The following is a 229,384-nucleotide window of genomic DNA, read 5'->3' on the forward strand; positions in this document are numbered from 1 at the left end:
CCGGCGCATCCAGTTCGAAAGCCGTGTGCAGAGCGCGCACAGCCAGTTCCAGGTACTTCTCTTCGATCACCACGGATACTTTGATTTCCGACGTCGAGATCATCTGGATGTTGATGCTCTCTTTCGCCAGCGATTCGAACATACGGCTGGCCACGCCCGCATGGGAGCGCATGCCGACGCCGACGATCGAGACCTTGGCAATCTTGGTGTCGCCAATGACTTCACGGGCACCGATCTCGCGAGCAGTGTTTTCCAGCACGGTTTGCGCCGCCTGGAAGTCATTGCGGTGCACGGTGAAGGTGAAGTCGGTGGTGTTATCGTGCGCAACGTTTTGCACGATCATGTCGACTTCGATGTTCGCGGCACTGATCGGGCCGAGAATCTTGAACGCCACGCCCGGGGTGTCTGGCACGCCACGGATGGTCAGCTTGGCTTCATCGCGGTTGAAAGCGATGCCGGAAATGATCGGCTGTTCCATGGTTTCCTCTTCATCAATAGTAATGAGGGTGCCCGGACCCTCCTTGAAGCTGTGCAGTACGCGCAGCGGAACGTTGTACTTGCCGGCGAATTCCACCGCACGGATCTGCAACACCTTGGAACCGAGGCTGGCCATTTCCAGCATCTCTTCAAAGGTGATCTTGTCCAGACGCTGAGCCACGGACACTACACGCGGATCGGTGGTGTAGACGCCGTCGACGTCGGTGTAGATCTGGCATTCGTCAGCCTTCAGGGCTGCCGCCAGCGCCACGCCGGTGGTGTCGGAACCGCCACGACCGAGGGTGGTGATATTGCCGTGCTCGTCGACGCCCTGGAAACCGGCGACAACCACCACACGACCGGCCTTCAGGTCACCGCGAATCTTCTGGTCATCAATCTGCAAGATACGCGCTTTATTGTGCGCGCTATCCGTCAGAATCCGTACCTGGTTGCCGGTGTACGACACCGCTGGCACGCCACGCTTGATGAGCGCCATGGCCAACAGTGCAATCGTCACCTGCTCACCGGTGGAAACGATCACATCCAGTTCGCGAGGAACCGGCTGACTGTCGCCACTGATTTGCTTGGCCAGATCGATCAGACGGTTGGTTTCGCCGCTCATTGCAGACAGCACAACCACCAGGTCATCGCCCGCATCGCGGAATTTCTTAACCTTGTCGGCGACCTGCTCGATTCTCTCGACAGTGCCGACTGAGGTGCCTCCAAATTTCTGTACGATCAAAGCCATTTCAAAGCCGCCTCTGCCCATGAAGGGCGCCCAATAATCACTCAAACAGCGTTCTGGCCCGCCACTAGACCGCGGGCCAGGCACACTGCCTTATAAACCCTGCTCTACAAATGGAACAGTCAGGGCCAATGCGGCATCCAGTGCGCCAGCGTCAATACCACCGCCCTGCGCCATGTCTGGACGACCACCGCCCTTCCCGCCCACTGCCGCAGCAGCCTGCTTCATCAAATCACCGGCTTTGAGTTGGCCAGTCAGGTCTTTGGTCACGCCTGCAACCAGAACGACCTTTTCCTCATGGACACTGCCGAGCAGGATCACTGCGCGGCCGAGTTTGTTTTTCAGTTGATCGACCAGCGCCAGCAGCGCCTTGCCGTCCTGACCGTCCAGACGCACGGCCAGCACTTTCACGCCTTTGACGTCCAGGGCAGAAGCCGACAGATCGTCGCCCGCCGCACTGGCCGCCTTGGCTTGCAACTGCTCGAGTTGCTTCTCCAGCAGACGGTTGCGCTCCAGCACAGCCGACAGCTTGTCGATCAGGTTATCGCGGCTGCCCTTGACCAGGTTGGCCGCTTCCTTGAGTTGTTCTTCAGCCGCGTTCAAGTAAGCCAGCGCTGCTGCGCCGGTCACTGCCTCGATACGACGCACACCGGAGGCCACACCGCCTTCGCTGATGATTTTCAGCAGGCCGATGTCGCCGGTACGGTTGGCGTGAATACCGCCGCACAGCTCGACGGAGAAATCGCCCATGCTCAGCACGCGGACGCTGTCGCCGTACTTCTCGCCGAACAGCGCCATGGCGCCTTTCTGCTTGGCGGTTTCGATGTCGGTTTCTTCGGTTTCAACTTCAGAGTTCTTGCGAATCTCGGCGTTGACGATGTCTTCCAGCGCTTTCAGCTGTTCAGGCTTGATCGCTTCGAAGTGGCTGAAGTCAAAGCGTAGACGCTGACTGTCGACCAACGAGCCTTTCTGCTGAACGTGCTCGCCCAGTACCTGGCGCAATGCGGCGTGCAGCAAGTGAGTGGCGGAGTGGTTCAGCGAAGTCGCGTGACGCACTTCGGCATCGACATGAGTCTCCACCGGAGCACCCACGATCAGGCTGCCAGATGCCAACACACCGTGATGCAGGAACGCACCACCGGTCTTGGTTGTGTCACGCACGTCAAAACGCGAAGCACCAGCCTGCAGGAAGCCGCAGTCACCGATCTGACCGCCCGACTCAGCATAGAATGGGGTCTGATTGAGAACGACCACGCCCTCTTCGCCTTCGCTCAGTACGTCAACCGATTGCCCTTCTTTATAGAGCGCAACGATTTTGGCGGAACCACTATGAGCGGTGTAACCGGTGAACTCAGTGGCCACATCAACCTTGACCAGGCTGTTGTAGTCCATGCCGAAGGAGCTGGCAGAGCGAGCACGGACGCGCTGGGCTTCCATTTCGCGCTCGAAGCCTTCTTCGTCGATGGTCAGGCTGCGCTCGCGAGCGATGTCGCCGGTCAGGTCCATCGGGAAGCCGTAAGTGTCGTAGAGCTTGAACACCACATCGCCCGGCACCACGTCGCCTTTGAGTTCGGCCAGATCCTGCTCGAGGATCTTCAGGCCTTGCTCCAGGGTCTTGGCGAATTGCTCTTCTTCGGCTTTCAGGACGCGCTCGATGTGCGCCTGTTGGGATTTCAGCTCAGGGAATGCTTCACCCATTTCGGCGGCCAGGGCCGCAACGATCTGGTAGAAGAAACTGCCCTTGGCGCCCAGTTTGTTGCCGTGACGGCAAGCGCGACGAATGATCCGGCGCAGCACATAACCGCGACCTTCGTTGGACGGCAGCACGCCATCGGCAATCAGGAAGCCGCACGAACGAATGTGGTCAGCCACGACTTTCAGCGAAGCCTGAGCGTCGTTGGTGCAACCGATGGCTTTGGCCGATGCGGTCAGCAGGCTCTGGAACAGGTCGATTTCATAGTTCGAGTGTACGTGCTGCAGCACGGCACTGATCCGCTCCAGGCCCATGCCGGTGTCCACCGACGGCGCTGGCAACGGGTGCAACACGCCATCGGCGGTGCGGTTGAACTGCATGAACACGTTGTTCCAGATCTCGATGTAACGGTCGCCGTCTTCTTCCGGCGAGCCCGGTGGGCCACCCCAGATGTCGGCGCCGTGATCATAGAAAATCTCGGTGCAAGGACCGCACGGGCCGGTATCGCCCATGGTCCAGAAGTTATCGGACGCGTACGGCGCGCCTTTGTTGTCGCCGATGCGAACCATGCGCTCGGCTGGCACGCCGATGTCTTTGGTCCAGATGTCGTACGCCTCGTCATCGCTGGCGTAGACGGTGACCCAGAGCTTTTCTTTCGGCAGGTTCAGCCACTTCTCGGAGGTCAGGAAGTTCCAGGCGTAGGTGATGGCGTCACGCTTGAAATAATCACCGAAGCTGAAGTTACCCAGCATTTCGAAGAAGGTGTGGTGGCGGGCGGTATAACCGACGTTTTCCAGGTCGTTGTGCTTGCCGCCGGCGCGCACGCATTTCTGGCTGCTTACAGCGCGGGTGTACGCGCGCTTTTCCTGGCCCAGAAAGCAGTCCTTGAACTGGTTCATCCCCGCGTTAGTGAACAGCAGGGTTGGGTCGTTGCCCGGAATCAAAGAGCTGGAGGCTACACGGGTGTGGCCTTGCTCTTCGAAGAAGCGAAGGAAGGCTTCACGGATTTCTGCGCTTTTCATTAGGTTCTTCCACGGAGGCTGCGGCCAAAGGCCTGTGCGAAACGTCAACAGACGAAGCGACGGCAAAGGGCCGCATTATATCGGCGTTAGTGACTAGGTACAGTGTGTTTGTACGATACAAACAGTCAATTGGACGGCTAACACGCTCAGTTGTGAGAAAAGTCGGCAAATGTGGCGACGACTTGCTCGATTTGCGCACGAGTGACGTCCATGTGCGTGACCATTCGCAGACGACCGGCAGCGCTGAGTTTGATCCCGCGTGTCGCCGCGAAGGCCTTGATCGCTTCGGCCTTTTCGCCCATCTGCACGTAAACCATATTGGTCTGCACCGGCTCGACCTCATAGCCCGCCGCACGCAGGCCTTCGGCCAGCATTTGTGCGTTGGCATGATCATCTGCCAGGCGCTGAATATTGTTATCCAGCGCATAAAGCCCTGCCGCGGCGAGAATCCCGGCCTGGCGCATGCCGCCGCCGACCATCTTGCGCAGACGTCGCGCCTTGGCAATCAACTCGACCGAGCCGCATAGCACCGAACCAATCGGCGCGCCCAGGCCTTTGGACAGGCAGACCGAAACCGAATCGAAATGCTGAGTGATCTCCCGGGCGTCGACACCCAACTTGACCGCCGCGTTGTAGAGCCGCGCGCCATCCAGATGCAGCGCCAGGCCGTTTTCATGAGTGAAACGGCGTGCCCGGGCCAGATACTCCAGCGGCAGAACCTTGCCCTGCATGGTGTTTTCCAGCGCCAGCAAACGGGTGCGGGCGAAGTGGAAGTCATCCGGCTTGATCGCGGCGGCGACCTGCCCCAGGTCCAGCGAACCGTCGGCCTGCACTTCCAGCGGCTGCGGCTGGATCGAGCCGAGCACTGCCGCGCCACCACCTTCGTACTTATAGGTGTGAGCCTGTTGTCCGACAATGTATTCGTCACCGCGATCGCAGTGGGCCATCAGGCCCAGCAAGTTGCTCATGGTGCCCGTCGGGACAAACAGCGCCTCGGCAAAACCCAACTGATTTGCAAGCTCGGCTTCCAGTCGGTTGACCGTCGGATCTTCGCCATAAACGTCGTCACCGGTGGCCGCATTGGCCATCGCGTCGAGCATCCCTGCGGTCGGTTGGGTGACGGTGTCGCTGCGAAGATCGATAACGCTCATGAATCTGGCCTCGGTAAGCAGGGAAAATCCCTTTTGGATTGGAATTACTGCGGTCATGTCGGCGAATAATCAAGCCTTGTTCCAGGAAAAGGCTGGTTATGCCAACGAAAAAGTCGATAACAATCATCAGATAGCAGCAATGCACAGGTGAGAAATATGTGTTAAAAACGCTTCGCCGCCAAACAATCTGGCGGCAAAACGTTCTCAGGGCGGGGTGCAACTCCCCACCGGCGGTAATTGCGCGCAATGCGCATAGCCCGCGAGCGCTTGGCGACAGGCACGGCAATGGCTGTGATGGCGGCAAGGTCAGCAGACCCGGTGTGATCCCGGGGCCGACGGTCATAGTCCGGATGAAGAGAGAACGGGATTGGCGCCGCCTAGGCTCTATACCAAAGCGCCGTCCGCAGGCATTTGTGCCTGCGTACCCTTAAATCCCATTCGATTCATAACGCCCTGTTTTTCACACAAACAGGAGTCAGAACATGCAACCCACCGCAATCGATAGCAAAAGCAAAAACCATCAGGGCGAGCGCGTCGCGTTCATCCAGGCCTGCTGGCACAAGGAAATCGTCGATCAGAGCCGTAAAGGCTTCGTCGCCGAAATGATTGCTCAGGGTTATCAGGAGTCAGACATCGATTTCTTCGAAGTCGGCGGCGCCTTTGAAATTCCGCTGCACGCCAAACTGCTGGCCAAGTCAGGCCGCTATGCCGGCATCGTCGCGGCGGGCCTGGTGGTCGACGGCGGCATCTATCGCCACGAATTCGTCGCCCAGTCGGTAATCAGCGGCCTGATGCAGGTTCAGCTGGAAACTGAAGTGCCAGTGTTCTCGGTGGTTTTGACCCCGCACCACTTCCATGCCGGCGAAGAACATCAGAAGTTCTTCTTCGAGCATTTCGTGCATAAAGGTCAGGAAGCGGCGAAGACTTGCGCGGATACGCTGCACAAGACTCGCGCATTGCGTCGCAGTGAGCCACGCGCGGTAGCGGTTTAAACACAAAACCTGTGGGAGCGGGCTTACCCGCGATAGCAGTGTGTCAGTCACCCTATTATCGACAGACAGTCCGTTATCGCGGGCAAGCCCGCTCCCACAAGGATTTATGTCGAGCCAAAGATCATAGTCAGGCCAGGTTTTCGTCGGTGGTCGGCACGATCAGGATGCCGGCGCGCAGGCCGTTCTTGACCCTGGGGTTCGGGAAGATGATCCGGGCGCCCTTCTCTTCGATGACCCAGCGGGTATTGGCGATATCCTCGGCCAGCACATAACCCACTTTCAACTCCGAAAAGTTTTCGATATCTGCCGGCAGGTTCAGGCGGAAGCTATCGCTGTGCTTGATGACTTCCCGCGCAACGCTGAACAACTGCAAGCCATCCAGCCCTTCGTCGGTCATTGGCGGCTCTGTGCCTGAGATGATCTGCTTCAGGCGGGTTTCAAGAAGGTCGACGTTGACCCCATCGTTCTGCCCGAACGGCCGGGCCTTGCCCAGTTCCAGGGTGAAGGACTCGGCATCGAGCTTGTCGTAGGTGTAGGAGCTGAAGACGATGGAGGGTTTGTTCTGCAGCAGCACTGCTTCCATGCCGGCGGCGCGCAAGCGAGCCAGTTCCTGGCGTGAATGCTGACGACCTTCTTTCCAGGGATACAGGGCGAACTGCTCGATTTTCGAGCCACGGATCGCCGTGTGCAGGTCGTAATGCAGGCGATTGCGGTCCGGCAGGCTGAAGAAAGTCGCCGCCAGCCGCTCCAGTTCACAAGCGCGTAACGCCTCGGAACCGCTGGTTTGTTCGTGACGGCCGTTGAACAGCCGATTGACGTCCTGCTCGATAAAACGCTCGCCGCGGCGGATGGCCTCGGGGTTGCCGAACAGAAACAGAATACGTGCACACGGCTTCAAGTCACCGCGAGCGATATCATGCAACAGACGATCGAGCAGCTCGATCGGCGCTGTTTCGTTGCCATGGATGCCGGCCGAGAGCAGCAGGTCCAGGCCATTGTCGCGGGCTTCAGGTGGCCGGACTTCCAGCGCACCTTCGCTCAACCAGCGCATCCGCACGCCTTCGACAGTCAGTTGAGTCTTCTCCGCCGGTTCGCGGCCGGCGAGGGTCAGTTCAAGCAGTTTGCCGAGGGCGAGCATAGAGCGGTTTCCTTAGTGGTCGTGATTGCAATCCGGGCCGTGTACGTGGTCCTCATCATCACCGACTTCAGCCGGTTCCATTTCCAGTTGCAGACTTACCAGATTAGTCGCCAATGGGCGCAGCAGCAGGTTTGCGTATTCAGCGTCACCTTCTTCGACGTCTACGCCGATCAGCAACTGGCCGCGGCCGTCCTGCTGGATCCACAGCTCTTTGCCTTGCCACATGACCGCGACGCGGGTGCAGGAAGTTTCCAGTTGCGTGCCGTCGGTGTCTTCAAGGATCAGCTGCAGGGTATCGCTCATGTGTTTTACGCTCTCGACGTTCAATTGATCTGGAATGGATAAACCGCGCCCAGTTTAAGGATTTGCGTCAGTTCATCCAGTGCCGTCCGGCACTCAAGCAGCAATTGCGGGTCCGCGAGATCGTTTTCGGTCATGCGGTCGCGGTAGTGCTTGTCGACCCATTCGGTCAACGTGCCGTACAACGGTGCCGTCATGATAACCCCTTGGTTGACGGCCGCCAGTTCGGTTTCGTTAAGTGCGACGCGTAACCGCAGGCAAGCCGGGCCACCGCCGTTCTGCATGCTCTGCTTGAGATCGAAAACTTTCACTTCGCGGATCAGGCCGCCAGAGCTCGTCAGGCCTTGCAGGTACTGCCAGACACGCTCGTTGCCACGGCATTCTTCCGGCACGATCAATAGCATGGAGCCGTCAGGACGCGACAGCAGCTGGCTATTGAACAGGTAGGAACGAACGGCGTCTTCTACGGTGACCGCGGAACGCGGTACGCAGATCGACTGAAATTTCCCACCGGTTTTTGCGAGTTTGCCGTGCAGTTCAGCGAGCATCTGCTCGGTGTCGAGGAAGGCATCCTCGTGATAGAACAGCACCTCGCCGTTACCCACCGCGATCACGTCGTTGTGGAACACACCCTGATCGATCACCGAAGGGTTCTGCTGGGCATAGACCACGCCGTCATCGCTCAGACCGTGCAGACGCGCGACCGCCTGGGACGCTTCGAGGGTCTGGCGCGCCGGATATTTCTGCGGCGACGGGTAACGGGTGTCGAACGCGCTGCGGCCGAACACGAAAAACTCGACGCCTGCCTCACCGTAGTCACGGCAGAAACGGGTGTGGTTGGCCGCGCCTTCGTCACCGAACTGCGCCACGGCCGGCAAAGCGGTGTGGTGAGCGAAGTGCTTCTGATCGGCGAACATCGCCCCCAGTACACGGCTAGTGGTCGGGTGTTCGATGCTGCGGTGGTATTTGCAGTTCAGGTTGGCGGCGGTGAAATGCACGCGGCCATCCGCGGTGTCGGCGCTCGGGCTGACCGTGGCGGCGTTGGCCACCCACATGCTCGACGCCGAGCAACTGGCAACCAGCAGCGGCATGGCATCTTTGGCGGCGCGCTCGATCACCTGAGCATCGGTACCGCTGAAACCCAGGCGGCGCAGTGCGGCTACGTCCGGACGTTCTTGTGGCGCCAAAACGCCTTGCTGAAAGCCCATCTCCATCAGTGCTTTCATCTTCGCCAGGCCTTGCAGCGCGGCTTCCTTCGGGTTCGAAGACTGCTGGCTGTTGCTCTGGGACGCGACGTTGCCGTAAGACAGGCCGCCGTAGTTATGGGTCGGCCCCACTAGACCGTCAAAATTGACTTCATAGGATTTCATCAGCGAGGCTCCACGAGAATCTGTTGTTATAGGCATCAGTAACTAACTGTTCAGTGCGACCAAGTCGCGGCCATCGCGGGCAAGCCCGTTCCCACAGGTTCGGAGGTGTTCACAAATTTTGTGTTCCTCTCAATCACTGTGGGAGCGGGCTTGCCCGCAATTGGCGTTAAGCCATCTTCACGCCAGGCGTCAAAGCAGCAGGCAACACCAAGTTCGGGGTTTCCAGCGAGGCCACCGGGTACGCGCAGTAATCTGCGGCGTAGTAGGCGCTGGCGCGATGGTTACCCGATGCGCCGACACCGCCGAATGGCGCGCTGCTCGCCGCACCGGTCAGCTGCTTGTTCCAGTTGACGATACCGGCCCGGCTTTCCAGCCAGAACTGCTGATAACGCGCTTCGGAATCCGACAGCAGACCGGCCGCCAGGCCATAGTCAGTGTCGTTGGCTTCAGCGATCGCCGCTTCAAAATCAGCGTAGCGGATCACTTGCAGCAGCGGACCGAACAGTTCTTCGTCCGGGCGATCGGCAACCGCCGTCACGTCCAGAATACCCGGGGTCAGCAAGGCTGCCTGGGCCTGAGGCTGAGTCATTTCCAACAGCGCCACTGCGCCATTGGCCAGCAGATGTTCTTGCGCATCCATCAGCGCTTTCGCAGCGCCGAGGGAAATCACCGAGCCCATGAACGGCGCCGGTTGCTGGTCGAACGCACCGACTTCAATCGTCGAGCTGACCGCTACCAGACGCGCCAACAACGTGTCGCCCCAAGCGCCTTGCGGCACCAGCAAGCGGCGGGCACAGGTGCAACGCTGACCGGCAGAAATGAATGCCGACTGAATGATGGTGTAAACAGCGGCATCGAGGTCCGCGACCTGATCCACCACCAGCGGGTTATTGCCGCCCATTTCCAGCGCGAGGATCTTGTCTGGACGACCGGCAAACTGCTGGTGCAGGTGATTACCGGTACGGCTGGAACCGGTGAAGAACAGACCGTCGATGCCCGGGTTCGCCGCCAGGGCGATACCGGTTTCGCGAGCGCCTTGCAGCAGGTTCAGCACACCGGCCGGCAGACCGGCTTCGATCCAGCACTTGACCGTCAGCTCGGCAACTTTCGGGGTCAGCTCACTCGGCTTGAACAGCACACTGTTACCGGCCAGCAACGCCGGCACAATGTGACCGTTCGGCAAATGGCCGGGGAAGTTGTAAGGACCAAACACTGCCACCACACCGTGGGGTTTGTGGCGCAACACCGCAGTGGCGTCGCCCAACGGGCCGCTCTTCTCGCCGGTACGTTCGCGGTAGCTCTGCACCGAGATGGCAATCTTGTTGACCATGCTGGTGACTTCAGTCGCCGCTTCCCACAGGGGTTTACCGGTTTCTTCGCCGATGGTGCGAGCGAGCTCGTCAGCGTGATTCTTCAGCGCAGCGGCAAAGGCTTCCAGCACGCTGATGCGTTCTTCCAGGGTACGGCGAGCCCAGCCCGGGAACGCCTGACGCGCAGCTTGCACAGCCGACTCGACCTGACCGGCCGTGGCGCCTTCGCCAGCCCACAGCACTTGCTGGGTCACCGGGTTTACCGATTGAAAGCTTTCACCCTGACCAGCCAGCCATTCACCGGCGATGTATAGCGAATTCATTATTTCGACTCCCGAGCAGCAGACAACGGAACGGCGCGCACTTGATCGCCGGCGTTGAGTTGAAGACGTTTGGCAGTCAGCGGATCGACCACCAAAGTGCCGGCGGCGAAGCGTGCTGGCGCGGCAGTGATCCGGCAGTCTTCGCGCTTGCGGTTATGAATCAGGAACGGCGTGGCATCGTCACCCGGAGTGCCGATGGCCAGCACCAGCGCCTGGCTGTCGCGTACTGCGCGGATCTTGGTGGTTTCGCATTCCACCGCAGGGCCGGCATCGAAGATGTCGACGTAGCCTTGGTAGCTGAAGCCTTCGCTCTTGAGCATCGACAGCGCCGGCTCGGTGTCCGGGTGAACCTGGCCGATCACGTTGCGCGCATCTGGCGACAGGAAGCAGGTGTACAGCGGGAATTTCGGCATCAGTTCGGCGATGAACGCCTTGTTGCCCACGCCGGTGAGGTAATCAGCCTGGCTGAATTCCATCTTGAAGAAGTGCCGACCCAGGCTTTCCCAGAACGGCGAACGCCCGGCGTCATCGGACACACCGCGCATTTCGGCGATGATCTTGTTGCCGAACAGTTGCGGAAACTCAGCGATGAACAGCATCCGCGCCTTGGCCAGCATGCGACCGTTGAGGCCAGTGCGGAAATCGGCGTGCAGGAACAGCGAGCACAACTCGGAATTGCCGGTCAGATCGTTGGCCAGGAACAGCGTCGGAATTTCGCGATAGATGTTCAGCTCTTGCGAGGCGCTGACGGTCAGGCCTACGCGGAAGTTGTACCAAGGCTCACGCAGGCCGACGGCGCCGGCAATGGCGGAAATACCCACCACGCGGCCGTTGTCGTCTTCGAGCACGAACAGGTAATCCGCATCGCCCCGCCCGGCTTCGCCGCGGAAGGTCTTCTCGGCCCAGCCGACCCGATGGGCCAGACGCTCTTCGTTGGCCGGCAAGGTGGTCAGGCCGGTGCCGGTGCTGCGGGCCAGGTCGATCAGAGCGGGTAAATCGCTGCTGCGTACGGGACGAACGATCATGCTATCTCCTCAAACGGGCCGCTTGAGCCACCCGTGAAACTCGCTGCTTTACTCAGCATTCACTCTTTTAGGCATAGCAGCAGGCGTTAAACCGCCACCAGGCGCACGCTGGCACCTTCACCGACACCCAAGGCTTCGGCGGCTTCCAGATCCAGGGTCACAGGCTTGCCCGGCGCGTAATCGAGCTCAAGCAAAACGGCGCGGTAATCCTGCAACTGGGCATTGGCCACCAGATATTGACGACCGGCGCCCTTGACCGGCTCACCGATTTTCACCGGGACTACACGGCTCTGGGCGATCGAACGGATCCCCGAGACGCGGGCGTGCAGGGTTGGGCCGCCGTCGAAAATGTCGATGTAATGATCGGTCTCGAAGCCTTCGCGCATCAGGATGTCGAAGGTGATCTGCGCCCGTGGGTGCACCTGGCCCATCGCCTCTTGAGCAGAATCCGGCAGCAACGGCACGTAGATCGGGTAATGCGGCATCAGCTCGGCCAGGAACGTGCGGCTTTTCAGGCCACACAAACGCTCGGCAGCGGCGTAGTTGAGGTCGAAGAAGTTGCGACCGATGGCATCCCAGAACGGTGAGTCGCCATTTTCGTCGCTGTAACCGACGATCTCGGTCACCACCGAATCGGCAAAGCGTTCCGGGTGGCTGGCCACGAACAACAGGCGACCACGGGAATTGAGCTCAGCCCAAGGCGAACCCACCAACTCGCGCTGCACGTAGAAACTGGTCAGCAGACTGTTGCCGGTCAGGTCGTGGCACTGCGAGAGCACGTGGATCTTGTTGTGAATCTTCAGCTCGCGGGAGGCGTGGACGAAGGTTTCATTACGGAAACTGTAGAACGGCTCGGAATAACCGGCCGATGCCACGATTGCCGAACAGCCGGCCAGCTTGCCGGTGGCCGTATCTTCGAGGACGAAGAAATAGCTCTCTTCACCGTTGAAGCTGACTTCGGCAGCGAACGAGGCTTCGCTTGCGGCGATCTTGTCGCTCAGGCGTTCAACGTCATCCGGCAAGGAAGTGACACCAATCGGGCTGTCCGCAGCCAGACGCTGTACCTCGCCCAGATCAGCCATTTGCGCGGGGCGCATCACCAGCATGGTGTCACTCCTTTCTCGAAAAAATTCATTAGAAAAATGCCCGGCTCATGTGGGAGCGGGCTTGCCCGCGATCGCGTCCTGTCAGATAACAATGAAGTCGGCTGTCAGGCCCTCATCGCGGGCAAGCCCGCTCCCACATTGACTGTGCCCGGCACATAAAAATTGGTTCGACGCCTGAACAGTTCAGGCGTCGAAGGGACTATCAGGCTTGCGTCAGTTTCGCCGCTGCGCGTTCGAAACGGTCGAGACCGGCATCGATATCGGCGTCTTCAACCACCAGGCTTGGCGCGAAACGAATCACGTCCGGGCCGGCTTGCAGAATCATCAGGCCTTCACGCTCGGCGGCGTTGAAGATGTCTTTGGCCTTGCCTTTCCAGGCATCGTTCAGCACGCAACCGAGCAGCAGGCCCAGACCGCGGACTTCAGTGAAGAGGCCGTACTTCTCGCCGATCTGCTCAAGACGGGTCTTGAACTTGTCGTGCTTGGCATTGACGCCGCTCAGCACTTCAGGCGTGTTGATCACATCGATCACCGCTTCAGCGACAGCGCACGCCAGCGGGTTGCCGCCATACGTGGTGCCGTGGGTGCCGACGACCAGGTGTTTGGCCAGGTCTTCGGTGGTCAGCATCGCTGCAATCGGGAAACCGCCGCCCAGGCTCTTGGCGCTGGTCAGGATGTCCGGGGTCACGCCGTAATGCTGATAGGCGAACAGCTTGCCGCTGCGGCCCATGCCAGTCTGAACTTCGTCGAAAACCAGCAGCGCGTTATGCGCATCGCACAGTTCACGAGCACCTTGCAGGTAAGACAGCTCGGCCGGCAGTACGCCGCCTTCGCCCTGGATCGGCTCCAGAACCACCGCACACGTCTTGTCGGAAACAGCGGCTTTCAGCGCAGCCAGATCGTTGTAAGGCACGTGGGTGATGCCAGTGATCTTCGGACCGAAGCCGTCGGAGTACTTCGACTGGCCACCGACGTTCACGGTGAACAAGGTACGGCCGTGGAAGCTGTTGAGCGCGGCAATGATTTCGTACTTCTCGGTACCGAAACGGTCATGGGCCACGCGACGGGCCAGCTTGAAGGCGGCCTCGTTGGCTTCGGCGCCAGAGTTGCAGAAGAACACGCGCTCGGCAAAAGTGGCGTCGACCAGCTTATGGGCCAGGCGCAAGGCCGGCTCATTGGTGAACACGTTGGATACGTGCCACAGCTTGTTCGCTTGCTCGGTCAATGCAGCGACCAGCGCCGGATGCGCATGGCCCAATACGTTAACGGCAATCCCGCCGGCGAAGTCGATCAGCTCGCGGCCAGACTGGTCCCAAACACGGGAACCGGCACCACGCACAGGAATGAAAGCGGCTGGCGCGTAGTTGGGAACCATTACCTGGTCAAAATCGGCGCGTTCTACCGCAGCGTGCTCAACGGACATCGGAGTCTCCTGAAGAGGAACACTCGCCTGAAACTGGCGAGCGATGGGGGGATTGTAAGGACAGTTTTCAGCCCGGCCTTGCCGCCAAGCGACAACTTCTTATAGCGCGAACACAGGTTTTGCCCGGGTTTACGGCAATGCGACAAATAGCGTCGCAAAGGCGCAGTTTAAACTGCCTGCAGGGTTTGCGGCAGGTTGCGAGGATCTTACTCATCCGGATTTTGCGGTGGCGGTATATATGTACCGCACGTCGCTGGCGCTCATGGTGTTTTCTGAAGCCTTCTTAACGCCAACGGCAACCTTCATGAGCCTTATTAACGAAAATCCGGACGCTATCGATCTCGATCCGATGCCCCCCTTCAGCAGGGACACCCATTACCAGCATCTGGTGAGCGTCATCCCCCACTGGCTGACGCAGGCGACTCCGCAAAAGCGTGAAGCCTTGAGCAAGGCCAAGCCTCGCCTGCCGGCCGGCCTCAACAACGCGTCCCGCAGCCAGCACGCCGAATTACGCACACTCAATGCCTTGCACTGGCAGGCACAGAACCGCGTCGATCAGTCCCTGGCCAAGGTGAAAAATGCCAAGGACTTTGCCGAACCATTGCTGGTTGCAGCGCTGAAGAAGCGCTTCGGCCTGGAGCTGGACGTCCACCAAACCTTTTTGCGTCTTTATATTCCCGCCCATATCCCGTGGCTACGGCTGAAATCGGGCGCGGCGCGCATCTGGACGGTGTCGCTGCTGGATGCCGCGCTGCACAACTTCGAAAGCAGCGAAACTGAGGACAACGCCTTTGAGCCCGCCTCGACCTACATCAGCGCGCCCTCCTCTGCAGGGCATTTCAATGAACTGCCGCACGTCCTGCTAAAAATGCCCATCACGGCATTCACCCAACTGTGCCGGGAACTGGATATTGGCGAACACCACAAAACCCACCTCGAAGAAAACCTGGGCATCAGCAATCCGGCGGTCGCGGCGACCCTGCAACCCAGCGTCCGCGACAGCCAGAAAACGGCCCTCACCACCGCCCTGCAAATGGCCTACATGCAAAACCAGCTTGGCGGCGATGTCCATCGCCTGATCCTTGGCTTACTCGACGGCCTGCAACATTTACGTCTGCGCGGACAGGCATGGGGCTGTCATGAACTGACAATAATGAACGCACGCCTGACTGGCATCGTGGTGTTTTCCCCGAATCTGGAACGTGAGCGTGAAGTGGCCCGAGTGGTGGCCTATATCCCCGATGATCCCGAACACCCGATCAAGGAATATGCCTCCTCCGGCGCATTCGCCCAGGAGTTGACCCGGCGTTTGCGCAGTCCTGACTATCAACAGTTCTTCAGCCGCTTTATCGATCATGAGGATCGCGGGCACTTCTTCGCTCAGTTAAGCGACCGACTTGCTCCCATCACCTGGCAACCGGTTCAACCTGGCGACCCACGCCCCACCTGGAGAGAACAACCAAGCCAGCGCACCAACCTGCAAATGACGGCGACGCTGATCAAAGGCGATCTGTGGGTCCATCTCTATCAACGCAAACTCGACAAGATCCTCAACGATGCCCGAGTCATCGCGGTATCCACGGCGACGGTCGATCAGAAAGTCCGCTGGGCATTATGGGACTCCTTCACGGAAATCGCTTCGGCACTGCTAAACATCGCAGCCTTTGTCGCCCTGCCATTCGTGCCGCTCCTTGGCGAACTGATGCTGGCTTACATGGCGTACCAGTTACTGGACGAAACCTTCGAAAGCATTGTCGACTGGGCAGAAGGTCAGACGAGCGAAGCCTTCGAGCATTTCATGGGCGTGGTTGAGTCGGCCGTGCAACTGGGCACCTTTGCTGTCGGCGGCGTCGTGGCAGCGGCCGAGTTTCGCGCCGTGTTGCCGCGAGAAATCGTTCAGTTCATCGACCGCTTCCATTCGGTCAAAACGCCCCAGGGTGAAAGCCGCTACTGGAAGCCGGATCTGAGCACCTATGAACAGACCGGCACACTTCCTCAGGCTGCCAGACCCGATGAAATCGGGCTGTACCGTCACGACGGCAAAACCCTGTTGTCGCTGGACAATAAATCCTACGCCGTCAGCCAGGACACCGTGACCGGTGAGCACCGCATCGATCACCCGAGCCGTCCTGAAGCCTATAAGCCCGTACTCAAACACAATGGTGCCGGTGCCTGGCAGACCGAAATCGACCAGCCGTTGAGCTGGGATCAAGCCACCGTGCTGCGTCGCCTCGGTCCTGATATGGAACGGTTCGCACCCTCGGTGCGTGAACGAATACTGCAGATCAGCGGCTGCCACGAAAACGCTTTACGCAAGATGCATGTGAATACCAGTCAGATGCCTGCGCTGTTCGCCGACACACTGAAGCGGTTCAAGATCGATCAGGACATCCAGACCTTCATCGAGTTGATCGGCAGCGAACAACCGACCGACTACCTGAAAGCTGACCTCATCACGCAACTGGAACTGCTCTGCGACAACAATTACTGGCCGGCCGAAAAAGGGCTGCGCCTGGTCGACAGCAAAGCACAAACTCTCTGGGAGCGCGGTGCCGACGGCCAACCTGTGGTGCAGATCAGTCAGGCGCACCTCAGCAACGGCGATTTGATCAAAACGCTATTGCTGAACCTGGGAGAAACCGAAACCAGAACGCTTATGGGCGAACATTTCGGCACGCCGTCCCCCAGTTTGGACACCCGCGCCCGCACGTTGCGCCGGACCTTGGCAACGCTCGCCGAGAGCAAGCGAGAAACCCTGTTCGACAATCGATACCGCCGACTCGATCGCGCTACCTCTGGACTCACGCAAAAACTCATCGACGCCGAACACGGTTTGCCGAGCAGCGTGGCAGAAGCACTGCTGCAAACCGCCAGCGATCAAGAGCTGCAACAACTTGGACGCGGTATCTTGCCCAAACGCCTCGAACAGCTCACCCGTGAAGCCCAATTGCAAGTCAGGATCACCCGGGCTTATGAAGGCCTGGAGATTCCCTCAAGCGCCAACAACCCCGACACCGATCGACTGGCCCTGCACACCTTGCAGCGACTGCCAGGCTGGTCGGGACAAATACGCTTGGAAATCCGTGAATACGCCCATGGCGGACGCCTGCTCGACAGTGTCGGCAATGCCGATGCGCCGAGCCGCAAAGTGCTCGTTCTAAATGCGGATGGCAGTTATCAGGCCTTTGACGATGCCGGTCTTGAGCTCAGCGGCGCGAGCACGTTCTATCTGGATCTATTGCAGGCGCTGCCGGACAGCGAGCGCTCGGCACTCGGCATCCACATTGGCGAAGGTGAAAAACTCAAACGGCTGATTCGCACCCATGCCCTGAATCGCGAGGAACTGCACTCAGTCCTGGTGCAACACCCAATCCTGAAACCCACCTACGATCCTACCGTCATGCGTTTGCTCGGTGGCACGGAGGGCTATCATCGCGGCGTGTTCAGTGCGCCAACTTTACAGGCCTACGCCCATGAACTATTCCCGCACTTGTCACGCGAGGAACTGCAAGCCTTTGTCGAACGCTTGCAACGGCACCCGACCGGCCCACGGGCAGAGCTGACCCGGCTCATGGCCGAACGCGCCCGACTCAGCAATGCCCTGCAACTCTGGCGCAACGAAATCCCACTGTTCATGCCGGATACCCAGATCAGAATCACCCCTGAACAATTCAGCATTCAGCAGCGAAATCGCCGATTACTGGCAGACGAATTACTCGATTGCTGGCGACAACAAGCCACACCGCTCCATGGTGAGGCCCCTCTGGTCGAATTCCGTTTTTCCCAACCAATACTGGGTGAATTTCCGGTACTCGGCGAGGGCTTCAGTCACGTGACAAGCCTGTCGCTGGACGGCCATAGCGCCACACGCGGGATGCATGATTTTTTGCGAGGATACTCAGGCTTGCGTCGCCTGGCCTTGCGCGGCTTCAGGCTGAATCAGCTTCCGCAAGCCATTGTGCAATCGCCGAACCTCACCGAACTGATTCTCAGCGACTGCGCCATCACCCTCACACCAGAGAGCCACGCCACCCTGTCAACGCTGAACAAACTGGTGGTTCTGGATCTGTACAAAAACCCGCTGGGGTTCAACCCCACTGTCGAGAACATGCCGCAGCTAAGCTACATCGACGTATCGGACACCGGCATTTCCGGCCTCCCTCCCGGTTTGCTGACGCGCCCACACCTTCGAACTGCCCTGCTCAATGACAATCACATCCAGGAACTGCCCACCGCGCTTTTCGATCTCCCCACTGCCACCAGCGAGGGCGTCGACCTGGGCGGTAACCCGCTTTCGGCCGCCACTCGCGAACGCATAAAAATCCATTTCGGCCGTACGCGTCAGGGCTTCGCCGTGTTTGCCGAACAGGCTGATATCAATCGGGTGCAGGCGCTGTACCCAGGCATGGACCAGGAAGAAGCCAGTGAGTTTATCTATCTGCAGCCTGGGACATTGGCCGACGGCAAAATGGCGATCACACGCCTGGAAACCGAATTCAACACCCTCAACAACGACCTGTCAGCCTGGACAGCAGACGTCCCGGCGGTGCACCCGGTGAGCGGAGTCCCTTTCACCGCGCAAGAGTTGCTCAGCGAACATTCGATCAGGGATGAATTCAAACGGATTGTGGAACATTGCTGGCGCCGGCAAACCAATCTGGACGATTTCAATCAGCAACTTCAACCCACCTACGAGCTGAGCCTGCCCACCATTATTATCGGTAACTTGCCGGCGCTGCGGGCCGACTTCAGTCACGTCTCGCTGCTGTATTTACACAGCGTTGATGGACTGACCTCAGGGGCCGAGCGTTTTCTGGAGAGCTTTCCCCGTCTCAAGGGGCTGACCATTCGTAACTACCGGCAGCAGAATTTCCCCGAGCCGATTTCCAGGATGGGCGATTTGACCGCATTGTCGATGACCGATTGCCAACTCACCCTGACGGCGCAAAGTGCACTGGAACTGGCACAAATGGAGCGGCTTGATTATCTGGACCTGAGCGACAACCCGCTGGGTGCCACGCCAGACGTGAGCCAGATGCCTCGTCTCACGACCCTGTTGCTGAACAATACCGGCATCACTGAATTGCCGCCGGGCCTGTTGCGACTCAAATCCCTGGACACCGTGGATCTGAGTGAAAACGCGATCACCCACATACCCGCCGATATTCTGGAATTGCCGCGGGACGTCAGTGAGAGCATCAATCTGAGGGGCAATCCACTGTCAGAGGAAAGCGTACAAACGCTGATCAATTATTTCAGACTGACAGGCGTCGATTTCGGCGTCGATGCGGTCATTGATCAAGCGGAAATGGAGGTGTCGTCGTCCGAAGGCTCTGACGTCGATGAGTGATCGACGCCAGACTTAACGACGGATCAACCGCGTTCGGACGGCACCGACGACAACTCGAACGGGCTGCTGCTGCGCCGCTGGTTGCGATCTTCCCGCGGCGTGGCGCCAAAGAAGTTGCGGTAGGCACTGGAGAAATGCGGCCCCGAAGAAAAGCCACACGACAGGCCGATCTGGATGATCGACTTGCTGGTTTGCATCAACATCTGCCGGGCCTTGTTCAGGCGCAATTCCAGGTAGTACTGGCTCGGCACACGGTTGAGGTATTGCTTGAAAATCCGCTCCAGCTGCCGACGCGATACGCACACATGCTGGGCAATTTCGTCGGTGGTCAGCGGCTCTTCGATGTTGGCTTCCATCAGCAACACCGCTTGGGTGAGCTTCGGATGACTTGAGCCCAAGCGGTTCTGCAACGGAATGCGTTGGCGCTCGCCGCCTTCACGGATGCGTTCGACCACCAGTTCTTCCGACACCGCACCGGCCAGTTCGGCGCCGTGATCACGGGCCAGTACTGCCAGCAGCAAATCGAGCACCGACATGCCGCCGCATGCAGTGAGGCGATCGCGATCCCAGTCAAACAGATGACTGGTGGCAATCACCTTCGGGAAACGCTCGGCGAAATCGTCCTGCCAGCGCCAATGCACGGCAGCGCGGTAACCGTCGAGCAAACCCAACTGCGCCAACGGGTAAACACCGGCAGACAAACCGCCGATCACACAACCGGCTCGCACCAGTTGTTTCAGCCCACTGCTGAGCGCTGGCGCAAGTGAGGTCGGCGGCTCGTCGGCGAGCAGGAACAGTTTCTGGAAGTTTTCGAGCTTGCCGGCCCAAGGCTCACCCGGCAATTGCCAGGCACCTTCGATCGGCGGTTCGGCCTGCAAAAACGACAGTTCGTAAACAACGTCCGGGTGCACACGCTGGGCAACACGCAAGGCCTCCTCAGCCAGCGCAAGCGTCAGAGCTTTAGTGCTGGGCCAAATCAGGAAACCAATTCGATGGGCAGTCATGGCGGGCAATCCGAAACGAAAACAGTGATGAAGGCATGGGCCAAGGCTAGCCCGTAATTGAACACAAATTTCAAAACCGACAAAAATCAAATGTGGGAGCTGGCTTGCCTGCGATGACGGTGGGCCAGATTGCATCTCTGACACAGACGCACCGCCATCGCAGGCAAGCCAGCTCCCACAGGGGATCGAGGCCAGCCTCTAGATTGCGAAGCATGCACTATCCAGGTGCACAACGGCAGTCCTGATTATTTCAAGCTGCCGGACAAAAATTGTTGCAAACGTTCAGACTGCGGATTGACCAGCACTTCGCGCGGGTTGCCGCTTTCTTCGACGACGCCTTTGTGCAGGAACACCAGCTGGTTCGACACTTCACGGGCAAAGCCCATTTCGTGCGTCACCACCACCATGGTCCGGCCTTCCTGCGCCAGGGCCTGCATGACTTTCAGCACGTCACCGACCAATTCAGGGTCGAGGGCCGAGGTCGGTTCGTCGAACAACATCACCTCAGGTTCCATCGCCAGCGCACGGGCAATCGCCACACGCTGCTGCTCACCGCCGGACATGTGGCCAGGGTAAGCGTCTTTGCGATGAGCAACACCGACCTTGTTCAGGTAGTGCTCGGCCTTTTCGCGGGCTTCGGTCTTGGACATGCCGAGCACGTGGACCGGCGCTTCCATGATGTTTTCCATCGCGGTCATGTGCGACCACAGGTTGAAATGCTGGAACACCATCGACAGGCGCGAACGCATGCGTTGCAGCTGTTTCGGATCGGCTGCTTTCAGCGCGCCGTCCTTGTTGGCGACCAGTTTCAGCTCTTCATTGTTGAGCAGAATCTTGCCGGCGTGCGGCTGCTCGAGCAGGTTGATGCAGCGCAGGAAAGTACTTTTGCCGGAGCCACTGGAGCCGATGATGCTGATCACATCGCCAGCCGCCGCTTTCAGGGACACGCCCTTGAGCACTTCGTGACTGCCATAGCGTTTATGCAGGTCTTGGACTTCAAGTTTGTACATGCGGTCGGTTCTCACAAAAACAGTCAGTCAGTCGTTGAGCAAGCGCCCGTGACGCAGCGCTTCGCGCCCCGCCACCTTGGCCAGCCAGAAACCGGGTTGGGCATAACGCAGCCGTTCAATGGCAAACAGCACCCCGGACGTACCAGCACACACCGTGCTGACCCGATCCGATAACGGATCGATCACTTCAAAAATCTCGTCGCCCGCTTCAACCCACTCACCGGGTTTACGCAGGAAACTCACCACGCCAGGATGCGGCGCGAACAGCAATTCGGTGCCTTCGAACGGCATGCCTTCGCAAGCCTCTTGCGCAGGCTTTGGCCACTCACCGCTGATCAAGCCCTGTTCAGCGAGGAACGCCAGAATGCCTTCGGCGTAAGCCTGCGCCTCTGGGCGACCGGTATCGGATTGGCCGCCCAACTCGATGGTCGTCGCCAAGCAGGCCAGTGGAATCTGGGCATCCGGAAACAGACGCGACAGACGCAGCCATGGCAGCGAACACGCTTCATCAAAGGAGCTGCCGCCGGAATCTTCCGCCAGCAGGCCGACCTTGACGTTCAAGTGTGCAGCCAGTGAACGCCAATGCGGCCAGTGTTGCGGCAAGGCATACATGTGCAGCGCCGCTTCGCAATCGCAATGCAAATCCAGCACCACGTCGGCATTGCAAGCATGGCTGAGCAAGATGCGCTGCATGCCTTGCAACTGACTCTCGGCAGGCGGCAACGCGGCCAGCACATCGCTCATGGTTTCACGGATCAAACGGATATTGGCGTGAGGATCGTCACCCAGGTGCCCTTGGAGCTCAGCGGCAACGGGCTCGCTCAGTTCGACGAAATCCCGGTTGAAGTTCTTGCCGCTGCCGGCTTCGAAACGCCCTTGATGGTTACCCTGAAGCAGTTGACCGAGGCCCAGTGGATTGGCCACCGGTACCAGTTCAATTACACCGTTCAGCAAGCCTTGGGCTTCGAGTTCGGTCAGGCGCTTTTTCAGCTCCCAGGCGGTACGCATTCCCGGCAGTTCATCGGCGTGCAGGCTGGCCTGGATGTAGGCCTTGCGCTCGCCAGCACCGAAGCGGAACACCGAAATCCGGCGTTCGCAGCCCAGGTGGCTCCACGGCAATGCATGATCGATGCGTTCCATGTCAGTGCTTCCGCGGGGCCAGATAGCCCAGCCAGCGGTGCTCGGCCATTTTGAACAGGCGCACCAGAATGAACGTCAGGCACAGGTAGAACACGCCGGCGGTGATGTAGGCTTCGAACGGCAAGTAGAACTGAGCGTTGACCGTGCGCGCGGCACCGGTGATGTCGATCAGGGTCACGATGGACGCCAGACTGGTGGTCTGCAGCATCATGATCACTTCGTTGCTGTACTGCGGCAGTGCCCGGCGTAGGGCCGATGGCAGCAGGATCCGCTTATACATTTTGACCCGAGACATGCCCATGGCCTTGGCCGCTTCGATCTCGCCGTTCGGCGTGGCGCGCAGGCTGCCGGCGATGATTTCAGCGGTGTAAGCGCTGGTGTTGATGGCGAAGGCCAGGCACGCACAGAACGTGGCGCTGGACAGCCATGGCCAAAGGAAGCTTTCACGTACCGCTGCGAACTGCGCCAGACCGTAGTAGATCAAAAACAGCTGCACCAGCATCGGCGTGCCGCGGATCACGTAGGTGAACAGCCAGGCACTCATGTTGACGACCGGCTGCTTGGAGACGCGCATCAGCCCCAGCGGCAATGCCGCCAGCAGACCGAAAAACAGCGACAGCGCGAGCAATTTAAGGGTGGTCACCAGGCCGCCGAAGTACAGCGGCAAGGCCTCCCAAATGACGTTGTAGTCGAAGATCATAGATCAGCCGCCCTTACGCCTACCGAGTAGCGCTTCTCAAGGTGACGCAATGCCAGCAACGAGACACTGGTGATCACCAGGTACATCGCCGCCACTGCGAGGAAGAAGGTGAAAGGCTCGCGGGTAGCGTCTGCCGCCTGCTTGGCCTTGAACATCATGTCTTGCAGACCGACCACCGAAATCAGCGCGGTCGCCTTGGTCAATACCAGCCAGTTGTTGGTGAAACCCGGAATCGCCAGACGAATCATCTGCGGCACCAACACCCGGAAGAACACCTGAAAACTGCTCATGCCGTACGCCATGCCGGCTTCTGCCTGCCCCTTCGGGATTGCCATGAAGGCGCCACGGAAGGTTTCCGACAGGTACGCACCGAAGATGAAGCCCAGGGTGCCGATACCGGCGGCCAATGGGTTCAGGTCGATGTAGTCGTCATAGCCGAGCATCGGCGCGACGCGGTTGAGCAGGTCTTGGCCGCCGTAGAAAATCAGCAGGATCAGCACCAGATCGGGAATACCGCGGATCACCGTGGAATACAGGTCGCCCAGCCAGGCCAGCCAGCGTATTGGGGATAGACGCAGCGCAACGCCGATCAGCCCCAGAACGATGGCCAGGGCCATGGACGACAAGGCGAGCTGAAGCGTCAGCCATGCGCCATCGAGGATGACAGCCCCGTAGCCTTTCAACATGATTCAGGTCCTCGAAAGTTGGGATGAAAAAATGGCGCAAACCTCAGAGATCCTGCTGCTTGCGCCATTTCGGACTTGTTGCGGGGACGATTACTTGCCGTAGATATCGAAGGCGAAGTACTTGTCCTGGATTTGCTTGTACTTGCCGTTCTCGCGAATGGCTGCGATCGCGGTGTTGATCTTGTCTTTCAGCGCGTCGCCCTTGCGAACCGCGATACCTACGCCGTCGCCGAAGTATTTGACGTCGGTGAAGGCCGGGCCAACGAAGGCGAAACCCTTGCCGGCGTCGGTTTTCAGGAAGCCGTCATCCAGCAAGGTCGCATCTGCCACGGTGCCGTCGAGGCGACCGGCGGCCACGTCGAGGTAGATTTCGTTCTGCGAACCGTAAGGCTTGATCTCGGCACCCAGTGGGGCCAGGACTTCGCGGGCGAAACGCTCGTGGATCGAACCACGTTGCACGCCGATGTTCTTGCCCTTCAACTCAGCCAGGTTTTCGCTGACCTGAGTGCCGGCCTTCATGACCAGGCGAGCCGGGGTGTTGTAGTACTTGTTGGTGAAGTCCACGGACTTCTTGCGGTCTTCAGTGATCGACATGGACGACAGGATCGCGTCGATCTTGCGCACTTTAAGTGCCGGGATCAGTCCGTCGAATTCTTGCTCGACCCATACGCACTTGACCTTCATCTCTTCGCACAGGGCGTTACCGATGTCGTAGTCGAAACCCACGATGCTGCCGTCCGGCGCCTTGGAGGCGAACGGAGGGTAAGCTGCTTCGATACCGATTTTTACGGGCTTGTCATCGGCGAAGGTCGGCAGGGACAGCACGGACAGTGCCAGGGCGCCAAGCAGCACAAGTTTCTTCATCTTGGGACTCCATCGGTAAAGGGCAAAAACGGCAGAGTGAGCGACAGCCCAATATGCGAATGGGTTAAACAGCTAAGCGGTGCTGCGTCCTAGAAACCGTGCGTTGATTTCAACGCAGGCAACGACGAGCGAGTGATCGGCATTCTAACGACAGGCCCGAAGCCGATATTTCTTCAATGCGACAACAAATTACAGATGCACCGAGAAAGCCGCTTGAGCGCGTTGACAGCCTTGCAATTTCATGCAAGAGCAAAAGACAGTGAACCGATCTATATTGCAAATTGCGGGCCTATTATTGGCAAACCCTTCTAATCCAGCAAGCGCAGCGTTGTGTCTTTATTTTCATGGCGGGTTTAGAAGCCCTGTAACGGGGCTTTGCGTTTCCCAATGCCTCGTTGCCGGGCGCGCGGTTACACATTCGGTAACTTGAAGAGTGGTGGGTAACAGTGGGAATTGGCCTACGGCGGACACCGATAATTATTGGGCGTTGTTTATGTTTCGCCTGACAGGCTGTCATCGCGGGCAAGCCCGCTCCCACAGGTATTTGAGTTGTGGCGTAGATTGCATGTACTCCACTAACCCTGTGGGAGCGGGCTTGCCCGCGATGAGGCCCGAACCACCAACACAAACCCATCAGCCAATAAAAAACCCCACCAGGCTCAACACCTGGCAGGGCTTCGATGACTCAAGAATCGCTGTTAAGCGACGTTCATGGTCTTGTGCGTATCAATCAAATGCTGCACCACACCCGGATCGGCCAGGGTCGAAATATCCCCCAACCCATCGTATTCGGCCGTAGCAATCTTGCGCAGAATCCGGCGCATGATCTTGCCCGAACGGGTTTTCGGCAGCCCCGGCGCCCACTGAATCACATCCGGCGAAGCAATCGGGCCGATCTCTTTACGCACCCAGTTTTTCAGTTCCAGGCGCAGTTGCTCGCTCGGCTCTTCGCCAGCGATCAACGTGACATAGACATAGATGCCCTGCCCCTTGATGTCGTGCGGCACACCGACCACCGCCGCTTCGGCGACTTTCGGGTGAGCGACCATCGCGCTTTCGATCTCTGCAGTGCCCATGCGGTGACCGGACACGTTAAGTACGTCATCCACACGCCCGGTGATCCAGTAGTAACCGTCCTCGTCACGACGCGCACCGTCACCGGTGAAGTACATGCCACGGAAGGTCTTGAAGTAAGTGTCGACGAAGCGGTCATGGTCGCCATACAGCGTGCGCGCCTGGCCTGGCCACGAATCGAGAATCACCAGGTTGCCCTCGGCCACGCCTTCGATGATGTTACCGAGGTTGTCCACCAGCGCTGGCACCACGCCGAAGAACGGACGTGACGCCGAACCCGGCTTGAGCGCGTGAGCGCCCGGCAGCGGGCTCATCATGTTGCCGCCGGTTTCAGTCTGCCACCAGGTATCGACAATCGGGCAACGGGATTGGCCGACATTCTTGTAGTACCAATCCCACGCTTCCGGGTTGATCGGCTCACCGACCGAACCCAACAGACGCAGGCTGCTGCCGTCAGCGCCTTCAACAGCCGCAGTGTCCGACGCCATCATCGCGCGAATCGCGGTAGGCGCGGTGTAGAGGATGTTGACCTTGTGCTTGTCGACGATCTTCGCCACCCGGGTGATGTCCGGATAGTTCGGCACGCCTTCGAACAGCAGCGTGGTCGCGCCATTGGCCAATGGGCCATAGACGATATAAGTGTGGCCGGTGACCCAGCCGACGTCGGCGGTGCACCAGTAGATTTCGCCCGGACGGTAGTCGAACACGCGCTCGTGGGTCATCGCCGCATACAGCAGATAACCGCCGGTGGTGTGCTGCACGCCCTTCGGCTTGCCGGTGGAACCGGAGGTATAAAGGATGAACAGCGCTTCTTCGGCGCCCATCTCTTTCGGCGCGCACACACTGCCCGCCACTTTCATCAGGTCTTCGTACCAGATGTCGCGATGCTGGTTCCACTTGATGTCGCCACCGGTGCGCTTGCACACGATGACTTTCTGAATGCTGCTGGTTTCCGGGTTAGTCAGCGCGTCGTCGACGTTGGTCTTCAGCGGAATTTTCTTGCCGGCACGAATACCTTCGTCAGCGGTGATCACCACTTTGGATTTGCAGTCGATGATCCGGCCAGCCAGGGCTTCCGGCGAGAAACCACCGAACACTACCGAGTGAATCGCGCCGATCCGGGTGCAGGCCAGCATGGCGACCACGGCTTCGGGGATCATCGGCATATAGATCGTCACCACGTCGCCGCGGTGCACATCCTGGCCGCGCAAGGCGTTGGCGAACTTGCAGACTTGTTCGTGCAGCTCGCGGTAGGTGATGTTGCGGCTTTCGGCAGGGTCATCCCCTTCCCAAATAATCGCGATTTGATCGCCACGCTCGGCCAGATGACGGTCGAGGCAGTTGTAGGAAACGTTCAGCGTGCCGTCGGCGAACCATTTGATGTCGACATGGTGATCGTCGAAGGACGTTTGCTTCACCGTGGTGAAAGGCTTGATCCAGTCGAGGCGCTTGGCTTGTTCGCGCCAGAAGCCGTCCGGGTTGACGACCGACTGCTGGTACATGGCCTTATAGGTGGCCTCGTCAGTCAGCGTATTGGCTGCTACCTCGGGACGAACGGGATACAAAGAAGCCGCACTCATCTTTCTTACCTCGGTGGAATAGTTGTTTTTGTATGGCCCCAGTTGTAGCCGGGCCGGGCCTATAGAACCATTCGACGATGGTAGTAACAAGCCCCTACAAATTATCGTGGATACCCCGAAACCCCACTTCCACGCCTCTTCCAGACAATGCCGGCGTCCTGCAATAACGCGACCTGTAGCAGCTGGCGAAGCCTGCGTTCGGCTGCGCAGCAGTCGTAAAATCAGCAAATGCGGTATGTCAGGCAAATCGCGTTTACCGAATTGCGACTGCTTCGCAGCCGAACGCAGGCTTCGCCAGCTGCTACAGGTCGTGCGTCGCAGCAAAATAAATGTCGTACCTTTTCGGGGATTGTTACCAAATCTGCCAAAGGTGTTTATCAAAAGCACGGCTATATGCACGCCACCCCCAGGCCTAAAATCGGTCTCGCCAACAAGGCAACGTGATTAACCCAGTTACAGCCCCCACGAAGGCAGTTAATCCAAAACTCTTTATTAAAGCTCCACACGCGATCCCAAAAAGATTGCGTGACCCCATTCGACCTAAGAAAGGTAAATTTGAAATGAAAGCTTTATTGGTTCTGGCCCTCAGCAGTCTGTGCGCAACCGCCATGGCGGACGAGGTCCCGACTGATGTCGCACAGCAACAACCCGCCATTGAGGAATACACCTACTCCACCCACCTGGACATCGCCAAAGTCATATCGATGAGCGAAATCCCGAATGTCTGCGAAGTGGTTCCAGCCAAAATGGAGTACGACGACTCCAAAGGTCAGCGGCACATTCTGCGCTACAGCGTCATGGGTAACGGCTGTTCTAACGGCTGATCCGCCCCCTTCTATCTCCCAAGGCTCGCCCCATCCTTTTTAAAGACAGATGAAGCGCCGGGCCTTATATCGACAAACACGATTGTTTTAAGCGTTTATTTGCGCTTTTTAATCAAAATAGTTGGCGTAGGATGAATTCCACACCCAAGGCACAAAACGCCAACGAACCTGGAGCCACTACCATGAAAACCAAACTGATCCTCGCCCTGACCCTTTCCGTCCTGGCCGCTAACACCTTCGCCGCCGATGGCTACAACCGCACTGGCTCGGCTACTTTCACTGAAGCGGCTGTCGCTTCTGATGGTTACGACCATACTGGTTCGGCTTCTTTCGCTTCTGATGGTTTTGATCGCACTGGCGCTGCCAAGGTCGCGGCTGATGGTTTTGATCACACTGGCGCTGCCAAGCTCGCTGCCGATGGTGCTGACCACGTAGGTGCAGCTCGTTTCAGCTGAAAACTGAACGCGACATCACAGCCCGACTTCGGTCGGGCTTAGTTGTGTCTGGAGTGGTCAGAAATCGACCAAAACCACTACATGTAGTAAAAAATGCCGTTTTTGGTTGTTTTTTGAGCAACCTATTCCAAGAACATTTTCAGCCAAAAACTGCACACAATCCCGCCCACAAAACCCCTCCCCTCCCCTGAAAGCCCCGCCCCACCTGGCTTGCAACACAACACCAGACCATAACCACGCGAACACCTTGCTCTCACCGTCAAAAACCAGCCAAAACAGACGAAAAAAAAACTTCCTGCGCCAAAGCCCTGTAAACCCTCGCTCCAACCTGAAAACGTCCCTCGCCGACCACGCCGGGTGCCATTTCGCCGCACCACGGGGCCGAAAATTTCCTTATAATGCGGACTTAAACGGGCCTGCAATATTCCCTTACAGGGGTGAAAAGCCAGTCTGAAGCCCACGCAGAGCGACTCACGTTATTTGCGCCCATCAGCGGCTTCGGAACACCCGTACAAAATTCTGTTTATTGCCTGCGTTGTACTGCTGCAAAAAACGATTTCCTTTAGATCCAACGCGGCCAGAAACGGCTGTGTGAAAAACCAACCTATCAGTTTTCACACGGGCAATCTGGCCCTCACGCAGGAGACGACACGTCATGCTGAGCTGGGACGAATTCGACAAAGAAGACAGCGGCGAGACCGTGGTAAAAGGCGCCAACGCCGGCCACGCGACTGAAGCCAACATGGACCGACTCGACACCGCTGGTGGTGTCGCTGCTCAAGAAGCTCGCGCTGTTACCGCGTCCGACTCCGCCGCAATCGCCCGTGCAAAAGCTGCCTTGGACAACCTCGACATCGCCGAAGGCCTCGCCGAACTCGAAGGCGCCTCCGCCCGTGTGGCTGTCGACGAAAAGCGCATGATCAACTGCCGCGCCGACCTCAACCAGCTCGTCCCATTCAAGTACGACTGGGCATGGCAGAAGTACCTGGACGGCTGCGCAAACCACTGGATGCCGCAAGAAGTCAACATGACCGCCGACATCGCCCTCTGGAAAGACCCGGAAGGCCTGACCGACGACGAGCGCCGCATCGTGATGCGCAACCTCGGCTTCTTCTCCACCGCCGACTCCCTGGTTGCCAACAACCTGGTTCTGGCCGTGTACCGCCTGATCACCAACCCGGAATGCCGCCAGTACATCCTGCGCCAGGCGTTCGAAGAGGCGATCCACACCCACGCCTACCAGTACTGCATCGAATCGTTGGCCATGGATGAAGGCGAGATCTTCAACATGTACCACGAGATCCCATCGGTCGCGAAAAAAGCCACCTGGGGCCTCAAATACACCCGTTCGATCTCCGATCCGAAATTCGAAACCGGCACCGTCGAAACCGACAAAGAATTGCTGCGCAACCTGATCGCCTACTACTGCGTTCTGGAAGGCATCTTCTTCTACTGCGGCTTCACCCAGATCCTCTCCATGGGCCGCCGCAACAAAATGACCGGCGTCGCCGAGCAGTTCCAGTACATCCTGCGCGACGAATCCATGCACCTGAACTTCGGCATCGACGTGATCAACCAGATCAAAATCGAAAACCCGCATTTGTGGGATGCTGAAATGAAGGAAGAAGCTTCGCAGATGATTCTGCAAGGTACTCAGCTGGAGATCGAATACGCTCGTGACACCATGCCTCGTGGGGTGTTGGGCATGAATGCGGCGATGATGGAGGATTACCTGAAGTTTATTGCTAACCGTCGTTTGAGCCAGATTGGTTTGAAGGAAGAGTATCCAGGGACGACTAACCCGTTCCCTTGGATGAGCGAGATTATGGACTTGAAGAAAGAGAAGAATTTCTTTGAGACTCGGGTTATTGAGTATCAGACTGGTGGGGCTTTGAGCTGGGATTGATTCGCATAACGCTGAATTACCGCAAGGGCTACCATTGGTAGCCCTTTTTTATGGCCCTCATCGTGCGATTCAAGATAGTCAGTCTTTGCATCTCCCCTTATCGCCTCAGATTTCACCTGCTACACTGCGGTAGCCTCACCACACATATCGGAAATCGGCATGCAACCTGATATAGAACACGCACGATTCCTAGCAAGGATTCTCAACCGTACTACATTCACTTCGCTTGCTCGCGGCGATGACCCTCGTAACATTTTTAAACATTACTTAAACGTATTAGAATCACACCCACCTGAAACACCCAGCAAGTTGTATGCGTACGTCTACAATTTAATCAGTAAAAACTATAGAAATGAATACATATATAAATCCGCGATTGCGGATCGAATAGTATTTGGTCGACACAGCCCTTCCACTTCTGCGCTGTCAATAGAACTGCCAGTAGGCAGATCTATAGTAGATGCGGCTGTATTCAATGGCACATCTACAGCATACGAAATAAAAACTGAATTCGACAGTCCGAGACGACTTATATCTCAAACTCCTGATTACACCAAGGCCTTTGATAAAATTTATATCGTTACGCATCCACAACATGCGAAGCGCTACGCTGAGAAAGCCGAACCACACATTGGAGTTCTTTCACTAACAACCAAGGGAAGCCTCTCTGAAGTAAAACCAGCCACTAGCAACATAAACAATATCGACCAACAAATCATATTCAGAATGCTACGCAGGGATGAATTTCTACCAGCATTAGAAAGGCTAATTGAAAGAAAAATAGAGCTACCTAATGGAATCATTAGAACTCATTGCGAGAAAATATTCTTAAAACTAAGCAAAGAATCAGCTCACAATATTTACATCAACGCGATGCGCAAACGAACAACTAGCCCTGAAATAGTTAACTTTATGAGAAGCCTTCCTAACCACTTAAGAGTGCTCGGATATTCTTCTTCTCTTTCACGCCCACAAAGAGCCAAACTGCTCAGCGCACTGGAAACCAAGTTAAACTGACAACCCCAACCCAAACAGCAAGGAAAGCAATATGTATAGTCCATATCTTTATGGCCGAGGCTCAGAGCTACTAGCACTAAGATCTTTGATCAGTGAAAAAACAGATCTAACAGGACTAATCCCAATAATAGAGCCTGTATTAGCTGATACTGGCGCTATACATCGTTGCATGGATGCATTTGGAAAAGATAAAAAGGCGCTGGTAATCCTTACGAACCCGACCCAACACGAATACTCTAACAACGCACTAACACAAAACAACTTAATTACTAGCATTCAGAGCTTGTTCGACAGCCACACAACTCTAATACCCGCTTACTGCATAGATTCCACAACAACGCAGAATGACGTAAAAAACTTCCTATCCCATTACAACAAGAAAGAAGTTGCCCTCCTCTACAACAACCCTACCCTAAGCGAAGTGGAAATAAAAACAAACGCAGCACTGAATCAAATTTTATTTCACGTAATACTAAACGATAAAATCTCCACAGCACAGCTCGCCGAAATTCCAAAAAACAAAATCATCGATACTCGCGATTTCTTCAATAAATTAGACCGCAACGCTGACTATAGTGGCAGAGAGCTGTTTACCGACAAGCATAAAAATGTCGGTAACAACATTTATGCGATTGGAGACTACACAATTACTGGTCGCAAGTTAGAAATCGGCGGTGGCAAACCCGGTGCAGTAGCCAGCCATATCACCTTCAAAAACTCTAACACTTCAGATATTTGGATAGAGCACTTCGTTTCAGATGACACTGACAGAAACGTAAGCGATGCAGAAACAAAATTCTTGCAGATGGCGAAAAAGCTAACAAAGCAAGTAAAAGTCCTACCTAATGAGTTTGGCTGGAATAGCAGTTTACAAGCCTACGATGATCACGTTAAGCAAAGCACATGGTCTGGACTAGGAAAAAACAAAGAATACCAAATAAAACATCACATCCAATTGATGCTTGACGTACTGAATAACAGGCTTTAAGAAAAAACAAATAGCCGAGTGTTTTATCTTCTCACTCGGCCAACACCTTGGCGCTCGCAGCTGAAACCAAGCAATAAATCATCTCCTACCAGACTGAATCAGAACTCGGCTCTTGACCCTCGCAGAAAATGCTCCTACGCTCCCTCCTCCGGCGCCTAAGAAACGCCTCAAGTAGCGGCCTGACCGCTCCCGAAAGATGCGGCTTTTTTGTGCCTACGGATTTACCGTGGGCGCGAAAAACCTCTGCTATGTCGGGAGTGGGCTAATACAAGACCCGTAAGGGGAATATGTCCGGCCTTCTACTTGGGGTTTCTTAACTCCCGGCGCCTTAGCCCTAAGAAAGCTATCAAGTAGAGGTAATGGATATGCCTAAGCTTTTTCCCTTCTTATTGAAGGAAATCACCTACAGCTTTACTGCTCAAATAATGCTCCCTACTCGGGAGGCTGATCATGTCTGACTCACACAACCCCATAGTCTTTACCCGTCACAACCTCTCCCTCCACGCCCTCCTCCTAGAAAACCAACCATGGTTCTGCGCCCGCGATATTGGCCGATTGATGGGTGTCCATTTGAGTGATCGTATGGTCAGCAAATTAGACAAAGATCAGCGTCGCGTTTTGTGGATTGAATATTTTCGGCAACCAGAAAAACAGCTGATGCTCAGCGAGTCCGGTGTCTATGCGCTGCTGGTGTATCACTACGTTCCAGGGAATCGCTTGCTACGTGAGTGGTTGACCCATCAGGTGGTGCCGGCCTTGCGCGATGCGGAGCAATCTGAAAATTCGGATCGGCCGATGTTGAGCTTGTTGAATTGGCCGGAAATGTCGTTGAGTCTGCTGCATTGGCAGAATGAAGGTTGGATTCGGTTACGGGACATGCCTTACCTGTTAAACGATCAGACTCAAGGTCGGGTGGATGTATCGAAGCCATGGTGGCGGAGGGTCGCTCAGGTGTTTCAGTCGTAGAAGCATTCGATGGGCTAGGCGCCGTGTTTTTTTAGGAATGCCTGCGAAATCCGTAGCTATTCTTAGCAATTCGTAGACAGCTTTGATGACCAATAAGTATTGCCCGAAGGTTTTCAACCCTCGGGCAATTGTATCGATATCCCAAGTTGGAGTGATCAGGAGTCGGAGTCTTCAGTCATCCGACAAGTAAATCATCTCAAATTTCCCTGCAACCCTCCTCTTACACCACACAACTACCTTAGGTTAAGTCGTCGAAAACCCAACGCCCACTGAGAATGCCTTTCAGTTGTTCAACGCTCAGCAGCTGGTTGGGCTTCTTATGAACAACCGCGTGGCAATTTGCGCAGAGTGTAATCATGTCGGTCGCTGGATCGACCACTTGGTCTTCTTCATATTCAGAAATGGGCTTCACGTGGTGTACGTGGATAAAGCCTTTCGCGTGCTCGCCGTAAGCCTTCTCAAAATCAAATTCACAGGCGTTACATCGAAGTCCATGAATTTCGATTGCTTGCAGCCTAAGCTTTTGTTTACGCTCATATCTGACGCCGTAATAGGCGACTTTTTTCCCTTCAGTGCCGGTAACTCTAGTCTCAAATTCCTGCGCGCCATCGATTGGGCTAGAACCGTCATCCAGTTGCGCCTTCAGCACCGCGTGAGAGCAAATTCTGTCAAATACGGCTTGATCAATTTCCCGAACACTTCTGCGCCAATAATTGTTTTTTAGCCTTTGAGGAATTGGCTCAAGGTATTCTCCATCAATTTTGTTCGGGACTGCAGACTCAAAAGGTTTGAAATCCTCAATATCAGCAAACAGATCACCCTTTGTGCTGTCCTTGTCCGCATATATCTTCCCTACTCGAGCAACACCAAAATAGTGTGGGTTCGCACTCAGGCGCTGATCCGAAAAAGCCTTATTTTTCATTTTCCCTTTGTAGTAAAGCACCTCCATTCCTTCGGAGAGCACCGGTCTGTACTGCTTCGGGAAGTGATACCGGGCCCCGGTTTTATCGGACCACTTCGATACATCATTTTCGGCAATGACAACTGGCATCCATTCATCCTCGTAACAGAAGATGAAGCCTACCAAACAACAAGAAAATTCCTACAAGCTTCGCGAAAAACCCCCACATTTCAATCAGCAAAGGGAGAGTTTCGCTCTAGCAGCTCAATCAAAACCCGCAGAAACATCTCCTTTTTAACAGATGCCGTAGATAGCAAAATCGTAACTGCACCTCATCGTGAGCGAGGCCAAACGTGCCACGCGCACGCAAGATTGAAGGTATTGACGAATTAAGAGGTGCGCTATCACGCCCCTCCCGCTATTAATACCCTTCCCTCTCGCGGACCCGAGCCCACCATGAAATTCGACCTCGCCTACTGCCTCAGCCTCGACGACAAGCTGTCGATCTATGACGTGCGCGATTTGAATTTCGACGAAACCATGGAGTTCGATTCCGCCAAGGAGCACTTCCAGTGCCCCAACGATGCCTGCCGTTCAGCGTTTGATACGACCAACGTGTTGGGCACGTTCAACGCCAAGAACGTGAATTACGTGCGCACGCCGCATTTCAAGAACATTCCCAGCACACGGCATGTCGAGGGTTGTCCTTATGTCAGTCTGAAGACGCCGGCGTCGGGTCTGGACGCGGACGGTGCGGAATCGGATGACAGTCGGGAGGAGCATTTTCCGTCGGAGTTGTTGCTGACTCGGCGTGAGTATGTGCGTAAGCCGTCCAGCACGGCGGTGGCGGCGGATGTTATGCGCGATGAGCCGCGAGAGCCTTCAGCGGCCAGTAACGTCGAGCATCCGAGCCGGGAGTCGGCGCCGGACAAGACCAGTGTCTTCGCCCACCCGGTGGAGTGTTTTGTGTCGAACTTCGAGGACAAGGAGCTGCTCAAGCGCATGCCGCTGAAGATTGGCGAGCACACGGCGCCTTATGGGTCGTTCTTCAAGAAGATCGAATACCTGCAAGACAACAAGGGGCTGATTTACTGGGGCAAGATCAAGGAGATCAAGGATTACACGCAGAGCTTTCGCATCGATTTCGAACAGAAAGTCTGGTTCAAGCAACCGGACGAGGCGAAGAAGAAGCCTTACTCGGTGAATGTTTATCTGAGCAAGAAGCTGATCGACAACTACCGCAAGCGCAAAGCGTTTCTGGAAGAGATCAAGCATGCCGTCGACAGTGACGCGCAGTTGTATTGTTTCTTTTATGGGGTGACGCCGGAGTTGAAGCAGGTGCCGAGCAAGAAAAACCCCGAACAAACGTTCGGGGTGTTCAGTGCCAATATTGAGAACCTGGATCACTTCATTATTCGGGAAGCGCCGGGGTTGGCTGATAAGTGATCAATCCTGCCTCACAATCTCGTCAACCCATTCAAGCTCATAGGGTTGGCGAACAACCTCCGAGATGTAGTCCAGCGCATCTTCACTGAGAACTGATAATTCGGCGTCGGTCAGCAAGTCGTGCATGACCATCAACCACAAGCCTCTGAGCGCACTTGAACGGGATTGACTGTTATGGTCAAAGGCCTGGGCCATGTCCTTGTTCCGATCCTGGATCAATCCATAGAGCATTCCGTATCGAGCGTGAGCTGACAGCGCCCCGTGTTGGGCAATCGTTTTGGCATCGGCAAGAACACCTTGGCAAAATCGATCGAGCGCGATCTTGCGCAGTTCCTTGAATTTCTTCCAGTCGCTTTCGAGGATCGGCATGACATTCTCCTGCGTGAAATCTTGAACAGTGCTAAGTCCTATTCTTGCGAATAAGCCGACTGATTCCAAGCTCACTTGGCGCACATACTCAGCATCACCAAAACCAGCAAACCAATATAAACCCGCGCATGCACCCGATCCGGTATCCGCCCGATCCACGGCGTGGCCAGGCGAATCCCCACCAACGCCCCAACCGTCAGCACCGCAAACGCCAGCACATCCACATAACCGACAAACCACAGCCCCAGATCAAACTCGGCAAACCCCGCCATCGCCAAGTAAGTCAGCGTCCCGGCCACCGCAACCGGCAGACTCAACGGATTGGCCATGGACGTCGCTCGAGACATGCTCAGCCCACAACGCCGCAGCAACGGCACGGTCATGACGCTGCCGCCCACGCCGAGAAACGTGGCGATGGTGCCGATGCCTACACCGCCGCCAGACACTTCTGCCCTGCCCAATCGCCGTGGGATTACGGCGTCAGGCTGTGTGAGAAAACCGCGTCGGAACAGGCAGTCCAGAATCGTCACGCCGAGGTAGGCGATGAAGGCAAAACGGATCAGCTCGCCACTCGCCCACATCGCAGCAACGGCTCCGACGATAGCGCCCAGGCCGATGAACCCGCCCAACGGCCACACGTAATGGCGAATGAGATTACCGGCGCGGTGATGTTTTGCGGTGGCGATCAGGGCGTTGACGATCATCACGCAGGTCGAGGTGGCCACGGCGATGTGCATCGCCGATTGGCTGATGGGATCGTCGGCGCCGTGGCTGGCCGTGAGCATGCGGTACAGCAGGGGCACGACGACGAATCCGCCGCCGAAGCCGAACAGCACGGCGGTGACGCCGGTCATGCAGCCGAAGAGTGCCAGCAAGAGGTAGAAGAACATCGCGCATCGTCCGTTGGTTGAGAGTGGCCGACGATAGAGCGATGGGGCTTGGCCTGCTTCAGCAAGTCAGCCAATAATGTTTGCGTTTACGCCAACCGCTGGATGCTGCTCGATGCGCAATGTTTCGATTGATCTGCTGGACGATACGCCACGGCCGGTGGTGGCCATCGGCACGGATTACCCCGACGGTCGTCTGTTGCCGCGCCATAGCCACTGGCGGGCGCAGTTGTTGTACGGCGCCACCGGGGTGATGCAGGTGAGTACGCACGATGGCAATTGGGTGGTGCCGCCGCAGCGGGCGGTATGGATTCCGCCGGGGGTGGCGCATGAGGTGTTGATGCTGGGGGTGAGCACCCGCAGTTTGTACATCGAACCGGGGGCGGTTGATTTGGGCAATTGCTGCCAGGTGATCAGTGTTTCGCCGTTGATGCGGCATTTGTTGATGGAGGCGGTGGAGGTTGCGCTGGAGTACGACGAGGCCGGGCGCGACGGTGCGCTGATCGACTTGTTGCTGCATGAACTGGCTCGTAGCGCTCACTTGCCGTTGCACATTCCGTTGCCTGTGGATTCGCGGCTGCTTGGGTTGTGTCAGATGTTTCTCCAGCAACCGAACGCTCACCAATCGCCGCAACAATGGGCCGATCAGTTGCATATCAGCCTGCGTACTTTCAATCGCCTGTTCCGCCAGCAGACTGGCCTGAGTTTCAGCCAATGGCGGCAGCGGGCCTGTGTGGTGCTGGCTTTGGCGCGGCTGGCGGTGGGCACGCCGGTAACGCGGATTGCGCTGGATTTTGGTTATGACAGCCCGGCGGCGTTCTCGACGATGTTTCGTCGTGTGCTGGGGCAAGCCCCGTCCGTTTGGTTGGAGGGGGTGAAATAGAGAGCTCGCGGCAAGCGCAGCACCTGTGGGAGCGTGGCTTGCCCGCGAAGAATGCACCGCGGTTTTTCAGGTATTACGCGTCATCGTTCTTCGCGGGCAAGCCACGCTCCCACAGGCTCTGCGCTTGGCACTTCATTTTCTTTACTGATCGGTCTTAGCCACTGCCTTGTTCTGACAGCAACTCAAAACTCTGCTCCTTCACATCCTGGGAATCCAGACCGATTTGCACCCGGAATTCGCCTGGTTCGGCGGCGTATTCCAACTGGCTGTTGAAGAACTTCAAGTCGTTCTCATTGATGCTGAAATGGACCGCTTTCTCCTCTCCGGCCTTGAGCATGATTTTTTGAAAGTTCTTCAGTTCTTTGACCGGACGGCTGACGGAGCCAACGACATCGCGGATGTACAGTTGAACCACCGTTTCGCCGTCGCGCTGGCCGATGTTCTTCACCATGATGCTGGCGACGAGATTGTCGGTCTTGTTCAGTGTGGTCGAAGACAGGGCCATGTCGGTCAGGCTGAAATCGGTATAACTCAGCCCATAGCCGAAGGGATAAAGCGGACCGTGGGATTGATCGAAATATTGAGACGTGTAGTTGCGAAGCGCACCCGCTATGTAGGGGCGACCGGTGTTCAAGTGGCTGTAGTAATTGGGAATCTGCCCCACGGAGCGTGGAAAGGTGATGGGTAATTTGCCGGATGGGTTGTAGTCACCGAACAACACATCGGCAACGGCGTTGCCTCCCTCGGAGCCGCTGTACCAGGTTTCCAGAATCGCATCGGCCTGTTTCTGCTCCTTGCCGATGGACAGTGGTCGGCCATTCATCAATACCAGTACCAGCGGCTTGCCGGTGGCTTTAAGCGCGGTGATCAATTCACTCTGGCGCCCAGGCAGATCAAGGCTGGTTCGACTGGCCGCTTCATGAGACATACTGCGGGGCTCGCCCACCACCGCAATCACAACATCGGCTTGCTGTGCAGCCTTCACCGCTTCGTCAATCATTTCAGCTGCCGGACGAGGGTCGTTCGCGATTTCGGACACTCCCTGGTATTCCAGGTATTTAACGACCTCCTGATCCTCCTCGAGATTGGCGCCTCGGGCATAGATCAGCGAGCCCTGGTTCATCGCGTTTTTCAGCCCGTCGTAGATCGTCACTGATTGCGCGGGCACGCCGCTTGCGGACCAACTGCCCATGATGTCGACGGTACTTTTTGCCAATGGGCCTATGAGCGCGATCACGCCCTCTTTTTTTAACGGCAAGAGCGAATTTTCATTCTTCAGCAGCACCAACGTCTTGCGCGCGACCTCACGGGCCTGCGTTCTGTGCAGACGGTATTCGGCGTTGTTATCAGCGGGGTCTTCACTGGCAATGCCGATGCGCCGGTAAGGGTCTTCGAACAGCCCCATGTCGTACTTGGCCCCCAGCACTTCCCGCACCGCGTTATCAATATTGCTCTGGGAAATAGCGCCTGACTCAAGCAGCCCCGATAGCTCCGGCCCATAGGAGAAATCGTTCATGCTCATATCAACGCCAGCCCTGATCGCGAGCCTGGCCGCTTCGCGGTGATTCTTCGCCACACCATGCTGGACCAGATCGTTTATCCCGTTATGGTCGCTGATGACCAGTCCCTTGAAGCCCCATGCTTTGCGAAGCAGGTCTTGCATCAACCAGGCATTTGAAGCGGCTGGCACGCCATTTATCGAGTTAAGCGCCACCATCATCGCCCCCGCGCCACCCTCAATGGCCGAACGATAAGGTGGCAGGTAATCCTGGTGCATTCTGGCCAGGCCCATGTCGACGCTGTTGTAGTCGCGCCCACCCTCTACAGCCCCATACAACGCAAAGTGTTTGGCGCTGGCCATGATGCTGTCGGGTGCATTCGGGCTTGTGCCCTGGTAGGCCTGAACCATCGCTTTGGCAATGCGCGAAACCAGGTAGGTGTCTTCGCCAAAGCCTTCGGAGGTGCGTCCCCAACGAGGATCCCGGGCGATATCTATCATCGGGGCGAAGGTCATATCGATACCGTCCGCACTGGCTTCTTTTGCCGCTATGCGACCGCTTAACTCGATAGCGGCAATATCCCAGCTGGAGGCCAATGCCAGGCCAATGGGGAAAATGGTTCGATGGCCGTGTATCACGTCCCAGCCAAAAAACATCGGTATTTTCAGACGGCTTTGTTGAGACGCGTCCTGCATGGGTCGGTTTACGTAGCGGCTTACAGAGCCGTAGGTAGCACCGATTCGCCCGGCGGCGATCTCTTCGCGTATTTTTTCGGGCGTCATCTTTTCATCAATAGCGATCAGCCGCAGTTGGCCGATTTTTTCCTCCAGTGTCATCTGATTTATCAGGTTGCTGACAAAGGCCTCTTTACTTAACGATGCCATATCAGCCACGACAGGCAGGCTTGTAAAACCGATCAGGGCACAAAGCAGACGTAGTCTTTTCATGATTCCCTTCCCCGCATAACGCTGTGACGCACTGCGTCATAAACGCCACCTTTCCCTGTATTGAAAATCAGAAAGCTGACGTTCAATCATTGCTGCTACGGGAGCTGAAAGCCCTGAGCTATCGGGATCCCGCATAGAAACAGCGTAGTCGCTCCCAAGCTCCTGCCTGACTGAAAAGTGTAATCAATCAAAAAAATGAGTTTGATCCGGGATCAAAACAACTGTACAAAAACACAGTACATTTTGAATCAGCACTCTCGAGTCCGGAGAACACCATGGCCACTCTTGCGATGAAAATCACCCTGGAACGTATCGCCCTCTTCCAGTTCACCCCCGCCCACTGTGCCCAGGCCCGAGCGATGCTGGGCTGGAGTGTTGAAGAGTTATCCGAGGAGTCCGGGGTTTCCGTTGACGCCATTCAGCGTTTCGAGGCGGAACGCGATGTGCTGGATGTCACCCGGCTGGCGTTGGCGTATCGGTTTGAGTCGCAAGGTCTGGTGTTCTTCCCGGGGTTTGCACCGGGCAGAGGGATGAATGTGCGAGGGTCGACACCGGATCCGGTGGGGCGGGCGGATTATGCGATGGTTGAGTGAGGTGTCAGCAGATGAATGAAATCGATGGAAGCAACAGCTGCGTTTATGAGGCGCTGGGCTATCCCGAGGCGAGTGAGATGCGGGCCAAAGCCGAACACGTCATGAAGATCGGCATGCTCCTCGAAACCGGTCGGCTGAGTCAGACCGAGGCTGCGCAAAGGCTCGGACTGTCTCAGGAAGAACTGGACGAAATACTGAGTGGAAAATTTCGCGATTTGACCGTGGCAAAGATCTCGGAATATCCAAACCTGCTGCTGGATGAACGCAGATAGATGGGTCAAAAACCCGGGCCGCACCTAATACCACCGACATCCTCTTTGTAGCAGCTGGCGAAGCCTGCGTTCGGCTGCGCAGCAGTCGTGAATCCGGCTGACGCGGTCTGTCTGACGTACCGCAATCTCTGATTTTACGACTGCTGCGCAGCCGAACGCAGGCTTCGCCAGCTGCTACAGATCGCATTACGGCATAACTGAGCCGCATAGGGCCGCTCCTATAGCGAGCAGCCCGGCCGCACAACATCAAGATCAAGCGTTCTGAGGCGCCATCGGATCGCTTACACCTTCCAGATCCAGCCACCAGGTATGACCACGCTGCGGATACATCACATTGAACGCCTCGCCCATCTGCGGTGTGGTAATCGACACGCTCCGCTCCCAGGCCAACGCCAAAATACGGTCGAAAGGTTCGTACCAGGCGTGCATCGACAGGTCGAAGGTGCCGTTGTGGATTGGCAGCAACCAGCGCCCTTTAAGGTCTATGTGCGCTTGCAGGGTTTGCTCGGGCTGCATGTGAACGTGCGGCCACTCGACGTTGTAAGCGCCGGTTTCCATGAGCGTGAGGTCGAATGGGCCGTACTGTTCGCCGATGCGTTTGAAGCCGTCGAAGTAGCCGCTGTCGCCACTGAAGAAGATCCGCGTGTCGCCGTCGATCATCACCCACGATGCCCAAAGGGTGCTGTTGGCGTCGAACAGGCCACGACCGGAAAAGTGCTGCGAAGGTGTGGCGACGAATTGAAAGCCATCGACCTCGGTGCTCTGCCACCAATCCAGTTGGCGCACTTTGCTGGCATCGATTCCCCATTTGATCAGGGTGTCGCCCACCCCCATCGGTGTGAGGAAGTATCGGGTTTTGTCCGCCAGTTTGAGGACGGCCTGATAATCGAGGTGGTCGTAGTGATCGTGGGAGAGGATCACCGCTTCAATCGGCGGCAGGTCTTCGAGACTGATCGGTGGCTGGTGGAAACGCTTGGGGCCGGCCCACTGCACCGGTGAGGCGCGTTCGGCGAAAACCGGGTCGGTGATCCAGAATTTGTCCCGAAGCTTCAGCAATACGGTGGAATGACCAAGGCGATAGACGCTGTGGTTGGGCGCAGCGATCAACGCAGCCTGGGTCAGGGTTTGCACCGGGACGGAGGCGGACGGCCGGGTGTCGCGTGGTTTGTGGAAAATGAAGTTCCACAGAATGCGCAAGGTTTGGCGAACGCCTTGGCGCTGCACCGGCATATGGTTTCGGTACTGCCCTTGAGCCTGTCGTGAAGCTTCAGGCGTTGAGGCGTTATCCGCTGGAGAAGTTGAAGTGGCCATGACTGAATGACTCCAGAAAAACCGCACAATTGACGATCTTCCGTGTGGGACGATAAATGGCCAACGCATGCACGCTCAGCCGGAGATTCTATTTTTTACTGGGCAGGATTAACAAAACATTACACTGCACAGTGTAGTTCCAAGGTTGCATCAAAGCTGATCACAAGTAAACTACCAAGTGTAGTTCCCCACTTCTTCCTGCCTAAGCGTATTTATGACAGCTCCACAGCGCCTCACTGACCGTAAACGCGAAGCCATCATCCAGGCGGCGATTGCCGAATTCCGTGCCAACGGTTTCGACATCACCAGCATGGACAAGATCGCCGCCACCGCTGGCGTGTCGAAGCGCACCGTGTACAACCACTTCCCAAGCAAAGAAGAGTTGTTCGCCGAAATCCTCAATCAATTGTGGGCGCGGGTAACGGCTGAACAGGAAGCGGCCTATCGCCCTGACTTGCCCCTGCGCGATCAGTTGCGCCTGATGCTGCAGGCGAAACTGCAGATGCTGTCCGATGACAATTTTCTCGACCTGGCGCGAGTGGCAATCGCCGCCACCATCCATTCTCCTGAGCGCGCGCAAAACATGGTCACCCGGATGGGCGAGCGCGAAGAAAGCCTGACCGTGTGGATTCGCGCTGCCCAGGCTGATGGCCTGTTGAAACCGGTCGCACCCGAGTTCGCCGCGCAACAGGTCCAGGGATTGCTCAAGTCCTTTGCGTTCTGGCCGCAGATCTCCATGGGCCAGCCAGGCTTGTCACCCGAGATGCAGCACACCGTTGTCGAGTCGGCGCTAGACATGTTCCTGGCCTGTTATGAGCTCTGAATCGAGCTGCAAAAAATGACAATGTCCGCGGCTTTATCGCTGACCGATCGCTCTGAGTAGAAACACCGAAATGTGTTTCAGAATGAAACTGGCGCCGGGGCTATAGTGAGCCTGAGTCCCAGCGGCCATGCAGAGAGCACTATGAGCACCCCGACCCGCGAAACCCAAACCGAAACCACCGGCCCCGTCGATCACCTGCGCTTCCATCGTCCTCACGATCATCTGGCACCCACTTTCGGTACCGACCGTTTTGCCCTGCGCGCCGAGGCCTTTGCGCGGTTCTTCGGCACGCCGACGTTTCTCGGCGCCCAGACCCTGATCGTGGTGGTCTGGATTTGCCTGAACTTGTCCGGCGTGACCGATTTCGATGTGTACCCGTTCATCCTGCTTAACCTGGCATTCAGCCTGCAAGCGGCCTATGCCGCACCGCTGATTCTGCTGGCCCAGACGCGTCAGGCGGCGCGGGACAAAGCCCAATCAGACGCCGATGCGCGACATCGTGAAGCCTTGGCCGTGGCCAACAGCGATCGTCAGGCCCAGGCCGCGCGACACACCGCGCAACTGTTGGAACTGCTGGAGCAAAACACCCGGCTCACCGAAATCACCAAGACCCTGACCGAGCGTATCGAAAGCCTGACGTCGGAAATGCATCAACACTTCGTAGGCAAAGAGCCGCCGAAGGCGTGATCCGACTCAAGGCAACTTCAGCGCCCGCCCCAACTCATCGAACAACGTCACCACCGAGCGCAACGCGCGGCAGTCTGGGCGAGTGAGCAACCACAGTGCGGTGTCGTAACCGTGCAAGGGCTCGGACAACGGTTGCAGTCCATCACCGATGAGGAAGTCCGGCAATGCCGCGACACCCAGCCCGGCCCGTACCAACTCGGTCACCGACAACATGCTGTTGCAGCGATAGCTCGGTGTCACGCCAGGCAATTGTTGACGTCGCCAGGCGACGGTGGGGTGATCGGGCAGGAAGTCGTCCGGAGCTATCCAGGTCAATGCAGCCAGGTCGTGGGAATCAACCGATTGCAGATAGGCCGCACTGGCACAGACCCGGTAGGAAATATCCGCCAGCCGCCGTCCAACCAAATGCTCGGGTGGCGTGCGGGTCAGCCGCAAGGCGATATCGGCGTCGCGACGGCTGAGGTTGGCGAAGTCGTTGGAGGTACAGAGTTCAATGGTCAGCGCCGGGTAAGACGGCATGAACCGCGCCAGTGCCGGTAACAATAAACTTTGCAGGACTGAATCGGTGCAGGTCAGGCGCACGGTGCCGCTGATGACTTCACCGCCCTGCTCCACGCCAATGCGCGCCGCCTCCAGCGCTTGTTCGGCGCGCTCAGCCTGCTCGGCCAGGGTCTGCGCCAGCGTGGTCGGCAGGTAACCGGAGCGACTCTTTTCGAACAGTTGCTGGCCCAACGCGGCTTCCAGACGGCGGACGGCGCGAAACACCGTCGAGACATCGACTTTCAACAACGCCGAAGCCCGGGCCAGAGAGCCACCGCGCACTAGGGCGAGGATCAGGGACAGGTCCGGGTAGTCCAGTAGATAGTGCGTCGGTGCATTGATCACTTGGGGTAGCGCCAATATTGATTGCGTGAACGCCAATCTATAGTGGGTGCCAGGAATCAACAAGCGCCGAGATCACTCATGGAAACCAACGCCATCCGCATCGCCCTGATCGGCGATCACGACCCTCAGGTCACCGCCCACCAAGCCATTCCAGTCGCCCTCGGCATGGCCGCCGAACACTCAGGCAGGGACATACAGTTCCAATGGTTGGCCACCGATACCATCAACGCCGATACGCCACTGAATGACTTCGATGGTTTCTGGTGCGTGCCCGCCAGCCCTTATCGCGACATGAACGGTGCGTTACGGGCGATCCGTTTTGCCCGCGAGCAGCAGCGACCTTTCCTTGGCACTTGCGGCGGTTTTCAGCACGCGGTACTCGAATTCGCCCGCAATGTTCTGGGCTGGGAGGATGCCGAACATGGCGAGACCTCGCCCGATGCGACGCGAGCATTACTCACGCCGCTAACCTGTTCGCTGGTGGAGGCCGTCGACAGCATTCATTTGGTTGAAGGCTCGTTGATTGCCGAGGCGTACGAAAACGCTGAAATTCGCGAGGGATATCACTGCCGTTATGGCGTGAATCCTGAGTTTGAACGGGAGCTACTGAAACAGCAGTTGCACGCGGTTGGCCACGACTCGGCGGGGGATCTGCGGGCGGTGGAGCTAAAAGATCATCCGTTCTTCGTCGCCACGCTGTTCCAACCGGAACGCGCCGCGCTCAAGGGTATTCTGCCGCCATTGGTCCGCGCGTTGATCGAGGCTTGTGCGAGGCAAAAATCATGATCGCCCAGACATCGGCAACGCCTTACTACGCCGTGATTTTCACCTCGCTGCGCACCGACGGCGATCACGGTTACGAGCAGGCCGCCGAACGCATGGTGGAACTGGCCCGGGAGCAACCCGGCTTCCTTGGCGTGGAATCGGCCCGGGGTGCGGATGGGCTCGGGATAACGGTGTCCTACTGGGATAGCGAAGCGGCGATCCTGGCCTGGAAACACCATCCCGAGCACAGCGCGATTCGTGAGCGCGGGCGGTCGACCTGGTATTCGGCGTGTCATACGCGGGTGTGCAGGGTTGAGCGGGCGTATGCGTTCAAACAGTAAATGATGCGGTGTTCTGGAGGCCGTCTTCGCGGGCAAGCCCGCTCCCACAGGGATCTCCTGCGCACACAAGATTTGTGCCCAATAGGGATCAAATGTGGGAGCGGGCTTGCCCGCGAAGAGGCCAGAACAAACACCACAAAACCTCAACCCCGCACCAAACTCCTCACCGCCGTAATCTGCGGCACTTCCCGCCGATTCATGTACACCCGTAACGGTTCGGTGATGTTGATCCGGTCGTCGATGTTCTGGTCCAGCAGCAGCTGGATCAGTTCGCGCTTGAGCGTCATGGTCTGCTCGGGGCCAGGAGCCCAGACAAATTCACTGGTGGGGATGATGCCGTCATCAGCCACGTCCATGCCGAACGAGTCTTCGCTGAAACGAACGATGTATTGGCCGGTCTTGCGATTGAGGCCAACGAAGCCTTTGAGTTGGTCGGCGGCCTGGCAAATGAGCTGGGAAGTGATGCGCATGATAAACCTCACAAAAGGTCGAAGGACCGGTGATCGATGGTTTACACACAGGGCAAGCGAATGGATTTCCCTCTGCCGGGGAAATTGCCGGGGCCAAGAGTACTGCAAAGAACCGCACAAAAGCGCTGAAAAAAACTCCTTTAAACACGTTTATGTCGGTCTTGCGATAGCGCAAGCGGCGCTCAGTTGTTAAAAGATACGTCTTTGAAAATCCATCGCAAAAGGACTTCGACCATGCCTGTCACCTTCACCAAGAGCGCCCTGCTGCTGAGCCTGATGCTCGGACTCGGCCAGGCACAGGCCGCCAACGAGCCAAGCCCCACCGCACTAGCGACCCGTCTGGGCATTCCGCACCCGGCGGTGATTGCCCACCGTGGTGCGTCTTTCGATGCACCGGAATCCACCGCTGCGGCCTACAAACTGGCTCGCGATCTGGGCGCCGACTACCTGGAAATGGACCTGCAACGCAGCAAGGACGGCGTGTTGTTCGCCCTGCACGACAACAACCTGCAACGCACCACCGACGTCGCCACCAAATTCCCTGAGCGCAAGGACAGCCTGGCCAACGAATTCACTATCGCCGAACTCAAAACCCTGGATGCCGGCAGCTGGTTCAACAGCGCTTACCCGGATCGCGCGCGTCCGTCTTACGCAGGCCTGAAGATCCTGACCCTGGACGAAATCATCGATATCGCCCAGGGCAACCCGTTGCACAAGCCGGGTCTGTACATCGAAACCAAAGAGCCAAAGCAGTTTCCCGGCATCGAGCGTGACCTCAAGGATAAATTGCAGGACCGCGGCTGGCTGAGCCCTACCGGCTCGAAACTGGCGAAGAGCAATCTGGCGGTCGGCCAGGGCAAAGGCAAAGTAGTGCTGCAAACCTTCGAGAAGAGCAGCCTCGAATTGCTTGAGAAGGAAATGCCGCAAGTACCGAAAATCCTGCTGCTGTGGGTGGGCGAAGGCAGCATTGAGCCGAAATCAAAAGTGACGTTCGCCGAGTCCGGTGACAAGGACAAAGCGACCTACTACGCCAAGCAGGAACCAAAAGACAAAGCCGAATTCCAGCAATGGGTCGAGTACGCCAAGGCCCAGGGCGCTATCGGTACCGGCCCTTCAGCCGCGCTGACCAAGGGTGGCGATCAGAGCTACTCGGACCTGGTGAAACCGTGGATGAACCAGTACACCCACGATCAGGGCCTGCTGGTGCATGTCTACACCATCGACGATGCCGTGGATTACCAGAAAGTGGCGGATGCCGGTGTCGATGGCATCTTCACCAACCGCGCCAGCGAACTGCTGAATTTCTATAAGCGTCCGGCAGCGGCGAGCGTTGCGCAGTTGTTGCAGAACAACGGGTATTGATAGGCACCAGACCCGACACCGCGTCGCCCCCATCGCGGGCAAGCCACGCTCCCACAAGGTCTGCGCAAAACCTGTGGGAGCGTGGCTTGCCCGCGATTGCTTTCTGACTGGCCTGCTTATCTGTTGAGGTCGCCACAGGCCATTAAGGGTGAATTAAGTTGCGCGAGCTAACCTGATCCCACTTAAACAGCTCATCCAAGGAAAGAACTTCATGAAAACCTTAACTGCCCTGTTCACTGCTGCTGCCCTGACCCTCACCGCTGGCCTGGCCCAGGCTGACGTTCGCGTCGACCAGATCCCTGAGCTGGTCAAGAGCGGCAAGATCAAACCACTGGAAGAACTGAACCAGGCTGCCTTGAAGTTGCACCCGGGTGCCACGATTACCGACACCGACCTGGATAACCACTTCAACGGCTACGAATATGAAGTTGAACTGCGTATGGCTGACGGCACCGAGTGGGACGTGGACTTCGATGCCACTACCGGCAAGGTTCTGAGCAACAAACAAGACACGTGATTCAACAGCACAAAAGCCGCACGACTTACGGGTTGTGCGGCTTTTTTGCGTTCGGCGTCAGCAGTTCGCTGAAGCGACGAACGAAGCCGCGACAATTCGCGCAAGCCCGCTAGAATCCCTCAAAACCATTTGGCATGTTGAAGTAGAGAACCAAGGATATGGGGCAAACAGCGGCAGCAGACATCGCCACAATCAGCCGGATCAGCGCGGTACCGGCGATTCTTCAGGTGATCAGCGAGTTGACCGGCTTGCGGTTCGCAGCGGTGGCCCGTGTTACCGAAGAGGCCTGGACTGCCTGCGCAGTGCTCGATCGACTGGATTTCGGTTTGCAGGTGGGCGATGAACTGGACCTGGTCTCCACCCTGTGCAACGAAATCCGCCAGGGCCGCCACTCGGTGGTGATCGACAAGGCCAGTGAAGATCCGCTCTATCGCGATCACCACACGCCTCAGACCTATCAACTCGAAAGCTACATTGCCGTCCCGATATTGCGCACTGACGGGCGCTTTTTCGGCACCATTTGCGCCCTTGATCCCAATCCGGCGCCGCTCAAATCCAGCACGATCCAGAGCACCATGGAATCGTTCGCCCGGATGCTCGCGCTGCAGATCGAAGCCGAAGAAAACCTGCAACGGACCGAAACGGCGCTGATCAAGGAACGCCAAACCGCCGAACTGCGCGAACAGTTCATCGCCGTGCTCGGCCATGACCTGCGCAACCCCTTGTTCGCCATCAGCGCCGGCGCCGAAATGCTCCTGCGCAAAGTCTCTGACCCGGCGAATGAACAACGGGCCCGGCACATCCTCACCAGCGCTCGGCGTGCGAGCAAACTGGTGGACGATGTGCTGGACTTCGCGCGAGGTTCACTGGGTCGAGGTATTCCGGTGAATATTGAGCCGTGCCCGGATCTGGCGGATGCGTTGCGGCATGTGATTTCCGAGATCCAGAGCATTCACCCTAAACGCGTCATTCAGTCGTCGATTGGCGACCTGAGCAACATCCATTGCGATCGCGAACGAGTCGCGCAATTGCTATCCAATCTGGTGGCGAACGCCGTTGTCCACGGAGATCCCAACGGCCCGATCGAGGTCAGTGCGCAGGTCAAGGAAGGACACTTTGTGTTGGGTGTCAATAATCAGGGGCTGATTGCCGAAGATGCGCTGCCGCATCTGTTCCAGCCCTACTCGAAACCAGCCAGCGCAACACCGCAGGCCGGCCTCGGGTTGGGGTTGTACATTGCCAGTCAGATTGCGCAGTCCCATGGCGGGAAACTGGAGGTGGTATCGACCGAGCAACAGGGCACGACGTTTACCTTCAGCTTGCCCTCACGGACTTAAGCGGTGGTGCTGACCACCGAACCCGACGTACTGCCACCCTCATCCTGCAATGCCTGCAACAACGCCGCCGTCACCGTCTGCAACGAAGCCGAAGTAGCCGCAACCTGCGACTGAGCCGCCGCAACGTTCGCAGCTTTCGCTTCGGCGCTGTCTTGCTTGGCCTGGGCCGCTTGCAGTTGTTGCTGTTGTTCCTGCAATTGCTTTTGCAGCTCGGCGAGCTGCTTGCGCAGTTGTTTCACCGTATCGGATTCGCTGCTGCTGGAACTGCTGTCGCTCGACGCGGGTGCACCGCCAGCGGCAACCTTGGTGGTATCGCTGAACGCCTCAGTCGTCGCTGCGACTGAGGTGTCTTCGGTGCTGTCGTTGATCGCGACTTTGCTTGAAGAGGTCGACAGGGTCTGATTGATCGAAACGGAGCTGATGCTGACCATGGGATTTATCCAATGTGGAGTTTGGGTAAATCCGTCATCGACGGGCACGGCATAAACTTGAGAGCGACTGTGTACCGATTCGGTAACCGAACCGATACACAGCCCATTTCACTAGGCGCTCAACCGCGCCGTCACTTCATTCAACTGCCCCGACAAGCCATGCAGATTGTGGCTGGCCGCTTCGGTGCGCTGCACGTTATCCAGGTTAGTACTGGCGATGCTGGTGATTTCGGTGAGGTTGCGCGAGATGTCTTCGGCCACTGAAGTCTGCTCTTCAGCGGCGGTGGCGATCTGGCGGTTCATGTCGCGAATGGCCTCCACGGCATGGGTGATGCGCTCGAGCATGGCGCCGGCCTGGGTCACTTGCTCGACGCTTTCTTCGCTGCGCGACTGACCGCTTTCGATAGCCTGGGCCGCGTCCACTGCGCCGGTTTGCACGGTTTGAATGATCTGATTGATCTCGATGATCGACGCTGCCGTGCGCTGGGCCAGGCTGCGTACTTCATCGGCGACCACCGCAAAGCCGCGCCCGGCTTCACCGGCACGGGCCGCTTCGATTGCGGCGTTGAGCGCCAGCAGGTTGGTCTGTTCGGCGATGCCGCGAATCACTTCCAGCACTTTACCGATGCGCCCGCTGTCGACTTCCAGACGACGGATGACCGTGGCGGTGTTGGCGATTTCGCCGCGCATTTGGGTGATGGTGTGAATAGTCCCCTGCATGACTTTTTCGCCCTGCTGGGCGGACTGGTCGGCGTCATCGGCCGCACGTGCCGCGTCGGCTGCGTGACGCGCGACTTCTTGCGCGGTGGCGGACATTTCGTTCATCGCCGTGGCCACCTGATCGGTGCGGTTGAACTGCTCGTTGGTGCCACTGGTCATGACGCTGGCGATGGAATTCAACTCGCCGCTGGCGCTGTCCAGGTCCGACGCGCTGCGCTGCAAGCGGCTGAAGGTTTCGGCGAGGAAATCGCGCAGGGTGTTGGCGGCCTTGGCCAGGTTGCCCAACTCATCCTGACGGGTACTGGCCACGCGCTCGGCGAAGCGGCCCTGGCTGAGTTGTGCCACGTAATCGATCAGTTTACGGATCGGCTCCACCAGGTTGCGGTTGACCAGCCACAGACTCAACAGGCCAATCAGCAGACCCGACACCAGCATCACTATAAGCCCCAACCACACCGTCTGATCGGCGCTGGCACTGATCAGCTTCGATTGCTCGATGCTCTGCTTGCGCAGTTCGCTGACCAGTTCATTCATCTGTTCGCTGGCGGCACGGTCCACGCCTTTGACCGCGTTGTCGCCGGCCGCGGGATCAGCACCGGCCGCCACGTAGGCATCCCGGCCCTTCTGATAGGCCGCACCTAATACACGATGCTCTTCACGCAGGCGTTCGATGCGAGCCTTGAGTTGCGGCTCGATGCCCTTCTGCCCGGCCAGTTCACCGAGGATGCCCTGCACATTGCGCTGGCCGTCCTCGAATTGCTTCCAGTATTTATCAAGGTCCGCAGGTTGCTTGCCGCGCAGCAGGACGTTTTTCCATTCCTGAACCTGCACCTTGAATTGCAGGTTGGCTTCATCGATCAGTTGTGAAGTGTGCAGCGGGCCTTCGATCAGGTTCGCGTAGTTCTGAACGCCATTGGACAGAAAGTGAAAGCAGGCCAAAGCGATCAGCAACATCGCCAACAGGCTGCCACTCAACAGGGCGAGAATTTGTGCTCTGAGGGACTTTTGCAAAAACATCGAGGGATATCTCATGGCAGGGATGAAGCACGACTTATAGGCGTGCAAGGTGTCCGGACATCCCTGTCAGCAACGCTGATTAACGACTGGAATCGAAAGATCAACATCTGTCTCATCGGCGTGCCAGAGCTTTTCTTGAGCGCTTCCGACCATCGGCATGGAGGCGGATTTTCGGCGCCACCAAATTGTCACAAAACCTTCAACATACGTTGCGATGATGGGGCTCAAGTGAACCTGTGAAACCTGCGACAGGCGCCTCCTCACAGCGAGACCTCATGAATCACAGCATTGACCAACGCCATCGAGATTCCGATCTGTTCGGCCTGCTTTACGGTTTCAGTTTTCGCCCCGGCGAGCGTGGCCGAGAGATCGATTCGGCCAAGGCGCTGCACTGCCTGCAACAACCAGACGACAGTGATGAATTCCTCTGGCTGCACCTGAACCTGGCCCATGCCGCGTGCGAGCGCTGGATGAAAAGCCATCTGGCATTGCCTGATGAATTTTTCGAGGCGCTGCACGAAGGTTCTCGCTCGACGCGCATCGAGCATGTCGATTCAGCGTTGCTGGCGGTGGTCAACGACGTGGTGTTCAACCTCAGCAGCATGGTCTCTTCGGATGTCTCGACGCTGTGGGTCTGCGCCCGCAGTCGGCTGATCATCAGCGCACGCCTGCAACCGCTGCACTCGGTGGACAAGCTGCGCTCTTCAGTGAAGGCCGGTGAATGCTTTCGCTCACCGCTGGAATTGCTGGTGCATTTGCTGCGCGATCAGGGCGAAGTGCTGACGCAGATCGTGCGCAAGACCAGCCTCAGCGTCGATCAGATCGAGGATGAGTTGCTGTCTTCGCGCCTGTCGACCAACCGGGCTGAGCTGGGCGCCAACCGCCGGGTGCTGGTGCGCCTGCAGCGGTTGCTGGCGCTGGAGCCCGGGTCGTTGCTACGCCTGCTCAATCGCCCGCCGCAATGGTTGCAGAAGGAAGACGTCAAGGAGCTGCGCAAGTCCACCGAGGAGTTTGCGCTGATCATCAACGACCTCACGGCCCTCGGTGAACGGATCAAGCTGTTGCAGGAAGAAATCGCCGCCAACCTCAACGAACAGAGCAACCGCACGCTGTTCACCCTGACCGTGGTCACGGTGCTGGCGCTGCCGATTAACATCATCGCCGGTTTCTTCGGCATGAACGTCGGCGGCGTGCCGCTTTCCGGCGATCCGGAGGGGTTCTGGATTCTGGTGGCGCTGGTCGCGACGTTTACCCTGATTGCCGGACGCTGGGCGTTTCGCAAGCGCCAGGATTATTGAATACTTCGGCCCCCTCGCCACAGATGTTTGCCTGCCCCACAAAAAAACCAAACACTGACCCAGCGCAGCCTCTCTGTAATATTTAGCAACGATCATGACCGATACTCCTTCTCTGCTCAGGATTATCCGGCATGGCTACGCCTTCCTTCACCAGCGCTGCCCAGGCTCCCGCCAGCAGCGCCAAGCCGCAGCTCGATAAAAAACCCGGCCTGCTCACCATCGTGATGTTCTTTGCGGTGCTGGGCAGCGGGCTGTTATTCACCGCTTACAGCCTGATGCACGACATGAGCGAACTCGGCACGGTGGTCACCACCTGGACGCCGTTTCTGCTATTGGGCGTCGCGCTGCTGATTGCCTTGGGCTTTGAGTTCGTCAACGGTTTTCACGACACCGCCAACGCTGTGGCGACGGTGATTTACACCAACTCCTTGCCGCCGAATTTCGCCGTAGCCTGGTCCGGGTTCTTCAACTTTCTGGGGGTGTTACTTTCAAGCGGCGCGGTGGCGTTCGGCATCATCGCCCTGCTGCCGGTGGAGCTGATTCTGCAAGTCGGTTCCTCCGCCGGTTTCGCGATGATCTTCGCGCTGTTGATCGCCGCGATCCTGTGGAACCTCGGCACCTGGTGGTTGGGTTTGCCGGCGTCTTCGTCGCACACCCTGATCGGCTCGATCATCGGTGTCGGCGTGGCCAACGCCCTGATGCATGGCCGCGACGGCACCAGTGGCGTGGACTGGGCCCAGGCGACCAAGGTCGGTTACGCGTTGCTGCTGTCGCCGCTGATCGGCTTCGCCTTTGCCGCGCTGTTGCTGCTGGCGTTGCGCGCCTTCGTCAAAAATCGCGCGCTGTACAAGGCACCTAAGGGCAACACTCCGCCACCGTGGTGGATTCGCGGCATGTTGATTCTGACCTGCACCGGTGTGTCCTTCGCCCACGGTTCCAACGACGGCCAGAAAGGCATGGGCCTGATCATGCTGATTCTGGTCGGTACCCTGCCAATGGCGTATGCGCTGAACCGGACCATGCCGGCGGATCAGGCCCTGCAGTTCGCTGCCGTGGCGGAAGTCACCCAGCAAGCACTGATGAAAAACTCGCCGCTGCCGGCGCCCGCCGATCCACGCCCGGTGCTGACCGATTACATGCGCAGCAAGGAAGCCACGCCGCAATTGATCCCCGCCCTCGCCGCACTGGCGGGCCACATCGGTAACGAAGTGAAGGGGTATGGCTCGCTGTCGAAAGTCCCGGCCGAAGCGATGGGCAACGTGCGTAACGACATGTACCTGACCAGCGAAACCATTCGCCTGATGGACAAGAACAAGGTCGGCAACTTCGACGCCGACACCACCGGCAAGCTGCAATTGTTCAAGCAACAGATCGACAACGCCACGCGGTTCATTCCGCTGTGGGTGAAGATCGCGGTGGCCATCGCCCTGGGGTTGGGCACCATGGTTGGCTGGAAACGCATTGTGGTGACGGTCGGCGAAAAAATCGGCAAGACGCACCTGACCTACGCCCAGGGCGCCTCGGCGGAAACCGTGGCGATGTTGACCATCGGCGCTGCCGACATGTTCGGCCTGCCGGTGTCGACCACCCACGTATTGTCTTCCGGCGTGGCCGGGACCATGGTCGCCAACGGTGGCGGCTTGCAGATGAAGACCATCCGAAATCTGCTGATGGCCTGGGTGCTGACCTTGCCGGCGGCGATTCTGTTATCGGGCAGTTTGTACTGGTTGTTCACCAAGTTGTTCTAACCTCGACAGCTCCTACAGGGGCCAGTCCCGATTTGTTTCCGAGTCGGGATTTTTTTTGCCCGGCGAAAGCATTTCGTCGCAAATACAGGGGATTGCGCCTTTATTGATCCACCACCCGCCGGATTGCACTTCAGTTTGCTAACGTGTGGCCGACTCATAAGAGACTCGATGCATTCAGGAGTGGAATCGTGAATCTGTATATCAATCAGCTTCAGCACAAAGCTGACTTTAAAGAAGCCATCTACGCCGGCGACATCTTCCTGAACACTCAGCTGCGCGCCGCCAAAGAGCTGTGTGCGTTCGCCCAGGAAAGCATCACCGCCGCCTTCGACGGCGAGACCAATCACCAGGCGCTGCACACGCTGATGCCGGTGGAAGAATTCGTGGTACTGGTGACGCGCCTCAAAGGCCAGTTCACCAACAGCCAGCGCGCCAAGGACCTGATCCTGTCGTTTATCGACGAGATCGGTGTCGACCCGCGCGAGTACATTTTCGACGTGCCGCGTATTCGCGTGGTGCCGAACTATGACTACCTGCACGCTGGTGTCAGCTACGCCTACAAGCCTCATCGCGACACGTGGTACGGCAGCGTCGATTGCCAGATCAACACCTGGATGCCGGTGCATACCATTCGCCCCGACCAGACCATGATGATCAACGCCGGTTACTTCGACGTACCGGTGAAGAACACCTCCAGCGAATGGAGCCTCAACGACTGGATCAACAACCAGCGGCACAAGGCCAAGGATAACCTCAAAGAGGAAGTCCGCGTGCACCCGGTGCCGCTGGAGGCGATCAACACCGCGTCTGAAGTGCGCATCGCCGGCAATACCGGCGAGATGCTGATCTTCTCCGGCTCGCATCTGCACGGCACGGTCGCCAATCACACCGAACAAACCCGCTTCAGCGTGGACTTCCGCCTGATGCACCTCGACGACCTCAAGCACAAGCGCGGCGCGATCAACGTCGACAGCGCTTGCCCTGACGTCGGCGCCGGTTTCAAAGACTATTTCCACGCCCACGACTTTTCGAATTTCCAAGGAATCGACCAATGACCAAGCGTCGCATCACGCCTGCCGAGGCCCAGTACAACGAAACCCGTGCCAACGTCCTGAAACGGGTCGATGCCGAGTACGTGGCCGACGCACCGTTCGTCTTCGCCAACCGTATCGGCGTTACCGCTGCTCTGTCGCGCATGGAGCTGTTCAAGAAAGTCGCCGAAATCCCGGGCGCGATCATTGAGTGCGGCGTGTACAAGGGCAACTCGTTGATGCTCTACATGCACCTGTCGATGATCCTGGAGCCCTACGCGATCAACCGTTCGATTATCGGCTTCGACACCTTCGAAGGCTTCCAGAGCATCGACAAGAAAGAAGACCCGGCGGACGTCAACGAGACCATGTTCTCCGACACCGACCAGTCGCTGATCCAGGACATGATCGACGCCAACGACCTGCTGCGCCCGGTCAACCGTATCCCGCGCTGCGAGCTGGTCAAAGGCGACATCGTCAAAACCGTGCCGGAGTGGGTCCAGACCCGTCCGGACCTGGTGGTGGCGATGCTGATCCTCGACACCGACCTGTACGAGTCGACCAAAGTCGCGCTGGAAACTTTCCTGCCGTACATGCCAAAAGGCGCGATCGTGGTACTGGACGAAGTGGCTTACCGCAACTTCCCTGGCGAAACCAAAGCCCTGCGCGAAGTGCTCGACCTGAACAAGATCGAACTCAAGCGCCTGCCGTTTGATTCGTGTGTAGGCTACTTCCACGTCTGACACATAACCCTGTGGGAGCGGGCTTGCCCGCGATGGCAGCATGACAGACAACATTGATGTTGAATGTACCTGCCTCATCGCGGGCAAGCCCGCTCCCACAGGTTGTGTGTTGTTTTTCAGGTTGTGGATTGGATGACTTGACCCAGCCGGTCCAGGATCAAAAGATCGCAGCCTTCGGCAGCTCCTACGCCGATCGGGTACATGGTTGTACTCAATCAACGAGCTGCCGAAGGCTGCGATCTTTGCTTTTTAAACCTCGCAAGCCCTGCGCACCAACAGCCGCTCACGTACCACGTCGTAACCCCAGTGGTATACGTAGGTGTACGGCAGGAAAAACAGCAGCACGCCGATGTCCAGCAGGAACGCCTGCCACAGGCTGACCTTCAGCCACCAGGCAATCAACGGCACGCCAAACGCGACCAGACCGCCTTCGAACAACAGCGCATGCACCACGCGGACCCAAGCGTTACGCACAATGGCAAAGCGCTTGAGCAACCGGTCGAACAAGCCGTTGAAGACCACGTTCCAGGCCAGGGCAAGGACTGCAATGGCCATGGTTACCGCGCCCATTTCCAGCATGGGTTTGTCCATGACCCAGGCCAGCAGCGGGGTACAGATCAATATCGCCAGCAGTTCGAAACCGATGGCCTGGAAAATTCGTTCAGTGATGGATTTGTTGGCGTTCATGGCCAGACTCCCTGAGTGACTATGGTTGCCATGATCTGTCATCACACCGATACTTCATAACCAATAACCATCGATCAAGGCGATAGCTCATGGCTTCCCACGAAGTGTTGCTGGCGTTTGTCCAGGCGGCGACTCAAGGCTCGTTTTCTGCAGCGGCGCGCAAGCTCGGTCGCAGTCAGTCGACCATCAGCGCCGCAGTGGCCAGCCTGGAAATCGACCTGAACCTAGCCCTGTTCGACCGCAGCAGCCGCAAGCCGAGCCTGACCCCGGCCGGGCACGTCATGTTGCAGCGGGCCGAAGAGATTCTGGCCGCCACCAGCCGCCTGGAAATGACCGCCAGCCAACTGTCCCAAGGCGTCGAGCCGAAGCTGACGGTGGCGATTTCCGACACTTACCAGTCCGACCGTTTCGAAGCGGCGCTCAGTGCTTTCGAGCAGCGTTATCCAGACCTGGAACTTGAATGCCTGATCGCCGAATGCGATGACCTGGTGGCTTTGGTGCAACGCGGTCGAGCGCATGTCGCCTTCGCTGAGATGCAAGACAGCTACCCACCCGACCTGGTCAGTTCGACGGTGGACGAGCGCACGGAAATCGCCCTGTTCGTGTCCCACGCTCACCCGTTGGCGAAGCTGAAGGGAATCGATCAGGACGTGCTGCAACAGCACCGCGAGCTGCGTCTGGCGACGATCGTCAATCCGTATGAAAGCCGCGCGAAGGGGCGCGTCTGGTCGGCGCCGAGTTACCTGATGCTGCTGGAAATGGCCCAGGGCGGATTCGGCTGGGCGCCGTTGCCTCGGTGGTTGGTGGGGCGGTTCGGGGCTGGCTTGCTGGTGGAGCTGAATGTGCGCGGCTGGCCGAAACCGGTATGCGTCGACGCGCTGTGGTCGCGGCTGCATCCACCGGGGCCGGCGGGGAGTTGGTTATTGAGCAAGATGTTGGAGTGAAGGTCCTGCGGCCCTTATCGCGGGCAAGCCTCGCTCCCACAGGGTTGTGCGTCGGACACAGATTTTGCGCACATCATCAATCCACTGTGGGAGCGGGCTTGCCCGTGATGAGACCCGCTGCCGCACCGCACATCCATGATCATCCTAACTCCCGTAATCGCCCCTCGATAAACCGCCGCTCCGGCACTTGCTGTGTCAATTCCAGCGCCCGTTCATACGCGGCTCGCGCCTCATCCACCCTCCCCAACTGCCGGTAAAACTCTGCCCGCGCCGAGTGCGCCAAGTGGTAATCCAGCAACTCGCCCCGCGCCAGAATCCCTTCGATCAACGTCAACCCGGCCAACGGGCCATCTCGCTTGGCCAGCGCCGCCGCGCGGTTGAGTTCGATCACCGGTGACGGCACGGCCCGCAGCAGCACATCATACAAACCGACAATCTGCGGCCAGTCCGTCTCCGCCGCCGTGGGCGCTTCGGCGTGCACCGCCGCAATCGCCGCTTGCAGACAATAAGGCCCGAAGCGCCGTGTCGTCAGCGCCTGCTCCACCAGTGCGCAGCCTTCGGCAATCAACTCGGCGTCCCACAACGAGCGATCCTGCTCGTCCAGCACAATCAGCTCGCCGTCGGGAGAAGTCCTGGCCGGGCGCCGGGACTCATGCAACAGCATCAGCGCCAGCAGTCCCATCACCTCCGGTTCGGGTAGTAACTCCATCAACAACCGACCGAGACGAATCGCTTCGCGCGTCAGGTCTTCTCGGGTCAATTCGTTGCCGATAGACGCCGAATACCCTTCGTTGAACACCAGGTAAATCACCCGCAGCACGCTGTCGAGACGTTCGGGCAGTTCCGCCAGGGTGGGCACTTGATAAGGGATTTTCGCGTCGCGAATCTTGGCCTTGGCCCGCACGATGCGCTGGGCGATGGTGGCCGGTGCCGAGAGAAAGGCCCGGGCGATTTCTTCCGTGGTCAGGTCGCAGACTTCACGCAGGGTCAGCGGCACTTGGGCGTCCGCCGCCAGTGCCGGGTGACAACAGGTGAAAATCAGCCGCAAGCGATCGTCTTCCACATCTTCATCACTCCAGTCAGCCTGCTCCAGCGCTTCCAGTTGAGCGATCAACATCGGCCGGGATGCGTTAAAACGCGCACGCCGACGTAACACATCGATGGCTTTGAAGCGCCCGGTGGACACCAGCCATGTACGCGGATTGTCCGGCACACCGTCACGCTGCCAGCGTTCGACCGCGACGAAGAACGCCTCGTGCAGCGCTTCTTCGGCGAGGTCGAAATCGCCGAGCAGACGGATCAGGGTCGCCAGAATCCGCCGTGAGTCTTCGCGGTAGACCTGCTCGACTCGCGCCCGTACCGACTCGCCAGGCATCAGTCCGGCATGCCTTCAGTCACCAGCGTCTCCAGCCGATCGAGGCTTTGCCCCCAACCGTCATGAAACCCCATGGCCTCGTGCGCCTGACGATCTTCTTCGCTCCAGTGCATGGCGCGAGCGGTGTAGAGGGTTTTGCCGTCCCGGTCTTCGAGCGTCACTTCGGCGGTCATGAACGGCTTGCCGGAGGGAATCCAACCGGGAAGGAAAGCGTCGGTGAACACCAGACGCTCCGGGGCGACAATCTCCAGAAACACGCCCATGGTCGGGTACTCGGAGCCATCCGGCGCCCGCATCAGGGTGCGAAACTGACCGCCCACCCACAGGTCCATTTCGCACTCGGGCGTGGTCATGCCGTGAGGCCCCCACCATTGGGCGAGCAGCGCGGGCTCGGTCCAGGCGCGGAAGATTTTGCTGCGCGGCGCATCGATCAGGCGACTGATGGACAGCTCGAATTTGGCCGGTTTTCGCTGGACGGATTGCGGACTCATGAAAGAACTCCTGTTGTAATTGTTATTTTAGGGATTCAACTGGCGAACGGGCCGCACCTCGACACAGCCGACCCGGGCCGCAGGAATGTTGCCGGCGACCTGAATGGCTTCATTGAGGTCCTTGGCATCGATCAGGTAGAAGCCGGCCAACTGCTCCTTGGTTTCAGCGAACGGGCCATCGGTGACCGACATTTTGCCGTTGCGCATGCGCACGGTGGTCGCGGTCTGTACCGACTCCAGCGCTTCGGCGGCGATCATCCGGCCGCTGCCCTGGATCGACTCGGCGTAAGCCATGCACTCGGCGTCATTGGGGCTTTCGGGCAGCGAGTGCAACTCGTGCTCGTTACTGTAGACCAGGCATAAATACTTCATGGGGACTCTCCATTCTTTGGGGCTCTCCATCTCTTGGAGCTCTGCCCTGATCGAACTGATCAACTATGGCTGCAGATGGGTGCTTTGGCGTTGCTTTCCGATAAACAGCCCGACGAATCAGACCGACCATCAGGGTTCCAGATTGAACAGCGCCGCGCCGCTCGTCATGTCGAACGGTGCCGACCAGTGCTCGTGAACGATCTGCCATAGCCCCGCTTCCTGGCGGTAGCACGCGGTGACGCGCATCCAGCAAGCCTGGGTTTCACCCTTTTCATTGGTGCCGCCGCAATGCGCCAGCCAGTGAGCGAAAGCGATCTCCTGCGACGGCACGATGTCGATCTCGTGGAACTCGAAAATGTGCGGGCCAGGGCACATCTCCATGCATTCCTGCCAATGCGCACGGTAGGCCGCCTTGCCCTTGAATTGCAGGGCTTTGACCGCGTCGAAGGAGACGATGTCGTCGGCGTACAGGGCCATGACCTTCTCCACGTCCTTGGCGATGACCGCCTGGCGATAGTTCTCGATCAGGTTATGGATTTGTGTCTGAGCATTCATGATGGTTCTCCGTGTTTTTTTGTTGAAGACACCCTTAGTCGTCTGGCGAAAAGCCAAATCGACAACCGAAATAAAAATAATCCATGGGTGCAAATTCGCTAGAATCCGAGGCTCATTTCCGTTGGAAAAAGGACACTCCAGTGACTGCCCGACTCGTGCCTTACGAAAGCCTGAACGCCTTGCAGCGCCAACAGGTCGAGGCGATCGAAATCCACGCCGAACAAATCAAATTCTCCGGCGACATTCATGGTGCGTTGCACACCTTGCTGTCCAAGCCGGGCCCTGGCGTCAAAGGCTTTGCCCTGCTGGCGGAGGATGTTCCGGTGGCCTTCCTGCTGCTCAAGCGCCCGCCGGTGCTGCCGGCCTGGGCCGATGAACACAGCGCCACTCTGCACGCCCTGCAAGTCGATCGCCGCGCACAGGGCAAAGGCTATGGCAAAGCCTGCCTGCAAGCCCTGCCCGAGGTTGCGCGCCAGGCCTGGCCGGAAATCAAAGGGCTGGAGTTGTCGGTGGATGCGGACAATGAGTCGGCCATCGCGCTGTATGCCAAATATGGCTTTGTCGACAGCGGCGAAGCGTACAAAGGCCGGATCGGTTACGAGCGGCGGATGGGGCTGGTTTTCTGATTCGTAGAGGGATGAACGATGTTGCATTCAATCGAAGCGCTGGAAGCGATCTACGGCCTGCCCCATGACCGCGCAGTGCGCAAGCAGATCCCGTTTCTGAACGAGGACTATCAGGCGATGGTCCGCGCCTCGCCACTGGTGATTATCAGCTCGGTCGGCCCCGACGGCATGGACGGCTCGCCGCGTGGCGATACGCCGGGTTTCGTGCGGATCGTCGATGAACGCACGCTGGCGATCCCGGATCGACCGGGCAATAACCGCATCGACACGCTGCGCAATGTCGTGCTCGATTCGCGAGTATCGCTGCTGTTCATCATTCCGGGGATAGGCGAGACATTGCGGGTCAATGGCACGGCGCAGATCAGCGCCGAGCCCGAGTTGCTGGAGAGTTTTGCAGTCAACGGCAAACCGGCACGCACGGTGATGCTGGTGACGGTGGAAGCGGCGTATTTTCACTGTTCGAAAGCGATGGTGCGTTCGGATGTGTGGAACCCGCAGAAACACCTCGAACGCTCTGCCCTGCCGACCGCCGGGGCGTTTCATAAGCGCCTGAACGATGGGCAGTTCGATGCCGAAGCGTATGACCGGGAAGCACCGGCGAGAGTGCGCGATAGCCTCTACTGACACAACGACTCACCACTGTGGGAGCGAATTGTGGCGAGGGGGCTTGCCCCCGTTGGGGCGCGAAGCCCCCCTAAAAACAGTCACCGCGATCTTGAATTAGAAAGCGGTGACTGGTTTTACGACTGCTTCGCAGTCGAACGGGGGCAAGCCCCCTCGCCACAGAGCCCGCTCCCACATTAGATCTGCGAACCGCCACAATCCTTTGAACACGGGCTGTGGCGGTTTTTTATGGTCACTGGAATTTCATTAAAACCCTGCTGTACTCAGCCAAGGTTATGGAGATGGTTCTGTAGTCCATCTGCTGGATGCACAACGACAGTGTTATCTCGACAGGGGAATTCGCTATGTCTTTGTTCAAACGCTCGGCTACAGAATTGGTGGGGACGTTCTGGTTGGTGTTAGGGGGGTGCGGCAGTGCGGTCCTGGCGGCGGCGTTTCCGGACGTGGGGATCGGTTTGCTGGGGGTGTCCCTGGCATTCGGTTTGACGGTGCTGACGATGGCCTTCGCTATTGGCCACATTTCGGGCTGTCATCTCAACCCTGCGGTTTCGGTCGGGCTGGTGGTCGGCGGACGATTCCCTGCCAAAGAACTGCCCGCCTACATCATCGCCCAAGTGATTGGCGGGATCATCGCAGCGGCTCTGCTGTACTTCATCGCCAGCGGCAAACCGGGCTTCGAACTGGCCAGCGGCCTTGCATCCAATGGCTACGGCGAACACTCGCCAGGCGGCTACTCGATGGCGGCGGGCTTTGTCAGTGAACTGGTGATGACCGCCATGTTCATCCTGATCATTCTCGGCTCCACCGACAAACGCGCCCCGGCCGGACTGGCGCCCATCGCCATCGGCCTGGCGCTGACCCTGATCCACCTGATCTCGATTCCGGTCACCAACACCTCGGTGAACCCGGCCCGCAGTACGGGCCCGGCGCTGATTGTCGGCGGCTGGGCGATTCAACAACTGTGGCTGTTCTGGCTGGCGCCGATTCTGGGTGCAGTCATCGGCGGCGTGACCTATCGATGGCTGGGTAAAGAGGACAGCTAACAAGGGACATAACGCGAAGATCAGCCTTGTCGATAGGGCAAGGCAGTCTTCGCTTCTTCTGCATACCCCATGACCCGGACACGCTCGCGCTCAAGGAAGTCTTTCACCGCCGACTTCAAGCCCGGGTGGCGCAGGTAATGCCAGGAATGGGTGATCACCGGTTCAAAGCCACGAATCAACTTGTGCTCGCCCTGAGCACCAGCGTCAAAACGTTGAAAGCCGTTGGCAATCGCGTAGTCCATGCCTTGATAGAAACAGGTCTCGAAGTGCAGGCGATCGAACTCCGCCAGGCAGCCCCAGTAACGACCATAAAAACTGTCGCCACCGACCAGACTGAAGGCCATGGCCACCGGTCGTGAGCCTTGTTTAGCCAAAACCACACGAATCGATTCCGGCATGCGCTCGGCCAGCAGACTGAAAAACTCTCGCGTCAGGTACGGCGATTGTCGACGCACCGCGTAGGTATTGGCGTAGCAGGCATACACAAAGTCCCACTGCGCCTGATCCAGTTGTCGTCCTTCCAGCCATTCGAAGTCGATGCCCTGCCCCGCCACTTGCTCACGTTCCTTGCGCATTTGCTTGCGCTTGCGCGAACTGAGGGCGTCGAGGAAGTCCTGAAAATCCCGATAACCACGATTCTGCCAGTGGTACTGACAGCCAATGCGCTGCAACCAGCCTGGCTGTTCGGCCAATGCCGCGTCGGTGAATGGATCGGTGAAGTTGATATGGGCGCTGGAAAGTCCTTCGATTTCCAGATAACCCGGCAGGCTCTGCAGGAGCTCGAAACCGTCCTCGATCGTCTCCGCCAGCAATCGCGGCCCGCTGACCGGGCTGAAGGGCACCGCCGTCAACAACTTGGGGTAGTAGTCGATGCCGGCACGCTCACAGGCTTCGGCCCAGGCATGGTCGAACACATATTCGCCGTAGGAATGCCATTTGCGGTAACTGGGCAGCGCGGCGATCAGCCGATCGCCTTCAACATGCAGCAGATGCTCGGGCTGCCAGCCGGAATGCGGGCCGAGGCTGCCGCTGTCTTCCAGCGCGCTCAGAAAGGCATGACGCAGAAACGGCTGAGTTTCCGGTACCAGCGCGTCCCAGGTGTGCGGCGCGATTTCGGACAGACTTTCCAGACGTTGCAGCGGCATTAGCATCCCAACCATCATTTTCTACAGATGGGACGAGTATCGCTTATCTGATTGCCTAACCCGAAACAAAAAAAACCCCGCCAAGGCGGGGTTAAAACGAGAGGAGCTTTAACGGATGAAGAAAGAGCTCGTACAGCGTTTACTGCAATTTAGAACACGTATTGAGCGCGGACCACGAAGCCGTCACCGCTGTCATCACCGGTACGACGTGCCGGGGTAGTGCCGCTGGCAGCCGTGGCATTGGTCACGTTGTCCGTCTTGGCCTTGAGGTAGGCGCCAGTGATTTTCACCGCTTCGTTGGCGTACCAGTTGACACCCAGGGTGTGCACTTGGGCTTCGGCATCGCCGACATCGCGGGTCAGGCTGGCGGTGGTGATGTTGTCGTCTTCGACGGTCAGGCTGTCGTAACGATAGAACAGCTCCCAGGCGCCGATGGATTTGTTGGCTGGTTTGATCGCGTCGAACTTGCCGACTTTATAGCCACGGGCTTCGCCGGTGAGGGTGTAGGCACCCTGAACGTAGAAACCGTGACCCTTGATGTCTTCAAGGTTGCTGGCATCGGCCTTGGTTTTGCGGGCGACGTATTCACCCTGGATCGAGGCCGGGCCCATAGCGAATGCGGCTTCCAGGCCGTAAGCGTCGTCACGGTCATAGGAGCCGGCAGCCGAAGTGGAACTGCCGCCCAGCACCGGACGGTTGCCGTTGGTGCCAGCATCGTTGCCGCCGAGGGTTTCCACGCCACGCATGCCCATGCGGGTGCGATAACGCGAATCGAAGGCCGTGTCGGAGACATCACGGGAAGCCACGTTCACACCGAAGTGCAGCACGTTGCCGGCGTCATGCATCGGCGCGAATACAAAGCGGCCGTTGACCTGTTTGACGCTGTTGCCATCGGTATCGTCGGTGTCTTTGCTGAACACGCCGGCGGAAGCGTAGAACGAATCAGCGAAGGTGCTGGAGGCTTGCAGGCCCAGACCATTCTGGTGGCTGTTCGCCCAATCGACCATGTCGTACGCCATGTTGCGTTCTGGCGCAGTGACCCACTTGGAGCTGGTGGCTTTTTCCAGGCCGAAATCCGGGTCGAAACGACCGACTTTGATCGAGACCGGTTTGAAGCCGTTGTAGGCCAACGACGCTTCGTCGAAGTAACCGTTGTCGGAATCACCGCTGTTGTGGGAGAAGTCGTAGTTGATGGTGTAAGCCCAATCCGTGTACAGCACACCAGACAGTTCCAGGAACCCACGACGGATGTAGGCCGCGTCAGCTGTATCGCCGTTTCTGGTGTAGACGCCATCGAACTGGCTGTAGTCAGCCTGCAAGCGACCGCCGAGTTTGAAGCTGAATTCTTTATCGGTAGTGGCGACTTCGAGGCCGCCCTTGGTTTTTACTACGATATCGGCGCCATCAGTGGTGACGGTGCCAGCGAAAGCCTGGGCGGTTACTGCCATGGCCAATGCGCTGGCGGCAAAACCGGCGAAGTGCTTACGGATCATCGAAGAGTTCCCCTAATTGGTGGTCTGTAGCTTGGAAACACGCGGGTCTGGCCCGCTTGTGTTGGGAGGGAATCTTGGAGGCGGGGTATTTCAGCCGGGTTGCTGATAGATAAAGATTTTATGACAAGGGAACTTTTTTACTTCGAATCGAAATAACAGAAAAGCAGCCGCAGGTGATGAGCTGCAAGCCGCAAACTAGAGCGGCTGAAGGGGGGTGTTACGAGAGGGAAAATCTACGGTTTGTTCTTCAGATGCTCGTTGGCAAGCCGTTCAGCCAGCGCATCCAGATCAGCCACAGGCGGCTCGGGCATCACCTTCAGGGTGGCCTGCATCAATCGCATCTGCCGAATGAACCGTCGGCAATTGGGGCAGAACATCAAATGATGCCGCATCATCAGTCGCTCACGAAAACTCAACTGGCCATCGAGATAATCGCTGGAGCGCGCCACTTGTTCCTTGCAGGTCAACATTCGCCGGTTTCCTCAAAATGCTCCACGGTCGCAAAGACCTTTAACCGTGCTCGATGTAGCAGCACACGAACATTGGAGAGCGAGATCTCCAGAAGATTACAGATCTCCTCCAGCTCCAGCCCTTGTCGTTCGCGTAACAGCAAAACACTGCTTTGCAGTTCCGACAGGCTGAGCAACGTATGTTCCAGACATTCGCGCAGTTCGTTTTCGGTCAACAGAGCCTCTGGCGTGTCCTGATGCCAGGCGTACGGCGCCACCAGCCAATGACCATCAGTCGATGAAAAACGATCGTCATCGACCGTGCCGTGAGGCGACGGCAGGTCATCGAGCAAGACTTCCCGGCGGTTTTGCTTGTAGCGGCTTTTGGCCGAGTTGGCGGTGATGGTCAGCAGCCAGGTCTTGAGGCTCGAACGCCCCTCGAACCCGCCGAGATTGCGAACCACCGACAGCCAGGCATCTTGTACTACCTCGTCGACGTGTCGGTTGCCGACGATGGCATAAGCCACCGCGCACATGGCGCTCTGGTAAGTGCTGACCAGTTCCTTGAAAGCCCTCTGCTCGCCCGCCAGCAGGCGTTTGAGCAATAGGGTGTCGTCAGCTGCGGCCATGCAAACCTCGTTTCAGAACCATCTATGTTCCAGCATCAGACAACATCGTGGCGAGGGGGCTCGCCCCCGTTGGGTGGCGAAGCCGCCCCAAATCTGCGGCATCAGTTATACCGAGTGCGCTGGTTTACGACTGCTTCGCAGCCGAACGGGGGCAAGCCCCCTCGCCACAATCAGGCGCACTCAGCGCTTGCGCAGAATCACGCTACCGATCGAGTAGCCAGCGCCGAACGAGCTGAGTACAGCCAGCGAACCGCTGACCAGATCGTCTTGATTCTTGTGAAACGAAATCACCGAACCGGCGGAACTGGTGTTGGCGTAGGTGTCGAGAATCACCGGGGCTTCTTCTTCGGTGGCTTCGCGGCCCAGCAGTTTCTTGACGATCAGGTGGTTCATGCTGAGGTTGGCCTGGTGCAACCAGAAGCGCTTCACGTCGCTGACGTTGAGCTGGTTTTCTTCCAGGTGCGTGACGATCAGCTCGGCGACCATCGGGCAGACATCGCGGAACACCTTGCGGCCTTCCTGGACGAACAGTTTGTCGGGGGCACCGATGCCCTCTTCCGCGGCGCGGTTGAGGAAGCCGAAGTTGTTGCGGATGTTGTTGGAGAACTTGGTCAGCAGTTTGGTGCTGACCACGTCGAACTGGTACTTGGACGTCGCGAGATCCGCACGTTCGATGATCACCGCAGTGGCGGCGTCGCCGAAGATGAAGTGGCTGTCGCGGTCGCGGAAATTCAGGTGACCGGTGCAGACTTCCGGGTTGACCATCAGGATCGCCCGGGCCTGGCCCAGTTGCACGCTGTTGGCCGCAGCCTGGATGCCGAAGGTCGCCGAGGAACAGGCGACGTTCATGTCGAAACCGAAACCCTGAATGCCCAGCGCTTCCTGAACTTCGATGGCAATGGCCGGGTAGGCGCGTTGCAGGTTGGAGCAGGCGACGATCACACCGTCGATGTCTGCGGCGGTCTTGCCGGCACGCTGCAAGGCTTGTTCGGCCGCACCGATGGCCATCTGGCAAAGCACCGACCACTCGTCGTTGGAACGTTCTGGCAGGCGTGGTGCCATGCGCTGCGGATCGAGAATACCGTCCTTGTCCATGACAAAGCGGCTTTTGATGCCGGACGCTTTTTCGATAAACGCTGCGCTGGATTCGGTCAATGCCTGGATTTCGCCGCGCGCGATGGCTTCGGCGTTGTCGGCGTTGAACAGCGCGACGTAAGCGTTGAAAGACTGCACCAGCTCTTCATTGGAAATGCTGTTGGCCGGGGTGTACAGGCCGGTGCCGCTGATGACGACGTTATGCATGGTCGTTTCTCTAATCCGTTCAGGCAGAAAGCGCTGGCACCGACGTACCAACACACAAAGGGTCTATTCCAGGTTCCGGACGCAAACCTGGCATCGCTTTATTCCGATCCGCCCGGCCCGTGAAGGCTCAAAACCGCGGGACTGGCGTTTATAGGCGCGAAGTTTGCCATAAACGCTGGCTTTTGGCGCCTTTTGCTGGAGCACGCGATGTAATGCAGTACCGGGTAGGAGCTGCCGAAGGCTGCGATCTTTTGATCTTTCTTTGTCGCGACACCAAAAGATCAAAAGATCGCAGCCTTCGGCAGCTCCTACAGTAGACCGCAGGAGATCAAGGAGATCGGGGTTTACGGCTCGACCTGGCTCCATTGCTTGTTCAAGCGCTTGTCAGAGATCGGTACCTTGGTCCCCAATTGCTGCGCGAACAGCGAGACCCGGTATTCCTCCAGCCACCAGCGATAGAGTTCCAGCTGCGGATCGCGCTTGCCTTCCTGGGCGTGTTTGTTGGCGCGGGTCTGGTATTGAGCCCAGAGGCCGGACAATTCGCCGCTCCAGACCCGGTCCTTCTGCACTTGAGCGCCGAGTTTTTCGAAACGTTGCTCGACAGCCTTGAGGTAACGCGGCAGTTCCTTGAGCCACGGCATCGGCGTTTCACGCACGAACCCCGGATACACCAGATGGCTGAGCTGCTGCTTGATGTCGTTCAAAGCCACGGCTTGCGCCAGGTCGATCTTGCCCTTGAAGCGTTTTTGCAGGCCGTGCCACAGTTTGAGAATCTCCAGCGTCAACTTGGCCAACCGTTCGGCGTGCTCGGTCCAGCCACCGCGTTTACGCTCGGCCAGCGACGCCAGTCCGGCGCCATCGCGTGGTAATGGGTCTTCGCCGTCGAGAATGCAGCTGTCGAGACTGGTCAGCAGAATGTCTTCCACCAGGCTGTCGACACGCCCCATGTCACGGTACATCAGGCCCAACTCGGTCAGCCCCGGCAACTTGCCGCGCAGGAACTTCGCCGGTTCCGCCAGTTGCTGCATCAGCAAACGCTGCAAGGCCCGGCGATGCTGGAACTCGGCTTCGGCCGGGGTCGAGAATCGACCTTCCTTGACCGTACCGCCCTCTTCCACTAGCGCCGGATACACCGTCATCGATAGCCCGGCGATTTTCTGCTGGGTTTTCTCAGCCACGGCAGCAAAGACTTTCGGCTCCACCGGTTGTTGGCTCTTCGCCGTTTGCGGCACCGCCAACGCAGCCTGACTGGCCTCGGCAAAGCGTGCGGTCAGCTCGGCCAAGTCACGGCCTTCACCAAGGAACTTGCCCTGACCATCGACGATTTCCAGGTTCATCCGCAAATGGCTTTCGACCTGCTGCGAGGCTTCGGCCCACGCCTCATCGCTGACCCGCGCGCCGGTCATGCGCAGCAACTCGCGGCCCAGCGCCAAAGGCAACGAGCCCTCGGCAAACGTGATGCGCTGCAACGCGGCTTTGACGAAGTCCGGCACCGGCACGAAATTCTTGCGCAGGGCCTTGGGCAGGTTGCGCACCAGCGCAATGCACTTGGCCTCGATCACCCCCGGCACCAGCCATTCCAGACGTTCCGGCGGCAGCATCGGCAACAGCGGCGCCGGCACGCGCAAGGTCACGCCATCACGCGGATGGTTGGGCTCGAAGTGATAACTCAGCGCCAGTTCCAGATCGCCGATGTGCAGGGTGTCCGGGTAATGCGCGGCGGTGACTTCGCTGGCTTCGCGGGCCAGCACGTCTTCTTCGCGCATGATCAGCAGCTGTGAGTCTTTCTGACTGTTGACCCGGTACCAGCTATCGAAAGTCGCGGTCTGGTGAATCTCTGCTGGCAGTCGCGCATCGTAGAAGGCGAACAAGGTTTCTTCATCGGCGAGGATGTCGCGGCGACGCGCCTTGGCTTCCAGTTCGTCGAGCTGTTCCAGCAGTTGCTGGTTGGCCGTCAGGCACTTGGCTTTGGATTGAATCTCGCCGCGCACCAGGCCTTCGCGAATGAAAAACTCACGAGAAACCACGGGATCGATTGGGCCGTAATGCACCGGCCGACGACCGACCACGATCAACCCGAACAGGGTGATTTGCTCGAAAGCCACGACCTGACCGCGCTTCTTCTCCCAGTGGGGTTCGAAGTGGTTTTTCTTGATCAGGTGCCCGGCCAGCGGCTCGATCCAGTCAGCGTCGATCTTGGCGACCATCCGTGCGTAAAGCTTGGTGGTTTCCACCAGTTCGGCGGTCATCAGCCATTGCGGACGCTTCTTGCCCAGGCCGGATGACGGGTGAATCCAGAAGCGCCGCTGACGAGCACCGAGGTAATCGCCGTCTTCGGTTTTCTGGCCGATCTGGCTGAGCAATCCGGAGAGCACGGCTTTGTGCAGTTTCGGGTAATCCGCCGGCTCTTTGTTGAGGCTCAACTGCATGTCGCGGCAGATCAGACTCAACTGTCGATGGGAGTCGCGCCACTCGCGCAGGCGCAGGTAATTGAGGAAGTTCTTGCGGCACCAATTGCGCAGCGGACTGGCCGTCAGGGCCTGACGTTGTTCTTCGAAGCCACGCCACAGATTGACCAGCCCGGCGAAGTCCGAGTCCACGTCTTTCCACTGGGCGTGGGCTTGATCGGCGGCTTGCTGACGCTCCGGCGGACGTTCGCGCGGGTCCTGAATCGACATGGCACTGGCGACGATCAGCACTTCCTGCAAGCTGCCAAGTTTCGCCGCTTCCAGCAGCATGCGGCCCATGCGCGGGTCCACCGGCAGCCGCGCCAGTTGGCGACCGAGCGGCGTCAGCTGACTGTTGCGGTCCACCGCCGAGAGTTCTTGCAGCAGGTTGAAACCGTCGCTGATGGCTTTGCCGTCAGGCGGCTCGATAAACGGGAAATCGGTGATCTCGCCGAGGCGCAGATGAAGCATCTGCAGAATGACTGCTGCGAGGTTGGTACGGAGGATTTCCGGGTCGGTGAATTCCGGGCGACCGATGAAATCTTCTTCGCTGTAGAGGCGGATGCAAATGCCCGGTTCGACCCGCCCGCAACGGCCTTTACGCTGGTTGGCGCTGGCCTGGGAAATCGCTTCGATGGGCAGGCGCTGAACCTTGGCGCGGTAGCTGTAGCGGCTGATGCGCGCGGTGCCGCTGTCGATCACATAACGAATGCCTGGCACCGTCAGCGAGGTTTCGGCGACGTTGGTCGCCAGTACCACGCGACGCCCAGGGTGCGACTGGAAAATCCGCTGCTGCTCGGCCGGCGACAGTCGCGCGTACAACGGCAGAATTTCGGTGTGTTTGAGCTGGGCCTTGCGCAGCATGTCGGCGGCGTCGCGAATCTCACGCTCGCCCGGCAGGAACACCAACACGTCGCCTGGGCTCTTGCGCTCGCTGCGTTCGAACGCGGCAATTTCGTCGAGGGTAGCGAGGATCGCCTGGTCCACGGTCAAGTCATCCTCGACACGGTTGCCCTCCTCATCCTGCTCCAGGGTCAGCGGGCGATACCAGGTTTCCACCGGGAAGGTACGGCCGGAGACTTCGACAATCGGCGCATCGTCGAAATGCTTGGAAAAACGCTCCAGGTCGATGGTCGCCGAAGTGATGATGACTTTCAGGTCCGGACGGCGCGGCAGCAGGGTTTTCAGGTAACCGAGCAGGAAGTCGATGTTCAGGCTGCGTTCGTGGGCTTCGTCGACGATGATCGTGTCGTAGCGTTCGAGGTAGCGGTCGTTCTGGGTTTCCGCCAGCAGGATGCCGTCGGTCATCAGTTTGATCAGGGTGTTGGAATCGCTCTGATCCTCGAACCGCACCTGATAGCCGACCAGCGCGCCCAACGGCGTCGCCAATTCTTCAGCAACCCGGCTCGCTACGCTGCGGGCGGCGATTCGACGGGGCTGGGTGTGGCCGATCAGGCCGTGCTGGCCGCGACCGATTTCCAGGCAGATCTTCGGCAACTGGGTGGTTTTACCCGACCCGGTTTCGCCGGCAATGATCAGCACCTGATGCTTGAGCAGCGCCTCTTTGATTTCGTCGCGCTTGGCGGCGATCGGCAGGCTGTCGTCGTAACGAATCACCGGCAGGCTGGCGCGCCGCGCCAACACCTGATCACAAGACGTCTGCGTGCGCGTCACCCACTGGGCCAGTTTGGCCTCGTCAGGTTTCTTGCGCAGCTCAAGCAACTGCCGCCGCAGCCGGTGGCGGTCGGCGAGCATGGCGTGATCGAGGTTTTTCAGCAGTTTGTCGATTGAAGGCGATTCGTCAGTCATCAGGTACGCAAAAGTCGTCTAGTGGCGCAGGGGGCGGATTGTCGCAGATTTGGCAGGGATTGCGGGTGGTTCTACTGTAAGAGCTGTGTGGGGCTGTGTAGGAGCTGTCGAGTGAAACGAGGCTGCGATCTTTTGATTTTGATTTTTAAAGACAAGATCAAAAGATCGCAGCCTCGTTTCACTCGACAGCTCCTACACAGCTCCTACCAGAGGGGGTGGTGTTATTCGTTATCGAGGCCCTTGCGCCGATACGGAAACACATCAATCACCTTCCCCGCCCGAATAGCCTCCTGCAAACTCTTCCAGTAATCAGCGTTGTACAACTCACCGTGCAACTGATCGAACAACTTTCGTTGCCCCGAATCAGCAAACAAAAACGGTGGAAACTCCTCGGGGAATACATCCAGTGGCCCGATCGAGTACCACGGTTCGGAGGCCATTTCGTCTTCCGGTGTACGCGGTTGCGGGATGTGGCGGAAGTTGGCTTCAGTCAGGAAGCAGATCTCGTCGTAGTCATAAAACACCACCCGACCGTGACGGGTGACGCCAAAATTCTTCAGCAACATGTCACCGGGAAAAATGTTCGCCGCCGCCAGTTGCTTGATCGCCAGGCCGTAATCCTCCAGCGCCTCGCGAACCTGCGCATCGTTGGCGTGTTCCAGATAAAGGTTCAACGGTGTCATCCGGCGTTCGGTCCAGCAGTGGCGAATCAGTACCGTGTCACCTTCCAGGGATACCGTGGACGCGGCCACTTCGAGCAACTCTTCCAGGCATGCTGGCTCGAACTTGCTCAACGGGAATCGGAAGTCGGCGAACTCCTGGGTATCAGCCATGCGCCCGACCCGGTCGACGCTTTTCACCAGGCGATACTTTTCGATCACCGTAGCGCGGTCGACGTTTTTCGACGGTGAGAAGCGGTCCTTGATGATCTTGAAGACCGTGTTGAAGCCCGGCAGGGTAAACACGCTCATGACCATGCCGCGCACGCCGGGGGCCATGATGAACTGATCGTCGGTGTTGGCCAGGTGATTGATCAGCGCCCGGTAAAACTCGGACTTGCCATGCTTGTAGAAACCGATCGATGTGTACAGCTCGGCAATATGCTTGCCCGGCAGGATGCGTTTGAGAAAGCCGATGAATTCCGCCGGCACCGGCACATCGACCATGAAGTACGATCGGGTGAAGGAGAAGATGATCGACACCTCCGCCTCGTCGGTGATCAGCGCATCGATCTGGATGCCCCGGCCTTCGCGGTGCAGCAGCGGAATCACCAGCGGCCACTGCTCGTCCTGGGTGTAAATGCGCCCCACCAGATAGGCGCCCTTGTTGCGGTAAAGCACCGAGGAAAACAGCTCGACGCTCAGCTCCGGGTCCTTGCAGACCCAATCCGGCAGGTTCTCGCGCAACTGCGCTTCGAGGCGGCGCAGGTCGCCGGCCAGATCGGCGTAATCTTCGCTGAAGCGGTAGTCGGCAAAGATGCTCGTGAGCATGCCGGCCAACTGCCCCTGCGGCTTGTAGGTGCGGGTTTGCGCGGCCCGGGCGCGGCGCAGGCTCGGCCGCGTGGTGTGGATGAACATGCAGCCGTCGCTGATCAGGTCATGGCTGAACAGCCCGCAGAAAATCGAGTTGTACCAGGTCTCGGACAGTTCATCGTCGAAGCGCAGGTCGATCAGGCTGATGTAAGCGCTTTTGACCAGCGGCCAGTTGCTGACGTCCATCAGCACATCGGTCTCGAACGACGCATGCAAGCGCCCTACCGTTTCGCCGACCTTTTCTTCGTAGAGGTTGATTCGCGCCGCCGACGCAACTTGCGTCTCTTGCCATTGGGCCTGCTCGAAACGGGCTCGAGCGCCGTCGGTGATCTGACGGAAATGCTCGCGGTAATCGTCAAAGCCATCGAGGATCATTCGGGCGATGTCGGCGGCTGGCCATTGCTGCGGCATAGGTAAAACCTCGGCGGCTGTTCTTGTCGTTGGAGCCTGAGCTTAGTGGCCCTGTGTGACGCAACGCAACCATTGCCTTGTACCCTGACTGGCGCGACACTTGCGCGCCAATCAAGGAAGGAAAGTGCTGTGAACCCCGTCGATATCCTGCGTATGTTGTCGCTTGCCGCCATTTGGGGTGCGAGCTTTCTGTTCATGCGCGTTATTGCCCCAGTGATTGGCACAATCCCCACTGCTTTTTTTCGCGTGTCGATTGCCGCCGTCGGGCTGCTGGTGATCCTTGGGCTGATGCGCATCAGCTGGGATTTCAAAGGCAAGCTCAAGACGGTGATGCTGCTCGGGATGATCAACTCAGGGATCCCGGCAACCCTCTATTCCGTGGCCGCCCAAGTGCTGCCGGCCGGTTACTCGGCGATTTTCAACGCCACCACGCCTTTGATGGGGGTATTGATCGGTGGGCTGTTCTTCCATGAAAAACTCACCGCCGCCAAGTTGGGCGGGGTATTTCTCGGCCTGTTCGGCGTCGGCATCCTCACCCGGGCCGGGCCGGTGGCGTTCAACCTGGAACTGCTGATGGGCGCACTCGCGTGCCTGATGGCCACCACCTGCTATGGCTTTGCCGGGTTCCTCGCCCGGCGCTGGCTCGACCATGCCGGCGGCCTCGACAGTCGCCTTTCGGCGCTGGGCAGCATGCTCGGCGCGACGTTGTTGTTGCTGCCGTTGTTTGGCTACAACGTGATCAGCCAGCCGCCGGCGAGCTGGGGCGGCTGGAATGTCTGGTTGTCGTTGCTGGGGTTGGGTTTGGTGTGCACGGCCTTTGCCTACATTATTTACTTCCGTTTACTGACTTCGGTTGGCCCGGTGAAATCCATGACCGTGACCTTCATGATCCCGCCGTTCGGGGTGTTGTGGGGGGCGCTGCTGCTGGATGAGCCGTTGTCGATGGCGCATCTTTATGGCGGGGTGTTGATAGCGGTGGCGTTGTGGTTGGTGTTGAAGCCGGCGGTGGTGAAGACGGCTGAGGTGGCTGCTCGGTAGTGCTGCTGACAATGCCATCGCGAGCAAGCTCGCTCCCACAATGGATCGGTGTCACGACGAAGATCCAATGTGGGAACGGTGCCCGGAGCAATGTTCCGGGCTTGTTTTGTTTCAAGCAGTTTTGCGGAAGACGAACATCAGACCAATGATGATCAGCAGCATGCCGAGCATGCTCAATGCCGCCAGACGGTTGCCAAAAATCAGGTAGTCCATGACCGCCGTTACTGCCGGCACCAGGTAAAACAGGCTAGTGACATTTACCAGATTGCCTCGTGCAATCAGCCGATACAGCAGCAGCGTCGCCAGCACTGATACCACCAACCCCATCCACAACACCGGCACGATGAACCCTGTGCTGTGTTCAACATGAAACGGCTGGAACGGTACGAAGATCCCGCAGAGCAACAATCCCGCCAGATACTGCACCGGCAGCGTGCCGAGGGGATTATCGGTGATGCGTTTCTGCATGATCGAGCCGAAGGTCATGCTCGCCAGCGCCAACAGACCGAAGAGCATCCCGGCCAACGACATGCCGGCCAAACCGATGCCCTGGTAAACCACCATGATCAACCCCGCCAGGCCTAGCGCCAGACCGAACATCCGGCTTATTGATCGGTGCCGCTCCATGATCACTACGGTGAGAATCGGTTGAACGCCCATGATGGTTGCCATCATGCCGGGAGTGACCTTCAGGTCCAGGGCCAGCAGATAGAAAATCTGATAAGCCCCCAGCAACACCACGCCCGTGGCCATCGCATACAACATCGGCTTGCCGCCCTTGGGTAGTTTCAGCTTGAGCAACGGCATCAACAGCACCAGCCCGCACAAGGCAATGGCGAAACGAATCAGCAAAAAAGCGAAGGGTGATGCGTGGGCCAGGCCCCATTTGGAGAAGATCGCGCCGCTGCTCCACAGCAAAACGAACAGGCTCGTGGACGCCGCCGCGAGCGCGGATTTTTTCGAAAGGACAAACATGAATACCACCTGTAGTCAGGCAAAAAGCCAACTCAGCCGAAGCTGAAATTCAGTAGTTTTTTCAGGCGCTTTTCAGATGGGCACGGGAACAGCAGAAAAAAGCTGATCAGCCCGAAAAGCCAACGCCTGGCGGTGATACGACTGCGCACACCGGCGTGCTACTGACAGGTGGGGGGTAATGACTGATCTGCGCAGGCTGTTGATTCCCGCACGGCACGACGCCAGCGTTGACCGCTGAATCGACTACCGCGTTGATGGGGGAAGCTGGCATGGGCTGATCTTTTTTGATGAGTGAAAGAGTGGTTCAGGAAACCACAGAGGGCCGACTATAACCAGCGCTCGACAGGGATTGCAATGACTTGACGAAAGAACCCGGGGAATAGGCCTGAGGCCTCAACCAAACAACCAATACCCCAACAACGTCAACACCACCACGGCCAGCACCGGCCGCAGTACACGGTAGGCCTTGGGGTTACGACGCTTCCACTGTTTGACCATACCGCTGAATTTGTCGCTGAAGTTCTTGCTCCAGGCGTAGGCCTGGTTGATCCCGCCAACGCGTTCATCATCAAGGTTCTGGGGTGCAGTGGCGCGCCCCAGAAAGCCGCTGATCGAGCGGTTGATGCGGGTCATGAGGCGATTGCTCAGCGGTCGCTCGATATCGCAGAACAGGATGACCCGGGTTTGCTCGGTTTCATTCTTGACCCAGTGCACGTAGGTTTCATCGAACATCACATCTTCGCCATCACGCCAGGCATAAACCTGACCGTCGACGAAGATGCGGCAATGATCGGAGTTCGGTGTCGACAGCCCCAGGTGATAACGCAGGGAACCGGCGAACGGGTCGCGATGCGGATTGAGGTGACTGCCACCCGGTAGCAGCGCGAACATGGCGCCTTTGACGTTGGGAATACTGCTGACCAACGCCACGGTTTTCGGGCACAAGGCTTCGGCCGATGGCAGCGGTTTGTCGTACCACTTGAGGTAGAAACGCTTCCAGCCCTTCTTGAAGAACGAACCAAAACCGGCGTCGGTGTTCTTTTCGGCGGCGCGAATGTAACCCTCGTCGAACAAGTGTATGGCTTCGTCGCGGATAACTTCCCAGTTATCCCTGAGCACATCCAGTTCGGGGAACTTGCTGCGGTCCAGGTAGGGTTTGGATGGCACGCCGGAGAACAGGTACATCAGGGCGTTATAAGGTGCAAACAGAGCCGAGTGGTTGACGAACTGGCGCAGGACCGGCAAACGCGCCTTGCCACGCAAGTGCACATAGAGCGTGCTGCCGAGGAACAGCAACAACACCGAAGCCTTCGCGACAAAGGAAAAGCTCATCTACAACTCCTTGATAGTAGGTAACTTTGCACAACGCCATTTACCCGACGTGGCAATCGGCCATGATAAACACTACCGGCCTCGGGAAAAACCCGCATAACTCAACATTCAGTGTTAAGGATTACGCAATAAACCCTTATTAACACAAGGTTCCTGAACGGGGGCTGACCTGAATCACCCCCCTTTCACACGAGAATCAAAAACAAGATCAAAAGATCGTCCGAACGCGGACCGAACCTTCGGTAGCTCTTACTGCTGATTCTCCTGTTCGGTAAACAGATCACTGAACAGCATGCTCGACAGGTAGCGTTCGCCAGAGTCGGGCAGGATCACCACGATGGTCTTGCCCTGCATTTCCGGGGTTTCAGCCAGTCGCACAGCCACCGCCATGGCGGCGCCGCACGAGATACCGCTCAAAATCCCTTCTTCCTGCATCAGCCGCAGGGCCATCGCCTTGGACTCATCGTCGCTGACCAGCTCCACCCGATCGACCATCGACAGATCCAGGTTCTTCGGTACAAAACCAGCGCCGATGCCCTGGATTTTGTGGGGGGCAAGGGGCTTGATCTCATCCCCAGCCCTCGCCTGAGTGATGACTGGCGACAATACTGGCTCCACCGCCACCGAGATTATCGGCTTGCCCTGGGTATTCTTGATATACCGCGAAACCCCGGTAATGGTTCCACCTGTTCCGACACCCGCCACCAAGACGTCGACTGCGCCGTCGGTGTCGTTCCAGATTTCCGGCCCGGTGGTTTTTTCGTGGATGGCCGGGTTGGCCGGGTTTTCGAATTGCGCAGGCATGAAGTAGGTCGATGGATCACTGGCGAGGATTTCGGCAGCCTTCTCGATTGCGCCTTTCATGCCTTTGGCCGGTTCCGTCAACACCAGTTCGGCGCCAAGGGCTTTGAGCACCTTGCGTCGTTCGATGCTCATGGATGCGGGCATGGTCAGTACCAGCCGGTACCCGCGGGCGGCGGCAACGAACGCCAGGCCGATGCCGGTATTGCCCGAAGTCGGTTCGATGATGGTCATGCCGGGCTTGAGTTTACCGCTGCTTTCGGCCTCCCAGATCATGTTCGCGCCGATCCGGCACTTGACCGAATAACCAGGATTGCGCCCTTCGATCTTGGCCAGGATGGTGACACCGCGCGGGGCGATACGGTTGATTTGCACCAGCGGCGTATTGCCAATGGAATGGGCGTTGTCAGCATAAATACGGCTCATGGCTGGGTCCTTATACAGCGTTGAATTAGCTGTCCAAGGTATGCCTGTTACCCGTGGTCGTCCAGTCAGTCGAACGTCCGCTTAGCCCCGCAGTCAATCGCTTTATACCGCCAGAGATTTGCCGCCATGAAGCGTCGATACAGTTGGCCCCTGTGGACCCTCGCCGGCCTTGTTGTGCTGCTGGTTGCCCTGCACATTGCCCTGCCCTACATGGTGCGCGATTACCTCAACGAGAAACTGGCGGACATGGGTGACTACAGCGGGCAGATTACCGATGTAGACCTGGCCCTGTGGCGCGGGGCCTACAAAATCAACGGACTGAAAATCGTCAAGGTCAATGGCAAGGTCCCCGTGCCTTTCGTCAACGCACCCTTGATTGACCTCTCCGTCAGCTGGCACTCGCTCTGGTACGACCATGCCGTGGTGGCCGAGGCGCAGTTCGACAAACCCGAGGTGAATTTCGTCGACGGTGCCACCAAGAAAAACTCCCAGACCGGTCAGGGCACCGACTGGCGGGCACAATTGGAAAAATTGCTGCCGATAACCCTGAACGAAGTGCGGATCAACGATGGGCGGGTCACCTTTCGAAACTTCAATTCAAAACCGCCGGTGAACATGAATGCCACCCAGGTTAACGCCAGCATTTACAACCTGACCAACGTAGTCGACACCAAAGGCAAGCGCGACGCCCGTTTCGACGGCAAAGCGCTGTTGCTGGGGCATGCACCGCTGGAAACCCTGGCGACCTTTGATCCATTTAGCAATTTCGAAGACTTCGAATTCCGCCTGCGCGCCAAGAACCTTGAACTTAAACGTATGAACGACTTCGCCTCGGCTTACGGCAAGTTCGACTTCAATTCCGGCCATGGTGACGTGGTCATTGAAGCCGAAGCCAACAAGGGCCAACTCACTGGCTACATCAAGCCGCTATTGCGGGACGTCGATGTATTCAATTGGCAACAGGACGTGGAGAACAAAGACAAAGGGATTTTTCGCTCCATCTGGGAAGCACTCGTCGGTGGCACCGAGAATGTGTTGAAGAATCAACCGAAAAACCAGTTCGCCACTCGCGTCCAGCTCAAAGGCAGCGTGCATCAGCGAGATATCAGCGCATTCGAGGCTTTTTTGCAGATTTTGCGTAATGGTTTCATCCAGGCATTCAATGCCCAGTACGAACGACCCAAGCCGGATACGGACTGAGTCAAGATGTGACGCCCCATTCAGAGACTGAATAAGTCGTCTGCGTTCACAGTCGACCGGGCAGCGCGTTATAGTCGAGCCTGACAATTTATCGCGCCCCGCCCTGCCTCGTTCAGGTCGGCGTTACCGTTCGAGGATTAGCAGATGAAGTTCGAAGGCACCCAGGCCTACGTCGCCACCGATGACCTGAAGCTGGCGGTCAACGCCGCCATCACCCTGGAGCGGCCACTGCTGGTCAAGGGCGAGCCAGGCACCGGCAAAACCATGCTCGCCGAGCAACTGGCCGAGTCCTTCGGCGCCAAGTTGATTACCTGGCACATCAAGTCCACCACCAAGGCACATCAAGGTTTGTACGAGTACGACGCGGTCAGTCGCCTGCGGGACTCGCAGCTGGGTACGGAGAAGGTCCACGACGTTCGCAACTACCTGAAAAAGGGCAAGCTCTGGGAAGCTTTCGAGTCCGAAGAGCGGGTGATTCTGCTGATCGACGAAATCGACAAGGCCGACATCGAGTTTCCTAACGACCTGCTGCAAGAACTCGACAAGATGGAGTTCTACGTTTACGAGATCGACGAGACCATCAAGGCCAAGAAGCGCCCGATCATCATCATTACCTCCAACAACGAGAAAGAGCTGCCGGACGCCTTCCTGCGCCGCTGCTTCTTTCACTACATCGCCTTCCCGGATCGCGTCACGATGCAACGGATCGTCGACGTGCACTACCCGAATATCAAGAAAGACCTGGTCAGCGAAGCGTTGGACGTGTTCTTCGATGTACGCAAAGTGCCGGGCCTGAAGAAGAAGCCATCGACCTCCGAACTGGTGGACTGGCTGAAACTCTTGATGGCCGACAACATCGGCGAAGCGGTGCTGCGCGAGCGCGATCCGACCAAGGCCATTCCGCCACTGGCAGGCGCCCTGGTTAAGAACGAACAAGACGTGCAATTGCTTGAGCGCCTGGCGTTCATGAGCCGTCGCGGCACTCGCTAAGCCCCGATAGAGAGAGGCGATTGCCATGCTGCTCAACCTGTTCAATGAAATGCGTGCAGCCAAGGTGCCGGTCTCGGTGCGTGAGCTGCTGGACCTGATCAACGCGCTGAAACAGCGCGTGACCTTCGCCGACATGGACGAGTTCTATTACTTGTCGCGGGCGATTCTGGTGAAGGACGAAAAGCATTTCGACAAGTTCGACCGGGCGTTCGGTGCCTACTTCAATGGCCTGGAAAAGCTCGACGATCACCTTCAGGCATTGATTCCAGAAGACTGGCTGCGCAAGGAATTCGAGCGTTCCCTGACCGATGAAGAGCGGGCCGCGATCCAGTCCCTGGGTGGGCTGGACAAGCTGATTGAAGAGTTCAAAAAGCGCCTGGAAGAACAGAAAGAACGCCATGCCGGCGGCAACAAGTGGATCGGCACCGGCGGCACCAGCCCGTTTGGCTCCGGAGGCTTCAACCCGGAAGGCATTCGGGTCGGCGATGCCGGCAAGCGTCAAGGTAAAGCGGTCAAAGTCTGGGATCAGCGCGAGTACAAGAACCTCGACGATTCGGTCGAACTGGGCACACGCAACATCAAGGTCGCCCTGCGTCGCCTGCGTAAATTCGCCCGTCAGGGCGCGGCGGAAGAACTCGACATCGACGGCACCATCGACCATACCGCGCGCGATGCCGGGCTGCTGAACATCCAGATGCGTCCGGAGCGCCGCAACACCGTCAAGTTGTTGCTGCTGTTCGACATCGGCGGCTCGATGGACGCCCACGTGAAGATCTGCGAAGAACTGTTCTCGGCCTGCAAGACCGAGTTCAAGCATCTGGAGTACTTCTACTTCCACAACTTTATTTATGAATCGGTGTGGAAGAACAACATGCGCCGTACCTCCGAGCGCACCGCCACCCACGACCTGCTGCACAAGTACGGCGCCGACTACAAAGTGATCTTCATCGGCGACGCCGCCATGGCGCCCTATGAAATCACCCAGGCTGGCGGCAGCGTCGAGCACTGGAACGAAGAAGCCGGTTACGTGTGGATGCAGCGCTTCAAGGAAAAGTACAAGAAGCTCATCTGGATCAACCCGTACCCGAAAGACACCTGGGGCTATACCTCGTCGACCAATATCGTGCGGGATTTGATTGATGACCAGATGTATCCGCTGACGTTGCGGGGGTTGGAGGAAGGGATGCGGTTTTTGTCCAAGTAATCTCTGTTGTCTGGACTGAGACCATCGCGGGCAAGCCCGCTCCCACAAGGATTAGCGTCGTTCGCACATTTTGTGAGCACCATCTACCCTGTGGGAGCGGGCTTGCCCGCGATGCTTTAGCGGCCTAAAACCGCCGAAAATACTCAACGTGTTCCCGATGCGCGACGTCCTGCACCACCGGCTTCAACCGCACCTTCGCCCCCGGCAGACACTGCGCCAATCGCGCCAATGCCAACGGCGTCAACGCCCCCAACCGCGGATACCCGCCAATGGTCTGCCGATCATTGAGCAGCACAATCGGCTGCCCGTCCGGTGGCACCTGGACCGCGCCCAGTGGGATGCCTTCGGAAATCATCGGCTTGCCCTGATACTGCAACGCCGTTCCAAGCAGACGAATACCCATCCGGTCGGCGCGGCTGTCGAGGGTCCAGACGCTGTTGAACGCATCGAACAGACTCTGCCCGCTGAACTCGCCGATCTGTGCACCGAGCACCAAGTCCAGCGGCGCATTGAGTTTGAAATTCGGCACTTGTTCGGGCGCCAGCGCCCGCAGCAGTAACAGCGAGCTCCCCGAATAGCTCAACTGCGCATCTTTGGCCAACGCCCGACCCATGCCATCCAGCCCACCGAGCTCCTCACGGACCACCGTTGCGCTACTGCCCAACACCTTTGGCGCATCAAATCCGCCGGGGGCCGCCAAATAAGCCCGAGCGCCAAGCAGCGGTTGAGTGAATTGCAATTGCTGACCCTTGTTCAGCCTGAAACTGCGCCACGGTGCCAATGCCTCGCCATCCACCTGCGCCCCCAGATCCGCTCCGGCCAACGCCAGCACGCAATCTTCCTGGGCAACGACCGTAAACCCGCCGAGAGTGATTTCGATCACCGATGCATCCAGCCCATTGCCCAGCAACCAATTGGCCCACGACATCGATCGCCAATCCGCCGCCCCGCCCTGGGTCACGCCCAGATGCCGCACGCCAAATCGCCCGGCGTCCTGCAACAGGCACAGCGGTGTACTTGCTTCAATCGTCAGTCGGCTCATGCCAGGGCCTCCAACGGCGTGTCATCACCGCCCAGATTGATGAACTCGGCATGGCTGACCGCTTCGAAGCGCACGGTGTCGCCCGGTTGCATAAGGCTGTAGCCGTCGCGCTCGCGGTCGAACAATTTGGCCGGGGTGCGGCCGATCAGGTTCCAGCCGCCGGGAGACACCACCGGATAAGCCGCCGTCTGGCGTTCGGCGATACCAACACTGCCGGCAGCCACTTTTTTGCGCGGAGTATTCATACGCGGTGCAGCCAATATTTCCTCTACCAATCCCATGAAGGCAAACCCCGGCGCGAAGCCTAACGCGAACACTTGGTACTCGCGACCGCTGTGGCGGTGGATCACCTCTTCCACCGTTAATCCACTGCGCTGAGACAGCAACGTCAGTTCCGGACCGACACTCAGGTCATACCAGACCGGCAACACATGGCATTTACCACTAGTGCGAGCGTTGGGGGACAGATCGATCAAGGCTTCAGCGATCAATTCCCGCGCCTGGGCCGGATTCAGCGCCATCAAATCGTAATGCACCATCAACGTCGTATAGGACGGCACCAGATCGATCAAATGGCTGGCGAACGCCTCTCGCAGACGCTCGCTGGCGGCGAGCATCCACGGCATGTTGGCTTCGCTGATTTCATCGAACAGACGCACCATCAGGCAATCCAGCGCCACCACTTCCACCCGTGGTTTCATGATGCACTCTGCTGATTCAAGGCTTCGCGAATGCGCTGCACGGCGGCCACCGAACTGGCGTTATCGCCGTGTACGCACAAGGTGTTGGCCTGCAGATGCAAGGCGCTGCCATCGCTGGCCGTAAGATTGTCACCGCGAGCAATGATCAACGCCTGTTCGATGATTTTCTCGGGATCGTGATGCACGGCTCCCGGCAGTTGCCGCGAAACCAGCCTGCCTGCGCTGTCGTAAGCGCGATCGGCGAAGGCTTCAAACCACAATGTCACGCCATATTCATCGCCAAGTTGCTGCGCGGCACTGTTGTCGCGGGTCGCCATCAGCATCAACGGCAAGCTCCGATCATAGGCTGCCACGGCCTGAATCACCGCGCGCAGTTGCGCCGGGTTGGCCATCATGTCGTTGTACATCGCGCCGTGGGGTTTGACGTAACTCACCCGCCCGCCCTGCGCCCGGCAAATGCCGTCGAGGGCGCCGATCTGGTAATGCAACAGGTCCTGCAGTTCCTGGGCGGTGTAAGCCATGGATCGGCGACCGAACCCCACCAGATCCTGATAGGCCGGATGAGCACCAATCTGCACGCCGTGGCCCAGAGCCAGGCTGACGGTCTTGCGCATGATGCTCGGGTCGCCGGCGTGGAAGCCACAAGCGATGTTGGCGCAGTCGATGAAGGGCATGACCTCGGCGTCCAGACCCATGGTCCAGTTACCGAAACTCTCGCCGATGTCGCAGTTCAATAGCAGGCGGTTCACGGTGAACACTCCTGTAGGCTTTTATCTTCTTAGCTGAAGGACATATGCCCCTCAGATTATCAGTTACCGGATATTCGGTTATTGAGCGTCGAGTTGCTTGCCACGGGTTTCCGGCAGGCTCAGGGCCGCCAGGATCACTACCCCGTAGGACACCGCCGCGAAGGCCCCGATTCCCACACTCAGTGGCACCTTCTGGCTGAGCAAGCCGATCAACAGCGGGAACAACGCCGCCAATGCCCGACCGATGTTGTAGCAAAAACCTTGGCCCGAGCCACGTATCCGCGTCGGAAACAGCTCAGTCAAAAACGCGCCCATGCCGCTGAAGATCCCCGAAGCGAAGAAGCCCAGGGGGAAACCCAGCCAGAGCATCACGCCGTTGCTGACCGGCAATTGGGTGTACAGCAGAACAATGGTGAACGAGCCGACCGCGAACAGAATGAAATTCTTTTTACGACCGAGGATGTCAGTCAAATACGCGCTGATCACGTACCCGATGTAGGACCCGACGATCACCATCGCCAGATAACCACCGGTGCCGAGTACGCTCAAGCCCCGTTCGTTTTTCAGAAACGTCGGCAGCCAGGAAGTGATCGCGTAGTAACCGCCGAGCGCGCCGGTGGTCAGGATCGAAGCGCGGATCGTGGTGAAAAGGATGCCCGGGGCAAAAATCTCGTAGAACTTGGCCGGGTTGCTTGGCTCTTCCTTGGCTTTGGCTTCGCGGTAGATTTCCGGGTCCTTGACCAGGCGACGGACGAAGATCACAAAAATCGCCGGCACGATGCCAAGGATGAACAATGCTCGCCAGGCGTCTTCCGGCGGCAAAACCGAAAATAGCAGCGCATACAGAATCGCTGTCAGCCCCCAACCCAACGCCCAACCCGATTGCACCATACCAACAGCTTTGCCACGGTCCTTGGCACGAATCACTTCGCCCATCAACACCGCGCCAGCGGTCCATTCACCGCCGAAACCAAAGCCCATCAACGTGCGGCTGATCAACAGTTGTTCGTAGTTCTGGGCAAAGCCGCAGAGGAAGGTGAAGAAGGCGAACCAGAGCACCGTCAGTTGCAGGGTGCGCACCCGGCCGATGCGGTCAGAGAGAATCCCCGCCACCCAGCCACCGATAGCCGAAGCGATCAGGGTGCTGGTGTGAATCAGCCCGGCTTCGCCAGTGGTGATGCCCCACATGGCAATCAGGGTCGGCACCACGAAGCTGAGCATCTGGGTGTCCATGCCGTCCAGGCCATAGCCGATCTTGCAGCTCCAGAACGTACGACGTTCCTGCTTATTGATGTTGTGGTACCAATCGAAGGGTCCCGGGCGAGCCGTGGCTTTGGGAATGAGGGTGTCGGGCGCACTCATGGCAAGTCTCCGTGCAAATTTTATTGGTATTGTTCTGAGCCCCGACGACGCCTATCGTGGGAACCGGATGTGCCGATTTTTGGGCTGCTGGCCCTGCTGCGTCCAACTAATAAAAACCCGCCCTAGACATAAGAAAACCTTATCCGACGGGCTAAGCCCCAAGAGCTGATCCCATGAACCTGAAGTTTCTCGAGACCTTTGTCTGGGTCGCCCGCCTCAAGAGTTTCCGCCTGACGGCAGACAAACTCTTCACCACCCAGGCGTCGATTTCCAGCCGCATTGCCGTGCTCGAAGGCGAGCTCGGGGTGAAGCTGTTCCTGCGTGATTCTCGCGGCGTGAGCCTGACGCCCGAAGGCCTGAAGGTGCTCGAATATGCCGAGCAGATGATGGACACAATGCAGGCGCTCAAGCAGTCGATCGAGACGCGTTCGAGTAAGGTCGGGCGGGTCCGGATCGGCGTCATGGATACCGTGATCCACACCTGGCTCAGCCCGTTGGTGGCGCAGATGATGGATCACTACCCGCTAGTGGAAATCGAACTGGTGGCCGATACCGCGCTCAACCTCTGCGATCAGCTGCAAAAAGGTTTTCTCGATCTGATCCTGCAAACCGACCTGCTGCGCCAGGAAAGCGTACGTAGTCTGGAGCTGGCCAGTCATCCGATGGGCTGGATCGTCGCCAGCAATTCCATCTACAACCGCGAGTATTCAGGTGTCGCCGATCTGGCGCGGGAGCGGATCATCACCTATTCGAAAAACTCCCATCCTCATCAGGATATCTTGAGCCTGATGCAGGCCAACGGGGTCATGGCGCCACGGCTGAACTGTGTGAATTCAGTGTCGGCGATTACCCGATTGCTGAGGGACGGTTTCGGCATTGGCGCGCTACCGCCGGTGCTGGTGGCCGAAGAATTGGCGCGTGGGGAATTGACCTTGCTGGCCATCGATCAGCGGCCGCCGAACTTGCAGGTGGTGGTTTCGTGGCGGGTTGGCGTGGAATGGGTCGAAGAAATCGTGGCGTTGTGTCAGCAAGTCGTGGAGCGCTATGCGCAGAAAGTGGGCGAGCAGTACGTCGTCTTGAGCAAACCACAGGCACGCATCTGAAGGACATCTCCCAAACTCTAAATATGAACCACTATCATTTGCATTATTTTTTCAAGCCGGTATTCTCAGCGCGCTTTCAGCTAATCAATTGTCCAGAAGGAGTCGGACCTGATGCGCGGCTATACGCAAAAACAGCAACAATTGCTCGCTCACTGGAGCGAAGCTCTTGGCACTCAGGCTTTCCAGTCCCACCGCATCACTCTCGATCATTTGAGCAACGCGCTGGAGCCCGCCGCCCAACGCTGTTTCCAACGCCTGATCCAGGCGCTGTTTCGTGAAGATCTGATCAACCCTGACACCTGCGAATACGACGACTCTAGCCGCTGCTGGCTGCCACTTGGCGATGGCGCGCATCTTTGCTTCGAGCACTTGTCCGGCGGCAGAATGAACAGCTGGGACGTACGCGGCAGCATCGTCCTGCACACTCCCGACAGACTGCCCCAAAAAATCCAGTTGCCCAGCGAACTGCTCGCACACCTCAGCACTCAGCTCAACCCGCCAGCCTCCCCGCAAGTACTGGAACGTCTGGCCCGGGAGCTGGATGACAGCTTCAGCAACGACACCCTGTGCCTGGCGTTTCACCATGGATGGACCGAGCGCCTGAGAGAGCAGATCGATACCGAGTACGACGACAATCTGCTCGCTTGGCTCAAAGCCGGCCCCAGCCACCAGAACCCTACGTCATTGCTCGAACAGTGGGGCACTCTCGGCCATCCGTGGCACCCGAACTACAAGACCAAACTGGGCTTGAGCGCCGCTCAGGTCATCGCTTTCTCGCCAGAATTCGAAGCGAGTTTTCCGATCGTGCTGTGCGCCCTGCACCGCCAGTACGCACACGTCGAAGCGCTGGCTGGCACCACCGACTACTGGGACTGGTGGCAAGGTCACTTCCCTCAGGCTGCCGAACAATTGCAACGCCATTTGCAGCAACTGGGCCTGGATGCAAAGGACTACCTCCCGCTCCCGTCGCACCCATGGCAAGCCCATGAAGAGCTGCCACATTCGTTCGCCAACGAGATCGCTGACAACCTGCTGATCGTCACTGACATCGTGGCTTTTACCGGCCACCCGACCATGTCTTTCCGCACGGTCCTGCCGCAGGCCAGTCGCGTGGCGCCGATGGTCAAACTGCCGGTGGCTTTGCGACTGACCAGCGTGCAGCGCACCGTGTCGCCGCGCTCCGCCCGGATGGGTCCGCGCATCAGCCAACTGGTATTGGATATTCTCGACCAGGAGCCGCAGATTCAGCGTCTGCTGAACATCGTTCCCGAGCGCATCGGCGTGCATTACGCACCACTGCCGGTCGATGACGAGCGCTCCCGGCATGCTGCCGTACTGTATCGCGACAACCCGCTTACCCTCCTGCAAGAAGGCGAATTGGCGGTGCCGGTCGGCAGCCTGTTCGCCGTCAACGAATTCGAACAACCGCTGCTGCGTGATTGGGTAAGACTGGCTCAGGGCAGCGACGACAGCGAGGCCATGTTGGCGTTCTTCGATGATTACCTGTCGATTGCCGTACCGAGTCTGCTGGGCATTTACCTGATGTATGGCGTGGCGTTCGAAGCGCATCAGCAAAACAGTTTCATGGTGATGGGTGCTGACGGGCAGTTGAATCGGCTGCTATTACGTGATTTCGGCGACGTTCGTATCGATCGCAAAACCCTGCACGCCAAGGGTCTGGATATCCAGTTACACGATCCGAAAATGACCCTGTATGACGACTCCGGCTTTGTCCGTGACAAACTCCTGCACACCACATTCATGTGCCATCTCGGTGAGTTGACGTTGCTCTGTGCCCGCCACTGGAATGTGTCGGAGAGCATCCTTTGGGAGCGATTGGCATCGCACGTTGCACAGTGCTTCGAGACCTTGCGCGATCACGTTGAACCGGCACGTTGGGAAAGCGAGCGCCGGGCCTTGCTGGAACAGGATTGGCCCGCCAAATCGTTCATGCGCATGCGCTTGCTCGACAGCCATGCCGACATCGTCGGACGCCTGAGTAACCCGCTGCGACCCAATATCCATGCTCGCTGACGGTCGCGCTTTGCGACTGCTGATCGTCATCCAGTTTGTCTCCATGGGCGCAATGGAAATGAGCGGTCCGTTCTGGCCCTTGCAGATCCAGCATCTGCTCGGGCCGGAGGGCGCCGGCTACACCGCGCTGTTATCGGCGATGGTCTATGCCGGTCCGATGCTGGCGGCCATGCTCCTGACGCCCATGTGGGGCCGGTTGGGGGATCGCACCGGACACAAACCGATGATTGTTCGGGCGTTGTTGGCACTCGCGCTGTGCCAAGGGTTGGCGGCGATCACCCTCGACCCGTGGCTGCTGGTGGGTATTCGCGTGATGCAGGGCGCATTGGCCGGTTTTCTCGCTGCCGCGCAAGCCTACGCCTTGGCCTGCTGCGACAGTTCCAGCCGTGGTCACACCCTGGCCCGCCTGCAATCGGCAACCGCCGTCGGCTCATTGATCGGCCCGGTGCTGGGTGGCTGGCTGATGGACGTCTCGGGGTTTGCCCTGCTCTGTTATGGCGCGACGGCGATTTGCCTGCTGTGCGCACTGGGGAGTTTTTTCCTGCCGGCCGACAAGGCTCGGACCTCGAAGAAAAAAGCGCTTGAACCGGTGGCCCTGCCCAAAGGCTGGCTCGGTGGAATCCTGTTGGTAATCGTGTTGATTCAAGCCGCGAAGATGATGCCGCAGTCGTTCTACGCGCTGTACGTCGCGAACATTCTGCATGCCCCGAGCTGGCTGATCGGCGCCACCTACGCGGCGAGCGCCGCGACCCTGGCCGTTTCCGCACCGCTATGGGGACGCCTGTTCGACCGCTGGCAGCCGGCCCACACCTTGCGCGTCATCGAAGGCGTGGCCTGGCTATGTGCGCTGACGCTGGCGGCCACGGCATTGGCCAACGAATGGCTGGGGTTTCTCGTCAGTCGCCTCGTCTGGGGCCTCTGGCAAGGCGCCCTGCTTCCCGTCGCCTATGCACTGATCGCCAACACCATTTCCGAAAACCAGCAGGGCTTCGCGCTCGGCCTGGGCAACAGCGCGGCAAAGGCTGGCGCTCTGCTCGGTGTCGTCCTTGGCGGGATCGGCATGGGCCTGGTCGGCCTGGCTCACAGCTTCTGGCTGGTGGCGCTGACTTACGCCATCGCCGCCATCGGGATCCGCTGGGTACGCTCGTTCAACGCCACGCCTGACCGCTCGACCTTATCTCCCCACACTTATCACAACTAAAAAAAGACCACGTCATGATCCGAACCAAGCTCTCCCTTCTGATCCCGCTGCTCGGTACCTTCAGCGCCCAGACCTGGGCCGAGGATACCGAGCAGCAGCCCGGCACCTTGAACATGCAAGCCACCGTCGTCTCCGCTACTCGCAGTGAAGCGAGCATTGCTTCGATTCCGGGCTCGGTCCAGGTGATCGACGAACAGCAGGTCCGTGAGCAGAGCGGCGCGGGTCGCCGGGTCTCCGACATCCTCGGGCAATTGGTCCCCGGCCTTGCGCCGGCCAGCGGCGGGATGAGCAACTTCGGTCAGACCCTGCGCGGGCGCAACATGCTGGTGTTGATCGACGGCGTATCGCAGAACGCCACGCGCGATAACTACCGCCAGCTCAACAGCATCGCCCCGGCCAGCATCGAACGCATCGAAGTGATTTCCGGCGCCAGCAGCATCTACGGTGCCGGTGCTTCAGGCGGCATCATCAACATCATCACCAAGCGCAATCAGGGCCAGGACATTGCCTACAGCAGCAAACTGGGCCTGACCAGCGGCAACAACCTCAACCGAAAAGGCTTCGCCTACGAAGCCTTTCAGAGTGCGACGGGGCGCAAGGATGCCCTGGACTGGTACGTCTCTGCCGACCTGACCCAGCGCAACGATCAGTTCGACGGCAACGGCAACCGCATCCCTCAGGACACTTCCCAGGGCAGCAACATGGATACCGAAACCTATGACCTGCAAGGTCGTTTCGGTTACGAGCTGGATGCCGACAAGAAACTTAGCCTGTCGCTGCAGGACTACAAGGACCAGCAGGACACTGGCTACACAAAAGACCCAACAAACCGGCAGGAAGCCGTGGCGGTCAAAGGGCTGAAACTCGACGACCAGCCCTATACCCATAACCAGGCGGTCAACCTCAACTACACCGACAAGGACTTCTACGGTCAGGGCCTGCAACTGGAAAGCTACTGGCGTCGCGCCGATGCGTTATTCTTTCCGGACCTGTCGCGAGGCAGGGCCGGGATCTCCGACAACAACAGTGTGCAGGATGTCTACGGCCTGCGCGCGGCCATCGACACGCCGCTGCCGGCGATCGGGAGTGCCACGGGCAATCTGGTCTGGGGCGCCGACTATGATAATGAGCGCTCTCGCCAACGAGGTGATCAATACACGCTCAATGGCCTGAACTACACCAAGACCGGCACCACCTACGAGCTGGGCCCGGACATCGAAACCACCACCAAGTCGCTGTTCGGGCAGATGTCCTGGGACATCGGTGACTGGACCTTGCGCGGCGGTGTGCGCCGCGAATGGATTGAAAGCGACGTCTCCGACAGCATTGCTTATGGTCAGATCGTCCAGACCGGCGTACGCGCAACCCTGCCCGGCGACACCCTCAAATACGATGCGACTCTGTACAACCTGGGGGCGGTCTACCACCTGAGTGAAAACCAGGATGTCTTCGCCAATTACAGCCAGGGGTTTTCGCTACCGGATATCCAGCGCTTCATGCGTGATGTCAACAGCACCTTCGACATCCAGAGTCTCAACGCCCAGGCCATCAAGGTCGACAGTTACGAGCTGGGCTGGCGCGGTAACTGGGACCAGTGGCAGGCCGACGTCACCGTGTACGAAAACACCTCGGACGTGACCCAGTTCTACGATGCCAATGATCGCGTATTGCGCCTGATCAACCAGAAAGAGCGGGTTCGCGGCATTGAAAACAGCCTGACCTACCGCGCGACCGATCGCTGGTCGGTGGGTGGCACTTATGCCTGGGCCAAAGGAGAGACCGAGCAGAACGGCAAATGGATCGATCTGCCGGCCACGCGCATCTCACCGGCCAAGACCACACTGTTTGTCGGCTACACCGAAGACGACTACACCCTGCGCCTGCAAGGCATGCATTTGTCCAGTTACGATGCCGCCGCCAAGGACAACAACGGACGCGAGATTGAAGGCTATACGCTGGTGGACCTGCTCGGCTCCGTGCAACTGCCGGTCGGTCGTCTTGAAGGCGGGGTATATAACCTGACTGATCGCACGTACCAGAACCTGTTCACCCAGGCCAACGCCAGAGCCCCGTACGCCAATGCCGAAGGCCGCACGCTGAGCATGAGCTACTCGGTGGATTGGTAAAAAACAGGAGCCGACTTGCCGGCGATGCGACCTGCCAGGCATACCGTGTCGCGGCAATCGCCAGCAAGTCGGATCCAGTGTTACAGCCCGCGCAAATCCCGCTCTTCGATCGGCCGGCTCTGGCGCAAACGCTTGCCGCCCAGCACCACCCAGTCGATCAGTCGGAACAGGCATTCAATGCCGAACGACAGCAGCAACGCGCCGCTCATTCCCCAGATCATCGCTTCCGGCGTCAGCAGGATCTGGTAGCTGTAGCCGTTCCAGGTTTCCTTGCGAATATCCGGGTCGGCGGCCAGGGCCACTTGCAGGACGCGGATGTACCACGGGCCCTGCATGGCCTGGAATTGCTTGTCGAGGGCCAGTTGACGGGTGAGCAAGGTGCTCAGGCTGTCGGCATCGCTGCGAAAGATCGGGTCTTCGCTGGCACGGTAATGGGCCACGAGCGCCTGCATGTCACCCTTGAAAAACTGATTGGCAGTGCCCTGAAAACCGCTCAAACCGGTCTGCGCCTCAATCAGATGCGCCTCGACCCGCTTGGCATAGTCACTGATGAACCCAGGCACCTGGACACCGATCAACAGGCCCGCCGCGAACAACACCAGCCGTAGATAACTGAGCAACATGGGGGAGAGATCCTTATTCGGTCTTGCCCTGGCTGACGCATTCACCGCGTCGCCAGAGGCTCCATTGGCCCGGTTCGTAGCGGGTCCAGGTTTCGTTTTCGGTCAAGGGTTCGGTGGCAATCACCGTGACCACATCGTTGGGCGTGGTTTCGGCCTGGAAGTCGACGATCACATCGACGTCCTTCAAACGCGCCGGGCCAAACGGTGCACGGCGGGTGATCTGCGCCAGTTTGCTCGAGCAGTAGCAGAACAGCCAGTCGCCGTCGCTGAGCAAGCAGTTGAACACACCTTTGCTGCGGTACTCGGCGCAGGCGGCCACCAGGTCTGGCAACAGTGCTTCGATCTCTACCGGCTCGGGGAACGCTGCACGCACCCGGTTGAGTAAATCGCAAAACGCCGCTTCGCTGTCGGTATCGCCAACGGGGCGGTAAAAACTGGCGGTCGGGTTGAAATCGGCCAACTGGCCGTTGTGGGCGAAACACCAGTTGCGCCCCCACAACTCGCGCACAAACGGGTGGGTATTGGACAGGCACACTTTGCCGACGTTGGCCTGGCGGATGTGGCCGATCACCACTTCGCTTTTGATCGGATAGCGCTGCACCAGGTTCGCCACTTCCGACTCGCTGCTCGCCGCCGGGTCCTGGAACAGCCGCAGGCCACGGCCTTCATAAAAAGCGATGCCCCAACCGTCACGGTGCGGCCCGGTGCGGCCGCCGCGCTGCATCAGCCCGGTGAAGCTGAACACGATATCGGTCGGGACATTGGCGCTCATGCCCAATAACTCACACATGCTCGGACTCTCGATTCAGTACAGGGGCACGGTTACAGACGCGGTTCGACCCGCGAACGCTGAGGGTTGCTCGGCACCGGTGGCCGGCCGTAACGATCATCGCCGGCACCGCCGAAAGGCTGATCGTCGTCAGGCTCGTCGGCCCGCGCCGCTGCCTTGGCGGCAGCCGCCTGTTCCTTGCGAGCGTTGGAGGCGCGCTCGATGGGAAAACGGATGGCCACGAACACCAGGTAAATGCCGAAGACAATCATGCCGTACATGAACAGATCGGAAACCGCGCGCCAGGCGTTGTTGCCGACCTTGAACAGCAAGTCGAGGGCAGTAATGGCAATGGCCGGGGCGACCTTTTCTTTCACCGGGTCGATGATGGTCGGGCTGAACAGTAACACCGCGACCAGCAGCCGCAGCGGCTCACGCAGCCAACGCCACATCCAGCGGGTGATGCGCATCCACACCAACAGGCAGCCTAAAGCGGCAAAGGCGTAGAGGCCCCAAGCGATCAGATAGTCGTTCTCGGTCATGGTGTCCATGGCAAGGCAGGCAAAGAGGCGCTTATAGTAACGACTTTTCGCACGTCAGGCTTGTCCCAATACCAGTCGGGCAAGACACAGACCCTGTGGGAGCGAGCTTGTGTGGTGAGGAGGCTTGTCTGTGGCGAGGGGGCTTGCCCCCGTTGGGCTGCGAAGCGGCCCCAAAAAAGGAACTGCTGAGCAGTTCAACGGGGGCAAGCCCCCTCGCCACAGACAAGCCCCCTCACCACACAAGCCCGCTCCCACAGGTTGCGAAGCCCCTATTCCGTACATTGTTCGAGAGCCATTCATGCCCCTATCCGCCAACGTCACCAGCGCTCCGATTGCCCACAAGGCCGACGGTTCTGACCCGTATGCCTGGCTGCAGGAGCGCGACACCGACGCGGTGCTCGATTACCTGAAAGCTGAAAACCGCTATCAAGAGGCACAAACCGCCGATCAGGCCGGCCTGCGCGAAACCCTGTTCGAAGAGATCAAGGGGCGGATTCTCGAAACCGACCTGTCGCTGCCCTCGCCTTGGGGCCCGTACCTGTATTACACCCGCACCACCGCCGGCGACGAATACGCCCGTCACTACCGTTGCCCGCGCCCGGCCGATGGCAGCCTGCAGATTGACGAAAGCCAAGAACTGCTGCTGCTTGATCCGAACGTGCTGGCCAAGGGTGGCTTCTTTTCCCTGGGCGCGTTCAGTATCAGCCCGGACCACCAGCGTCTGGCCTATAGCATCGACTCCAGCGGCGAAGAGATTTACACGCTGTTCGTGAAAGAATTATCCAGCGGCCGCGTCAGCGAACTGGAATTCCAGGATTGCGACGGCAGCATGACCTGGGCCAATGACAGCCTGACGCTGTTCTTCGGCGAACTCGACGACACCCATCGCCCGCACAAACTGTTCCGCTATCGGCTGGACGGCACTGCGGCCGAAGAAGTGTTTCATGAGCCGGACGGCCGATTCTTCCTGCATTGCTACCGCTCAAGCTCCGAACGGCAACTGCTGTTGTCGCTGGGCAGCAAGACCACCAGCGAAGTCTGGGTGCTCGACGCCTCGCTGCCGCATCAGGCCTTTACCTGCCTGGCGCCGAGGGTCGAAGATCATGAGTACGATGTCGACCACGGCAAACTCGATGGCGAGTGGACATGGCTGATCCGCACCAACCGCGACGGTATCAACTTCGCCCTGTACCAGGCCGCCGATACCGGCGTCGCGCCGACCGAAGCCGACTGGCAGAACCTGATTCCCCACAGTGACAGGGTGATGCTCGAAGGCATGAGCCTGAACGCCGAGGCGATGACCCTGAGCCTGCGCGAAGGTGGCCTGCCGATCATCGAAGTGCGCCCACGGGACTTGGTGCCGTATCGCGTGCAATTGCCGGATGCGGCCTACAGCCTGCACGTGCAGAACAGCCTGGAATTTGTCAGCGACCGGATCCGTCTGCGCTACGAAGCCTTGAACCGTCCGGCGCAGATCCGCCAACTGATTCTGACCACCGGCGAGCAGCAAGTCCTCAAGGAAACCCCGGTGCTCGGCCCGTTCGACGCCGACGCGTACGTCAGCCAGCGGCTTTGGGCGACGGCACCGGACGGTACGCAAGTGCCGATCAGCCTTGTGGTCAAACGCGAGTTCCTCGGCAAGCCGACGCCGCTTTATCTGTACGGCTACGGCGCCTACGGCGAAAGCCTCGACCCGTGGTTCTCCCACGCCCGCCTGAGCCTGCTGGATCGCGGCATGGCGTTTGCCATCACACATGTACGCGGTGGCGGTGAGCTGGGCGAAGCCTGGTACCGCGCCGGCAAGCAGGAACACAAGCACAACACCTTCAGCGACTTCATTGCCTGCGCCGAACACCTGATCGCCAACGGCTTCACCACCCCATCGCAGCTGGCGATCAGCGGTGGCAGCGCCGGTGGTTTGCTGATCGGCGCGGTACTCAATCAGCGGCCAGAGCTGTTCGCTGCGGCGATTGCCGAAGTGCCGTTCGTCGACGTGCTCAACACCATGCTCGACCCGGAACTGCCGCTGACCGTCACGGAATACGACGAGTGGGGCAACCCGCAAGAACCGGATGTCTATGATCGGATCAAGGCCTACGCCCCGTACGAAAACGTCACTGCGCAAGCCTATCCGGCAACGCTGGTGATCGCCGGCTACAACGACAGTCGCGTGCAGTACTGGGAAGCGGCCAAGTGGGTGGCGAAATTGCGCGCGACCAAAACCGACACCAACGCCTTGTTGCTCAAGACTGAACTGGGTGCCGGGCATGGCGGGATGAGCGGTCGTTATCAGGGATTACGTGACGTAGCCCTCGAATACGCATTTGTTTTCAAGGTTTTGGGCATCGCCTGAGGAACTTGGCCCGGTGTACCGGTCTTAACACCAGACACCGGGGCCCGAGACAACACACATCTCCTGTGGGAGCGGGCTTGCCCGCGATGAGGCCATCACATTCAATATCAACATTGGCTGTGACATCGTCATCGCGGGCAAGCCCGCTCCCACAGGGGATGATGGGTGACTTAAGGCCTGAAACAGACACAGACACAAGAAAAAGACCGTGACGACATGTCAGAACCGACCTTACTGAACAACGAAATTCGCGACTGGCTGATGGACTGCGGCCTGTTCGATCAACTGTTGCCGGCAGACTTCGTGGCGGCTTCGGGTTACTTCAGCATCAGCACCATTCCCGAAGGCGAAGAGATTTTCCATGAGGGCGATGCCGGCAGTTTCATGTGCATCATCCACACCGGCCAGGTCGCGGTGCAGAAGACCAACAGCGACGGGCAACGGGTGACCATGGCCACCTTGCGCAGCGGTCGGGCGTTCGGCGAAATGGCTGTGCTCGACGGTGAACGGCGCTCAGCCAGTTGTGTGGCCGCGAGCAATTGCCAGTTGCTCAACCTGGGCAAGGACTCTCTGGAAAAGATGCTCAACGACGCGCCGAAAATCGCCGCCAAGATCATCCGCGCCCTCGCCGTCTCCCTCTCCAAACGCTTGCGCATGGCCGATGGGCAACTGCTCTCGCAGCAGATTTAGTGTCTTGTCTCACAGACAGTATTTGTAAAACAGACACTACCCGCCCGGCGTTTTGATTTTCGTCGTGCTTGGCTCAAGGCCCGGCAGGGTTTGATCCTTGGGTGGATTGGGCATTTCGATCGGCGGCAACAGCGGTGGCCCGCCACTACCGGAACCGGCCTTGGGCACGCTGGTCGGGGTGATCTGCGGATACGGCGTCGGAGTGGCGGTGCCGGGTGAGCCGGGCATCGGCACGGGGCTGGTGGGGATGGTTTGCAGCTCCTGGGCCTGCACTGCAGTTATCGAGAGCGCGGCCAGGGCAATGACCGTTAGAATGGTGCGCTTCATCAATGGCTCCGTTGGCCTTGTTGTCTTTTTGCAGGCTACTCCCAACTGCGCGTGTTTGCCTTCCTCCGTATATCAATTTCTCCTCAAGAGAGCCCCATGAAACGTTTCGTTCTGCTCGACACCACCCCCATCCCTGAAAACGGCGGTGCCCTGTGCCTGTTCGAATACGGCGAGGACTTCGTCATCAAGATTCAGGGTGGCGACGGCGGGCAGTTGATGAACACCCGCATGCACGGCTCCGAAGATGCCCTGGCCGAAATCCCCTGCCGCAAGGTTGCCGGCCGGCCGAATTCGCGAGTATTGATCGGTGGCCTGGGCATGGGCTTCACCCTCGCCTCGGCGCTCAAGCACTTGGGCAAGACGGCTGAAGTGGTGGTCGCCGAATTGGTGCCCGGTGTGGTTGAGTGGAACCGCGGGCCGCTGGGCGAGAAAGCCGGCAACCCGCTGCTCGACCCGCGCACGGTGATCCGTATGGAAGATGTGGCCAAGGTGCTGCAAGCCGAGCCGCAAGGTTTCGACGCAATCATGCTCGACGTCGACAACGGCCCCGAAGGTCTGACCCAGAAGGCCAACAGCTGGCTCTATTCCGCTGGAGGTCTGAGCGCCTGCGCCAAGGCCCTGCGGCCAAAAGGTGTGCTGGCGGTGTGGTCGGCCAGCGCCGACCGGCAGTTTTCCGACAAACTGAAGAAGGCCGGTTTCAAGGCCGAGGAAGTCCAGGTTTTCGCCCACGGCAACAAAGGCACCCGCCACACCATCTGGATTGCCGAGAAGCTCAAGGGCTGAGCGTGGGCCTGTCATCACTTATTTACTAGGCCGCGTTGCGCCTGAAAACGAGCCAGGCAAGGCGCAGTCCGCTGGTAATGGTCGCTCCCTTGCCAAGGACTGCAACGCAGCCTGGCTCGTTTTCAGGCACAACCCGAAGGGCCGGTCTGCTGTGGCGCAGGGCTGCGTTGCTCGGAGCTCGTTTGGAATGACCAAACCACGCTCCTCGCGCCTTGCCCTGCGCCACAGCAGACCCGGCGCGGCCTAGTAAATAAGTGATGACAGGCCCTACACTCACGTCATAACCGTCATTAGTCTTTTACAAAGGTGAACCCATGAGTTCGTCCACCCCAACCAACACATCGAAGCTGGACCGCATCCTCGCCGATAACCAGCGCGACAAGGAAATGGGTTACCGCGACAAAGCCCTGAAGATGTACCCGCACGTTTGCGGCCGCTGCGCCCGTGAGTTCTCCGGCAAGCGCCTGAGCGAACTCACCGTGCATCACCGCGACCACAACCACGACAACAATCCTCAGGATGGCTCGAATTGGGAGCTGTTGTGCCTGTATTGCCACGACAATGAACACTCGCGTTATACCGATCAGCAGTATTTCGATGAAGGTTCGCTGAGTACGCCGAAGATTGCCAAAGCGACACACAATCCGTTTGCGGCGTTGGCGGGGTTGATGAAGAAAGAAGACTGAAGACCTTCAGCGCCTGCACCGGCCCCATCGCGGGCAAGCCCGCTCCCACAGTGATTGGCGGTGAGTACAGATGTTGTGTACGCCGCAGCCCCCTGTGGGAGCGGGCTTGCCCGCGATAGCATTTGTCCGGGCACCACCAATCTACAACCTGACCACCCTCCCCCAATCCCCGTATAATCGCCGTTTTTTCCCCGAAGGCACCCCGCTCGTGGCAGATAAACGGTACAGCTGCATTGGTTTGTATAACCCCAAATCACCGGAGAACGTCGGTTCGGTGATGCGCGCCGCCGGCTGCTATGGCGTGGCGTCGGTGTTTTACACCGGCAAGCGTTATGAACGCGCCGCCGATTTCGTCACCGACACCAAGAAGGTCCACTGCGACATTCCGCTGATCGGCATCGACGACCTGAAAAAAATCCTGCCTCTTGGCTGTGTGCCGGTCGCAGTCGAACTGGTCGACGGTGCCCGCTCACTGCCGGAATACACGCACCCGGATCGCGCGCTCTACATCTTCGGCCCCGAAGACGGCTCGCTGGATAAAGAAATCCGTGACTGGTGCGAAGACGTGGTCTACATCCCGACCACCGGCTGCATGAATCTGGCGGCCACCGTCAACGTTGTGCTGTACGACCGCATGGCCAAGGGCAACAACACCCGCTCCGGGCCGAAATTCCGCTGAATTGCCGCATATTCGATGGAACGAGCCGCGCGCCCAGGCAGTCAGCTAAATATCTATTGCTGAAGCAATCCTTCCCTGCCTGGAGACAGATCATGCGCGAGTTCAATCCTGTAGAACGTATCGAAACCACCCCGTTCCAGAGCCCTTCCGTACAGAACGTTCATGGTTGGGAACGCGCCGGTTCCCTGGCGGGTGGCGTGGTCATGCTGAGCAAGGGCCTGCGACGCGGCGGCGTGTTCGGATTGATTGAAATAGCCATCGGCGGCATGGCCCTGGCCCGGGGAATCACTGGGCATTGCTCAGCGAAAAGGCTGTTGGAAAAGAACCGTCAGGACATGAAAAACGCACGCGCGAGAATCGAGCGCGCCGGGGATGAGCTGGCCCGAATGAAAGCCAATGCTGAAGCAGCGACCAGCACGGCGACCGTGACGGGAAATGATTCGTTGAACTCGCCGAAGGCTGGGGTTTGATCCGAAATCAATGCAGAGGTTTAGGGCCTCTTCGCGGGCAAGCCCGCTCCCACAGGGTTATGCGGTGTACACAACATTTTTGATCACCGCCAGTTACTGTGGGAGCGGGCTTGCCCGCGATGACGGCAGCACATTCACCATTGATGTGTCAGATAGGTCGCTATCGCGGGCAAGCCACGCTCCCACAGGTTCTGATCTGACTGGCATCGAGGTTTTCCCGCGATGGCGGTGCTACTGAAGCAACCCGGTATCAAGCACCTTGGAAGACTCGCCAATAACGCTTTCCGCGAGCTGAATGAATTCCTTGGTATCCACACTTTCCAAATGCATCGCCCCACGCATCACATCATCGAGCGAGCGCTTGTTGCGGGTTTTCAGGCGAATCTCGCGATCCAGTTCCTGTAGCAACACCACCGCTTTGGCCACCTGCGCCGGGTTGATCTGCTCACCGCGCAACGTGCTGACCTTCTGGCTGTCCTTGACCAACTTGCTGTGTAGGCTTTCATACCGCTCATCACTCATGCCGCCTGCGCGGCGCACCAGTTCGATGGCGTAATACTCGGCAAACCCTTCGCTGATCCAGTCGCTGCGCTGGCTGTCGTTGATCCGCCCGAACACCTGAGCCAATTCACGCACCAAGGCACTGCTGCCGCTTTCGCTGACCAGCGGCAGACGCGTGTTCAGATAGATCGATTCATGCGCGGCCGAGCTGCCGCGCCACATCGGGTCGTTGCCGCCGACAATCAGCAACTTGCTGGGATGACGCGGAAAAGTTTCCTGCACTTGCGGCCAGACAAAGGTCAGCAGCGTCAGCACGTCCATGCGGCGCATGCCCTGCCCCTGTGGCGAGGCGACGGTGACTTCGGTTTCCCCCAGCCGCGTGCGACGGCTGCCTAGATGGCCGGCGAGCATCCAGCCAGTGGGGCGGTCGAACAGACGCGAGACGTTATCGATCCGGAACTTGTTCTTGCCGATCCGCGGCCAGGCGGTTTCGACGCTTTTCCAACCGGTGGGCAATTCGAATTCAAGGCGTGAAACCAGTTCGATGCCGTCCTGCTGATCGAGTTTGGCCGCGGGCACCAGGTCATCGCCGCGCATCAGCGCCCAGTTCGGCGTCATTCGGGTGTCGAAGCTGCCGCTCTTGCGCCCATGGCTGATGCGCACGCGGTAGGTCAGGCTGGCCTTTTCGGCGGTCGGACGCCAGACACCACGGGCCTGTTTGCCCGGTGTGAGCTGCCATTGGCCATCGGCCTTGAAATCACTGTAATGACTGCCATCGCCCAAGTCGAAATCCAGACTGCGCACCGCCGAGCCCTGGGCCAGGGTCAGCCGCACTTCGGCCTGATCGCTTTGCGGCAACAGGCGCACGTGATAATCCAGATCGACTTTCTTCGTCGCCCACACGGGCGAACTCAGGGCCAGCAGCCCGACAACCAACGCCCGCCGCACTCCCACAGCCATACACACTCCTGGTGTGGCGAGCGAGCAACCTCCCTCACCACCATAAGCAATGGGAATCAACCCGCGCGAAAAATCAGATGGTCTTCCCAATCGTCTTCGGCCACGCTGCCTTCGGCGAGCATGCGCCCGGACTGGGAAATACGTTCGTGATGCACCGCCTCGCGATCACCGCACACCAGATGATGCCAGAGCGGCAAATCCTTGCCTTCGCTGACCAGTCGATAACCGCAGGTCGGTGGCAGCCATTTGAACTCATCGGCCTTGCCCGGCGTGAGCTGGATGCAATCGGGCACAAAGTCGCGGCGGTTGGGGTAATCGGTGCACTGACAGGTTTTGAGGTCCAGCAGTTTGCAGGCGATACGCGTGTAGTAGACGGAGTTGTCGTCTTCGTCCTCGAGTTTTTGCAGGCAGCACAGGCCACAGCCATCGCACAGCGATTCCCATTCCTCTTGATCGAGTTGATCGAGGGTTTTGCGTATCCAGAACGGTTCGACTTTGGCGGCCATGGTTCAAGCATCAACATCAGGTGGTGAAAAGGCCGCCAGTCTAGTGCCAAGGCACCGGCGGGCCAAGCATTGGCGACTGCCGGTACACGGCACTTGTGAGTTTTTGCGCCGCTCGGTAGCTTTGCCAGTCGCAAAGAGCCCTAGCCACGTGCCATTAACGCTCAACCGCGTTGCATTCAGGTGAACGGCCCAGGCTCTCGGAAAACCCCATCGCTCAGCTCAACTGCGCTCGCCGGTTTTTAGACGACCCTCACTTTCAAACGTAAAGGAATCTCTTGATGAGTGCTAACCCACGCGTTGCCGATTACGCCATTCACCCTCAGTTCACCGATCGCTGGTCGCCCCGTGCCTTCACCGGCGAAACCATTGCCGAAGAGACCCTGCTGAGCTTCTTCGAAGCCGCACGCTGGGCACCATCGGCGTACAACTCGCAACCTTGGCGGTTTCTCTATGCGCGTCGCGACACGCCGAACTGGGAGCGTTACCTGGGTCTGCTGAACGAGTTCAATCGCAGCTGGGCCCAGCATGCCTCGGCGCTGGTGATCGTGGTCTCGAAAACCACCTTTGCGATACCTGGCGCCACCGAAGAAACACCGGCGCTGTCGCACACCTTCGACACTGGTTCGGCCTGGGGCCACCTGGCGCTGCAAGCGAGTATCAGTGGCTGGCACACCCACGGCATGGCCGGTTTCGATCAGGAACTGACCCGCAAAGAGCTGAATATTCCTGAGGGCTATGCGCTGCACGCGGTGGTGGCGATCGGCAAGCTGGGCGACAAGGCGACGCTGGCCGAGTACCTGCAAGCGCGCGAAGAGCCAAGCCCGCGTCGTCCGCTGAGCGAGTTGGCGGCTGAAGGTGATTTCACCCTCTAAGCCACAATGAAGACCTAATGTGGGAGCAAGCCTGTGGCGAGGTGGCTTGCCCCCGTTGGGATGCGAAGCAGCCCCAAAATCTCTGATGTACCAAAGATCTTATGAGTGCTACGCACTCAAACGGGGGCAAGCCCCCTCGCCACAGGCCAGCTCCCACATTTTGATCGGGGTGGATTCAATACCCGCGCGAGAAATCCACTTCCCCACGCAACGCTTCGCCCGCCTGATACGCCCGCAGGTTTTCGACGAACAACTTCACCATCATCGGTGGCGAAGTCGGTGCCGAACTGTGGCCAGTCAGCAGCAGGCCCCACGCGGTCCAGAATGGATGGCGTTGCGGCAGCGGTTCCTGACGGCAAACGTCGATCACGGCCCCGGCCAGATGGCCTTCCTTCAAGGCTTCCACCAGATCCGCATCGACCACCGCCACGCCGCGCCCGACGTTGATGAACAACCCCGTCGGCTTGAACTGCTTGAACAGTGCGGCGTCGTACAGGTCGTGAGTATTCGGGGTGTTCGGCAGCAGATTGATCACGTAATCCACTTCACCGACCAGGCGTGGCAAGTCGCTCAGCGCGCCGACTTCGACAAAGGGCGCCTGCTCGCGGGCTTCGCTGGCGATGCCATACAGCTCGACGCCAAACGGCAGCAGAAACTGCGCCACGGTCTGGCCGATGTCACCAGTGCCGACGATTAACACCTTGCGCCCGGCCAGGCTTTGACCCTGGCGGTTGTCCCATTTACGCTCGACCTGGCTGACCAGTCGCGCCAGTACTTCGCGCTCGTGGCCGAGCATGTAAGTCAGTACGTATTCGGCCATGACCTGACCGAAAATCCCTACCGCGCGAGTCAGGCGATAGTGCCGTGGCAGGCCGTCGGCCAGCAACGGCGTGATGCCGGCCCAAGTCGACTGCAGCCATGCCGGCATGTGGCCTTGACGCAACAGCGTCGCCAGCAGGTCCGGCTGACCGAGCCAGACCTGGCATTCGGCGGCCTGACGGGCCAGTTCGGCGGAGTCGCCGCTGGTCAGTACTTCCAGATCAGGCGCTGCCTGACGCAACAATTGGGCATACACAGGGTGGTCGTGTTCAGCAATCAGAACGCGCATGGTTCAAACCTTTCAAAAACAGTGCAGACAGCCGCCGACGGAGTATCACTCCATCGCCCTGGCCATCGCCAAAATCATTCCAGTGTTTCATAAAGGCTCTGAACAGAGCCTGTCTGCCGATTACATCGGGTCGTTGCGTCGCAGCAATTCTTCCGGCAGATGCTCGATGTATTCGTCTTCGGCCGGCGGCATTTGCAGGTGGTAACCCTGCTTCTCGAGGTTTTCCAGCACCACAGTGATGTCTTCGCGCGACAGCTTGCGCTCGGGTGTCAGCACCAGATCGAAAGCGTGATGCGGTTTGCCGAAGGCCGCCATCAGACTTTCCGGAACGCGCTCCAGTGCATCGCTTTTGAGCACATAGAGGTACATCTCGTTTTTCTTCAGGCTTCGATAGATGGAGCAAATACGTTTCAAGGCTGTTCTCCGGCGGTGGCCAGGCTGTCGAGCAGCGCCTGGCCCATCAATTCGCGGCGCCAGCCACGCAGCGAATCAGGCAATTGGTAAGGACCATTGGGGAAGCCGCTCTTGAGCAGCGCTTCCAGGGTTTTCTTGCGCAGCATCAGCTCCGGCGCGATGTTCAGGCGCTCGGCTTCGGCCTGGCCGATGGCGCGCAGCTGTTTGACCAGCGCAGCGGCGTCCACCGGCAACGGCTCCGGCACCGCAGGTGGCCATTGATCAGGCGACACACTGCCAGAGCGCTTGATCAGATCAAGCAGAAATTCGCCGTCCTGACGCACGGTACGCGGGTGCATGTCTTCGATTTTCGCCAGCGCGCCAAGGTTGTCCGGTTGCGTGCGAGCCAACGGCCACAGGGAATGTTCACGGACGATGCGGTTGCGCGGCAGATCACGGGCACGGGCCTGCGTCTCACGCCAGGCGCAAAGTTCACGCAACACGGCGAGTTGGGCACGGGACAGTTTCCAGGCCAGTTTGGCGTCGCGATAGACCTCATACGGGTCGACCTCGCGACGCAGATTGGCCACCAACTCGGCACCGTCTTCCAAAACCCAGGCGTATTTGTCGTCAGAAAGCTTCGGACGCAGCTGTACGAAAACTTCCGCCAGATGCAAGGCATCTTCGGCGGCGTAGCTGATCTGGGTGTCGGACAGCGGACGTTGCAGCCAGTCGGAACGGGTTTCGCCTTTGGGCAGGTCAATGCCGAGCACTTCCTGCACCAGCCGCGAATAGCCCATGGAAAAACCGAGGTTCAGGTAAGCGGCGGCCAGTTGGGTGTCGAACAGCGGCGCCGGCAGGCTACCAGTCAGACGCAGCAGAACTTCGAGGTCTTCGCTGCACGCATGCACGACCTTGACCACTGCCGGGTTTTCCAGCAATGCGGCCAACGGCTGCCAATTGTCGATGGTCAGCGGATCAATCAGGTAAGCGCGTACGCCATCGCCGATCTGCAGCAGGCCTGCGATCGGGTAAAAGGTGTCGACCCGCATGAATTCGGTGTCGAGGGCAACGAATGGCAGCTGCTGCCACTCGGCACAAAACTGACCGAGGCTATCGTTGTCGCGAATCCAGTGAATATCGATGGCCACACGGCTCTCCCTTGAAGAATGGCGCGCAGTATATATCGCCCCCGGCGATTTCCGCGCATCCACTGAACAAGAGCTTTAGCGAAAATACCTGCTGGACCGCAAGAATAGTCTGACAGAAGGAAACTAGCCGCCCTTACGCAGCACGTAGACGCGCATCCGCGCACAACCCGGCAGGAAGTCCTGATGGCTGAGCAAGTGGAAACCCGCTTGCCTGAACTCGGCCTCAAGCTCGGCCTTGCTCGCCTGTGGCTGGGCCTGTGCGCCTTCCACACCGGATCGGCGCAGCTTGAAATGCGCATCAGCCCGCACCGCCACGATCACCGTGTCGCGACTGACCCGATGGAACTCGCCCAGCATGGCCAACCGATGCTCAGGACTGGCGATGTGTTGAAACAGTTGCATGCAAAAAATGCAATCAACCGCGTTCGCCGACAAACCGATGGTGAAGGCTGAACTCTGAAAGGTCTTGATCCGCTCCAGCAGGTGTGGCGGATGGTGGGTGCGGGCATGATCGAGCATGTCCTGAGACGGATCGGCGGCAAGAATCACCCGGTTCGCATGCTCGGCCAGTATCGACCAGAAGCGCCCGACACCGCAGGCCACATCAAGAATCAATCCCGGTTCGCCTGCGACCTGAAGCGCGTTACGCACCAGTTGCTCGTCGCGCCAGTACGTCAAACGCCCCGCCAGGCCACGCGGTCGCGACTGCAGGCAGACGCGGGCGTGTTCCTGATCGTAGCGCCGGGCGAACTCGAGTTCGATGGCGGATGGGGGCAGCGCGGACATGTGCAATGGCTCTTGTTGGAATATCGACTGGCGGCAGGTTAACGACTGGCGCGTGAAAAAAAGGTCGACGGACTCATTCTTTGGCCAGCACACCGTCAATCACCGCACCGCGGCAGCCGGCAAACATGTCCAGCCCCGGGTCGTAGACCTTGCTGTTGACCTCCAGCAGGCCAAGCATGGAATGGAACAGGTTGTCCTGGCTCAAGGGCTTTTCGCGACTCAGTTGCAGGCAATGGGTGTCCACCGAGAACGACTTTTGATAGCTGTCGGAGAACCACGCCAGCATCGCTACATGCTTCTGTTGTTCCGGCGCCAGCATGTAAGGCGTGCCATGAAGGAACAGGTTGTATTCGCCCAGAGATTCGCCGTGGTCCGACAGATAAAGCATCGCGGTATCGACTTTGTCCTGATTGCTGCGTAACAGGTCGATCAGGGTCGACAGTACATGGTCGGTGTACACCAATGTGTTGTCGTAGCCATTGACAATACTTTCGCGGCTGCAATTGTTCAGCGCATTGCTTTCACACACCGGGGTGAAGTGTTCGTACTCTTTCGGGTAGCGCTTGAAATACTCCGGACCGTGACTGCCCATTTGGTGCAGTACCAGCACGGTGTCTTTATCCAGCGTGTCTATGAAGTGCTGCAAACCTTGCAGGAGAATTTCATCGCGGCACTCGCTATTGGCACACAACGCCGGGTCTTTCAGATTACTCACGTCGTCGACAGTGACCCGATCGCAGGTACCTTTGCAGCCCGACTGATTATCCCGCCAGATCACCTCGAGGCCGGCGTGTTTGAGCACGTCCAGCAAACCTTCCTCGTTCTTTGCCTTGCTGGCGTTGTAATCCTTGCGACCCATGTTGGAGAACATGCAAGGCACCGACACGGCCGTTTCCGTGCCGCAAGAATGCACATCGGTAAAGGCAATCAGGCCGGTTTCCTTATCCAGTTGGGGGGTGGTGTCGCGGTCATAACCCAGGATGCCGAAGTTCTCGGCCCGGGCACTTTCGCCCACCACCAGTACCGTCAGGGATTTACGGCCGTGAGTCTGCCAGATCGGGTTTTTCCGAGCGTCTTCACCGATATTGATGAAGGGCTGCCGGGCAGAAACCACTTGCTCGCGCAGATAGCCGAGCGAGGCCCCGATGTAGTTGCTTGGCACCACCATCAGGCGCAATTCATGGTGATTGCGAAACAACGACGACAAGCCTTGATAGTTGACCAAGGCGACACCGCCGATCACCGCAACCGATGCGACACTCACCAGCACTTTACTTAATAACTCACGGTGCCAACGACGATAATTAACCGGCGCTTTCCACAACAGCCACGACGGTAAAACTCCGAGAAAAACAATATAAACAAACAACTTCACGGACAGTAAGTCGCGTACTTCTGTGGCATTGGTTTCTGCGAAGTTACGAAACATACCGGCGTCGATCAACACACCGTATTGGCTCATGAAATAGGCCACGCCGGCACTGACCAAAAAGATTAGCGTCAACACGGGTTTCATCACAGGCCGGAATGCCAGCAAGGTCAGCACAATGTTGAAGACCGTCAGGATCATCACCCCGAACGCGACACGCATGGCGATGCCTTGACCGTCTGCAGCGGTGATATCGAAGAGGTGTTGCCAGAGCACTGAATTGAACCCTGCCAATAAAAAGGCACTGGCAATCAACGTCACCCACTCGGGGCGCACGGCTTTGAACTTCCACATGATGAACGGCTGTTCCTGAAAAGAAGTGCCTGCGGTAAATGTGAAAATTTCATTTACCGCGACAACACAAATCTTAAGCAGCCAACCATCAATTTTTCGTGAAAAATAAGCCAACGATTAGTTGGCTCATGGCATTAGGCCCAAACTTTAAACAACGGAGGCTAGTTTCAAGCCTGATGCAGATACCAGCGCCAGTCCTGCTCACCGACTTCGCCCATGAACTGCCGGTATTCGGCACGCTTCACCGCCAGATACACGCCAAGAAACTCACTGCCGAAGGCCTCCCGCGCCCAGTTCGATGCCTCCAGCGCTCGCAACGTGGTCAACCAGTCGGTCGGTAACAATTCCGTGGCTTGGGCGTACCCGTTGCCTTCCACGGGTGCTCCAGGGTCAAGTTGCTCGCGGATGCCACGATGAATACCGGACAGGATCGCCGCAGCCGCCAGGTACGGGTTGGCGTCGGCACCACAGATGCGGTGCTCGATATGCCGGGAGAATGCCGGCCCGCCAGGCACCCGAAAACTCACGGTGCGGTTGTCCACGCCCCAGGTGGCCGCCAATGGTGCGTAGCTGTTGGTCTGGAAACGACGGTACGAGTTGGCGTTCGGACAGAACAGCAGCAATGAATCGAGCAACGTGCTGAGCATTCCGCCGACCGCTTGTTTAAGCAGCGGCGTGCCGTCCGGGGCTTCACTGGCGAACAGGTTATTGCCGTCCTTGTCCGCCAGGCTGACGTGCATGTGCATGCCGGTGCCAGCCAGATCATCGAAAGGCTTGGCCATGAAACAGGCCGCCATCCCATGCTTGTGGGCCACGCCCTTGACCAGTCGTTTGTAGCGCACCGCTTCATCCATCGCCTGCAAAGCATCGGTGCGGTGTTCGAGGGTGATTTCCACCTGCCCCGGCGCGTATTCGGAGATTGCCGTGCGCGCCGGAATGCCCTGCAGCTTGCAGGCGCTGTAGAGGTCGGCCAGAAATGGCTCGATCTGCTCCAGCTCACGTAAGCCATAGACCTGCGTGGAGCGTGGCCGCCCGCCATCGACATCCCGCGCCGGCTGCGGCCGACCGTTGCTGTCGCGCTGCTGATCCAGCAAATAGAACTCCAGCTCCGCCGCCATCACCGGGTAATAACCGTCGGCCTGCAAGCCTTCGATGACTTTGGCCAGCAGGTGTCGTGGGTCGGCGATAGTTGCGGGCATGCCCTCTTTTGGATGCATGCTGACCTGCACCGCCGCCGTGGGAATCAATCGCCACGGCATACGCTGCAAACTGCCGCTGATCGGGTACGCCCGGCAATCGATATCACCGACGTCCCAGACCAGCCCGGAATTTTCCACGTCATCGCCATTGATGGTCAGGCCCAGAATGGTACTCGGCAGCGGCCGCCCACTCTCGTACACCGCCAGCAGTTCATCGCGATGCAGCAGCTTGCCCCGTGGCACACCGTTGTTGTCGAGGATGAACAGCTCGAACATATCGATATCCGGATTGTGTTCCAGGAAGGACAGGGCTTCTTCTTTCGTGGCGAAGGATGTCGTGGCACAGCTCATGGGAATTCTCGTCTATCCGCGTCAGGCAGACGCACAGGCGCCGCCGGTTTGATCCCGGCACACAGCGCGGGACCTGTCAGAACAATCAACGGGACATGCAGGAATCCGGCGGGCGTGCGTGGCGGCAGTGCCACAGTGCCCAGAAGGCCAGCTCAGAAGGGAGTGCAGACAGGCTTGGCGCGCTGGCAGGCCTGTATAGACGACGTGGTTGAAGGCTTGAAGTGGCACCAGACGCCCCCTCGTGTTTGATGCCGATCAGCCAGACGTCCATGGAAAAGACCGCAGTAAACAGATGCAAAGCAGCGTCACACGGGCAGATAAGCCGTTAAATCCAGACTTGATGAACCTTGGTTGCAGATTGGCTAAACATTCCTCCCGGTAACCAACCTAATTTCTCGATAGTGCCAGCGACTTTTCAGTTTGCCCCTGCAGGCTTGGAGCGGCCTAATCACAACCTGCATATTTGGGGTTCCGTTATGGAAAACGTTCGTACTACAAGCTCCTATGCCGGATGGCTGATGGTCAGCGTGGTATTGGTGGCACTGAACCTGAGACCTTCGATGGCCGCTGTCGGGCCGTTGTTGTCGGCCATTCGGGGGGATGTCCCATTAAGTTTCAGTACCGCCTCGCTGCTGACCATGCTGCCCGTCATGGCGATGGGACTGGCGATGTTCCTGGGAATGCGCATCGCGCAATGGGTTGGTGAACACCGCACCATCATCCTGTCCTTGTTGATCATCGGTGTGGCCACGGTCTCGCGGCTGTACCTGGACAGCACCCTTGAGTTGATCCTGAGCGCGGTATTGGCCGGACTGGGGATCGCCCTCATTCAGGCGGTGATGCCGGCGCTGATCAAGTCACGCTTCAGCGACAACGTTTCGCTGTTCATGGGTTTGTATGTCACCTCGATCATGGGCGGAGCGGCGATTGCAGCATCGTTCTCGCCTTTCGTCCTGGCGCAAACCGGTAGTTGGCGGATGGGCCTGGCAATCTGGGCGCTACTGACGCTGGTTGCCCTGGTCTTCTGGCTTGCCCAGCGCTCGGCAATCGCGCCATTGCCGGCGGCGCCGATGGGGCGCCAGGAGTCCTTCGTCGGTAACTCACGGGCCTGGTTGCTGGCGATTTTCTTCGGTTTGGGCACGGCCTCCTACACCTGTGTACTGGCCTGGCTAGCCCCGTATTACGTGGAGAAAGGCTGGAGTGAACAGAATGCCGGCTTATTGCTGGGGTTTCTCACGGCCATGGAAGTTGTCTCCGGGCTGATAACACCCGCGATTGCCAACCGCAGCCAGGACAAGCGTCTGGTATTGGTCGTTCTGCTGGCCTTGATCATGGCCGGCTTCTGCGGCCTGATCCTCAGCCCGGAACGCTTTAGCCTGCTATGGCCGTGCCTGTTGGGCCTGGGCATTGGCGGTCTGTTCCCGATGAGCCTGATCGTGTCCCTTGATCATCTGGATAACCCGCGTCGTGCCGGCGGCCTGACGGCCTTTGTGCAAGGCGTCGGTTACCTGATCGCGGGCCTCTCGCCGCTGATTGCCGGGATGATTCGCGACCAATTGGGTAGCTTCGAATGGGCCTGGTGGTCACTCACAGCAGTGATGGCGGTGATGATTGTAATGGTGCTGCGCTTCAACCCAAGGCAATACGCGCAGCATATCCAATAGTCTGTTTTTCGTAGGAGCCAGGCTTGCCGGCGAAGGCGCTCTTAAGGACGCCTTCGCCGGCAAGCCTGGCTCCTACATGTCCGGTTTACCGCTCAAACGCTGGGAAAGGAACTCATGAAACAAGTCGGTTTTGCAGAAGCTCACTGGGGCATGCTGATCTGGGCGATGCTGATCGCATCGTCTTTCTTTGCGGCGGCAGAGGTCAGCCAATCTATAGATCCAATACTGTTGACCGGGCTGCGTTTGTTGTTTTCAGCCTTGATGTTCTTGCCACTGCTGTTATTGAAAAACACGTCACCGATCTCGGCCAGAGGCTTGCTGGCGCATGCAGTTCTTGGGCTGCTGCTGGCAACGTATTTTGGTTCGCTGTTTGAAGCGCTGCGCTATACCACCGCGGTCAATACCGCGACGCTGTACACGCTGGTGCCACTGATGACGTTATTTTTTGAGGTATTACTGCTGCCGAACCCAAGCCTGAAGAGCCGCTTGTTGCCGATGTCGATTGCAGCGATCGGTGCCCTGCTGCTGACTCTCAAAGGGGCGGCTCCAGGCGAACTGCCTGCACTGTACCCGGTACTGCTCTTCGGCGTCGGCTGCCTGGCGATGGCGCTTTATTCGCCTCTGAGCCAGCGATTCAAGGTCAAGACCTTGAAGGGGCGTGACCCGGTGGCGATGACCTTCTGGAACATGCTTTTCGGCTCGCTGTTTCTGTTTGTGTTCTGTCTGTTTAACGGCGGTTGGCGCAGCGGTGCGCAGTTGTCATCGAGCGATATGTTCTGGCTTGTATACCTGGCACTGTTTGGCACCCTCGGGACATTCTGGCTGCTGCATCGGGCAATCGGGGTGATTTCACCGTCAACGGTGGTTTCCTACGTCTACCTGAACACCTTGTTTGTCACATTGTTTCACTGGTTCTGGCTCAGACAGCAACCGGTGCTGATAGAAGTCACCGGTGCCGTGCTGGTGGGTATCGGCATGCTGGCATTGGTGATCACCAGCCGTAACGCCAAAACCGTTACGGCTTGAGATCCTTCAGAGAGTGACTGCGTCCAACGGGGCCACCGGACTCCAGCGCTCCAGTTCGCGCTCAAGGAAATTGGCCACGGCCAGCAGCCGCTCTTCCTGCCAGTGCGGGCCGACTATCTGGATGCCGATCGGCATCCCGTTGGCCGGATCATGCCCGGCGCGAATGACCACCGCCGGTGAACCGGAGAGGCTGAACGGAAACACAAAGGAATAGCGATCACGATCCTGCAAAGACTCGCCATGAGCGAATGCCACGTCCGGGAACACCGGACAAATGAACAGATCGTGCTGATTGAAGAACTTCGCCAAGTGATAGCGAAACGTATCGATCAGAATCCAGTCGCGCTTCATTTCATCCACGCTCAACTCGACCTCTTCGCTCAAGCGAATCAACCCTGTGGTGGCGGGCGTATAGGTCTGTTTGTCCATGGACTGGAACAAACGCTTCCAGCCACGCCCGGCATCCCCACCCGTGATGAAAACCCGCCAGAGCACATCGCAGGCCTCGTCGAGCATCTGCGGAGCCGTCGGTGTAACCTGCGCCACCACACTGCTCAGGCAACTCTCGACCCGTTGCAGAACCTGCTTCACCGCCGGGCTCACCCGGGTTCTGGTGGATTCCCAGGACAGCGCGACACGCATTTGGTCCAGTGGCTTACTGTCAGCGAACGGCACATCGACGGTGTCCGGATCGTGACCGTCAGCGCCGCTGATCAGTTGCCCGAGTAACGCCAGATCGTCGACATAACGCCCCATCACGCCAAACGCCGACGTCAGATGAAACAGCCCGGAGCGATCACAGGGAAACTGGCCGGTCAACGGCACACGCCCCTGGGTCAGTTTCATGCCGCAGATACCGTTGAAATGCGCCGGAATCCGCACACTGCCGCCAGCATCCGAGGCCAGCCCGGCCGGCGAGCAACCGGCCGCGATGGCCGCCGCTTCACCGCCACTGCTACCGCCAGCGGAGCGCTGCCTGTCATAAGGATTGAGCGTGCGGCCATACAGCAGATTGTCGGTTTCAAACGCCATGCACAGCTCGGGAACATTGGTGATCCCAAGAATGATCGCTCCCGCCTGGCGAAGTCGGGCAACGACCGTGGCATCCTCCTGACTGGCCTCGCCCAGCAACTCCTTCAGGCCTCGCGACATTCGAAAGCCGCGCACATGGCAGACGTCCTTGATGGTCATGGGGATGCCGTGTAAAGGGCCACGAATCTTTCCGATGCGGGCCATCTCATCGGCCTCCCGGGCCTGTCGACGCAGTTCGTCGACAGACTCCAGTTGAATCAGGGCATTGATCTGCGGATTGCGTTCGGCAATACGCTGCAGGTAGAACTCCAGCAAGTTGACGCTGGTCAGCACACCGCGACGCAGCAGACCGGCCATTTCGCGCAGGGTCAGAGTATCGGGATTGAACATACTCAGCGCTTCCCTTTGCTGCGCAGTAGTTTGTTGGGGATGTGGTACATGTTTCTGACCACCAGAGAAAACGCCTTGACCGCCAGCTTCGGACGCCGAGCGATCGCCTCAAGGGCTTCCTCGGTCATCGTCAGGACATGCCGAAGCGCTTCGGGTGTGATGTTCAGCGGCGGGTAAAACCGCAGAACCGGGTGCGCGGCTTTTTCATTCATGGAATGCCCGGCATGCACACCACGCTTGCCCAACTCCATGCTCATCAGCGCTTCGTAGACCGAACCGCGCAAGCGCAGGCCGGTCATCAGGCCGACACCGGGCACATCCTCGACAATCTGCGGATAACGCTGAGCCAGCCGTTGCAGGCCATGGCGCAGCAAACCGCCATTGATCCGTGATTGCTCGACCAGGTTGTGCTGCTCGATGTAATCGATAGCGGCCAGTGCCGAGGCGCACGCCACCGGATGCCCGCCATTGGTTCGCTGGTCAGGCTCGATCTCGCTCAGCGGGTATTGCGTGGTCAGTCGCCAGCTGTACATCGCGCAGGCAAACGAGGTGTAACCGCCCGTCAGGCCTTTAGAGAGAATCATGATGTCCGGCACGATGTCGTCATACTGCACGGCGAACCACTTGCCACAGCGGCCGAAACCGGTCTGGATTTCGTCGGCCACCAGCAAGGTCTCGGTGGCATCGCACAGGGCGCGGATGTTCGCCATGTAACCCACGGGCGGAACCTGTAAGTGGGCGCCCCCCAGAATCGGCTCGACATACACCGCACGCACACCCTCGCCTACCGCTCTCTGCAAGGCGGCGAAGTCACCGTACGGCACATAAGTCACTTCCGAGGCCGCGGTGCCGTAGCTGCGATGGTGCTGTTTCTGCCCAAGAATGCTCATCGCCGCCAGCGTCTTGCCGTGATAGGAATCACTCATTACCACGATTCCACGCCGGTGCGGCTGCACCTTGAGCACATACCGCATGCTCTGTTCGATGGCTTCGGCACCCGAGACCATAAACTGCACATCCCCCCAATTCCCCGGTACCAGATTCCGAAGGCGCTCGGACAATGCGCCTTGCAGCGGATGCACCCGCCCCTCCGGAATCCAGGCCATCTGGTTCAACTGGGTCTGCACCTGTTCCCGTACCATCGGATTACGATGGCCGACGATGAATACCCCATAACTGCATGCGCAATCGATAAAGCGCTTGCCCGCATGGTCGGTAACATAGATGCCATCGGCGTCCTTTTCGACGCTGGTTTTACCCAGACGATAGAGCTTGGCCGCCGAGGCACTCCAATGTTGCTGGCAATCATCCAGCAGTTGTTCATGCGATAGGGTTAAGGACATGGCTTAAAGTCTCCTTGAGGATCCGGGATGCGCGCTGGATGTGTTCGGCTCGTGCGGTGATAGGGCAACGCAGAATCAACTCGCGGCCACGGGGTGCACTGACATAGATGCCACGCTGATAAAGCTCCTCGCACAATTCGGCGGGCTTGAGGTCGGCTGGCAGCGGCAGGCTGACCCAGGCACCGCAGGCGACAGCACCGAATGAGGCGAGCGCTTGCGCCAGGATCTGGCCATTATTGAGGCACTCCCTGGGCAAGTCGTGGGCCTGCACGTAATCCAGTGCCGCCATGGCGGCCACGCAGGCCATCGGGTTGCCGGCCGTGGTGCTGCCATGTTTCGCCGGGCTGCTGCGACCATAGACTTGATAGGCCATCTGTTCGCTGCAGGTATAGGTGCCTATAGGAATCGCACTGCCGCCCAGTGGGCCGCCCAACACCACAATGTCCGGGGTATTGCGATAACGCTGAAAACCAAACAGCGTGCCCAGGCTCCCCAGACAACTTTGCACGTCGACCGCGATGACCGGCACCGACGCATTGGCCGCCGCGACATACAAGTGATCGAGTAGCACCTGCTCTATCAGGCGTAAGCGACCGTCTCCATCAATCACGGTGCTGGTGTGGCAAACCGCGAAGCAATCGTTCCAGTCCACTTTATCCAGGTCGCGGACATACCTGATCGTCACGAGCTCGAAGCCCAGGAAACGCTGCATCTGCAGATAGTTTTGCGGCGCGCTGAGGCAACGTCCGTAACTCAGCGAGCCATAATCGCCGCCCTGGACAACAACAATGGTGTTGCCCTTGGGCTTGAGGCCTTTGCACAGTTTCAAGGCGCCTTCGAATGCTTCATCGCCGGAGCTGCACACATAAGAGCTGACCAGCGGCTGCGGTAGCAGCTCGGCCAAGCGCCGGCACAAAGCGATCAGAGGGTCGGACATCAGCACTCGATTGGACAGCCCCATGCTTTGCGCCTGAAGGCTGACCGCGTCGATTACCGCCGGCACTTGAAAGCCAAACCCGCCGGCCAGATCGATTATCTGGCGACCGTCACCGTCGATATACGTCTCGTACTGACCTGAAATGATCTGCTTGTTATTGGTCTTCATGAATAGGTCTCAGCGGTAGCTCAGGGCGTTGAAGATACGGCGGCGCTCGTCAACGATGGCCTCACGACCATGCATTACCCGACGGTTGTCGATCATCACCATGTCATGGTCACGCCAGCCGACCGGGTAGGTGTATTGCGCGGAAACCTCGGCAATTTCGTGCAGGAATTCGCCGGGAATGGGCAGCCCGGACGATGTATCGATCACTGGCACTTCATAGTTGAAGGACGGCCCGAGAATACTGTTGGCAAACGCCGGACGCTGACTGAATTCGGAGACCAGAATCGCCGGGGTACTGAAGGCGTAATGAATCGAATCATCAAACGCATTGAAGGAGATCTGTGTCTGCGGATCGTCGCCGATGATCTGCATCAGATCTTCGATCCTGACCGCCGCCGGGTCCGAGAGCGCTGGCGAATAGTGGCAAACCAGCCGACGCCATTTGTCGCCGGCAACGGTGCGGCTGTAGCGAATCGGGTTGTCCTCGAAAAATGTGCGGCAGGCGGATGACAGCTTCGCCAGTACTTTCTCACCGTCGCACAAGGTGGTTTGCGAGCCTGTGCGCGGCGCTTCCTGGCAATAGAACCAGGTGATGTCCGGCCAGAACGGTGAGTTACCATTTTCGCAATGCAGACCGATCGCCTGGCGGCCCGCATCCACCAACTGCGCGGCTCCACCGACCATGACGCGAGCCGGGTCAAGGCTCAACCGCGAGCTGTTCTGCTTTACATAGGCGCTGAAATCCTCGGCATTGTGGATGCAGTTACGTAACAGGACGACACCGTAATGCCCCAGCAAGTCGTACAGCTCGGCCTTGCCCAGGCTTGCGAAATGGCGCGGCTCAATAATGGATACGTCGGGGCTTTCACAGTGATAGGCAGGTGTGTTCATCAGATGCATTCCCTTGCAGATTGGCGAAAACAGTAGCGATATCGGCGCGTTTTGGACGGCCGGTGACGGTGTAGAGTTGCTCGAGCAATGGATCGTCCTTGGTCAGCAACCACAGGCGGCTCGGGCGCTCGATGTCGGAAAAGCGCCGGGCTGACCAGCTGGCCAGCTCATCGCGATCCGGTGCCGACTCAACACACAACAACGCCACCAGACCATGGGCCTCATCGAAAAACACAGCGGCATCGCGCACACCAGGATATTCGCGGTATTCCAGCTCGACCTGTTCCGGGCTGACGTTGCGGCCATTGGGCAGGCAGATCACATTTTTCTTGCGACCGCGAACATAGAGAAAGCCATCAGCATCCAGCTCCCCCAGATCCCCGGTGTCCATCCAGCCATCGTCGGACATCGAACAGGCGCTCGGGTCTTTGCCCGAGTAGCCGCTGAACAACGAACTGCTCTTGACCTCAATGGTCTGGTCGGCGCCGATGCGCACTTGAACATGCGGCAACGGCCTGCCCACACTGCCCAGACGTTGGTGCTGCAAGGTATTCATACTGACGACCGAGGCGTTCTCGGAGAGCCCGTAACCCTGGAACACCGCAATACCATCCTCGGCGAGGGCATGCAGGATATCGATGCTGACGGCAGCGCCGCCGCACGTGATATGCACCCCCGAATGCAGGTAACGAGACAGGCGCTCACCCTGGACGCCGCCTTCGGTCAATAGCTCGTGAAAGCGATTGAGCATCACCGGTGGTACCGTCAAGGCCGTCGGTTCGACCCGCAGGATCCACTCGATCAAACGCTGCGGTGACGTTCCCGGCTCCCCCAGCAACGCCTCGCCTTCAGGCAGGAAATGCACGATCCCACCGGCCAGCAGCGGTAAATACGCGGCGGTCACTTGTTCCAGCAGCAGGCTCAATGGCACCAGTGACAGGTAGCTGCGATGGGTATCGACCGGCATCCACTGGCGCAGGGAAGTCAACACCGCCCCCACCGCCGCCGTGCTCAGGCGCACGCCCTTGGGGCGACTGGTAGTCCCCGAGGTGTGAATGATTTTGCAGATCCACGCGCTATCGCCGTCCGGTTCTCGCAACAACGGCTGCTCCAGGGCAGGTTCGTCGATACGTCTGAGGCGGCTGTCGGGAAAATCCAGCCTCCACCGCTCAGCCAGCGTCCGCTCGCCTGCGGCATCCACCAGAAACCCGTCACAACGCTCGGCAAGGTGCTCGGCCTGGGACTGACTGAACGCCAGCGGTAAAGGCAATGCGGTAATTCCGGCAAACAGGCACGCCAGATCGGCAATCAACCAGTCACTGCTGTTACGCGTCGCAATCCCCAGCACAACGTGATCGCCATGAGCCGGCGTGTCGAAACGCCGCTGCAGTTCTGCCGCCAGATTCAGCGCCCGGGACTCCAGCTCGCCATAGGTCATGACAGCGGCGTGTTCCAGGCCGGTCGGAGCACAATCGATAGCGCAGACCTTCTGACGATTGATCTGTAATGCCAGCCGCAGGTCCGCAATGAAACGACCGCTCATGACTGCGCCCTCGTCGGCAAATTGTTCGGCAACTGGGTGAACAAAGTACCGAGGGTCATAGCGGCGAATCGCGAACGTTTCGGGTCCACGCGGATAAAACCGGTGACGGGTAATTTCGAGTAATAGGTACCCCAGTTCTTGCCACCATCGTCGGCCAGACGCTGAGGGTCGGCCGTGAGTAGTGGTTCGAAATCGATCTGGCAGCTTTCCATCATTTTCCGGACCCGGGGCGTAACGGTGCAGAGCAAATATTGAGCCCCCATGCACCAGGCCAACAACGGAACCATGTTGACCATGATCATTCCGGCCGTCAGATGATGAGAAATCAAACTGCCTATTTCAGCAATAACTGACCGATCAATCATCTTTTCAAAACGCTGGGACAGAATCGTTTCTATCGGTTGCGACAGGTATTGCTCCGAGAAAAGTGTGCGGTCATCCGCAAAAGTTATACCGGCGCAAGAAAGAATCCGTTCCTCACTGTCCTGGGTGACCGCAAAATACTGCGGGCTCGGTTCTACGGATGCCTTATAAGAGCTGCGAAACTTTTCTTTCACAACTTCAGTCGCCTGCATCCATAACGGCGTTTGACTTTCCGTGACGCGTACCAACACTTCGCCCTCCTATCCCTGCTCAGGGTTCTCTGTAAGTGGAACGAGAATATATTGAGGAAATTTCCCACAGACTATTTAAAAAACCAATTGCTTCCACTAATATATAAATAAATAACCTTGTCACAAAACACGACGTAACGTGACACACATGGATTTTCACCGAGATGGACCTTTATGCTTAATAGCAATCTGCTAAGAAAACTGGATATGCAGGACCTTATGGTTTTCGTGGCTGTGTATGAACAAAGAAGCGTCACCGAGGTCTCCGAAACCCTTTGCGTCAGCCAGTCCACGGTGAGCTACTGCTTGAAAAAGCTGCGCACGAGTTTCGACGACGAGCTCTTCATCAATACCCGCAATGGCATGTGGCCAACACACAAAGCCGCCACGATGTACAGCCATGTTCTCAAAATCCTGAAAACCATAAACATATGCCACTCCGGACTACACTCATTCGACCCAGCGCAAAAAGAGATCACTTTCAATATTTGCGCACCTGAATATTTTGAACTTCTTATACTTCCAAATTTATTGAAACGCTTTATCGGCAGTAGTTTTCCGGTCATTGTAAACATCCAGAAATTCCACAGAGACATCCCTAACGATGAACTTATGGATGGTCGTTTCGATCTGGTAATTTGTTTCGGCCCCAATTTTCATCGCAGTGCTAAAAACTTGAAATCACAAGTACTGCTGGAAGATGAACTGGTCTGCGTCGTCGATAAAGACTTTGCGCCTCCAGAGGGCGAGTTCAGCCTCGACACCTTTGTCGCACGCCAGCATATCTTCCCGACTCCATGGACTTCAGACACCAACATGGTGGATGGCTGGCTCAGCAAATGGGACTACACCCGCCAAATTGTTGCACGAGCTAATAGCTACGTTGCGGCACTCAACATGATCCCCGGAACCGATTTTGTTCTCACTCTACCTCGGCGCGTCCAGATGCTGATCAGTAATGAAGCCAGATTCAGCCATTGCAAACCACCGACGGGTTTACCGAACTTCACACTGGACATGTTGTGGAACGAGAAGCCAGGTCAAGACAGCGCCAATAACTGGTTTCGCGAACAAATTGTCAGCGTGTGCGCGCAAGACGGATTGCTGTAATAAGACTTCACTTTACTGACCGACCGCAGCCAAGTGTCTGGGCGTAACTTCAGCGCTTGGCCGGTGGGATATTCAGCGCCTGGCACTCGATACAGATCACCTTCGAGCAGTCCGCGCTGATCCAGAAAATCCCGGAAAGCCCCCCTTCAGACCAGCGATTGAATGTGTAGGTCGTGTTACCTACACGTTGTGTCCCACATCTGACAATGAAGCTTCCTACAAGGCATTCTCCTGGCACTATCGTTCCGTTATCCTTTTATGGATAGATCGCGTTCAAAACAGAACAGGGAGTTCATCGGGATGGGGCAGATGCTTAACAGCAATTTACTTAGAAAGCTCGACATGCAGGACCTCATGGTGTTCGTCGCCGTGTATGAACAAAGCAGCGTCACCGCCGTCTCCGAAACCCTCGGGGTCAGCCAGTCCACCGTCAGCTATTCGCTGAAAAAGCTGCGCACCGGCTTCAAAGATGATTTGTTCATCAACACCCGATCAGGAATGCGTCCAACCTACAAAGCCACCACCATGCACGAGCATGTGCTGAAGATTCTGGAAGGCATCAACTTCTGCCATTCCGGAGCTCAAGCCTTTGATCCGACTCTAAAAGCCGTCACCTTCAACATTGGCGCGTCGGAATACTTCGAACTGCTGGTACTGCCGCGGCTGTTGAGGAACTTCGACTTCGCCAACCTGCCAGTGATCGTCAATGTGCAAAAACTCGATACCGCCCTGCCCGCCGATGAACTGCGCGATGGCAGTCTCGATCTGGTGATCTGCTTCGGTCACGACTTTCAACACAGCCACACTGACTTCAAATCCCGGAGGCTGGTTGAAGACGAGCTGGTTTACGTCTTCGATAAACGCGCAACCCCGCCGCAACTACGCCCAAGTTTGCGATCGTTCATTGAACATCGTCACGTGCTCTCTCCACACAAGACCTTCGACACCCACAGGGTCGATCACAAACGACAGCTTATCGCGCGATCCAACAGCTACAGGGCAGCCCTAAAGATGATCACCGGCACCGACCTCATCCTGACGCTACCGCGGCGCATTCAAACGCTGCTGGCCAATGACGCGGTATTCAGTCATTGCGAAGCACCAAAGGGCTTGCCAGGATTTACCCTCGACATGCAATGGAGCGAAGCCAGCGATCAGGACAGCGCCAATACCTGGCTTCGCGAACAAGTGGTCAAAGCCTGCGCAGAACAGGGTTTGCTCTGAACCCAAGACCTGGCCTGTCAGAGTCCGGTGGCAGTCTTGGTGTAGGACTCGCGATCAATATCCAGAATTTCCGCACACAACTGCACTTCTACGTTGGCCGGCCATTCGCACAAGTCCTGCAACACTGCCAACAGGCTTTGCGACAACTGCTTCTTGATCTCCGCCGAACGCCCGCTCAACAGTGCCAGCTTGATATGCACAAAAGCCCGCTCGCCCAATGCGGTGCCAACCTTGAAGCTCTCGACCTTCACTGCACGGCTCTTGATATCGAACTCGGCCGCAAACTGACCGGAAGCCATCAACGCATTGTTGAGTCGCATCAACGCCACGTCGGCATTCAGTTCGGGCAAGTTGGCGGTGTATTCCATGTGCAGGTGGGGCATAACGGGGCTCCTGAAGGTTGGTAGAAAGTTCGTACATATAACACAGCGCCGCCCTTATCACTGGGACGGCGGAAGAATCGCACGCTCACTCATGAACGCCTCCAGACGCGAGCGCAGCCAGCGTTCAGCCGGATCGCTGTCGACATGACTGAGCCAGACCATGGACAGGTCCAGGGTCGGCGTCTTGAACGGAAACGGCTCCTTGAACAGTTGGCCGGACGCGGCCATCGCTTCGGCCGTGTAATCCGGCAGGCTGGCGATCAGATCGGTGCCGGCGAGCAAGGCCGGCAACGAGCTGTATTGCGGCACCGAGAGCACCACATGACGAGTGCGGCCGATTTCCGCCAGCCACTCATCGGCGTAGCCACTGACATTGGCGGTGTGAGACACCAGCACGTGCGGCCGCGAGCAATATTCATCGAGGGTCAGCGGTGTGTCCGATGCGTCTGCACGCAAAATACTGGGCTGAATGTGTCGCAGCAATTTGCGCTTGGCGTTGGCCGGCAGGCCGCGGGTCTGGCTGATACCAACGGTGATATCACCAGACGCCAGCAGATCGGGAATGCGCCAATAGTCGACATGCTGAACCACGAACACCACCTTCGGTGCTTCCTGGCGCAACGCACGCAACAGCGGCGGCAACAGGCCGAACTCGACATCGTCCGACAGCCCGATGCGAAACGTCATGGTGCTGCTGAGCGGATCAAAATCATGGGTCAGGCTCAAGGCCACTGACAGCGAATCCAGCGCCGGTGACAGGTGCAGAATAATTTCCTCGGCGCGCGCCGTCGGCTCCATGCGATGGCCGACCCGAATGAACAGCGGATCATTGAACATCGTCCGCAAGCGGTTCAGCGCCGCACTGATAGTCGGCTGACCGAGGAACAGCTTCTCCGCCACCCGTGTGACGTTGCGTTCGAGCATCAATGTCTCGAACACCACCATCAGATTGATGTCGGCCTTGCGCAGTTCGTTGCGATTCATCCATTGCACCCCGATCCCCAAGACTTGGGTGACAGTTTAGGGAGGTGTCGTAATCGGCGTCTATGCAGGTTGGCAAATGACCCGATCCATAAAAACAGGGAGCCCGAAAAACGAAGCTGCTCTGACTGAGCAGCTTCACCGCCCTGGAGCTTATATCTCCTTGACCGGGGTCTGATCATGAGTCCCTTTGATCAAACTGATGGCATGCACGCAATCAGACTTGTTGACGTAAGCCTCCCCACTGGCAATCGTTTCATGATTCCCCGCCCGCAAACGCCAGCGCCATTGGCCCTTGCCAGTTTGTGCGATACCACGGGTTTGCCTGTAAATCTCAAAATACATTGATCGCTCCTTGCGACTGCTGATTACGACAGATCAGTGACCTGCGAAACCAGAGTAGATGAGGAATTTTTGAGGCAATGTCTTTCAATGTGAGGGGATATTTCGAAGAAAAACCCTTGATTCGCGGGACGATCAATAGATACGGGGGGCGGTAATTAAAGAGACTCGGCGGAGTCAGTTTTCCCGTAAATATGCATATTTTTCTTACGTTGTTGGTCTGATTTATCCGACACCAAAACTTGGGGTAAAAGTCGGGCGAACGCGGAATGGTCCAACGGAAAAAGCTGCACATACGAAAAAGCCCCGTAGCTTATTCAGCTACGGGGCTTTTTCTATGTAATGGCGGAGAGATAGGGATTCGAACCCTAGGTACCGGTGAAGGTACAACGGATTTCGAATCCGTCCCATTCGGCCACTCTGGCATCTCTCCAACGGCGCGCATCATAACAACACTTTTGCCGGAAGCGAACCCCCTAAGCAAAATTTTTCCGTGCTATCAGATGCTTGCGTCGATTACAGCGGTACGCCCAGACGATTGGCGACTTCTTCGTAGGCTTCGATGACGTCACCGAGGCCCTGACGGAAGCGGTCCTTGTCCATTTTCTTGCCGGTGGCCTTGTCCCACAGACGGCAGCCGTCCGGGCTGAACTCGTCGCCCAGGACGATGGAGCCGTCCGAGAAAACGCCGAATTCCAGTTTGAAGTCGACCAGCAACAGGCCAGCGTCGTCGAACAGTTTACTCAGGACTTCGTTGACCTTGAGCGACAGTTCTTTCATGCGAACCAGTTGCTCGGCAGTGCCCCAACCGAATGCCACGACGTGGGATTCGTTGATGAACGGGTCGCCCTTGGCGTCGTCCTTCAGGAACAGTTCGAAGGTGTAAGGGTTGAGCTTCATGCCTTCTTCGACACCCAGACGCTTGACCAGGCTGCCGGCGGCGTAGTTACGCACGACGCACTCGACCGGAATCATGTCGAGCTTTTTCACCAGGCATTCGTTGTCGCCCAGCAGTTTGTCGAATTGAGTCGGCACGCCGGCTGCTTCGAGTTTCTGCATGATGAAGGCGTTGAACTTGTTGTTCACCATGCCTTTGCGGTCGAGCTGCTCGATGCGCTTGCCGTCGAACGCCGAAGTGTCGTTGCGAAACAGCAGGATCAAGCGGTCAGCGTCATCGGTCTTGTAAACCGATTTGGCTTTGCCGCGGTAGAGTTCTTCACGTTTTTCCATGATGGGCTCCGCTTGCTAAGTAGGTGGGCTAGGCGATGTGTCGCCAGTCGAGCCCTGAATCTTGATCGGCCAGTTGCAGCCAGTCCGGGTCGCACCCGAGGGTGTCGACAAAACATTGCCGGGCCAGCTGCGGCAGGTTGTTCTTGCTGCTCAGATGGGCCAGGACCAGGTGTTGCAGGCCTTGCCAGCCCAACTCGGACACCAGGAATGCCGCCTGATGGTTGTTCAAATGTCCCAATTCACCGCCCACCCGCTGCTTGAGAAAGTACGGGTAGTGACCGCGAGCCAGCATGTCACGGCAATGGTTGGACTCGATCATCAATGCATCGAGGTCCCGGTAGCCGTCCAGCACTGTATTGCAATACGAGCCCAGGTCGGTCAACAGGCCGAAGCGCCGCTGACCGTCGCTGAAGACATACTGCGTCGGTTCCTGTGCATCATGCGCCACGGCAATGACGCCGATGCTCAGGTTGCCGATTTGCAGTTGCTCGCCGCCAGCCAGAAAGCCTGCGGGTTCAATCGGTTTGCGCATCCCGCGCAGGGTCCCGCGACTGAGGTAGACAGGCAGATTGTAACGCCGAGACAGCAAACCCACGCCATGCACGTGGTCGGCATGTTCGTGGGTCACGAGTATCGCGCTCAGCTGCGAAGGGTTCACACCCAGTCGCAGCAGGCGTTTTTCGGTTTCCCGCAGGGAGAAACCACAATCCACCAGTACATACGTGTCGTCGCTGGCTATCAGCGTGCCGTTCCCTTGGCTACCGCTGCCGAGAACGGCAAAACGCATGTGATCAGCCCAGGTTGTCCTGAATCACGCTCAACACTTTACGCGCCACGTCTGCTGGCGCCACGGTGTTGATGTTTTTCTCGACGGTGACTTGGACGTTCTCGCCAACCTTGCTCAGGCGAACCTGATAACGCTCGGCGCGAGCTTCAACTTCTTCCTTGCTCGGCGCGCTGCCGAACAGGCTGCTGAAGAAGCCAGGCTTATCGTCTTTCTTCTCGGCTTTTTCGGAGAGGTTGATGTAGTACAGGCCCAGGCTGCGGTTGATGTCTTCAACACGCCATTCGCCCTGTTCCAGCGCGCGACCGACGCTCGACCAGGCACGATCCAGGTCATTACCGACGTTGAGCACCGGGTTACCGCTGCCGTCTTCGGTCAGGCTGACACGACTTGGCGTATCGAAATCACGAGAGGCCAGCATGGAGACCGAACCGCCCTTCTCCGAGGTGCGGCTCATGCTCGCGAGCATGTCGTCGACCAGTGCTGCGTCCAGGCCAGTGTTGACCGAGCGATTGGTGAAATCCACATTGGCGGTGCTGCCGGCAGGACGCTCGGCGCTGACCACGTAGACTTCACTGGTGTTGCGCTGAACGCCTGGTTCGATACGCACCCGCACACGGCTTTCACTGTCGGCGCCGACACCGGCTGCGCTCAGGCGCTTGGCCATTGCTGCGGACAGTTCGTCGGAATGCTGCCAGGTGGTGGTGAATTCGCCGGTTTGCGGGCGTTGCTCGTCCAGACGGAAGCCGTTGTCCTGGAAGAACTGCACGGCCACGGGCCAGACTTCGGCCGGTGGGTGCTGGGCCATGACCCAACGCGAATCGCCGCTCTTCTGCAGGGTGTAGTCGCTGGCATCAGCCGCTGCCGACAGCGGCTGCGGACGAGGCACGATGTATTCGCCCTTGGCAGTGTCGTCGGCCACGTTGCGCGGGATCGGCAACAGCGGATCCAGACGCTTGGCGGTGCTGACCTCCGGTGGCAGTTGCATCGGTGCAGTCTGTTGCGCTTCCAGGTAGTCGCTACCACGGTCACGGAAATAACCTTCCGGGCCCCAGATCCATCCGCAGCCACTGGTGCTGGAGATAATCAAGGCAAGTGCGGAAAGTCCGGCCAATCGCTTCATGCGTAGTACTTCCTCAATTAAACCAGGACGCCGGACTGGCGCATGGCCTGCCGCAGCGGTTCGTGACAGGCAGCACTGAGCCAGGTGAGCGGCAGACGGATACCGTCCGGCATCAAGCCCATTTCATGCAGTGCCCATTTCACGGGGATAGGATTGGATTCGATAAACAGGGTTTTATTGAGCGGCATCAGCTTTTCGTGGATCGCCCGGGCTTTGACGGCATCACCGGCCATGGCCGCGGCACACAACTCGCTCATGGCGCGCGGTGCGACGTTGGCGGTCACCGAAATATTGCCCTTGCCGCCGAGCAGCATCAGCTCGACCGCGGTCGCGTCGTCTCCGGAATAAACCAGGAAGTCGCTGCTCACGCCGGCCAGGATGTCCTTGGCGCGCTGCAGGTCGCCCGTGGCTTCCTTGATGCCGATGATGTTCTTCACGGTCGACAGGCGAATCACCGTCTCGGCCTGCATGTCGCAAGCGGTACGGCCCGGCACGTTGTAGAGAATCTGCGGGATGTCGACGGCTTCGGCGATTGCCTTGAAGTGCTGGTACAGGCCTTCTTGCGTCGGCTTGTTGTAATAAGGGGTTACCAGCAGGCACGCGTCGGCGCCGGCGTTCTTCGCGTTGGTTGTCAGTTCGATCGCTTCGCGCGTCGAATTGGCGCCCGTACCGGCGATCACCGGAATACGCCCTGCAACCTGAGCAACCACGCGACGAATCACTTCAATGTGCTCGTTCACGTCAAGCGTGGCCGACTCACCTGTAGTGCCGACCGCCACGATGGCGTTGGTGCCCTCTTGCAGGTGGAAGTCCACCAGTTTGCTCAGGCTGTCCCAGTCGAGACGACCCTGTGCATCCATGGGTGTGACCAGTGCCACCATACTGCCCGCAATCATGCAACCGCTCCTGCCGGAAAAAGAGAGCGGTAATGGTACTGGCGCCAAGATGCTTGTACAAGCGAAGTACTGCGCTACTGCCATTCCCCTTGGCGCTGCTTTTCGCTACCCTTCAGACTTTGATCGGTACTGATAAGCTCGTACGCCGTGTTCCAGCCTCCATTTTCGGCATCACAAGCCCCGATCCAGCGTTGCCACCCCTCGCTCTCGCCACTCTGGAGCACGTTGCAACCTTCGGCCGGGTTTTCTGAATTCGCATCCGCAGGCTCGTCCCGGTAAAAAAGCGCATAAAAGTATCGACCGCTCATCGCTTTAGGAATGCTGCATGTCCACCCCCACAGTTCGCGAACAATTCCTTGTCATCAGTGCCCTCGGCGCCAACCCCATGGAGCTGACTAACGTCCTGTGCCGCGCCAGCCATGAAAACCGCTGCGCCGTGGTCACCTCTCGGCTGACGCGCCATGGCGAATGCAGTGCGTTGATCCTTGAAATCTCGGGCAGCTGGGACGCCCTGGCGCGCCTCGAAGGCAGCCTCCCAGTGATGGCCAAACGGCACGCCTTCACCGTTAACGTGGTCCGCAGCGCTGCCCTGGAGAACCGTCCCCAGGCCCTGCCGTACGTTGCCTATGTCAGCTCGGCCTACCGCCCGGACATCATCAACGAACTGTGCCAGTTCTTCATGGATCACAACGTCGAGCTGGAGAACCTGACCTGCGACACCTATCAGGCCCCGCAGACCGGCGGCACCATGCTTAACGCCACGTTCACCGTGACCCTGCCGGCCGGCACCCAGATCAGCTGGTTGCGTGACCAGTTCCTGGATTTCGCCGATGCCATGAACCTGGACGCACTGATTGAACCGTGGCGCCCACAAAACCCAATGTAAGGAAGCTTTCATGGCCGTAGCCATCGACCAACCGGTTGCCGACTTCGAAGCACCCGCCACCAGCGGGCAATCCGTCAGCCTCGCGGGCCTAAAAGGCAAGCAAGTGGTGATTTACTTCTATCCGAAGGACAGCACGCCGGGCTGCACCACCCAGGGTCAGGGTTTTCGTGATCAGCTTGAAGCCTTTAAAGCCGCCAATACCGAAGTTTTCGGCGTATCTCGCGACAGCCTGAAATCCCATGAAAACTTCAAGGCCAAGCAGGCGTTCACCTTCGAGCTGATCAGCGACAAGGAAGAAGCGCTGTGCCAGCTGTTCGACGTGATCAAACTGAAAAAGCTCTACGGCAAGGAATATATGGGCGTTGATCGCAGCACATTCCTGATCGACAAGGATGGCGTGCTACGTCAGGAATGGCGCGGCGTGAAGGTGCCGGGGCATGTGGATGCGGTTTTGGCTGCTGCTCAGGCGCTGAACAAGGCCTGATTATTTGGGCGTCTGTTCGGACGCCTTAGCGGGCAAGCCTCGCTCCTACAGGATTTGCGCAATCCCTGTGGGACCGAGCCTGCTCGGGATGAGGCCATTAGCCTCACTGAAAACTCAGCCTGACAATTAAAGCAGTGGCGCCACCATCGGCTCTTTACGCGGCCAGGCATCCAGCACAGCCTTGAACAGCGTCGCCAGGGGAATCGCAAAGAACACGCCCCAAAAGCCCCACAACCCGCCAAACAGCAGCACCGCGCAAATGATCGCCACCGGGTGCAGGTTGACCGCTTCCGAGAACAGCAACGGCACCAGCACGTTGCCATCCAGCGTCTGGATGATCCCGTAGACCGCCATCAAATAGATGAACTGATCGCTCCAGCCCCACTGGAACAGTGCAATCAGCAGCACTGGCACTGTCACCACCACCGCCCCGACGTAAGGCACCACCACCGATACCCCCACCAGCAGCGCCAGCAGCGCTGAATAGTTGAGCCCCAACGCCACGAAAGCGATGTAAGTCACACTACCGCAAATGAAGATTTCGATGACCTTGCCGCGAATGTAATTGGCGATCTGCCGGTTCATTTCCTGGGCAACCCGGGTGATCAGCGCCCGCTCGCGCGGCAGATAACCGCGCACCCACTGACCGATCATCTCCCGGTCCTTGAGAAAGAAGAACACCAGGATTGGCACCAACACCAGGTAGATCATGATGTTCACCAGCAGCGGCAGACTCGACAACGAGAATGTCAGCGCCCACTGACCGAATTTGCCGATCTCGCCCCGCGCCACTTCGATCGCCTGCAGCACTTGTTCATCCGACACCAGGTGCGGATAGCGCTCGGGCAGCAGCAACAGCAGCGACTGCCATTTGGCAAGCATGCCGGGCAATTCGTTGAACAACGTGATCAATTGGTGCCAGAGCAGTGGTACCACGATGATGATAAAGACCAGCAGCAACCCCATGAATAACGCGAAAACCAGCCCCACCGCCACGCCACCCGGCACACGCAGGCGCTCGAGGGTCACTACCAGCCCCTGCATCAGATACGCCAGCACCATACCGGCCAGTACCGGCGCGAGCATTCCACCCAGAGTGAGCACCGCGGTAAAAGCCAGAAACAGCAGCACCGCCAGCACCACAGCCTCTTCATCCGAGAAATAGCGCTGAATCCAGTCGCGTAACACCTTGAACATCAATAATCCTTAGAAACGAACGCAGCAGGTTTCAGGCTTTTTTCAACCAATAGCGGTAAACGCCCGCCTCATCTTCTTCACGAAGCAGCGTATGACCGGCCAATCGGGCAAAGGTGCGAAAGTCGCGCTGGGAACCCGCATCGGTAGCAATCACCTTGAGTACCGCACCGCTGGCCAGTCGGTTGAGTTCCAGTTTGGCTTTGAGCAACGGCAACGGGCAATTCAGACCGCTGGCGTCCAGCTCGGCATCGTGGGTTACAGCGTCAGTCATCGAATCACTCCGGGGCAGGGGGTTAAGCAGCTTAGAATATCTGGTCCCAAGCGTAGTGTCCGGCTACAGTAAGGTCTTTGTCGACTAAGGCTTTGTGCATGACTTTTTTGCGCCCTACCCTGCTGACGCTCGCTTGCCTGCTCGCCTCACCGGGCTTCGCCGACGACTTGCCGTCACTCGGTGACGCCAGTTCTGCCATCGTCTCGCCGCAACAGGAACACCAACTGGGCCGTGCGTGGCTGGCGCTGTTGCGCAGCCAGGTGTCGCAGCTCAACGATCCGCAGCTCAAGGATTACGTCGAATCCAGCGTCTACCGACTGGTGGAAACCAGCCAGGTCAATGACCGGCGCCTGGAGTTCATCCTGATCAACAGTCCGCAGCTCAACGCTTTTGCCGCGCCGGGCGGGATCGTTGGCGTCAACGGTGGCTTGTTCCTCAATGCCCAGACCGAAGGCGAATATGCCTCGGTACTGGCCCACGAACTGGCTCACTTGTCGCAGCGTCACTTCGCCCGCGGTGTCGAAGCGTCGCAACGTATGCAAGTGCCCATGATGGCTGCGCTGCTGGCTGGCATCGTGATTGCCGCGGCCGGTGCAGGCGATGCCGGGATCGCGGCCATTGCCGGTACTCAAGCGGCGGCGATTCAGGAACAACGACGCTTCTCGCGCCAGAATGAACAGGAAGCCGACCGTATCGGCATCATGAATCTGGAAAAGGCCGGTTACGATCCGCGCTCGATGCCGACCATGTTCGAACGGCTGATGCGCCAGTACCGCTTCGACGCCAAGCCACCAGAATTCCTGCTGACTCACCCGGTGACCGAATCGCGGATCGCCGACACCCGCAACCGCGCTGAACAAGCCAAACCAGGCGGCATCGAAGACAGCATGCGTTACCAGCTGATTCGGGCGCGCGTGCAGCTGATCTATGAAGAAACCCCAGGCCTGGGCGCCAAGCGCTTTCGGGCCCAACTCGATGAAAACCCGAAAAACGACGTCGCGCGCTATGGCCTTGCGATCGCCCAGATCAAGGGCGGCCAGCTGAATGAGGCTCGGGAGAACCTCAAGCTGCTGCTGGCCAAATCGCCGAACGAGATCATCTACAACCTGGCGCAGGTCGATCTCGACATCACCAATAATCGTCTGCCCGATGCTCAATCACGGGTCGACCGGATGCTCACTCAATACCCCGGCAACTACCCGCTGAATCAGGTGCGTGTCGACCTGCTACTCAAGCAGAATCGAGCGGCCGAAGCGGAAAAAGCGCTGGAGAACCTGCTCAAGAGCCGACCCGATGATCCGGACGTCTGGTACATGGTGGCCGAGACTCGCGGCCTGTCGGGCAACATCATCGGCCTGCATCAGGCTCGTGCGGAGTACTTTGCGCTGGTCGGCGATTATCGCCAGGCGATCCAGCAACTGGACTTCGCCAAGCGCAAGGCTGGCAGCAACTTCCCGCTGTCGTCGCGGATCGACGCACGGCAACGTGAGTTGATGGAGCAGGAACGCATGGTCAAGGACATGATGGGCTGACCTCTTCAGAAAAAAGCTCAGAAACAAAAAATCCAGGTACAAAAAAACCGCCTCTTTCGAGGCGGTTTTTTATTCAGCCGACAACCGGTTTATTCAGCCAGTTTGAAGGTGATGAAGCTGGCGCGACCTTGACGCAGAACCCGCATCGACACCGAGCGGTTCTTCGGCAGAGCCTTGGCAATGTCCGTGAACTCCTTGGAGGAGCCGATCGCCTGGTTGTTCAGGTGAGTGATCACATCGCCCGGCTGCAAGCCGATCAGGGCAGCAGGACCGTCCTGAACTTCCTTGATAACCACACCACCTTTGAGGTCGAGGGTTTTCTTCTGCTCTTCGGTCAACTCGGCCACCAAAACACCCAGGCGATTGCTGCTGCGCTCAACGCTGGATTTAGGCAGGGCTTCCAACTCTTTGCCTTCTTCGGGGATAGCGCCGACGGTCAGCTCGACGTTCTTGCGCTTGCCTTCGCGGATCACTTCAAGATCGGCTTTCGAGCCAGCCTTCAGCGCGCCCACCAAGTGCGGCAGATCAGCGGACATGACGATCGGTTGACCGTTCATGCTGAGGATCACGTCGCCCACTTGCAGGCCACCCTTGGCAGCCGGACCGTCATCCTGGATCTGAGCCACCAGCGCACCGGCCGGCTTCTCGAGACCGAACGACTCGGCCAGATCCTTGTTCACTTCCTGAATGACTACGCCCAACCAGCCACGACTGACTTTACCGCCGCTTTTCAGCTGATTGGAAACGTCCATCGCCACATCGATAGGGATCGCGAACGACACGCCCATGAAGCCGCCGGAACGGGTATAGATCTGCGAGTTGATGCCGACCACTTCACCGGCCAGGTTGAACAGCGGACCGCCGGAGTTGCCCGGGTTGATCGGCACGTCGGTCTGGATGAACGGCACATAGTTTTCGTTCGGCAGGCTACGGCCGATGGCGCTGACGATACCTTGGGTCACCGTGTGATCAAAGCCGAACGGCGAACCGATGGCCACGACCCACTGACCGGCTTTCAGATCCTGCGACTTGCCAAGCTTCAGAACCGGCAGGTCCTTGCCTTCGATTTTCAGCAAAGCGACGTCGGAGCGCGGATCGGTACCGATCAGCTTGGCCTTCAACTCACTGCGATCGGCGAGGCGCACGAGAATCTCGTCGGCATCGGCAATCACATGGTTGTTGGTCAGGATGTAGCCGTCGGACGAAATGATAAAGCCCGAGCCCAGGGATTGGGCTTCACGCTGACGATCGCCGCGGGGGGAACGTGGCTGCTGCGGCATGCCCCGCTCAAAGAACTCGCGCAGCATCGGCGGCAAGCCTTCGAGGTCAGGCATTTGCTCGCTGGACACTTTACGGTCCGGCAGCTTCTGGGTAGTACTAATGTTAACCACCGCGGGCGAGGCCTGCTCGACCAACTGCGTGAAGTCAGGCAACTCGACCGCTTGCGCAGCGACCGCCTGACCGAGCACCAGCACGGTGGCAAAAATGGAGAGATAAGACTTCAAGCGTGGTATCGACATACGGCTCCCGTTACGACGAGCATGGTTAAGCGATATGGAGCAAGGAACACCGGAAACGATACGCCGGTATTTTTGTTCCGGGAACAACAAACAAGGCCAGAGCCGAGGGGGCTCTGACCTATAAAAAATTTTCGGGATATTTGCAAATGAAAATGCTCGGCAAAACATTTCGAGGCATCAACGGCGGGATAGCCATGGTCGACCTCCCGCACCATCCAGACCCCGATTGGTGAGCATGGCTGATCTGCTTACTGCTTGCTGGTAGCCGCGGCATCGTTGCGCATGGACAGCGCAATCCGTTCGGCGGTGCCAATCGGTATTTCACCGACCACTGTCACCATCATCTCGCCTTGCGGTGTAGTCAATCGCCGGGAGACAGCAACGGTTGGCCCCAGTTGGGTGCGCGTATCGGTGACTGTCGCGCCATTCAACGGTTCAAGGAACACCGAGAATCGAGCCAGACCGTCGTCGAACATCAGACTGTTGACCTGGGCTTTGGTCTCCGGGTCCTTGTGAGAGGTACTGCTGGTCAGCTCGAAACCTGGCGGTAACCAGTCCGAATGCCAGACCTGCGCCGTTTTGACGGCGGAAGCCTTGTCACTGTCGAGGGTAATGGGTTTGCAATCAGAACCTGCCTGCAAATCGCTGTCGGAAGGCACCTCGGCAGTATCCAGTTGGGTGAACTGGAACCGCTCCAGCAATTGCCCTTTGTCATTGAGCAACAATGACTTCAACGGCAAACCGGTTTCCTTGTCCAGATGCAGCTCAAAACCGTAGCGGTGCTGATCGCGAGGCTTCAACGACACGATCACCGCCGAACGCCCGGCCACACGCGACTTGCCGATGACGGCAAGGTCATACCAATTCTTTAGCTTTTGTGGATCGAGTGCACGAGCGGTGGAGTTGGGTGAGTCCCCCAGCCCTGCTATCAGGGTGCCGCTCACGCATTGAGTATGCCCATCAATGCGCACGACTTCCTGTGCCGAGCCGTCGAGCTGGAGTAAACGCTCGCGGACCTTGCCATCCTGGACGCGATGCCAGATGTTGTGGGTAGAGAAACTACCGTTACGCTCGTAGACGAAAGTACCGTGAAAGCTCTGCGTTTGCTCCGCCTGTCCCAGACGCTTCAGCCAGTCCTGGGCTTCATCGGCGTGGGCTGGAACAACGAACCAGCCACTGAGCAGAAGCGTAAGTAGAGGTATGGCGCGCATGATCCTCCTTAGCGGTTTTCCAGGCTTGCTGCACGAGCGTAAGGCAGAGCGCTCTCAGTACCTTTCAGTGCAGCTTGTTGAGCATGTTGGCGCAAGTAACCTGGCAGACGCTGATCATGCCAGCCTGGTTGACCTTGCAATACGCCGTTGGCCATAGGGCCAGTGGCTTCCGAGCTCTCATTGTAGCCTGCCAATACAGCTGGACCCTTGACCTGAGGAGCGGTCAGACCCGGTTGACTGGATTGCTGGGCCAACTCGACACCGGCGATCTCGTCCTGATTGTACAGACGAACACCCGCCAACACGGCAACGGTCACCGAAGCAGCGACTGCCAGACGACCAAGGCTGCGCCATGGACCGCGAGAGGCTTTTGCCGGTACGGCTTCGTCAGCCAGCGCAGCAGAGACTGCCGCAGCGATGTCCAAACGAGGAAGCAACAAATCCTTGTGCATAACTGCCCGAGCGATCTGGTAACGAGCCCAAGTATCGCGGGTTTCAACATCGTCGAAGGCATTCAACACCCGACGCAATTCCAATTCGTCCGCTTCGTTATCCATCACTGCGGACAGCGATTCCTGCAGGGCTTCACGACTCATGGCGTTCCTCTCTTGGCTGTCGCCGCTGTCTCAGTTTTCCTGCAACAACGGCTGCAGGGCTTTATCGATGGCTTCCCGAGCGCGGAAAATCCGGGAGCGCACGGTACCCACCGGACACTGCATGACGCTGGCAATGTCCTCGTAACTCAGACCATCGAATTCACGTAAAGTTAAAGCCGTACGCAAATCTTCTGGCAGTTGCTGAATGGTTCGATGGACGGTGCCTTCGATCTCATCCCGCAGCAATGCACGTTCTGGCGACTCGAGATCCTTGAGGCCATGATCGCCATCGTAGAACTCTGCATCCTCGGAACTGACATCGCTATCCGGCGGCCGACGGCCGCGTGAAACCAGATAGTTTTTCGCCGTGTTGATGGCGATGCGGTAAAGCCACGTATAAAACGCGCTGTCTCCGCGAAAATTACCAAGTGCACGGTATGCCTTGATAAAGGCTTCCTGTGCGACATCCTGGGCTTCATGGGTGTCGTGCACGAACCGCACGATCAACCCGAGAATTTTGTGCTGGTATTTCAGCACTAGCAGATCGAAAGCTCGCTTGTCGCCGCGTTGAACGCGCTCGACCAGCTGCTGATCCTCTTCCTGGGTTAGCATGAACACTCCTCGATAAGCTCGAAGGAGGCTTGCATTACTGAACGACCAGACTTGCAAACATAGACTCGGGCTTTTCGCAAAAGTTCTCCCCCTTCAAGCAAGTTTCCTGCGCGCTCTGATTTGGCACGCACGAAAAGCGCAGCGCGGGATAACCCGGCTGCGCGAATAATCTTGTCATCGGATTCGTCAGCAAGGACCCAACCGCAAGTCCCGCACCGAAGCCGACACTGTCCCTTGTTTCAGGCAACCTTCTATTGATCTTGGGCCTTTGGCAAAAGTTCCATATTTATAGCTGCCCGAAACCGACATTGTGCAACTCTGAATAGAAAAAGACTGTTAAATCCACGATACAGTCGCCTTGTCGCCGAAGCCCTCAAAAAAACTTCCGACGAAGCGTCCAGCCTTTTCCGTCACAGTAGTTTCACAATGCCATGCTGGCCCGGCTATTGTGCCGATCCCCCCCTCTATATACTAGTGGGCTGTGTGGCTGTCTTGACTCGCCGACCCAGCTGTCTTGCGCCAACCCCGTCCCGGGTCGCTTTAAGCGGAATCCTGAAATGAGCCAACAGTTTCAACACGATGTTCTGGTAATTGGCAGCGGTGCTGCCGGCTTGAGCCTTGCGCTGACCTTGCCCGGTCATTTGCGCATCGCCGTATTGAGCAAAGGCGACCTCGCCAATGGTTCAACTTTCTGGGCCCAGGGTGGCGTCGCTGCCGTTCTGGATGACACTGATACTGTCGAATCCCATGTCGATGACACCCTCAACGCCGGTGGTGGCCTGTGCCATGAAGACGCAGTGCGCTTTACCGTCGAGCACAGCCGAGAGGCTATCCAATGGCTGATCGACCAAGGCGTGCCCTTTACCCGCGATGAACAGTCCGGCACCGAAGACGGTGGTTTCGAGTTTCACCTGACCCGGGAAGGCGGTCACAGCCATCGGCGTATCATCCACGCCGCCGACGCAACGGGCGCGGCGATCTTCAGAACCCTGCTCGATCAGGCCAAACAGCGTCCCAACATCGAACTGCTGGAGCAGCGAGTCGCGGTCGACCTGATCACCGAAAAACGCCTGGGCCTTGAAGGCGATCGTTGCCTCGGCGCCTATGTGCTCAACCGCAGCACCGGTGAAGTCGACACCTACGGCGCGCGTTTCGTGATCCTTGCATCGGGCGGCGCGGCAAAAGTCTACCTCTATACCAGCAACCCCGACGGTGCCTGCGGTGATGGCATCGCCATGGCCTGGCGTTCGGGCTGCCGGGTGGCGAACCTGGAATTCAACCAGTTCCACCCCACTTGCCTTTATCACCCGCAAGCCAAGAGTTTCCTGATCACCGAAGCCCTGCGCGGCGAAGGCGGACATCTGAAGCTGCCCAATGGTGAACGCTTCATGCAGCGCTTCGACCCACGGGCCGAGCTGGCACCACGGGACATCGTCGCCCGCGCCATCGACCATGAGATGAAGCGCCTGGGTATCGACTGCGTCTACCTGGACATCAGCCACAAGCCCGAAGACTTCATCAAGACGCACTTCCCGACGGTCTATGAACGCTGCCTGGAATTCTCCATCGACATCACTAAACAACCGATCCCGGTGGTGCCAGCGGCGCACTACACTTGCGGCGGCGTGATGGTCGATCAGCGGGGCCGCACCGACGTGCCGGGCTTGTATGCGATTGGTGAAACCAGCTTCACCGGCCTACATGGCGCCAACCGCATGGCCAGCAACTCGCTGCTGGAGTGTTTCGTTTACGCCCGCTCGGCTGCGGCAGACATTCTTGAGCAGTTGCCAGACGTGTCGATTCCGACCGCCCTGCCCGTTTGGGATGCGAGCCAGGTCACCGACTCCGACGAAGACGTGATCATTGCGCACAACTGGGACGAACTGCGGCGATTCATGTGGGACTACGTCGGCATCGTGCGCACCAACAAGCGCCTGCAACGGGCTCAGCACCGGGTGCGTCTGTTGCTGGACGAAATCGACGAGTTCTACAGCAACTACAAGGTCAGCCGGGATTTGATCGAGCTGCGTAACCTGGCGCAGGTAGCCGAGCTGATGATCCAGTCAGCCATGGAGCGCAAGGAAAGTCGCGGCCTGCATTACACCCTCGACTACCCGAACCTGCTGCCGGTCGCCCTGGACACTATTCTGGTGCCGCCCACCTACGCCGACTGAACTTGAGCCGAACCCGCAGGCGTCGGTGCACATCCGCCGCCTGCGAATCGCGCGGCACACAGATCGCCCTGACCCGTCGCTCATCGCGCAGACGAAAACGCAGTACCACGATCAGCGGCAACGCCAGACTGTCCGGCCGTAGCTGCACGGGCTGCCAACCCACTGCCTGATTCCACAACTGCCAGCCATCGGCATCGCGACGCAAGCCGCGAAACGCCTGTGGGTGTGTCAGTAGAATCTGTCGCGGCAATGCCCAGATGCCATGAGCCAGACAGCAAAAAGCGCCGAGCAAACTGGCCCAGACCGGTAGGGAAAGAAGAAACAACGAACCCAGCGCGAACAGCTGGGCCAGAAGATAGGCCGCCAGCAACTGCCGTGAGGCATGCCAGCGGCATTCGAACGCGTTACTTGGGCTGAACACGATCCAGGATCATGCGAACCATGCGCTGAAGCTCAGGATCTTCCGATTCGGCACGTTCCATGAACCAGCCGAACATGTCCTGATCTTCGCATTCGAGCAGCCTGACGTAGCATGCGCGATCAACCTCGTTGAGGTGCGGGTAAACCTCTTTCACAAACGGCACCAGCAACACGTCAAGCTCAAGCATGCCGCGGCGGCTGTGCCAGTAGAGGCGATTCAGTTCAACATCTTCGACCATGGAGCGCTCCTCAAATAGGCGGCAAGTATACAGCCCCCGGCCCGCTCGAACAGTCGGCTTTGGTCGCCCCCATCGATCCTTTGTGAACTACCCATTTCATGGGCGCCCCCTTATGATGTCCCTCGGACTCTTTACCCTGCGATGACCCATGGCCGATTCTGCTTTTTTCTGCACCCTGTCTCACGAAGGCGTTCTCGCGGTACGCGGCGCGGATGCCGGCAAATTCCTGCAAGGCCAATTGACTTGCAACCTTAATTACCTGAGCGACACCCAGGCCAGCCTTGGCGCGCGCTGCACGCAGAAAGGCCGGATGCAGTCGAGTTTCCGCATTCTGCTGGAAGGCGACGGTGTGCTCATGGCAATGGCCAGCGAACTGCTGGAGCCACAACTGGCGGACCTGAAAAAGTACGCGGTGTTCTCCAAATCGAAACTGACCGATGAAAGTGCCGGCTGGGTTCGCTTTGGCCTTGAGCATGGTGATGCGGCACTGACCAGCCTGGGCCTGGAACTACCGGCAGAAACCGACAGAGTGGTGCGCAATGACGGCCTGATCGCCCTTCGCGTCTCGACGGATCGCGCTGAACTCTGGGTTCGCGCCGATCAGGCCGACACCATCAAGGGCAAGCTGTCCGCTCTGTTGGCCGAAGGTGAATTGAATCAATGGCTGCTGGGCCAGATCCGCGCCGGGATCGGTCAGGTCATGCCGAGCACCCGCGAGCTGTTCATCCCGCAGATGCTCAATCTGCAAGCCGTCGGTGGTGTGAGCTTCAAGAAAGGCTGCTACACCGGCCAGGAAATCGTCGCGCGCATGCAATACCTTGGCAAACTCAAGCGCCGCCTGTATCGCCTGCAACTGGATGCCAGCGAATTGCCGGAGCCCGGCACCCAACTGTTCTCCCCGACCCACGGCAGTTCGATCGGTGAAGTGGTGCTGGCCGCCCGCACCGAGCAAAACATTGAACTCCTTGCGGTGCTGCAAGCCGAAGCGGCAGAAGATGGCAACCTGCACCTTGGCGCACTCGAAGGTCCGGGCCTGCATCTGCTCGACCTGCCTTACCAACTGGATCGTGATCGCGAAATCCAGCGTTAACAGCAGCACTTGTCGCAATACCCTAGAGAAAAGAAATGATCGAGCTGGCGGATAAGGTCCAACAGGATTTGGTTGAGGCCATCGATAACGATGACCTGGTTCTGCCAACGTTACCGGAAGTGGCCCTGCAGATTCGCAAGGCCGCTGAAGACCCGGAAATCAGTGTCAGCACACTGAGCAAAGTGATTGGCCGCGATACCGCGCTATCGGCGCGCCTGATCAAAGTGGTCAATAGCCCGTTGCTGCGCGCGACCCAGGAAGTGACTGACCTGCACACGGCCATCACCCGACTGGGCGTCAATTACAGCAGCAACCTGGCCATTGGCCTGGTGATGGAACAGATCTTCAACGCCCGTTCCGAAGTGGTGGAACAGAAAATGCGCGAGGTCTGGCGCAAAAGCCTGGAAATCGCCGGCGTCAGTTACGCGTTGTGCCGCAGTTATACGCAACTCAAACCTGATCAGGCGGCGCTCGGCGGGCTCGTGCATCAGATTGGTGTACTGCCGATCCTGACCTATGCCGAAGATCATTATGAATTGCTGTCTGACCCGATCAGCCTCAACCATGTGATCGACCGGATTCATCCGCTGCTCGGCGATAAATTGCTCAGGGTCTGGGAGTTTCCGGAAATGCTGGTGCAATTGCCGGGGCTGTATCTGGATTTCAAGCGGCAATCGGAACGGGTCGATTATGTCGATCTGGTGCAAGTGGCCAGCCTGTATTGCCACAAGGACACCGATCATCCACTGGCCCGTATCGACCCCTTCAGCGTACCGGCCTTCAAGAAGCTGGGGATCGATCCGGAGAACAAGGCGATGTGCAAGGATCTGGAAGAGTCGCGCTCGATGTTTTACTGATCACTGTGGCGAGGGGGCTTGCCCCCGTTGGAGCGCGAAGCGCTCCTCAGCGGTCTGTCTGGTAAGTCACCCATAACAGGTTTACGACTGCTGCGCAGCCGAACGGGGGCAAGCCCCCTCGCCACAGGGTTGTGTTCACTCTCCAGCAATAAAACTCACCCGCACCTTCAGCCCCGCCTGCTCGCCATCGTGCAGGCTGATCTGCGCCAAGTGGGCGCGGCAGATCTCGCCGACAATGGCCAACCCCAACCCCGATCCAGCCACCTGCTCGTTACGCCGATAAAAACGCTCGAACACCCGATCCCGCTCTTCAAGGGGAATTCCCGGGCCATCGTCTTCGACCTCCAGCACCGCTGGTGCCATGACCCGCAGGATCACATTGCCGCCCGGTGGTGTGTGGGCCAGTGCGTTGTCCACCAGATTGCTCAACAGTTCATTCAACAACGTCGGTTCGCCGCGCAGCCACACCGGTTCGTCGGCCTCCAGCGCCAGCGCCACACCACGTGCATGGGCCAGCGGTGCCATGGCCATGCCCAGTTCACGGGCCAACTGACTGAGGTCGAGCAACTGCGCACCGCCCTCGGCGATTGCTCGGGCGCCATTCTCGACCCGTGCCAGCGAGAGCAATTGATTGGCCAGGTGGGTCAGGCGATCTGTGCCTTGGGCCGCGGCTTCCAGGGTGCTGCGCCAGGTTTCGGGTTCGTTCGACCGCAAGCCCAGTTCGAGTCGTGCCTTGAGCGCCGCCAACGGGGTACGCAATTCGTGGGCGGCGTCGGCGATGAACTGCGCCTGGCGCTCGAACTGCCCGCGCAAACGCTCGGTAAAGTGATTGAGCGCACGCACCAGCGGCCCCAACTCGTGCTGCACTTCCACCAACGGCAAGGGTCGCAAGTCATCGGGCTGACGTTCTTCCACCGCCGTGCGCAAGCGTTCCAGCGGACGCAGCGCCGCACTGACCGCAAACCACACCATCAGCAACGCACCGATCGCCAGCATGCCCAGACGCAACAACGTGTCGGCCATCAGGCTGCGAGCCATGCGGACCCGCGCCTCATCGGTTTCCGCCACGCGGATTTCCGCCATGCCGTTCATATTCGGCTCGCTGACCGCTTTGAGCAGGCTGACCACCCGCACGTTCTGCCCTTGATAAGTGGCGTTATAGAAACGCGCCAGCGCCGGATAGTCATCGGTGCGCGGCGTTCCCGGTGGCGGCGGCGGCAGGTTTTCGTAGCCCGAGATCAGCTTCTGATTGATGTCATTGACCAGATAAAAAATCCGCCCGGCGCTGTCGTAGGCGAACGTATCGAGGGCCACGTAAGGCACGTTGGCGCTGAGGCTGCCATCGCGCTGGGACAGGCCCGCGGCGATGGTCCGCGCCGAGGCCAGCAAGGTCCGGTCATACGCGGTGTCAGCGGCTTCACGACCGTTCCAGTACGCGCTCAAACCACTGGCGAGCATCAACACCACAAGCAACAGCGCGAGGTTCCACAGCAACCGCCAACGCAGGCTGCTGAGCTTATGCATCGCGGCTTTCCAGCAGGTAGCCAAGGCCGCGGAAGGTCACGATGGCTACCGGTTGACCGTCGAGTTTCTTGCGCAAGCGGTGAACGTAAATTTCGATGGCATCGGGACTGGCCTCCTCGTCCAGACCGAAAACCTGGGCGGCCAGTTGCTCCTTGCTCATCACCCGACCGGGACGAGCGATCAGGGCCTCAAGCACCGCCTGTTCACGGGAAGTCAGGGTCAGCAATTCTTCGCCGAGGGTGAAGCGCCGGGTGTCCAGGTCATAAGCCAACACGCCACAACGCTGCTGGCGTTCACCGCCGAGCACACTGCGACGCAGCAAGGCTTTGACCCGGGCCTCGAGCTCTGTCAGCTCGAAGGGTTTGGCCAGGTAATCGTCAGCCCCAAGGTTCAGGCCGTGGACCCGATCCTTGACGTCGCTGCGGGCAGTCAGCATCAGCACTGGCAGGTTCTTGCCCCGGGCCCGCAAGCGCGCCAGCACTTCGAAGCCATCCATGCGCGGCAGGCCGACATCGAGGATCGCCACGGCGTATTCCTCGCTGCTCAAAGCCAGGTCGGCCGCCACACCGTCGTGCAGCACATCCACGGTCAGCCCGGTGCTCTTGAGTGCCTGAGCGACACTTTCGGCAAGCTGCAGATGGTCTTCAACGAGCAGAACACGCATGGATCTTTACCTCATTCAGGGATGGTCGACGCCATTCTTTGGCGCGGAGTTTACAGCCGCATCCGTCGCTGTGAAGCCCGAAAACCGTGAAAGTCAGCTGAAAGGTTAGCGAAAGGTTGGCCGGTTAGAGTCCAGCCACGGACAGTTTCGACTGCCCGTCGCTACCGCACATAGCGTACGAAAAACGCCTCGAAGCGTTTTCGCCAATAAGAACAATAAACGGAGTACGTCACCATGCTGTCCATGCAGCTTCAGGCTCGCCCGCCTGCTCGTTTTTCCCGCCTCAGCCACACCGCCCTTGCCAGTGCCGCCGCTCTCGCCGGCTTTTCGCCGTTGAGCCAGGCTGCCTTCTTCGAAGACAGTACGGCAACCTTCGAAACCCGCAACATGTATTTCAACCGCGACTTTCGCGACGGCACCAGCGCCCAGCAATCCAAGCGGGACGAATGGGCTCAGGGGTTCATGCTCAATCTGCAATCGGGTTACACCGACGGCACCGTGGGGTTCGGTGTCGATGCACTGGGCATGCTGGGGGTAAAACTCGATTCAAGTCCGGACCGCACCGGTACCGGCTTGTTGCCGACCCATGACGACGGTCGCGCGGCGGATGAATATTCCAAGCTCGGCCTGACCGGCAAAGTGAAAATCTCCGCCACGGAACTGAAAATCGGCAGCCTGATTCCGGAATTGCCGATCCTCAAGCCCAACGACGGGCGCATTCTGCCGCAGACCTTTGAAGGCGGCCTGCTGACCTCCAAAGAGATCAAGAACCTGACCTTCACCGGCGGGCGCCTGGAGAAAGCCAAGGACCGCGATAGCACCGACTTCGAGGACATCGCCCTCAACAACAAGAACAGCCGTTTCGCCGGCACCGTGGCCGGCAAGCACTTTGACTTTGGCGGCGTGGACTACAAGTTCACCGACAAGATCACCGGCAGCTACCACTTCGCCCAACTCGATGAAGTCTATAACCAGCACTTCCTCGGCATGGTGGCCTCGGAAAAATTCGGCCCCGGCACCTTCGGCACTGACTTACGCCTGGCCATCAGTGATGACGAGGGCGCAGCCCGTGGCGGCCCAATCGACAACAAATCCCTGAACGGTCTGGTTAGCTACGCCTTGAACGGGCATAAACTCAGCGCCGGCTATCAACACATGTCCGGTGACAGTGCCTTCCCCTACGTCGATGGCAGCGATCCGTACCTGGTCAACTTCGTGCAGATCAATGACTTTGCCGGCGCCGAAGAACGTTCCTGGCAGGCACGTTACGACTACGATTTCTCCAAACTCGGCATTCCCGGCCTGAGTTTCATGAGCCGTTACCTGAGCGGTGACAACATCAAGCTCAAGAACGGTGATGAGGGCAAAGAGTGGGAACGCAACACCGAGATCAAATACGTCGTACAAAGCGGCGCCCTGAAAGATGTCGCCGTACGCCTGCGCAATGCCACCTACCGTTCCAACTACTCCGCTCGCGATGCCGATGAAGTGCGTCTGCTGGTGAGCTATAGCGTTGCCCTTTGGTAAACATCACGTTCAATAACAATAATGAATGCCCGTGGAGACTCAAATGAACTTATCACTGCGTAAAGTTGCTCTAGCCGCCAGCTGTGTGCTGTTTGCCGGCCAATTGATGGCCGAACCGAAACGTCCGGAATGCATCGCCCCAGCCTCGCCAGGCGGCGGTTTCGACCTCACCTGCAAACTGGCGCAAAGCGCGCTGGTCAACGAAAAACTGCTGACCAAACCGATGCGCGTGACCTACATGCCCGGCGGTGTCGGCGCGGTGGCGTACAACGCGGTCGTCGCTCAACGCCCTGCCGATGCAGGCACGCTGGTGGCGTGGTCCAGCGGTTCGCTGCTGAACCTGGCGCAAGGCAAGTTCGGTCGCTTCGATGAAACCAACGTTCGTTGGCTGGCAGCTGTCGGCACAAGCTATGGCGCCATCGCGGTGAAAAGCGATTCGCCTTACAAGACCCTGGACGACCTGGTTCAGGCGCTGAAGAAAGATCCGAGCAAAGTGGTGATCGGTTCCGGCGGCACCGTCGGTAGCCAGGACTGGATGCAAACCGCACTGATCGCCAAAGCGGCCGGGATCAATCCGCGCGACCTGCGTTACGTCGCCCTCGAAGGCGGTGGTGAAATCGCCACCGCCCTGCTCGGTGGCCACATCCAGGTCGGCAGCACCGACATCTCCGACTCCATGCCACACATTCAGAGTGGCGACATGCGCCTGCTGGCGGTGTTCTCCGAGAAGCGTCTGGACGAGCCGGAAATGAAAGACATTCCGACCGCTAAAGAGCAAGGCTACGACATCGTCTGGCCAGTGGTTCGCGGTTTCTACCTTGGGCCAAAAGTCAGCGACGAAGACTACGCCTGGTGGAAAAACGCCTTCGACAAACTGCTGGCCTCCGAGGATTTCGCCAAGCTGCGCGATCAGCGTGAACTGTTCCCGTTCGCCATGACCGGCCCGGAGCTGGACACCTACGTGAAGAAGCAGGTCGCGGACTACAAAGTGCTGGCCAAAGAGTTCGGCCTGATCCAGTGATCGCCTCTGTCTAGCGGCCACGGCCCCGGTTCTCGGGGTCGTGGCCCAGGAGTTCCTCATGCTCATACAACGCATTTTCGCTTCGGTGCTGTTGCTGGCCTGTATCGGCCTGGCGCTGATGGCGTGGCCGTATCAAGCGGCTTTTTCCTACGAACCGGTCGGGCCTCGGGCCTTCCCACTGCTGATGCTCGGCCTGATGGGCCTGGCGTTGCTGTACATGGTGTTTCGACCGGCGCCGATCGTGCACAGCGACGATGACCCGAAACTGGACCGCGAAACCCTGACCAAAATCGGCATTTGCGTGCTGCTGTTGCTGGTGTTCGCCGGGACCTTCGAACCCCTTGGTTTCATCGTCGCCAGCATTCTGATCGGTGTCCCGATGGCGCGCCTGTATGGCGGCCGCTGGCTGCCCAGTACAGTGATCATCAGCCTGATGGCTATCGGTCTTTATCTGCTGTTCGACAAGTTGATGGACGTTCCACTGCCGCTGGGCGTGCTCGACGTTCTGGAGAACTGATATGGATACTCTTGGCTATTTGGGTCAGGGCTTCGGCGTCGCGCTGACCCCATACAATCTCGTGACCGCGTTGTGCGGCACCCTGATCGGCACCGTCGTCGGGCTGTTGCCGGGGCTGGGTCCGATCAACGGCGTGGCGTTGCTGATTCCGATCGCGTTCGCCCTTGGCCTGCCACCGGAGTCGGCGCTGATCTTGCTGGCGGCGGTGTACCTGGGTTGCGAATACGGTGGCCGGATCAGCTCGATCCTGCTGAACATTCCGGGTGAAGCCTCCACCGTCATGACCACCCTCGACGGTTACCCGATGGCCCGCAAAGGCCTGGCCGGTGTAGCGCTGTCGCTGTCGGCGTGGAGTTCGTTCATCGGTGCGTTCATCGCGACTTGCGGCATGGTGCTGTTCGCCCCGCTGCTGGCGAAATGGGCGATTGCCTTCGGGCCGGCGGAGTATTTCGTACTGATGGTATTTGCGATTGTCTGTCTCGGCGGCATGGCCGGCGACCGGCCGCTCAAGACCTTCATTGCGGCACTGATCGGTCTGTTTCTGTCGAGCGTCGGGATCGATGCCAACAGCGGCGTATACCGTTTCACCGGGGATAACATTCACCTGACGGACGGCATTCAGTTCGTCGTACTGGTACTGGGCCTGTTCTCCATCAGCGAAATCCTCCTGCTGCTGGAAAAAACCCATCGCGGCCAGGAAGCGGTGAAAGCCACCGGGCGCATGATGTTCAACTTCAAGGAAGCTTCGGCGGTGTTCGTGGTGAACATCCGTTGCGGTTTGCTGGGCTTCATCATGGGCGTGTTGCCGGGTGCCGGTGCGACGTTGGCCAGCGCTGTGGCCTACATGACCGAGAAACGTATTGCCGGCGCCAAGGGCACGTTCGGACAAGGCGACATGCGCGGCCTCGCGGCTCCGGAAACCGCCATCGGTGGCGCCGCCTGCGGTGCGCTCGTACCGATGCTGACCCTCGGCGTTCCGGGTTCGGGTACCACGGCGGTGATGATCGGCGCACTGTCGCTGTACAACATCACCCCGGGCCCGCTGTTGTTCCAGCAGCAACCGGACATCGTCTGGGGCCTGATCGCGTCGTTGTTCGTCGCCAACGTGATGCTGGTGATCCTCAACATTCCGATGATCCGCATCTTTACCCGCATCCTCGCCGTGCCAAACTGGGCGCTGGTGCCGGTGATCGCGATCATCACCGGGATCGGTGTCTACGCGGTGCATGCCACCACGTTCGACCTGTTCCTGATGATCGGCATCGGTATTTTCGGCTACATCCTGCGCAAGCTGGACTTCCCGCTGTCGCCAGTACTGCTGGGTTTCATCCTTGGTGGTCTGATGGAGCAAAACCTGCGTCGCGCGCTGTCGATTTCCAACGGTGCGCTGGAAATCCTCTGGTCGAGCCCGATCACATTCGGTTGCTGGGTACTGACTGCAATCATGTTGCTAATGCCGCTGCTGCGTATCTGGCGCAAACGTTCGGTCGCCCGGCGCGCTCTCGCCGATGTCTGATCGGCCCCCCTTCAAAAGCTGGTGGGGAACACCGCTGGTCGGTCTGCTGGGCGGTTACCTCGCCAGCCAGATCGGCTGGCCACTGCCGTGGATGGTCGGCTCGTTGCTGGCGATCATCCTGGTGCGCTGTCTGACTCCCTGGCAATTGGCGGAAATCCCTGGCGGCCGCAAGTGCGGCCAGTGGATCGTCGGCATCGGCATCGGCCTGCACTTCACCCCGGTGGTGATGGAGCAGGTGCTGAGCCACTTCGGTTTGATCTTCTTCGGTGCGCTGGTCACCAGCCTGTCCGCGGTGGTCGGGGTCTGGTTGATGCGGCGCACCGGGGAAGATCGCGCCACTGCATTCTTTTCCAGCATGCCCGGCGGCTCCGGGGAGATGGTTAACCTCGGCGCCCGCAACGGCGCGGTGCTCAGCCGGGTCGCGGCGGGGCAGAGTTTGCGGGTGTTGGTGGTGGTGCTGTGTGTACCGGCGGCGTTCAAGTATCTGTTAGGCGACGGTGCGCCGGTCTTGCATCCAACGACCGTCGACTGGTGGTGGCTGGCCATTCTGTTCCCGGCGGGCGCCCTTGCCGCCTGGATCTGGGAGCGGCTGCGACAACCCAATCCCTGGCTGTTCGGACCGTTGCTGGTGACTGCTACGGTGAGCATTGCTTGGGACCTGCACATCGGTCTGCCCAACGGCGGCAGTCAGATTGGCCAGTGGTTGATTGGCAGCGGGTTGGGGTGTCACTTCAATCGACAGTTCTTCCGGCGGGCACCGTCCTTCATGGGCCGAACCCTGCTTGGCACGGTGTTGACCATGTTGATCGCAACTTTGGCGGCATTGGGGTTGAGTGCGCTGACCCATCTGGATCTGCGTTCGCTGACTTTGGGCATGATGCCCGGCGGAATTGCCGAAATGAGCCTGACGGCGGAGACCCTGCAATTGTCGGTGCCGTTGGTGACGGCGATGCAGGTGATGCGGCTGTTGTTCGTATTGTTTCTGGCGGAGCCGTTGTTTCGGTATTGGAACCGGGAGCCGGATTCTCCCTGATATGAGCCCCCTCGCCACAATCTTCAGACCGACGGCAATCGCCACTCGATCGGCGTCTCGCCATTCTGTTCCAGAAACTTGTTCGCCCGGCTGAAGTGCCCGCAGCCAAGGAAGCCGCGATAAGCGGACAGCGGCGACGGGTGGACCGAGGTCAGCACCAAGTGTTTGGTGGCGTCGATGAGTTTCTGCTTGCTCTGGGCATGCGCGCCCCACAGCAGGAACACCAAGTGCGGCTGATGCTCGCTGACCACTTCGATAATCCGGTCGGTAAAATATTGCCAGCCCTTGCCCGCATGAGCGTTGGCATTCGCGCGTTCCACGGTCATGGTGGTATTGAGCATCAACACGCCCTGCTCTGCCCAACTCTGCAGGTAGCCATGGTTGGGAATGTCGATGTTCAGGTCGCGCTTCAACTCTTTATAGATGTTCACCAGCGACGGCGGTGCCGGCACGCCCGGCTGCACCGAGAAGCACAACCCATGGGCCTGGCCCGGGCCGTGGTAAGGGTCTTGACCAAGGATCACCACTTTGACCTTGTCCAGCGGCGTGGAATTGAGCGCGTTGAAAATCATCGGTCCGGGTGGATAGATCTCTTTGCCCGCCGCGCGCTCCTGTTGCAGGAATGTGCGCAACTCTGCCATGTACGGCTGGTCGAATTCGGCACGTAGTGCCTCCTTCCAGCTCGGTTCGAGTTTGATACGGTCGTCAGCAGTCATGGTTACATCCGGCAAAAACAATGGGGCGAACCCTAGGAAACCCTATCTCCCTTGTCAATTGATCTGACGCAGATCCGGCACTTTCCTATAGAGCGATCATACTGAACGCTCAATTTCCCGATCGAGGTCACGATGAATCTGCACTTCGAAGAACTCACCGGCACCGACGGCGCACGCATCGGCATCGCCAGCCTGGATGCCGAAAAGTCCCTCAACGCCCTCTCCTTGCCGATGATCAACGCCCTGCGCGATCAACTGGACGCCTGGGCCAAGGAGCCACAGATCGTTTGCGTGCTGCTGCGCGGCAATGGCCCCAAGGCTTTTTGCGCCGGCGGTGAAGTACGCAGCCTGGTGGAAGCCTGTCGCGACCATCCCGGCGAAGTGCCGCCCTTGGCTGCAAACTTCTTTGCGGCAGAATATCGCCTCGACTTCAACCTGCACACCTACCCCAAACCGCTGATCTGCTGGGGTCATGGTTACGTGCTGGGGGGGGGCATGGGGCTGCTGCAAGGGGCGAGCATTCGGATTGTCACGCCGAGCAGCCGGTTGGCGATGCCAGAGATCGGCATCGGCTTGTACCCGGACGTCGGCGCCAGTTGGTTTCTGTCGCGGTTGCCCGGCAAGCTCGGATTGTTTCTCGGCCTGACCGGCGCCCAGATGAACGGTCGTGATGCAATCGATCTGGACCTCGCCGACCGCTTCCTGCGCGACGATCAACAGCATGAGCTGCTCGAAGGCTTGCTGCAATTGAACTGGCAGGAACAGACAGCCATGCAGCTCAACAGCCTGCTCAAGGCCTTGCAGCAGGAAGCGATCGCGCAGCTGCCCGAAGCGCAGTGGCTGCCTCGACGCGAGCAGATCGACGAACTATTGGATGTCAGCGACGTTCGATGCGCCTGGAAGGCCATCAGTACGCTGCGCGATCACTCCGACCCGCTGCTCGCTCGTGCCGCCAAAACCATGACTGAAGGCTCGCCCCTGACCGCCCATCTGGTGTGGGAACAGATCGTTCGCGCCCGGCATCTATCGTTGGCTCAAGTCTTTCAGATGGAATACACCATGAGCCTCAACTGCTGCCGTCATCCGGAATTCAGCGAAGGCGTGCGAGCGCGGTTGATCGACAAAGACCAGAAACCTCACTGGCACTGGCCGGACATCAACAATGTGCCGGAGGCGGCAGTGGAAGCGCATTTCCATAAGGTCTGGGAAGGCCGGCATCCTCTGGCTGATCTCTCGGAATACTAAAAATCAGGCACAAAAAAAGCGGCGCTTCATGCGCCGCTTTTTTATTGAGTGGTTTACCGGTGGTTGCCTCGGCCATCCCGATCGCCATCACGGTGATCGCCCCGACCGCCACGATTATCCGACCTATTGTGGCCTCGATGGTCATCGCCTCGACCGCCGCCGTGACGGCCATCCCAGCCGCCACGGTCACGACGGTCATGACGGTCCCATCCACGATTCTGATAGACCCGGTAGTTTGCTCGTGGCGCCGGCTGGTAATAGCGCGGTGCCGATTGATAAACCCGCGGCTGGTGGTAATAACGCGGCGATGGCTGGTAATACCGTGCAGGCGGTGAGTAATACCTGCGCGGGGCCGAGTAGTAACGGCTATCGGAGTAATAAGACCCGCCACCGGAGTAATACGGCGCAGGGGACGTGTAGACATCGGAGCGGTAGTAGCTGCCTCCTCCATCGGAATAGGGTACGCACGCACCAAGAAACAATCCCGATAGAGCAATCAGCAGAATTTGGTGGAGCTTTTTTTGACAGAGCATGGCGGCCTCCTGGACCGCGAGTGAGCCACACCAGCGACGCTGGCAGGCGACAGTCAATTGTTCACAACTGTCGAAAGATCAGACAGTGAATTCAGAATCTGGTGCGCTCCAGCAACACGTTGAAACAAGTAGCCGATGAAAGGTTTTTCATCTACCCAAAAGAAGCGGCGCGTCCGTAAGCCGGACGCGCCGCTGTCTTCGTGAGTTGGTTAACGGTGTCCGCGATGGCGGCCACCGTGGTAATGACGGGGTCCGTAGTAATAGTAGCGATAGCCCCCATAAAAACGCGGGCCGCCGTAGTAGTAAGGAGAGTAGTAATAGCCAGGGTAGTAATAAGGTGTCGAATAAACGTCGGCACCCCCTACGTAGTAATAGCAGCCGGACAAGCCCAGACCCAAAAACACACAGAGCAGTATTCGGCGGAGCTGTTTTCGACAGAGCATGGCGGCCTCCTGGAAGACCCGCAACAGCAGTCGGCACAGGCCGGCTGACACCTGTTTTGACTTTCAAACCGGTACCGAGTGCCAGAGAGCTTCGGCCTTCAGATCAGCGGCCACTGCGTCCATCTACGGTGCATAGGCATGCGCCAACGCACCATGACAAGGCAGGGCATGCCGCTCGTTTATCTCCCCCCTTTCCTCTATGCCCCAAGCCAGAGGGCTCAAGCCGACTTGGCACGGCTCTCGCTTAACCAAAGACGTGCAGGAGTCATCACAGGTTCGCGGCACCACAATTTGCAATGGCTGACTAGGGTTCCGGCTCGCTCAGGCGAGTGGCTGGTCCGAGAGTTGGCGACCTCCAGTTGAGGTTACACGGCGGGACAAAAGCCCGGGAGACAAGCCACCGTTCGCGGTGCCGCTGCCTTCCTGTCCGCCCTTGATCAACTGGAGAACCATCCCATGTCCCGACTTCGTTTACCCGCCCTGCTCGCCGCTGCTTTTGCAGCCCTCGTGAGCGTCTCGTCCCAGGCCGCACAGAAAGACCATTTCAGCGTCTGCTGGACTATTTATGCCGGCTGGATGCCCTGGGAGTATGCCGGCAGCCAAGGCATCGTCGACAAATGGGCGAAAAAGTACGGCATCAAAATCGATGTGGTGCAGCTCAACGATTACGTCGAATCCATCAACCAATACACCGCCGGCCAGTTCGACGGCTGCACCATGACCAACATGGATGCGCTGACCATTCCGGCTGCCGGTGGCGTCGACAGCACGGCGCTGATAGTCAGCGACTTCTCCAATGGCAACGACGGCATCGTGCTCAAAGGCGAAGGCAAGAAAGTCGCCGACCTCAAGGGCATGGACGTCAATCTGGTGGAACTCTCGGTGTCCCACTACCTATTGGCCCGGGCACTCGATTCGGTGGACCTCACCGAGAAAGACCTGAAAGTGGTCAACACCTCCGACGCCGATATCTCGGCCGCCTTCAACACCGATCAGGTCAACGCCGTCACCACCTGGAACCCGATGCTTTCGGACATCAAGGCCAAACCCGGTGTGACCGAAGTCTTCAACTCCAGCCAGGTTCCCGGCGAAATCATGGACATGATGGTGGTCAACAGCGCCACCCTCAAAGACAACCCGGCCCTGGGCAAAGCCCTGACCGGCGCCTGGTTTGAGGTGGTGGAGTTGATGAACGCGAAAAATGCCGCCAGCAAAGCCGCCCTCGAACATATGGCCAAAGCCTCGGGCACCGACCTGGCCGGTTTCCAGGCGCAACTCGACACCACCAAATTGTTTGCCTCACCGAAAGAAGCGTTGGAATTCGCCACCAGCAAGCAACTGCCCGAGACCATGCGCAAGGTCGCCGAGTTCTCATTCCAGCACGGCTTGCTCGGTGAAGGCGCCAAGGACACCAGCGCTATCGGCATGGCCTTCGCCAATGGCGTGACCAGCGGCGACAAGACCAACCTCAAGCTGCGCTTCGACCCGAGCTACGTGCAGATGGCTGCCGACTCCACGTTGTAACAACGGAGGACTAGGCCATGCGCCTGATCAATCGCCACCCGGATCGCCCGAGTCGCCTGCTGTTGGTGATCCTGCCGTTCGCCCTGGTGTTGTTTGCCTACTTCATGGGCTCGGCCGATCGGCTGATGGACAACCCCAACGACAAACTGCTGCCCAGTGCCGTGCAGATGACTGACGCAGTGAAACGCCTGGCCTTCACCGCCGACACCCGCACCGGTGAATACCTGCTCTGGCAAGACAGCGCCGCCAGCCTGCGACGGCTGGCCATCGGCCTCGGCATCAGTGCATTGGCCGGGCTGTGCCTGGGCATCGCCGCCGGGACCCTGCCGCTGTTCGGCGCACCGTTGTCGCCGGTACTCACCGTGCTGTCGATGGTGCCGCCGTTGGCGATCCTGCCGATTCTGTTCATCGTGTTCGGGCTGGGGGAATTGTCGAAAGTGATGCTGATCGTGATCGGTATCACCCCGTGCCTGGCCCGGGACCTGGAGCAGCGCGCCCGGGAAATTCCCGTCGAGTTGCTGATCAAGGCGCAGACGCTTGGCGCTTCGACCTGGACCTTGATGCTGCGCGTGGTGCTGCCGCAATTGTTGCCGCGTCTGTTGATCTCGCTGCGACTGATGCTGGGGTCGGCGTGGTTGTTCCTGATCGCAGCCGAAGCCATCGCCTCCACCGATGGTCTCGGCTACCGGATCTTCCTGGTGCGCCGCTACCTGGCAATGGATGTGATCCTGCCCTACGTGGTCTGGATCACCCTGCTTGCCTGGCTGATGGATTGGGGCCTGAAACGCCTGACCCAACGGGCGTTCCCTTGGCACCAAGGTGCCTCCAAATGAGTTATGAAGGGGCCCGCGCATGAGCTTCATCAAAGTGAAAAACGTCTGGCAGCAATACGCCGATCAGGTCGTGCTCGAAGGTCTGAACCTGAACGTCAACGAGGGCGAATTCTGCACCTTGGTGGGTGCGTCAGGTTGCGGCAAATCGACTTTCCTGCGGCTACTGCTGGGCCAGGAACGGGCCAGTCGCGGCGAGATCCTGTTGGACGGCCTGGCCCTGGCCAGCGAACCGGATGCCAGCCGTGGCGTGGTATTCCAACGCTACTCGGTGTTCCCGCACCTGAGCGTGCTAGACAACGTTGCCCTCGGCCTCGAACTGCCGCGCTCGCCCCTGCTGGGACGGTTGTTCGGCAGCGCCAAACGAGAGGCGCGTGAGCAGGCTTCGGTGTTGCTGCATAAAGTCGGCCTCGGTCACTCGCTGGACAAGTACCCCGCGCAGCTCTCCGGCGGTATGCAACAACGGCTGGCGATTGCCCAAGCGCTGATCATGAAGCCGAGAGTGCTGCTGCTCGACGAACCGTTCGGTGCGCTCGATCCGGGCATCCGCAAAGACATGCACGGCTTGCTGCTGGAACTGTGGCGCGAGACGCAGCTAACGGTGTTCATGGTCACCCATGACCTCTCCGAAGGTTTCAGCCTCGGCACCCGTTTGCTAGTGTTCGACAAGGTCCGCATCGACCCGCACGCCCCCGGCGCCTATGGCGCACGCATTACCTACGACATCCCTTTGAACAGCGACCGCCGTGCCAATCGCGCCGCCGTCGACGCCCTGCCGGCTCAGCTGGCAGGTTCGCTTCGCATCGCTTAGAGGAATTTACACATGACTGATTCGACCCAACTATTTCCGCCCTTCGCCGAAGAAATGCTCCCCGGCGGCGGCCATCGTTCTTTCGTTCTGAAACGCGGCCAATTGCTGCGCCTGACCGACCTGCGCGGCGGTGCCAACGTCAGCCTGACGCTGCTCAATGCGCATGAAAAAACCGAACGCCTGAACCTGCCCGACAGCCTCAAATGCCAACACACCGCCAAGCTCACCACTGGCCATTGCCTGTACTCGGACATGGGCCGCGTATTGGCGGCAATCACTGCCGACACGTGCGGCTGGAGCGACAGCCTCGGCGGCGTGCTGTGCGCTGAAGAGGTCGCGCAGAAGTACGGCGCGGGTCGCTATCAGGAACTGCGCAATGGTTTCTTCCGCAATGGCACCGACAACCTGTTGGTGGAACTGGGCAAGTGGGGTTTGGGCCTGTCCGACCTGTTGATGACCCTCAACCTGTTCAGCCGCGTGAACGTCGATGAGGCCGGGCGTTTCCACTTCGTCGAAGGCAATTCCAGGGCCGGTGATTACATCGAGTTGTACGCGCCGATGGACACCTTGGTGGTGCTCACCGCGCTGCAACATCCGATGGATCCCGCGCCTGAGTACGCACCCAAACCGCTGAAGCTCAGCTGGATGAACGCCGATGCGAGTGTCGCCGAACACTGCCGCACCTCGCGCCCGGAAAACGAGCGCGGCTTCATCAACACCGACCGTCTGTTCGCCTGAGGATCGCTGCCATGTCACTCGCTATCACCACCGCTGCCGTTACTACAAACAGGCAGCCAGAAACCGCGGTGTACCGCGCCACCATCCCCGCCGGCGAACCCTGGCTGATGGAGGTCAAGGCCGGCCAGACCTTGCGCATCCTCGACCTGGAAGGCAATCAGGCCGTCGACACTTTGTTCTACAGCCTCGCCAATCCCAAGGAGCGCTATGACGTACAGCGCACGTTGCGTCGGCAGAACAGCGTCTACCTGAGCACCGGCAGCGTGCTCTATTCCAACCTCGGCAAACCGATGCTGACCATCGTCGCCGACACTTGCGGGCGTCACGACACCCTCGGCGGTGCCTGCGCCCAAGAGAGCAACACCGTGCGTTATGCGCTGGAGAAACGCTACATGCACAGCTGCCGCGACAACTACCTGCGCGCCTGTGCCCACGATGGTCGGCTGGGCAAGGGAGACATCGGGCCGAACATCAACTTCTTCATGAACGTGCCGGTGACGGCCGACGGTGGCCTGACCTTCGAAGACGGGATTTCGGCGCCGGGCAAATACGTCGACCTGCGGGCCGAGATGGACGTGATCGTGCTGATCTCCAACTGCCCGCAACTGAACAACCCCTGCAACGCCTACAACCCGACTCCTGCGGAGCTGCTGGTATGGAACTGAAATTTTCGCGTTTGCGGCGGTGGTTGTTTGCCCTCTGCCAGGCCCGTTCCGGCCAGTGCCTAAAAAAGTAAAAACACCACCAAACCTGTGGGAGCGGGCTTGCCCGCGATAGCGGTGTGTCAGTCGACATCATTGTTGAATGTGCTGGCCCCATCGCGGGCAAGCCCGCTCCCACAGGGTCAGCGGTGGTTTCAAGCTTAATAATTCTGCCACCGGGGACGACCTCGGTGCCTATCGAAAAACTGCGGGACGGCCCGCATCCCAGGTCGAGGCTGATGCGTTATCGCCTCCGGGGGTTATGCCATGTTCGAAAAAGTCCTCATTGCCAACCGCGGCGCCATTGCCTGTCGCATCTTGCGTACCCTGGATGAATTGCAGGTCAAGGGCGTTGCCGTTTACTCCGAAGCCGATGCCGCCAGCCTGCACATCCTGCAAGCCTTTGAGTCCCACAGCCTCGGTGAAGGCGCTGCCGCTGGCACTTATCTGGCGGTCGATAAAATCCTCGCCATCGCAAAAGCCACCGGCGCCACCGCGATCCATCCCGGCTACGGCTTTCTCTCGGAAAATGCTGCATTCGCCCAAGCCTGCGAAGCGGCCGACATCGCCTTCATCGGCCCCACACCGGAGCAATTGCGGGTGTTCGGCCTCAAGCACACCGCCCGCGCACTGGCCAAGCAACACGGCGTGCCAATGCTCGAAGGTACCGAGCTGCTCGATAGCCTCGATGCAGCGTTGATAGCAGGCGAACAGGTCGGTTACCCGGTGATGCTCAAAAGCACCGCCGGCGGGGGCGGCATCGGTATGCGCGTGTGTCGCAGCACCAACGAATTGAGCGAATCATTCGAAGCCGTCAAACGCCTCGGTCAGAACAATTTCAGCGACGCCGGCGTGTTCATCGAGAAGTACATCCAGCGCGCCCGGCATCTGGAAGTGCAGGTCTTCGGCGACGGCCAGGGCGAGGTGCTTGCCCTCGGCGTGCGCGACTGCTCAGTGCAGCGACGCAACCAGAAAGTCCTCGAAGAAACCCCGGCACCGAACCTGCCCGAGGGCATGGCCGAGGAACTCTGTGCAGCGGCAATCAAACTGGCCAAAGCGGTGAATTACCGCAGCGCGGGCACTGTTGAGTTCGTCTTCGACAGCGATGCCCAGCGTTTCTATTTTCTTGAGGTGAATACCCGTTTGCAGGTGGAGCACGGCGTCACCGAACAAGTGTGGGGCGTCGATCTGGTGCGCTGGATGGTGGAACTGGCGGCCGGTGATTTGCCGCCGCTGCGCGAGTTGAGCCAGGGATTGAAAGCCAACGGTCATGCGATTCAGGCACGACTCTATGCCGAAGATCCGGGTCGGGATTTCCAGCCGAGCCCCGGTCTGCTCACTGCCGTCAATTTCCCGGTTACCGATGGCCAACACCTGCGCATCGACACTTGGGTCGAGGCCGGTTGCGAGATCCCGCCGTACTTCGATCCGATGATCGCCAAGGTCATCAGCTGGGCACCGACTCGCGAAGCAGCGCGCGTCGATCTGCATCAGGCTCTGGGTGACAGCCTGCTGTACGGGGTGGAAACCAACCGCGATTACTTGCGGCAGATTCTGCTCGATACGCCCTTTGCCAGCGGCCAGCCGTGGACGCGTTGCCTGGAAGGTCTGGTGTATCAAGCCAACACCTTTGAAGTGCTCAGCGCCGGCACGCAGACCAGCGTTCAGGACTATCCGGGACGCCTCGGTTACTGGGCGGTGGGCGTGCCGCCGTCGGGGCCGATGGACAGCCGGGCACTGCGTCTGGGCAATCGCTTGCTGGGTAACGATCAAGGTGCAGCGGCGCTGGAAATCACCATGAGCGGGCCGCTGCTGCGTTTCAATTGTGAGGCGGTGGTGGCCGTGACGGGTGCGGTGATTCCGTTGATGCTGAATGGTGAAGCGGTGCCGATGAATACTGCACTGTTGATTCCTGCCGGTGCCACTTTGAGTCTAGGCACCATTGGCGGTGCAGGCGCGCGCAGCTATCTGTGTCTGCGCGGCGGCGTGCAAGTGCCGGACTATCAGGGCAGCAAAAGTACCTTCACGCTGGGTCAGTTTGGTGGGCATGGCGGTCGTGCGCTGCGAGCAGGTGACGTGTTGCATGTGCCTTCTTTGATCGACCGCAGCAGCGGTCAGCAACTGGCTGAAGAACAGATCATCGAGTTGCCTGCCATACGCCAGATCAGGGTGATCTACGGTCCGCATGGCGCACCGGAATACTTCACCGAAAACTACATCGGCACCTTCTTTGCCACCCAGTGGGAAGTGCATTTCAATTCCAGCCGAACCGGCGTGCGGTTGATCGGGCCCAAGCCAGAATGGGTGCGAGCCGATGGTGGCGAGGCCGGGCTGCATCCGTCGAATATTCATGACAATCCGTACGCAATTGGCGCGGTGGATTTCACTGGTGATATGCCAGTAATCCTCGGTCCTGATGGCCCGAGCCTCGGTGGTTTTGTCTGCCCGGTGACGGTGATCGAGGCGGACCTTTGGCAGCTCGGGCAGCTCAAGGCTGGGGACAAGGTTCAGTTTGTCCCGGTCGATCTCAAGACCGCGCGCACTCTCGCCTTGAAATGGGATTCCTGTGGGAGCTGGCTTGCCTGCGATGAGGCCCGACCAGACACCGCATCAACTTCATCGCAGGCAAGCCAGCTCCCACAAAGGGTTGCGTCGCCTGTGGTGTTGGATATTGGTCAGGGGGATACGCGGCTGGTTGCACGTCTGTCGGGCGACACTCATTTGTTACTGGAAATCGGTGCCCCCGAGCTGGACCTGGTCCTGCGCTTTCGTGCTCACGCGTTGATGCAGGCATTGGAAAGCAAACACCTGCACGGCGTGATCGACCTGACGCCGGGCATCCGCTCGCTGCAGGTGCATTACCAACCGGAGCAACTGCCGCTGGCCGATCTGCTGGGCATTGTCGCCGGTGAATGGGACGCCGTGTGCGCCGCCAAGGACCTGCAAGTGCCCTCGCGCATCGTCCATCTGCCACTGTCCTGGGATGACCCGGCCTGCCAGTTGGCGATCGAAAAATACATGACCACCGTGCGTAAAGACGCGCCCTGGTGCCCGAGCAATCTGGAGTTCATCCGCCGCATCAACGATCTGCCGAACCTCGACGAAGTGCAGCGCACAGTGTTCGACGCCAGCTATTTGGTGATGGGCCTGGGCGACGTCTACCTCGGCGCACCGGTCGCCACCCCGCTCGACCCTCGGCATCGCCTGGTGACCACCAAGTACAACCCGGCCCGCACCTGGACCGCGGAAAACTCGGTAGGCATTGGCGGCGCCTACATGTGCGTGTACGGCATGGAAGGCCCCGGTGGTTATCAGTTCGTCGGACGCACGCTGCAGATGTGGAATCGCTACCGCGAAGTCGCCGCGTTCGACGGCAAGCCGTGGCTGCTGCGCTTCTTCGACCAGATCCGGTTCTACCCGGTGAGCGCCGATGAACTGCTGCGCATTCGTCGGGATTTCCCGCTTGGGCGCTTTGATCTGAACATCGAACACAGTCAGCTGAATCTGGCGGATTACCAGGCGTTTTTGGCGAAAGAAGCCCAGAGCATCGCGGCATTTCGGGATCAACAAAAAAGCGCATTCAATGCCGAGCGCGAACGCTGGATCGCCAGCGGCCAGGCACATTTCGACAGCGAAGAGCTGGCCCCGGAAATTACCGAGGATGCGCCGTTAGCCGACGGCCAGCAGAGCATCGACAGCCACATCGCCGGCAACCTCTGGCAGGTTCAGGTGCAGGCTGGCAGCCGGGTCGCGGCGGGGGATGTGCTGGTGATTCTGGAGTCGATGAAGATGGAAATCCCGCTGCTCGCGCCCATGGCGGGCGTGGTGCGCGAGATTCGTGTGCAACCGGGTTCGGCGGTGCGTGCCGGGCAACGTGTGGTGGTGCTGGAACTCGATTCAAGCCATTAAAAAAGGATTAACGCCATGAACATCAATCTGCAACTCGACGCCCTGCGCAACGCTTACCGTGACGGCAGCACTACGCCTCGGCAACTGCTGCTGAGCCTGCGTGAAAAAGCCGCGGCACTGAACCCGGACTATCACCTGTTCATCCATTTGCTCAGCGCCCTGGAACTGGAACCGTACCTCGCCGCACTCGACGATCGTGACCCTGGCAGCCTGCCGCTGTACGGCGTGCCGTTCGCGATCAAGGACAACATCGACCTGGCGGGCATTCCCACCACGGCGGCGTGTCCGGCGTTTGCTTATGTGCCGGAACGCTCGGCAACCATCGTCGAGCAACTGCTGGCGCTGGGTGCGATTCCGTTGGGCAAGACCAACCTCGACCAGTTCGCCACTGGCCTCAATGGCAGCCGCTCGCCGTATGGCGCTTGCCCGAACAGCGTGTTGCCGGCGTATCCGTCGGGCGGTTCCAGCGCCGGGTCTTCACTGGCGGTGGCGCTCGGCGTGGCGAGCTTTTCCCTGGGCACGGACACGGCAGGCTCGGGTCGCGTGCCGGCGGCATTGAATAATCTGGTCGGTTTGAAAGCCAGCAAAGGGCTGATCTCCACTGCGGGTGTGGTTCCGGCCTGTCGAACGCTCGATTGCGTCACGACCTTCACGGCCACGGCCCGGGAAGCCAGTCAGTTGCTCGCGCTCACCGCTCATCTCGATCCACAGGACGAATACAGCCGCAGTAATCCGCTGTGGAATGACGGTTCGGCCTTCGGCACACCGCGTCCATTCCGTTTCGGCGTACCCCGTGCGCAGGATCTGGCGTTCTTCGGCTGTCCTGAAGGCCCGTTGCTGTTCGGCGACGCCATCGACCAGCTCAAAGCCATGGGCGGCGAAGCGGTCGAACTGGATTTGTCGCCGTTTCTCGAAGCAGCGCGGTTGCTCTACGAAGGGCCGTGGGTGGCGGAGCGTTACAGCGTGGCCGGCGAGTTGATGGAGCAACATCCTCAAGCCGTGCTGCCGGTGATTCGCGCCGTATTGGCCAAGGCTCCAGCGGTGACTGGCGTGCAAACCTTCCGCGCCCAATACCGTCTGCAGGCTTTGAAAGCGCTGTGCGACAAAGCCCTGGAAGGCCTTGATTGCGTGGTCACGCCAACCATCGGCCGCCCGGTGACACTGGCGGAGCTTGCGGCCGAACCGGTGCTGCGCAACTCGGAACTGGGCTACTACACCAACTTCATGAACCTGCTCGATTACGCCGCCGTCGCCGTGCCCAGCGGATTCATGGGCAATGGTTTGCCATGGGGCGTGACGTTGTTCGGCCGGGCGTTTACCGATCAGTATCTGTTGAGCGTGGCGGATGCCTTGCAACGTCAGCAAGGGTTGGCCGCGCCTGCGCCGACGAATAGTGCGCGCAATGATCGCGCACGGCTGGTGGTCTGCGGCGCACACCTGGATGGGCTGGCGCTGAACTGGCAACTCAAGCAGCGTGGAGCCCGTTTGCTCGAAGCCACTCACAGTTCCCCCGACTATCAGCTGTATGCCCTGGCCGGTGGCCCGCCTTATCGCCCTGGCATGGTCCGAGTGAACGAAGGTGGCGCGGCGATTGCGGTGGAAGTATGGGAGTTGCCAAGCAGTGAGTTTGGTTCGTTCCTGACCGCTATTCCGGCACCGCTAGGGTTGGGCAAGGTACAACTGGCGGATGGCCGTTGGGAGAGCGGGTTTATCTGTGAGCCCTATGGGCTGGAGGGGGCGGTGGACATCAGTCATTTGGGCGGGTGGCGGGCGTATCTGCAAGATCGGCGTTGATTTCCAGGGTCACCGGCTTGCGCAGGAGTGCTTGCCGGCCGATCATGCGCGGTCTTGGGCCAGACAAACCGGCCGTAATCGAATGCTCCTCATGAATAAACCTGACCTCTGCCCGGCTTGCGGCGCCTCCAACGACTGCAGCCTGGCTGACCCGCGAACCGTCGATCGTGCCTGCTGGTGCTACGGCGTCAGCATCGATCCGGCGGTGCTCCAGGCATTGCCCGCCGAGCTGCGCGACAAGTCCTGCCTGTGCCCGGCCTGCGCCCAGGTCGAGATGCAGTTGCAAGCAGTCGCTTGGCCGATCACGTAAGATGCGCGGTGCTCTCCCACCGAATCCTCCCACCGAACCCTAGCCATGCGCGTTGACCGCTTCCTCAGCAACCTGCCCCGCTTCAACCGTAAGCAGGTACGCCTGTTGCTGGTGGAAAAGCGCGTCAGGGTCGACGGAGAAGTCGTCAGCGACCCTCACGCCGAGGTACTCGAGTTCAGCCGCGTGGAAGTCGACGACGAGGTGCTGCAAGTTGGCAAGCCGGCCCGCTACTTCATGCTGCACAAACCACCCGGCTGCGTCAGTGCCACTCGCGACCCGCAACACCCGACCGTACTCGACCTGATCGATGAACCGGACAAGGAGGACCTGCACATCGCCGGTCGCCTGGACTTCAACACCACCGGCCTGATGCTGATCACCAACGATGGCAGCTGGTCGCGACGCCTGACCCAACCGCAGACCAAACTGCCAAAGGTCTACTACGTCGAGACGGAGCAGGACATCACTGCCGAATACGCGATCACCTTCGCCAAAGGGCTGTATTTCGCCTTCGAAGACCTCACCACACAACCGGCCGAACTGGTCGTACTCGGGCCAAAATCTGCGCGCTTGAGCATCGTCGAGGGCCGCTATCATCAGGTCAAACGGATGTTCGGCCACTTCGACAACAAGGTGTTGCGCCTGCACCGCGAATGCATGGGTCCGCTGGTGCTCGACGACATGTTGAAGCCCGGCGAATACCGGTCGTTGAGCAGCGATGAGATCCGAATGATCTAAGCAGGCGACCGCTCAGCAGAAGCCGCTGAAAATTTTACGAAAGATACTTGCGCGATGACGTGACCCCTGCTTGAATCAGGACGTCGGCGCGAAATGTGACCGGCGAGTCACCAAAACTACTCTAAGAAACTTTTTGCCGGCAGAGAACCCTCAGGTTCCGCCTTCCCCCGGCAAACTGCCCGCTTATAACAATACCCGTCGACCGGCTTTCAATGGATCGACATGGGCCTCCAAAATTCCAGGCGTATGCCTACCTGTCACAAAGCTCGTGCAATCTGATTTGCGCGCATACCCGCTTGCCAGGAGTCTTATGACATGAGGCCAGAAATCGCTGTGCTGGATATACAAGGGCAGTATCGGGTTTACACGGAGTTCTATCGCGCAGACGCCGCAGAAAAGACCATCATTCTGGTCAACGGCTCGATGTCCACGACTGCGTCGTTTGCCCAAACCGTGAAAAACCTTTATCCGCAGTTCAATGTGGTGTGCTACGACCAGCCCTACGCGGGCAAGTCAAAAGCCCACAACCTGCATGAGAAAATGCTCACCAAGGAAATCGAAGGGCAGATCCTCCTTGAGTTGATCGAACACTTCGCCGCCGAACACGTGCTGTCGTTTTCCTTTGGTGGCGCAGCCACTCTGGTCGCCCTCGCCCAACGGCCACGGCGCATCGAAAAGGCCGTGATCAGCTCGTTCTCGCCGGTGGTCAACGAGCACATGCTTGACTACCTTGAGCGCGGTGTCGATTATCTCGGCAGCCGTGACGGGAACCGGGTCGGTGACTTGGTGAACAGCACCATCGGCAAACACCTGCCCTCGCTGTTCAAGCGCTTCAACTACCGTCACGTCAGTTCGTTGGCCGAACATGAATACGGGCAGATGCATTTTCACATCAGCGACGTGCTCAACAGCGACCGTCAGTGCTACCTGAACGCGGCGAAGAAAATCAACGTACCGGTGCTGTTCATGAACGGCGAATGGGACGAGTACACTGCTGCCGACGATGCCAAGCTATTCGCCGGCCACGTGCAGCACAGCACCTTCAGCACCCTTCAGGCCACCGGCCACTTTCTCGACATGGAGCACAAAGCTGCCTGCCGAGACAGCCGCAACGCACTGCTGGGTTTCCTGAAACCGGCGCAACACGAAAGCCGGCCGCGTTACCACTACGTCCAGGACCACCATGCGTTGGCAATCTGAAACAGAGTCATCGCGAGCAAGCTCAGCCCTGCAGCGTTAAACGCATTCCTGTAGGAGCGAGGCTTGCCCGCGAATGACCGCTACGCGGTCGATGCTTTCGTTTCACCCGTGCTAAAGCCATCGCGCGCAAAGAAAAACTTCATTTTCACGCCCACATCTGGTACAAAGTCAGCCGCTCTGAGCGGGTGTCGTATAATGGCATTACTCCAGCTTCCCAAGCTGATAACGAGGGTTCGATTCCCTTCACCCGCTCCAATCAGATTTCTGTCTTACGTCGTTTTTTGACGGGAGATGCAGGAACAGAAAAAACCGGCCTTGATGGCCGGTTTTTTTGTGTCTGGGGTTTGGTGGAAACGGGCTCTGAGACATCCCCCAATTTTCGTCCATTATCCGCTGATCGATGAGTAAGTGCTCTCGGGGCGTTAGCGACTACCCTGAAGTCTGTTAGCGTTTTTTTCGAAAAGCACGGATTTATTATCAAATTTAATCAAACGTTAATGTTTTCACATCTACTGAAATTAGCGTTTTCGCATATGATCGATCTTCTGTTAGCGTTTTTCTTGCCCCAGTAAAGGATTTCGTCAATGCAAGTCGGTTTCAAGACCCTCGCGAACCGTTACGACATCGCGCTGGCACAGCCTCTACGAGTCGACTCGATGATCGGCACTGTACGTGTCAGTCGCGAAAGTGCCGGAAATGTGGAGAACCGGTATCCGGCAAGCTATCGGCCCGCAGACGATTTCGCAGGACACTTCGAATTCGGCCTCAAGTACGAAGAGATCCATCTCGAGTTCTTCGCCCGCCTGTTTGCGGCCATTGGTCCGCAGCCTGTCGAAGACTGGTGCCGACGGGAGCCATTCGGCCAGTACGCCCGTCGCACGGGGTTCCTCTACGAATGGCTGACAGGGGAACGTCTGGATGTGCCAGACGTGACCAATGGCGGCTATGTTGATGTACTTTCGCCACAAGATTACCTGACTCGTCGCGAAGCACTGCGAACGCGGCGCTGGCGAATCAATAACAATCTGCCGGGGACGGCTGAGTTCTGCCCCTTGGTTCGTCGTACGGCGCCAGTGCAGGACGCTCTGCAATTCGATCTGCGTGAGGCACTGGATGAATTGGATCAGGCCTTTGGCCCCGACATCCTGATGCGTACCGCCAGTTGGCTGACGTTCAAGGAATCGCGCGCGAGCTTTCTCATCGAAAAGGAAGCCGACCAGGCTGATCGCATCCAGCGGTTTGCCCATGTCATCGCCCAGTACTGCGGACATATCGAAGACCCGTTGAGCAACGACAGCCTGCACTCCCTGCAAGCCGGCATTCTGGGGCGTGACGCCATTGGACTGGGCTTGCGGCGCTCCCCTGTGTTTGTGGGGCAGGCCACGATGCGCGAGGACATCGTGCATTACATTGCCCCCCATTTCGCGGATCTTGCGCAGCTATTGGCAGGACTCAACGAGTTTGAGGTCGCAACGCGGGGTGCGGAGTCAGTGGCACGTGCCGCTGTGTTGGCATTTGGCTTCGTGTTCATCCATCCCATGCGCGATGGCAACGGCCGGATTCATCGCTTCCTTATTAACGACACCCTGATTCGGGATAAGGCAGTGCCCGACGGCGTAATACTGCCGGTGTCAGCCACAATCACGAGTTCGATCGACTTCAGGGCCGGCTACGACCGTACGCTAGAAGTGTTCTCGCGACCGTTCATGCGACGTTACGCAGCGGCCTATCGGTTCGGCGAACTCGTGACCTACGAGGACGGGACTCGCAGCAACTTCATCTTCGATGAATACGAGGACGCACGCTTTGCCTGGAGGTATCCCGATCTGACCGAACACGTCCTATACACCGCACGCGTCGTCGAACACACGATTCGAAAGGAAATGGCGGATGAAGCCAGAGTACTGGTGATCTTTCAGCGAGCTCAGGAGCAGCTGAAAGAGGTACTGGAAATGCCAGACCTGGATGCGAACCGCATGATCCGTTCCATCAAGGAGAACAGCTGGGTGGTGTCCGGTAAGCTAAAGAAAGGGTACCCGCAGCTTGAAGATGAGCGCATGGCGGGACGCGTCGTGGAGGCCGTGCGTTCTGCGTTTGAGGATCGAGAGATGGGTGCAGGCGAAGAAGGATCTTTCGGCGAATCTGGATAAGGCGCTGGGGTGGATTAGAAAAAAACGGTTTGATGCCGGTTTTTTTGTGTCTGGGGGTTTAGGGCTTGCAGCGACTGCTTTGAATATCCGCCCCCTGCTTCCGCCCTCGTTGAGCGATTTACTCATAGCACTTCGACACAGAATTCGTCGGGCTACGCCAGGCCCTGCTACTACCTTTCAGATCTTGACGTTGCCCGCCCCGCATGCTAGCGAATGCTATACTTCCTACGAATTGCATCAAGTGTGCAACGTTCCCCACGGGTACAGATACCGACTGCAAATCTCAGTTAGCGGCTGCAGGACAGAGGGGGTCTACAGCCAACACGAGATGGGAGGTGTGGCATGAATCGGCACTATTACATCAGTGACAATCTCGACGTTCTCGAAGCCGTTGAAAATGAACTGGAAGCCAATGGCATCAACACCGAACAAATTCATGTGCTCAGTGAACAAGTGGCTGATGTTGAAGAACATCACCTCCACGAGGTTAACTCGTTGATGAAACAGGATGTTGTTCACTCTGGCGAGATTGGTGCGTTGGTCGGTGTGCCACTCGCGGCGCTGGTTCTTGGCGGCGCCTATTGGCTGGGCTGGACCGAATCCGCCGCAGGCTGGATACCTTTTATCTTCCTGGCCATCGTTATATTTGGCTTCTGCATCTGGGAAGGCGGTTTTTTTGGCATCCAGGTGCCGAACGCTCACTTCCGTAATTTTAAACAGATGGTAGAAGAGGGAAAACATGTCTTCTTCGTGGATGTTGAACCGAATCAGGAATCGGTATTGGACCGGGTAATCGAACATCATCCAACGCTGACGATTGCCGGCACGGGAACGGCAGCCCCCCACTGGACAGTGGCCTGGCAGCACAAATGGCATCAGTTCAAGCGAGTGATATCGGGTTAGCCCTGGAGACTCAAGGCCACCGGAAGCCGCTTATTGGCCGAAGGAAATGACGCGACTGAGGAAAACATAGTCTGCCTCGGTGGCCATCAGTCCGACGAGCACCAGTAAACATAAAGGTGGCAACAATATGGCGTAGACCATGGTCAACCGTTCCCAGGCCATGTGCATGAAGATGGAGACAATTAAACCTGCCTTCAACAACATGAAAGTGATAATCAGGGACCACCGAAGGTAGCCATGGAAGTGGAAATAGTCGACAAGGTACGACAGCGTGCTGAGGACGAATAACAGCCCCCAGATTTTAAGGTACAAACTGATTGGATGTTGCTGACCCTGAGCATGTGCCATCACCCGTGCTCCTCTACCATAAATAGAAGAAAGCAAAAATAAACACCCACACCAAATCCACGAAGTGCCAGTAGAGCCCGGCTATCTCGACGTTCTGATAGTTTCCGGAGCGCTCATAATCTCCCCGCATTACTTTCAGCGCCACAATACCGAGGTAGAGGGCGCCGATTGACACATGCAGTCCGTGGAAACCGGTGATCATGAAAAAGCTCGCACCAAATTGCGCCGCCCCCATGGGGTTCCCCCAGGGACGCACTCCTTCCGCGATGAGCTTGGTCCATTCAAATGCCTGCATGCCGACGAAGGTCACCCCCAAGGCAGCGGTCGCCAGCATCAGGGCAGCGGTTTTCGCACGATCACGGCGATAGGCGAAATTAACGGCCATGGCCATGGTGCCGCTGCTACTGATCAGCACAAAGGTCATGATCGCGATCAGAATAAGCGGGATTTCTTGACCGGCAATCGTCAATGCGAACACTTCACTGGGGTTCGGCCAAGCGGTGGTGATGGTCATGCGTACCGACATGTAGCCGGTTAAAAAACAGGTGAATATAAAAGTATCGCTGAGCAGGAATATCCACATCATCGCCTTGCCCCAAGGGACCTGCTTGAAGACCTCTTTATCCGAGGCCCAGTCGCTGGCGATGCCCTGCCATCCCGGTGCAGGCGGTGAGTCTGGTGGATTGGATGAACTGGATTCGCCTGGGGCAAGTGGATGCGATGCCATGGCTTTTCACCTCAGGCCGCAGAATCTGGCGATGGCTTCATAGGTTTGCGGCGTGCTGGCCAGCAAAGCGAATAGCACGAACCAAAGACCCAGTAAGTAGTGCCAATAGGTGGTACAGAGCTCTACGCTGACGCTGAGTTGCGGCAACGGCACGCGACGCAGGAATTTAGCGACGATTATTCCCCAGGCTATCAGCCCGCCCAGCAGGTGGAGCCCATGCAGGCCGGTCAACAGGTAGAAGAAGCTGTTGGCCGGATTGCTGGCGACAAAGTAGCCCCACGCGACAAACTGCTGCCAGACCCAGAATTGCCCCACCAGAAAGGCAATGGCAAATACGCCCCCCAATGCAAAACCAATGACCGTTGCGCCCAGTCGAGCCTGTCGGGCGGCCATACGCGACCACTGCAGTGCGATGCAACTCAATACCAGAAAAGCCGAATTCAGCCATAGCTGCCAGAGATTGGCTAACGGCGCCAAGGGGTCTGTCAGGGGGAGCCAGTCGGCCATTTGTGAACGGGCAATAAAGGCGAACAGGAAGAGAAAGAATAACGAACTCACCACGACCAGAAACAAGCGCAGGCCCGTTCTTGCGATTTGGCTTCTATCGGCACCCTCGGTGGTGTGAATACCCCCAGGGTCGCGACTCCAACTGCCGCCGGGGTCAGCACCGTCGGCGTTTCTCAATAGCAGCCTTTTCATGTTTTAACGTCCGCTATCTTGGTTCCGGCACTCAGTTGCCGCATTTGCTCCAACTCCTCGGCGGAGACCGTTTGCGGAACGAAATCCTGCTCTATCCCCGGCACACTGTAGTCATAGGCCCAGCGATGCACGACCGGCAGCTTCGCTCCCCAGTTACCGTGTATCGGCGGGGTGTTCGGCGTTTGCCATTCCAGACTGGCCGCGCCCCAGGGATTACTACCTGCGGGCTTGCCCTTGAATGCACTCCAGGCCAGGTTGAACAGGAACAGCAGTTGCGAAACGCCGACGGTCAATGCGATCACCGTAATGAAGGCATTCAACTCTTGCGCCGACTGCGGGATGAACGCGTAGTTTTCATAGGCGTAGTAGCGGCGAGGCATGCCCTGGAAACCCAGGTAGTGCATGGGGAAGAAGATGGCGTAGGTGCCCAGAAAGGTAATCCAGAAGTGCAGCTTGCCCAGGGTGTCGTTCAACATGCGCCCGGTTACTTTCGGGAACCAATGATAAATGCCGCCGAACACCACCAAAACCGGTGCGACCCCCATGACCATATGAAAATGGGCGACGACGAAATAGGTGTCCGAGAGCGGAATATCCACGATCACATTGCCGAGAAACAACCCGGTCAGACCGCCGACCAGGAAGGTGACGATAAAGGCCAGGGCAAACAGCATCGGCACGGTCAGATGAATGTCGCCCCGCCACAGGGTCAGCACCCAGTTGTAGACTTTCAGTGCGGTCGGCACCGCGATGATCAAGGTGGTGACGGCGAAGAAAAAGCCAAAGTACGGATTCATTCCGCTGACATACATATGGTGCGCCCAGACCACAAAGCTGAGTACGCCAATCGCAATAATGGCCCACACCATCATTCGGTAGCCGAAGATATTTTTACGCGCATGCGTGCTGATCAAGTCGGAGACCAGGCCAAACGCAGGCAGAGCCACGATGTAGACCTCCGGGTGGCCGAAGAACCAGAACAGGTGCTGGAATAATATTGGGCTGCCACCCTGGTGATCGATCTGCTGCCCTAGCGAGATCATCGCCGGCATAAAGAAGCTGGTGCCCAACAGCTTGTCAAACAGCATCATGACCGCACTGACGAACAACGCAGGGAAAGCCAGCAAGGCCATAATCGAGGCCATGAAGATTCCCCATACGGAGAGCGGCATGCGAAACAATGTCATGCCGTGCGTGCGCGCCTGCAACACCGTGGTGACGTAGTTCAACCCGCCCATTGTGGCTGCGACAATAAAAATCGCCAGTGAGACGAGCATCAGGACGATGCCCCACTCAACCCCCGGTGTTCCCTGAGAAATGGACTGTGGCGGATAGAGCGTCCAGCCCGAACCTGTGGGGCCGCCGGGGACAAAGAAACTGGAGAGCAACACCACTACCGCTAGCAGGTAGAACCAGTAACTCAGCATGTTGACATAGGGGAAGACCATGTCGCGGGCGCCCACCATCAGCGGGATCAGATAGTTACCGAAGCCACCCAGAAACAAGGCCGTCAGCAAGTAAATGACCATGATCATGCCGTGCATGGTCATCGCCTGATAGTAAGCACTTGCGTCCATGAACTCCAAAGCGCCGGGGAAGCCAAGCTGTATGCGCATCAAGCCGGACAACACCACGGCGATAACGCCCACGAATATAGCCGTCAAGGAATATTGAATGGCTATGACCTTGTGGTCCTGACTCCAGATATATTTGGTCAGGAAACTTTTGGGGTCGTGTAGTGCTTCTGTTTCGGCTTGCTCCGCATAGGCCATCACGTCATCCTCCTGTTCGAAGTTTCGGTGCATTCCTGGCTGCTTTACGGCTACTTCCCTGGCTCCGCCTTGCTCGCATCAGCGTCGGCTTTCGCTTTGGATTTGATAAAAGCGATCAGTGCGTTCAACTCCTGATCACTCGGAGCAAAGGCCGGCATGACGGCTGCGTAGCCTTTGACGATTTTGGCGCCGGGATTAAGAATCGAATCCTTTATATAGCCCTCGTCGGCCTTGATACTCGTACCGTCGGCAAGGGTTACGGTCTCGCCATAGAGGCCCTGCCAGCTGGGGCCGACACCCTTGCTGCCATCGACACTGTGGCAGGCCAGACAACCGAGCGACTCGGCCACCCGCTGCCCCTGCGTCGCCAAGTCGTCACCTCTGTCCAACTTTTCGCTGGCAGAAGGTTCTTGCTCCGCGGCACCCAGTGATTTGATCAGGGCGACGACAGCACCCAGTTCATCTTCAGTGAGAGTATAGGCCACCATGACTGGCGGGTAGCCCTGTACCAGTCGGGCCTTCGGATCGAGGATCGACTCTTTCAGGTAGGCCTCATCGACCAGCGCACTGGTGCCATCGGCAAACTGTTCAGTGCGGCCGTACAGCCCCTTCCATCCCGGGCCGAGACTGGTACTGCCATCCTGGCTATGGCAGGCACCGCAGCCGTATTTTTCGACCAACAAGCGACCTTTTTCCAGCACGCTGTCCTGACTGGGTTTGGCAGCTGTCGCTAACGTCTGCGCAAAAGTCGGTTGGCTGCTCAGCCATTGATCGAAGGCGCCCTGCTCTTCCACGATCATATGGCCGCGCATGTTGTAATGACCTACACCACAATATTCAGCACAAAGGATTTCATATTTCCCGGTTTTAGTCGGCGTAAACCAAAAGTACGACACCATCCCCGGCACCATGTCCATCTTGCTGCGAATTTGCGGGATATAGAAATTGTGCAGTACATCTTTAGAACGCAGTAAAACTTTCACTGGCTGATCGAGCGGAAGGCGAACTTCATTGTTTTTTATAAGCACATCGTCCTGCCCAACAGGATCTTTGGGATCAAGGCCGAGGGGATTGGTGAAATCAACAAACTTAATATCCGACTTGCCCAGCTTCCCGTCCTGGCCGGCAAAACGAAAGGCCCACTGCCACTGCTGGGCGACCACTTCAAGTTCATAAGCATTTTTCGGCACCCGGATGAAGTCACTGTAAACCACCAGGCCTGGCGCCAACATCGCGGCAATACCTACCGAGGTCACGATAATCAACCATGTTTCCAGTTTTTTACTTTCTGGCTGATAGTGCGCCCTGGCACCCTCCTTGTGACGATAACGCATGACGGCTACCGCCATAAATACCGTGATGGCGATGAAAAATATTCCGCTAATGATCAGGGTGATGAACAGGGTGGTGTCTATGGACCCCCAATTGGAAGCTGCCGGTGTCGCATGCCAAGGCGCTAGTATGTGGAACAACACTGATGCAATAACGATTAGTATCAAGATAATTGCTATTGCCATTTTCTGTTCATCCTATTCCTGTTGTTCACTGGTTATGCAACAGCATCGCCACTGACGTCCAAGCAGGGCAGACAAGTACCATCCATTCCGACGGTAAAGTCAGCACAAAGTATAGTGCAGGGACGGAACAAGCGCTTTTTCTGAAAAATCTGCTGGCCAGATATTCCAATTCGAACATTAAGTTAATCGTTTAAAGCTATTCGCTACATATAACTATGGATATCAGCATTACGTCTCTCGGGACTAAATGGGCAAGCAAGACCGGGTTGCCAGCTATACTCAATCCTGATGAGAAGAGACAAGAGCTACAGAGTCCAGCAGTCCACGACGGAGGCTTCGTCATGAGTAACCTGACGATCGAAGGCTGGTGCAAACCCAGCGGCGCCCAAAAGTCCACCCCGGTGGGTGAGATCAGCTTTGATGTCGATGGCCCCCTCCATCTGCGTCTGGAGCAAGCTGAAGAACGCCTACAGAAGACCCATGAGCCTGAAGCCATGGTTGATGTCGACATGAGCTCAATGGATTTGATCCTGCCAGAGGGATACGGCCCCTTGTCCGACTGCCAAATGCGCGTCTACTTGCAGCACACGCGAGGTCAGTTCCATTTGGTCGGGCATCGAGCGAGCGATGGAAGCTTGATCTATACCAATGCGGTTTTGATTGATCAGCTGATTTAGAAGCTACTACTCAATCTCAGTCAGTTAAGCGAGCAACCCCTTTTCGTAGGAGCCAGGCTTGCCGGCGAAAGCGCTCTTAAGGACGCCTTCGCCGGCAAGCCTGGCTCCTACATGTCCGATTCGCCCAACTCACTGACATTGATCCGAAGTGGCCGGTTTTTTATGCATGAAATTTGATCTCCCTCGCTCTCCAGCGCCTCGGCAAAACCCTGCAATACAGAAAGCCGGCCTTGCCCAAGTCATCGCCAAATACCCTCCTAGATTCATTTCATGTCGCTAACACATCGGTGCTCAGGATGCATTGGTGGTTATAGTGTTGATTAGTGAATTTCAGTAGGTATAGTAACCACAAGCAGCACCTTCGGAGGATGACGAACATGCTTTACCCGATTGCGATTTCAATGGGCGACGACGAACACGCCTGGGGTGTTGAAGTACCGGATATTCCGGGTTGTTTCTCCGCCGGGGAGGATCTGGATGACGCCATGGCCATGGCGCGCGAAGCCATCGAAGGCCATTTCGAAATATTGGCCGAAGACGGATCACCGATTCCGCCCGCCAACAAAGTGACCCTGCATGCGGCCAATCCACAGTACGCAGGGTGTACGTGGGCCGTGGTGGACATCGATGTCACCAAGTACCTGGGCAAGGCCCAGAAACTCAACATCACCCTGCCCGGCTACCTGCTCAACCGCATCGATGAGTACGTACTGCATCATCCGGAAGAGAAGAGTCGCTCCGGGTTTCTGGCCTCGGCGGCACTCAAGGTTTTGCAGCAAGGCTAATGGTTCGAAGATTGGTAAACCAAAGGGACAAACAACCTTGTATGTCCCTCAGTACGTCAGCGCGTCGCCACCATGAACAACCGCGGAAACGGCAATAGCACTGAACCATCGCTCAGTGCCGGATAGGCCTGTTCGATCGCCGTCAGATACTGCTTGAGATACTGCACCCGCTCCGCTTCATTCAGCGGCTCAAGGAAAGGCCGTAAACCGCTGCCCTTGAACCACTCGACCACGCCCGATGCGCCGTCCGCGAGTGGATGGTAGTAAGTGGTGCGCCATACATCGACGCGGGTGCAATGGGCACGCAGCATCGAGTAGTAACCACCCGCATCCCCCATTTCCGTTCGCAGGCCAGCGGCTCTTGCCAGTTTGTCAGCCCAAGGGCCGTTCGCTGCGACCTCGCGCATCAACCTGTGCGACGGTTCGTTGAGGTTGTCGGGCATCTGAATCGCCAGGCTACCGCCGGGCACAAGCCTGGCCACCAATGACGGCAACAACCGGGCGTGATCGGGCAACCACTGCAACACCGCGTTGGCGAAAATCACGTCGAACGGGCCGCTCTCGTTCCAGGTATCAATGTCAGCAGTGTCGAAACGCAGGTGAGGCAAGCGCTTGCGAGCGGCCTCGATCATATCGGGTGAACTGTCCACTCCTCGCACCGCGGCATTGGGAAAGCGCTGCACCAGCAACTCGGTGGAATTTCCCGGGCCGCAACCGATGTCGATTGCCGATTGAACGTCCATTGTGGGGATGGCGGCCAGCAAGTCACGCGCCGGGCGCGTTCGCTCATCTTCAAAAGCTACATATTGTTTGGCGGACCAGCTCATATCGCTCTCCTGTCGGTGGTTGTAGCCAGAGGCAGACAACCGGTTCGCTACGATACATTGACTTCGTCAGTTAACCCACGCCCCCACCCGCCAATGCCAGCCATCGTTACGTTGCTCCCAGTGCGGATGCACATAACGATACCCCGGCCGTTCCGGGACCCAATGGCCATGAACCGCGACATAACGCCCACCTTCCCAACGCCAGTACCCTCTGGACCAGAGATAACCCGGTCGCCCCGCAGGCTCTACCTCAACAACGCGTTCCGGTGGCGGCTGCGGTGCGATGATTTCAACATATTCACGCTGCACCGGACGCCGGTCATGAACAACCCGTTCCTGCACACAACCCGCAGCGGTAACCACCACCGCCAGCAACACCATGTAACGTAACAACATGCCGCCTCCTCAGGCTTGAAAGCCAAATCGAGTGAACCAGCAAAAAAACAGCCCCCTTTTCCAACCATGCTCCTGCCTGGTTCATTACTCTTTTAACAGGCCTTGTCTGTCTATTGCCTGAACCGCGGATCACTTGACGATTGAAAAACACAGGGGATCTGAATGAGCCTTTTCTTATCGCAAAATCATTGAAAGTCATAACCAAAAGAACCGTTCGTCGACCGAAAGGCAAAGCGATTTTGACAGTATAAAAATGGCATCTATAGTCCTAACGCGGCCTGTTGGAAGGAACCCAACCCGTCATTTCAAGGCAAGGAGCAAGGCCAGCTCGTACCCCGTGATCGAGTGGGTTCCCCAGTAGTGTGTTCGCAACGGCCGCAAGGCAAACAAACGTTGTCGTACCTGGTAGGTAGCCAGGTAATCACTATGTTCAAAGGAGCTTTACTATGTCTCGAGTCACGGATGTACTTGTTTCCATCGACACTGAAACCATTCTGAAAAACTACCCGAACATCAGCAAAAATCCTGCTGCGCCGACGATGATCGACGTCAATCATGTGTACATGGTGACCAATCAGAACAACGTGGTAAGTGGCCAGGCCGGTGGCGAGCTCAATCTGAAAGCCCAGGTAGGCGATCTGATTCGCTGGCGTGAAGCCAGCCTGTCGCTGGGCTTCGAGCAAGCAGTGATTTTCTACAAGTTCGTCGGTAACGCAGGCAACGAGTTGATCTCTACGCCCACGCCACGCAAGGCTACCGCCTCCTTTGCAGTCCCTAACACCAGCAATCCGTCGGTGCCCAGCTGCCAGAAGGTCGATAACCATTACTGGTCTTCGGAAACCCTTGCCTGCGGCAGCGTGACCTATCACTTCCAGTTTCTGATCGTGAATCGCGACTGCCAGATCATCGGCTGCTGCACATGGGATCCGTTCATTACCATCCGTAACTGATGCTGGGCCGGGCCCCTTGGCAACGAGGGGCCTACCGGGCTCGTTGCCGCCTCGGCTGGAACAGGATGTCTCGCTTGAACCGAAGCGGTTACCGTTTTGCGTCAACATCATGAAAGGATCCATGATGACTTCCGAACCGATTACCTCCCCTTCGGCGGGCGCCGTGATAGCCAGTAGCGTGCTTCTGATTGTCGATGCCGAATCGTTGCTTTCACGTTATCCGCAACCCAGTCTTGAATCGCAGAACCCGACTGTGATTGAAGATGGTTTCATCTTCCCCGTGAGTAGTAGCACGACGACACAAAGTGCTGAAAATGACAGCAAAATAACGCTGACAGCCAGCAACGGAAAGATCTTCCATATTCGCGGCAGGACCGTCAGCCTGCTGGCCGAACATACGGTGGTATTTCACGACCTGACGGTGGACGATGCCGGGGTCCTTTCCCCGCCCAAACTGATCGTTCATAGCGACCAGACAGTCCCCGCCCCCGACCCCGCCAACCCGACCCAGCCTGGCAGCCACAGCGCCGATGATCATTATTGGGAGTGTTCGCAACTGAGCACGGGCGTGACAGCCTGCGAACTGAACTTCATGCTGATCAACCAGCGCTGTGAAGTGTTGGGGTACTTCAGCTGGAAGGCTGAGGTGACGCTGTCGGCGTGAATAGATAGATACAAAAAAACCAATGCCCGTTCAGGCGCGGAACCTGTGGGAGCGGGCTTGCTCGCGAATGCGGTGTGTCAGGTGACATCAATATTGACTATGCCGACGTCTTCGCGAGCAAGCCCGCTCCCACATGGATTCGCACTTTTCTTAGGGTGCAACGGTAACAGCGACTCACCGCTATTTACTGTCAGCCCCCTTCTCCTGCATCTGCACCGAAGACTTGGTGCCATCAGTATTGTCTTTGGTCTCGTTATCCGAGTTATCGAAGCAACCCTGCAACGCAAGCAGGCAGCAACAAAGGTAAAACGTGCGGGCGAGGTTCATGTTGTTCTCCAGTTTCAGGGGCTTGAAGTAGTGACCCCATGTCGGTGGAAATGGTTGCGACTTTCTCGGCCCCGAACGATGAGCACTGACAGAGGGGGTCAGCGCACCGGCTTTTCATCCCGCAGGCAATATTCAGCAGAATTTTCGTTATGCCCGTGCTGTCTGAAAATCAGGCGTATCCCTATAAGGAACACGGCAATGAAATTCGCAAAAATTGCACAGAAACTTTCCCTGTGGGCCGGCCTGCCCCGGACATTTCTGGGGGCGATCGTTCTGATTATCCTGTGGGGTTTGAGCGGGCCGATTTTCCATTTCAACGATACCTGGCAGCTGATCATCAACACCTCGACCACCATCATCACCTTCCTGATGGTGTTCTTGATCCAGAACACCCAGAACCGCGACACGGACATTTTGCACTTGAAAATCGATGAGTTATTGCGAGTAACGAAAGATGCGCAGAACGCGATGCTGGGGCTCGAATCGCTGGATCTCAAACAGTTGGAAGAATTGAGAAAGAAATATCGCCACCTCGGCGAGGGCGAAACGATTTCCCTGGACGGCACTGTCGTCCCGGAAACAAAGAAACAGGATGAATGAATGGTGATCCATGCCCCGCGGGTGACCGGCGACGTCACCCGCGCCATTGGTGCTAGCGACTGGCTTGCAGGGCCCTGGCCATTTGCAGATGGTTTTGCAGTTTGGGCAGGGTTTCTTCAGCGAACGCCTTGATTTGCGGCACGTCCGTGGTCTGCGCTTGTTGTTGAAGCTGCTCGATGGTCTCTTGGGTGGTTTTCACCTGACTGGCGGCATACGCAGCATCGTCCTTCACCTCCGGAATCAAGGCTTTGGCCTTATCCATCACCTCTTCGCGTGGTGCGACCGGCAAATCGAGTTGCTTGGCAATTTTCGCCAGATGCTGGTTGGCGGTGGTGAGGTCGTTGATCACCACGATGGTGTAATCCTTGACTTCTTTGGACTCAGTCTTCTGGTGCGCCAGGCGACTGGCTTCGATGTCGGCCATGCCTTTGGCCGATGCTTCGTTGATGAATTCAGCGGCTGACTGGGCAAAGGCACTGTTGGCAAACAGGCCCAGTAACGTGACAAAACTGGCATTGCGTAAACGGGTGGCCATCCGGCTCATGGTCGCGCCCTCCTTCTTTGAAAATTCCAACGGGGGCTTTCGCCCCCGTCTTTTAATAAAACCATCTTCACTATTACCGGGATTTCTGACCACCTTTGCGGCCCATGCCGCCTTTCGCGGAGTCTTTATCAACGGTCGTCGTGGTGGTTTTCCCACCTTTGCGACCGGCTTCAGACGCCTTCGTTCGATCATGGGCACTACCCGGACTCGGATTTTTTGAAGTAGGCATGGTTTTCATCCTCTTGATGATGAGAGCAGCGAGCAGCCGCCCGCATAGAATAAGAATTTCCATCGCCAAAAAGGTTTAGAAAAACTGGCAACGCTGCGACGAACGGTGACGGGCTTTCAGGCCCCGAGACGCAGATGATGCTGGCGCTTGGCGCTGTACATCGCCTCATCGGCATGCCTGAAAAGCTGGTTCTCTTCAGTGCCATGCTCGGGGTATCGCGCGACACCGATACTCGGCTGGATGTTCAGGCTATGCCCGTCCAGGCGCAGGGGCTGAACCAGTACCTGGCGGATTTTTCCCGCCACATTCTCGGCGTCTTCCGCGGCGTGGATGCTGTGCAACAACACGACAAATTCATCACCGCCGATACGCGCTACGGTGTCGGTTTCGCGCACGCAGCCCTTGAGCCGATTGGCGACCGCTTGCAGCAGCATGTCGCCGACCGCATGACCAAGGGTGTCGTTGACTTGCTTGAAGCGGTCGAGATCGACGTAGAGCAACGCCATTCGACCGGAGTCTTCCCGGGCCAGCGCCAGTGAGGCCTTGAGGCGTTCGCGCAGCAACTCGCGATTGGGTAACTGAGTCAGTTGGTCATACTGGGCCATGCGCTGGAGCCGGGCATGCAATTGCTTGCGCTCGATAGCGGTCGCGACCTGAGCGCAAACATACTGCAGCAGTTCCTTGTCTTGCTCGGTGTAACGCTCGCCGCCCGGTACGCTTTTAACGATCAAGGCGCCAATGGTGCCGTTGTTCTGCGAACTCAATGGCACGCCCAGCCAGCAGGGCGAATCCTGGCCCGCGACAAGCGCCGCAAAACCGGCCGGCGGATCGTCCTGATCCGGGGTCAGCAGAATCGGCAAGCCGCTGCGAATTACTTCACTGCAAAGACGCCCGGTCACAGTCCCGGGCTCCTCGGGTTGCGGTTCACGGTCGTCGACGTGATAGGGAAAATTCAGCTGCGCGCAGTGTTCGTCATACAGCGCCACGGAGAAATTCAACGCCGGGAGCCATTCGCCGATGATCGAATGGACGCGTTTGAACAGCGCCAGCAGATCTTCCGCCGCGTGGGCCGCCTCGGAGATTGCGTACAGCGCCGCTTGCCGGGACTCGGCCTGTTTGCGCTCGGTGATGTCGCGCGCCACGGCAATGCGCAGCTGATCTACCTCCGACCAGCGCGCCGACCAGAGAATGTGCACCACCCGGCCGTCCTTGCGCAGGTAACGGTTTTCAAAGTTAAGCTTTGGCTCGCCCCCCATGATCTCCCGTGCGGCGTCGATGGTGCGCTGTCGGTCGGCGGGATGCACCAAGTCGATCATCGGCTGGCCGATCAGCTCGTCGGGGGTGTAACCGAAAATGCGCTCGCAGGCCGCGCTGACAAATACGAAGCGGCCTTGTTTGTCCACCGCACAGACGGCGTCCAGCAAGAGGTCAATGTAGCTGGCCAGTGGTGCGGAGTTTCTGGTTTCCATGATGCCGAGAGCGTGTCCGGACAATGCAACATTGAACAACCCTCCCTGACCGGTCATACGCCCGAGCGATGACTGTGCAGCTGACGCTTCCTTGCGATCAGCCTCAAGCCTTGTTCGTCACCAGCCCCGGCAGTGCATGCACCAGGGCATTAATGGCAAAACCGATGAACATTACCCCGCACAACCGCGTGATCGCCAGTTCATGGCGCTGATACAACGTGCGCACCTGACGCGCACCGACGATGCCTATGAGGATAGCGTAGGCCATAAGGCCACCAATGAAGCTGAGGACGATCAACCACGGCAGCATCGACCAATGCAGCAATTCTGCACGGCTGGACAGCAGCGCAGTAAAGGTCGCCACCGCCACTGGGTATGCCTTGGGGTTGGTCAGACCGAACATGATGCCGTGCCAGAACGGCTGCCGCGCCGGGCCTTGAGGAGCTTCAGCACTGCCACGGCGAGCCCGAACCGCGCGCAGCCCCAGCCAGAACAAGTAGAGCCCACTGAATACGCCCAGCACATCGAACGCGGTGCTGCCGATTTCCCGCGCACCGACAATCGCGATCAGCGCGGTGCTGCACCAGACCACGTCGCCCAGCAAATGCCCGCACAGAAACCCCGCTCCGGCCCGCCGCCCGCGCGCCGCGCCGATGCCAAACACCGCCAGCACACCCGGCCCCGGCGTGATGCCATAAATGAAGCCCGAGGCGAGAACGGCCATTAGCAGCGATGGAGTCATGGGAATTCCTGTTGAAACGCCGGATGAATGGACGCAAGTCTATCTCAGGACCCCGAGCATCGACTCACTGATCGTCGAAGAACTTCATCCCCGCATACGGCCGTTGCCGACATGACGCCAGCCGCGACGCCAGATCCCCGACATGCGCCTCAAGCTTGTGCCCGTCCGGGTCGAGAAAATAGAACGACGCACCTTCGCTGCGGTTGTCTCGCCATTCCGGTACCTTGGCGGATCGCAGGTGTTCGACGAACAACGGAAAGTCCGTAGCGCCGATACTGAAGGCGTAATGGGTATAGTCAGCGGCGGGCGCGGACTCGCGCAGCGGATCGAGAGACAGGCACAGCCATAGACCGGGTAATGAGAGATAGGCACCGGTGTCCCACGTGGCTTCGAGCTGAAGTTGCAGCAGATCGCGATAGAACGCCACGCTGCGGTTCAGGTCGGTGACGGCGAGGGTCAGGTGGTTGAGGCCGGTTAGCATGTGTTTAGCAACCTTGAGGCTGGGTCCGACCGGAGCGTACAACTTAAATGTCCTTGAGCGTATAGCCGCCGGGGGTTTGTTGCTGTGAGTCAGTCTTCGCGAGCAAGCCCGCTCCCACATTTAACCGTGTCCAACTTTGGAATTCGGTCAAGTGTGGGAGCGGGCTTGCTCGCGAAAGCGATTTTCCTGACGCCGCAAATTTCAGAACTTATCAAGCGTGCGCAACTTCTGCGGCAACCCCCACAGCAACAACGCAGCAGCAATCAGCGCAGCAACTCCGATAACGTACAGGGCCGGGGTAGTACTGCCGGTCAGGTCCTTGATCCGCCCGACCATGACCGGGCTGACGATCCCACCGAACTGGCCAAGGGTGTTGATCACCGCGATCCCGCCGGCGGCACCTGCGCCGGCACCCGCCAGCAGTTTTGGCGGCAAGGTCCAGAAGCTGGGGATGGAGGCGATGATCCCGGCACCGAGCAAGCCCAGGGCGACAATCAGGAAAGTCGTGTGGTTAGCGAAGATCCCTGCGCTGAAGAACCCCACCGCGCCTACCGCCACCAGACCTGCGACAAACTTGCGCCGCTCGCCGGTGGCATCGGACAACCGCCCGATCACCACCATGCTGATGGCGCCGCAGACATAGGGAATGGCGGTCAGCAAACCGATCATCACCGGACTCTCGGTACCGGCACTGCGGATCAGTTGCGGTGCCCAGAAGTTCAAGCCGTAGGACGCCACCTGAATCAGAAAGTAAATCAGCCCCAGCATCAGGAAACCCGGAATCCGCAAGGCTGCCAGCAAGGAGCCGCCGCTCTTGTGGGGTTCGTGGTGAGCGATACGGCTGGCGAGCAGTGTCTTTTCCGACGACGTCAGCCAATGGGCGTCTTCGATGCGGTCCTTGAGCAAGGCCAGCACCAACAAACCGAGGCCGATGCAAGGCACGCCACCGAGCAGAAACAGCCAATGCCAGCCGCGCATATCAAGGAAGCCATCAAGGTGTTGCAGCACCAGCCCGGAGAACGGTGCGCCGACCAGCCCGGCAAACGCCGACGCGAGGAACAGCATCGAGGTGATGCGCCCGCGATAGTGCTGCGGGAACCACAGCGTCAGGTAATACAGCACGCCTGGCGCGAAACCCGCCTCCATCGCACCGATCACGAAGCGCAAGGCGTAGAACTGCCATTCACTGTTGACGAAGACCATGGCCGCCGTGGCGACACCCCAGGACATCATGATCCGGGCAATCCAGCGCCGCGCACCGACCTTGTAGAGCATCATGTTGCTCGGCACTTCGAAGATCACGTAACCGACCACAAACAGCCCGGCGCCGAGGCCGTAAGCGGTGTCGCTCAGGCTCAGGTCGGTCTGCAACTGGAACTTGGCGAAGCTGATGTTGATGCGGTCGAAAAACGCGAACAGGTAGCAGACCATGATCAGCGGCATCAGTCGCCAGGCGACTTTGCGGACCAGGGCTTTTTCGGCGTCGTGGCTAACGGACGGGCTCGCGCCCGCCTCCAGTACATTGAGGCTCATAGTGTTTCTCCAGATGGACTTCACGAGGGAGTCCCGATTGTTTTTGTTGTCTGGTTTAAGTGATCTGTGTAGATGCTTTTCTGTGGGAGCGGGCTTGCCCGCGATTGCGGTGCACCAGTCGACATCTCTGTTGAATGTGACCAGTCATCGCGGGCAAGCCCGCTCCCACAGGGTGTTCGGTGTGTTCAGGTGGGTGTCGGGTGCAGGTCGCAATTGCGTCCGGCCTTGGCAAGTTGCCCGGGCACTTCGTGACCCAACAATGCGGGTAACCCCCGGGATAACTTCAGCAACAACGGCAGATCGATGCCGGTGTGAATACCGATTTCATCGCATAGGTTGACCAGATCTTCAGTGCAGATATTGCCCGAAGCACCCGGCGCAAACGGGCAACCGCCAAGGCCGCCGAGGGCCGCATCGAAACGACGGGCACCGGCCTCGTAGGCGGCCAGGACGTTGCACAAACCGAGGCCGCGAGTGTTGTGAAAATGCAGGGTCAGATCTGCCGACGAAACCCGCTGCAAGACTTTGCGCACCAGCCGATCGACCTGACGCGGATTGGCCATGCCGGTGGTGTCGGCCAAGGTAATGCCCTGAATCCCGAGCTCCTGATAAGCGTCGACGATTTGCAGCACTCGGTCCTCATCGATCCTGCCCTCGAACGGGCAGCCGAAGGTCGTGGCGATGCTGCCGTTGAGCCGCACCTGGGTGCCGCGAACGAATTCGACGATCTCGCCAAACGCCGCCAATGACGCCTCGCAGCGCATCCGCATATTCGCCAGGTTGTGAGTCTGGCTGGCGGACATCACCAGATTCAGCTCATCAGCCCCCGCGTCCAGCGCTCGTTGTGCGCCTTTGAGGTTGGGGATCAATGCGACATAGATCACGCCTGGCCGTCGGGCGATGCCCTTGAACACTTGCTCGCCATCACGCAGCGCTGGAATGGCCTTGGGCGAAACGAACGAGCCTGCTTCGATACGGCTGAACCCCGCCAGCGACAACTGATCGATCAGCGCAATCTTGTCGACGGTTTCGACCCAGGTCGGCTCGATCTGCAAGCCGTCACGAGGGGAGACTTCCTGAACGATCAGGGTCTCGGAATAATCAGTGATCATTGCACCACCCCTTCAGCTTTCAGCCGTTCGATGTCCTGGTCATTCAGGCCCAGTCCCGCGAGGATGCCGTCGGTGTGCTGACCCAGACTCGGTCCCGACCAGTTCACGCCGCCGGGGGTCTCGGACATTTTCGGTACGATGCCCGGCATCTTCACCGTGGCGCCGCCGGGCAGTTCGGCGCTGAGCAGCATGCCCCGCGCCTGGTAGTGAGGATCGGCGACGATATCAGCCACCGAATAGATGCGCCCGGCCGGGACTTCGGCAGCTTCCAACGCCGACAGCACTTCGTCGATAGGCAGGCTGCTGGTCCAGTGAGTGATGGCGGCGTCGAGCACATTACTTTTCGCGGCGCGGCCATCGTTATGCGCAAACTCCGGCGCTTCGGCCAGATCGACCCGGCCGATCACCGCCATCAGGCGCTTATAGATCGGGTCACTGTTGCCGGCGATCACCACGTAGGCGCCGTCGGCAGTCAGGTAAGTATTGGATGGCGCGATGCCCGGCAACGCCCCGCCGCTGCGCTCACGAACATGACCCAGCATGTCGTATTCCGGCACCAGACTTTCCATCACGTTGAACACGCTTTCGGCCAAAGACACATCGACTACCTGCCCGCCGCCCTGCCCTGTCTTGACTCGCAGCAGCGACATCAAGGCGCCGATCACCGCATGCAGCGAAGCCAGCGAATCGCCGAGACTCACACCCACTCGGGCGGGCGGTGAACCGGGGGTGCCGGTGGTGTAGCGAATCCCGCCCATGGCCTCGCCGATCGCACCGAAACCCGGACGATCACGGTACGGGCCGGTCTGGCCATAACCGGAAATACGCACCAGCGTCAGGTTGGGATTGAGGGCATGCAACACGTCCCAGCCCAGGCCGAGTTTCTCCAGGGCGCCGGGCCGCAGGTTTTCGATCAGCACATCAGCGTCGGTCGCCAGTTGCTTGACCAGCTCGATGCCTTCGGGGGATTTCAGATTCAGCGCCAGCGACTTCTTGTTTCGCGATTGCAGGTACCACCACAGCGAAGTGCCCTCGTGCAGCTTGCGCCATTTGCGCAAAGGGTCGCCCTGGCCCATGGCTTCGATCTTGATCACTTCGGCGCCGAACTCGGCGAGCATGCGTGCCGCGAACGGCGCGGCGATCAGTGTGCCAATCTCGATTACTTTGATTGCACTCAAGGGGGCAGTCATCGCGGGGTACCTCTTGTTCTTGGAATATGAGCCAAGGCTAGAGGACCGAGGGGCAAGGAATCCAACCTTCAGTTGGCAACGACCGTTCGCGAAACGCGAATGCTCGGCGAGTTCACCACGATCTCAGGTCAGCCATCGCGGGCAAGCCCGCTCCCACAGGGATTTGTGAACGCCGCAGATCAATGTGGGAGCGGGCTTGCCCGCGATGAGGCCCGCCTATCCAATAGAGAACTGTCAGGCCTGACCGCGCAACTGCTCAAACAACATCCGGCTCACCGGCGACAGCCTCGCTTCATCGCGCACCACCAGAATCAACGCACGATCCGACCAGTCATCCGTCAGCGGCACCGCGTGTAAACCCAACGCCCGGCCAAACAGTTCGTAAGCCTTTTGCGGCAGGATGCCGATGCCCATGTTGGCCTGGACCATCCGGCACATGGCATCGAAACCCGGCACATGAATCCGCAGCCTCAGCACCTTGCCGGCCTTGCGCGCAGCCGCATGGGTGCGCATGTTGATGGAACTGGCGGCGTGCAAGCCAACGTAATCGCTGTCCAGCGTGTCGGCAAAAGCCAGGGTCGAACGACTCGCCAATGGATGATCGGCCGGCATCAACACCATCAGTTTGTCCCGGCGATAAAAAACACTGTGCAGGCCTTTGACGTCACTGTCGCTGGAACAAATCCCGAGGTCTGCCACGCCATCGAGCACACCCTGAATCACCCCACTGCTGGGGCGTTCTTCGAGGTCGGTCTTGACCTGAGGATGGCGCTCGGAAAAATCTCGAAGGTCTTCGGGCAGGAACTGAATGATTGCCGACAGGTTGGCGAGCATCCGCACATAACCCCGTACACCGTGGCTATGCTCGCCCAGTTCGAGGCCCATTTTCTCGACGTTGAACAGCATCTGCCGGGCGTGGTGCAACAGGGTTTCACCGGCCGGCGTCAAGGTCATGCCCTTGGCCTGGCGCACGAACAGGCTGATGCCCAGAGCCACCTCCAACTCCATCAAGCGCTTGCTGGCCGCCGACACCGCGATCGCTTCGCGAGCAGCGGCACGGGTCAAGGTGCCCTCTTCATGGACGGCCACAAACAGTTGGAGAGTGATCAGGTCGAGGCGGCGGATCAGGCTTTTTTGCAGCATGGGAGGGCTCGATGATTTCGGTTCGACTGAGTCGGCAGGATAGCCCGGTTTCGTTTCGTCCCCGCGATCCAATTACCCGACAGCACTTCAGGGCAGTTCACCGCACTCTGGAATTCCATCGCGTTGAAGGAAAAGCTTTACGTTAATATCCGCCAGGTTTTTTTTCACTTCGGCAGTGTTTTCCCCGGTGGTCGCACAAGGCAAGGCAGCCATCAGAATCACGTTGCGCGCCGACATGGAGACGACACTGATACGCCATTTCTGCGAACTCTTCAGCAAGCTTTTACGCACTCACGGCCGGGACATCGGCAGCTGAAACTCAGGGAAGATCAAATGAAGAGCAGCACCACTCTCCTCATCACCTGCTGCACGGTTTTTCTCGCTCAATTGGGCATGAGCATTTATCTGTCGGCGCTGCCGGAAATTGCCCGGGATTTAACCGCCGATGCCTCGCAGGTTTCATGGGGGCTGGCGGTGTATCTGATCGGCATGGCGCTGCCAATGCTGTTCTGGGGCAGCCTGGGTCAGCGCATTGGCCGCAAACCGGTGCTGCTCGCGGCGCTCGGTATCTATGGGGTGGGTAACCTGGCCCTGCCCCTGGGCCAGACACTGGAGTCGTTCCTGTTTTTTCGACTGATTCAGGGTGTAGGCGCCAGCGGAATTTCGGTCATGGCCCGGGTGTTGATCCGCGACAGTTTTCGCGGCGACCTGCTGGCCAAGGCATTGTCCTGGATATCGATTTCCTTTGTGGTGGCGCTGGGTATCGGCCAATACCTGGGGTCGATTATCCAGGTGGCGCTGGGTTGGTCGGCGATTTTCTACTTGTTGGGTGGCGTGAGCCTGTTGATGGCGGTGGTGGTGGCGCGGGTCACGTTCCCGGTGCTGGCAGCAGAAAACACACGGTCATCCGCCTGGACGAGTTACTGGCACATTCTGGGTCATCGGGCGTTCTTGTTGCCGGCCCTTGTCGGCGGCTTGGGGTACGGGGTGATCGTCGCATTCAACACCGCGGCGCCGTTGATTCTGCAAGGCCCCTTCAACTGGTCGGCAGTGGAATACGGATTGTTGGGTTGGCCAATCAGCGCGGCCTATTTTCTCGGGGCTGTGGCGGTCAATCGCTTTGTGTTGCGCACCGGTCAGCGCCAGCTGATGACGGCAGGCGTTGGGCTGGTACTGGCGGGCAGCACAGTCATGTTGCTGGGTAGCATCGCCGGTACGTCGATAGCGCTGCTGTTCTGGTTGCCCTATTGTTTTGCGGTGTTTGGCCAGTCGCTGAATTACCCGATCAGCCTGTCCCTGGCCAACGAAGGTTCGCCGGTTGGCGGTGCTTATGCGATGGCATTGAGCGGTTTCATTCACCAACTGATGGCCGCCACTATCGGCGGTATCGCCAGCCTGATAGCGAGCCAGCAGGCATGGCCATTGTCGCTGTTATGCACCTTGCTGGCCGTGGGCGCGCTGCTTTGCGTAGTGTTCGCGCCCGGCCGTCGAACCACTTAGAACGCGCTGCGGAAAATCTCCTCGATCTGCCGCTGATCCGCCTTCCGTGGATTGGTCAGTCCACAGGCGTCTTTCATGGCATTGCCGGCAAGCACCGGAATGTCGTTGAGCCGGGCACCGAGCTCGCGTAAACCGGCGGGAATTTCCACATCCTTGGCCAGGTTGCGAATGGCCGCGATGGCTGCCTGAGCGCCCTCTTCCGGGCTGAACCCGCGAACGTCGGCGCCCATCGCGCGGGCAACATCGGTCAGGCGGTCGGCGCAGACCAGCGCGTTGAAGCTTTGCACATGAGGCAGCAACACCGCATTGCACACGCCATGGGGCAAGTCGTAGAACCCGCCCAACTGGTGGGCCATTGCGTGGACATATCCCAAGGACGCATTGTTGAACGCCATACCTGCGAGGAACTGCGCGTAAGCCATGTTTTCCCGCGCGATCATGTCACTGCCGTCGCGTACGGCCAGACGCAGGTTATTGCTGATCAAGGTGATGGCTTTCAGCGCACAGGCATCGGTAATCGGGTTGGCGGCCGTGGAGACGTAGGCTTCGATGGCGTGGGTCAGTGCGTCCATGCCAGTGGCGGCAGTCAGGCCCTTGGGCATGGCGACCATCAACGCCGGATCGTTGACTGACAGCAGCGGCGTGACGTTGCGATCGACGATGGCCATTTTCACGTGACGGGATTCGTCGGTGATGATGCAAAAACGGGTCATCTCGCTGGCAGTACCGGCGGTGGTGTTGATCGCGATCAACGGCATTTGCGGTTTGGCCGACTGATCGACACCTTCGTAGTCACGAATCGTCCCACCGTTTGTGGCGCACAACGCGATGCCCTTGGCGCAGTCGTGAGGCGAACCGCCGCCCAGCGACACCACGAAATCACAGCGACTTTCCTTGAGCAGGCCCAGGCCAAGTTCGACGTTGGCGATGCTCGGATTCGGCTTCGCGCCGTCGAAGATCACCGAGTCGATGTCCTGGATCGCCAGTTTCTCGGCAATCATCTTCGCCACGCCAGCCTTGGCCAGCCCGGTGTCGGTGACGATCAGCGCCTTGCGAAATCCATACTTGCGAATGGCGTCCATGGCTTCGTCGAGGCAACCAGTGCCCATGATGTTCACAGCGGGGATGAAAAACGTACTGCTCATGCGCGAGTCTCCTGGCTGAAGCCGAATCAACAGCACCGATCCGGCGGGTGCGCACAGGATCGGCCCATTAGTCGTGCGGTAACTTGATCTGGCTCAAGACCGGGTCGTGATAAAGTCGCCGTCCATCAGACCTTTTGCTTTGAGACAACGAACGCAATGACCGATTTCCAGGATGTCGATGCCCAACTTGAAGACTGGAACGCCTTGCGCACCACCGCCTCTTTCGGTGGCCTGCTGGTGGGTAACGGTTCCAGTCGTGCGGTATGGGACGACTTCGGCTATGACTCGCTGTTCGAAAACGCCCGCACCGTCGAAGAAAAGCCTCTGAGCCAATCCGAACTGAGCGTGTTCGACGCGATGCAGACGCGCAGTTTCGAACAAGTGCTTGGGGCGCTGAAAACCACCAGCCGGGTCAACAAGGCGTTGGCCGTCAGCTCTGCCGCGCCGCGCAATCGCTATTACGCGATCAAGGAAGCGCTGATCAACACCGTGCATGCGGTGCACATCCCTTGGCGGTTGGTGGTGCCCTCGACGCTGGCGACGATCAATCAGGAACTGGGCAGCTATCGAACGGTGTTCACCACCAATTACGACTTGCTCAATTACTGGGCGATCCAGCACCGGCCTGACGTTATTACCGATCTGTTCCAGGGCACCGAGCCGCGTTTTGATTTGAGCCTCACCGCGACAGACAAAACCCGGCTGCTGTACCTGCACGGCGGCCTGCATCTGGTGCGCAATCAGGACGGCACGGCGCGTAAATTGATGTCGACCGAGGGGACGTTGCTGGGCAGTTTCGCCATCAACAATACGATCAAGACCCTCGACGATGTACCGCTGTTCGTCACCGAAGGTCCGACCCAGGACAAGCTCAAAACCATTCGCAGCTCGGATTACCTGTCGTTCTGCTACGACCAGTTACTGGGCCATGGCGACGGGTTGTGCATCTTCGGGCATGCCCTTGGCGAGCAGGACAGTCACATCATTCATGCATTGCGCCAGGCAAAGCCGAAGACAGCGGCGATCTCGATTTACCCGCGCAGTAAAGCGTTCATCCAGCATCAGAAGCGGCATTACACGAAGGTGTTTGAGGGGACGGGAGTGGAGCTGCGGTTTTTTGATTCGAAGACGCATGCGCTCGGTAGTCCCAAGCTGACCGTACCGGTCGAGGTTTAGCTGCGCCTAGGCCGGCCCTTTCGCGGGCAAGCCCGCTCCCACAGGGATTGAATGCCGCCGAACCAATGTGGGGGCGAGCCTGCTCGCGATAGCGGTCTGACATTCAACATTTATGTTGACTGTTATGGCCTCATCGCGAGCAGGCTCGCTCCCACATTAGGTATCCGGTGTGTTTAGAGCACCGGCAAGGTTTTGTCCTTGATCACCGTGGTCGGGCCGTTGGCTTTAACGCTGGCGATGCCTTTATCCCTCGCGGCATCCGATGAGTAGGATTCGCTGCTGCCGATGATCTGATGGTTGGCAGCCTTGAGGTTGAAGTAGGGATGACCGTCCTTGGTGGTTTTTTTCTCGTAGCGTTCGTCCAGCGGACTGTTGGCCTGAACCGAGGCGATACCGCTATCGGCCGCGCCGCGCGTGGTGTACAGCTCACTGGTCAGAATGGTTTCGGCGTTGGCCGCTTTCAATACAAACTTGAACTGACCGTTGCTGGTTTTGCTCACTTCGTACCATCCAGACATGCTTTTTCTCCTTGGCGATTGAGAGGTTTCGCGCTTCAGAGTAAAGACCAAGTCAGGATTTCTGTCGCCTGTACCAGCCCCTTCGCGGGCAAGCCTCGCTCCTACAGGTTTTGGGCCGGACGCAAAAATTCGCGGTCAACCGAATCCTGTGGGAGCGAGGCTTGCCCGCGAAGGCGTCCTCAAAACCGACACAAACCGCCCTACTTCACCGCAGCCCGCACCACCGACAACTCAGGTGTCTGCACCCGTCTCTGGCTCAGGTAGCGCATGCAGCTGACCCGCAAGAACGAGGCGAAATTCACCACCTCGCCGCGGTAGTCCATCACCTCTTCATACAGCTTGGCGATCAACTGATTGGTGGTCATGCCGTCGACCTCGGCGATTTCGCTGAGGATGTCCCAGAACTGATTCTCCAGCCGCAGGGTGGTCACCACCCCGCAGATGCGCAGCGAGCGGGAGCGCGACTCGTAGAGAATCGGATCGGCCTTGACGTAGAGCTCGCACATGGAAACGTCCCTCGTTACAGCGTGATTTTGGTGCCCAACAACCCGAGGAAACCGGCCAGCCAGCTCGGGTGCGCCGGCCAGGCTGGTGCAGTGGCCAGATTGCCTTGAACATGACCTTCCGTCACCGGGATATCGATGAACGTGCCGCCAGCCAGGCGCACTTCCGGAGCACATGCCGGGTAGGCGCTGCACTCGCGGCCTTCAAGAATGCCTGCCGCGGCCAACAGTTGCGCACCGTGACACACGGCGGCGATCGGTTTGCCGGCCTTGTCGAACGCTCGCACCAGGTCCAGGACTTTTTCGTTCAGGCGCAGGTACTCCGGCGCACGACCGCCCGGCACCAGCAGCGCGTCGTAATCCGCCGCGTCTACCTTGGCGAAATCGAAGTTCAGGGCAAACAGGTGACCGGGTTTTTCGCTGTAGGTCTGGTCGCCTTCGAAGTCATGGATTGCTGTGCGCACGGTCTGGCCGGCGGCTTTGTCCGGGCAAACGGCATGCACCGTGTGGCCGACCATCAGCAGTGCCTGGAATGGCACCATCACTTCATAGTCTTCGACGTAATCGCCGACCAGCATCAGAATTTTTTTAGCAGCCATGGGGAGGACTCCTCTGGAAAATGCGTGGGCATGCAGGAGTATTCAAGGTAGTCCTTATCTGGCGGGGTGGGTAATAACCGGTTACTACCTGATGGACCGCGTTATCGTTCATCGCGGGCAAGCCACGCTCCCACAGGTTTTGCATCGGCCGCAAGAACGGCACAAGACCTGTGGGAGCGGGCTTGCCCGCGAAAGCGTCCGCAAACTGTACGCCTATCTTTGCGCCTAGCTGTAACAGCGGCATAACCAGCGTTTGTGGCTAGATGAAGACTCTTCCCGCCACCCTCGATTCTGGTTGCCATCATGTCCTCGCGCGAAAACACCGGCATGGCCCTCGGCCTGCTCGGCGTCGTTATCTTCAGCCTGACCCTGCCCTTCACACGGATCGTCGTGCAGGAACTTCATCCGCTGCTCAACGGCCTCGGCCGTGCGCTGTTCGCGGCAATTCCGGCGGCGCTGCTGTTGCTGTGGCACCGGGAAAAATGGCCCACCTGGAAGCAGGTCAAAGGCCTGACGCTGGTGATCGCCGGGGTCATCCTTGGCTTCCCGGTGTTGTCGGCCTGGGCCATGCAGACGTTGCCCGCTTCCCATGGTGCACTGGTCAACGGCTTGCAACCGCTGTGTGTGGCGCTGTACGCCGCGTGGCTGTCCCATGAGCGTCCGTCGAAAGCCTTCTGGGCCTGCGCCGCGTTGGGCAGTGCGTTGGTGCTCGGTTATGCGCTGATCAGCGGCGCGGGCAGCATTCAGGCCGGTGATTTGCTGATGCTCGGCGCGATTGCCGTGGGTGGGCTGGGTTATGCCGAAGGCGGCCGGTTGGCCAAGGAGATGGGCGGCTGGCAGGTGATCTGCTGGGCGCTGGTGTTGTCGACGCCGCTGCTGATCGGACCGGTGCTGTACCTGGCGCTGCAACATCAAGGCGAGATTTCAGCCAAAACCTGGTGGGCGTTTGGTTACGTCTCGCTGTTTTCGCAATTCATCGGGTTCTTTGCCTGGTACGCCGGGCTGGCCATGGGCGGCATTGCCCGGGTCAGCCAGATTCAGTTACTGCAGATCTTTTTCACGATCGCATTTTCGGCGTTGTTCTTCGGTGAGCATGTCGAGCCGATTACCTGGCTGTTCGCAGCCGGGGTGATCGTGACGGTGATGTTGGGCCGCAAGACGGCGGTGCAACCCGCGCGTGTTGCCACGGCATAAGGCAAGATCAAAAGATCGCAGCCTTCGGCAGCTCCTACAGGGACAGCATTAACAGTGGATTTCGGATCGATGCGATCGGTGTAGGAGCTGGCGAAGCCTGCGATCTTTTGGCGGTTCCGGAAATGCAAAAGATCGCAGTCTGCGGCTGCGCCTACAGGTAACCGTCAGCCCGCAGCAATGTTTCCAGGCAATGTTCGCTGATGTGATAGAAATCCTTCAGTTCCTGAATCTTCACCAACAGCTGAGCCGGGTCCACCGGTTCGGCGCGTTTGACCGCCAGGATCATCTTGTTCTTATTGGTGTGGTCCAGCGAGATGAACTCAAAGACCTTGGTCTCGTAACCACAGGCTTCCAGAAACAACGCACGCAAACTGTCGGTGACCATTTCCGCCTGCTGACCTAAGTGCAGACCGTATTGCAACATCGGCTTGAGCAGCGCCGGGCTCTGGATCTGCAGGCGGATCTGCTTGTGGCAGCACGGTGAGCACATGATGATCGAAGCGCCGGAGCGAATGCCGGTGTGAATCGCGTAGTCGGTGGCGATGTCGCAGGCATGCAACGCGATCATCACGTCCAGTTCGCTCGGCGCGACGCTGCGCACGTCACCGCATTTGAACACCAGCCCCGGGTGCTCCAGCTTCGCAGCCGCGGTGTTGCACAGGCTGACCATGTCTTCGCGCAGCTCGACGCCGGTCACCTCGCCCTCGGCCTTCAAAGTGTTGCGCAGGTAGTCGTGGATCGCGAACGTCAGGTAGCCCTTGCCCGAGCCGAAATCCGCCACTCGCACCGGTTTGTCCAGCGCCAGCGGCGACGAGGTCAGTGCATGGCTGAAGACTTCGATGAACTTGTTGATCTGCTTCCACTTGCGCGACATCGCCGGGATCAGCTCATGCTGCGCGTTGGTCACGCCAAGGTCTTTGAGAAACGGCCGGCTCAGGTCGAGAAAACGGTTTTTCTCGCGGTTATGCTCGGCGGACGGCACTTCGCGCAATTGCTGAGGTTTGCTCTTGAACAGCGAAGATTTGCCTTTTTTGCTGTATTCGAGCTGGGCTTCGTCGGTCAACGACAGTAAATGCGCATTTTTGAACGATGCAGGCAACAGCGCAGCAATGGTTGCCACGCCTTCGGCAAGCGGCAGATTCTTGGTGATGTCGCGGGTCTTGTAGCGATAGACGAAGGACAGGCATGGCTGATCCTTGACCGTCAGCTGCTTGATGATCAGCCGCTGTAAATCCGCTTCGCCACCGACGTACTTGGCCAGCACCAGTTTGATGAAGGCGTTCTGATCGAGGCTGGTTTGCAGCAGGTCGATGAACTGGGCATGGTGATCCGGCGCGAGGCTGGCGGGAGTGGCGGTGACAGACATGGGAAAAAACGGCCTCGGGCGGTGCGGATCGGGGAATGGTGGGTATTTTAGGGGGGATGGCCGTTCGGGACACGCAGTTATTTGCCGAACGGTGCAGAATCAAAAGATCGCAGCCTTCGGCAGCTCCTACAGGGAACCGCGATCTTTTTATTTAGCTCAACACCACCAACCGATTCGGCAACTCATTGCGCACATGGGTCACCGGCACATGCACCTTGAGCAACTCGCCGCATGCCTCGATGCACGTCACAAAGCCCTGCAACGTCTGCCCCTGTTTCACCTGCTGCGTAAACGCCGCCACAATCGCGTCCCAGTTCTTGTTGTCCAGCCGTTTGGAAATGCCTTCATCCACCAGAATCTCCACATAGCGCTCGGCCTCGGAGACGAAAATCAGCATGCCGGTGCTGCCCACGGTATGGTGCAGGTTTTGCTCCAGGAACTGCCGACGCGCCAGGTTCGACGCCCGCCAGTGACGAACCGTGCGCGGGATCAGGCGCGTGGTAACTTTCGGAATACGAAACGCCAGGCACAGCACGATGAAGCTGAGCCATTGCACCAGCAACAGGCTGTGCATGGTCATCCAGCCCGTCAGGTAATGCACGATACCCGGCACCACCAGCGCCAGCAGACTGGCCCAGAGCAGCGGGATGTACGCGTAATCGTCGGCGCGAGCCGCAAGCACCGTCACCAGTTCGGCGTCGGTATCGCGCTCGACCCGGGCAATCGCCTCGGCGACTTTGCGTTGTTCGTGTTCAGTCAGTAATGCCATGTTTATGAATGCCTGCTCGCTATTGTTGTTTTTACCTGCAGTGTGATCACCAGCCGCCCGACGAACCGCCGCCCCCGAAACTGCCCCCGCCGCCGCTAAAGCCCCGCCGCCACCGCCACCAAAACCTCCGCCGCCGAAACCGCCTCCCGAGCCGCCACGGCCTCCGCCGCTTGGCAGAATACCGAACATCTGCCCGACGAAGATCGTCAGGATGAACAGCATCAGCAGCAGCACGAACAACCCCGGATGCCGCCCAACGAAATCACTCTCCTGATCACCGCGCGGTTCATACACCGTCGACGGTTCGTCCAGCGGATTGCCGCCCAGCACCACCAGCATCGCCGCGACCCCGTCGCTGATGCCTTTGCTGAAGTTGCCCGCCTTGAACGCGGGCGTGATCACCTGATGGATGATCACCGAACTCTGCGCATCGGTCAGGCGACCTTCCAGGCCATAACCGACTTCGATCCGCAGCTTGCGCTCGTCACGGGCGACGATCAGCAGCGCGCCGTTGTTCTTATCCTTCTGGCCGATGCCCCAGTAGCGCCCCAACTGATAACCGAAATCCGCGATGTCAGCACCCTGCAAATCCGGCAATGTGACCACCACCAATTGCTCGCCGGTGGTTTTTTCGTGGGCGTTGAGCTGTTGCGTCAGCTGCTCGCGCACCGCAGGCTCGATCATCTGGGCGTTGTCCACCACCCGCCCGGTCAATTCCGGGAACTTCAACTCGGCCTGGGCCGCCAGGGCAAACACCCAGAACACCAGCACCAGGCCCACTTTCAACACGCGCATTGGCAACCTCATCCTTGGTGACGCTTCAAGCCCGTTCCGGCGCTTACTGGAACTTCACTTCAGGCGCTTTCTCGGCACCGGGGCTGGTGGCCTCGAAGGTTTCGCGGATTGGCAGATCGCTATACATCACGGTGTGCCACAGGCGACCGGGAAAGGTGCGGATCTCGGTATTGTATTTCTGCACCGCCAGGATGAAATCGCGACGCGCCACGGCGATGCGGTTCTCGGTGCCTTCAAGTTGCGATTGCAGTGCCAGGAAGTTCTGGTTGGCCTTGAGGTCCGGGTAGCGCTCGGACACCACCATCAACCGACTCAGCGCGCCGGTCAGTTGATTCTGCGCCTGCTCGTACTGTTTGAGTTTTTCCGGATTGTCCAGCGTGCTGGCATCCACCTGAATCGACGTCGCCTTGGCGCGAGCTTCGATCACCGCGGTCAGGGTTTCTTGCTCATGCTGGGCATACCCCTTGACGGTTTCCACCAGGTTGGGAATCAGGTCGGCGCGACGCTGGTACTGGTTCTGCACCTGGCCCCAGGCGCCCTTGGCCTGTTCGTCGAGGGTCGGGATATTGTTGATACCGCAGCCGGTCAGTAGTGTTGTCAGCCACATCAAGGCTGCAACCCGCAGGCTCGACCGATAATGGTGTCGTACATTCATCTGGTTGATGCTCCCTTGCACATTCCGTTGATGAAACAACCTGCGAACTCTGACCCGACTCTTGGGGCATAATCTGCGCCGCTACTGGATTGCATCGAGCCAATGGGCTAAAAGATGCCCAGCACTGAGACTCTGCAGAAGTGTGCTGCATTTACCTGAACAACAATAGTCGCTCCCCAAATTTTGGCTGACCGGCGTGTATTCACTGCCGTTTAGGCTTTTGAGAAAACAATTCATGAAGAAGCTGTGTTTGCTGGGCCTGTTCGTCAGCCTGGCCAGTCATACCGTATTGGCCGCCACGACGCCCGCACCTATAGAGAACAAGGACGCCTTCATCAGTCACCTGATGAAGCAAATGACCCTCGATGAAAAGATCGGCCAGTTGCGCCTGATCAGCATCGGCCCGGAAATGCCTCGGGAGATGATCCGCAAGGAGATCGCTGCCGGCAATATCGGCGGCACCTTCAACTCGATCACCCGCGCCGAAAACCGTCCGATGCAGGACGCGGCCATGCGCAGCCGGTTGAAGATCCCGATGTTCTTCGCCTATGACGTGATCCACGGCCACCGCACCATTTTCCCGATTCCGCTGGCCCTGGCCTCGAGCTGGGACATGGACGCCATTGGTCGCTCCGGGCGCATCGCCGCCCAGGAAGCGGCGGCTGACAGCCTCGACATCACCTTCGCACCGATGGTCGATATCTCCCGCGACCCACGCTGGGGCCGCACGTCCGAAGGCTTCGGCGAAGACACCTACCTGGTTTCTCGGATCGCCGGCGTAATGGTCAAGGCCTTCCAGGGCAGCGGTGCGAACGCGGCCGACAGCATTATGGCCAGCGTCAAGCATTTTGCCTTGTACGGCGCGGTAGAGGGCGGTCGCGACTACAACGTCGTCGACATGAGCCCGGTCAAGATGTACCAGGACTACCTGCCACCGTACCGCGCGGCGATTGACGCCGGTGCCGGCGGGGTGATGGTTGCGCTGAACTCGATCAACGGCGTGCCGGCCACTGCCAACACCTGGCTGATGAACGATCTGCTGCGCAAGGAATGGGGCTTCAAGGGCCTGGCAGTCAGCGATCACGGGGCAATTTTCGAGCTGATCAAGCACGGCGTCGCCGCTGACGGTCGCGAAGCAGCGAAGCTGGCGATCAAGGCCGGCATCGACATGAGCATGAACGACACCCTCTATGGCAAGGAATTGCCAGTGCTGTTGAAGGCCGGTGAGATCGAACAGAAAGACATCGACAACGCCGTGCGTGAAGTGCTCGCCGCCAAGTACGACATGGGCCTGTTCAAAGACCCGTACCTGCGCATCGGCAAGGCCGAGGATGACCCGGCCGACACCTATGCCGAAAGCCGCCTGCACCGCGCCGAGGCCCGTGATGTCGCGCGCCGCAGCCTGGTGTTGCTGAAGAACCAGGGCGACACCCTGCCGCTGAAGAAAACCGCGAAAATCGCGCTGGTCGGTCCACTGGCCAAGGCGCCGATCGACATGATGGGCAGTTGGGCTGCTGCTGGCCGTCCTGAGCAATCGGTGACCTTGTTCGACGGCATGACCAGTGCGCTTGGCGCGCAGTCGACGCTGATCTACGCCCGTGGCGCGAACATCACCAGCGACAAGAAAATCCTCGATTACCTGAACTTCCTCAACTTCGATGCGCCGGAAGTGGTGGATGATCCGCGCTCGGCCAATGTGTTGATCGATGAAGCGGTCAAGGCTGCCAAGCAAGCGGATGTGGTGGTGGCAGCGGTGGGTGAATCCCGTGGCATGTCCCACGAATCGTCGAGCCGCACTGATCTGAACATCCCGGCCGCCCAGCGCGAGCTGATCAAGGCGTTGAAAGCCACCGGCAAACCGTTGGTGCTGGTGTTGATGAATGGCCGCCCGCTGTCGATTCTCGAAGAGAAAGAGCAGGCTGACGCGATTCTGGAAACCTGGTTCAGCGGCACCGAAGGCGGCAACGCCATCGCTGACGTGCTGTTCGGCGACTACAACCCGTCGGGCAAACTGCCGATCACCATCCCGCGCTCGGTGGGTCAGATTCCGACCTACTACAACCACCTGAGCATTGGCCGGCCGTTCACACCGGGTAAACCGGGCAACTACACCTCGCAGTATTTCGAAGACACCACCGGACCGCTGTTCCCGTTCGGCTTCGGTCTGAGCTACACCCAGTTCAGCCTGACTGACATGGCGCTGTCGTCGACCACACTGAACAAGACTGGCAAGCTCGACGCCAGCGTCGTGGTGAAGAACACCGGCAAGCGTGACGGCGAAACCGTGGTGCAGCTGTACATCCAGGACGTGACCGGTTCGATGATCCGCCCGGTCAAGGAACTGAAGAACTTCCAGAAAGTATTGGTCAAGGCCGGCGAACAGAAAGTCGTGCACTTCACCATCACCGAGGATGACCTGAAGTTCTACAACGCCCAGCTCAAGTACGCCGCAGAACCGGGCAAGTTCAACGTGCAGATCGGCCTGGACTCCCAGGACGTGACGCAGCAGAGCTTTGAGTTGCTGTAATTAGTCCTACGCCACAAAAACCTGTGGGAGCGGGCTTGCCCGCGATGAGGCCATAACATTCAACATCTATGTCGAATGTGAGGCAGCCATCGCGGGCAAGCCCGCTCCCACAGTGGTTTAGGGTGTTGCGGAAATTGGGCTCAGCCCCGTCGATCCAGCAGATTCACCACCAGCCGATCCACCCATCCCCACACCCTCTGCTTGACCCGCCGCCACAACGGTCGGCGTTTCCATGCTTCGAGGCTGACTTCCTGGCTCAGGGCAAAGTCATTTTCGAAACTCGCCGCCACCGCCCGGGTCAGTCCGGGGTCCAGGGCTTCGAGGTTGGCTTCCAGATTGAAACGCAGATTCCAGTGATCGAAGTTGCATGAGCCGATGCTTACCCAGTCATCGATCAACACCATTTTCAGGTGCAGGAAACACGGCTGGTACTCGAAGATTTTCACCCCGGACCTGAGCAGACGCGGGTAGTAGCGATGCCCGGCGTAGCGCACCGATGGGTGATCGGTGCGCGGCCCGGTCAGCAGCAGCCGCACATCGACGCCACGAGCTGCCGCCCGGCGCAGTGAGCGGCGGACCTTCCAGGTCGGCAGAAAATACGGCGTGGCCAACCAGATTCGGCGTTGGCCACTGTTCAGCGCGCGAACCAGCGATTGCAAAATATCGCGGTGTTGGCGGGCGTCGGCATAGGCGACCCGGCCCATGCCCTCGCCCATGGCCGGCACTCGCGGCAAGCGCGGCAAACCGAAGTGCGCAGTGGGTTTCCAGGCGCGACGATGGCGGTTGGCGATCCATTGGCGATCGAACAGCAACTGCCAGTCGAGCACCAACGGGCCGCCGATTTCCACCATCACTTCGTGCCATTCGCTGGTGTCTTCACCCGGTGTCCAGAACTCATCGGTGACCCCGGTACCACCGACCACCGCCAGGCATTGATCCACCAGCAGCAGCTTGCGGTGATCGCGATAAAAGTTGCCCACCCAACGGCGCCAGCTCAGACGATTGTAGAAACGCAACTCGACACCGGCGGCGATCAGGCGCTGACGCAAGGTCAGGGTGAACGCCAGGCTGCCATAGTCATCGAACAGGCAGCGCACCCGCACGCCGCGCTCGGCCGCCTGGACCAGCGCCTGAACCATGGCCTCGGCGCAGGCTCCCGCCTCCACCAGGTACAGTTCCAGTTCGACTTGTTCTTCGGCGCGGGCAATCGCTACCAGCATTCGCGGAAAAAACTGCGGGCCATCAATCAGCAGTTCAAAGCGGTTGCCGTCGCGCCACGGGAAAATTGCGCCGCGCATTCTCAGCGCGCCGTGAAAATCAGCACCGCACCCACCGGTACCGACAAACTGATGGCCGACAAACCGGCAACCTTGCGCAAGCTTTCCAGGCCCGGAGCCAGGTCGAAATCTTCAGCGCTGATCACCAAAGGCTCAAGGGTCACCACCTGGAAGCGTCGATCATCGAGACGGGTCGCCAGCAGTTCGGCGTTGTATTGGTGTTGTTTGCCATGCAGGTTGACGGTCAGCGGCAAGCGCAACTCCAGTTGCGCACCGGGCGCCAGGTCGTTGATCGGCCGCAGATCGATTTGCGTGGTGATCAGCGCTTCGGGAAACGTCTGGATCTCGAACAGTTCCTTGCGCATGCGTTCGTCGCGCAACGGAATGCCGCTGTTGACCGACTCCAGCTCGACCTCCACCTGCGCCAGGCCCTTGGGATCGACCTTGCCGTGTAGCACCAGAAAGCGCTGCACTTCGGAGATGTTGGCGTTTTTAGTGCTGATGAAAGACAGCCGCGAGGACTCGCCGTCCAGATACCAATTGGCCTGGGCCGACACGGTGACACCGGCCAGCAGCAGGAAAGCGAGGGTTTTGCAGACAAAGCGGTTGAACATAGAGACTCATGGGCAGATAAACCTGAGCGAACCTTAACTGGCCGTGGGCACATTGCAAACCGCACAGATCAAAAGATCAAAAGATCGCAGCCTTCGGCAGCTCCTACAGGGTTGCACGCGGTCGATGTAGGAGCTGCCGAAGGCTGCGATCTTTTCAGGGCATCAACCGACAGCCTTGGCGTTCACCAACCCAAACAGCGCTATTGCTGCGTCCCATACCACCAACCGTCACACGCTTGCTCGCGGCGTCATCGACGAACCCGCTGGTGGGCAAATACTGCTTCACATAGCTCTGGCAATACTCCACCGGATTGTTCATCACATACCGGCAAGAACAATATTCCTTGGCGGTGTAGGCGCTGATGATGTCCGGGAAAGCCCATAGCGCCACCCGCTCCTGCCAGATCCAGCCAAGCAAGGCGATCAGCAGCACCAGCAACAGCGTGCTGAATGGCCGACGGCGAATAAAACTGCGGCGGCTCATGGCTGCACCTTCATGGCAAACGCCTTGAGCGCGAGTCTGAGCAATTCGTTGTGCCGATAACTGCCATCGCGATCATCGCCGTAGCGCACGATCACCAGCTTCTCGCTGGGAATCACGTACATCGCCTGACCCCAATGACCCAGCGCGGCGAAGGTATCGGCGGGGGCATCGGGCCAAGGTTGTGTCGCGCCATCCACCGCGCGATTGAGCCACCAGTGAGCGCCGGGCACTGCTTCATCCTGGTTGGCTTGATAGCGGGCGAAAGGCTCACGACTGAAGTCGACCCAATCCTTAGGCAGCAATTGCCGCTCACGCCAACGACCGTCGCGCGCCATCAACAGGCCGACCCGCGCCAGATCCCGGGCGGTGAGGTAGGCATAGGACGATGCGACAAACGTGCCCGTGGCATCCGCTTCCCACACCGCAGTGCGAATTCCCAAGGGTTCGAACAGCGCGGTCCACGGATAATCCGGATAACGGGCCGGGCCGACGATGGTTTTAAGTGCAGCGGACAGCAGATTGCTGTCGCCGCTGGAGTAGCGGAATGCCTGACCGGGTTTGGCGTACTCGTCGTGGTCGGCAGTGAACGCGGCCATGTCGCGGTGACCACGGGTGTAAAGCATGGCCACCACCGAGGACTTCAATGGGGCATATTCGTAGTCTTCCTGCCAGTCCAGACCGGAGGCCCAGTGCAGCAGGTCGGCCATGGTCATGGCGGGGTGTTTTTCCAGCGGTGGATAGAACTTCACCGCCGGGTCCTGCAGTTTGAACAGCCCTTCGCCATAGGCCACCCCGAGCACCGCGGCCATCAGGCTTTTGCTGATGGACCAGGTCAGGTGCGGTGTTTCAGCAGTGGTCGGGCCGGCGTAGCGTTCGTAGACGAGTTGGCCGTCGCGGATCACCAGCAAAGCATCGGTGCGAATGCCTTGGTGAGTGGCTTCGTCGCGGGGTGGGAAGGCGTAACTCTCCAGGGCCTGAAGTGCCGGGCCGGTGACTTTCGAGCCGGGCGACCATTGCTCGGCTGGCCAGTTTTCGGCCTGAGCCAAGAGGCTGAGCAGCAGCATGACAATCAGGGACAAGCCTTTGAACATGAGGGGCGCTCGGAGAGATGAACCTGCAGAGCCTAGTCGAGCTTGATGACAGTTTTGAAATTTGCGTCGCCAATGAGGCCGCCATCGCGGGCAAGCCCGCTCCCACATGATCTGCGTCGTACACAATATTTTGCACACCAGAGATCCTTGTGGGAGCGGGCTTGCCCGCGAAGGGTCCCTCCAACCTTACGACAATCCCGCCAACGCCTTGGCCAACCGCTTGCCCCGCGCCCCTGCCGCCAAATCCATCACGGCCTGATCGCGCTGCCACATCGCCGCCCATTGTGGCGGGCCATCGGCCAGGGCCTGATTCACTTCAGCCTTGAGCCCATCGAACTGCGCAAATAACCCGCCCAGCAATACATGCCCGGCCGGATTGTTCGGCGCCTGGCGGCTGACTTCCGCGCACCCGGCCAGCAGCGCCAGTAAACGCAGTTGCAAGGTTTGCGGCCAGTCGCTGTCTTGGCCCACGCCGTACAGCCAAGCGGTCATGGCGCTCAGCACATAGGTGTCTTCAAGGGTGCGGAACGGTTTGACGTAAGCGTCCCAGCCATCCCCTGCGAGCAATTCACACAACGCGTTGTCGAGAAACAACCGGCCGTGGCCTATGTCTGGCATCAATGGCATCGGCGCGAGTTTTTCCAGACGCACACCCGGTTCGCCGGGGTAAACCACCGCAAGGTTCAAGCGCGGCACTTCGCCGGGTTCTTCACTGCGAGCAGCGACCAATAGCCAGTCGGCGGCATCGCCAGCGGTGACGAAATCCTTGCGCCCGCTCAGACGCAAATCGCGCAGCCGGGTCTGCATGTCCGCCACCCGCAAACTGCGCTGTTCGGTCGCGCACAACGCGCCGAGGCTCAGCGGCGCGCTCGGCCAGAGCATGCGCAACGCCGCCTGATAACCCACCAAAAATGCCAGCCCTGGCGTCGCCATCAGCCGTCCGCCGGCCACCGCCAATTCGAACGGCGACACCGCGCCCAATTGTTGCAACAAGGTTGCAAAGCCTTCGCCCAGGTCCGGGTTGGTGGGCAGACGATCGCGGCGTTTCAACAGGGTTTGCCAGGGCATAAGAGGCTCCTTGTGGGCTGTCATATAAGCATCACCAAAGCTTCATGGCGATGACACCGGGGCTACATAGCCTGACTTTGCACAACACGGCTGCATAAAGAAAGTCGATCGGCTGCAACCCAAGACGGGTGGCCAGCCCGTACGGAGACTCACAATGACTCAGATCGCCCGCATCAGCGACACCGGCAATGAACGCCGCCTGCAAGCCGAACGCCTGGTGGGCGCCGAGGCGTTGCAGGAAGCCCAGGCCTTGCGCTTCAACGTGTTCAGCGGCGAATTCAACGCCAAGCTGAAAGGCGCGGAGCTGGGTCTGGACATGGATGACTATGATGTTCACTGCGCCCACATCGGCGTGCGTGACTTGAACACCGGGCGCCTGGTGGCGACCACCCGTTTGCTCGACCACACAGCGGCCAGCAGCCTTGGCAAGTTCTACAGCGAAGAAGAATTCAGCCTGCATGGCCTGGTCCATCTGAAAGGGCCGATCCTGGAAATCGGTCGCACCTGCGTCGACCCGGCCTACCGCAACGGCGGCACTATCGCCGTGCTCTGGGGTGAACTGGCCGAAGTGCTGAACCAGGGCGGTTACAGCTATTTGATGGGGTGCGCGAGCATTCCGATGCAGGACGGCGGCATTCAGGCCCACGCGATCATGCAGCGCCTGCGCGAACGCTACCTGTGCACCGAACACCTGCGCGCCGAGCCGAAAAAACCACTGCCGACGCTCGATATTCCGTCCAACGTCATCGCCGAAATGCCGCCGCTGCTCAAGGCCTACATGCGTCTGGGCGCAAAAATCTGCGGCGAGCCGTGCTGGGACGAAGACTTCCAAGTGGCTGACGTGTTCATCCTGCTCAAGCGCGACGAGCTCTGCCCGCGCTACGCCAAGCACTTCAAGGCGGCTGTATGATGAGCCGCTTGCGGGTGTACGCGCGAATTGCGCGAGTGCTTCTGGTGGTGACGTTGGGCTTGAGCATGGCCAGTCTCTTCGGGTTGTTCGAGCGACTGGGGATTGCCCATTCGATGGTCCGTCGCCAGCGTTGGTCGCGGTTTTTCATGGCGCGGCTGAGCAATGCCCTGCCCTTTCGCGTGACCGTGCATGGTGAATTGCCAAAGGCGCCGATGCTCTGGGTCAGCAATCACGTGTCCTGGACTGACATTCCGTTGCTGGGCATGCTCACGCCGCTGTCGTTCCTGTCCAAGGCCGAAGTGCGCACCTGGCCGGTGGCGGGCTGGTTGGCGGCCAAGGCCGGCAGCCTGTTCATTCGCCGTGGTTCAGGCGACAGTCAGTTGATCCGCAAACAAATGACCCGCCATCTGGAGCAGGAACATCCGCTGCTGATGTTCCCGGAAGGCACCACCACTGATGGCCGCTCGCTGCGCACATTTCATGGTCGTTTGCTGTCAGCGGCGATCGATTCCGAAGTGGCGTTGCAACCGGTAGCGATTCGTTATTTGCGCGATGGCGAACTCGATACCCTGGCACCGTTCATTGGCGATGATGATTTGCTGTCGCACCTGATGCGCTTGTTCGCCAATGATCGGGGTGAGGTGGAAATTCATCTGCTCAAGCCGATCGAGTGCCAGGACCGGGAACGTGCGGCGCTGGCGTTCGAAGCGCAGCAGGCGGTGCAGAAGGCGTTGTTTGGGGCGATTCCGGAAATGCAGCAAATCCCTATGCGCCCGGCTATTGCTGCTTAATCACAAATCCCTGTGGGAGCGGGCTTGCCCGCGATGGCGGCTTAACATTCAACGGTAATGTTGAATGACATACCGCAATCGCGGGCAAGCCCGCTCCCACAGTTATTTATGTAGTTGGATAGTTTTGGGCAAAGTCCTGCAGCTCGGGATAGAACAACCGGAAATCCTCGCTCAACGGTTCGTACAACCGTCGTAACTCCTGCATCGCCTCGGCCAACTCCTCGGGCCGGGTCAACCTGCGCGAAATCCCCCGCAGCACCTGCTCCAGCACCGCGAATTCCCGGTAAGAACCCAACCAGTCATTGGCCACCATGTGCGGCGCAATCATCGCCAGGCGCTCCGGCAACTGCGGCTCGGCGGACAGCACCCGGTAAACGTCCGAAGTGAACTGCGCCAGCGGACGGTCGGCGTACAACTCCCAGTCCCGCGCCAGGCAGTGGTCGAAAAACACATCGAGCACGATCCCGGCGTAACGCCTGCGCGTAAGGGAAAACCGCGACAAGGCGATGTCCACCAGCGGATGGCGGTCGGTAAACACGTCGATGCTGCGGTGCAACTGAATGGCCGCTTCGATCTCCGGATCGAACTGCCCTTGCAGCCGTCCTTTGACGAAATCGCCATACAGACTGCCGAGCATTTGACCGGGGCGCTGGCCACCGAGGTGCAGATGTGCGAGATAGTTCATGCGCGCAGCTTAACACTGCGCCACCAATATCGTTATAACCCGATATACCGATTTACACGGTCATCAGACCAAAATCATATTGGTATATCGCGAAGTACCGATTTAAAGTTCGCCTCATCGCGATATAGCGTTTTACTCATCACGAGCCCAAACCATGACCATCGACCTCGACGAAATAATAAAAGCGCTGGCACACCCAGTACGCCGAGACATCCTCATCTGGCTGAAAGACCCCAAGGTCCAGTTCCCGGAACAGCTCCACAACCATGAGTACGGCATTTGCGCCGGACAGATCGATCAACGCTGCGGCCTGTCGCAGTCGACCGTGTCCGCCCATTTGGCGACCTTGCAACGGGCGGGACTGATCAGCAGCCAGAAAGCCGGTCAATGGCATTTCTTCAAACGCAACGAGGACGTGATTCAGGCGTTCCTCGACGCCATCGACAAGGAGCTCCGCGCTCCGACAAGGAACTGACAATGCCCCTCTCGCTACTCATTCTGGCCTTAAGCGCCTTCGCCATCGGTACCACCGAGTTCGTCATCATGGGCCTGCTGCCCGAGGTGGCGGCCGATCTCGGTGTGTCGATCCCCGGCGCCGGCTGGCTGGTGACCGGTTACGCCCTGGGCGTGGCCATCGGTGCACCGTTCATGGCACTGGCCACCGCCAGACTGCCGCGCAAGGCCGCTTTGGTAGCGTTGATGGGCATCTTCATCATCGGCAATCTGCTCTGCGCCCTGGCCAGTGACTACAACGTTTTGATGTTTGCCCGTGTGGTCACCGCGCTGTGTCATGGCGCCTTCTTCGGCATCGGTTCGGTGGTGGCGGCAGGTCTGGTACCGGCCAACAAACGTGCGTCGGCCGTGGCCCTGATGTTCACCGGCCTGACCCTGGCCAACGTCCTCGGCGTGCCGCTGGGCACCGCGCTCGGTCAGGAAGCCGGCTGGCGTTCGACCTTCTGGGCGGTGACGGTGATCGGTGTGATTGCACTGATCGGCCTGATTCGCTTCCTGCCGGCCAAGCGCGATGAAGAGAAACTCGACATGCGCGCCGAACTGCGCGCTCTCAAGGGAGCCGGCATCTGGCTGTCGTTGAGCATGACTGCGTTGTTCGCTGCCTCGGTCTTCACCTTATTCACCTATGTCGCCCCTCTGTTGGGCGAGGTCACCGGAGTCTCGCCACGCGGCGTGACCTGGACCTTGATGCTCATCGGTCTGGGCCTGACGGTCGGCAACATCATCGGCGGCAAGCTGGCGGACAAAAGCATGGCGGCGACGCTGATCGGTGTGTTCATCACCATGGCGGTCGTGTCCACCGTGCTGACCTGGACCAGCATTGCCGTGATCCCGACCGAAATCACCCTGTTCCTCTGGGCCACCGCGTGCTTCGCCGCCGTGCCCGCCCTGCAAGTGAACGTTGTGACCTACGGCAAGGCGGCACCGAACCTGGTATCGACCCTGAACATCGGCGCTTTCAACGTCGGCAACGCGCTGGGTGCCTGGGTCGGCGGCAGCGTCATCGCCCACGGCTTCGGTCTCACCAGCGTGCCGCTCGCGGCTGCCGCACTGGCAGTACTCGCCCTGCTGGTGACCCTGATTACTTTCCGTCAGAGCGGCGATCCCAAACTGGCCCCTGCTACTTCTAACTGATCTCCAAAAGAGAGCTATTAAATGACGACTATTTTCGATCCGATCAAACTGGGCGACCTCGAGTTGGCCAACCGCATCATCATGGCGCCGCTGACCCGCTGCCGCGCCGACGAAGGCCGTGTGCCGAACGCGCTGATGGCCGAATACTATGTGCAGCGCGCCTCCGCCGGCCTGATCCTCAGCGAAGCGACTTCGGTCACGCCAATCGGCGTGGGCTACCCGGACACTCCCGGTATCTGGTCCAACGACCAGGTGCGCGGCTGGAGCAATGTGACCAAAGCAATCCACGGCGCTGGCGGCAAAATTTTCCTGCAACTGTGGCACGTGGGCCGGATTTCCCACCCCTTGTACCTGAACGGCGAAGCACCGGTCGCGCCGAGCGCCATCCAGCCCAAGGGTCATGTCAGCCTGGTGCGTCCATTGGCCGACTTCCCAACCCCGCGTGCCCTGGAAAGCGCTGAAATCGCCGATATCATCGACGCTTACCGCGTGGGTGCCGAGAACGCCAAGGCTGCCGGTTTCGACGGTGTGGAAATCCACGGCGCCAACGGTTACCTGCTCGACCAGTTCCTGCAAAGCAGCACCAACCAGCGCACCGACAACTATGGCGGTTCCCTGGAAAACCGTGCGCGCCTGTTGCTGGAAGTGACCGATGCCGCCATCGAAATCTGGGGCGCGGGCCGTGTGGGTGTGCACCTGTCACCGCGTGCCGATCTCCATGACATGGGCGACGACAACCTGTCCGAGACCTTCACCTATGTCGCTCGCGAACTGGGCAAACGCGGCATCGCCTTCATCTGCTCGCGCGAGAAAGAAGCCGGCGACAGCCTCGGCCCACAACTGAAAGAAGCCTTCGGCGGCCCGTACATCGCCAACGAACGCTTCACAAAGGACAGCGCCAACGAGTGGCTGGCCAGCGGCAAGGCTGATGCGGTGGCGTTCGGTGTACCGTTCATTGCCAACCCGGATCTGCCGGCACGCTTGAAGGCCGATGCGCCGTTGAACGAGGCGCGTCCGGAACTGTTCTATGCGAAGGGGCCGGTCGGTTACATCGACTACCCAGCGCTGTAAACGTCTGCCGTAAAAATGCAAAAGCCCCGACTCGAAAGAGCCGGGGCTTTTGCGTTGGAAGATCAAAAGATCGCAGCCTTCGGCAGCTCCTACAGATCCTGTCAGCGCTTGCGCTGTCCCCAGGCGACCGCAAGACCACTGAGGCAAATCACCGTGATACCGATCACACCAAAGCTGTCCGGGGTATGGTCGAAGATCAAATACCCGTATATCCCGGCAAATAGAATCTGCCCGTAACTGAACGGTGCCAGCATCGCCGGCGCCGCATGGCGGAAAGCCTGGGTCAGCAACATGTGACCGAGCATGCCGCAAGTGCCCAGCCCAATCATGAACAGGCCATGCAGCAGCGTCGGCGTGCTCCAGAAGAACGGCAACAGTGCAGTCATGATCAGGCTGTTGATAATGCCGGTGAGAAAGTTGCTGGTGGTCGGGCTGTCGATACCGCTGAGCAGGCGGGTGAGCAATTGATAGAAGCCAAAACACAAGGCCGAGCACAGTGGCAACAAGATCGCCGGGGTGAACAGCGCACCGCCGGGCCGCACGACGATCAACACGCCGACAAATCCACCCAGCACCGCCAGCCACTGATTGCGGGTTACCCGCTCATGCAGCAGCGGTACGGACAACGCGGTCACCAATAAAGGAGCAAGAAAGGTGACGGCGGTGGCTTCAGCCAAGGGGATGTAACGCAGGCCGGTAGTGAAAAACAGGCTGGTGCCGATCAGGCACAGAGCGCGTAATAACTGCAAACCCGGACGCTTGGTGCGCACTACCACCGAGAAACCACTGCGTGGCACGAAAATCACCAGCATCAACAAGGTGTGCACCACGTAGCGCGCCCAAACCACCATCACGATCGGATAGAACCCGGACAGGTACTTGGACAACGTGTCGTGACTAGCGAACAACAAAACCGCCAGGCAGATCAGCGCGATACCCTTTATCGGCTGCTCGGCGCCCTTGTAGCCCGGGTTGTTAACATTCATTCACAGACTCGACACAAAATTCCTACAAAATACGTAGCTCGCTACCTATCAACCTGGCAAACGTACGTATATAAAAGCCCCCCATTACAGAAAGGCGAGCGAAGCAGGGACATTTCCCCCGCTTCAAGTCTTGACACAAATGGATCCAATTACGCATTTTGTTTCAATTGCGCAGGCTCGGACTCAAGCGCAGCATATCCAACCCTGTATCGACGCAACGCTCGGCTTCGGTGTGCAGTTGAAAACTGTCGGGAGCCAACAGCCACTGATACAGGGTGCCATCGATATACGCATGCAGGCTGATGGCCGCGCGGGCAGTGTCGAGGTTTTCCGGCAACTGCCCGCGATTCACCGCATTACTCAGGGCTAGAGCGATTCGCACATTGCAATCGAGACTGGCCGTTCGGCGCTGCTGGCGCAGATCGCACATTTCATCGGTGAACTCGCACTTATGAAACAGAATCTCGTTGATGCGTCGGGTTTTCGGGTCCAGGGCAACTTGATGAAACAAATGAATCAGCAGCTTGCGCATGCAGCCCAGCGGATCGAGTTCATCTTCGCTTTCACTGGCCTTGGCCATTTCATCCAGCGGCTCATGCAAGGTATCGAGCATCGCCTGCACCAGATCCGCCTTGTTACTGAAATGCCAGTAGATGGCCCCGCGAGTCACGCCGGCCAGGGTCGCGATATCCGCCAGCGTCGTGCGTGCCACGCCCCGCTCGTAAAAGGCTTTTTCTGCCGCTTCGAGTATCTGGCTTCGGGTTTCTTGAGCTTCCTCTTTGGTACGACGGACCATGGCAGTAAAACCTCAATCAGGGTGCTTCAGCGATGTCTGAATATCAGCTGAATAAAAGTGGGGCGAGCGCTCTTGGGCGTCTCATCAGGCCTACAATTCCAACCTTTGAACGGCTTTTGTAACCGTGTGGGTACACCGCCAAGGCCTTTACAAACAACCATGAACGTAAGTATATTCCTTAGCAAGCTACTTATCCACCCGGCATAATTTTTTAAACCTTCCACATTTCTTGTGCGCAATGTGCGCGCCTGACCCGAGGATCTTCATGCAATTCAAGCCAGCTGTTACCGCTCTGGTTACTGCCGTCGCCCTGGCATCGCTGCTCAGCGGATGTAAAAAGGAAGAGGCGGCACCTGCCGCACCAGCCCCTCAGGTCGGCGTCGTAACCCTGCAACCACAAGCCTTCACCCTGACGTCCGAACTTCCGGGGCGCACCAGTGCGTTCCGCATCGCCGAAGTTCGCCCACAGGTCAACGGCATCATTCTCAAGCGTCTGTTCAAGGAAGGCGGCGACGTCAAAGCCGGTCAGCAGCTCTATCAGATCGACCCATCGGTCTATGACGCGACCCTGAAAAGCGCCGAAGCCAACCTGCGTTCGACCAAGTCGATCTCCGACCGCTACAAGCAACTGGTCGACGAACAGGCTGTCAGCCGTCAGGAATACGACACCGCGCTGGCCAACCGCCTGCAATCGGAAGCGTCCTTGCAGACCGCCCAGATCAACGTGCGTTACACCAAGGTTTACGCACCAATCTCTGGTCGCATCGGACGTTCTTCGGTGACCGAAGGCGCGCTGGTCAGCAGCGGCCAGACCGACGCCATGGCCGTCATTCAGCAACTGGACCCGATCTACGTCGACGTCACCCAATCTTCGGTGGAGCTGCTTGAGCTGCGCCGCGAACTGGAAAGCGGTCGTCTGCAAAAGGCTGGCGATAATGCCGCCGCGGTCAAGCTGACCCTGGAAGACGGCAGCCAGTACAAGCTGGACGGCAAGCTTGAGTTCTCCGAAGTTTCGGTTGACCAGACCACCGGCTCCGTGACCCTGCGTGCCGTGTTCCCGAACCCTGATCACACCCTGCTGCCGGGCATGTTCGTTCACGCCCAGTTGCAGGCCGGTGTGGACAGCGCGGCGATTCTGGCTCCGCAACAAGGCGTGACCCGCGACCTCAAAGGCTCTCCGACCGCGCTGGTCGTCGGTCCGGACAACAAGGTCGAACTGCGTCAGCTCAAGGCCAGCCGCACCGTCGGTAACCAATGGCTGATTGAAGACGGTCTGAAGGCAGGCGATCGCGTGATCACCGAAGGGCTGCAATACGTCAGACCTGGCGTCGAAGTGAAAGCCACTGAAGCCACTAACGTTGGCGCAAAGAGCCCGGCCACCGCACAGGCAGCTAATGCTGCTGCCGGCGGCAAAGGGGAGTAAACCATGTCGAAATTTTTTATCGACCGTCCGATTTTCGCTTGGGTAATTGCCCTGGTGATTATGCTGGTCGGGGCTCTATCGATCCTCAAACTGCCGATCAACCAATACCCGAGCATTGCGCCTCCGGCCATTGCCATCTCGGTAACCTACCCAGGCGCGTCTGCACAAACCGTGCAGGACACCGTGGTGCAAGTGATCGAGCAACAGCTCAACGGTATCGATAACCTGCGTTATGTCTCGTCGGAAAGTAACTCCGACGGCAACATGACCATTACCGCGACCTTCGAGCAGGGCACCAACTCCGATACCGCGCAGGTTCAGGTCCAGAACAAGCTGAACCTGGCCACCCCGCTGTTGCCGCAAGAAGTGCAGCAACAGGGCATCCGCGTGACCAAGTCGGTGAAAAACTTCCTGATGGTCATCGGCGTGGTGTCGCGCGACGGCAGCATGACCAAGGACGACCTGTCCAACTACATCGTGTCGAACATGCAGGACCCGATTTCGCGCACGGCCGGTGTCGGTGACTTCCAGGTCTTCGGTGCCCAGTATGCGATGCGGATCTGGCTCGACCCGGCCAAGTTGAACAATTACAACCTGACCCCGGTCGACGTGAAAACCGCCATCGCGGCGCAGAACGTCCAGGTCTCGTCCGGTCAACTCGGCGGCTTGCCTGCCCTGCCCGGCCAGCAACTGAACGCGACGATCATCGGCAAGACCCGTCTGCAAACCGCCGAGCAGTTCAAGGCGATCCTGCTGAAGGTCAACAAGGACGGCTCGCAAGTGCGTGTCGGCGACGTTGCGGAAGTCGGTCTGGGTGGCGAAAACTACTCGATCAGCGCTCAGTTCAACGGCGCCCCGGCCTCCGGTCTGGCGGTAAAACTGGCCAACGGCGCCAACGCCCTCGACACCGCAAAAGCCCTGCGCAATACCATTGATACCCTCAAGCCCTTCTTCCCGGAAGGGATGGAAGTGGTGTTCCCGTACGACACCACCCCGGTGGTGACCGAGTCGATCAAGGGCGTGGTTGAAACCCTGGTCGAAGCGATCGTGCTGGTGTTTTTGGTGATGTTCCTGTTCCTGCAAAACTTCCGCGCCACCGTCATCACCACGATGACCGTGCCGGTGGTATTGCTGGGTACGTTCGGGATCCTCGCGGCGTTCGGTTTCAGCATCAACACCCTGACCATGTTCGGTATGGTGTTGGCCATCGGCTTGCTGGTGGACGATGCCATCGTCGTGGTGGAAAACGTCGAACGGGTCATGAGCGAAGAAGGCCTGTCACCCAAGGAGGCCACCAAGAAATCCATGGGGCAGATCCAGGGTGCCCTGGTTGGTATCGCCCTGGTTCTGTCGGCGGTACTGCTGCCGATGGCGTTCTTCAGTGGCTCCACCGGTGTGATCTACAAACAGTTCTCGATCACCATCGTCTCGGCCATGGCCTTGTCGGTATTGGTGGCGTTGATCTTCACCCCGGCGCTCTGCGCGACCATGCTCAAAGCGATTCCGAAAGGTGAGCACGGCACGCCGAAACGCGGCTTCTTCGGCTGGTTCAACCGCAGCTTCGACCGTGGCGTCAAAAGCTACGAGCGCGGCGTGGGCAACATGCTCGCGCACAAGGCTCCGTACCTGCTGGCGTACCTGATCATCGTGGTTGGCATGATCTGGCTGTTCACCCGTATTCCAACGGCGTTCCTGCCGGAAGAAGACCAGGGCGTACTGTTTGCCCAGGTGCAGACACCGGCCGGTTCCAGCTCCCAGCGTACGCAAGTGGTCGTGGACGAAATGCGCGAATTCCTGCTGCGTCCGAGCAAGGAAGGCGGCGAAGGCGACGCGGTGGCCTCGGTGTTTACTGTGACCGGCTTCAACTTCGCCGGTCGTGGTCAGAGTTCGGGTATGGCGTTCATCATGCTCAAACCATGGGAAGAACGTAACGCAGACAACAGCGTGTTCAAACTCGCGGCCCGTGCCCAACAGCACTTCTTTACCTTCCGCGACGCCATGGTGTTTGCCTTCGCGCCACCGGCGGTACTGGAACTGGGTAACGCCACCGGTTTCGACGTGTTCCTTCAGGACCGCGCCGGTATTGGTCACGAAAAACTGATGGAGGCCCGTAATCAGTTCCTCGGCATGGCGGCGCAAAGCAAGGTCCTGTCGCAAGTGCGTCCCAACGGCCTGAACGACGAGCCGCAATACCAGCTGGAGATCGACGATGAGAAGGCCAGCGCCCTGGGCGTGACCCTCACCGACATCAACAACACCCTGTCGATTGCTTTGGGCAGTAGCTATGTGAACGACTTCATCGACCGCGGTCGCGTGAAGAAGGTCTACATCCAAGGCCTGCCTGGCGCTCGCATGAGCCCCGAAGACTTGAAGAAGTGGTACGTGCGCAACAGCGCCGGCACCATGGTTCCGTTCTCGTCGTTCGCCAAGGGTGAGTGGATCTACGGTTCGCCGAAACTGGCTCGTTACAACGGCGTAGAAGCGATGGAAATCCTCGGTGCCCCGGCGCCAGGTTATTCCACCGGTGAAGCGATGGCCGAAGTCGAAGCCCTGGCCAAGAAACTGCCAGCCGGTGTCGGTATTTCCTGGACCGGTCTGTCGTACGAGGAACGTCTTTCCGGCTCACAAGCGCCAGCGTTGTACGCCTTGTCGCTGCTGATGGTGTTCCTGTGTCTGGCGGCGTTGTATGAAAGCTGGTCGATCCCGATCGCGGTGATGCTGGTGGTGCCGCTGGGGATTATCGGTGCGCTGATGGCGACCAGCCTGCGCGGCCTGTCCAACGACGTGTACTTCCAGGTGGGGCTGTTGACCACGATCGGTCTGGCGGCGAAAAACGCCATTCTGATCGTCGAGTTCGCCAAGGAACTGCATGAGCAAGGACGTAGCCTGCGCGATGCCGCAATCGAAGCCTGCCGGATGCGTCTGCGACCGATCATCATGACCTCGCTCGCGTTCGTGCTCGGTGTGGTTCCACTGGCCATCTCCACGGGCGCAGGTTCGGGTAGCCAGCATGCGATCGGTACCGGGGTGATTGGCGGTATGATCACAGCCACTGTGCTGGCGATCTTCTGGGTCCCATTGTTCTTTGTCACCGTGTCGTCCATGGGTCAGCGCAAAATCGCCGACCAAGATGATGACGCTATTGAACCTTCTAAAGAGGCTGGCTAATGAGCAAGTCGCTACTCTCCATCGCAGTCGCTGCCTTCGTGCTGAGCGGCTGCTCGCTGATACCCGATTATCAGCAGCCTGAAGCACCGGTGGCGGGCCAATACCCGCAAGGCCCGGCGTATTCGCCGGCCCAGGCGCCTAGCCAGGCCGCCGCCGAACAGGGCTGGAAGCAGTTTTTCCACGACCCGGCGCTGCAACAGCTGATTCAGACCGCGCTGGAGAACAACCGTGACCTGCGCGTCGCGGCGCTGAACATCGACGCTTATGCGGCTCAATACCGCATCCAGCGTGCCGATCTGTTCCCGGCCGTTTCGGCCACCGGCAGCGGCAGCCGTCAGCGAGTTCCGGCACGGGCCTCGCAAACCGGTGAAACGGCCATCAGCAGTTCCTACTCGGCTACTGTTGGCATCAGCGCTTATGAACTCGACCTGTTCGGTCGGGTTCGCAGCCTGAGCGAAGAAGCTCTGCAGAAATACTTCGCCACTGAAGAAGCGCGCCGCAGCACGCAAATCAGCCTGGTGGCCAGTGTGGCCAATGCCTATCTGACCTGGCAGGCTGACAAAGAGCTGCTGAAACTGACCCAGGAAACCCTCGGTGCCTACGAGGAGAGCTTCAAGCTCACCTCGCGCAGCAACGAAGTGGGTGTAGCCTCGGCGCTGGATCTGGCTCAGTCGCGTACCTCGGTGGAAAACGCCCGTGCGCAACAGGCCAAATACACCCGTCAGGTCGCTCAGGATGAAAACAGCCTGGTGCTGCTGCTCGGCACCGGTATCCCGGCCAATCTTCAAGCGGCCAAGCCACTGTCGGATGACGTGCTGAGCGAAGTACCGGCCGGCTTGCCGTCGGACTTGCTGCAACGTCGTCCGGACATCCTTCAAGCCGAGTACAACCTCAAGGCTGCCAACGCCAACATCGGCGCAGCACGGGCTGCGTTCTTCCCGAGCATCAGCCTGACCGCCAATGCCGGCTCCCTGAGCCCGGACCTGTCCGGTCTGTTCAAGGGCGGTTCGGGCACCTGGTTGTTCCAGCCGCAGATCAACCTGCCGATCTTCAACGCCGGCAGCCTGCGCGCCAGCCTGGATTACTCCAAGATCCAGAAAGACATCGGCGTGGCGAACTACGAGAAGTCCATTCAAACGGCCTTCCAGGAAGTCGCCGATGGCCTGGCCGCACGCCAGACCTATACCGAGCAGTTGCAGGCTCAGCGTGACTTCGTCAGCGCCAACCAGGACTACTACCGTCTGGCCGAGCGTCGCTACCGCATTGGTGTCGACAGCAACCTGACCTTCCTCGACGCCCAGCGTCAGCTGTTCAGTGCTCAACAAGCGCTGATCACCGACCGCCTGGCGCAGCTGGTCAGCGCGGTCAATCTGTACAAGGCGTTGGGTGGTGGCTGGAATGAACAGACGGCGAAGAACGAGCCATTGAAAGAAGAAGCGCCGAAGATGAAGTTGTTCTGATAGCGCGGTAAACACGAAGCCCACCGATTGGTGGGCTTTTTGTTGGCCATAGGAAAAGTTGTATTGGTCATGCTGGCCCCATCGCGGGCAAGCCCGCTCCCACAGGTTCAGCAGGGCTCACAGAGTTTGTGTTCGATACGGACACCGCTCCTACAGGCTCAGCGGGGCCGACAGAATCTGGGTTCGACACGGACACTGTAGGGCCCATTCCTACAGGCTCAGCGGGGCTCACAGAATCTGGGTTCGACACGGACACTGTGGGAGCGGGCTTGCCCGCGATGGGGCCGACCCCGACACCACAAAGTACGGATCAATCTTACGTTCGATAATCGCCCAGAACCCGCCCTCCCCCGATTGAACCATTTAGTCCGTTTCCCTCACCATCTGTCGTACAAAACCAATAACAACAGGTTCGAAACCATGCCCCCGCGCCCTGCCCTGTCCGGCTGACTTCGCCCCCGCTTTTCTGAATTCAAATCTTTTGTCTGCAACCCGAACGTTGCGGCATCGCCCTGTTTCACCTCCAAGAATTAGAGAGACCCGAGCCCATGACGCCTTCCACGCAGTATTTCTTACCCAGCCTGATCGCCATCGCACTGGCCGGTGCGGCCCTGCCCGCCATGGCCGAGGAAGCCGGTTTTGTCGAAGGTGCCAAGGTCAACCTGAACCTGCGCAACTTCTACATCAACCGTAACTTCACCAACCCGACCAAGAGCCAGGGCAAGGCTGAAGAATGGACGCAAAGCTTCATCCTCGACGCTAAATCCGGGTTCACCCAGGGCACCGTCGGGTTCGGCATGGACGTGCTGGGGTTGTATTCGGTCAAGCTCGACGGCGGCAAAGGCACCGGTGGTACGCAGTTGTTGCCGCTGGATCACGATGGCCGCCCGGCGGATAAATTCGGTCGCACCAACGTGGCGTTCAAGGCCAAGCTGTCCCAGACCGAAGTGAAGGTCGGCGAATGGATGCCGGTATTGCCGATCTTGCGTTCGGACGACGGTCGCTCGCTGCCGCAAACCTTCCGTGGCGGCCAGATCACCTCGAAGGAAATCGACGGCCTGACCCTCTATGGCGGCCAGTTCCGCGCCAACAGCCCGCGCGACGACAGCAGCATGAACGACATGTCGATGACCGGCAAAGCGGCGTTCACCTCAGACCGCTTCAACTTCCAGGGCGGTGAATATGCCTTCAACGGCAAGCGCACTCAGATCGGCCTGTGGAACGCTGAACTCAAGGACATCTATAGCCAGCAATACGTCAACCTGATCCACACCCAACCGCTGGGCGACTGGACATTCGGCGCCAATTTGGGGTTCTTCTACGGCAAGGATGACGGCAGCGCCCGGGCTGGTGAACTGGACAACAAGACCTGGTCGGGCCTGTTCTCGGCCAAATATGGCGGCAACACCTTCTACGTCGGCCTGCAAAAACTCACAGGCAGAAGCGCCTGGATGCGGGTCAACGGCACCAGCGGCGGCACCTTGGCCAACGACAGCTACAACGCCAGCTACGACAACGCGAAGGAAAAATCCTGGCAACTGCGCCACGACTACAACTTCGCCGCCCTTGGCGTACCAGGCCTGACCCTGATGAACCGCTACATCAGCGGCGACAACGTACACACCGCAACCACCACCGACGGCAAGGAATGGGGCCGCGAAAGCGAACTGGGCTACACCGTGCAGAGCGGTACGCTCAAAGACCTCAACCTCAAATGGCGCAACTCGACCATCCGCCGCGACTTCAGCAACAACGAGTTTGACGAGAATCGGTTGATCGTCAGCTATCCGATCAGCCTGCTGTAAACACAACAAATGTGGGAGCGGGCTTGCCCGCGATGGCAATCTTTCAGTCACATCAATATTGGATGTACTGCCGCCATCGCGGGCAAGCCCGGCTCCCACAGGGATGTTCGTTGAACACAAAATTGGCGTTCACACCGCACACCTGTAGAAGCGAGGCTTGCCCGCGAAGACGGCAGCTCAGGCAATACAACTTTCGCGGATCACTCGCGCGATTCAACCCCCAACTCATCCCACACCGATTCAGCCAGGTGGAACGTCGCGTTGGCCGCTGGGATGCCGCAGTAGATCGCGCTCTGCATGATCACTTCCTTGATCTCGCCGCGGGTCACGCCGTTGTTGGCGGCGGCGCGCAGGTGCAGTTTGAGTTCTTCGTTGCGGTTCATGCCGATCAGCATGGCGAGGGTAATCAGGCTGCGGGTATGGCGCGGCAAGCCCGGGCGGGTCCAGATGTCGCCCCAGGCGTGGCGGGTGATCATCTCCTGGAACTCCGAGTTGAACTCGGTCAGCGCGTTCAGGCTGCGGTCGACATGGGCGTCGCCAAGTACCGCACGACGGACGTTCAGGCCCTCGTCGTAACGTTGTTTCTCGTCCACAACAATCCCCTCAATGAGCTGACAAAAACGCCAGTATCCGGTCGCTGAACGCAGCGCCAGCCTGGACGTTGGACAGGTGCGCGGCGTAGAACTCGGCGTACTCGGCGCCACGCACTTGCTCCTGAATGAAATGCCCGCCGGACGGCGGTGTCACCGCGTCCTCGGTGCCGGCGATCACCAGCAGCGGCACCTGAATCGAGGACAACTGATCGCGGAAATCGGCGTCACGCACCGCCGCGCAATTGGCCGCGTAACCTTCAGGCGAAGTCGCCGCGAGCATGTCGGTGATCCGCTTCACCACTTCCGGATTAGCCTCGGAAAAATCCGCGGTAAACCAGCGCGCTATCGACGCATCGCGCAGGGCAACCATTGCCTCTGCGCCGTCACGCAGCACAGTTTCGATCCGTGGATTCCACACCGACGGATCGCCGATTTTCGCCGCGGTGTTGCATACGATCAGTTTATTCAAACGCTGACCGGCATTGATCCCCAGCCACTGACCGATCAACCCGCCCATGGACAGACCACAGAAATGCGCGCGTTCGATGTGCAAGGCATCCAGCAGCGCCAGCACGTCACGGCCCAGTTGCTCGATGCTGTACGGCCCCTGCGTCACCAACGACTGGCCGTGACCACGGGTGTCGAAACGCAGCACGCGAAAATGCTCGGTGAACGCCGGGATCTGCGCGTCCCACATGTGCAAGTCGGTACCCAGTGAGTTGGACAGCACCAGCACCGGCGCATCCGCCGGTCCATCGAGTTGCGGCCCTTGAATTTGGTAGTGCAGTTCGCCCTCGGCGAGTTGTACGAATGCCACAGCAGTCTCCTTCAAGAGGTCAACGCAAAATGTTCAGCCACCGCTCGCTCGACCCAGGTATGGGCCTGACCGAGGTAATGGGCGGGGTCCAGCAGACGATCGAGTTCAGCATCCGACAGCTCGGCGGTCACTTGCGGCTCGTCGCCGAGTACCGCGCGCAGATGTCGTTGCTCGGCCACTGCGCGCTTGCAGCATTGCTCCAGCAGATCGTGCGCGGTGTCGCGACCGACGCGTTGCGCCAGCACGATGCTCACGGCTTCGGCCAGCACCAGGCCCTGGGTCAGGTCGAGGTTGTGCGTCATTCGGTCGGCATCCACTTCCAGTCCGTCGGCCACCAACAGCGCTTGCTGCAAACTGCCTGACACCAAACAGCAGATCTCCGGCAGGGTTTCCCATTCGGCATGCCACAGGCCCAGGCTGCGTTCGTGCTCCTGCGGCATCGCACTGAACAAGGTCGAGAGCAAACCCGGCACTCGCGTCGCCGCGCCGATCAGCACCGCCGCGCCCACCGGGTTGCGTTTGTGCGGCATGGTCGAGGAACCGCCCTTGCCCGGCGCCGACGGCTCGAACACTTCGCCGGCCTCGGTCTGCATCAACAGGCTGATATCGCGGCCGAGTTTGCCGAGGCTGCCGGCGATCAATCCAAGCACCGCACCGAACTCCACCAGACGATCACGCTGGGTGTGCCAGGGTTGATCCGGCAAGGTCAGTTGCAGTTCTGCGGCCAAGGCTTCGGCAATCGGCATCGCCTGCTCGCCGAGGGCCGCGAGGGTGCCGGAAGCGCCGCCGAATTGCAGCACCAGCAGGCGCGGCTTGAGTTCCAGCAGACGTTGACGGCTGCGCGTCACCGCCCCCAACCAACCGGCGATTTTCATGCCGAGGGTGACGGGCGTCGCGTGTTGCAACCAAGTGCGCCCGGCCAGTGGCGTGGTGACGTAACGCCAGGCTTGGGTCGCGAGGGTTTCCCCCAGCTGCATCAGATCAGCTTCGATCAATTCCAGCGCGCGGCGCAGTTGCAGCACCAGGCCGGTGTCCATTACATCCTGGCTGGTCGCGCCCAGATGCACGTAACGCTCGGCTTCGGCATCGCTCTTGGCGATCTGCTTGCCCAATGCCTTGACCAGCGGAATCGCCGAATTGCCCGCCGTGGCAATGGCCTCACCAAGCGCGGCGAAGTCGTAATGCTCGGCCCGACATGCCGCTTCGATAGACGCGACAGCCGTCTGCGGAATCAGGCCAACCCGTGCCTCGGCCCGGGCCAGTGCCGCTTCGAAATCAAGCATGGCCTGAACCCGGCCCTGATCGCAGAACACCTCACGCATGTCGCGTGCAGTGAAGTAGGCATCGAACAATTGATTGCCCGGTCGCTGGTTCATAAACAGTCCTTGCAGGCGAGGGCCGGTCAGGCTCCCGCGTAAAGATCAAAGGTCATTTTGCAAATACTTCGCTTGTTTCGGCAGACGCAGGCTGAACAGGAACGCGATCGCCATCATCACCGTCACGTACCAGTGAACATTTCGAGTCTAGGCACACTTTGCAACAAACCCATTCCACAATTGGCAATGCTATCCCTGTGGGAGCGGGCTTGCCCGCGATGACTGAGTCACATCCAGCATTAATGGTGACTGACCCAACGCAATCGCGGGCAAGCCACGCTCCCACAGGTTTGCGGCTTTCACTCAATAATCAAAAAACACCGTCTCCGCATCCGTCCCCTGCAAAATCACATTCCACTGATAAACACCCGCAGCATCCTGCTTCGCCAGCAAGGTACCGCGGCGTTCAGCAGGCACGCACTCCAGCAGCGGGTCCGCCACGTTGGCCGGTTCGCCGTCGAAGTAAATCCGCGTCAGCAAGTGCTTCACCAACCCGCGAGCAAACACCAGCACCACCAAATGCGGCGCCTGGGTCGTGCCCTTCAAGCCTTCCACTGTGCCCGGTTTGATCGTGGTAAAGCGGAAGCGCCCTTCTGCATCCACCGGCACCCGACCAAACCCTTCAAAGTTTGGGTCCAGGGGTTTGTCTTGATCGTCTTCCGGGTGGTCGTACTTGCCGGCGGCGTTGGCCTGCCACACTTCGAGCATGGCGTCGTTGACGAAGTCGCCGTTGCCATCGACGACTTGCCCGGTGATCGCCACGCGCTCGCCGAGGGTCTGTGCAACGGTCAGGTCTTCCCGGTTCAGCCAGGTCAGGCCGATGTGGTAATACGGCCCGACGGTGTGGGACGTGGTCGCGTTCAGCGTCATCTTATTTCTCCATCGGCGTGGCTTCGCGGCCGCGCAAGACGATGTCCCAGCGATAACCGAGGGCGTAGGAAGGGATGGTTTTTTCCAGGTCGAAACTGGCGATCAGGCGCTCTTTGGCACTCGTATCAGGCACGCAGTTATAGATCGGGTCGTAAGCCAGCAACGGATCGCCCGGGAAATACATCTGCGTCACCAGCCGCGTAAGAATGCTCGGCCCGAACAGTGAGAAATGGATGTGCGCCGGGCGCCAGGCGTTGTGATGGTTGCCCCACGGATAGGCGCCAGGCTTGATGGTCTGGAACTGATACCAGCCATCGGCGTCGGTCACGGTGCGGCCGGTGCCGGTGAAGTTCGGGTCCAGCGGCGCGTCGTGCAGATCGCGCGCATGGTTGTAGCGACCGGCGGCGTTGGCCTGCCAGATCTCTACCAAAATGCCCGGCACCGGCAGACCGTTTTCATCCAGCACACGGCCGTGAATGATGATCCGTTCACCCAGTGGTTCGCCCTGATGCTGAGCGGTCAGGTCGTTGTCCTGCTCCTCGATGCGATCGGCGCCAATGGTCGGGCCGGTGATTTCCGACAGCGAATGAGGCAAAAACACCAACGGCTTGGACGGCGAGCGAAGGTTGGTGGATTGATAAGGAGGGTGCAGGTATTCCGGCTGAGTGCCCGCCTGCGGGCGACGGTAACCAGGTTTGTCAGTCATTGCGCTTTCCTCAGTTCTTATTAGTCGACGCTTCTTATTCACAGCCAAGCGTGTCAGACCCGTTCGATCGCCAAGGCCAACCCCTGGCCGACACCGACGCACATAGTCGCCAGACCTTTCTTGCCACCGGTCTTTTCCAATTGATGCAGCGCGGTCAGTACCAAGCGTGCACCGCTCATGCCCAGCGGATGGCCCAAGGCAATGGCACCACCGTTCGGGTTGACCTGGGCCGCGTCATCCGCCAGTCCCAGTTCACGCAGCACGGCCAAGCCCTGGCTGGCGAAGGCTTCGTTGAGTTCAATCACGTCGAAATCGCTGACCGCCAGGCCCAAGCGCTCAGTCAATTTACGCACCGCCGGCACCGGGCCGATGCCCATCACCCTGGGTGCGACACCGGCACTCGACATGCCCAACACGCGAGCACGGGCAGTCAGGCCATGTTTCTTCACCGCGTCACCGGAGGCCAGAATCAACGCCGCCGCACCGTCGTTCACCCCGGAAGCATTGCCGGCGGTAACGGTTTTGTCCGGGCCATTGACCGGTTTGAGTTTGGCCAGGGTTTCCAATGTCGTGTCAGCGCGGGGATGTTCATCCTGCGTGATGACGCTTTCCCCCTTCTTGTGGGCAATGCGCACTTCGATGATTTCTTCGGCAAAAAAACCTGCAGCTTGCGCGGCCGCTGTGCGTTGCTGACTGCGCAGGGCGAAAGCATCCTGATCGGCGCGGGAAACCTGGTAATCATCGGCCACGTTATCGGCGGTCTGCGGCATCGCGTCCACGCCGTACTGGGCTTTCATCAACGGATTGATGAAACGCCAGCCGATGGTGGTGTCTTCCAGTTTCATGTTGCGCGAGAACGCCGCATCGGCCTTGCCCATCACGAACGGTGCGCGAGACATCGACTCGACGCCGCCGGCAATCGCCAACTCCATCTCGCCACTGGCAATGGCCCGGAACGCGGTGCCGATCGCATCCATGCCCGAAGCGCACAGGCGATTGAGGGTAACGCCCGGAATGGTTTCCGGCAGGCCGGCCAGCAGCAACGCCATGCGTGCCACGTTGCGGTTGTCTTCGCCGGCCTGGTTGGCGCAACCGAGGAACACTTCGTCTACCGCGTTCCAGTCTACCGACGGGTTGCGCGCCATCAGCGCTTTGATCGGCACGGCGGCCAGGTCATCGGCGCGAACCGCCGACAGGCCGCCGCCGAAACGGCCGATGGGGGTGCGAATGGCGTCACAGATATAAACGTCACGCATCAGGCTTCTCCGGGTGCTTGGCCGTGGGCCGCAGCGGTGCGGGCTTCCAGATCGCGCAGCGCGGTCAGCTCGACATCGGTTGGCTCGGCGGTGTTTTCCACCTGATCGGCGAAGCGAATCGCCCAGCCGGTGGCCGCAATCACTTGCTCGCGGGTCACGCCTGGGTGCAGCGCGGTCACCACGAATTCATGAGTATCCGCTTCGGGTTCCATGATGCACAGGTCGGTAATAATGCCGACAGGACCGGCGCCCGGCAGGCCGAGACGCTTGCGTGAGTCCCCGCCCTCGCCATGGCCTACCGAGGTGATGAAATCGAGTTTGTCGACAAAGGAGCGCGCCGACTGCTTGAGGATGATCAGCACGCTCTTGGCGGAACCGGCGATCTCCGGCGCGCCACCGGCACCCGGCAGGCGAACTTTCGGCTGATGGTAGTCGCCCACCACTGTGGTGTTGATGTTACCGAAGCGGTCGACTTGCGCGGCACCGAGAAAACCGACGTCGATACGCCCGCCCTGCAACCAGTAGCGAAAAATCTCACCGGTCGGGACGACGGTGTCGGCGGTTTCCGCCAGTTCACCGTCACCGATCGACAGCGGCAATACACTCGGCTTGGCACCGATTGGACCCGATTCATAGATGAGGACTACATCCGGCGAGGAAGTCAGACGCGCCAGGTTGGCGGCTTTCGACGGCAGGCCGATGCCGACGAAACACACCGAACCGTTTTTCAGACGGCGGGCGGCGGCGACGGTCATCATTTCATTGGTGGTGTAAGTCATTACTTGGCCTCCGAAGCAGCGGCCAGCTTGGCCTGGAACTCACTGAAGTCAGCGCAACCGTGGATGTACTCGTTGATCCACGCGGTGAAGGTTTCACGGTCGCGGGCAATCGGGTCCCAAGCCTGGTAGAAACGGTTGTCACGCTCGTTGTAGCCGTGAGCGTAGGACGGATGCGCGCCGCCAGGGACGTGGCAGACCGCGCTCAAGGCCCAGGTCGGCAGCACACAGGAATTCATCGGTGCGTTGAGGTCGTCGACGATTTCTTCAACAGTGACGATGCAGCGCTTGGCGGCCAGCGCCGCTTCTTTCTGCACGCCGAGAATGCCCCAGAGCAGCACATTGCCTTTGCGGTCGGCTTTCTGCGCGTGAATCACGGTGATGTCCGGGCGCACCGACGGCACCGCCGCCAGCACTTCGCCGGTGAACGGGCACGTGACGGTTTTGATCAGCGGGTTGACCTTCGGCAGGTCGGAGCCAGCGTAGGCACGCAGCACCGCGAACGGTAAGCCCGAAGCGCCCGCGACGTAGGCATTGGCCAGGTCGGCGTGGCTGTGCTCTTCGATTTCCAGCGCATGCGGCCACTGCCTTTCGACCGCGTCACGCAGACGGTGCAGCGAGCCCACGCCTGGGTTACCGCCCCAAGAGAAAATCAGCTTGCGAGCACAACCGGCACCGATCAACTGGTCATAAATCAAGTCGGGAGTCATCCGCACCAGGGTCAGATCTTTCTTGCCCTGACGGATGATTTCGTGACCCGCCGCCGTAGGAATCAGGTGAGTAAAGCCTTCGAGCGCGACGGTATCGCCGTCGTTGACGAACTGCTTTACCGCGTCATGCAGCGAAAGGATTTCAGCCATGGGGCAGGCTCCCGTTTTGTTATGAACCGACAGTGGTAGAAAAAGGCGCGAGGTTCAGCGCCGGAATGACTGAAGAGTAAGCCCCTGGAAAACGCCAAACAATCCGATAATCGACTGAGTGTTCGTTTATCGAACAGATTGTTGTCTCCCTATCGATCTCCTGCGCCGATCGTTCACACGCTCCGCGTGGGAACGATCAAGGAATCTGAAACCTACCCTCAGGTCGCATCCGCATGACTGACCATGCCCTTGATCACCACCGCCGTGGTCGCCAACGCGGCCGGAATGACCAGCGCCGTCAGCACCTGTTCGAAATTCCAGCCCAGGCCCAGCAACGTTGCACCCATCCACGCACCGAGGATTGCGCCGAAGCGACCAATCCCGAGCATCCACGACACACCGGTCGCCCGCCCTTGAGTCGGGTAAAACCGCGCCGCCAGCGACGGCATCGCCGATTGCGCACCGTTGACGCACATCCCGGCCACCAGCACCAGGGTCGCCAGCAATGTGATATTGCCCAGGCTCTGCCCTACCGCGTAGGCAAACACCCCGGCGAACAAGTAGAAAATGCCGATGACCTTGTGCGGATTGAACCGGTCCATCGCCCAGCCCACACCCACTGCGCTCAACACCCCACCGAACTGGAACAGCGCACCAATGAATGCGGCCTGCTCCATGCTCGCGCCGCTGTCACGCATCAGCGTCGGCAGCCAACTGGTCAGCAGGTAAACAATCACCAGCCCCATGAAGTACGTCAGCCACAGCAACAACGTACCGGTGCTGTACGTGCCGGAGAAGATCACGGCAAACACATTGCGCGCCTTCACGGTTTTCTGTTCCGGGACGCTGAAGCTCGAAGCCTGAGCCACCACCGTCGGGTCGATCGGCGCCAAGGCCTTGCGCACTTTGTCCGTGCCACGGTTGCGCACCACCAGATAGCGCGCCGATTCCGGCAACCAGAACAGCAAGACGACGGCGAGGATCAACGGCAGAATCCCGCCGATCATCAACAGGCTGTGCCAGCCGAAGGCCGGGATCAGCTTGGCCGAGATGAACCCGCCCCCGGCCATGCCAAGGTTGAAGCCGCAGAACATGCTGGTCACCAGCAGGGATTTCTTGCGTTCCGGGGTGTATTCGGACAGCAGCGTGGTGGCGTTCGGCATGCCGGCGCCCAAGCCCAGACCGGTGAGGAAACGCAGCACCAGCAGTTGATCGACGTTGGTGCTATAGGCCGACGCCAGGCTGAAAGCGCCGAACAACAACACTGCGCCCACCAGTACGACTTTTCGCCCGAAGCGGTCAGCCAATGGGCCAGAACCCAGTGCACCGAAAACCATGCCGATCAACGCCGCACTCATCACCGGGCCGAGACTGGCGCGATCGATGCCCCAGTCCTGGGATAGTGCCGGCGCAATAAAACCCATGGCCGCGGTGTCGAGGCCATCGAGGAAAACAATCAGGAAACATAGAATCACCACCCGCCATTGGTAGCGCGAAATGGGTTGAGCATTGATGAAGGACTGCACGTCGAGGCAGTTTCCTACAGCAGACTGAGGCTGGTTCATTATTTTTATTCCACGCAAAGAACGCAGTCGAACAGGTGTCAGCCGGGGCTGACGCTGTCACAAGAAAAGGAGGTCGGGGATCAGGCGATTCGGTTTCGGCAGCTAAGCCGGAGGGAACAGCGACAGTCGGGTAACGAGCGCATGATGATGCCTCTTCTCATTATTATTGGGGCGTGATCCGGCGACTGACTGAAGGCCAACAGTGCCGGATGACGCTGCCGCGACATTAATGATCCAAGGGAAAGAGCGTCAATTCGATAAACGCGACTCTGTGCGTTTATCGAACAGCTTAGGCAAAGAGTTGCGCGCTCAGATCACGACTGGCGCTTAGCAGGCCGGGCAGGAAACGCTGTTCCAGCTCGCTGCGACTGACCCGGCCGGCGTGGGTACTGACGTTTAACGCCGCCACTACTTGGCCGGAAGCGTCGTACACCGGAACGGCAATCGAGCGCAGGCCCTGCTCCAGCTCCTGATCGACGATGCACCAGCCTTGTTGTCGTACCTCTTGCAGGCATTCGAGCAACGCCTCGGGGGTATGCAACGTGCGACTGGTTTTGGCTTGCAGTTCTGCATGGTCGAGGTATTCGCGCAGTGACGTGTCGTCCAGCGCGGCGAGAAGAATCCTGCCCATGGACGTGCAATAGGCCGGCAGTCGCCCGCCCACCGAGAGGTCGACGGAAATCAGCCGCTGGGTGGTCGCCGAGCGCGCAATGTACAAAATGTCATCGCCCTCCAGCGTGGCCATGTTGCAGGCCTCATGCAGTTGCTCGCTCATGCGGTCCAGATACGGCTGGGCAGAAACCGCCAATGGCGTCGACGACAAATAGGCATGGCCCAAGGTCAGTACTTTGGGCAGCAGCGAATAGGTACGGCCGTCGGTGGTGGCGTAGCCGAGTTTGATCAGGGTATGCAGGCAACGTCGCACAGCGGCGCGGGGAATTTCCGTGCGGTGGCTGATCTGCGCAATGGTCAAGTGTCGCTTGCGCTCCTGGAACGCTTGCACCACCGCCAAGCCACGGGCCAGGGAGGTCATGAAATCCGGGTCACCGGTCAGGGCCTGGATTCGCTTGGCGGGCGAGGCAACGATCGGCGGTGCCACTGAAGCGAAGGAATTGCGCATTTGATCGTTCATATCAGGTTGTTTCCCACACGGATCAGCGACTATTACAAGCGGCTCCCGGTCTGACACACAAGCCACCGGCCACCAAGATTGGGCGATTATCGAACCATTGGCCGATAATCGCAATCAGTGGTTGATTATGGTGAGCCGTACTGCTTTCAGTCCCCATGCAATACGATTGTTATTTTCGGTCACGATTTAAAGAAGCATCGGTGTATTAATTCGTTCGGCTTAATGGCGCCAGAAAGTCATCGCTGTAACTGGCATCATGGCGCCGTAGTTACCGGTAAAAGTTTGCGAGTAACAAAACAATCACACACGAGGAACTACTTTTAACTCTCAAGAGATAGTGTTCTTCGGATCGACCGCTATAATACATCTCAGTGGCGACCGGTTTTTACGTGCCGATTCCGCCAACCGGCAGCGCCATATCCATTGCCGCTGTCCGCAGCAAGCGCCTGACGCTCATTTCATATGTTCCGCCAACGCGCTCGCTGAAACAGGAGACTGATGCTACGTCAGCTGTTTTTCTCTGGTGCCGTGGCCGCCTGCAATAAGGACGTATTGATTGCTCCGAGGGAACGATGCCGTGTCAGGCATTGTCCCTTCTACGAGCGTGGTCAATAAATCGATGCAGCGCGTTTCACCAGAATTAATCTCAACTCAATCAGGTAGCACTGTGACGAAAGACGAACTGCGCGCGGAACTTGAGCGCCAGGAACAACGTTACAAGGAAGTTTACGGCGGGGAAGTCACCACCTACGCCGCTCAGCCCGAACCCGAACGCAAACCCTGGCGTAAACGCGCCACCGTTCAGGATCAGGCCTTCTCCCAGGAATTGCAGAAGATGGAAAAGGAACTCAAAGCCGAAGAGCCATGACCGCCTCGGCTTGAATCCTTTCAAGAGCCTGCGTCTGCACCCGTTAAAAGCGGGTTGTATGGATGATGCTTTTCGCGCCCG

At 58.8% G+C, this 229,384-nt stretch carries 215 protein-coding genes, 2 tRNA genes, 2 pseudogenes and 2 riboswitches (1 of these 221 only partly in view); of the genes and pseudogenes, 92 read left to right on the top strand and 127 right to left on the bottom strand.

The genetic code is table 11. From position 1 onward, the window contains the following. From JFU11_RS02710 to ltaE, 3 genes are all read right to left on the bottom strand, one after another. On the bottom strand, window positions 1-1,225 hold the 5' portion of the coding sequence (locus JFU11_RS02710) for an aspartate kinase (protein ID WP_123721864.1). 17 nt of this gene lie to the left of the window's left edge; the window shows 1,225 of its 1,242 coding nt (coding positions 1-1,225); it begins with the start codon at window positions 1,223-1,225; its stop codon lies beyond the left edge, outside the window. 90 nt (window positions 1,226-1,315) lie between these two features. Further along, the gene (gene alaS / locus JFU11_RS02715; RefSeq protein WP_201059672.1) at window positions 1,316-3,937 is read right to left on the bottom strand and encodes an alanine--tRNA ligase; all 2,622 of its coding nucleotides are present in this window, start codon (window positions 3,935-3,937) and stop codon (window positions 1,316-1,318) included. A 146-nt stretch (window positions 3,938-4,083) separates the two neighbouring features. Then, window positions 4,084-5,088, bottom strand: coding sequence for a low-specificity L-threonine aldolase (gene ltaE / locus JFU11_RS02720; RefSeq protein WP_123721866.1), 1,005 nt, complete (start codon window positions 5,086-5,088; stop codon window positions 4,084-4,086). On the opposite strand from ltaE, the gene JFU11_RS02725 reads away from it, so the two are divergent. After that, complete coding sequence (locus JFU11_RS02725; RefSeq protein WP_187326461.1) at window positions 5,087-5,239, top strand: hypothetical protein; 153 nt, start codon at window positions 5,087-5,089, stop codon at window positions 5,237-5,239. The genes ltaE and JFU11_RS02725 overlap by 2 nt on opposite strands. Window positions 5,240-5,284: 45 nt before the next feature. After that, window positions 5,285-5,455, top strand: a riboswitch (FMN riboswitch). A 115-nt stretch (window positions 5,456-5,570) separates the two neighbouring features. Further along, window positions 5,571-6,080, top strand: coding sequence for a 6,7-dimethyl-8-ribityllumazine synthase (locus JFU11_RS02730; protein WP_019582888.1), 510 nt, complete (start codon window positions 5,571-5,573; stop codon window positions 6,078-6,080). 127 nt (window positions 6,081-6,207) lie between these two features. On the opposite strand, the gene astE is transcribed toward JFU11_RS02730, so the two are convergent. From astE to JFU11_RS02765, 7 genes are all read right to left on the bottom strand, one after another. Further along, a complete protein-coding gene (gene astE / locus JFU11_RS02735) occupies window positions 6,208-7,218 on the bottom strand; it encodes a succinylglutamate desuccinylase (RefSeq protein WP_201059674.1) in 1,011 nt (336 codons plus the stop codon). Window positions 7,219-7,230: 12 nt separating this feature from the next. Next, entirely contained in the window at window positions 7,231-7,521 is a 291-nt protein-coding gene (locus JFU11_RS02740) for a hypothetical protein (protein WP_030131779.1), read from the bottom strand. Window positions 7,522-7,541: 20 nt separating this feature from the next. Continuing rightward, window positions 7,542-8,888 (bottom strand): N-succinylarginine dihydrolase, encoded by a 1,347-nt coding sequence (gene astB, locus JFU11_RS02745; protein ID WP_201059676.1) that lies wholly within the window; start codon window positions 8,886-8,888, stop codon window positions 7,542-7,544. 166 nt (window positions 8,889-9,054) lie between these two features. Continuing rightward, window positions 9,055-10,524, bottom strand: a complete 1,470-nt coding sequence (gene astD, locus JFU11_RS02750; RefSeq protein WP_187326465.1) for a succinylglutamate-semialdehyde dehydrogenase — start codon at window positions 10,522-10,524, stop codon at window positions 9,055-9,057. Further along, a complete protein-coding gene (gene astA, locus JFU11_RS02755) occupies window positions 10,521-11,546 on the bottom strand; it encodes an arginine N-succinyltransferase (protein ID WP_095051595.1) in 1,026 nt (341 codons plus the stop codon). Before astA ends, astD begins: the two co-directional genes overlap by 4 nt. A gap of 86 nt (window positions 11,547-11,632) precedes the next feature. Further along, complete coding sequence (gene aruF / locus JFU11_RS02760) at window positions 11,633-12,652, bottom strand: arginine/ornithine succinyltransferase subunit alpha (protein WP_030131775.1); 1,020 nt, start codon at window positions 12,650-12,652, stop codon at window positions 11,633-11,635. Between the two features lie 202 nt (window positions 12,653-12,854). Beyond that, complete coding sequence (locus tag JFU11_RS02765) at window positions 12,855-14,075, bottom strand: aspartate aminotransferase family protein (protein ID WP_201059678.1); 1,221 nt, start codon at window positions 14,073-14,075, stop codon at window positions 12,855-12,857. 304 nt (window positions 14,076-14,379) lie between these two features. On the opposite strand from JFU11_RS02765, the gene JFU11_RS02770 reads away from it, so the two are divergent. Then, window positions 14,380-19,425: a leucine-rich repeat domain-containing protein gene (locus JFU11_RS02770; protein ID WP_201059679.1), complete on the top strand. Its 5,046-nt coding sequence runs from the start codon at window positions 14,380-14,382 to the stop codon at window positions 19,423-19,425. 23 nt (window positions 19,426-19,448) lie between these two features. Here JFU11_RS02770 and argR read toward each other — a convergent pair whose 3' ends face one another. From argR to acs, 7 genes are all read right to left on the bottom strand, one after another. Then, a complete protein-coding gene (gene argR, locus JFU11_RS02775) occupies window positions 19,449-20,429 on the bottom strand; it encodes a transcriptional regulator ArgR (protein WP_201059682.1) in 981 nt (326 codons plus the stop codon). A gap of 245 nt (window positions 20,430-20,674) precedes the next feature. Next, on the bottom strand, window positions 20,675-21,439 hold the full coding sequence (locus JFU11_RS02780; protein WP_007904680.1) for an ATP-binding cassette domain-containing protein: 765 nt from the start codon (window positions 21,437-21,439) through the stop codon (window positions 20,675-20,677). Window positions 21,440-21,466: 27 nt separating this feature from the next. After that, the gene (locus JFU11_RS02785) at window positions 21,467-22,579 is read right to left on the bottom strand and encodes a M14 family metallopeptidase (RefSeq protein ID WP_123721872.1); all 1,113 of its coding nucleotides are present in this window, start codon (window positions 22,577-22,579) and stop codon (window positions 21,467-21,469) included. A 1-nt stretch (window position 22,580) separates the two neighbouring features. Further along, window positions 22,581-23,279, bottom strand: coding sequence for an ABC transporter permease (locus tag JFU11_RS02790; protein ID WP_201059684.1), 699 nt, complete (start codon window positions 23,277-23,279; stop codon window positions 22,581-22,583). Continuing rightward, a complete protein-coding gene (locus tag JFU11_RS02795) occupies window positions 23,276-23,965 on the bottom strand; it encodes an ABC transporter permease (RefSeq protein ID WP_201059686.1) in 690 nt (229 codons plus the stop codon). Before JFU11_RS02795 ends, JFU11_RS02790 begins: the two co-directional genes overlap by 4 nt. Window positions 23,966-24,055: 90 nt before the next feature. Continuing rightward, on the bottom strand, window positions 24,056-24,829 hold the full coding sequence (locus JFU11_RS02800) for an ABC transporter substrate-binding protein (protein WP_008009943.1): 774 nt from the start codon (window positions 24,827-24,829) through the stop codon (window positions 24,056-24,058). A gap of 698 nt (window positions 24,830-25,527) precedes the next feature. Beyond that, complete coding sequence (acs, locus tag JFU11_RS02805) at window positions 25,528-27,483, bottom strand: acetate--CoA ligase (protein WP_201059687.1); 1,956 nt, start codon at window positions 27,481-27,483, stop codon at window positions 25,528-25,530. Window positions 27,484-28,043: 560 nt separating this feature from the next. On the opposite strand from acs, the gene JFU11_RS02810 reads away from it, so the two are divergent. From JFU11_RS02810 to JFU11_RS02835, 6 genes are all read left to right on the top strand, one after another. After that, window positions 28,044-28,307: a DUF2790 domain-containing protein gene (locus JFU11_RS02810; RefSeq protein ID WP_038979415.1), complete on the top strand. Its 264-nt coding sequence runs from the start codon at window positions 28,044-28,046 to the stop codon at window positions 28,305-28,307. Between the two features lie 182 nt (window positions 28,308-28,489). Then, entirely contained in the window at window positions 28,490-28,762 is a 273-nt protein-coding gene (locus tag JFU11_RS02815; RefSeq protein WP_201059689.1) for a hypothetical protein, read from the top strand. 655 nt (window positions 28,763-29,417) lie between these two features. Beyond that, window positions 29,418-30,668, top strand: coding sequence for a ribonucleotide-diphosphate reductase subunit beta (locus tag JFU11_RS02820; RefSeq protein WP_008034875.1), 1,251 nt, complete (start codon window positions 29,418-29,420; stop codon window positions 30,666-30,668). A gap of 159 nt (window positions 30,669-30,827) precedes the next feature. After that, on the top strand, window positions 30,828-31,685 hold the full coding sequence (locus JFU11_RS02825) for a sce7726 family protein (RefSeq protein ID WP_201059691.1): 858 nt from the start codon (window positions 30,828-30,830) through the stop codon (window positions 31,683-31,685). A gap of 31 nt (window positions 31,686-31,716) precedes the next feature. Beyond that, on the top strand, window positions 31,717-32,673 hold the full coding sequence (locus tag JFU11_RS02830) for a sce7725 family protein (protein WP_201059693.1): 957 nt from the start codon (window positions 31,717-31,719) through the stop codon (window positions 32,671-32,673). 450 nt (window positions 32,674-33,123) lie between these two features. Next, the gene (locus JFU11_RS02835; RefSeq protein ID WP_201059695.1) at window positions 33,124-33,639 is read left to right on the top strand and encodes a Bro-N domain-containing protein; all 516 of its coding nucleotides are present in this window, start codon (window positions 33,124-33,126) and stop codon (window positions 33,637-33,639) included. A 238-nt stretch (window positions 33,640-33,877) separates the two neighbouring features. Here JFU11_RS02835 and JFU11_RS02840 read toward each other — a convergent pair whose 3' ends face one another. Beyond that, entirely contained in the window at window positions 33,878-34,690 is an 813-nt protein-coding gene (locus JFU11_RS02840) for an HNH endonuclease (RefSeq protein WP_201059697.1), read from the bottom strand. A gap of 306 nt (window positions 34,691-34,996) precedes the next feature. On the opposite strand from JFU11_RS02840, the gene JFU11_RS02845 reads away from it, so the two are divergent. Beyond that, window positions 34,997-35,986, top strand: a complete 990-nt coding sequence (locus tag JFU11_RS02845) for a hypothetical protein (RefSeq protein WP_201059699.1) — start codon at window positions 34,997-34,999, stop codon at window positions 35,984-35,986. Here the strand turns inward: JFU11_RS02845 and JFU11_RS02850 are convergent, their stop codons facing one another. After that, window positions 35,987-36,355 (bottom strand): hypothetical protein, encoded by a 369-nt coding sequence (locus JFU11_RS02850; protein ID WP_038979409.1) that lies wholly within the window; start codon window positions 36,353-36,355, stop codon window positions 35,987-35,989. A 71-nt stretch (window positions 36,356-36,426) separates the two neighbouring features. Then, entirely contained in the window at window positions 36,427-37,245 is an 819-nt protein-coding gene (locus tag JFU11_RS02855; RefSeq protein WP_201059701.1) for a sulfite exporter TauE/SafE family protein, read from the bottom strand. 112 nt (window positions 37,246-37,357) lie between these two features. Between JFU11_RS02855 and JFU11_RS02860 the strand changes: the two genes are divergently transcribed. Beyond that, window positions 37,358-38,125, top strand: coding sequence for a helix-turn-helix transcriptional regulator (locus tag JFU11_RS02860; RefSeq protein ID WP_201059703.1), 768 nt, complete (start codon window positions 37,358-37,360; stop codon window positions 38,123-38,125). Between the two features lie 154 nt (window positions 38,126-38,279). On the opposite strand, the gene bglX (JFU11_RS02865) is transcribed toward JFU11_RS02860, so the two are convergent. Continuing rightward, window positions 38,280-40,571, bottom strand: a complete 2,292-nt coding sequence (bglX, locus tag JFU11_RS02865; RefSeq protein ID WP_201059705.1) for a beta-glucosidase BglX — start codon at window positions 40,569-40,571, stop codon at window positions 38,280-38,282. Between the two features lie 275 nt (window positions 40,572-40,846). Here bglX (JFU11_RS02865) and JFU11_RS02870 point away from each other — a divergent pair, with 275 nt between their 5' ends. Both JFU11_RS02870 and JFU11_RS02875 read left to right on the top strand, forming a co-directional pair. Next, complete coding sequence (locus JFU11_RS02870; RefSeq protein WP_038979406.1) at window positions 40,847-41,164, top strand: helix-turn-helix transcriptional regulator; 318 nt, start codon at window positions 40,847-40,849, stop codon at window positions 41,162-41,164. A gap of 11 nt (window positions 41,165-41,175) precedes the next feature. Continuing rightward, entirely contained in the window at window positions 41,176-41,436 is a 261-nt protein-coding gene (locus JFU11_RS02875; RefSeq protein WP_123721885.1) for an XRE family transcriptional regulator, read from the top strand. 252 nt (window positions 41,437-41,688) lie between these two features. Here the strand turns inward: JFU11_RS02875 and JFU11_RS02880 are convergent, their stop codons facing one another. After that, a complete protein-coding gene (locus JFU11_RS02880; RefSeq protein ID WP_123721886.1) occupies window positions 41,689-42,747 on the bottom strand; it encodes an MBL fold metallo-hydrolase in 1,059 nt (352 codons plus the stop codon). Between the two features lie 214 nt (window positions 42,748-42,961). On the opposite strand from JFU11_RS02880, the gene JFU11_RS02885 reads away from it, so the two are divergent. After that, entirely contained in the window at window positions 42,962-43,570 is a 609-nt protein-coding gene (locus JFU11_RS02885; protein WP_123721887.1) for a TetR/AcrR family transcriptional regulator, read from the top strand. Between the two features lie 141 nt (window positions 43,571-43,711). After that, window positions 43,712-44,257, top strand: a complete 546-nt coding sequence (locus JFU11_RS02890; RefSeq protein WP_201059707.1) for a DUF1003 domain-containing protein — start codon at window positions 43,712-43,714, stop codon at window positions 44,255-44,257. A gap of 6 nt (window positions 44,258-44,263) precedes the next feature. Here the strand turns inward: JFU11_RS02890 and JFU11_RS02895 are convergent, their stop codons facing one another. Next, window positions 44,264-45,205 (bottom strand): LysR family transcriptional regulator, encoded by a 942-nt coding sequence (locus JFU11_RS02895; protein WP_201121219.1) that lies wholly within the window; start codon window positions 45,203-45,205, stop codon window positions 44,264-44,266. A gap of 15 nt (window positions 45,206-45,220) precedes the next feature. On the opposite strand from JFU11_RS02895, the gene JFU11_RS02900 reads away from it, so the two are divergent. Beyond that, window positions 45,221-45,928 (top strand): CTP synthase, encoded by a 708-nt coding sequence (locus JFU11_RS02900; RefSeq protein ID WP_123721890.1) that lies wholly within the window; start codon window positions 45,221-45,223, stop codon window positions 45,926-45,928. Further along, window positions 45,925-46,248, top strand: a complete 324-nt coding sequence (locus JFU11_RS02905; RefSeq protein ID WP_123721891.1) for an antibiotic biosynthesis monooxygenase — start codon at window positions 45,925-45,927, stop codon at window positions 46,246-46,248. The genes JFU11_RS02900 and JFU11_RS02905 overlap by 4 nt, the downstream gene beginning before the upstream one ends. A gap of 143 nt (window positions 46,249-46,391) precedes the next feature. Here JFU11_RS02905 and JFU11_RS02910 read toward each other — a convergent pair whose 3' ends face one another. After that, window positions 46,392-46,718: a DUF2025 family protein gene (locus tag JFU11_RS02910; protein ID WP_030132586.1), complete on the bottom strand. Its 327-nt coding sequence runs from the start codon at window positions 46,716-46,718 to the stop codon at window positions 46,392-46,394. A 234-nt stretch (window positions 46,719-46,952) separates the two neighbouring features. On the opposite strand from JFU11_RS02910, the gene JFU11_RS02915 reads away from it, so the two are divergent. The 3 genes from JFU11_RS02915 to JFU11_RS02925 all read left to right on the top strand — a co-directional run bounded on the left by JFU11_RS02915 (window position 46,953) and on the right by JFU11_RS02925 (window position 49,934). Beyond that, window positions 46,953-48,080 carry a glycerophosphodiester phosphodiesterase gene (locus JFU11_RS02915; protein ID WP_123721893.1) on the top strand — a complete coding sequence of 376 codons (1,128 nt, stop codon included), beginning with the start codon at window positions 46,953-46,955 and terminating at the stop codon, window positions 48,078-48,080. Window positions 48,081-48,291: 211 nt separating this feature from the next. After that, window positions 48,292-48,597: a PepSY domain-containing protein gene (locus JFU11_RS02920; protein ID WP_008009882.1), complete on the top strand. Its 306-nt coding sequence runs from the start codon at window positions 48,292-48,294 to the stop codon at window positions 48,595-48,597. 158 nt (window positions 48,598-48,755) lie between these two features. After that, the gene (locus JFU11_RS02925; protein WP_123721894.1) at window positions 48,756-49,934 is read left to right on the top strand and encodes a GAF domain-containing sensor histidine kinase; all 1,179 of its coding nucleotides are present in this window, start codon (window positions 48,756-48,758) and stop codon (window positions 49,932-49,934) included. Here JFU11_RS02925 and JFU11_RS02930 read toward each other — a convergent pair. Together JFU11_RS02930 and JFU11_RS02935 are read right to left on the bottom strand one after the other, a co-directional pair. Beyond that, the gene (locus tag JFU11_RS02930; RefSeq protein WP_201059711.1) at window positions 49,931-50,365 is read right to left on the bottom strand and encodes a hypothetical protein; all 435 of its coding nucleotides are present in this window, start codon (window positions 50,363-50,365) and stop codon (window positions 49,931-49,933) included. The genes JFU11_RS02925 and JFU11_RS02930 overlap by 4 nt on opposite strands. Window positions 50,366-50,476: 111 nt before the next feature. Then, window positions 50,477-52,102 (bottom strand): methyl-accepting chemotaxis protein, encoded by a 1,626-nt coding sequence (locus JFU11_RS02935; protein ID WP_201121220.1) that lies wholly within the window; start codon window positions 52,100-52,102, stop codon window positions 50,477-50,479. A 275-nt stretch (window positions 52,103-52,377) separates the two neighbouring features. On the opposite strand from JFU11_RS02935, the gene JFU11_RS02940 reads away from it, so the two are divergent. The 4 genes from JFU11_RS02940 (at window position 52,378) to JFU11_RS02955 (ending at window position 56,922) form a co-directional block, all read left to right on the top strand. Further along, a complete protein-coding gene (locus JFU11_RS02940) occupies window positions 52,378-53,400 on the top strand; it encodes a transporter (RefSeq protein WP_007898751.1) in 1,023 nt (340 codons plus the stop codon). Between the two features lie 131 nt (window positions 53,401-53,531). Continuing rightward, on the top strand, window positions 53,532-55,148 hold the full coding sequence (locus JFU11_RS02945; protein WP_201059715.1) for an inorganic phosphate transporter: 1,617 nt from the start codon (window positions 53,532-53,534) through the stop codon (window positions 55,146-55,148). Between the two features lie 188 nt (window positions 55,149-55,336). Beyond that, complete coding sequence (locus tag JFU11_RS02950; protein ID WP_007898748.1) at window positions 55,337-56,203, top strand: hypothetical protein; 867 nt, start codon at window positions 55,337-55,339, stop codon at window positions 56,201-56,203. Continuing rightward, window positions 56,200-56,922 carry a TylF/MycF/NovP-related O-methyltransferase gene (locus JFU11_RS02955; protein WP_007898747.1) on the top strand — a complete coding sequence of 241 codons (723 nt, stop codon included), beginning with the start codon at window positions 56,200-56,202 and terminating at the stop codon, window positions 56,920-56,922. Before JFU11_RS02950 ends, JFU11_RS02955 begins: the two co-directional genes overlap by 4 nt. Window positions 56,923-57,171: 249 nt before the next feature. Here JFU11_RS02955 and JFU11_RS02960 read toward each other — a convergent pair whose 3' ends face one another. Then, entirely contained in the window at window positions 57,172-57,609 is a 438-nt protein-coding gene (locus tag JFU11_RS02960) for a multidrug/biocide efflux PACE transporter (protein WP_123721898.1), read from the bottom strand. An 89-nt stretch (window positions 57,610-57,698) separates the two neighbouring features. Here JFU11_RS02960 and JFU11_RS02965 point away from each other — a divergent pair, with 89 nt between their 5' ends. After that, a complete protein-coding gene (locus JFU11_RS02965; RefSeq protein ID WP_201059717.1) occupies window positions 57,699-58,553 on the top strand; it encodes a LysR family transcriptional regulator in 855 nt (284 codons plus the stop codon). Window positions 58,554-58,692: 139 nt separating this feature from the next. On the opposite strand, the gene JFU11_RS02970 is transcribed toward JFU11_RS02965, so the two are convergent. The 4 genes from JFU11_RS02970 to JFU11_RS02985 all read right to left on the bottom strand — a co-directional run bounded on the left by JFU11_RS02970 (window position 58,693) and on the right by JFU11_RS02985 (window position 61,346). Further along, on the bottom strand, window positions 58,693-59,928 hold the full coding sequence (locus JFU11_RS02970; RefSeq protein WP_201059719.1) for an RNA polymerase sigma factor: 1,236 nt from the start codon (window positions 59,926-59,928) through the stop codon (window positions 58,693-58,695). Continuing rightward, window positions 59,928-60,419 carry an SRPBCC family protein gene (locus tag JFU11_RS02975; RefSeq protein ID WP_052966489.1) on the bottom strand — a complete coding sequence of 164 codons (492 nt, stop codon included), beginning with the start codon at window positions 60,417-60,419 and terminating at the stop codon, window positions 59,928-59,930. Before JFU11_RS02975 ends, JFU11_RS02970 begins: the two co-directional genes overlap by 1 nt. A gap of 27 nt (window positions 60,420-60,446) precedes the next feature. Continuing rightward, window positions 60,447-60,791, bottom strand: coding sequence for a YciI family protein (locus JFU11_RS02980; protein WP_201059721.1), 345 nt, complete (start codon window positions 60,789-60,791; stop codon window positions 60,447-60,449). A gap of 129 nt (window positions 60,792-60,920) precedes the next feature. After that, window positions 60,921-61,346, bottom strand: a complete 426-nt coding sequence (locus JFU11_RS02985; protein WP_007898742.1) for a nuclear transport factor 2 family protein — start codon at window positions 61,344-61,346, stop codon at window positions 60,921-60,923. 140 nt (window positions 61,347-61,486) lie between these two features. Between JFU11_RS02985 and JFU11_RS02990 the strand changes: the two genes are divergently transcribed. The 3 genes from JFU11_RS02990 (at window position 61,487) to aqpZ (ending at window position 63,639) form a co-directional block, all read left to right on the top strand. Further along, window positions 61,487-61,972, top strand: coding sequence for a GNAT family N-acetyltransferase (locus JFU11_RS02990; protein ID WP_123721902.1), 486 nt, complete (start codon window positions 61,487-61,489; stop codon window positions 61,970-61,972). 18 nt (window positions 61,973-61,990) lie between these two features. Further along, window positions 61,991-62,596 (top strand): pyridoxamine 5'-phosphate oxidase family protein, encoded by a 606-nt coding sequence (locus JFU11_RS02995; protein ID WP_123721903.1) that lies wholly within the window; start codon window positions 61,991-61,993, stop codon window positions 62,594-62,596. A gap of 344 nt (window positions 62,597-62,940) precedes the next feature. Then, window positions 62,941-63,639, top strand: a complete 699-nt coding sequence (gene aqpZ / locus JFU11_RS03000) for an aquaporin Z (RefSeq protein ID WP_123360374.1) — start codon at window positions 62,941-62,943, stop codon at window positions 63,637-63,639. A gap of 20 nt (window positions 63,640-63,659) precedes the next feature. Here aqpZ and JFU11_RS03005 read toward each other — a convergent pair whose 3' ends face one another. The 7 genes from JFU11_RS03005 to aceK all read right to left on the bottom strand — a co-directional run bounded on the left by JFU11_RS03005 (window position 63,660) and on the right by aceK (window position 74,856). Beyond that, window positions 63,660-64,784, bottom strand: coding sequence for a GNAT family N-acetyltransferase (locus tag JFU11_RS03005; RefSeq protein ID WP_201087350.1), 1,125 nt, complete (start codon window positions 64,782-64,784; stop codon window positions 63,660-63,662). 149 nt (window positions 64,785-64,933) lie between these two features. Further along, window positions 64,934-66,277 (bottom strand): porin, encoded by a 1,344-nt coding sequence (locus JFU11_RS03010; RefSeq protein ID WP_038979382.1) that lies wholly within the window; start codon window positions 66,275-66,277, stop codon window positions 64,934-64,936. A gap of 233 nt (window positions 66,278-66,510) precedes the next feature. Next, window positions 66,511-66,747, bottom strand: coding sequence for a zf-HC2 domain-containing protein (locus JFU11_RS03015; protein WP_123721904.1), 237 nt, complete (start codon window positions 66,745-66,747; stop codon window positions 66,511-66,513). Next, entirely contained in the window at window positions 66,741-67,355 is a 615-nt protein-coding gene (locus JFU11_RS03020; protein WP_123721905.1) for a sigma-70 family RNA polymerase sigma factor, read from the bottom strand. Before JFU11_RS03020 ends, JFU11_RS03015 begins: the two co-directional genes overlap by 7 nt. Window positions 67,356-67,535: 180 nt before the next feature. Further along, on the bottom strand, window positions 67,536-68,657 hold the full coding sequence (locus tag JFU11_RS03025) for a beta-ketoacyl-ACP synthase III (RefSeq protein WP_201059726.1): 1,122 nt from the start codon (window positions 68,655-68,657) through the stop codon (window positions 67,536-67,538). Between the two features lie 344 nt (window positions 68,658-69,001). Beyond that, the gene (hrpA, locus tag JFU11_RS03030) at window positions 69,002-72,913 is read right to left on the bottom strand and encodes an ATP-dependent RNA helicase HrpA (protein ID WP_201059728.1); all 3,912 of its coding nucleotides are present in this window, start codon (window positions 72,911-72,913) and stop codon (window positions 69,002-69,004) included. 221 nt (window positions 72,914-73,134) lie between these two features. Continuing rightward, window positions 73,135-74,856 (bottom strand): bifunctional isocitrate dehydrogenase kinase/phosphatase, encoded by a 1,722-nt coding sequence (aceK, locus tag JFU11_RS03035; RefSeq protein WP_123721907.1) that lies wholly within the window; start codon window positions 74,854-74,856, stop codon window positions 73,135-73,137. Window positions 74,857-74,985: 129 nt separating this feature from the next. Here aceK and JFU11_RS03040 point away from each other — a divergent pair, with 129 nt between their 5' ends. Continuing rightward, complete coding sequence (locus JFU11_RS03040) at window positions 74,986-75,894, top strand: DMT family transporter (RefSeq protein WP_201059730.1); 909 nt, start codon at window positions 74,986-74,988, stop codon at window positions 75,892-75,894. Between the two features lie 111 nt (window positions 75,895-76,005). Here the strand turns inward: JFU11_RS03040 and JFU11_RS03045 are convergent, their stop codons facing one another. The 3 genes from JFU11_RS03045 to cysK all read right to left on the bottom strand — a co-directional run bounded on the left by JFU11_RS03045 (window position 76,006) and on the right by cysK (window position 79,428). Then, window positions 76,006-76,869, bottom strand: a complete 864-nt coding sequence (locus tag JFU11_RS03045; RefSeq protein ID WP_201059732.1) for a DMT family transporter — start codon at window positions 76,867-76,869, stop codon at window positions 76,006-76,008. A gap of 393 nt (window positions 76,870-77,262) precedes the next feature. Next, window positions 77,263-78,201: an aspartyl/asparaginyl beta-hydroxylase domain-containing protein gene (locus tag JFU11_RS03050; RefSeq protein WP_123721910.1), complete on the bottom strand. Its 939-nt coding sequence runs from the start codon at window positions 78,199-78,201 to the stop codon at window positions 77,263-77,265. A 249-nt stretch (window positions 78,202-78,450) separates the two neighbouring features. Next, entirely contained in the window at window positions 78,451-79,428 is a 978-nt protein-coding gene (gene cysK, locus JFU11_RS03055; protein ID WP_123721911.1) for a cysteine synthase A, read from the bottom strand. Window positions 79,429-79,554: 126 nt separating this feature from the next. On the opposite strand from cysK, the gene JFU11_RS03060 reads away from it, so the two are divergent. From JFU11_RS03060 to JFU11_RS03070, 3 genes are all read left to right on the top strand, one after another. Further along, window positions 79,555-80,628 (top strand): DUF748 domain-containing protein, encoded by a 1,074-nt coding sequence (locus tag JFU11_RS03060; RefSeq protein ID WP_123721912.1) that lies wholly within the window; start codon window positions 79,555-79,557, stop codon window positions 80,626-80,628. A 144-nt stretch (window positions 80,629-80,772) separates the two neighbouring features. Next, the gene (locus tag JFU11_RS03065; protein WP_007898718.1) at window positions 80,773-81,618 is read left to right on the top strand and encodes a MoxR family ATPase; all 846 of its coding nucleotides are present in this window, start codon (window positions 80,773-80,775) and stop codon (window positions 81,616-81,618) included. A gap of 25 nt (window positions 81,619-81,643) precedes the next feature. Further along, window positions 81,644-82,822: a VWA domain-containing protein gene (locus JFU11_RS03070; protein ID WP_201059734.1), complete on the top strand. Its 1,179-nt coding sequence runs from the start codon at window positions 81,644-81,646 to the stop codon at window positions 82,820-82,822. A gap of 124 nt (window positions 82,823-82,946) precedes the next feature. Here JFU11_RS03070 and JFU11_RS03075 read toward each other — a convergent pair whose 3' ends face one another. The 4 genes from JFU11_RS03075 to JFU11_RS03090 form a co-directional block, all read right to left on the bottom strand. Further along, window positions 82,947-83,864 carry a biotin-dependent carboxyltransferase family protein gene (locus JFU11_RS03075; protein WP_123721913.1) on the bottom strand — a complete coding sequence of 306 codons (918 nt, stop codon included), beginning with the start codon at window positions 83,862-83,864 and terminating at the stop codon, window positions 82,947-82,949. Continuing rightward, window positions 83,861-84,565: a 5-oxoprolinase subunit PxpB gene (pxpB, locus tag JFU11_RS03080; RefSeq protein WP_201059736.1), complete on the bottom strand. Its 705-nt coding sequence runs from the start codon at window positions 84,563-84,565 to the stop codon at window positions 83,861-83,863. Before pxpB ends, JFU11_RS03075 begins: the two co-directional genes overlap by 4 nt. Further along, a complete protein-coding gene (locus JFU11_RS03085) occupies window positions 84,562-85,314 on the bottom strand; it encodes a 5-oxoprolinase subunit PxpA (protein ID WP_052966466.1) in 753 nt (250 codons plus the stop codon). Before JFU11_RS03085 ends, pxpB begins: the two co-directional genes overlap by 4 nt. 78 nt (window positions 85,315-85,392) lie before the next feature. Next, window positions 85,393-86,676 carry an MFS transporter gene (locus tag JFU11_RS03090; protein WP_123721915.1) on the bottom strand — a complete coding sequence of 428 codons (1,284 nt, stop codon included), beginning with the start codon at window positions 86,674-86,676 and terminating at the stop codon, window positions 85,393-85,395. Window positions 86,677-86,849: 173 nt separating this feature from the next. Here JFU11_RS03090 and JFU11_RS03095 point away from each other — a divergent pair, with 173 nt between their 5' ends. The 4 genes from JFU11_RS03095 to JFU11_RS03110 all read left to right on the top strand — a co-directional run bounded on the left by JFU11_RS03095 (window position 86,850) and on the right by JFU11_RS03110 (window position 93,140). Then, window positions 86,850-87,779 (top strand): LysR family transcriptional regulator, encoded by a 930-nt coding sequence (locus JFU11_RS03095; RefSeq protein WP_201059738.1) that lies wholly within the window; start codon window positions 86,850-86,852, stop codon window positions 87,777-87,779. Window positions 87,780-87,890: 111 nt separating this feature from the next. Beyond that, window positions 87,891-89,813, top strand: coding sequence for an IucA/IucC family protein (locus tag JFU11_RS03100; protein WP_201059740.1), 1,923 nt, complete (start codon window positions 87,891-87,893; stop codon window positions 89,811-89,813). Continuing rightward, window positions 89,803-91,014, top strand: coding sequence for an MFS transporter (locus JFU11_RS03105; RefSeq protein ID WP_201059742.1), 1,212 nt, complete (start codon window positions 89,803-89,805; stop codon window positions 91,012-91,014). Before JFU11_RS03100 ends, JFU11_RS03105 begins: the two co-directional genes overlap by 11 nt. A 14-nt stretch (window positions 91,015-91,028) precedes the next feature. Continuing rightward, window positions 91,029-93,140, top strand: coding sequence for a TonB-dependent receptor (locus JFU11_RS03110; protein ID WP_201059744.1), 2,112 nt, complete (start codon window positions 91,029-91,031; stop codon window positions 93,138-93,140). Between the two features lie 80 nt (window positions 93,141-93,220). Here the strand turns inward: JFU11_RS03110 and JFU11_RS03115 are convergent, their stop codons facing one another. The 3 genes from JFU11_RS03115 to JFU11_RS03125 are packed head-to-tail and all read right to left on the bottom strand — an operon-like array spanning window position 93,221 to window position 95,083. Continuing rightward, window positions 93,221-93,763 carry a DUF2937 family protein gene (locus tag JFU11_RS03115; protein ID WP_201059746.1) on the bottom strand — a complete coding sequence of 181 codons (543 nt, stop codon included), beginning with the start codon at window positions 93,761-93,763 and terminating at the stop codon, window positions 93,221-93,223. Between the two features lie 13 nt (window positions 93,764-93,776). Further along, on the bottom strand, window positions 93,777-94,553 hold the full coding sequence (locus JFU11_RS03120; RefSeq protein WP_007898710.1) for a class II glutamine amidotransferase: 777 nt from the start codon (window positions 94,551-94,553) through the stop codon (window positions 93,777-93,779). Window positions 94,554-94,585: 32 nt separating this feature from the next. Beyond that, window positions 94,586-95,083, bottom strand: a complete 498-nt coding sequence (locus tag JFU11_RS03125; protein WP_123501092.1) for an MFS transporter — start codon at window positions 95,081-95,083, stop codon at window positions 94,586-94,588. A 289-nt stretch (window positions 95,084-95,372) separates the two neighbouring features. On the opposite strand from JFU11_RS03125, the gene JFU11_RS03130 reads away from it, so the two are divergent. Together JFU11_RS03130 and JFU11_RS03135 are read left to right on the top strand one after the other, a co-directional pair. Continuing rightward, window positions 95,373-97,427 (top strand): S9 family peptidase, encoded by a 2,055-nt coding sequence (locus JFU11_RS03130; protein ID WP_201059750.1) that lies wholly within the window; start codon window positions 95,373-95,375, stop codon window positions 97,425-97,427. 216 nt (window positions 97,428-97,643) lie between these two features. Then, window positions 97,644-98,117, top strand: a complete 474-nt coding sequence (locus JFU11_RS03135) for a cyclic nucleotide-binding domain-containing protein (protein ID WP_123721922.1) — start codon at window positions 97,644-97,646, stop codon at window positions 98,115-98,117. A gap of 36 nt (window positions 98,118-98,153) precedes the next feature. Here the strand turns inward: JFU11_RS03135 and JFU11_RS03140 are convergent, their stop codons facing one another. Further along, a complete protein-coding gene (locus JFU11_RS03140) occupies window positions 98,154-98,444 on the bottom strand; it encodes a hypothetical protein (protein ID WP_095920352.1) in 291 nt (96 codons plus the stop codon). A gap of 96 nt (window positions 98,445-98,540) precedes the next feature. On the opposite strand from JFU11_RS03140, the gene JFU11_RS03145 reads away from it, so the two are divergent. The 4 genes from JFU11_RS03145 to JFU11_RS03160 all read left to right on the top strand — a co-directional run bounded on the left by JFU11_RS03145 (window position 98,541) and on the right by JFU11_RS03160 (window position 101,062). After that, entirely contained in the window at window positions 98,541-99,227 is a 687-nt protein-coding gene (locus JFU11_RS03145) for a spermidine synthase (protein WP_007898703.1), read from the top strand. Window positions 99,228-99,541: 314 nt separating this feature from the next. Then, window positions 99,542-99,913, top strand: a complete 372-nt coding sequence (locus JFU11_RS03150) for a YajD family HNH nuclease (protein ID WP_007898702.1) — start codon at window positions 99,542-99,544, stop codon at window positions 99,911-99,913. Window positions 99,914-100,121: 208 nt separating this feature from the next. Further along, window positions 100,122-100,592 carry an RNA methyltransferase gene (locus tag JFU11_RS03155; RefSeq protein ID WP_123721923.1) on the top strand — a complete coding sequence of 157 codons (471 nt, stop codon included), beginning with the start codon at window positions 100,122-100,124 and terminating at the stop codon, window positions 100,590-100,592. A gap of 92 nt (window positions 100,593-100,684) precedes the next feature. Continuing rightward, window positions 100,685-101,062 (top strand): DUF2892 domain-containing protein, encoded by a 378-nt coding sequence (locus tag JFU11_RS03160; RefSeq protein WP_123360401.1) that lies wholly within the window; start codon window positions 100,685-100,687, stop codon window positions 101,060-101,062. A 231-nt stretch (window positions 101,063-101,293) separates the two neighbouring features. Here JFU11_RS03160 and JFU11_RS03165 read toward each other — a convergent pair whose 3' ends face one another. After that, window positions 101,294-102,523: a hypothetical protein gene (locus JFU11_RS03165; protein ID WP_201059752.1), complete on the bottom strand. Its 1,230-nt coding sequence runs from the start codon at window positions 102,521-102,523 to the stop codon at window positions 101,294-101,296. A gap of 56 nt (window positions 102,524-102,579) precedes the next feature. Next, on the bottom strand, window positions 102,580-103,029 hold the full coding sequence (locus JFU11_RS03170) for a YcgN family cysteine cluster protein (RefSeq protein WP_038979355.1): 450 nt from the start codon (window positions 103,027-103,029) through the stop codon (window positions 102,580-102,582). 278 nt (window positions 103,030-103,307) lie between these two features. Here JFU11_RS03170 and JFU11_RS03175 point away from each other — a divergent pair, with 278 nt between their 5' ends. Beyond that, complete coding sequence (locus JFU11_RS03175; protein ID WP_201059754.1) at window positions 103,308-103,901, top strand: nitroreductase family protein; 594 nt, start codon at window positions 103,308-103,310, stop codon at window positions 103,899-103,901. Between the two features lie 175 nt (window positions 103,902-104,076). On the opposite strand, the gene JFU11_RS03180 is transcribed toward JFU11_RS03175, so the two are convergent. The 6 genes from JFU11_RS03180 to JFU11_RS03205 all read right to left on the bottom strand — a co-directional run bounded on the left by JFU11_RS03180 (window position 104,077) and on the right by JFU11_RS03205 (window position 110,612). Beyond that, the gene (locus tag JFU11_RS03180) at window positions 104,077-105,009 is read right to left on the bottom strand and encodes a D-2-hydroxyacid dehydrogenase (RefSeq protein WP_201059756.1); all 933 of its coding nucleotides are present in this window, start codon (window positions 105,007-105,009) and stop codon (window positions 104,077-104,079) included. Between the two features lie 120 nt (window positions 105,010-105,129). Further along, on the bottom strand, window positions 105,130-105,423 hold the full coding sequence (locus JFU11_RS03185) for a YcgL domain-containing protein (protein WP_007898694.1): 294 nt from the start codon (window positions 105,421-105,423) through the stop codon (window positions 105,130-105,132). Continuing rightward, entirely contained in the window at window positions 105,420-106,553 is a 1,134-nt protein-coding gene (gene rnd / locus JFU11_RS03190) for a ribonuclease D (RefSeq protein ID WP_123721927.1), read from the bottom strand. The genes JFU11_RS03185 and rnd overlap by 4 nt, the downstream gene beginning before the upstream one ends. 123 nt (window positions 106,554-106,676) lie before the next feature. Beyond that, entirely contained in the window at window positions 106,677-107,339 is a 663-nt protein-coding gene (locus JFU11_RS03195; protein ID WP_201059758.1) for a class I SAM-dependent methyltransferase, read from the bottom strand. 73 nt (window positions 107,340-107,412) lie between these two features. Further along, window positions 107,413-109,062, bottom strand: coding sequence for a phosphoethanolamine--lipid A transferase (locus JFU11_RS03200; RefSeq protein WP_123721929.1), 1,650 nt, complete (start codon window positions 109,060-109,062; stop codon window positions 107,413-107,415). A gap of 167 nt (window positions 109,063-109,229) precedes the next feature. Further along, on the bottom strand, window positions 109,230-110,612 hold the full coding sequence (locus JFU11_RS03205) for a glutamine synthetase family protein (RefSeq protein ID WP_201059760.1): 1,383 nt from the start codon (window positions 110,610-110,612) through the stop codon (window positions 109,230-109,232). 476 nt (window positions 110,613-111,088) lie between these two features. Between JFU11_RS03205 and JFU11_RS03210 the strand changes: the two genes are divergently transcribed. Beyond that, window positions 111,089-112,276 (top strand): cyanate transporter, encoded by a 1,188-nt coding sequence (locus JFU11_RS03210; RefSeq protein WP_201059762.1) that lies wholly within the window; start codon window positions 111,089-111,091, stop codon window positions 112,274-112,276. A gap of 114 nt (window positions 112,277-112,390) precedes the next feature. After that, complete coding sequence (locus JFU11_RS03215) at window positions 112,391-113,302, top strand: DMT family transporter (RefSeq protein WP_123721932.1); 912 nt, start codon at window positions 112,391-112,393, stop codon at window positions 113,300-113,302. A gap of 6 nt (window positions 113,303-113,308) precedes the next feature. Here the strand turns inward: JFU11_RS03215 and JFU11_RS03220 are convergent, their stop codons facing one another. Genes JFU11_RS03220 through JFU11_RS03245 form a run of 6 tightly spaced genes read right to left on the bottom strand, consistent with a single transcriptional unit; the run spans window position 113,309 to window position 120,220 of the window. After that, a complete protein-coding gene (locus tag JFU11_RS03220) occupies window positions 113,309-114,724 on the bottom strand; it encodes an amidase (RefSeq protein WP_201059764.1) in 1,416 nt (471 codons plus the stop codon). A gap of 2 nt (window positions 114,725-114,726) precedes the next feature. Further along, window positions 114,727-116,067 carry an aminotransferase class III-fold pyridoxal phosphate-dependent enzyme gene (locus JFU11_RS03225; protein WP_201059766.1) on the bottom strand — a complete coding sequence of 447 codons (1,341 nt, stop codon included), beginning with the start codon at window positions 116,065-116,067 and terminating at the stop codon, window positions 114,727-114,729. Beyond that, complete coding sequence (locus JFU11_RS03230) at window positions 116,045-117,172, bottom strand: aminotransferase class III-fold pyridoxal phosphate-dependent enzyme (RefSeq protein ID WP_123721935.1); 1,128 nt, start codon at window positions 117,170-117,172, stop codon at window positions 116,045-116,047. Before JFU11_RS03230 ends, JFU11_RS03225 begins: the two co-directional genes overlap by 23 nt. Window positions 117,173-117,181: 9 nt before the next feature. Then, window positions 117,182-118,063, bottom strand: a complete 882-nt coding sequence (locus JFU11_RS03235; protein ID WP_201059768.1) for a TauD/TfdA family dioxygenase — start codon at window positions 118,061-118,063, stop codon at window positions 117,182-117,184. Next, window positions 118,038-119,606, bottom strand: coding sequence for an AMP-binding protein (locus JFU11_RS03240; protein WP_123721937.1), 1,569 nt, complete (start codon window positions 119,604-119,606; stop codon window positions 118,038-118,040). The genes JFU11_RS03235 and JFU11_RS03240 overlap by 26 nt, the downstream gene beginning before the upstream one ends. Further along, on the bottom strand, window positions 119,603-120,220 hold the full coding sequence (locus tag JFU11_RS03245) for a thermostable hemolysin (protein ID WP_007898678.1): 618 nt from the start codon (window positions 120,218-120,220) through the stop codon (window positions 119,603-119,605). The genes JFU11_RS03240 and JFU11_RS03245 overlap by 4 nt, the downstream gene beginning before the upstream one ends. Before the next feature lie 174 nt (window positions 120,221-120,394). On the opposite strand from JFU11_RS03245, the gene JFU11_RS03250 reads away from it, so the two are divergent. Further along, entirely contained in the window at window positions 120,395-121,330 is a 936-nt protein-coding gene (locus JFU11_RS03250) for a LysR family transcriptional regulator (RefSeq protein WP_123721938.1), read from the top strand. Window positions 121,331-121,639: 309 nt separating this feature from the next. Continuing rightward, window positions 121,640-122,554, top strand: coding sequence for a LysR family transcriptional regulator (locus JFU11_RS03255; protein WP_123721995.1), 915 nt, complete (start codon window positions 121,640-121,642; stop codon window positions 122,552-122,554). A 17-nt stretch (window positions 122,555-122,571) separates the two neighbouring features. Here the strand turns inward: JFU11_RS03255 and JFU11_RS03260 are convergent, their stop codons facing one another. The 8 genes from JFU11_RS03260 to dapA form a co-directional block, all read right to left on the bottom strand. Continuing rightward, window positions 122,572-122,937, bottom strand: coding sequence for a 5-carboxymethyl-2-hydroxymuconate Delta-isomerase (locus tag JFU11_RS03260; RefSeq protein ID WP_201059770.1), 366 nt, complete (start codon window positions 122,935-122,937; stop codon window positions 122,572-122,574). A 57-nt stretch (window positions 122,938-122,994) separates the two neighbouring features. Then, entirely contained in the window at window positions 122,995-123,921 is a 927-nt protein-coding gene (locus JFU11_RS03265) for a LysR substrate-binding domain-containing protein (RefSeq protein WP_123721940.1), read from the bottom strand. Between the two features lie 150 nt (window positions 123,922-124,071). Beyond that, window positions 124,072-124,263, bottom strand: coding sequence for a DUF1508 domain-containing protein (locus tag JFU11_RS03270; RefSeq protein WP_008074435.1), 192 nt, complete (start codon window positions 124,261-124,263; stop codon window positions 124,072-124,074). 340 nt (window positions 124,264-124,603) lie between these two features. Beyond that, window positions 124,604-124,693: transfer RNA gene (locus JFU11_RS03275), tRNA-Ser, on the bottom strand. Window positions 124,694-124,776: 83 nt separating this feature from the next. Continuing rightward, window positions 124,777-125,490, bottom strand: a complete 714-nt coding sequence (gene purC / locus JFU11_RS03280) for a phosphoribosylaminoimidazolesuccinocarboxamide synthase (protein WP_007898671.1) — start codon at window positions 125,488-125,490, stop codon at window positions 124,777-124,779. A gap of 28 nt (window positions 125,491-125,518) precedes the next feature. Further along, on the bottom strand, window positions 125,519-126,277 hold the full coding sequence (locus tag JFU11_RS03285; RefSeq protein WP_123721941.1) for an MBL fold metallo-hydrolase: 759 nt from the start codon (window positions 126,275-126,277) through the stop codon (window positions 125,519-125,521). A gap of 4 nt (window positions 126,278-126,281) precedes the next feature. Next, entirely contained in the window at window positions 126,282-127,397 is a 1,116-nt protein-coding gene (gene bamC / locus JFU11_RS03290; RefSeq protein ID WP_123721942.1) for an outer membrane protein assembly factor BamC, read from the bottom strand. 17 nt (window positions 127,398-127,414) lie between these two features. Beyond that, window positions 127,415-128,293 (bottom strand): 4-hydroxy-tetrahydrodipicolinate synthase, encoded by an 879-nt coding sequence (dapA, locus tag JFU11_RS03295; RefSeq protein ID WP_007898664.1) that lies wholly within the window; start codon window positions 128,291-128,293, stop codon window positions 127,415-127,417. A 325-nt stretch (window positions 128,294-128,618) separates the two neighbouring features. Between dapA and JFU11_RS03300 the strand changes: the two genes are divergently transcribed. Continuing rightward, the gene (locus JFU11_RS03300) at window positions 128,619-129,179 is read left to right on the top strand and encodes a glycine cleavage system protein R (protein ID WP_123721943.1); all 561 of its coding nucleotides are present in this window, start codon (window positions 128,619-128,621) and stop codon (window positions 129,177-129,179) included. Between the two features lie 10 nt (window positions 129,180-129,189). Next, complete coding sequence (locus JFU11_RS03305; RefSeq protein ID WP_038979335.1) at window positions 129,190-129,663, top strand: peroxiredoxin; 474 nt, start codon at window positions 129,190-129,192, stop codon at window positions 129,661-129,663. 126 nt (window positions 129,664-129,789) lie between these two features. Here JFU11_RS03305 and JFU11_RS03310 read toward each other — a convergent pair whose 3' ends face one another. Continuing rightward, window positions 129,790-130,860 (bottom strand): AI-2E family transporter, encoded by a 1,071-nt coding sequence (locus JFU11_RS03310; protein ID WP_201059772.1) that lies wholly within the window; start codon window positions 130,858-130,860, stop codon window positions 129,790-129,792. Window positions 130,861-130,891: 31 nt separating this feature from the next. After that, entirely contained in the window at window positions 130,892-131,131 is a 240-nt protein-coding gene (locus JFU11_RS03315) for a sulfurtransferase TusA family protein (protein ID WP_007898654.1), read from the bottom strand. A 98-nt stretch (window positions 131,132-131,229) separates the two neighbouring features. On the opposite strand from JFU11_RS03315, the gene JFU11_RS03320 reads away from it, so the two are divergent. Then, the gene (locus JFU11_RS03320; RefSeq protein ID WP_123721944.1) at window positions 131,230-132,663 is read left to right on the top strand and encodes a M48 family metalloprotease; all 1,434 of its coding nucleotides are present in this window, start codon (window positions 131,230-131,232) and stop codon (window positions 132,661-132,663) included. Between the two features lie 89 nt (window positions 132,664-132,752). Here JFU11_RS03320 and JFU11_RS03325 read toward each other — a convergent pair whose 3' ends face one another. The 4 genes from JFU11_RS03325 to rpoE form a co-directional block, all read right to left on the bottom strand. Next, the gene (locus JFU11_RS03325; RefSeq protein ID WP_201059774.1) at window positions 132,753-134,183 is read right to left on the bottom strand and encodes a DegQ family serine endoprotease; all 1,431 of its coding nucleotides are present in this window, start codon (window positions 134,181-134,183) and stop codon (window positions 132,753-132,755) included. A 248-nt stretch (window positions 134,184-134,431) separates the two neighbouring features. After that, window positions 134,432-135,394 carry a MucB/RseB C-terminal domain-containing protein gene (locus JFU11_RS03330; protein WP_201059777.1) on the bottom strand — a complete coding sequence of 321 codons (963 nt, stop codon included), beginning with the start codon at window positions 135,392-135,394 and terminating at the stop codon, window positions 134,432-134,434. Between the two features lie 8 nt (window positions 135,395-135,402). Then, on the bottom strand, window positions 135,403-135,990 hold the full coding sequence (locus tag JFU11_RS03335) for an RseA family anti-sigma factor (RefSeq protein ID WP_007898648.1): 588 nt from the start codon (window positions 135,988-135,990) through the stop codon (window positions 135,403-135,405). Window positions 135,991-136,020: 30 nt separating this feature from the next. Beyond that, window positions 136,021-136,602, bottom strand: coding sequence for an RNA polymerase sigma factor RpoE (rpoE, locus tag JFU11_RS03340; RefSeq protein WP_003172477.1), 582 nt, complete (start codon window positions 136,600-136,602; stop codon window positions 136,021-136,023). Window positions 136,603-137,159: 557 nt separating this feature from the next. Between rpoE and nadB the strand changes: the two genes are divergently transcribed. Beyond that, window positions 137,160-138,776: an L-aspartate oxidase gene (nadB, locus tag JFU11_RS03345; RefSeq protein WP_123721946.1), complete on the top strand. Its 1,617-nt coding sequence runs from the start codon at window positions 137,160-137,162 to the stop codon at window positions 138,774-138,776. Here nadB and JFU11_RS03350 read toward each other — a convergent pair. After that, entirely contained in the window at window positions 138,745-139,197 is a 453-nt protein-coding gene (locus JFU11_RS03350; RefSeq protein WP_201059779.1) for a protein YgfX, read from the bottom strand. The genes nadB and JFU11_RS03350 overlap by 32 nt on opposite strands. After that, complete coding sequence (locus JFU11_RS03355; protein WP_007898624.1) at window positions 139,181-139,435, bottom strand: succinate dehydrogenase assembly factor 2; 255 nt, start codon at window positions 139,433-139,435, stop codon at window positions 139,181-139,183. The genes JFU11_RS03350 and JFU11_RS03355 overlap by 17 nt, the downstream gene beginning before the upstream one ends. A 148-nt stretch (window positions 139,436-139,583) precedes the next feature. On the opposite strand from JFU11_RS03355, the gene JFU11_RS03360 reads away from it, so the two are divergent. After that, entirely contained in the window at window positions 139,584-140,525 is a 942-nt protein-coding gene (locus JFU11_RS03360) for a folate-binding protein YgfZ (protein WP_201059781.1), read from the top strand. Window positions 140,526-140,560: 35 nt separating this feature from the next. Continuing rightward, window positions 140,561-141,382, top strand: coding sequence for an HDOD domain-containing protein (locus JFU11_RS03365; protein ID WP_123721949.1), 822 nt, complete (start codon window positions 140,561-140,563; stop codon window positions 141,380-141,382). A gap of 135 nt (window positions 141,383-141,517) precedes the next feature. Here JFU11_RS03365 and JFU11_RS03370 read toward each other — a convergent pair whose 3' ends face one another. Beyond that, complete coding sequence (locus tag JFU11_RS03370) at window positions 141,518-142,906, bottom strand: sensor histidine kinase (RefSeq protein WP_123721950.1); 1,389 nt, start codon at window positions 142,904-142,906, stop codon at window positions 141,518-141,520. Continuing rightward, entirely contained in the window at window positions 142,899-143,570 is a 672-nt protein-coding gene (locus tag JFU11_RS03375) for a response regulator (protein ID WP_007898613.1), read from the bottom strand. The genes JFU11_RS03370 and JFU11_RS03375 overlap by 8 nt, the downstream gene beginning before the upstream one ends. Before the next feature lie 234 nt (window positions 143,571-143,804). On the opposite strand from JFU11_RS03375, the gene JFU11_RS03380 reads away from it, so the two are divergent. Genes JFU11_RS03380 through JFU11_RS03400 form a run of 5 tightly spaced genes read left to right on the top strand, consistent with a single transcriptional unit; the run spans window position 143,805 to window position 149,184 of the window. Further along, window positions 143,805-145,097, top strand: a complete 1,293-nt coding sequence (locus JFU11_RS03380; protein WP_123721951.1) for an OprD family porin — start codon at window positions 143,805-143,807, stop codon at window positions 145,095-145,097. A gap of 43 nt (window positions 145,098-145,140) precedes the next feature. Continuing rightward, window positions 145,141-146,118 (top strand): tripartite tricarboxylate transporter substrate binding protein, encoded by a 978-nt coding sequence (locus JFU11_RS03385; protein ID WP_123721952.1) that lies wholly within the window; start codon window positions 145,141-145,143, stop codon window positions 146,116-146,118. Between the two features lie 58 nt (window positions 146,119-146,176). Next, window positions 146,177-146,635 carry a tripartite tricarboxylate transporter TctB family protein gene (locus tag JFU11_RS03390; protein WP_123721953.1) on the top strand — a complete coding sequence of 153 codons (459 nt, stop codon included), beginning with the start codon at window positions 146,177-146,179 and terminating at the stop codon, window positions 146,633-146,635. A gap of 1 nt (window position 146,636) precedes the next feature. Further along, on the top strand, window positions 146,637-148,151 hold the full coding sequence (locus JFU11_RS03395) for a tripartite tricarboxylate transporter permease (RefSeq protein ID WP_123721954.1): 1,515 nt from the start codon (window positions 146,637-146,639) through the stop codon (window positions 148,149-148,151). Beyond that, window positions 148,144-149,184, top strand: a complete 1,041-nt coding sequence (locus JFU11_RS03400; RefSeq protein WP_123721955.1) for an AbrB family transcriptional regulator — start codon at window positions 148,144-148,146, stop codon at window positions 149,182-149,184. Before JFU11_RS03395 ends, JFU11_RS03400 begins: the two co-directional genes overlap by 8 nt. 23 nt (window positions 149,185-149,207) lie before the next feature. Here JFU11_RS03400 and ung read toward each other — a convergent pair whose 3' ends face one another. Then, window positions 149,208-149,900, bottom strand: a complete 693-nt coding sequence (ung, locus tag JFU11_RS03405; protein WP_008074486.1) for a uracil-DNA glycosylase — start codon at window positions 149,898-149,900, stop codon at window positions 149,208-149,210. A 132-nt stretch (window positions 149,901-150,032) separates the two neighbouring features. Between ung and JFU11_RS03410 the strand changes: the two genes are divergently transcribed. Beyond that, entirely contained in the window at window positions 150,033-151,145 is a 1,113-nt protein-coding gene (locus JFU11_RS03410) for an enoyl-CoA hydratase/isomerase family protein (protein WP_123721956.1), read from the top strand. A gap of 53 nt (window positions 151,146-151,198) precedes the next feature. Here JFU11_RS03410 and JFU11_RS03415 read toward each other — a convergent pair whose 3' ends face one another. Next, a complete protein-coding gene (locus tag JFU11_RS03415; protein WP_201059783.1) occupies window positions 151,199-151,678 on the bottom strand; it encodes a hypothetical protein in 480 nt (159 codons plus the stop codon). 209 nt (window positions 151,679-151,887) lie between these two features. Further along, window positions 151,888-152,121, bottom strand: coding sequence for a hypothetical protein (locus JFU11_RS27995; RefSeq protein WP_123721958.1), 234 nt, complete (start codon window positions 152,119-152,121; stop codon window positions 151,888-151,890). A 293-nt stretch (window positions 152,122-152,414) separates the two neighbouring features. Next, a riboswitch (guanidine-I (ykkC/yxkD leader) is annotated at window positions 152,415-152,515 on the top strand. Window positions 152,516-152,577: 62 nt separating this feature from the next. On the opposite strand from JFU11_RS27995, the gene JFU11_RS03425 reads away from it, so the two are divergent. The 13 genes from JFU11_RS03425 (at window position 152,578) to JFU11_RS03485 (ending at window position 167,729) form a co-directional block, all read left to right on the top strand. Continuing rightward, on the top strand, window positions 152,578-153,645 hold the full coding sequence (locus JFU11_RS03425; protein WP_201059785.1) for a putative urea ABC transporter substrate-binding protein: 1,068 nt from the start codon (window positions 152,578-152,580) through the stop codon (window positions 153,643-153,645). 17 nt (window positions 153,646-153,662) lie between these two features. After that, window positions 153,663-154,478 (top strand): ABC transporter permease, encoded by an 816-nt coding sequence (locus tag JFU11_RS03430; RefSeq protein WP_123721960.1) that lies wholly within the window; start codon window positions 153,663-153,665, stop codon window positions 154,476-154,478. A 19-nt stretch (window positions 154,479-154,497) separates the two neighbouring features. Beyond that, window positions 154,498-155,286 (top strand): ABC transporter ATP-binding protein, encoded by a 789-nt coding sequence (locus JFU11_RS03435; protein ID WP_201059786.1) that lies wholly within the window; start codon window positions 154,498-154,500, stop codon window positions 155,284-155,286. 12 nt (window positions 155,287-155,298) lie between these two features. Beyond that, on the top strand, window positions 155,299-156,024 hold the full coding sequence (locus JFU11_RS03440) for an urea amidolyase associated protein UAAP1 (RefSeq protein WP_123721962.1): 726 nt from the start codon (window positions 155,299-155,301) through the stop codon (window positions 156,022-156,024). Window positions 156,025-156,035: 11 nt separating this feature from the next. Then, the gene (locus JFU11_RS03445; protein WP_048394033.1) at window positions 156,036-156,689 is read left to right on the top strand and encodes an urea amidolyase associated protein UAAP2; all 654 of its coding nucleotides are present in this window, start codon (window positions 156,036-156,038) and stop codon (window positions 156,687-156,689) included. Window positions 156,690-156,992: 303 nt separating this feature from the next. Beyond that, entirely contained in the window at window positions 156,993-160,634 is a 3,642-nt protein-coding gene (gene uca, locus JFU11_RS03450; RefSeq protein ID WP_201059787.1) for an urea carboxylase, read from the top strand. Window positions 160,635-160,649: 15 nt separating this feature from the next. Next, window positions 160,650-162,428 carry an allophanate hydrolase gene (atzF, locus tag JFU11_RS03455; RefSeq protein WP_201059789.1) on the top strand — a complete coding sequence of 593 codons (1,779 nt, stop codon included), beginning with the start codon at window positions 160,650-160,652 and terminating at the stop codon, window positions 162,426-162,428. A 91-nt stretch (window positions 162,429-162,519) separates the two neighbouring features. Further along, a complete protein-coding gene (locus tag JFU11_RS03460) occupies window positions 162,520-162,738 on the top strand; it encodes a cysteine-rich CWC family protein (protein WP_123721966.1) in 219 nt (72 codons plus the stop codon). A 45-nt stretch (window positions 162,739-162,783) separates the two neighbouring features. Further along, complete coding sequence (locus tag JFU11_RS03465) at window positions 162,784-163,476, top strand: pseudouridine synthase (RefSeq protein ID WP_123721967.1); 693 nt, start codon at window positions 162,784-162,786, stop codon at window positions 163,474-163,476. A 315-nt stretch (window positions 163,477-163,791) separates the two neighbouring features. After that, window positions 163,792-164,676: an alpha/beta hydrolase gene (locus tag JFU11_RS03470; RefSeq protein WP_123721968.1), complete on the top strand. Its 885-nt coding sequence runs from the start codon at window positions 163,792-163,794 to the stop codon at window positions 164,674-164,676. 181 nt (window positions 164,677-164,857) lie between these two features. Next, window positions 164,858-164,931 (top strand) — tRNA-Gly (locus JFU11_RS03475). Window positions 164,932-165,260: 329 nt separating this feature from the next. After that, a complete protein-coding gene (locus JFU11_RS03480; protein WP_201059791.1) occupies window positions 165,261-166,826 on the top strand; it encodes a Fic family protein in 1,566 nt (521 codons plus the stop codon). Window positions 166,827-167,168: 342 nt separating this feature from the next. Beyond that, a complete protein-coding gene (locus JFU11_RS03485; protein WP_201059793.1) occupies window positions 167,169-167,729 on the top strand; it encodes a hypothetical protein in 561 nt (186 codons plus the stop codon). 30 nt (window positions 167,730-167,759) lie between these two features. Here JFU11_RS03485 and JFU11_RS03490 read toward each other — a convergent pair whose 3' ends face one another. The 5 genes from JFU11_RS03490 to JFU11_RS03510 are packed head-to-tail and all read right to left on the bottom strand — an operon-like array spanning window position 167,760 to window position 172,792. Beyond that, window positions 167,760-168,077 carry a cytochrome C oxidase subunit IV family protein gene (locus JFU11_RS03490; RefSeq protein WP_030132679.1) on the bottom strand — a complete coding sequence of 106 codons (318 nt, stop codon included), beginning with the start codon at window positions 168,075-168,077 and terminating at the stop codon, window positions 167,760-167,762. A 13-nt stretch (window positions 168,078-168,090) separates the two neighbouring features. Beyond that, the gene (locus JFU11_RS03495; RefSeq protein ID WP_201059795.1) at window positions 168,091-168,804 is read right to left on the bottom strand and encodes a heme-copper oxidase subunit III family protein; all 714 of its coding nucleotides are present in this window, start codon (window positions 168,802-168,804) and stop codon (window positions 168,091-168,093) included. A 6-nt stretch (window positions 168,805-168,810) separates the two neighbouring features. Then, window positions 168,811-169,503 (bottom strand): cytochrome c oxidase subunit 3, encoded by a 693-nt coding sequence (locus tag JFU11_RS03500; protein WP_201121221.1) that lies wholly within the window; start codon window positions 169,501-169,503, stop codon window positions 168,811-168,813. Continuing rightward, window positions 169,500-171,275 carry a cytochrome c oxidase subunit I gene (ctaD, locus tag JFU11_RS03505; RefSeq protein ID WP_201121233.1) on the bottom strand — a complete coding sequence of 592 codons (1,776 nt, stop codon included), beginning with the start codon at window positions 171,273-171,275 and terminating at the stop codon, window positions 169,500-169,502. Before ctaD ends, JFU11_RS03500 begins: the two co-directional genes overlap by 4 nt. 50 nt (window positions 171,276-171,325) lie before the next feature. Continuing rightward, window positions 171,326-172,792: a c-type cytochrome gene (locus tag JFU11_RS03510; RefSeq protein WP_201059799.1), complete on the bottom strand. Its 1,467-nt coding sequence runs from the start codon at window positions 172,790-172,792 to the stop codon at window positions 171,326-171,328. A gap of 341 nt (window positions 172,793-173,133) precedes the next feature. On the opposite strand from JFU11_RS03510, the gene JFU11_RS03515 reads away from it, so the two are divergent. Continuing rightward, window positions 173,134-173,469 (top strand): hypothetical protein, encoded by a 336-nt coding sequence (locus tag JFU11_RS03515; protein ID WP_201059800.1) that lies wholly within the window; start codon window positions 173,134-173,136, stop codon window positions 173,467-173,469. A 377-nt stretch (window positions 173,470-173,846) separates the two neighbouring features. Further along, window positions 173,847-174,254 carry a type II toxin-antitoxin system HicB family antitoxin gene (locus tag JFU11_RS03520; RefSeq protein ID WP_008074516.1) on the top strand — a complete coding sequence of 136 codons (408 nt, stop codon included), beginning with the start codon at window positions 173,847-173,849 and terminating at the stop codon, window positions 174,252-174,254. 56 nt (window positions 174,255-174,310) lie between these two features. Here the strand turns inward: JFU11_RS03520 and tam are convergent, their stop codons facing one another. Further along, window positions 174,311-175,081 carry a trans-aconitate 2-methyltransferase gene (gene tam, locus JFU11_RS03525; protein ID WP_123721975.1) on the bottom strand — a complete coding sequence of 257 codons (771 nt, stop codon included), beginning with the start codon at window positions 175,079-175,081 and terminating at the stop codon, window positions 174,311-174,313. A gap of 66 nt (window positions 175,082-175,147) precedes the next feature. Next, a complete protein-coding gene (locus JFU11_RS03530; RefSeq protein WP_123721976.1) occupies window positions 175,148-175,477 on the bottom strand; it encodes a YXWGXW repeat-containing protein in 330 nt (109 codons plus the stop codon). Window positions 175,478-175,923: 446 nt separating this feature from the next. Between JFU11_RS03530 and JFU11_RS03535 the strand changes: the two genes are divergently transcribed. Next, window positions 175,924-176,427, top strand: coding sequence for an inclusion body family protein (locus tag JFU11_RS03535; RefSeq protein ID WP_007903283.1), 504 nt, complete (start codon window positions 175,924-175,926; stop codon window positions 176,425-176,427). A gap of 124 nt (window positions 176,428-176,551) precedes the next feature. Then, window positions 176,552-177,091: an AidA/PixA family protein gene (locus tag JFU11_RS03540; protein ID WP_201121234.1), complete on the top strand. Its 540-nt coding sequence runs from the start codon at window positions 176,552-176,554 to the stop codon at window positions 177,089-177,091. 180 nt (window positions 177,092-177,271) lie between these two features. Here JFU11_RS03540 and JFU11_RS03545 read toward each other — a convergent pair whose 3' ends face one another. Next, entirely contained in the window at window positions 177,272-177,418 is a 147-nt protein-coding gene (locus JFU11_RS03545; RefSeq protein WP_008074520.1) for a hypothetical protein, read from the bottom strand. A 198-nt stretch (window positions 177,419-177,616) separates the two neighbouring features. Between JFU11_RS03545 and JFU11_RS03550 the strand changes: the two genes are divergently transcribed. Continuing rightward, on the top strand, window positions 177,617-178,018 hold the full coding sequence (locus JFU11_RS03550; RefSeq protein WP_123721979.1) for a low affinity iron permease family protein: 402 nt from the start codon (window positions 177,617-177,619) through the stop codon (window positions 178,016-178,018). Between the two features lie 52 nt (window positions 178,019-178,070). On the opposite strand, the gene JFU11_RS03555 is transcribed toward JFU11_RS03550, so the two are convergent. The 9 genes from JFU11_RS03555 to JFU11_RS03595 form a co-directional block, all read right to left on the bottom strand. Beyond that, on the bottom strand, window positions 178,071-178,562 hold the full coding sequence (locus JFU11_RS03555; RefSeq protein ID WP_123721980.1) for a DUF4142 domain-containing protein: 492 nt from the start codon (window positions 178,560-178,562) through the stop codon (window positions 178,071-178,073). A gap of 73 nt (window positions 178,563-178,635) precedes the next feature. Then, on the bottom strand, window positions 178,636-178,791 hold the full coding sequence (locus JFU11_RS28305; protein ID WP_008014777.1) for a KGG domain-containing protein: 156 nt from the start codon (window positions 178,789-178,791) through the stop codon (window positions 178,636-178,638). A gap of 116 nt (window positions 178,792-178,907) precedes the next feature. Continuing rightward, a complete protein-coding gene (locus JFU11_RS03565) occupies window positions 178,908-180,260 on the bottom strand; it encodes a diguanylate cyclase (RefSeq protein WP_123721996.1) in 1,353 nt (450 codons plus the stop codon). Window positions 180,261-180,363: 103 nt separating this feature from the next. Next, window positions 180,364-181,002 carry a LysE family translocator gene (locus JFU11_RS03570; RefSeq protein ID WP_052964797.1) on the bottom strand — a complete coding sequence of 213 codons (639 nt, stop codon included), beginning with the start codon at window positions 181,000-181,002 and terminating at the stop codon, window positions 180,364-180,366. Window positions 181,003-181,066: 64 nt separating this feature from the next. Then, window positions 181,067-181,483: a fosfomycin resistance glutathione transferase gene (gene fos, locus JFU11_RS03575; protein WP_201059802.1), complete on the bottom strand. Its 417-nt coding sequence runs from the start codon at window positions 181,481-181,483 to the stop codon at window positions 181,067-181,069. Window positions 181,484-181,684: 201 nt separating this feature from the next. Beyond that, complete coding sequence (locus JFU11_RS03580) at window positions 181,685-183,016, bottom strand: MFS transporter (protein ID WP_201059804.1); 1,332 nt, start codon at window positions 183,014-183,016, stop codon at window positions 181,685-181,687. A 185-nt stretch (window positions 183,017-183,201) separates the two neighbouring features. Then, window positions 183,202-184,128 carry a hydroxymethylglutaryl-CoA lyase gene (locus JFU11_RS03585; RefSeq protein ID WP_201059805.1) on the bottom strand — a complete coding sequence of 309 codons (927 nt, stop codon included), beginning with the start codon at window positions 184,126-184,128 and terminating at the stop codon, window positions 183,202-183,204. After that, window positions 184,125-185,318 carry a CaiB/BaiF CoA-transferase family protein gene (locus JFU11_RS03590; RefSeq protein ID WP_123721984.1) on the bottom strand — a complete coding sequence of 398 codons (1,194 nt, stop codon included), beginning with the start codon at window positions 185,316-185,318 and terminating at the stop codon, window positions 184,125-184,127. Before JFU11_RS03590 ends, JFU11_RS03585 begins: the two co-directional genes overlap by 4 nt. Before the next feature lie 234 nt (window positions 185,319-185,552). Continuing rightward, window positions 185,553-186,461, bottom strand: a complete 909-nt coding sequence (locus JFU11_RS03595; protein ID WP_201059806.1) for a LysR family transcriptional regulator — start codon at window positions 186,459-186,461, stop codon at window positions 185,553-185,555. Window positions 186,462-186,621: 160 nt separating this feature from the next. Between JFU11_RS03595 and JFU11_RS28000 the strand changes: the two are divergent. Further along, a pseudogene (locus tag JFU11_RS28000) lies at window positions 186,622-186,777 on the top strand (2-amino-3-ketobutyrate CoA ligase); the annotation flags it as partial. Between the two features lie 17 nt (window positions 186,778-186,794). Beyond that, entirely contained in the window at window positions 186,795-187,961 is a 1,167-nt protein-coding gene (locus JFU11_RS03605; RefSeq protein WP_123721986.1) for a multidrug effflux MFS transporter, read from the top strand. Here JFU11_RS03605 and yiaY read toward each other — a convergent pair. Beyond that, window positions 187,958-189,106, bottom strand: coding sequence for an L-threonine dehydrogenase (gene yiaY, locus JFU11_RS03610; RefSeq protein WP_123721987.1), 1,149 nt, complete (start codon window positions 189,104-189,106; stop codon window positions 187,958-187,960). The two genes, JFU11_RS03605 and yiaY, sit on opposite strands and share 4 nt — an antisense overlap. 156 nt (window positions 189,107-189,262) lie before the next feature. On the opposite strand from yiaY, the gene JFU11_RS03615 reads away from it, so the two are divergent. Beyond that, entirely contained in the window at window positions 189,263-190,282 is a 1,020-nt protein-coding gene (locus JFU11_RS03615; protein ID WP_201059808.1) for a DUF4917 family protein, read from the top strand. A gap of 173 nt (window positions 190,283-190,455) precedes the next feature. Here JFU11_RS03615 and JFU11_RS03620 read toward each other — a convergent pair whose 3' ends face one another. The 3 genes from JFU11_RS03620 to JFU11_RS03630 form a co-directional block, all read right to left on the bottom strand. After that, complete coding sequence (locus JFU11_RS03620; RefSeq protein WP_008010829.1) at window positions 190,456-190,800, bottom strand: YegP family protein; 345 nt, start codon at window positions 190,798-190,800, stop codon at window positions 190,456-190,458. Between the two features lie 200 nt (window positions 190,801-191,000). Then, window positions 191,001-191,306 carry a ribbon-helix-helix domain-containing protein gene (locus JFU11_RS03625; RefSeq protein ID WP_007903755.1) on the bottom strand — a complete coding sequence of 102 codons (306 nt, stop codon included), beginning with the start codon at window positions 191,304-191,306 and terminating at the stop codon, window positions 191,001-191,003. Between the two features lie 14 nt (window positions 191,307-191,320). Further along, on the bottom strand, window positions 191,321-191,902 hold the full coding sequence (locus JFU11_RS03630) for a DJ-1/PfpI family protein (protein WP_123721989.1): 582 nt from the start codon (window positions 191,900-191,902) through the stop codon (window positions 191,321-191,323). Between the two features lie 303 nt (window positions 191,903-192,205). Here JFU11_RS03630 and JFU11_RS03635 point away from each other — a divergent pair, with 303 nt between their 5' ends. Beyond that, a complete protein-coding gene (locus JFU11_RS03635; protein WP_201059810.1) occupies window positions 192,206-193,096 on the top strand; it encodes a DMT family transporter in 891 nt (296 codons plus the stop codon). Between the two features lie 151 nt (window positions 193,097-193,247). Here the strand turns inward: JFU11_RS03635 and JFU11_RS03640 are convergent, their stop codons facing one another. From JFU11_RS03640 to JFU11_RS03655, 4 genes and pseudogenes are all read right to left on the bottom strand, one after another. Continuing rightward, window positions 193,248-194,462, bottom strand: coding sequence for an SAM-dependent methyltransferase (locus tag JFU11_RS03640; protein ID WP_201059811.1), 1,215 nt, complete (start codon window positions 194,460-194,462; stop codon window positions 193,248-193,250). 151 nt (window positions 194,463-194,613) lie between these two features. After that, entirely contained in the window at window positions 194,614-195,231 is a 618-nt protein-coding gene (locus JFU11_RS03645; RefSeq protein WP_201121222.1) for a TPM domain-containing protein, read from the bottom strand. A 46-nt stretch (window positions 195,232-195,277) separates the two neighbouring features. Further along, a pseudogene (locus tag JFU11_RS03650) lies at window positions 195,278-196,026 on the bottom strand (TPM domain-containing protein). Between the two features lie 43 nt (window positions 196,027-196,069). After that, a complete protein-coding gene (locus tag JFU11_RS03655; protein ID WP_201059813.1) occupies window positions 196,070-196,681 on the bottom strand; it encodes a LemA family protein in 612 nt (203 codons plus the stop codon). Window positions 196,682-196,916: 235 nt separating this feature from the next. On the opposite strand from JFU11_RS03655, the gene bglX (JFU11_RS03660) reads away from it, so the two are divergent. After that, window positions 196,917-199,208 (top strand): beta-glucosidase BglX, encoded by a 2,292-nt coding sequence (gene bglX, locus JFU11_RS03660; protein WP_201059814.1) that lies wholly within the window; start codon window positions 196,917-196,919, stop codon window positions 199,206-199,208. Between the two features lie 140 nt (window positions 199,209-199,348). Here bglX (JFU11_RS03660) and JFU11_RS03665 read toward each other — a convergent pair whose 3' ends face one another. The 5 genes from JFU11_RS03665 to JFU11_RS03685 form a co-directional block, all read right to left on the bottom strand. Continuing rightward, window positions 199,349-200,506: a phosphatidylserine/phosphatidylglycerophosphate/cardiolipin synthase family protein gene (locus JFU11_RS03665; protein ID WP_201059815.1), complete on the bottom strand. Its 1,158-nt coding sequence runs from the start codon at window positions 200,504-200,506 to the stop codon at window positions 199,349-199,351. A 2-nt stretch (window positions 200,507-200,508) separates the two neighbouring features. Continuing rightward, window positions 200,509-201,099 carry a YceI family protein gene (locus tag JFU11_RS03670; RefSeq protein ID WP_201059816.1) on the bottom strand — a complete coding sequence of 197 codons (591 nt, stop codon included), beginning with the start codon at window positions 201,097-201,099 and terminating at the stop codon, window positions 200,509-200,511. Between the two features lie 154 nt (window positions 201,100-201,253). Continuing rightward, on the bottom strand, window positions 201,254-201,583 hold the full coding sequence (locus JFU11_RS03675; RefSeq protein ID WP_123719742.1) for an amidase: 330 nt from the start codon (window positions 201,581-201,583) through the stop codon (window positions 201,254-201,256). Beyond that, window positions 201,580-202,674 carry a serine hydrolase gene (locus tag JFU11_RS03680; RefSeq protein WP_201059818.1) on the bottom strand — a complete coding sequence of 365 codons (1,095 nt, stop codon included), beginning with the start codon at window positions 202,672-202,674 and terminating at the stop codon, window positions 201,580-201,582. Before JFU11_RS03680 ends, JFU11_RS03675 begins: the two co-directional genes overlap by 4 nt. 186 nt (window positions 202,675-202,860) lie before the next feature. After that, window positions 202,861-203,742, bottom strand: a complete 882-nt coding sequence (locus JFU11_RS03685; RefSeq protein ID WP_201059820.1) for a hypothetical protein — start codon at window positions 203,740-203,742, stop codon at window positions 202,861-202,863. Window positions 203,743-203,896: 154 nt separating this feature from the next. Here JFU11_RS03685 and olsB point away from each other — a divergent pair, with 154 nt between their 5' ends. Together olsB and JFU11_RS03695 are read left to right on the top strand one after the other, a co-directional pair. Further along, a complete protein-coding gene (gene olsB / locus JFU11_RS03690; RefSeq protein ID WP_007903792.1) occupies window positions 203,897-204,652 on the top strand; it encodes an L-ornithine N(alpha)-acyltransferase in 756 nt (251 codons plus the stop codon). Further along, window positions 204,652-205,443 carry a lysophospholipid acyltransferase family protein gene (locus JFU11_RS03695; RefSeq protein ID WP_123719745.1) on the top strand — a complete coding sequence of 264 codons (792 nt, stop codon included), beginning with the start codon at window positions 204,652-204,654 and terminating at the stop codon, window positions 205,441-205,443. Before olsB ends, JFU11_RS03695 begins: the two co-directional genes overlap by 1 nt. Before the next feature lie 106 nt (window positions 205,444-205,549). On the opposite strand, the gene JFU11_RS03700 is transcribed toward JFU11_RS03695, so the two are convergent. Next, a complete protein-coding gene (locus tag JFU11_RS03700) occupies window positions 205,550-206,128 on the bottom strand; it encodes an ACP phosphodiesterase (RefSeq protein ID WP_123719746.1) in 579 nt (192 codons plus the stop codon). Between the two features lie 154 nt (window positions 206,129-206,282). On the opposite strand from JFU11_RS03700, the gene JFU11_RS03705 reads away from it, so the two are divergent. The 3 genes from JFU11_RS03705 to JFU11_RS03715 are packed head-to-tail and all read left to right on the top strand — an operon-like array spanning window position 206,283 to window position 208,846. Beyond that, a complete protein-coding gene (locus JFU11_RS03705; RefSeq protein WP_007903797.1) occupies window positions 206,283-206,603 on the top strand; it encodes a helix-turn-helix transcriptional regulator in 321 nt (106 codons plus the stop codon). A 2-nt stretch (window positions 206,604-206,605) separates the two neighbouring features. Then, window positions 206,606-207,775, top strand: coding sequence for an MFS transporter (locus tag JFU11_RS03710; RefSeq protein WP_052966918.1), 1,170 nt, complete (start codon window positions 206,606-206,608; stop codon window positions 207,773-207,775). 21 nt (window positions 207,776-207,796) lie between these two features. Continuing rightward, window positions 207,797-208,846, top strand: coding sequence for an alkene reductase (locus tag JFU11_RS03715; RefSeq protein ID WP_123719747.1), 1,050 nt, complete (start codon window positions 207,797-207,799; stop codon window positions 208,844-208,846). Window positions 208,847-208,947: 101 nt separating this feature from the next. On the opposite strand, the gene JFU11_RS03720 is transcribed toward JFU11_RS03715, so the two are convergent. Both JFU11_RS03720 and emhR read right to left on the bottom strand, forming a co-directional pair. Then, window positions 208,948-209,832, bottom strand: coding sequence for a DMT family transporter (locus tag JFU11_RS03720; RefSeq protein ID WP_201059822.1), 885 nt, complete (start codon window positions 209,830-209,832; stop codon window positions 208,948-208,950). Window positions 209,833-209,995: 163 nt separating this feature from the next. After that, entirely contained in the window at window positions 209,996-210,628 is a 633-nt protein-coding gene (emhR, locus tag JFU11_RS03725) for an efflux system transcriptional repressor EmhR (RefSeq protein ID WP_123719749.1), read from the bottom strand. A 265-nt stretch (window positions 210,629-210,893) separates the two neighbouring features. On the opposite strand from emhR, the gene emhA reads away from it, so the two are divergent. From emhA to JFU11_RS03745, 4 genes are all read left to right on the top strand, one after another. Continuing rightward, window positions 210,894-212,051 (top strand): efflux RND transporter periplasmic adaptor subunit EmhA, encoded by a 1,158-nt coding sequence (emhA, locus tag JFU11_RS03730; protein ID WP_123719750.1) that lies wholly within the window; start codon window positions 210,894-210,896, stop codon window positions 212,049-212,051. Window positions 212,052-212,054: 3 nt separating this feature from the next. Beyond that, a complete protein-coding gene (gene emhB / locus JFU11_RS03735) occupies window positions 212,055-215,219 on the top strand; it encodes an efflux RND transporter permease subunit EmhB (RefSeq protein WP_123719751.1) in 3,165 nt (1,054 codons plus the stop codon). Continuing rightward, on the top strand, window positions 215,219-216,679 hold the full coding sequence (emhC, locus tag JFU11_RS03740) for an efflux RND transporter outer membrane subunit EmhC (RefSeq protein WP_123719752.1): 1,461 nt from the start codon (window positions 215,219-215,221) through the stop codon (window positions 216,677-216,679). The genes emhB and emhC overlap by 1 nt, the downstream gene beginning before the upstream one ends. Before the next feature lie 548 nt (window positions 216,680-217,227). After that, complete coding sequence (locus JFU11_RS03745) at window positions 217,228-218,484, top strand: OprD family porin (RefSeq protein ID WP_123719753.1); 1,257 nt, start codon at window positions 217,228-217,230, stop codon at window positions 218,482-218,484. 200 nt (window positions 218,485-218,684) lie between these two features. On the opposite strand, the gene pcaC is transcribed toward JFU11_RS03745, so the two are convergent. The 10 genes from pcaC to pcaR all read right to left on the bottom strand — a co-directional run bounded on the left by pcaC (window position 218,685) and on the right by pcaR (window position 228,435). Continuing rightward, the gene (pcaC, locus tag JFU11_RS03750; protein ID WP_017336845.1) at window positions 218,685-219,077 is read right to left on the bottom strand and encodes a 4-carboxymuconolactone decarboxylase; all 393 of its coding nucleotides are present in this window, start codon (window positions 219,075-219,077) and stop codon (window positions 218,685-218,687) included. Window positions 219,078-219,087: 10 nt separating this feature from the next. Further along, the gene (gene pcaD / locus JFU11_RS03755; protein ID WP_123719754.1) at window positions 219,088-219,894 is read right to left on the bottom strand and encodes a 3-oxoadipate enol-lactonase; all 807 of its coding nucleotides are present in this window, start codon (window positions 219,892-219,894) and stop codon (window positions 219,088-219,090) included. 11 nt (window positions 219,895-219,905) lie between these two features. After that, a complete protein-coding gene (locus JFU11_RS03760; RefSeq protein ID WP_201059823.1) occupies window positions 219,906-221,270 on the bottom strand; it encodes a 3-carboxy-cis,cis-muconate cycloisomerase in 1,365 nt (454 codons plus the stop codon). Between the two features lie 303 nt (window positions 221,271-221,573). Next, a complete protein-coding gene (gene pcaG, locus JFU11_RS03765) occupies window positions 221,574-222,140 on the bottom strand; it encodes a protocatechuate 3,4-dioxygenase subunit alpha (RefSeq protein WP_123719757.1) in 567 nt (188 codons plus the stop codon). 1 nt (window position 222,141) lies between these two features. Further along, on the bottom strand, window positions 222,142-222,846 hold the full coding sequence (gene pcaH, locus JFU11_RS03770; RefSeq protein WP_201059825.1) for a protocatechuate 3,4-dioxygenase subunit beta: 705 nt from the start codon (window positions 222,844-222,846) through the stop codon (window positions 222,142-222,144). A 53-nt stretch (window positions 222,847-222,899) separates the two neighbouring features. Beyond that, complete coding sequence (pcaF, locus tag JFU11_RS03775; protein WP_187326392.1) at window positions 222,900-224,105, bottom strand: 3-oxoadipyl-CoA thiolase; 1,206 nt, start codon at window positions 224,103-224,105, stop codon at window positions 222,900-222,902. Continuing rightward, window positions 224,102-224,881, bottom strand: a complete 780-nt coding sequence (locus tag JFU11_RS03780; protein WP_008005876.1) for a CoA-transferase subunit beta — start codon at window positions 224,879-224,881, stop codon at window positions 224,102-224,104. Before JFU11_RS03780 ends, pcaF begins: the two co-directional genes overlap by 4 nt. After that, the gene (locus tag JFU11_RS03785) at window positions 224,881-225,738 is read right to left on the bottom strand and encodes a CoA transferase subunit A (RefSeq protein ID WP_123719760.1); all 858 of its coding nucleotides are present in this window, start codon (window positions 225,736-225,738) and stop codon (window positions 224,881-224,883) included. The genes JFU11_RS03780 and JFU11_RS03785 overlap by 1 nt, the downstream gene beginning before the upstream one ends. 218 nt (window positions 225,739-225,956) lie before the next feature. After that, window positions 225,957-227,303, bottom strand: a complete 1,347-nt coding sequence (locus JFU11_RS03790) for an MFS transporter (protein WP_095054391.1) — start codon at window positions 227,301-227,303, stop codon at window positions 225,957-225,959. 289 nt (window positions 227,304-227,592) lie between these two features. Then, on the bottom strand, window positions 227,593-228,435 hold the full coding sequence (pcaR, locus tag JFU11_RS03795; protein WP_007903845.1) for a pca regulon transcriptional regulator PcaR: 843 nt from the start codon (window positions 228,433-228,435) through the stop codon (window positions 227,593-227,595). 667 nt (window positions 228,436-229,102) lie between these two features. On the opposite strand from pcaR, the gene JFU11_RS03800 reads away from it, so the two are divergent. Beyond that, entirely contained in the window at window positions 229,103-229,303 is a 201-nt protein-coding gene (locus JFU11_RS03800) for a hypothetical protein (protein WP_007903846.1), read from the top strand. The last annotated feature ends 81 nt before the right edge of the window (window positions 229,304-229,384 follow it).

Origin of the sequence: Pseudomonas sp. TH37, from assembly GCF_016650735.1 — a bacterium.
Classification (GTDB): Bacteria; Pseudomonadota; Gammaproteobacteria; order Pseudomonadales; family Pseudomonadaceae; genus Aquipseudomonas; species Aquipseudomonas farris.

Bases quoted from the DNA above. Each gene is read 5' to 3' on its own strand.
- alaS (WP_201059672.1), bottom strand. From the start codon at position 3,937: ATGAAAAGCGCAGAAATCCGTGAAGCCTTCCTTCGCTTCTTCGAAGAG.
- JFU11_RS02725 (WP_187326461.1), top strand. From the start codon at position 5,087: ATGAATCTGGCCTCGGTAAGCAGGGAAAATCCCTTTTGGATTGGAATT.
- ltaE (WP_123721866.1), bottom strand. From the start codon at position 5,088: ATGAGCGTTATCGATCTTCGCAGCGACACCGTCACCCAACCGACCGCA.
- JFU11_RS02730 (WP_019582888.1), top strand. From the start codon at position 5,571: ATGCAACCCACCGCAATCGATAGCAAAAGCAAAAACCATCAGGGCGAG.
- astE (WP_201059674.1), bottom strand. From the start codon at position 7,218: ATGCTCGCCCTCGGCAAACTGCTTGAACTGACCCTCGCCGGCCGCGAA.
- JFU11_RS02740 (WP_030131779.1), bottom strand. From the start codon at position 7,521: ATGAGCGATACCCTGCAGCTGATCCTTGAAGACACCGACGGCACGCAA.
- astB (WP_201059676.1), bottom strand. From the start codon at position 8,888: ATGAAATCCTATGAAGTCAATTTTGACGGTCTAGTGGGGCCGACCCAT.
- astA (WP_095051595.1), bottom strand. From the start codon at position 11,546: ATGATCGTTCGTCCCGTACGCAGCAGCGATTTACCCGCTCTGATCGAC.
- aruF (WP_030131775.1), bottom strand. From the start codon at position 12,652: ATGCTGGTGATGCGCCCCGCGCAAATGGCTGATCTGGGCGAGGTACAG.
- JFU11_RS02765 (WP_201059678.1), bottom strand. From the start codon at position 14,075: ATGTCCGTTGAGCACGCTGCGGTAGAACGCGCCGATTTTGACCAGGTA.
- JFU11_RS02770 (WP_201059679.1), top strand. From the start codon at position 14,380: ATGAGCCTTATTAACGAAAATCCGGACGCTATCGATCTCGATCCGATG.
- argR (WP_201059682.1), bottom strand. From the start codon at position 20,429: ATGACTGCCCATCGAATTGGTTTCCTGATTTGGCCCAGCACTAAAGCT.
- JFU11_RS02780 (WP_007904680.1), bottom strand. From the start codon at position 21,439: ATGTACAAACTTGAAGTCCAAGACCTGCATAAACGCTATGGCAGTCAC.
- JFU11_RS02785 (WP_123721872.1), bottom strand. From the start codon at position 22,579: ATGGAACGCATCGATCATGCATTGCCGTGGAGCCACCTGGGCTGCGAA.
- JFU11_RS02790 (WP_201059684.1), bottom strand. From the start codon at position 23,279: ATGATCTTCGACTACAACGTCATTTGGGAGGCCTTGCCGCTGTACTTC.
- JFU11_RS02795 (WP_201059686.1), bottom strand. From the start codon at position 23,965: ATGTTGAAAGGCTACGGGGCTGTCATCCTCGATGGCGCATGGCTGACG.
- JFU11_RS02800 (WP_008009943.1), bottom strand. From the start codon at position 24,829: ATGAAGAAACTTGTGCTGCTTGGCGCCCTGGCACTGTCCGTGCTGTCC.
- acs (WP_201059687.1), bottom strand. From the start codon at position 27,483: ATGAGTGCGGCTTCTTTGTATCCCGTTCGTCCCGAGGTAGCAGCCAAT.
- JFU11_RS02810 (WP_038979415.1), top strand. From the start codon at position 28,044: ATGAAAGCTTTATTGGTTCTGGCCCTCAGCAGTCTGTGCGCAACCGCC.
- JFU11_RS02815 (WP_201059689.1), top strand. From the start codon at position 28,490: ATGAAAACCAAACTGATCCTCGCCCTGACCCTTTCCGTCCTGGCCGCT.
- JFU11_RS02820 (WP_008034875.1), top strand. From the start codon at position 29,418: ATGCTGAGCTGGGACGAATTCGACAAAGAAGACAGCGGCGAGACCGTG.
- JFU11_RS02825 (WP_201059691.1), top strand. From the start codon at position 30,828: ATGCAACCTGATATAGAACACGCACGATTCCTAGCAAGGATTCTCAAC.
- JFU11_RS02830 (WP_201059693.1), top strand. From the start codon at position 31,717: ATGTATAGTCCATATCTTTATGGCCGAGGCTCAGAGCTACTAGCACTA.
- JFU11_RS02835 (WP_201059695.1), top strand. From the start codon at position 33,124: ATGTCTGACTCACACAACCCCATAGTCTTTACCCGTCACAACCTCTCC.
- JFU11_RS02840 (WP_201059697.1), bottom strand. From the start codon at position 34,690: ATGCCAGTTGTCATTGCCGAAAATGATGTATCGAAGTGGTCCGATAAA.
- JFU11_RS02845 (WP_201059699.1), top strand. From the start codon at position 34,997: ATGAAATTCGACCTCGCCTACTGCCTCAGCCTCGACGACAAGCTGTCG.
- JFU11_RS02850 (WP_038979409.1), bottom strand. From the start codon at position 36,355: ATGCCGATCCTCGAAAGCGACTGGAAGAAATTCAAGGAACTGCGCAAG.
- JFU11_RS02855 (WP_201059701.1), bottom strand. From the start codon at position 37,245: ATGTTCTTCTACCTCTTGCTGGCACTCTTCGGCTGCATGACCGGCGTC.
- JFU11_RS02860 (WP_201059703.1), top strand. From the start codon at position 37,358: ATGCGCAATGTTTCGATTGATCTGCTGGACGATACGCCACGGCCGGTG.
- bglX (WP_201059705.1), bottom strand. From the start codon at position 40,571: ATGAAAAGACTACGTCTGCTTTGTGCCCTGATCGGTTTTACAAGCCTG.
- JFU11_RS02870 (WP_038979406.1), top strand. From the start codon at position 40,847: ATGGCCACTCTTGCGATGAAAATCACCCTGGAACGTATCGCCCTCTTC.
- JFU11_RS02875 (WP_123721885.1), top strand. From the start codon at position 41,176: ATGAATGAAATCGATGGAAGCAACAGCTGCGTTTATGAGGCGCTGGGC.
- JFU11_RS02880 (WP_123721886.1), bottom strand. From the start codon at position 42,747: ATGGCCACTTCAACTTCTCCAGCGGATAACGCCTCAACGCCTGAAGCT.
- JFU11_RS02885 (WP_123721887.1), top strand. From the start codon at position 42,962: ATGACAGCTCCACAGCGCCTCACTGACCGTAAACGCGAAGCCATCATC.
- JFU11_RS02890 (WP_201059707.1), top strand. From the start codon at position 43,712: ATGAGCACCCCGACCCGCGAAACCCAAACCGAAACCACCGGCCCCGTC.
- JFU11_RS02900 (WP_123721890.1), top strand. From the start codon at position 45,221: ATGGAAACCAACGCCATCCGCATCGCCCTGATCGGCGATCACGACCCT.
- JFU11_RS02905 (WP_123721891.1), top strand. From the start codon at position 45,925: ATGATCGCCCAGACATCGGCAACGCCTTACTACGCCGTGATTTTCACC.
- JFU11_RS02910 (WP_030132586.1), bottom strand. From the start codon at position 46,718: ATGCGCATCACTTCCCAGCTCATTTGCCAGGCCGCCGACCAACTCAAA.
- JFU11_RS02915 (WP_123721893.1), top strand. From the start codon at position 46,953: ATGCCTGTCACCTTCACCAAGAGCGCCCTGCTGCTGAGCCTGATGCTC.
- JFU11_RS02920 (WP_008009882.1), top strand. From the start codon at position 48,292: ATGAAAACCTTAACTGCCCTGTTCACTGCTGCTGCCCTGACCCTCACC.
- JFU11_RS02925 (WP_123721894.1), top strand. From the start codon at position 48,756: ATGGGGCAAACAGCGGCAGCAGACATCGCCACAATCAGCCGGATCAGC.
- JFU11_RS02930 (WP_201059711.1), bottom strand. From the start codon at position 50,365: ATGGTCAGCATCAGCTCCGTTTCGATCAATCAGACCCTGTCGACCTCT.
- JFU11_RS02935 (WP_201121220.1), bottom strand. From the start codon at position 52,102: ATGTTTTTGCAAAAGTCCCTCAGAGCACAAATTCTCGCCCTGTTGAGT.
- JFU11_RS02940 (WP_007898751.1), top strand. From the start codon at position 52,378: ATGAATCACAGCATTGACCAACGCCATCGAGATTCCGATCTGTTCGGC.
- JFU11_RS02945 (WP_201059715.1), top strand. From the start codon at position 53,532: ATGGCTACGCCTTCCTTCACCAGCGCTGCCCAGGCTCCCGCCAGCAGC.
- JFU11_RS02955 (WP_007898747.1), top strand. From the start codon at position 56,200: ATGACCAAGCGTCGCATCACGCCTGCCGAGGCCCAGTACAACGAAACC.
- JFU11_RS02960 (WP_123721898.1), bottom strand. From the start codon at position 57,609: ATGAACGCCAACAAATCCATCACTGAACGAATTTTCCAGGCCATCGGT.
- JFU11_RS02965 (WP_201059717.1), top strand. From the start codon at position 57,699: ATGGCTTCCCACGAAGTGTTGCTGGCGTTTGTCCAGGCGGCGACTCAA.
- JFU11_RS02970 (WP_201059719.1), bottom strand. From the start codon at position 59,928: ATGCCTGGCGAGTCGGTACGGGCGCGAGTCGAGCAGGTCTACCGCGAA.
- JFU11_RS02975 (WP_052966489.1), bottom strand. From the start codon at position 60,419: ATGAGTCCGCAATCCGTCCAGCGAAAACCGGCCAAATTCGAGCTGTCC.
- JFU11_RS02980 (WP_201059721.1), bottom strand. From the start codon at position 60,791: ATGAAGTATTTATGCCTGGTCTACAGTAACGAGCACGAGTTGCACTCG.
- JFU11_RS02985 (WP_007898742.1), bottom strand. From the start codon at position 61,346: ATGAATGCTCAGACACAAATCCATAACCTGATCGAGAACTATCGCCAG.
- JFU11_RS02995 (WP_123721903.1), top strand. From the start codon at position 61,991: ATGTTGCATTCAATCGAAGCGCTGGAAGCGATCTACGGCCTGCCCCAT.
- aqpZ (WP_123360374.1), top strand. From the start codon at position 62,941: ATGTCTTTGTTCAAACGCTCGGCTACAGAATTGGTGGGGACGTTCTGG.
- JFU11_RS03005 (WP_201087350.1), bottom strand. From the start codon at position 64,784: ATGCCGCTGCAACGTCTGGAAAGTCTGTCCGAAATCGCGCCGCACACC.
- JFU11_RS03010 (WP_038979382.1), bottom strand. From the start codon at position 66,277: ATGATCCGTAAGCACTTCGCCGGTTTTGCCGCCAGCGCATTGGCCATG.
- JFU11_RS03015 (WP_123721904.1), bottom strand. From the start codon at position 66,747: ATGTTGACCTGCAAGGAACAAGTGGCGCGCTCCAGCGATTATCTCGAT.
- JFU11_RS03020 (WP_123721905.1), bottom strand. From the start codon at position 67,355: ATGGCCGCAGCTGACGACACCCTATTGCTCAAACGCCTGCTGGCGGGC.
- JFU11_RS03025 (WP_201059726.1), bottom strand. From the start codon at position 68,657: ATGCATAACGTCGTCATCAGCGGCACCGGCCTGTACACCCCGGCCAAC.
- hrpA (WP_201059728.1), bottom strand. From the start codon at position 72,913: ATGACTGACGAATCGCCTTCAATCGACAAACTGCTGAAAAACCTCGAT.
- aceK (WP_123721907.1), bottom strand. From the start codon at position 74,856: ATGCCGCAGCAATGGCCAGCCGCCGACATCGCCCGAATGATCCTCGAT.
- JFU11_RS03045 (WP_201059732.1), bottom strand. From the start codon at position 76,869: ATGTTTGTCCTTTCGAAAAAATCCGCGCTCGCGGCGGCGTCCACGAGC.
- JFU11_RS03050 (WP_123721910.1), bottom strand. From the start codon at position 78,201: ATGAGCTTTTCCTTTGTCGCGAAGGCTTCGGTGTTGTTGCTGTTCCTC.
- cysK (WP_123721911.1), bottom strand. From the start codon at position 79,428: ATGAGCCGTATTTATGCTGACAACGCCCATTCCATTGGCAATACGCCG.
- JFU11_RS03060 (WP_123721912.1), top strand. From the start codon at position 79,555: ATGAAGCGTCGATACAGTTGGCCCCTGTGGACCCTCGCCGGCCTTGTT.
- JFU11_RS03065 (WP_007898718.1), top strand. From the start codon at position 80,773: ATGAAGTTCGAAGGCACCCAGGCCTACGTCGCCACCGATGACCTGAAG.
- JFU11_RS03070 (WP_201059734.1), top strand. From the start codon at position 81,644: ATGCTGCTCAACCTGTTCAATGAAATGCGTGCAGCCAAGGTGCCGGTC.
- JFU11_RS03075 (WP_123721913.1), bottom strand. From the start codon at position 83,864: ATGAGCCGACTGACGATTGAAGCAAGTACACCGCTGTGCCTGTTGCAG.
- pxpB (WP_201059736.1), bottom strand. From the start codon at position 84,565: ATGAAACCACGGGTGGAAGTGGTGGCGCTGGATTGCCTGATGGTGCGT.
- JFU11_RS03090 (WP_123721915.1), bottom strand. From the start codon at position 86,676: ATGAGTGCGCCCGACACCCTCATTCCCAAAGCCACGGCTCGCCCGGGA.
- JFU11_RS03095 (WP_201059738.1), top strand. From the start codon at position 86,850: ATGAACCTGAAGTTTCTCGAGACCTTTGTCTGGGTCGCCCGCCTCAAG.
- JFU11_RS03100 (WP_201059740.1), top strand. From the start codon at position 87,891: ATGCGCGGCTATACGCAAAAACAGCAACAATTGCTCGCTCACTGGAGC.
- JFU11_RS03105 (WP_201059742.1), top strand. From the start codon at position 89,803: ATGCTCGCTGACGGTCGCGCTTTGCGACTGCTGATCGTCATCCAGTTT.
- JFU11_RS03110 (WP_201059744.1), top strand. From the start codon at position 91,029: ATGATCCGAACCAAGCTCTCCCTTCTGATCCCGCTGCTCGGTACCTTC.
- JFU11_RS03115 (WP_201059746.1), bottom strand. From the start codon at position 93,763: ATGTTGCTCAGTTATCTACGGCTGGTGTTGTTCGCGGCGGGCCTGTTG.
- JFU11_RS03120 (WP_007898710.1), bottom strand. From the start codon at position 94,553: ATGTGTGAGTTATTGGGCATGAGCGCCAATGTCCCGACCGATATCGTG.
- JFU11_RS03125 (WP_123501092.1), bottom strand. From the start codon at position 95,083: ATGGACACCATGACCGAGAACGACTATCTGATCGCTTGGGGCCTCTAC.
- JFU11_RS03130 (WP_201059750.1), top strand. From the start codon at position 95,373: ATGCCCCTATCCGCCAACGTCACCAGCGCTCCGATTGCCCACAAGGCC.
- JFU11_RS03135 (WP_123721922.1), top strand. From the start codon at position 97,644: ATGTCAGAACCGACCTTACTGAACAACGAAATTCGCGACTGGCTGATG.
- JFU11_RS03140 (WP_095920352.1), bottom strand. From the start codon at position 98,444: ATGAAGCGCACCATTCTAACGGTCATTGCCCTGGCCGCGCTCTCGATA.
- JFU11_RS03145 (WP_007898703.1), top strand. From the start codon at position 98,541: ATGAAACGTTTCGTTCTGCTCGACACCACCCCCATCCCTGAAAACGGC.
- JFU11_RS03150 (WP_007898702.1), top strand. From the start codon at position 99,542: ATGAGTTCGTCCACCCCAACCAACACATCGAAGCTGGACCGCATCCTC.
- JFU11_RS03160 (WP_123360401.1), top strand. From the start codon at position 100,685: ATGCGCGAGTTCAATCCTGTAGAACGTATCGAAACCACCCCGTTCCAG.
- JFU11_RS03165 (WP_201059752.1), bottom strand. From the start codon at position 102,523: ATGGCTGTGGGAGTGCGGCGGGCGTTGGTTGTCGGGCTGCTGGCCCTG.
- JFU11_RS03170 (WP_038979355.1), bottom strand. From the start codon at position 103,029: ATGGCCGCCAAAGTCGAACCGTTCTGGATACGCAAAACCCTCGATCAA.
- JFU11_RS03175 (WP_201059754.1), top strand. From the start codon at position 103,308: ATGAGTGCTAACCCACGCGTTGCCGATTACGCCATTCACCCTCAGTTC.
- JFU11_RS03180 (WP_201059756.1), bottom strand. From the start codon at position 105,009: ATGCGCGTTCTGATTGCTGAACACGACCACCCTGTGTATGCCCAATTG.
- JFU11_RS03195 (WP_201059758.1), bottom strand. From the start codon at position 107,339: ATGTCCGCGCTGCCCCCATCCGCCATCGAACTCGAGTTCGCCCGGCGC.
- JFU11_RS03200 (WP_123721929.1), bottom strand. From the start codon at position 109,062: ATGTGGAAGTTCAAAGCCGTGCGCCCCGAGTGGGTGACGTTGATTGCC.
- JFU11_RS03205 (WP_201059760.1), bottom strand. From the start codon at position 110,612: ATGAGCTGTGCCACGACATCCTTCGCCACGAAAGAAGAAGCCCTGTCC.
- JFU11_RS03210 (WP_201059762.1), top strand. From the start codon at position 111,089: ATGGAAAACGTTCGTACTACAAGCTCCTATGCCGGATGGCTGATGGTC.
- JFU11_RS03215 (WP_123721932.1), top strand. From the start codon at position 112,391: ATGAAACAAGTCGGTTTTGCAGAAGCTCACTGGGGCATGCTGATCTGG.
- JFU11_RS03220 (WP_201059764.1), bottom strand. From the start codon at position 114,724: ATGTTCAATCCCGATACTCTGACCCTGCGCGAAATGGCCGGTCTGCTG.
- JFU11_RS03225 (WP_201059766.1), bottom strand. From the start codon at position 116,067: ATGTCCTTAACCCTATCGCATGAACAACTGCTGGATGATTGCCAGCAA.
- JFU11_RS03230 (WP_123721935.1), bottom strand. From the start codon at position 117,172: ATGAAGACCAATAACAAGCAGATCATTTCAGGTCAGTACGAGACGTAT.
- JFU11_RS03235 (WP_201059768.1), bottom strand. From the start codon at position 118,063: ATGAACACACCTGCCTATCACTGTGAAAGCCCCGACGTATCCATTATT.
- JFU11_RS03240 (WP_123721937.1), bottom strand. From the start codon at position 119,606: ATGAGCGGTCGTTTCATTGCGGACCTGCGGCTGGCATTACAGATCAAT.
- JFU11_RS03250 (WP_123721938.1), top strand. From the start codon at position 120,395: ATGCTTAATAGCAATCTGCTAAGAAAACTGGATATGCAGGACCTTATG.
- JFU11_RS03255 (WP_123721995.1), top strand. From the start codon at position 121,640: ATGCTTAACAGCAATTTACTTAGAAAGCTCGACATGCAGGACCTCATG.
- JFU11_RS03260 (WP_201059770.1), bottom strand. From the start codon at position 122,937: ATGCCCCACCTGCACATGGAATACACCGCCAACTTGCCCGAACTGAAT.
- JFU11_RS03265 (WP_123721940.1), bottom strand. From the start codon at position 123,921: ATGAATCGCAACGAACTGCGCAAGGCCGACATCAATCTGATGGTGGTG.
- JFU11_RS03270 (WP_008074435.1), bottom strand. From the start codon at position 124,263: ATGTATTTTGAGATTTACAGGCAAACCCGTGGTATCGCACAAACTGGC.
- purC (WP_007898671.1), bottom strand. From the start codon at position 125,490: ATGGAAAAACGTGAAGAACTCTACCGCGGCAAAGCCAAATCGGTTTAC.
- JFU11_RS03285 (WP_123721941.1), bottom strand. From the start codon at position 126,277: ATGCGTTTTGCCGTTCTCGGCAGCGGTAGCCAAGGGAACGGCACGCTG.
- bamC (WP_123721942.1), bottom strand. From the start codon at position 127,397: ATGAAGCGATTGGCCGGACTTTCCGCACTTGCCTTGATTATCTCCAGC.
- dapA (WP_007898664.1), bottom strand. From the start codon at position 128,293: ATGATTGCGGGCAGTATGGTGGCACTGGTCACACCCATGGATGCACAG.
- JFU11_RS03300 (WP_123721943.1), top strand. From the start codon at position 128,619: ATGTCCACCCCCACAGTTCGCGAACAATTCCTTGTCATCAGTGCCCTC.
- JFU11_RS03305 (WP_038979335.1), top strand. From the start codon at position 129,190: ATGGCCGTAGCCATCGACCAACCGGTTGCCGACTTCGAAGCACCCGCC.
- JFU11_RS03310 (WP_201059772.1), bottom strand. From the start codon at position 130,860: ATGTTCAAGGTGTTACGCGACTGGATTCAGCGCTATTTCTCGGATGAA.
- JFU11_RS03315 (WP_007898654.1), bottom strand. From the start codon at position 131,131: ATGACTGACGCTGTAACCCACGATGCCGAGCTGGACGCCAGCGGTCTG.
- JFU11_RS03320 (WP_123721944.1), top strand. From the start codon at position 131,230: ATGACTTTTTTGCGCCCTACCCTGCTGACGCTCGCTTGCCTGCTCGCC.
- JFU11_RS03325 (WP_201059774.1), bottom strand. From the start codon at position 134,183: ATGTCGATACCACGCTTGAAGTCTTATCTCTCCATTTTTGCCACCGTG.
- JFU11_RS03330 (WP_201059777.1), bottom strand. From the start codon at position 135,394: ATGCGCGCCATACCTCTACTTACGCTTCTGCTCAGTGGCTGGTTCGTT.
- JFU11_RS03335 (WP_007898648.1), bottom strand. From the start codon at position 135,990: ATGAGTCGTGAAGCCCTGCAGGAATCGCTGTCCGCAGTGATGGATAAC.
- rpoE (WP_003172477.1), bottom strand. From the start codon at position 136,602: ATGCTAACCCAGGAAGAGGATCAGCAGCTGGTCGAGCGCGTTCAACGC.
- nadB (WP_123721946.1), top strand. From the start codon at position 137,160: ATGAGCCAACAGTTTCAACACGATGTTCTGGTAATTGGCAGCGGTGCT.
- JFU11_RS03355 (WP_007898624.1), bottom strand. From the start codon at position 139,435: ATGGTCGAAGATGTTGAACTGAATCGCCTCTACTGGCACAGCCGCCGC.
- JFU11_RS03360 (WP_201059781.1), top strand. From the start codon at position 139,584: ATGGCCGATTCTGCTTTTTTCTGCACCCTGTCTCACGAAGGCGTTCTC.
- JFU11_RS03365 (WP_123721949.1), top strand. From the start codon at position 140,561: ATGATCGAGCTGGCGGATAAGGTCCAACAGGATTTGGTTGAGGCCATC.
- JFU11_RS03370 (WP_123721950.1), bottom strand. From the start codon at position 142,906: ATGCATAAGCTCAGCAGCCTGCGTTGGCGGTTGCTGTGGAACCTCGCG.
- JFU11_RS03375 (WP_007898613.1), bottom strand. From the start codon at position 143,570: ATGCGTGTTCTGCTCGTTGAAGACCATCTGCAGCTTGCCGAAAGTGTC.
- JFU11_RS03380 (WP_123721951.1), top strand. From the start codon at position 143,805: ATGCTGTCCATGCAGCTTCAGGCTCGCCCGCCTGCTCGTTTTTCCCGC.
- JFU11_RS03385 (WP_123721952.1), top strand. From the start codon at position 145,141: ATGAACTTATCACTGCGTAAAGTTGCTCTAGCCGCCAGCTGTGTGCTG.
- JFU11_RS03390 (WP_123721953.1), top strand. From the start codon at position 146,177: ATGCTCATACAACGCATTTTCGCTTCGGTGCTGTTGCTGGCCTGTATC.
- JFU11_RS03395 (WP_123721954.1), top strand. From the start codon at position 146,637: ATGGATACTCTTGGCTATTTGGGTCAGGGCTTCGGCGTCGCGCTGACC.
- JFU11_RS03400 (WP_123721955.1), top strand. From the start codon at position 148,144: ATGTCTGATCGGCCCCCCTTCAAAAGCTGGTGGGGAACACCGCTGGTC.
- ung (WP_008074486.1), bottom strand. From the start codon at position 149,900: ATGACTGCTGACGACCGTATCAAACTCGAACCGAGCTGGAAGGAGGCA.
- JFU11_RS03410 (WP_123721956.1), top strand. From the start codon at position 150,033: ATGAATCTGCACTTCGAAGAACTCACCGGCACCGACGGCGCACGCATC.
- JFU11_RS03415 (WP_201059783.1), bottom strand. From the start codon at position 151,678: ATGCTCTGTCAAAAAAAGCTCCACCAAATTCTGCTGATTGCTCTATCG.
- JFU11_RS27995 (WP_123721958.1), bottom strand. From the start codon at position 152,121: ATGCTCTGTCGAAAACAGCTCCGCCGAATACTGCTCTGTGTGTTTTTG.
- JFU11_RS03425 (WP_201059785.1), top strand. From the start codon at position 152,578: ATGTCCCGACTTCGTTTACCCGCCCTGCTCGCCGCTGCTTTTGCAGCC.
- JFU11_RS03430 (WP_123721960.1), top strand. From the start codon at position 153,663: ATGCGCCTGATCAATCGCCACCCGGATCGCCCGAGTCGCCTGCTGTTG.
- JFU11_RS03435 (WP_201059786.1), top strand. From the start codon at position 154,498: ATGAGCTTCATCAAAGTGAAAAACGTCTGGCAGCAATACGCCGATCAG.
- JFU11_RS03440 (WP_123721962.1), top strand. From the start codon at position 155,299: ATGACTGATTCGACCCAACTATTTCCGCCCTTCGCCGAAGAAATGCTC.
- JFU11_RS03445 (WP_048394033.1), top strand. From the start codon at position 156,036: ATGTCACTCGCTATCACCACCGCTGCCGTTACTACAAACAGGCAGCCA.
- uca (WP_201059787.1), top strand. From the start codon at position 156,993: ATGTTCGAAAAAGTCCTCATTGCCAACCGCGGCGCCATTGCCTGTCGC.
- atzF (WP_201059789.1), top strand. From the start codon at position 160,650: ATGAACATCAATCTGCAACTCGACGCCCTGCGCAACGCTTACCGTGAC.
- JFU11_RS03460 (WP_123721966.1), top strand. From the start codon at position 162,520: ATGAATAAACCTGACCTCTGCCCGGCTTGCGGCGCCTCCAACGACTGC.
- JFU11_RS03465 (WP_123721967.1), top strand. From the start codon at position 162,784: ATGCGCGTTGACCGCTTCCTCAGCAACCTGCCCCGCTTCAACCGTAAG.
- JFU11_RS03470 (WP_123721968.1), top strand. From the start codon at position 163,792: ATGAGGCCAGAAATCGCTGTGCTGGATATACAAGGGCAGTATCGGGTT.
- JFU11_RS03480 (WP_201059791.1), top strand. From the start codon at position 165,261: ATGCAAGTCGGTTTCAAGACCCTCGCGAACCGTTACGACATCGCGCTG.
- JFU11_RS03485 (WP_201059793.1), top strand. From the start codon at position 167,169: ATGAATCGGCACTATTACATCAGTGACAATCTCGACGTTCTCGAAGCC.
- JFU11_RS03490 (WP_030132679.1), bottom strand. From the start codon at position 168,077: ATGGCACATGCTCAGGGTCAGCAACATCCAATCAGTTTGTACCTTAAA.
- JFU11_RS03495 (WP_201059795.1), bottom strand. From the start codon at position 168,804: ATGGCATCGCATCCACTTGCCCCAGGCGAATCCAGTTCATCCAATCCA.
- JFU11_RS03500 (WP_201121221.1), bottom strand. From the start codon at position 169,503: ATGAAAAGGCTGCTATTGAGAAACGCCGACGGTGCTGACCCCGGCGGC.
- ctaD (WP_201121233.1), bottom strand. From the start codon at position 171,275: ATGGCCTATGCGGAGCAAGCCGAAACAGAAGCACTACACGACCCCAAA.
- JFU11_RS03510 (WP_201059799.1), bottom strand. From the start codon at position 172,792: ATGGCAATAGCAATTATCTTGATACTAATCGTTATTGCATCAGTGTTG.
- JFU11_RS03515 (WP_201059800.1), top strand. From the start codon at position 173,134: ATGAGTAACCTGACGATCGAAGGCTGGTGCAAACCCAGCGGCGCCCAA.
- JFU11_RS03520 (WP_008074516.1), top strand. From the start codon at position 173,847: ATGCTTTACCCGATTGCGATTTCAATGGGCGACGACGAACACGCCTGG.
- tam (WP_123721975.1), bottom strand. From the start codon at position 175,081: ATGAGCTGGTCCGCCAAACAATATGTAGCTTTTGAAGATGAGCGAACG.
- JFU11_RS03530 (WP_123721976.1), bottom strand. From the start codon at position 175,477: ATGTTGTTACGTTACATGGTGTTGCTGGCGGTGGTGGTTACCGCTGCG.
- JFU11_RS03535 (WP_007903283.1), top strand. From the start codon at position 175,924: ATGTCTCGAGTCACGGATGTACTTGTTTCCATCGACACTGAAACCATT.
- JFU11_RS03540 (WP_201121234.1), top strand. From the start codon at position 176,552: ATGACTTCCGAACCGATTACCTCCCCTTCGGCGGGCGCCGTGATAGCC.
- JFU11_RS03545 (WP_008074520.1), bottom strand. From the start codon at position 177,418: ATGAACCTCGCCCGCACGTTTTACCTTTGTTGCTGCCTGCTTGCGTTG.
- JFU11_RS03550 (WP_123721979.1), top strand. From the start codon at position 177,617: ATGAAATTCGCAAAAATTGCACAGAAACTTTCCCTGTGGGCCGGCCTG.
- JFU11_RS03555 (WP_123721980.1), bottom strand. From the start codon at position 178,562: ATGAGCCGGATGGCCACCCGTTTACGCAATGCCAGTTTTGTCACGTTA.
- JFU11_RS28305 (WP_008014777.1), bottom strand. From the start codon at position 178,791: ATGCCTACTTCAAAAAATCCGAGTCCGGGTAGTGCCCATGATCGAACG.
- JFU11_RS03565 (WP_123721996.1), bottom strand. From the start codon at position 180,260: ATGGAAACCAGAAACTCCGCACCACTGGCCAGCTACATTGACCTCTTG.
- JFU11_RS03570 (WP_052964797.1), bottom strand. From the start codon at position 181,002: ATGACTCCATCGCTGCTAATGGCCGTTCTCGCCTCGGGCTTCATTTAT.
- fos (WP_201059802.1), bottom strand. From the start codon at position 181,483: ATGCTAACCGGCCTCAACCACCTGACCCTCGCCGTCACCGACCTGAAC.
- JFU11_RS03580 (WP_201059804.1), bottom strand. From the start codon at position 183,016: ATGAGCCTCAATGTACTGGAGGCGGGCGCGAGCCCGTCCGTTAGCCAC.
- JFU11_RS03585 (WP_201059805.1), bottom strand. From the start codon at position 184,128: ATGATCACTGATTATTCCGAGACCCTGATCGTTCAGGAAGTCTCCCCT.
- JFU11_RS03590 (WP_123721984.1), bottom strand. From the start codon at position 185,318: ATGACTGCCCCCTTGAGTGCAATCAAAGTAATCGAGATTGGCACACTG.
- JFU11_RS03595 (WP_201059806.1), bottom strand. From the start codon at position 186,461: ATGCTGCAAAAAAGCCTGATCCGCCGCCTCGACCTGATCACTCTCCAA.
- JFU11_RS03605 (WP_123721986.1), top strand. From the start codon at position 186,795: ATGAAGAGCAGCACCACTCTCCTCATCACCTGCTGCACGGTTTTTCTC.
- yiaY (WP_123721987.1), bottom strand. From the start codon at position 189,106: ATGAGCAGTACGTTTTTCATCCCCGCTGTGAACATCATGGGCACTGGT.
- JFU11_RS03615 (WP_201059808.1), top strand. From the start codon at position 189,263: ATGACCGATTTCCAGGATGTCGATGCCCAACTTGAAGACTGGAACGCC.
- JFU11_RS03620 (WP_008010829.1), bottom strand. From the start codon at position 190,800: ATGTCTGGATGGTACGAAGTGAGCAAAACCAGCAACGGTCAGTTCAAG.
- JFU11_RS03625 (WP_007903755.1), bottom strand. From the start codon at position 191,306: ATGTGCGAGCTCTACGTCAAGGCCGATCCGATTCTCTACGAGTCGCGC.
- JFU11_RS03630 (WP_123721989.1), bottom strand. From the start codon at position 191,902: ATGGCTGCTAAAAAAATTCTGATGCTGGTCGGCGATTACGTCGAAGAC.
- JFU11_RS03635 (WP_201059810.1), top strand. From the start codon at position 192,206: ATGTCCTCGCGCGAAAACACCGGCATGGCCCTCGGCCTGCTCGGCGTC.
- JFU11_RS03640 (WP_201059811.1), bottom strand. From the start codon at position 194,462: ATGTCTGTCACCGCCACTCCCGCCAGCCTCGCGCCGGATCACCATGCC.
- JFU11_RS03645 (WP_201121222.1), bottom strand. From the start codon at position 195,231: ATGGCATTACTGACTGAACACGAACAACGCAAAGTCGCCGAGGCGATT.
- JFU11_RS03655 (WP_201059813.1), bottom strand. From the start codon at position 196,681: ATGAATGTACGACACCATTATCGGTCGAGCCTGCGGGTTGCAGCCTTG.
- bglX (WP_201059814.1), top strand. From the start codon at position 196,917: ATGAAGAAGCTGTGTTTGCTGGGCCTGTTCGTCAGCCTGGCCAGTCAT.
- JFU11_RS03665 (WP_201059815.1), bottom strand. From the start codon at position 200,506: ATGCGCGGCGCAATTTTCCCGTGGCGCGACGGCAACCGCTTTGAACTG.
- JFU11_RS03670 (WP_201059816.1), bottom strand. From the start codon at position 201,099: ATGTTCAACCGCTTTGTCTGCAAAACCCTCGCTTTCCTGCTGCTGGCC.
- JFU11_RS03675 (WP_123719742.1), bottom strand. From the start codon at position 201,583: ATGAGCCGCCGCAGTTTTATTCGCCGTCGGCCATTCAGCACGCTGTTG.
- JFU11_RS03680 (WP_201059818.1), bottom strand. From the start codon at position 202,674: ATGTTCAAAGGCTTGTCCCTGATTGTCATGCTGCTGCTCAGCCTCTTG.
- JFU11_RS03685 (WP_201059820.1), bottom strand. From the start codon at position 203,742: ATGCCCTGGCAAACCCTGTTGAAACGCCGCGATCGTCTGCCCACCAAC.
- olsB (WP_007903792.1), top strand. From the start codon at position 203,897: ATGACTCAGATCGCCCGCATCAGCGACACCGGCAATGAACGCCGCCTG.
- JFU11_RS03695 (WP_123719745.1), top strand. From the start codon at position 204,652: ATGAGCCGCTTGCGGGTGTACGCGCGAATTGCGCGAGTGCTTCTGGTG.
- JFU11_RS03700 (WP_123719746.1), bottom strand. From the start codon at position 206,128: ATGAACTATCTCGCACATCTGCACCTCGGTGGCCAGCGCCCCGGTCAA.
- JFU11_RS03705 (WP_007903797.1), top strand. From the start codon at position 206,283: ATGACCATCGACCTCGACGAAATAATAAAAGCGCTGGCACACCCAGTA.
- JFU11_RS03710 (WP_052966918.1), top strand. From the start codon at position 206,606: ATGCCCCTCTCGCTACTCATTCTGGCCTTAAGCGCCTTCGCCATCGGT.
- JFU11_RS03715 (WP_123719747.1), top strand. From the start codon at position 207,797: ATGACGACTATTTTCGATCCGATCAAACTGGGCGACCTCGAGTTGGCC.
- JFU11_RS03720 (WP_201059822.1), bottom strand. From the start codon at position 209,832: ATGAATGTTAACAACCCGGGCTACAAGGGCGCCGAGCAGCCGATAAAG.
- emhR (WP_123719749.1), bottom strand. From the start codon at position 210,628: ATGGTCCGTCGTACCAAAGAGGAAGCTCAAGAAACCCGAAGCCAGATA.
- emhA (WP_123719750.1), top strand. From the start codon at position 210,894: ATGCAATTCAAGCCAGCTGTTACCGCTCTGGTTACTGCCGTCGCCCTG.
- emhB (WP_123719751.1), top strand. From the start codon at position 212,055: ATGTCGAAATTTTTTATCGACCGTCCGATTTTCGCTTGGGTAATTGCC.
- emhC (WP_123719752.1), top strand. From the start codon at position 215,219: ATGAGCAAGTCGCTACTCTCCATCGCAGTCGCTGCCTTCGTGCTGAGC.
- JFU11_RS03745 (WP_123719753.1), top strand. From the start codon at position 217,228: ATGACGCCTTCCACGCAGTATTTCTTACCCAGCCTGATCGCCATCGCA.
- JFU11_RS03760 (WP_201059823.1), bottom strand. From the start codon at position 221,270: ATGAACCAGCGACCGGGCAATCAATTGTTCGATGCCTACTTCACTGCA.
- pcaG (WP_123719757.1), bottom strand. From the start codon at position 222,140: ATGACGCTGAACGCGACCACGTCCCACACCGTCGGGCCGTATTACCAC.
- pcaH (WP_201059825.1), bottom strand. From the start codon at position 222,846: ATGACTGACAAACCTGGTTACCGTCGCCCGCAGGCGGGCACTCAGCCG.
- JFU11_RS03780 (WP_008005876.1), bottom strand. From the start codon at position 224,881: ATGACTTACACCACCAATGAAATGATGACCGTCGCCGCCGCCCGCCGT.
- JFU11_RS03785 (WP_123719760.1), bottom strand. From the start codon at position 225,738: ATGGCTGAAATCCTTTCGCTGCATGACGCGGTAAAGCAGTTCGTCAAC.
- JFU11_RS03790 (WP_095054391.1), bottom strand. From the start codon at position 227,303: ATGAACCAGCCTCAGTCTGCTGTAGGAAACTGCCTCGACGTGCAGTCC.
- pcaR (WP_007903845.1), bottom strand. From the start codon at position 228,435: ATGAACGATCAAATGCGCAATTCCTTCGCTTCAGTGGCACCGCCGATC.